At 64.0% G+C, this 224903-nt stretch carries 215 protein-coding genes, 5 tRNA genes and 1 pseudogene (2 of these 221 running past the window's edge); 121 read left to right on the top strand and 100 right to left on the bottom strand.

From position 1 onward, the window contains the following. Positions 1–122: the final stretch of a hypothetical protein gene (locus AC07UX_RS02870; protein WP_495190499.1), read on the top strand. Its footprint begins 508 nt before the window's first position; the window shows 122 of its 630 coding nt (coding positions 509–630); its start codon lies off the left edge, out of view; its stop codon occupies positions 120–122. Between the two features lie 105 nt (positions 123–227). After that, complete coding sequence (locus AC07UX_RS02865; RefSeq protein ID WP_120249682.1) at positions 228–449, top strand: DUF4170 domain-containing protein; 222 nt, start codon at positions 228–230, stop codon at positions 447–449. Positions 450–568: 119 nt separating this feature from the next. On the opposite strand, the gene AC07UX_RS02860 is transcribed toward AC07UX_RS02865, so the two are convergent. The 3 genes from AC07UX_RS02860 to carB form a co-directional block, all read right to left on the bottom strand. Then, positions 569–1228 carry a rhomboid family intramembrane serine protease gene (locus tag AC07UX_RS02860; RefSeq protein ID WP_495190498.1) on the bottom strand — a complete coding sequence of 220 codons (660 nt, stop codon included), beginning with the start codon at positions 1226–1228 and terminating at the stop codon, positions 569–571. 2 nt (positions 1229–1230) lie between these two features. After that, on the bottom strand, positions 1231–1707 hold the full coding sequence (greA, locus tag AC07UX_RS02855; RefSeq protein ID WP_495190497.1) for a transcription elongation factor GreA: 477 nt from the start codon (positions 1705–1707) through the stop codon (positions 1231–1233). A gap of 83 nt (positions 1708–1790) precedes the next feature. After that, complete coding sequence (carB, locus tag AC07UX_RS02850) at positions 1791–5126, bottom strand: carbamoyl-phosphate synthase large subunit (RefSeq protein ID WP_495190496.1); 3336 nt, start codon at positions 5124–5126, stop codon at positions 1791–1793. A 76-nt stretch (positions 5127–5202) separates the two neighbouring features. On the opposite strand from carB, the gene AC07UX_RS02845 reads away from it, so the two are divergent. Further along, positions 5203–5544 carry an endonuclease domain-containing protein gene (locus tag AC07UX_RS02845; protein WP_495190495.1) on the top strand — a complete coding sequence of 114 codons (342 nt, stop codon included), beginning with the start codon at positions 5203–5205 and terminating at the stop codon, positions 5542–5544. A gap of 148 nt (positions 5545–5692) precedes the next feature. On the opposite strand, the gene AC07UX_RS02840 is transcribed toward AC07UX_RS02845, so the two are convergent. Both AC07UX_RS02840 and carA read right to left on the bottom strand, forming a co-directional pair. Then, positions 5693–6061 carry a ribonuclease E inhibitor RraB gene (locus AC07UX_RS02840; protein ID WP_495190494.1) on the bottom strand — a complete coding sequence of 123 codons (369 nt, stop codon included), beginning with the start codon at positions 6059–6061 and terminating at the stop codon, positions 5693–5695. Continuing rightward, on the bottom strand, positions 6058–7236 hold the full coding sequence (carA, locus tag AC07UX_RS02835) for a glutamine-hydrolyzing carbamoyl-phosphate synthase small subunit (protein ID WP_495190493.1): 1179 nt from the start codon (positions 7234–7236) through the stop codon (positions 6058–6060). The genes AC07UX_RS02840 and carA overlap by 4 nt, the downstream gene beginning before the upstream one ends. Positions 7237–7391: 155 nt before the next feature. Between carA and AC07UX_RS02830 the strand changes: the two genes are divergently transcribed. The 9 genes from AC07UX_RS02830 (at position 7392) to AC07UX_RS02790 (ending at position 16747) form a co-directional block, all read left to right on the top strand. Next, the gene (locus AC07UX_RS02830; RefSeq protein WP_495190492.1) at positions 7392–7844 is read left to right on the top strand and encodes a GatB/YqeY domain-containing protein; all 453 of its coding nucleotides are present in this window, start codon (positions 7392–7394) and stop codon (positions 7842–7844) included. Between the two features lie 59 nt (positions 7845–7903). Then, positions 7904–8317, top strand: a complete 414-nt coding sequence (locus AC07UX_RS02825; protein WP_495190491.1) for an endonuclease domain-containing protein — start codon at positions 7904–7906, stop codon at positions 8315–8317. Beyond that, a complete protein-coding gene (gene dnaG, locus AC07UX_RS02820; RefSeq protein ID WP_495190490.1) occupies positions 8314–10233 on the top strand; it encodes a DNA primase in 1920 nt (639 codons plus the stop codon). Before AC07UX_RS02825 ends, dnaG begins: the two co-directional genes overlap by 4 nt. Positions 10234–10277: 44 nt before the next feature. Beyond that, positions 10278–12323: an RNA polymerase sigma factor RpoD gene (rpoD, locus tag AC07UX_RS02815; protein WP_495190489.1), complete on the top strand. Its 2046-nt coding sequence runs from the start codon at positions 10278–10280 to the stop codon at positions 12321–12323. Between the two features lie 260 nt (positions 12324–12583). Further along, complete coding sequence (locus AC07UX_RS02810; protein WP_495190488.1) at positions 12584–13264, top strand: DUF6975 family protein; 681 nt, start codon at positions 12584–12586, stop codon at positions 13262–13264. Positions 13265–13340: 76 nt separating this feature from the next. Further along, entirely contained in the window at positions 13341–14186 is an 846-nt protein-coding gene (locus tag AC07UX_RS02805; protein ID WP_495191770.1) for an AAA family ATPase, read from the top strand. Positions 14187–14297: 111 nt separating this feature from the next. Further along, positions 14298–14711 carry a GFA family protein gene (locus tag AC07UX_RS02800; RefSeq protein WP_495190487.1) on the top strand — a complete coding sequence of 138 codons (414 nt, stop codon included), beginning with the start codon at positions 14298–14300 and terminating at the stop codon, positions 14709–14711. Between the two features lie 92 nt (positions 14712–14803). After that, complete coding sequence (locus AC07UX_RS02795) at positions 14804–15835, top strand: hypothetical protein (RefSeq protein WP_495191769.1); 1032 nt, start codon at positions 14804–14806, stop codon at positions 15833–15835. Positions 15836–15877: 42 nt separating this feature from the next. Then, the gene (locus AC07UX_RS02790) at positions 15878–16747 is read left to right on the top strand and encodes a DUF817 domain-containing protein (protein WP_495190486.1); all 870 of its coding nucleotides are present in this window, start codon (positions 15878–15880) and stop codon (positions 16745–16747) included. On the opposite strand, the gene AC07UX_RS02785 is transcribed toward AC07UX_RS02790, so the two are convergent. Further along, the gene (locus tag AC07UX_RS02785; protein WP_495190485.1) at positions 16723–18087 is read right to left on the bottom strand and encodes a methyl-accepting chemotaxis protein; all 1365 of its coding nucleotides are present in this window, start codon (positions 18085–18087) and stop codon (positions 16723–16725) included. The genes AC07UX_RS02790 and AC07UX_RS02785 overlap by 25 nt on opposite strands. Positions 18088–18233: 146 nt before the next feature. On the opposite strand from AC07UX_RS02785, the gene AC07UX_RS02780 reads away from it, so the two are divergent. The 3 genes from AC07UX_RS02780 (at position 18234) to AC07UX_RS02770 (ending at position 20515) form a co-directional block, all read left to right on the top strand. Beyond that, the gene (locus tag AC07UX_RS02780) at positions 18234–19409 is read left to right on the top strand and encodes a vWA domain-containing protein (protein WP_495190484.1); all 1176 of its coding nucleotides are present in this window, start codon (positions 18234–18236) and stop codon (positions 19407–19409) included. Positions 19410–19535: 126 nt separating this feature from the next. Beyond that, on the top strand, positions 19536–20081 hold the full coding sequence (locus AC07UX_RS02775) for a DUF4136 domain-containing protein (protein ID WP_495190483.1): 546 nt from the start codon (positions 19536–19538) through the stop codon (positions 20079–20081). A gap of 101 nt (positions 20082–20182) precedes the next feature. Next, on the top strand, positions 20183–20515 hold the full coding sequence (locus AC07UX_RS02770; protein WP_495190482.1) for a hypothetical protein: 333 nt from the start codon (positions 20183–20185) through the stop codon (positions 20513–20515). A gap of 116 nt (positions 20516–20631) precedes the next feature. Here AC07UX_RS02770 and AC07UX_RS02765 read toward each other — a convergent pair whose 3' ends face one another. Next, positions 20632–21717, bottom strand: coding sequence for an anhydro-N-acetylmuramic acid kinase (locus AC07UX_RS02765; protein WP_495190481.1), 1086 nt, complete (start codon positions 21715–21717; stop codon positions 20632–20634). A gap of 55 nt (positions 21718–21772) precedes the next feature. On the opposite strand from AC07UX_RS02765, the gene tyrS reads away from it, so the two are divergent. Together tyrS and AC07UX_RS02755 are read left to right on the top strand one after the other, a co-directional pair. Then, positions 21773–22990 (top strand): tyrosine--tRNA ligase, encoded by a 1218-nt coding sequence (gene tyrS / locus AC07UX_RS02760; protein WP_495191768.1) that lies wholly within the window; start codon positions 21773–21775, stop codon positions 22988–22990. Between the two features lie 110 nt (positions 22991–23100). Further along, complete coding sequence (locus tag AC07UX_RS02755) at positions 23101–23454, top strand: PilZ domain-containing protein (RefSeq protein ID WP_495191767.1); 354 nt, start codon at positions 23101–23103, stop codon at positions 23452–23454. On the opposite strand, the gene AC07UX_RS02750 is transcribed toward AC07UX_RS02755, so the two are convergent. Together AC07UX_RS02750 and recG are read right to left on the bottom strand one after the other, a co-directional pair. After that, positions 23426–24517: a mechanosensitive ion channel family protein gene (locus AC07UX_RS02750; protein ID WP_495190480.1), complete on the bottom strand. Its 1092-nt coding sequence runs from the start codon at positions 24515–24517 to the stop codon at positions 23426–23428. The genes AC07UX_RS02755 and AC07UX_RS02750 overlap by 29 nt on opposite strands. Before the next feature lie 168 nt (positions 24518–24685). Further along, complete coding sequence (gene recG, locus AC07UX_RS02745; RefSeq protein WP_495190479.1) at positions 24686–26749, bottom strand: ATP-dependent DNA helicase RecG; 2064 nt, start codon at positions 26747–26749, stop codon at positions 24686–24688. A gap of 85 nt (positions 26750–26834) precedes the next feature. On the opposite strand from recG, the gene AC07UX_RS02740 reads away from it, so the two are divergent. From AC07UX_RS02740 to AC07UX_RS02720, 5 genes are all read left to right on the top strand, one after another. Further along, positions 26835–27101: an FAD assembly factor SdhE gene (locus tag AC07UX_RS02740; RefSeq protein WP_495190478.1), complete on the top strand. Its 267-nt coding sequence runs from the start codon at positions 26835–26837 to the stop codon at positions 27099–27101. 97 nt (positions 27102–27198) lie between these two features. Then, positions 27199–30684: a transcription-repair coupling factor gene (mfd, locus tag AC07UX_RS02735; protein WP_495190477.1), complete on the top strand. Its 3486-nt coding sequence runs from the start codon at positions 27199–27201 to the stop codon at positions 30682–30684. A gap of 140 nt (positions 30685–30824) precedes the next feature. Further along, a complete protein-coding gene (locus AC07UX_RS02730; RefSeq protein ID WP_495190476.1) occupies positions 30825–31235 on the top strand; it encodes a hypothetical protein in 411 nt (136 codons plus the stop codon). Beyond that, positions 31222–31959, top strand: coding sequence for a TorF family putative porin (locus AC07UX_RS02725; protein ID WP_495190475.1), 738 nt, complete (start codon positions 31222–31224; stop codon positions 31957–31959). Before AC07UX_RS02730 ends, AC07UX_RS02725 begins: the two co-directional genes overlap by 14 nt. Positions 31960–32057: 98 nt before the next feature. Then, a complete protein-coding gene (locus tag AC07UX_RS02720) occupies positions 32058–32453 on the top strand; it encodes an MAPEG family protein (protein WP_495190474.1) in 396 nt (131 codons plus the stop codon). On the opposite strand, the gene AC07UX_RS02715 is transcribed toward AC07UX_RS02720, so the two are convergent. Then, positions 32450–34495, bottom strand: coding sequence for a putative bifunctional diguanylate cyclase/phosphodiesterase (locus AC07UX_RS02715; protein WP_495190473.1), 2046 nt, complete (start codon positions 34493–34495; stop codon positions 32450–32452). The two genes, AC07UX_RS02720 and AC07UX_RS02715, sit on opposite strands and share 4 nt — an antisense overlap. 135 nt (positions 34496–34630) lie before the next feature. On the opposite strand from AC07UX_RS02715, the gene moaA reads away from it, so the two are divergent. The 4 genes from moaA (at position 34631) to AC07UX_RS02695 (ending at position 36832) form a co-directional block, all read left to right on the top strand. After that, on the top strand, positions 34631–35641 hold the full coding sequence (moaA, locus tag AC07UX_RS02710; RefSeq protein ID WP_495190472.1) for a GTP 3',8-cyclase MoaA: 1011 nt from the start codon (positions 34631–34633) through the stop codon (positions 35639–35641). Beyond that, the gene (locus tag AC07UX_RS02705; protein ID WP_495190471.1) at positions 35638–36414 is read left to right on the top strand and encodes an NAD kinase; all 777 of its coding nucleotides are present in this window, start codon (positions 35638–35640) and stop codon (positions 36412–36414) included. The genes moaA and AC07UX_RS02705 overlap by 4 nt, the downstream gene beginning before the upstream one ends. Before the next feature lie 77 nt (positions 36415–36491). Further along, positions 36492–36566 (top strand) — tRNA-Asn (locus AC07UX_RS02700). A 191-nt stretch (positions 36567–36757) separates the two neighbouring features. After that, a tRNA-Asn gene (locus AC07UX_RS02695) sits at positions 36758–36832 on the top strand. Positions 36833–36959: 127 nt separating this feature from the next. On the opposite strand, the gene AC07UX_RS02690 is transcribed toward AC07UX_RS02695, so the two are convergent. From AC07UX_RS02690 to AC07UX_RS02680, 3 genes are read right to left on the bottom strand one after another with little or no spacing between them, the layout of a single operon-like run. Continuing rightward, positions 36960–38321: an SPOR domain-containing protein gene (locus AC07UX_RS02690; protein ID WP_495190470.1), complete on the bottom strand. Its 1362-nt coding sequence runs from the start codon at positions 38319–38321 to the stop codon at positions 36960–36962. Between the two features lie 19 nt (positions 38322–38340). Continuing rightward, the gene (locus tag AC07UX_RS02685) at positions 38341–38868 is read right to left on the bottom strand and encodes a hypothetical protein (protein ID WP_495190469.1); all 528 of its coding nucleotides are present in this window, start codon (positions 38866–38868) and stop codon (positions 38341–38343) included. 13 nt (positions 38869–38881) lie between these two features. After that, entirely contained in the window at positions 38882–39601 is a 720-nt protein-coding gene (locus AC07UX_RS02680) for an AAA family ATPase (RefSeq protein ID WP_120249653.1), read from the bottom strand. Between the two features lie 206 nt (positions 39602–39807). Here AC07UX_RS02680 and AC07UX_RS02675 point away from each other — a divergent pair, with 206 nt between their 5' ends. Beyond that, the gene (locus AC07UX_RS02675; protein WP_495190468.1) at positions 39808–40836 is read left to right on the top strand and encodes an SPOR domain-containing protein; all 1029 of its coding nucleotides are present in this window, start codon (positions 39808–39810) and stop codon (positions 40834–40836) included. A gap of 180 nt (positions 40837–41016) precedes the next feature. On the opposite strand, the gene AC07UX_RS02670 is transcribed toward AC07UX_RS02675, so the two are convergent. Next, the gene (locus AC07UX_RS02670) at positions 41017–41889 is read right to left on the bottom strand and encodes a LysR substrate-binding domain-containing protein (RefSeq protein ID WP_495190467.1); all 873 of its coding nucleotides are present in this window, start codon (positions 41887–41889) and stop codon (positions 41017–41019) included. Between the two features lie 116 nt (positions 41890–42005). Between AC07UX_RS02670 and AC07UX_RS02665 the strand changes: the two genes are divergently transcribed. Then, positions 42006–43031, top strand: a complete 1026-nt coding sequence (locus AC07UX_RS02665; protein WP_495190466.1) for a DUF1338 domain-containing protein — start codon at positions 42006–42008, stop codon at positions 43029–43031. Positions 43032–43036: 5 nt separating this feature from the next. Further along, complete coding sequence (gene astD / locus AC07UX_RS02660) at positions 43037–44437, top strand: succinylglutamate-semialdehyde dehydrogenase (RefSeq protein WP_495191766.1); 1401 nt, start codon at positions 43037–43039, stop codon at positions 44435–44437. On the opposite strand, the gene AC07UX_RS02655 is transcribed toward astD (AC07UX_RS02660), so the two are convergent. The 6 genes from AC07UX_RS02655 to AC07UX_RS02630 all read right to left on the bottom strand — a co-directional run bounded on the left by AC07UX_RS02655 (position 44434) and on the right by AC07UX_RS02630 (position 49280). Further along, positions 44434–44589 carry a hypothetical protein gene (locus AC07UX_RS02655; RefSeq protein ID WP_495190465.1) on the bottom strand — a complete coding sequence of 52 codons (156 nt, stop codon included), beginning with the start codon at positions 44587–44589 and terminating at the stop codon, positions 44434–44436. The two genes, astD (AC07UX_RS02660) and AC07UX_RS02655, sit on opposite strands and share 4 nt — an antisense overlap. Before the next feature lie 211 nt (positions 44590–44800). Next, positions 44801–45181, bottom strand: coding sequence for a VOC family protein (locus AC07UX_RS02650; RefSeq protein ID WP_495190464.1), 381 nt, complete (start codon positions 45179–45181; stop codon positions 44801–44803). A 396-nt stretch (positions 45182–45577) separates the two neighbouring features. Continuing rightward, complete coding sequence (locus AC07UX_RS02645; RefSeq protein WP_495190463.1) at positions 45578–45790, bottom strand: DUF2093 domain-containing protein; 213 nt, start codon at positions 45788–45790, stop codon at positions 45578–45580. A gap of 2 nt (positions 45791–45792) precedes the next feature. Further along, positions 45793–47196 carry an NAD(P)H-dependent flavin oxidoreductase gene (locus AC07UX_RS02640; protein WP_495191765.1) on the bottom strand — a complete coding sequence of 468 codons (1404 nt, stop codon included), beginning with the start codon at positions 47194–47196 and terminating at the stop codon, positions 45793–45795. Between the two features lie 91 nt (positions 47197–47287). Further along, positions 47288–48418: a glycosyltransferase family 4 protein gene (locus tag AC07UX_RS02635; RefSeq protein WP_495190462.1), complete on the bottom strand. Its 1131-nt coding sequence runs from the start codon at positions 48416–48418 to the stop codon at positions 47288–47290. Further along, a complete protein-coding gene (locus AC07UX_RS02630; RefSeq protein WP_495190461.1) occupies positions 48411–49280 on the bottom strand; it encodes an alpha/beta fold hydrolase in 870 nt (289 codons plus the stop codon). The genes AC07UX_RS02635 and AC07UX_RS02630 overlap by 8 nt, the downstream gene beginning before the upstream one ends. A gap of 37 nt (positions 49281–49317) precedes the next feature. Here AC07UX_RS02630 and AC07UX_RS02625 point away from each other — a divergent pair, with 37 nt between their 5' ends. The 9 genes from AC07UX_RS02625 to AC07UX_RS02585 all read left to right on the top strand — a co-directional run bounded on the left by AC07UX_RS02625 (position 49318) and on the right by AC07UX_RS02585 (position 59568). Continuing rightward, the gene (locus AC07UX_RS02625; protein ID WP_495190460.1) at positions 49318–50712 is read left to right on the top strand and encodes a protein adenylyltransferase SelO family protein; all 1395 of its coding nucleotides are present in this window, start codon (positions 49318–49320) and stop codon (positions 50710–50712) included. Between the two features lie 51 nt (positions 50713–50763). Further along, positions 50764–52197 carry a succinylglutamate-semialdehyde dehydrogenase gene (gene astD / locus AC07UX_RS02620; protein ID WP_495190459.1) on the top strand — a complete coding sequence of 478 codons (1434 nt, stop codon included), beginning with the start codon at positions 50764–50766 and terminating at the stop codon, positions 52195–52197. A gap of 86 nt (positions 52198–52283) precedes the next feature. Continuing rightward, positions 52284–53099, top strand: a complete 816-nt coding sequence (cobA, locus tag AC07UX_RS02615) for a uroporphyrinogen-III C-methyltransferase (RefSeq protein ID WP_495190458.1) — start codon at positions 52284–52286, stop codon at positions 53097–53099. Beyond that, on the top strand, positions 53096–53392 hold the full coding sequence (locus AC07UX_RS02610; RefSeq protein WP_495190457.1) for a DUF2849 domain-containing protein: 297 nt from the start codon (positions 53096–53098) through the stop codon (positions 53390–53392). Before cobA ends, AC07UX_RS02610 begins: the two co-directional genes overlap by 4 nt. 2 nt (positions 53393–53394) lie before the next feature. Beyond that, positions 53395–55026, top strand: a complete 1632-nt coding sequence (locus tag AC07UX_RS02605) for a nitrite/sulfite reductase (RefSeq protein WP_495190456.1) — start codon at positions 53395–53397, stop codon at positions 55024–55026. After that, positions 55019–55459 carry a DUF934 domain-containing protein gene (locus AC07UX_RS02600; RefSeq protein WP_495190455.1) on the top strand — a complete coding sequence of 147 codons (441 nt, stop codon included), beginning with the start codon at positions 55019–55021 and terminating at the stop codon, positions 55457–55459. Before AC07UX_RS02605 ends, AC07UX_RS02600 begins: the two co-directional genes overlap by 8 nt. Further along, complete coding sequence (locus AC07UX_RS02595) at positions 55452–56237, top strand: phosphoadenylyl-sulfate reductase (RefSeq protein WP_495190454.1); 786 nt, start codon at positions 55452–55454, stop codon at positions 56235–56237. Before AC07UX_RS02600 ends, AC07UX_RS02595 begins: the two co-directional genes overlap by 8 nt. A 166-nt stretch (positions 56238–56403) precedes the next feature. Beyond that, positions 56404–57660: a chloride channel protein gene (locus AC07UX_RS02590; RefSeq protein WP_495191764.1), complete on the top strand. Its 1257-nt coding sequence runs from the start codon at positions 56404–56406 to the stop codon at positions 57658–57660. 99 nt (positions 57661–57759) lie between these two features. Continuing rightward, positions 57760–59568, top strand: a complete 1809-nt coding sequence (locus AC07UX_RS02585; RefSeq protein ID WP_495190453.1) for a DUF885 domain-containing protein — start codon at positions 57760–57762, stop codon at positions 59566–59568. 87 nt (positions 59569–59655) lie between these two features. Here the strand turns inward: AC07UX_RS02585 and AC07UX_RS02580 are convergent, their stop codons facing one another. Continuing rightward, positions 59656–61140: a replicative DNA helicase gene (locus tag AC07UX_RS02580; protein WP_495190452.1), complete on the bottom strand. Its 1485-nt coding sequence runs from the start codon at positions 61138–61140 to the stop codon at positions 59656–59658. A gap of 114 nt (positions 61141–61254) precedes the next feature. Here AC07UX_RS02580 and AC07UX_RS02575 point away from each other — a divergent pair, with 114 nt between their 5' ends. The 10 genes from AC07UX_RS02575 to AC07UX_RS02530 all read left to right on the top strand — a co-directional run bounded on the left by AC07UX_RS02575 (position 61255) and on the right by AC07UX_RS02530 (position 70822). After that, positions 61255–61737 (top strand): UPF0262 family protein, encoded by a 483-nt coding sequence (locus AC07UX_RS02575; RefSeq protein WP_495190451.1) that lies wholly within the window; start codon positions 61255–61257, stop codon positions 61735–61737. A 13-nt stretch (positions 61738–61750) separates the two neighbouring features. Further along, positions 61751–62434: a GH25 family lysozyme gene (locus AC07UX_RS02570; RefSeq protein WP_495190450.1), complete on the top strand. Its 684-nt coding sequence runs from the start codon at positions 61751–61753 to the stop codon at positions 62432–62434. Beyond that, positions 62434–62892, top strand: coding sequence for a cytidine deaminase (locus AC07UX_RS02565; protein ID WP_495190449.1), 459 nt, complete (start codon positions 62434–62436; stop codon positions 62890–62892). The genes AC07UX_RS02570 and AC07UX_RS02565 overlap by 1 nt, the downstream gene beginning before the upstream one ends. Positions 62893–62898: 6 nt before the next feature. Further along, complete coding sequence (dcd, locus tag AC07UX_RS02560) at positions 62899–63453, top strand: dCTP deaminase (protein ID WP_093019718.1); 555 nt, start codon at positions 62899–62901, stop codon at positions 63451–63453. Between the two features lie 16 nt (positions 63454–63469). Further along, positions 63470–64243: a metallophosphoesterase family protein gene (locus AC07UX_RS02555; protein WP_495190448.1), complete on the top strand. Its 774-nt coding sequence runs from the start codon at positions 63470–63472 to the stop codon at positions 64241–64243. A 188-nt stretch (positions 64244–64431) separates the two neighbouring features. Continuing rightward, the gene (locus AC07UX_RS02550) at positions 64432–65925 is read left to right on the top strand and encodes an ATPase domain-containing protein (protein ID WP_495190447.1); all 1494 of its coding nucleotides are present in this window, start codon (positions 64432–64434) and stop codon (positions 65923–65925) included. Continuing rightward, complete coding sequence (locus AC07UX_RS02545) at positions 65915–68539, top strand: ATP-binding protein (RefSeq protein WP_495190446.1); 2625 nt, start codon at positions 65915–65917, stop codon at positions 68537–68539. Before AC07UX_RS02550 ends, AC07UX_RS02545 begins: the two co-directional genes overlap by 11 nt. Positions 68540–68634: 95 nt before the next feature. Then, positions 68635–68940, top strand: coding sequence for a hypothetical protein (locus AC07UX_RS02540; RefSeq protein WP_495190445.1), 306 nt, complete (start codon positions 68635–68637; stop codon positions 68938–68940). Further along, positions 68937–70520, top strand: coding sequence for a PepSY-associated TM helix domain-containing protein (locus tag AC07UX_RS02535; RefSeq protein ID WP_495190444.1), 1584 nt, complete (start codon positions 68937–68939; stop codon positions 70518–70520). The genes AC07UX_RS02540 and AC07UX_RS02535 overlap by 4 nt, the downstream gene beginning before the upstream one ends. Further along, complete coding sequence (locus AC07UX_RS02530; RefSeq protein ID WP_495190443.1) at positions 70517–70822, top strand: DUF3325 domain-containing protein; 306 nt, start codon at positions 70517–70519, stop codon at positions 70820–70822. The genes AC07UX_RS02535 and AC07UX_RS02530 overlap by 4 nt, the downstream gene beginning before the upstream one ends. 121 nt (positions 70823–70943) lie before the next feature. Here the strand turns inward: AC07UX_RS02530 and AC07UX_RS02525 are convergent, their stop codons facing one another. Both AC07UX_RS02525 and AC07UX_RS02520 read right to left on the bottom strand, forming a co-directional pair. After that, positions 70944–71642 (bottom strand): anti-sigma factor family protein, encoded by a 699-nt coding sequence (locus tag AC07UX_RS02525; protein WP_495190442.1) that lies wholly within the window; start codon positions 71640–71642, stop codon positions 70944–70946. Then, on the bottom strand, positions 71639–72127 hold the full coding sequence (locus AC07UX_RS02520; RefSeq protein ID WP_495190441.1) for an RNA polymerase sigma factor: 489 nt from the start codon (positions 72125–72127) through the stop codon (positions 71639–71641). The genes AC07UX_RS02525 and AC07UX_RS02520 overlap by 4 nt, the downstream gene beginning before the upstream one ends. Positions 72128–72215: 88 nt before the next feature. On the opposite strand from AC07UX_RS02520, the gene AC07UX_RS02515 reads away from it, so the two are divergent. After that, entirely contained in the window at positions 72216–73535 is a 1320-nt protein-coding gene (locus tag AC07UX_RS02515; RefSeq protein WP_495190440.1) for a S8 family serine peptidase, read from the top strand. Between the two features lie 114 nt (positions 73536–73649). Next, the gene (locus AC07UX_RS02510) at positions 73650–74357 is read left to right on the top strand and encodes a hypothetical protein (RefSeq protein WP_495191763.1); all 708 of its coding nucleotides are present in this window, start codon (positions 73650–73652) and stop codon (positions 74355–74357) included. 121 nt (positions 74358–74478) lie between these two features. Here AC07UX_RS02510 and AC07UX_RS02505 read toward each other — a convergent pair whose 3' ends face one another. From AC07UX_RS02505 to AC07UX_RS02495, 3 genes are all read right to left on the bottom strand, one after another. Continuing rightward, positions 74479–75168, bottom strand: a complete 690-nt coding sequence (locus AC07UX_RS02505; protein WP_495190439.1) for a pentapeptide repeat-containing protein — start codon at positions 75166–75168, stop codon at positions 74479–74481. Between the two features lie 92 nt (positions 75169–75260). Next, positions 75261–75968 (bottom strand): response regulator transcription factor CtrA, encoded by a 708-nt coding sequence (gene ctrA, locus AC07UX_RS02500; RefSeq protein WP_056682290.1) that lies wholly within the window; start codon positions 75966–75968, stop codon positions 75261–75263. A gap of 283 nt (positions 75969–76251) precedes the next feature. Beyond that, complete coding sequence (locus tag AC07UX_RS02495) at positions 76252–77145, bottom strand: LysR family transcriptional regulator (protein ID WP_495190438.1); 894 nt, start codon at positions 77143–77145, stop codon at positions 76252–76254. 108 nt (positions 77146–77253) lie between these two features. On the opposite strand from AC07UX_RS02495, the gene AC07UX_RS02490 reads away from it, so the two are divergent. The 3 genes from AC07UX_RS02490 (at position 77254) to AC07UX_RS02480 (ending at position 79868) form a co-directional block, all read left to right on the top strand. Next, positions 77254–77973 carry a pirin family protein gene (locus tag AC07UX_RS02490; RefSeq protein WP_495190437.1) on the top strand — a complete coding sequence of 240 codons (720 nt, stop codon included), beginning with the start codon at positions 77254–77256 and terminating at the stop codon, positions 77971–77973. Between the two features lie 114 nt (positions 77974–78087). Further along, on the top strand, positions 78088–78687 hold the full coding sequence (wrbA, locus tag AC07UX_RS02485) for an NAD(P)H:quinone oxidoreductase (RefSeq protein ID WP_495190436.1): 600 nt from the start codon (positions 78088–78090) through the stop codon (positions 78685–78687). Between the two features lie 665 nt (positions 78688–79352). Beyond that, positions 79353–79868, top strand: a complete 516-nt coding sequence (locus AC07UX_RS02480) for a hypothetical protein (RefSeq protein WP_495190435.1) — start codon at positions 79353–79355, stop codon at positions 79866–79868. On the opposite strand, the gene AC07UX_RS02475 is transcribed toward AC07UX_RS02480, so the two are convergent. Beyond that, positions 79865–80824: an acyltransferase family protein gene (locus AC07UX_RS02475; RefSeq protein WP_495190434.1), complete on the bottom strand. Its 960-nt coding sequence runs from the start codon at positions 80822–80824 to the stop codon at positions 79865–79867. The genes AC07UX_RS02480 and AC07UX_RS02475 overlap by 4 nt on opposite strands. A 74-nt stretch (positions 80825–80898) precedes the next feature. Between AC07UX_RS02475 and AC07UX_RS02470 the strand changes: the two genes are divergently transcribed. From AC07UX_RS02470 to AC07UX_RS02460, 3 genes are read left to right on the top strand one after another with little or no spacing between them, the layout of a single operon-like run. Then, complete coding sequence (locus AC07UX_RS02470; RefSeq protein ID WP_495190433.1) at positions 80899–81576, top strand: RluA family pseudouridine synthase; 678 nt, start codon at positions 80899–80901, stop codon at positions 81574–81576. Then, positions 81563–81967, top strand: a complete 405-nt coding sequence (gene arfB / locus AC07UX_RS02465; protein ID WP_495190432.1) for an alternative ribosome rescue aminoacyl-tRNA hydrolase ArfB — start codon at positions 81563–81565, stop codon at positions 81965–81967. Before AC07UX_RS02470 ends, arfB begins: the two co-directional genes overlap by 14 nt. A 4-nt stretch (positions 81968–81971) precedes the next feature. Further along, on the top strand, positions 81972–83696 hold the full coding sequence (locus AC07UX_RS02460) for a hypothetical protein (protein WP_495190431.1): 1725 nt from the start codon (positions 81972–81974) through the stop codon (positions 83694–83696). Here AC07UX_RS02460 and AC07UX_RS02455 read toward each other — a convergent pair. Genes AC07UX_RS02455 through AC07UX_RS02445 form a run of 3 tightly spaced genes read right to left on the bottom strand, consistent with a single transcriptional unit; the run spans position 83656 to position 86245 of the window. Next, positions 83656–84057, bottom strand: coding sequence for a GtrA family protein (locus AC07UX_RS02455; protein ID WP_495190430.1), 402 nt, complete (start codon positions 84055–84057; stop codon positions 83656–83658). The genes AC07UX_RS02460 and AC07UX_RS02455 overlap by 41 nt on opposite strands. Continuing rightward, on the bottom strand, positions 84054–85001 hold the full coding sequence (locus tag AC07UX_RS02450; protein ID WP_495190429.1) for a glycosyltransferase: 948 nt from the start codon (positions 84999–85001) through the stop codon (positions 84054–84056). The genes AC07UX_RS02455 and AC07UX_RS02450 overlap by 4 nt, the downstream gene beginning before the upstream one ends. Further along, complete coding sequence (locus AC07UX_RS02445; protein ID WP_495190428.1) at positions 85001–86245, bottom strand: glycosyltransferase family 2 protein; 1245 nt, start codon at positions 86243–86245, stop codon at positions 85001–85003. Before AC07UX_RS02445 ends, AC07UX_RS02450 begins: the two co-directional genes overlap by 1 nt. 104 nt (positions 86246–86349) lie before the next feature. Between AC07UX_RS02445 and AC07UX_RS02440 the strand changes: the two genes are divergently transcribed. Together AC07UX_RS02440 and AC07UX_RS02435 are read left to right on the top strand one after the other, a co-directional pair. Further along, positions 86350–86832, top strand: coding sequence for a GAF domain-containing protein (locus AC07UX_RS02440; protein WP_495190427.1), 483 nt, complete (start codon positions 86350–86352; stop codon positions 86830–86832). 176 nt (positions 86833–87008) lie between these two features. Then, positions 87009–88139, top strand: coding sequence for an RcnB family protein (locus AC07UX_RS02435; protein ID WP_495190426.1), 1131 nt, complete (start codon positions 87009–87011; stop codon positions 88137–88139). Between the two features lie 29 nt (positions 88140–88168). Here the strand turns inward: AC07UX_RS02435 and AC07UX_RS02430 are convergent, their stop codons facing one another. The 3 genes from AC07UX_RS02430 to AC07UX_RS02420 form a co-directional block, all read right to left on the bottom strand. Further along, a complete protein-coding gene (locus AC07UX_RS02430) occupies positions 88169–90700 on the bottom strand; it encodes a sensor domain-containing protein (RefSeq protein ID WP_495190425.1) in 2532 nt (843 codons plus the stop codon). A gap of 140 nt (positions 90701–90840) precedes the next feature. Next, positions 90841–91659: an arginyltransferase gene (locus tag AC07UX_RS02425; RefSeq protein WP_495190424.1), complete on the bottom strand. Its 819-nt coding sequence runs from the start codon at positions 91657–91659 to the stop codon at positions 90841–90843. A 115-nt stretch (positions 91660–91774) separates the two neighbouring features. Then, entirely contained in the window at positions 91775–93022 is a 1248-nt protein-coding gene (locus tag AC07UX_RS02420) for a threonine ammonia-lyase (RefSeq protein ID WP_495190423.1), read from the bottom strand. A gap of 95 nt (positions 93023–93117) precedes the next feature. Here AC07UX_RS02420 and AC07UX_RS02415 point away from each other — a divergent pair, with 95 nt between their 5' ends. Both AC07UX_RS02415 and AC07UX_RS02410 read left to right on the top strand, forming a co-directional pair. Beyond that, positions 93118–93987, top strand: a complete 870-nt coding sequence (locus AC07UX_RS02415) for an NAD(P)-dependent oxidoreductase (protein WP_495190422.1) — start codon at positions 93118–93120, stop codon at positions 93985–93987. Beyond that, positions 93984–95684: an amidohydrolase gene (locus AC07UX_RS02410; RefSeq protein ID WP_495190421.1), complete on the top strand. Its 1701-nt coding sequence runs from the start codon at positions 93984–93986 to the stop codon at positions 95682–95684. The genes AC07UX_RS02415 and AC07UX_RS02410 overlap by 4 nt, the downstream gene beginning before the upstream one ends. Positions 95685–95691: 7 nt before the next feature. Here the strand turns inward: AC07UX_RS02410 and AC07UX_RS02405 are convergent, their stop codons facing one another. From AC07UX_RS02405 to AC07UX_RS02335, 15 genes and pseudogenes are all read right to left on the bottom strand, one after another. Further along, the gene (locus tag AC07UX_RS02405; RefSeq protein WP_495190420.1) at positions 95692–96822 is read right to left on the bottom strand and encodes a glycosyltransferase; all 1131 of its coding nucleotides are present in this window, start codon (positions 96820–96822) and stop codon (positions 95692–95694) included. 3 nt (positions 96823–96825) lie between these two features. Then, positions 96826–98178 carry a sugar transferase gene (locus AC07UX_RS02400; protein ID WP_495191762.1) on the bottom strand — a complete coding sequence of 451 codons (1353 nt, stop codon included), beginning with the start codon at positions 98176–98178 and terminating at the stop codon, positions 96826–96828. 64 nt (positions 98179–98242) lie between these two features. Then, on the bottom strand, positions 98243–100138 hold the full coding sequence (locus AC07UX_RS02395) for an XrtA/PEP-CTERM system amidotransferase (RefSeq protein WP_495190419.1): 1896 nt from the start codon (positions 100136–100138) through the stop codon (positions 98243–98245). 70 nt (positions 100139–100208) lie between these two features. Beyond that, entirely contained in the window at positions 100209–101723 is a 1515-nt protein-coding gene (gene xrtA / locus AC07UX_RS02390) for an exosortase A (RefSeq protein WP_495190418.1), read from the bottom strand. A 17-nt stretch (positions 101724–101740) separates the two neighbouring features. Continuing rightward, the gene (locus tag AC07UX_RS02385) at positions 101741–102967 is read right to left on the bottom strand and encodes a TIGR03087 family PEP-CTERM/XrtA system glycosyltransferase (RefSeq protein ID WP_495190417.1); all 1227 of its coding nucleotides are present in this window, start codon (positions 102965–102967) and stop codon (positions 101741–101743) included. Beyond that, positions 102964–104037 (bottom strand): FemAB family XrtA/PEP-CTERM system-associated protein, encoded by a 1074-nt coding sequence (locus tag AC07UX_RS02380; RefSeq protein WP_495190416.1) that lies wholly within the window; start codon positions 104035–104037, stop codon positions 102964–102966. The genes AC07UX_RS02385 and AC07UX_RS02380 overlap by 4 nt, the downstream gene beginning before the upstream one ends. Before the next feature lie 65 nt (positions 104038–104102). Then, positions 104103–105173 carry a FemAB family XrtA/PEP-CTERM system-associated protein gene (locus tag AC07UX_RS02375; protein WP_495190415.1) on the bottom strand — a complete coding sequence of 357 codons (1071 nt, stop codon included), beginning with the start codon at positions 105171–105173 and terminating at the stop codon, positions 104103–104105. Then, positions 105170–106015, bottom strand: a complete 846-nt coding sequence (locus AC07UX_RS02370; protein WP_495190414.1) for an XrtA system polysaccharide deacetylase — start codon at positions 106013–106015, stop codon at positions 105170–105172. Before AC07UX_RS02370 ends, AC07UX_RS02375 begins: the two co-directional genes overlap by 4 nt. An 859-nt stretch (positions 106016–106874) precedes the next feature. Next, positions 106875–107714: pseudogene (locus AC07UX_RS02365) on the bottom strand (XrtA/PEP-CTERM system-associated ATPase); the annotation flags it as partial. A 22-nt stretch (positions 107715–107736) separates the two neighbouring features. Continuing rightward, positions 107737–109284 carry a hypothetical protein gene (locus AC07UX_RS02360; protein ID WP_495191761.1) on the bottom strand — a complete coding sequence of 516 codons (1548 nt, stop codon included), beginning with the start codon at positions 109282–109284 and terminating at the stop codon, positions 107737–107739. A gap of 53 nt (positions 109285–109337) precedes the next feature. Continuing rightward, on the bottom strand, positions 109338–110291 hold the full coding sequence (locus AC07UX_RS02355; RefSeq protein WP_495190413.1) for an AAA family ATPase: 954 nt from the start codon (positions 110289–110291) through the stop codon (positions 109338–109340). Positions 110292–110305: 14 nt separating this feature from the next. Beyond that, complete coding sequence (locus tag AC07UX_RS02350) at positions 110306–111826, bottom strand: XrtA system polysaccharide chain length determinant (protein WP_495190412.1); 1521 nt, start codon at positions 111824–111826, stop codon at positions 110306–110308. Between the two features lie 2 nt (positions 111827–111828). Further along, the gene (locus AC07UX_RS02345; RefSeq protein WP_495190411.1) at positions 111829–112473 is read right to left on the bottom strand and encodes an XrtA/PEP-CTERM system exopolysaccharide export protein; all 645 of its coding nucleotides are present in this window, start codon (positions 112471–112473) and stop codon (positions 111829–111831) included. 132 nt (positions 112474–112605) lie between these two features. Beyond that, positions 112606–113838, bottom strand: coding sequence for a pyridoxal-dependent decarboxylase, exosortase A system-associated (locus tag AC07UX_RS02340; protein WP_495190410.1), 1233 nt, complete (start codon positions 113836–113838; stop codon positions 112606–112608). Then, a complete protein-coding gene (locus AC07UX_RS02335) occupies positions 113835–115364 on the bottom strand; it encodes an acyl-CoA ligase (AMP-forming), exosortase A system-associated (protein WP_495190409.1) in 1530 nt (509 codons plus the stop codon). The genes AC07UX_RS02340 and AC07UX_RS02335 overlap by 4 nt, the downstream gene beginning before the upstream one ends. A gap of 44 nt (positions 115365–115408) precedes the next feature. Here AC07UX_RS02335 and AC07UX_RS02330 point away from each other — a divergent pair, with 44 nt between their 5' ends. Together AC07UX_RS02330 and AC07UX_RS02325 are read left to right on the top strand one after the other, a co-directional pair. Continuing rightward, positions 115409–116437, top strand: coding sequence for a GNAT family N-acetyltransferase (locus tag AC07UX_RS02330; protein ID WP_495190408.1), 1029 nt, complete (start codon positions 115409–115411; stop codon positions 116435–116437). A gap of 28 nt (positions 116438–116465) precedes the next feature. Next, the gene (locus AC07UX_RS02325) at positions 116466–116753 is read left to right on the top strand and encodes an acyl carrier protein (protein ID WP_495190407.1); all 288 of its coding nucleotides are present in this window, start codon (positions 116466–116468) and stop codon (positions 116751–116753) included. A 28-nt stretch (positions 116754–116781) separates the two neighbouring features. Here AC07UX_RS02325 and trxB read toward each other — a convergent pair whose 3' ends face one another. Beyond that, a complete protein-coding gene (trxB, locus tag AC07UX_RS02320; RefSeq protein WP_495190406.1) occupies positions 116782–117744 on the bottom strand; it encodes a thioredoxin-disulfide reductase in 963 nt (320 codons plus the stop codon). Positions 117745–118044: 300 nt separating this feature from the next. Between trxB and AC07UX_RS02315 the strand changes: the two genes are divergently transcribed. Then, a complete protein-coding gene (locus AC07UX_RS02315; protein ID WP_495190405.1) occupies positions 118045–119115 on the top strand; it encodes a hypothetical protein in 1071 nt (356 codons plus the stop codon). Further along, positions 119102–119599: a type II toxin-antitoxin system VapC family toxin gene (locus AC07UX_RS02310; RefSeq protein WP_495190404.1), complete on the top strand. Its 498-nt coding sequence runs from the start codon at positions 119102–119104 to the stop codon at positions 119597–119599. Before AC07UX_RS02315 ends, AC07UX_RS02310 begins: the two co-directional genes overlap by 14 nt. Before the next feature lie 123 nt (positions 119600–119722). Here AC07UX_RS02310 and AC07UX_RS02305 read toward each other — a convergent pair whose 3' ends face one another. From AC07UX_RS02305 to AC07UX_RS02290, 4 genes are all read right to left on the bottom strand, one after another. Beyond that, positions 119723–120460, bottom strand: a complete 738-nt coding sequence (locus AC07UX_RS02305; RefSeq protein ID WP_495190403.1) for a proteasome-type protease — start codon at positions 120458–120460, stop codon at positions 119723–119725. Between the two features lie 78 nt (positions 120461–120538). Continuing rightward, positions 120539–121408: a transglutaminase family protein gene (locus AC07UX_RS02300; protein WP_495190402.1), complete on the bottom strand. Its 870-nt coding sequence runs from the start codon at positions 121406–121408 to the stop codon at positions 120539–120541. 24 nt (positions 121409–121432) lie between these two features. Next, positions 121433–122365, bottom strand: coding sequence for an alpha-E domain-containing protein (locus tag AC07UX_RS02295; RefSeq protein ID WP_495190401.1), 933 nt, complete (start codon positions 122363–122365; stop codon positions 121433–121435). A gap of 139 nt (positions 122366–122504) precedes the next feature. Beyond that, the gene (locus tag AC07UX_RS02290; RefSeq protein ID WP_495190400.1) at positions 122505–123914 is read right to left on the bottom strand and encodes a circularly permuted type 2 ATP-grasp protein; all 1410 of its coding nucleotides are present in this window, start codon (positions 123912–123914) and stop codon (positions 122505–122507) included. 180 nt (positions 123915–124094) lie between these two features. Between AC07UX_RS02290 and AC07UX_RS02285 the strand changes: the two genes are divergently transcribed. The 3 genes from AC07UX_RS02285 to AC07UX_RS02275 all read left to right on the top strand — a co-directional run bounded on the left by AC07UX_RS02285 (position 124095) and on the right by AC07UX_RS02275 (position 126449). After that, complete coding sequence (locus AC07UX_RS02285; protein WP_495190399.1) at positions 124095–124943, top strand: alpha/beta hydrolase; 849 nt, start codon at positions 124095–124097, stop codon at positions 124941–124943. A gap of 98 nt (positions 124944–125041) precedes the next feature. Continuing rightward, positions 125042–125118, top strand: a tRNA-Met gene (locus AC07UX_RS02280). Between the two features lie 92 nt (positions 125119–125210). After that, positions 125211–126449, top strand: coding sequence for an NAD(P)/FAD-dependent oxidoreductase (locus AC07UX_RS02275; RefSeq protein WP_495190398.1), 1239 nt, complete (start codon positions 125211–125213; stop codon positions 126447–126449). Positions 126450–126539: 90 nt separating this feature from the next. Here the strand turns inward: AC07UX_RS02275 and AC07UX_RS02270 are convergent, their stop codons facing one another. Next, entirely contained in the window at positions 126540–127043 is a 504-nt protein-coding gene (locus AC07UX_RS02270; RefSeq protein WP_495190397.1) for a 2'-5' RNA ligase family protein, read from the bottom strand. A 90-nt stretch (positions 127044–127133) separates the two neighbouring features. Between AC07UX_RS02270 and AC07UX_RS02265 the strand changes: the two genes are divergently transcribed. Further along, positions 127134–127556, top strand: coding sequence for a sugar transporter (locus tag AC07UX_RS02265; RefSeq protein ID WP_495190396.1), 423 nt, complete (start codon positions 127134–127136; stop codon positions 127554–127556). 29 nt (positions 127557–127585) lie between these two features. Here the strand turns inward: AC07UX_RS02265 and mltG are convergent, their stop codons facing one another. From mltG to AC07UX_RS02250, 3 genes are all read right to left on the bottom strand, one after another. Beyond that, the gene (gene mltG, locus AC07UX_RS02260) at positions 127586–128557 is read right to left on the bottom strand and encodes an endolytic transglycosylase MltG (RefSeq protein ID WP_495191760.1); all 972 of its coding nucleotides are present in this window, start codon (positions 128555–128557) and stop codon (positions 127586–127588) included. Between the two features lie 149 nt (positions 128558–128706). Next, the gene (gene fabF, locus AC07UX_RS02255) at positions 128707–129966 is read right to left on the bottom strand and encodes a beta-ketoacyl-ACP synthase II (RefSeq protein WP_495190395.1); all 1260 of its coding nucleotides are present in this window, start codon (positions 129964–129966) and stop codon (positions 128707–128709) included. A gap of 181 nt (positions 129967–130147) precedes the next feature. Further along, positions 130148–130381: an acyl carrier protein gene (locus AC07UX_RS02250; protein ID WP_007689016.1), complete on the bottom strand. Its 234-nt coding sequence runs from the start codon at positions 130379–130381 to the stop codon at positions 130148–130150. Between the two features lie 208 nt (positions 130382–130589). Here AC07UX_RS02250 and AC07UX_RS02245 point away from each other — a divergent pair, with 208 nt between their 5' ends. Then, positions 130590–131810, top strand: coding sequence for a glycosyltransferase family 87 protein (locus AC07UX_RS02245; RefSeq protein ID WP_495190394.1), 1221 nt, complete (start codon positions 130590–130592; stop codon positions 131808–131810). Positions 131811–131886: 76 nt separating this feature from the next. On the opposite strand, the gene fabG is transcribed toward AC07UX_RS02245, so the two are convergent. Together fabG and fabD are read right to left on the bottom strand one after the other, a co-directional pair. Beyond that, the gene (gene fabG, locus AC07UX_RS02240; protein WP_495190393.1) at positions 131887–132627 is read right to left on the bottom strand and encodes a 3-oxoacyl-[acyl-carrier-protein] reductase; all 741 of its coding nucleotides are present in this window, start codon (positions 132625–132627) and stop codon (positions 131887–131889) included. A gap of 20 nt (positions 132628–132647) precedes the next feature. Further along, positions 132648–133583, bottom strand: coding sequence for an ACP S-malonyltransferase (gene fabD / locus AC07UX_RS02235; protein WP_495190392.1), 936 nt, complete (start codon positions 133581–133583; stop codon positions 132648–132650). Between the two features lie 180 nt (positions 133584–133763). Between fabD and AC07UX_RS02230 the strand changes: the two genes are divergently transcribed. The 6 genes from AC07UX_RS02230 to AC07UX_RS02205 all read left to right on the top strand — a co-directional run bounded on the left by AC07UX_RS02230 (position 133764) and on the right by AC07UX_RS02205 (position 139798). Continuing rightward, positions 133764–135227: an efflux transporter outer membrane subunit gene (locus AC07UX_RS02230; RefSeq protein WP_495190391.1), complete on the top strand. Its 1464-nt coding sequence runs from the start codon at positions 133764–133766 to the stop codon at positions 135225–135227. After that, entirely contained in the window at positions 135217–136752 is a 1536-nt protein-coding gene (locus AC07UX_RS02225) for an efflux RND transporter periplasmic adaptor subunit (protein ID WP_495190390.1), read from the top strand. Before AC07UX_RS02230 ends, AC07UX_RS02225 begins: the two co-directional genes overlap by 11 nt. Positions 136753–136757: 5 nt before the next feature. Then, positions 136758–137474 carry an ABC transporter ATP-binding protein gene (locus AC07UX_RS02220; protein ID WP_495190389.1) on the top strand — a complete coding sequence of 239 codons (717 nt, stop codon included), beginning with the start codon at positions 136758–136760 and terminating at the stop codon, positions 137472–137474. Beyond that, on the top strand, positions 137474–138679 hold the full coding sequence (locus AC07UX_RS02215) for an ABC transporter permease (RefSeq protein WP_495190388.1): 1206 nt from the start codon (positions 137474–137476) through the stop codon (positions 138677–138679). The genes AC07UX_RS02220 and AC07UX_RS02215 overlap by 1 nt, the downstream gene beginning before the upstream one ends. A 345-nt stretch (positions 138680–139024) precedes the next feature. Then, positions 139025–139192, top strand: a complete 168-nt coding sequence (locus tag AC07UX_RS02210) for a hypothetical protein (protein ID WP_495190387.1) — start codon at positions 139025–139027, stop codon at positions 139190–139192. 237 nt (positions 139193–139429) lie between these two features. Continuing rightward, positions 139430–139798, top strand: a complete 369-nt coding sequence (locus AC07UX_RS02205; RefSeq protein WP_495190386.1) for an RcnB family protein — start codon at positions 139430–139432, stop codon at positions 139796–139798. Positions 139799–139895: 97 nt separating this feature from the next. Here the strand turns inward: AC07UX_RS02205 and AC07UX_RS02200 are convergent, their stop codons facing one another. Further along, on the bottom strand, positions 139896–141296 hold the full coding sequence (locus tag AC07UX_RS02200; RefSeq protein WP_495191759.1) for a GntP family permease: 1401 nt from the start codon (positions 141294–141296) through the stop codon (positions 139896–139898). Between the two features lie 241 nt (positions 141297–141537). Here AC07UX_RS02200 and rpsF point away from each other — a divergent pair, with 241 nt between their 5' ends. From rpsF to rplI, 3 genes are read left to right on the top strand one after another with little or no spacing between them, the layout of a single operon-like run. Next, positions 141538–141969, top strand: a complete 432-nt coding sequence (rpsF, locus tag AC07UX_RS02195; protein WP_495190385.1) for a 30S ribosomal protein S6 — start codon at positions 141538–141540, stop codon at positions 141967–141969. Between the two features lie 13 nt (positions 141970–141982). After that, positions 141983–142207, top strand: a complete 225-nt coding sequence (gene rpsR, locus AC07UX_RS02190; protein WP_004212076.1) for a 30S ribosomal protein S18 — start codon at positions 141983–141985, stop codon at positions 142205–142207. Positions 142208–142219: 12 nt separating this feature from the next. After that, on the top strand, positions 142220–142825 hold the full coding sequence (gene rplI / locus AC07UX_RS02185) for a 50S ribosomal protein L9 (RefSeq protein ID WP_495190384.1): 606 nt from the start codon (positions 142220–142222) through the stop codon (positions 142823–142825). 435 nt (positions 142826–143260) lie between these two features. Here rplI and AC07UX_RS02180 read toward each other — a convergent pair whose 3' ends face one another. Beyond that, complete coding sequence (locus AC07UX_RS02180; RefSeq protein WP_495190383.1) at positions 143261–143875, bottom strand: outer membrane protein; 615 nt, start codon at positions 143873–143875, stop codon at positions 143261–143263. A 227-nt stretch (positions 143876–144102) separates the two neighbouring features. Next, a complete protein-coding gene (locus AC07UX_RS02175; protein ID WP_495190382.1) occupies positions 144103–146250 on the bottom strand; it encodes a TonB-dependent siderophore receptor in 2148 nt (715 codons plus the stop codon). A gap of 281 nt (positions 146251–146531) precedes the next feature. Here AC07UX_RS02175 and AC07UX_RS02170 point away from each other — a divergent pair, with 281 nt between their 5' ends. The 5 genes from AC07UX_RS02170 to AC07UX_RS02150 all read left to right on the top strand — a co-directional run bounded on the left by AC07UX_RS02170 (position 146532) and on the right by AC07UX_RS02150 (position 150013). After that, the gene (locus AC07UX_RS02170; protein WP_495190381.1) at positions 146532–146864 is read left to right on the top strand and encodes a hypothetical protein; all 333 of its coding nucleotides are present in this window, start codon (positions 146532–146534) and stop codon (positions 146862–146864) included. Then, positions 146861–147085: a hypothetical protein gene (locus AC07UX_RS02165; RefSeq protein ID WP_495190380.1), complete on the top strand. Its 225-nt coding sequence runs from the start codon at positions 146861–146863 to the stop codon at positions 147083–147085. Before AC07UX_RS02170 ends, AC07UX_RS02165 begins: the two co-directional genes overlap by 4 nt. 87 nt (positions 147086–147172) lie before the next feature. Then, on the top strand, positions 147173–148102 hold the full coding sequence (locus AC07UX_RS02160) for a DUF808 domain-containing protein (protein WP_495190379.1): 930 nt from the start codon (positions 147173–147175) through the stop codon (positions 148100–148102). A 189-nt stretch (positions 148103–148291) separates the two neighbouring features. Continuing rightward, on the top strand, positions 148292–149602 hold the full coding sequence (locus tag AC07UX_RS02155; protein ID WP_495191758.1) for an MATE family efflux transporter: 1311 nt from the start codon (positions 148292–148294) through the stop codon (positions 149600–149602). A 90-nt stretch (positions 149603–149692) separates the two neighbouring features. Further along, complete coding sequence (locus AC07UX_RS02150; protein WP_495190378.1) at positions 149693–150013, top strand: hypothetical protein; 321 nt, start codon at positions 149693–149695, stop codon at positions 150011–150013. Between the two features lie 111 nt (positions 150014–150124). Here AC07UX_RS02150 and AC07UX_RS02145 read toward each other — a convergent pair whose 3' ends face one another. The 9 genes from AC07UX_RS02145 to folE all read right to left on the bottom strand — a co-directional run bounded on the left by AC07UX_RS02145 (position 150125) and on the right by folE (position 159203). Next, positions 150125–150895 (bottom strand): ABC transporter permease, encoded by a 771-nt coding sequence (locus tag AC07UX_RS02145; protein ID WP_495190377.1) that lies wholly within the window; start codon positions 150893–150895, stop codon positions 150125–150127. Then, complete coding sequence (locus AC07UX_RS02140) at positions 150892–151824, bottom strand: ABC transporter ATP-binding protein (protein ID WP_495190376.1); 933 nt, start codon at positions 151822–151824, stop codon at positions 150892–150894. Before AC07UX_RS02140 ends, AC07UX_RS02145 begins: the two co-directional genes overlap by 4 nt. 18 nt (positions 151825–151842) lie before the next feature. Continuing rightward, positions 151843–152196 carry a hypothetical protein gene (locus tag AC07UX_RS02135; protein WP_495190375.1) on the bottom strand — a complete coding sequence of 118 codons (354 nt, stop codon included), beginning with the start codon at positions 152194–152196 and terminating at the stop codon, positions 151843–151845. A gap of 163 nt (positions 152197–152359) precedes the next feature. After that, positions 152360–152995, bottom strand: coding sequence for a class I SAM-dependent methyltransferase (locus AC07UX_RS02130; protein WP_495190374.1), 636 nt, complete (start codon positions 152993–152995; stop codon positions 152360–152362). 145 nt (positions 152996–153140) lie between these two features. Further along, a complete protein-coding gene (locus AC07UX_RS02125; RefSeq protein ID WP_495191757.1) occupies positions 153141–154355 on the bottom strand; it encodes a dipeptidase in 1215 nt (404 codons plus the stop codon). Between the two features lie 14 nt (positions 154356–154369). Then, positions 154370–156778 (bottom strand): TonB-dependent receptor, encoded by a 2409-nt coding sequence (locus AC07UX_RS02120; protein ID WP_495190373.1) that lies wholly within the window; start codon positions 156776–156778, stop codon positions 154370–154372. A 168-nt stretch (positions 156779–156946) separates the two neighbouring features. Then, positions 156947–157726 (bottom strand): enoyl-CoA hydratase-related protein, encoded by a 780-nt coding sequence (locus AC07UX_RS02115; protein WP_495190372.1) that lies wholly within the window; start codon positions 157724–157726, stop codon positions 156947–156949. A 35-nt stretch (positions 157727–157761) separates the two neighbouring features. Then, the gene (locus tag AC07UX_RS02110) at positions 157762–158601 is read right to left on the bottom strand and encodes an SDR family oxidoreductase (RefSeq protein ID WP_495190371.1); all 840 of its coding nucleotides are present in this window, start codon (positions 158599–158601) and stop codon (positions 157762–157764) included. Beyond that, complete coding sequence (folE, locus tag AC07UX_RS02105; RefSeq protein WP_495190370.1) at positions 158598–159203, bottom strand: GTP cyclohydrolase I FolE; 606 nt, start codon at positions 159201–159203, stop codon at positions 158598–158600. The genes AC07UX_RS02110 and folE overlap by 4 nt, the downstream gene beginning before the upstream one ends. Positions 159204–159357: 154 nt before the next feature. On the opposite strand from folE, the gene AC07UX_RS02100 reads away from it, so the two are divergent. After that, positions 159358–159957: a nucleotidyltransferase family protein gene (locus tag AC07UX_RS02100; protein ID WP_495190369.1), complete on the top strand. Its 600-nt coding sequence runs from the start codon at positions 159358–159360 to the stop codon at positions 159955–159957. Between the two features lie 9 nt (positions 159958–159966). On the opposite strand, the gene AC07UX_RS02095 is transcribed toward AC07UX_RS02100, so the two are convergent. Next, positions 159967–161637 carry an MFS transporter gene (locus AC07UX_RS02095; protein ID WP_495191756.1) on the bottom strand — a complete coding sequence of 557 codons (1671 nt, stop codon included), beginning with the start codon at positions 161635–161637 and terminating at the stop codon, positions 159967–159969. A gap of 268 nt (positions 161638–161905) precedes the next feature. Between AC07UX_RS02095 and AC07UX_RS02090 the strand changes: the two genes are divergently transcribed. The 5 genes from AC07UX_RS02090 (at position 161906) to pgl (ending at position 167642) form a co-directional block, all read left to right on the top strand. Beyond that, positions 161906–163114: an acetyl-CoA C-acetyltransferase gene (locus tag AC07UX_RS02090; protein WP_495191755.1), complete on the top strand. Its 1209-nt coding sequence runs from the start codon at positions 161906–161908 to the stop codon at positions 163112–163114. Positions 163115–163202: 88 nt separating this feature from the next. Next, on the top strand, positions 163203–165380 hold the full coding sequence (locus tag AC07UX_RS02085) for a 3-hydroxyacyl-CoA dehydrogenase NAD-binding domain-containing protein (RefSeq protein WP_495190368.1): 2178 nt from the start codon (positions 163203–163205) through the stop codon (positions 165378–165380). Between the two features lie 93 nt (positions 165381–165473). Continuing rightward, the gene (gene galE, locus AC07UX_RS02080) at positions 165474–166469 is read left to right on the top strand and encodes a UDP-glucose 4-epimerase GalE (protein ID WP_495190367.1); all 996 of its coding nucleotides are present in this window, start codon (positions 165474–165476) and stop codon (positions 166467–166469) included. Further along, positions 166466–166945 (top strand): YbaK/EbsC family protein, encoded by a 480-nt coding sequence (locus AC07UX_RS02075; RefSeq protein WP_495190366.1) that lies wholly within the window; start codon positions 166466–166468, stop codon positions 166943–166945. Before galE ends, AC07UX_RS02075 begins: the two co-directional genes overlap by 4 nt. Positions 166946–166949: 4 nt before the next feature. Continuing rightward, complete coding sequence (pgl, locus tag AC07UX_RS02070; protein WP_495190365.1) at positions 166950–167642, top strand: 6-phosphogluconolactonase; 693 nt, start codon at positions 166950–166952, stop codon at positions 167640–167642. A gap of 16 nt (positions 167643–167658) precedes the next feature. On the opposite strand, the gene AC07UX_RS02065 is transcribed toward pgl, so the two are convergent. Continuing rightward, on the bottom strand, positions 167659–167922 hold the full coding sequence (locus AC07UX_RS02065; RefSeq protein ID WP_495190364.1) for a hypothetical protein: 264 nt from the start codon (positions 167920–167922) through the stop codon (positions 167659–167661). 58 nt (positions 167923–167980) lie between these two features. Between AC07UX_RS02065 and AC07UX_RS02060 the strand changes: the two genes are divergently transcribed. Beyond that, positions 167981–169117: a pyridoxal phosphate-dependent aminotransferase gene (locus AC07UX_RS02060; RefSeq protein ID WP_495190363.1), complete on the top strand. Its 1137-nt coding sequence runs from the start codon at positions 167981–167983 to the stop codon at positions 169115–169117. Between the two features lie 244 nt (positions 169118–169361). On the opposite strand, the gene AC07UX_RS02055 is transcribed toward AC07UX_RS02060, so the two are convergent. Together AC07UX_RS02055 and AC07UX_RS02050 are read right to left on the bottom strand one after the other, a co-directional pair. Further along, positions 169362–169547, bottom strand: coding sequence for a hypothetical protein (locus AC07UX_RS02055; RefSeq protein ID WP_495190362.1), 186 nt, complete (start codon positions 169545–169547; stop codon positions 169362–169364). 79 nt (positions 169548–169626) lie between these two features. After that, positions 169627–169711 (bottom strand) — tRNA-Leu (locus AC07UX_RS02050). A gap of 154 nt (positions 169712–169865) precedes the next feature. On the opposite strand from AC07UX_RS02050, the gene AC07UX_RS02045 reads away from it, so the two are divergent. The 6 genes from AC07UX_RS02045 to AC07UX_RS02020 all read left to right on the top strand — a co-directional run bounded on the left by AC07UX_RS02045 (position 169866) and on the right by AC07UX_RS02020 (position 176037). Further along, positions 169866–170297, top strand: coding sequence for a MerC domain-containing protein (locus tag AC07UX_RS02045; protein WP_495190361.1), 432 nt, complete (start codon positions 169866–169868; stop codon positions 170295–170297). Positions 170298–170473: 176 nt separating this feature from the next. Then, positions 170474–171937, top strand: a complete 1464-nt coding sequence (gene zwf / locus AC07UX_RS02040; RefSeq protein ID WP_495190360.1) for a glucose-6-phosphate dehydrogenase — start codon at positions 170474–170476, stop codon at positions 171935–171937. Beyond that, positions 171930–173771 carry a phosphogluconate dehydratase gene (edd, locus tag AC07UX_RS02035; protein WP_495190359.1) on the top strand — a complete coding sequence of 614 codons (1842 nt, stop codon included), beginning with the start codon at positions 171930–171932 and terminating at the stop codon, positions 173769–173771. The genes zwf and edd overlap by 8 nt, the downstream gene beginning before the upstream one ends. A 107-nt stretch (positions 173772–173878) precedes the next feature. Then, positions 173879–174853, top strand: coding sequence for a glucokinase (gene glk, locus AC07UX_RS02030; protein WP_495190358.1), 975 nt, complete (start codon positions 173879–173881; stop codon positions 174851–174853). A gap of 2 nt (positions 174854–174855) precedes the next feature. Beyond that, positions 174856–175476 (top strand): bifunctional 4-hydroxy-2-oxoglutarate aldolase/2-dehydro-3-deoxy-phosphogluconate aldolase, encoded by a 621-nt coding sequence (eda, locus tag AC07UX_RS02025; protein WP_495191754.1) that lies wholly within the window; start codon positions 174856–174858, stop codon positions 175474–175476. 48 nt (positions 175477–175524) lie between these two features. Next, positions 175525–176037 carry a hypothetical protein gene (locus AC07UX_RS02020; protein ID WP_495190357.1) on the top strand — a complete coding sequence of 171 codons (513 nt, stop codon included), beginning with the start codon at positions 175525–175527 and terminating at the stop codon, positions 176035–176037. 551 nt (positions 176038–176588) lie between these two features. Here the strand turns inward: AC07UX_RS02020 and AC07UX_RS02015 are convergent. From AC07UX_RS02015 to hemB, 4 genes are all read right to left on the bottom strand, one after another. Then, a complete protein-coding gene (locus tag AC07UX_RS02015; RefSeq protein WP_495190356.1) occupies positions 176589–177176 on the bottom strand; it encodes a gamma carbonic anhydrase family protein in 588 nt (195 codons plus the stop codon). A gap of 13 nt (positions 177177–177189) precedes the next feature. Then, positions 177190–179403 carry a fused MFS/spermidine synthase gene (locus tag AC07UX_RS02010; RefSeq protein WP_495190355.1) on the bottom strand — a complete coding sequence of 738 codons (2214 nt, stop codon included), beginning with the start codon at positions 179401–179403 and terminating at the stop codon, positions 177190–177192. Between the two features lie 84 nt (positions 179404–179487). Next, entirely contained in the window at positions 179488–180042 is a 555-nt protein-coding gene (locus AC07UX_RS02005) for a GNAT family N-acetyltransferase (protein ID WP_495190354.1), read from the bottom strand. A gap of 3 nt (positions 180043–180045) precedes the next feature. Further along, complete coding sequence (hemB, locus tag AC07UX_RS02000) at positions 180046–181041, bottom strand: porphobilinogen synthase (protein ID WP_495190353.1); 996 nt, start codon at positions 181039–181041, stop codon at positions 180046–180048. Between the two features lie 195 nt (positions 181042–181236). On the opposite strand from hemB, the gene AC07UX_RS01995 reads away from it, so the two are divergent. Both AC07UX_RS01995 and gloA2 read left to right on the top strand, forming a co-directional pair. After that, positions 181237–181626, top strand: coding sequence for a hypothetical protein (locus tag AC07UX_RS01995; protein ID WP_495190352.1), 390 nt, complete (start codon positions 181237–181239; stop codon positions 181624–181626). A gap of 83 nt (positions 181627–181709) precedes the next feature. Beyond that, positions 181710–182099, top strand: coding sequence for an SMU1112c/YaeR family gloxylase I-like metalloprotein (gene gloA2, locus AC07UX_RS01990; RefSeq protein ID WP_495191753.1), 390 nt, complete (start codon positions 181710–181712; stop codon positions 182097–182099). A gap of 5 nt (positions 182100–182104) precedes the next feature. Here the strand turns inward: gloA2 and AC07UX_RS01985 are convergent, their stop codons facing one another. Then, complete coding sequence (locus AC07UX_RS01985; protein WP_495190351.1) at positions 182105–183685, bottom strand: M28 family metallopeptidase; 1581 nt, start codon at positions 183683–183685, stop codon at positions 182105–182107. Between the two features lie 121 nt (positions 183686–183806). Here AC07UX_RS01985 and AC07UX_RS01980 point away from each other — a divergent pair, with 121 nt between their 5' ends. The 7 genes from AC07UX_RS01980 (at position 183807) to AC07UX_RS01950 (ending at position 188879) form a co-directional block, all read left to right on the top strand. Continuing rightward, positions 183807–184568, top strand: coding sequence for a head GIN domain-containing protein (locus tag AC07UX_RS01980; protein WP_495190350.1), 762 nt, complete (start codon positions 183807–183809; stop codon positions 184566–184568). After that, a complete protein-coding gene (locus AC07UX_RS01975) occupies positions 184520–185284 on the top strand; it encodes a GIN domain-containing protein (RefSeq protein ID WP_495190349.1) in 765 nt (254 codons plus the stop codon). Before AC07UX_RS01980 ends, AC07UX_RS01975 begins: the two co-directional genes overlap by 49 nt. A gap of 54 nt (positions 185285–185338) precedes the next feature. Further along, a complete protein-coding gene (locus AC07UX_RS01970) occupies positions 185339–185617 on the top strand; it encodes a type II toxin-antitoxin system RelE/ParE family toxin (RefSeq protein WP_495190348.1) in 279 nt (92 codons plus the stop codon). Between the two features lie 4 nt (positions 185618–185621). Beyond that, positions 185622–185912, top strand: coding sequence for a HigA family addiction module antitoxin (locus AC07UX_RS01965; protein ID WP_495190347.1), 291 nt, complete (start codon positions 185622–185624; stop codon positions 185910–185912). Between the two features lie 195 nt (positions 185913–186107). Then, entirely contained in the window at positions 186108–186410 is a 303-nt protein-coding gene (locus AC07UX_RS01960) for a LysR family transcriptional regulator (protein WP_495190346.1), read from the top strand. Positions 186411–186754: 344 nt separating this feature from the next. Then, positions 186755–188026, top strand: coding sequence for an ammonium transporter (locus tag AC07UX_RS01955; protein ID WP_495190345.1), 1272 nt, complete (start codon positions 186755–186757; stop codon positions 188024–188026). 4 nt (positions 188027–188030) lie between these two features. Beyond that, positions 188031–188879 carry a glycosyltransferase family 2 protein gene (locus AC07UX_RS01950; RefSeq protein WP_495190344.1) on the top strand — a complete coding sequence of 283 codons (849 nt, stop codon included), beginning with the start codon at positions 188031–188033 and terminating at the stop codon, positions 188877–188879. Here AC07UX_RS01950 and AC07UX_RS01945 read toward each other — a convergent pair. Then, positions 188876–190207, bottom strand: coding sequence for an MFS transporter (locus AC07UX_RS01945; RefSeq protein WP_495190343.1), 1332 nt, complete (start codon positions 190205–190207; stop codon positions 188876–188878). The two genes, AC07UX_RS01950 and AC07UX_RS01945, sit on opposite strands and share 4 nt — an antisense overlap. 187 nt (positions 190208–190394) lie before the next feature. Here AC07UX_RS01945 and cyoA point away from each other — a divergent pair, with 187 nt between their 5' ends. Genes cyoA through AC07UX_RS01910 form a run of 7 tightly spaced genes read left to right on the top strand, consistent with a single transcriptional unit; the run spans position 190395 to position 197173 of the window. After that, positions 190395–191513, top strand: coding sequence for a ubiquinol oxidase subunit II (gene cyoA / locus AC07UX_RS01940; protein WP_495190342.1), 1119 nt, complete (start codon positions 190395–190397; stop codon positions 191511–191513). Between the two features lie 5 nt (positions 191514–191518). After that, positions 191519–193519, top strand: coding sequence for a cytochrome o ubiquinol oxidase subunit I (gene cyoB, locus AC07UX_RS01935; protein WP_495190341.1), 2001 nt, complete (start codon positions 191519–191521; stop codon positions 193517–193519). A gap of 5 nt (positions 193520–193524) precedes the next feature. Continuing rightward, positions 193525–194148 (top strand): cytochrome o ubiquinol oxidase subunit III, encoded by a 624-nt coding sequence (gene cyoC, locus AC07UX_RS01930; protein WP_495190340.1) that lies wholly within the window; start codon positions 193525–193527, stop codon positions 194146–194148. Beyond that, on the top strand, positions 194145–194588 hold the full coding sequence (cyoD, locus tag AC07UX_RS01925; protein ID WP_495190339.1) for a cytochrome o ubiquinol oxidase subunit IV: 444 nt from the start codon (positions 194145–194147) through the stop codon (positions 194586–194588). The genes cyoC and cyoD overlap by 4 nt, the downstream gene beginning before the upstream one ends. Beyond that, complete coding sequence (locus AC07UX_RS01920; protein ID WP_495190338.1) at positions 194585–195304, top strand: SURF1 family protein; 720 nt, start codon at positions 194585–194587, stop codon at positions 195302–195304. The genes cyoD and AC07UX_RS01920 overlap by 4 nt, the downstream gene beginning before the upstream one ends. Beyond that, positions 195301–196650 carry an ATP-binding protein gene (locus tag AC07UX_RS01915; protein ID WP_495190337.1) on the top strand — a complete coding sequence of 450 codons (1350 nt, stop codon included), beginning with the start codon at positions 195301–195303 and terminating at the stop codon, positions 196648–196650. The genes AC07UX_RS01920 and AC07UX_RS01915 overlap by 4 nt, the downstream gene beginning before the upstream one ends. Continuing rightward, on the top strand, positions 196640–197173 hold the full coding sequence (locus AC07UX_RS01910; protein WP_495190336.1) for a response regulator transcription factor: 534 nt from the start codon (positions 196640–196642) through the stop codon (positions 197171–197173). The genes AC07UX_RS01915 and AC07UX_RS01910 overlap by 11 nt, the downstream gene beginning before the upstream one ends. 20 nt (positions 197174–197193) lie before the next feature. Here AC07UX_RS01910 and AC07UX_RS01905 read toward each other — a convergent pair. Both AC07UX_RS01905 and AC07UX_RS01900 read right to left on the bottom strand, forming a co-directional pair. Next, positions 197194–197267: transfer RNA gene (locus AC07UX_RS01905), tRNA-Gly, on the bottom strand. A 46-nt stretch (positions 197268–197313) separates the two neighbouring features. Then, positions 197314–198225: a sugar kinase gene (locus AC07UX_RS01900; RefSeq protein ID WP_495190335.1), complete on the bottom strand. Its 912-nt coding sequence runs from the start codon at positions 198223–198225 to the stop codon at positions 197314–197316. Positions 198226–198393: 168 nt separating this feature from the next. Here AC07UX_RS01900 and AC07UX_RS01895 point away from each other — a divergent pair, with 168 nt between their 5' ends. Together AC07UX_RS01895 and AC07UX_RS01890 are read left to right on the top strand one after the other, a co-directional pair. Continuing rightward, the gene (locus tag AC07UX_RS01895; protein WP_495190334.1) at positions 198394–200358 is read left to right on the top strand and encodes a hybrid sensor histidine kinase/response regulator; all 1965 of its coding nucleotides are present in this window, start codon (positions 198394–198396) and stop codon (positions 200356–200358) included. Positions 200359–200468: 110 nt separating this feature from the next. Next, entirely contained in the window at positions 200469–201386 is a 918-nt protein-coding gene (locus tag AC07UX_RS01890; RefSeq protein ID WP_495190333.1) for an alpha/beta fold hydrolase, read from the top strand. Here the strand turns inward: AC07UX_RS01890 and AC07UX_RS01885 are convergent. Continuing rightward, a complete protein-coding gene (locus AC07UX_RS01885; protein WP_495190332.1) occupies positions 201342–202274 on the bottom strand; it encodes an NAD(P)H-dependent flavin oxidoreductase in 933 nt (310 codons plus the stop codon). The genes AC07UX_RS01890 and AC07UX_RS01885 overlap by 45 nt on opposite strands. A gap of 138 nt (positions 202275–202412) precedes the next feature. Here AC07UX_RS01885 and AC07UX_RS01880 point away from each other — a divergent pair, with 138 nt between their 5' ends. Then, positions 202413–203471, top strand: coding sequence for a hypothetical protein (locus tag AC07UX_RS01880; protein WP_495190331.1), 1059 nt, complete (start codon positions 202413–202415; stop codon positions 203469–203471). Between the two features lie 25 nt (positions 203472–203496). On the opposite strand, the gene AC07UX_RS01875 is transcribed toward AC07UX_RS01880, so the two are convergent. The 3 genes from AC07UX_RS01875 to epsC all read right to left on the bottom strand — a co-directional run bounded on the left by AC07UX_RS01875 (position 203497) and on the right by epsC (position 205037). After that, positions 203497–203640, bottom strand: coding sequence for a hypothetical protein (locus AC07UX_RS01875; protein ID WP_495190330.1), 144 nt, complete (start codon positions 203638–203640; stop codon positions 203497–203499). A gap of 348 nt (positions 203641–203988) precedes the next feature. Next, a complete protein-coding gene (locus AC07UX_RS01870) occupies positions 203989–204330 on the bottom strand; it encodes a DUF2794 domain-containing protein (RefSeq protein WP_495190329.1) in 342 nt (113 codons plus the stop codon). Beyond that, positions 204330–205037 (bottom strand): serine O-acetyltransferase EpsC, encoded by a 708-nt coding sequence (gene epsC / locus AC07UX_RS01865; RefSeq protein WP_495190328.1) that lies wholly within the window; start codon positions 205035–205037, stop codon positions 204330–204332. Before epsC ends, AC07UX_RS01870 begins: the two co-directional genes overlap by 1 nt. Positions 205038–205218: 181 nt before the next feature. Between epsC and AC07UX_RS01860 the strand changes: the two genes are divergently transcribed. Both AC07UX_RS01860 and AC07UX_RS01855 read left to right on the top strand, forming a co-directional pair. Further along, on the top strand, positions 205219–205992 hold the full coding sequence (locus tag AC07UX_RS01860; RefSeq protein WP_495190327.1) for a sulfite exporter TauE/SafE family protein: 774 nt from the start codon (positions 205219–205221) through the stop codon (positions 205990–205992). A 39-nt stretch (positions 205993–206031) separates the two neighbouring features. Further along, complete coding sequence (locus AC07UX_RS01855) at positions 206032–206961, top strand: hydrogen peroxide-inducible genes activator (protein ID WP_495190326.1); 930 nt, start codon at positions 206032–206034, stop codon at positions 206959–206961. 31 nt (positions 206962–206992) lie between these two features. Here AC07UX_RS01855 and AC07UX_RS01850 read toward each other — a convergent pair whose 3' ends face one another. From AC07UX_RS01850 to pgsA, 3 genes are read right to left on the bottom strand one after another with little or no spacing between them, the layout of a single operon-like run. Continuing rightward, on the bottom strand, positions 206993–207439 hold the full coding sequence (locus tag AC07UX_RS01850; protein ID WP_495190325.1) for a molybdenum cofactor biosynthesis protein MoaE: 447 nt from the start codon (positions 207437–207439) through the stop codon (positions 206993–206995). Beyond that, complete coding sequence (gene moaD, locus AC07UX_RS01845; RefSeq protein ID WP_495190324.1) at positions 207436–207690, bottom strand: molybdopterin converting factor subunit 1; 255 nt, start codon at positions 207688–207690, stop codon at positions 207436–207438. Before moaD ends, AC07UX_RS01850 begins: the two co-directional genes overlap by 4 nt. 4 nt (positions 207691–207694) lie before the next feature. Next, positions 207695–208258 carry a CDP-diacylglycerol--glycerol-3-phosphate 3-phosphatidyltransferase gene (pgsA, locus tag AC07UX_RS01840; RefSeq protein ID WP_120249468.1) on the bottom strand — a complete coding sequence of 188 codons (564 nt, stop codon included), beginning with the start codon at positions 208256–208258 and terminating at the stop codon, positions 207695–207697. Positions 208259–208388: 130 nt separating this feature from the next. Here pgsA and AC07UX_RS01835 point away from each other — a divergent pair, with 130 nt between their 5' ends. Then, entirely contained in the window at positions 208389–209699 is a 1311-nt protein-coding gene (locus AC07UX_RS01835) for an MFS transporter (protein WP_495190323.1), read from the top strand. Positions 209700–209719: 20 nt separating this feature from the next. On the opposite strand, the gene AC07UX_RS01830 is transcribed toward AC07UX_RS01835, so the two are convergent. Further along, the gene (locus AC07UX_RS01830; protein WP_495190322.1) at positions 209720–209917 is read right to left on the bottom strand and encodes a hypothetical protein; all 198 of its coding nucleotides are present in this window, start codon (positions 209915–209917) and stop codon (positions 209720–209722) included. 108 nt (positions 209918–210025) lie between these two features. Between AC07UX_RS01830 and AC07UX_RS01825 the strand changes: the two genes are divergently transcribed. Then, the gene (locus AC07UX_RS01825; protein WP_495190321.1) at positions 210026–212086 is read left to right on the top strand and encodes a transglycosylase domain-containing protein; all 2061 of its coding nucleotides are present in this window, start codon (positions 210026–210028) and stop codon (positions 212084–212086) included. 631 nt (positions 212087–212717) lie between these two features. Here the strand turns inward: AC07UX_RS01825 and lpdA are convergent. The 9 genes from lpdA to AC07UX_RS01780 all read right to left on the bottom strand — a co-directional run bounded on the left by lpdA (position 212718) and on the right by AC07UX_RS01780 (position 223367). Then, positions 212718–214118: a dihydrolipoyl dehydrogenase gene (gene lpdA, locus AC07UX_RS01820; RefSeq protein WP_495190320.1), complete on the bottom strand. Its 1401-nt coding sequence runs from the start codon at positions 214116–214118 to the stop codon at positions 212718–212720. 108 nt (positions 214119–214226) lie between these two features. After that, entirely contained in the window at positions 214227–215492 is a 1266-nt protein-coding gene (odhB, locus tag AC07UX_RS01815) for a 2-oxoglutarate dehydrogenase complex dihydrolipoyllysine-residue succinyltransferase (RefSeq protein WP_495190319.1), read from the bottom strand. Between the two features lie 8 nt (positions 215493–215500). Continuing rightward, entirely contained in the window at positions 215501–218296 is a 2796-nt protein-coding gene (locus AC07UX_RS01810; protein ID WP_495190318.1) for a 2-oxoglutarate dehydrogenase E1 component, read from the bottom strand. An 89-nt stretch (positions 218297–218385) separates the two neighbouring features. After that, positions 218386–219270, bottom strand: coding sequence for a succinate--CoA ligase subunit alpha (gene sucD / locus AC07UX_RS01805; RefSeq protein ID WP_495190317.1), 885 nt, complete (start codon positions 219268–219270; stop codon positions 218386–218388). A gap of 48 nt (positions 219271–219318) precedes the next feature. Beyond that, positions 219319–219609 (bottom strand): GIY-YIG nuclease family protein, encoded by a 291-nt coding sequence (locus AC07UX_RS01800; RefSeq protein ID WP_495190316.1) that lies wholly within the window; start codon positions 219607–219609, stop codon positions 219319–219321. Positions 219610–219699: 90 nt separating this feature from the next. Beyond that, complete coding sequence (gene mdh, locus AC07UX_RS01795) at positions 219700–220662, bottom strand: malate dehydrogenase (protein ID WP_495190315.1); 963 nt, start codon at positions 220660–220662, stop codon at positions 219700–219702. 344 nt (positions 220663–221006) lie between these two features. Further along, entirely contained in the window at positions 221007–222119 is a 1113-nt protein-coding gene (gene zapE / locus AC07UX_RS01790) for a cell division protein ZapE (protein WP_495190314.1), read from the bottom strand. Further along, entirely contained in the window at positions 222116–222577 is a 462-nt protein-coding gene (locus tag AC07UX_RS01785; RefSeq protein ID WP_495190313.1) for a PaaI family thioesterase, read from the bottom strand. The genes zapE and AC07UX_RS01785 overlap by 4 nt, the downstream gene beginning before the upstream one ends. 1 nt (position 222578) lies before the next feature. Beyond that, positions 222579–223367, bottom strand: a complete 789-nt coding sequence (locus tag AC07UX_RS01780) for a succinate dehydrogenase iron-sulfur subunit (RefSeq protein ID WP_056682788.1) — start codon at positions 223365–223367, stop codon at positions 222579–222581. 303 nt (positions 223368–223670) lie between these two features. On the opposite strand from AC07UX_RS01780, the gene AC07UX_RS01775 reads away from it, so the two are divergent. Continuing rightward, positions 223671–224744 (top strand): CDP-glycerol glycerophosphotransferase family protein, encoded by a 1074-nt coding sequence (locus AC07UX_RS01775; protein ID WP_495190312.1) that lies wholly within the window; start codon positions 223671–223673, stop codon positions 224742–224744. Then, positions 224741–224903, top strand: the start of a protein-coding gene (locus tag AC07UX_RS01770; RefSeq protein ID WP_495190311.1) for a CDP-alcohol phosphatidyltransferase family protein. It continues 941 nt past the right edge of the window; the window shows 163 of its 1104 coding nt (coding positions 1–163); its start codon is at positions 224741–224743; its stop codon lies off the right edge, out of view. The genes AC07UX_RS01775 and AC07UX_RS01770 overlap by 4 nt, the downstream gene beginning before the upstream one ends.

Genomic DNA, 224903 nt, shown 5'->3' with positions numbered 1-224903 from the left:
GCGTGACGTCCGCCGACCTGCCGGCCAAGGCATCCAAGCTTGCCGATGAGGTGGCAGCCCTGGTCGTGGCCAAGGTCGATGCCTTGAGCGATGCCATCAAGGCACGATTGCCCAAAAGCTAATCGCGATTGCGGCAAACGCAATCGACGCTTGCCGCTCCTCTCCTTGGCTGATGCCGGCGACGATGCTAAGGCGTCGCCATCAGCCACAGGAGAATATAAAAAACCATGAGCAAAATGCATCTGGTGATGGGCGGCCGCGTAACCAATCCGCAGACGCTGGAATTTCAGGATCTGTCCGCCGTCGACCTGGTTGGCGTATATCCCGACTATGCTTCGGCCGAAAAGGCCTGGCGCAGCGCAGCGCAGCGTACGGTCGATGACGCCGAGATGCGCTATGTCATCGTACATCTGCACCGTCTGCTCGAACCGGAGCTGCCGAGCGCCTGATATGAAAGCGCACCTGTTACCCGGCGAAGTCGATGGGAGTCACGTGACTCCCATCAAGGGTTCAGGTTAAGCGTAAATCTGGACCCCGGCCTTCGCCGGGGAACAGCAAGCCAAAAGCCTCAGTTTACCGCCCGCGGCTTTTTCCGAAACCGCCAGCGCAGCAAGGGCCGCGTCATCGCCAGCCCCACGATGAAGCCGCCGATATGCGCGGCGATCGCGATCTTCCCCAATTCGTTCATGCCCGCACCACTGGCGATGCCGATCATCAGCTGTACGGCAATCCAGCCGGCCGCCAGCCACAAGAGCCGCACCAGATTGGCCGACAAAGGCCCGAAGGCGCGCACCTGCTGCTGGCTGTAGAGCAGCGCATAGGGCGCGATGATCGCGGAAATGGCGCCGCTCGCGCCCACCATGGGATTGGTCGATCCGGGATCGATCGCCCATTGCGCCAGGCAGGCGCCATAGGCCCCCACGACATAGAGCGCCAACGTCCCGCCCAAGCCCAGCACATGCTCCACCTGCCGCCCGCAAAACAGCAGCATCAGCAGGTTGAAGCCGATATGCAGCCAGCCGGCATGGATGAACGTGCAACTGAGCGGCGTCAGCCAGGCCGGCACGGCGGCCATGCCGTCCAGCAGCGACGGATCGCCCAGCCGTGCGGGAATGAAGCCGCCGATGATCGCGGCATTGTCAACCTGCCCCGTCAGAAACAGCAGCAGGAACGCGACGAAAGTGATCGCCGCAATCCCGTTGGTCAATCGTCCGGCCGGCAGTTTCACGGTCAGATGAAATCGATCTTGTCGACCTGGTAGAATTTGTCGCCCGACGGGACGGACACTTCCACATCTTCGCCGACGGTGCGGCCGATCAGCGCGCGGCCCAGCGGGCTGTTGTACGAAATCCTGCCCAGCTTGGCATCCGCCTCGGCCTGACCGACGATCTGATATTTCACCGGCTTGTCGTCTTCGTCCAGCAACGTCACGGTCGCGCCGAAGATGATCTTGTCACCCGACAGCATGGTGGGATCGATCACCTGCGCCCGCGACAGCTTGTCTTCCAGGTCGTTGATCGTCGCTTCGACCTGACCCTGCCGCTCCTTGGCCGCATGATATTCCGCATTTTCCGACAGATCGCCATGCGCGCGCGCTTCTTCGATGGCGTCCACGATCAAAGGCCGCTCGGCCTTCAATTCGCGGAGCTGCGCGTTGAGCTTGTCATAGCCCATTTGCAGCATCGGCATCTTCTCGACGGTCGCCATTCCCTAAAATCCTTCGTCAAAACTTCCCTGTGGCGGCCCCTTCTTTCAGGAACCGCCCCGCAGCATCATTCCTGTGCAGGGGATCAAGCGTGCGACAGGGGATAATAGGACTGGAGCGAGCGCACTTCAAGGGGATGACCCCGCAAAGCCTCGATCGCATCCGCCGCAGCGACGCTGGCGGCCGCCGTGGTGAAGCTTGCCACCTTCTGGCGCAGGGCGCTGGTACGGATCGCCTTGCTGTCCTTCAAGGACTGCCAGCCTTCGGTCGTGTTGAAGATCAACTGCACGTCGCCGTCGGTAATCTTGTCCACGATATGGGGACGCCCCTCGGCAACCTTGTTCACCTTCTCCACCGCGATGCCATGTTCGGCCAGATAGTCGGCCGTGCCGCCGGTCGCGATCAGCCTGAAGCCCATGGCCACCAGCTTGCGCGCGGCGGGCAGGATGACCGGCTTGTCGCTATCCTTGAGCGAAATGAACACCGTACCGCTGGTCGGCAGCACGGTACCCGCACCGATCTGCGCCTTGGCAAAGGCGATCGCGAAATTGCTGTCGATCCCCATGACTTCGCCGGTGCTCTTCATTTCCGGCGAGAGGACCGGATCGACGCCGGGGAAGCGATTGAACGGGAAGACCGCTTCCTTCACCGCCACATGGTCGATGGCATTGCGGTCGATCCTGGGCAGATCCTTGATCTTCTCGCCCGCCATCACGCGGCTGGCGATCTTGGCGATCGGCGTCCCGATCGCCTTGGCGACGAAGGGCACGGTGCGGCTGGCGCGCGGATTGACCTCGATCAGATAGACGGTGCCATCCTTGACCGCGAACTGGATGTTCATCAGGCCGCGCACCGACAGGGCGTGGGCCAGCACTTCGGTCTGGCGCTCGATTTCCGCGATGATCTCGTCCGACAGGCTGTATGGCGGCAGCGAACAGGCGCTGTCACCCGAATGCACGCCCGCTTCCTCGATATGCTGCAACACGCCGGCCACGACCACATCGTCGCCATCGCACAGCGCATCGACATCGACCTCGATCGCGTCGCGCAGATACTGGTCGATCAGCACCGGCGAGTCGCCCGATACCTTGACCGCCGTGGTAATATATTCCTCCAGCTGCGCCTGACCATCGACGATCTCCATCGCCCGGCCGCCCAGAACGTAGCTGGGGCGCATCAGCACGGGATAGCCGATGCGATTGGCGACCGCGATCGCTTCCTCGCGGCTGCGCGCGATGCCGTTGGCCGGCTGACGCAGCTTCAGCTTGTCGATCAGTGCCGCGAACCGCTCGCGATCTTCGGCCAGGTCGATCGCGTCGGGCGATGTGCCCAGGATCGGGATGCCCGCATCCTCCAGCGCCTGCGCCAGCTTGAGCGGCGTCTGCCCGCCAAACTGCACCAGCACGCCCGCCAGCGTCCCCTGCGACATTTCGACGGCCAGGATTTCCAGCACGTCTTCGGCCGTCAGTGGCTCGAAATAGAGGCGGTCGGACGTATCATAGTCGGTCGACACGGTTTCCGGGTTGCAGTTGACCATGATCGTCTCATAGCCGACCTCGCTCAGCGCGAAGCAGGCATGGACGCAGCAATAATCGAACTCGATCCCCTGCCCGATCCGGTTCGGGCCACCGCCCAGGATCACGACCTTCTTGCGGTCGCTGGGCTGCGCCTCATTCTCCGCCTCGCCGAACAGCGGCGCTTCATAGGTGGAGTACATATAGGGCGTCTTCGCCTCGAACTCGGCGGCGCAGGTGTCGATGCGCTTGAAGACCGGGCGCACGCCCAGCTTGTGGCGCAGCTTGCGCACTTCATCCTCGGTCACGCCGCCGGTCATCGCCTTGACCGCCTCGTGGATCAGGCCAGACCCGCGCGCGATGCCGCGTTCCATGCCGCGCAGGTTCGCCGACTTGAGCGCCAGATAGGCCAGCCGTTTGTCGGAAAAGCCCATGGATTTGAGGCGGCGCATGCCATCGGCGTCCTGCGGCAGGCCGTTTTCCAGCACTTCGCCTTCGGCATCGACGATTTCCTTGATCCGCTCCAAGAACCAGGGGTCGAACTTGGCGATATTATGGATTTCCTGAACGGAAAGCCCTTCGCGCAGCGCCTGAGCCGCGACCAGCAGCCGGTCCGGCGTCGCCTGCGCCAAGGCGGCGACGATATCGTCCTTGGGTGCGCCGACCAGATGATCGACATTGTTGAAGCCCGACAGGCCCGTTTCCAGACCGCGCAGCGCCTTCTGCATGGATTCATGGATGTTGCGGCCGATCGCCATGACTTCGCCGACGGACTTCATCGCGGTGCCCAGCAGCGGCTCGGCGCCCTTGAACTTCTCGAAGGCGAAGCGGGGAATCTTCGTCACGACATAGTCGATCGTCGGTTCGAACGATGCCGGGGTCGCGCCGGTGATGTCGTTCGTAATCTCGTCGAGCGTATAGCCCACCGCCAGCTTCGCCGCGACCTTGGCGATCGGGAAGCCCGTCGCCTTGGACGCCAGCGCGGACGAGCGCGACACGCGCGGGTTCATTTCGATCACGATCAGGCGGCCGTCCTTCGGATTGACCGAGAACTGCACGTTGGAACCGCCGGTTTCCACGCCGATTTCACGCAGCACCGCGATGCTCGCGTTGCGCATGATCTGATATTCCTTGTCGGTCAGCGTCAGCGCCGGCGCGACGGTGATGCTGTCGCCCGTATGGACGCCCATCGGATCGACATTCTCGATCGAACAGATGATGATGCAATTGTCGTTGCGATCCCGCACGACTTCCATCTCATATTCTTTCCAGCCGATCAGCGATTCCTCGATCAGCACCTCTGTCGTCGGCGACGCATCCAGCCCGCCACGCACGATGTTGACGAACTCTTCGCGATTATAGGCGATGCCGCCGCCGGTGCCGCCCATGGTGAAGCTGGGCCGGATGATCGAGGGAAGACCGGTAAACTCCAGCGCCTCCAGCGCCTCATCCATCGTATGCGCGATGCGAGAGCGGGCGCTTTCCAGCCCGATCTTGTCCATGGCGTCGCGGAACTTGATCCGGTCCTCCGCCTTGTCGATCGCCTCTGCGTCCGCACCGATCATCTGGACGCCGAACTTTTCCAGCGTACCGTCATTGTAGAGCGCCAGTGCCGTGTTCAGCGCCGTCTGCCCGCCCATCGTCGGCAGCACCGCGTCCGGCCGCTCCTTCTCGATGATCTTCGCCACGATTTCCGGCGTGATCGGCTCGACATAGGTGGCGTCGGCAAATTCCGGGTCGGTCATGATCGTGGCCGGGTTGGAATTCACCAGGATGATGCGATAGCCCTCTTCCTTGAGCGCCTTGACCGCCTGCGTGCCCGAATAATCGAACTCGCACGCCTGGCCGATGATGATCGGACCAGCGCCGATGATGAGGATGGAGGAGATGTCGGTTCTTTTAGGCATTGACTGTGACGCTCCAAAGCCCTCTCCCATGGGGGAGAGGGTTGGGTGAGGGTATGAAACGGTGGCGGAAAAGCGTTTGACCAGCATCGCGCGAAAGCTGCGCGGCGAACTGACCGAAGCGGAAAAATGTCTCTGGGCGCGATTGCGCGGCAGTCAGATCGTCGGCGTTAAATTCGTCCGGCAATTCCCCATCGGCCCGCATGTGGTCGATTTCGCCTGCCGAAGCGCGAAACTTGTCGTTGAACTGGATGGCGGACAGCACGCGACCAGCGAAACTGACGCCGCGCGCACAGCGCTCATCGAAGCCCATGGCTATCATTTGATCCGCTTCTGGAACCACGACGTCTTGTCTAATATGGAAGGCGTCCTGGAAACGATCCGGTCCGAACTGAATCTCGCCAGAAACCTTCTCCCTTGAGGGAGAAGGATACGAAGCCTTGCCAGCGTGCTGGCTAGGCGAAGTTGGATGAGGGTGTAGCGTGGCGACTGCATATTCCATCAGCGCAGATCCCCCTCACCCCGACCCTCTCCCCTCAGGGGAGAGGGAGAAGAAAAGCGACACGAACTCAATGCACGCCCCCCGCCTGCGCCTCGCAGCCCCAGCCGTCATATTCGACGCCGCAGAGGATTTCGATCTGGAGGCATTTCTTTGTCAGGGCGCGGATCGACGCTTCATCGACCGGCTGCACACATTCCAGGAACAGGAACAGGTCGCCTTCCTCATCTTCCTCGCGGTCCAGTTCGACGAAGCCGAACTGGCTGGCGATGACGAGGACGCGCTCGAAGTCCTTCTCGCTGCCCCGGAAGCTGACGTCCACGGGCCGCGCGATGCGCGCCACGTCGCCATTGCGCTTCAGGTTGGCAAGAACGTCCTTGTCCGCCTCCCACTCGGCGGCAAGACGCGCTTCGTCGACGGGGGGCAGGTTCTGGCTCACGCCGCGACCGGCTTCTTGATGCCGTCCACGAACCGCTTGAACAGGTAGAAACTGTCCTGCGGCCCCGGCGAGGCTTCAGGATGATATTGCACCGAAAAGGCGTTCTTGTCGGTCAATTCGATGCCGCAATTGCTGCCGTCGAACAGCGACACATGGGTCGATCGCGCATTGGCGGGCAGCGTGTCGACATCGACCGCAAAGCCATGGTTCATCGACGTAATCTCGACCAGCCCGTCCGACAGCCGCTTGACCGGATGGTTCGCGCCGCGATGGCCCTGATGCATCTTGATCGTCTTGGCGCCCACCGCCAGACCCAGCAGCTGATGGCCAAGGCAGATGCCGAAGATCGGCACATTGTCGGTCAGCAGAGCCGCGATCACCGGCACGGCATAGGCGCCGGTCGCGGCCGGATCGCCCGGACCGTTGGACAGGAACACGCCATCGGGCTTTTGCTCGATCACTTCTTCATAGGTCGCCGTCGCGGGCAGCACGGTCACGCGCGCGCCGGCCTGCACCAGATTGCGGAAGATGTTGTTCTTCGCGCCATAATCGATCGCGACGACATGGGGGCGCTCATCACCGGCCTCGTTCAGGCCATAGCCAAAGCCCAGCTTCCAAACGCCGTCCTTCCACAGGCGGCTTTCCTTGCCCGTGACTTCGATGGCAAGGTCCATGCCCTCCAGCCCCGGCCAGCTTGCAGCCTTCGCGCTCAGCGCTTCGATATCGAAATTGCCTTCCGGATCATGGGCGATCACGACATTTGGCGCGCCCTTGATACGGATGAGGCGGGTCAGCGCGCGGGTATCCACGCCGGCCAGACCGATGCGCCCCTGCTCCTTCATCCACTGGTCGAACGGTTCGACATTGCGGAAATTGCTGGGCGCGGTGACGTCCTGCCGCACGATACAGCCCAGCGCATGGGGGTGCAATGCCTCCACATCGTCCAGGTTGGTGCCGACATTGCCGATATGGGGAAAGGTGAAATTGACGATCTGCCCGGCATAGCTGGGATCGGTCATGATCTCCTGATAGCCGGTGATGGAGGTGTTGAAGCACAGTTCACCCACCGCATCGCCGACCGCACCAAAGCCGCGGCCGAACACGGCGCTGCCATCGGCAAAAACCACGACCCCTGTCGCTCCTTTGGGCACAATAAGGGTTTTGGCGTCTGCCATGGTCTGCGGTCCTTTATGCTTTTGCTAAGAACCCGTCTGGTGCGGGTTAAACGGCCGGTCACCTATGCCCCCAACGGCGTGAGGTCAACGTCTGTTAAAAATCTCTTTTGCCGCTATATCTGCTCCTTTCCGCAAGAGACAGGATATATTCGCCCATGATTCGCGACACCATCAAGAGCGCCCAGGTCACCGCCATGAAGGCCGGCGACAAGGAACGCCTGGCTGCCGTGCGCCTGATCCTGGCGAAGCTGAAGGACCGCGACATCGAATTGCGCACCGCTGCGAACGTGCCGGATGACGATGCCGTGGTGGTCGAAGTGCTTCAGAAGATGGTGAAGCAGCGCCGCGAATCGATCGACATGTTCAAGAGCGGCGGCCGCGACGAACTGGCCGCCAAGGAACAGGCCGAACTCGACGTGATCGAAAGCTTCCTCCCCGCACAGCTCAGCGAAGAGGAAACCAAGGCCGCGATCGAAGGCATCAAGGCGGAAGTCGGCGCGCAGAGCGTGAAGGACATGGGCCGCGTGATGGCCGTGCTGAAGGAACGCCATGGCAGCGTCATCGACATGAGCAAGGCGAGCGGACTGGTAAAGGCGGCGCTTGTGTGAGTGAGGACGGGGAAGCGCTACCTGTTCTCCCCCTCCCGCCTGCGGGAGGGGGCCGGGGGGTGGGCTCACCCTATCGACTTGCGCGCCCGACCATTGACGCACGCAATCTGCGCAACGACGCAACCCAAGCCGAGCGGCTACTCTGGAGCCGATTGAAAGGCGCCCAACTCGCAGGCCTTAAATTCAGCCGGCAGCTGCCTATAGCCGGCTTCATCTGTGATTTTGTGTGCCGCTCCCGCAAGCTGGTCGTCGAATTGGACGGCAGCCAGCATGTCGATGCAGCAGATTATGACGCCATGCGGACCAGAAAGATCGCAGCGCAGGGCTACCGGCTGATCCGCTTCTGGAATAATGATCTCACTGAGAATCTAGAGGGCGTGTTGGAAACTATCGTCAGGGCAGCTTTGGGTGGCCCGGTTGAGCCCACCCCCCTGCCCCCCTCCCGCAAGCAGGAGGGGGAAGAAGGCGCGTGACCCTCACTCCCCAATGGCTGGACGAACTGCGCGCGCGTACGTCGCTCTCCACCCTCATCGGCAAAACCATCAAGGTCACCAAGGCGGGCCACGAATATAAGGCCTGCTGCCCCTTCCATAATGAAAAGACGCCCAGCTTCACGATCAACGACGAGAAGGGCTTCTACCATTGCTTCGGTTGCGGCGCGCATGGCGATGCGATCCGCTGGATGACGGACCAGCGCGGCCTCCCCTTCATGGAGGCGGTCAAGGAACTGGCCGCCGCCGCCAGCATGGACGTGCCCGCCGCCGATCCGCGCGCGGCCAAGCGCGCCGAGGCGGCCAGAGGGTTGCATGACGCGATGGCCGCGGCGCAGGCCTTCTTCGAAGAGCAGCTCGCCGGCATCGATGGCGGCGAAGCGCGCGCCTATCTGCAAAAACGCGGCATGACCGACGCCACCCGCCGCGCCTTCGGCTTCGGCTTCTCGCCGGACGGACGCGGACGCCTCAAGACCGCGCTCAAGGATTATGGCGAACCGATGCTGGTCGAGGCCGGGCTGCTGATCGACCCCGAAGCACTGGAACAGGGCAAGGGCGCCGGGAAAAAGCGCGAAAGCTACGACCGTTTCCGTGGCCGCCTCATGTTCCCCATCCGCGACATTCGCGGCCGGGTCATTGCCTTTGGCGGACGCATATTGGGCGCGGGCGAGCCCAAATATCTGAATTCGCCCGACACGCCGCTGTTCGACAAGGGCCGCACCCTCTACAATATCGACCGCGCCTCCCCTGCCAGCCGCGCGACCGGCCGCGTCATCGTGGTCGAAGGCTATATGGACGTCATCGCGCTGGCCCAGGCCGGCTTTGGCGAAGCCGTCGCCCCGCTCGGCACGGCGCTCACCGAACATCAGATCGAGCGGCTGTGGAAGATGGTCGAAGTCCCCGTCCTCTGCTTCGACGGCGATTCGGCCGGGCAGAAGGCCGCTATGCGCGCCGCCACCCGTGCCCTGCCCCTGCTGCGCCCCGGCCATAGCCTGTGCTTTGCCACCCTGCCGCCGGGGCAAGACCCCGACGACCTGATTCGCGCCAGCGGCCCGCAGGCGATGGACGCGGTGCTGAACGCTGCCGAACCGCTGATCGAACGGTTGTGGAGCCATGAACTCTCCGCCATGCCGCTCGAAACGCCCGAACAGAAGGCGGCGCTCAAACAGCGGCTTCGCGCCATAACGGATGCGATCGCCCATCCCGATGTGCGCGCCCATTACGCCCATGAATTTCGGGAGCGCTACGACGCCCGCTTCTTCGCCCGCCGCGACTCCGCCCCCGCGCAGCAGCGCTTTCAGGGCGGCGGAGGCGGGGGTGGCGGCAATGGCGCCCGCTGGCAACGCGACAAGCGCGGCAACTGGAAGGCGCCTATTCCGCCGGCCGGCACCGAAGTCCGGGCGATCGGCGCCAGTGGGATGGAACAGCGCCTGCTGCGCGCCGTCCTTGCCGCCCTGCTGCGCCACCCGGCACAGATTGCGCCGCACAGAGAGATGCTTTCGGCCCTGCAAATCGGCGATCCGATGCTGGCGCAGATGCTCGCTGCGATGATCAGCCTGTCGTTCCGTAAAGAAACAGTTGAAACACAGGCCCTCCTTACCATATTGGGGCAAGGTGAGTTGTATAATATGGCCAAGGGGATGCTCCGGGCCGATGCTTTCACACTCACTCCCGACAGGATGGCAACCGACCCTGATCGCCTATCGCGCGATCTGGAGGAAGCCATTCGGGTGATGGCGCAGGGACCGGAGCTGGAAACGGCACTGGTGGAAGCCACGAAACGGTTCGAGAGCGACTTCAGCGAAGCCAATTTCGCTGAACAGCAGCGTATTCGCATGCTGAAGGCCGATCACGACCGTCGCGTAGCGGAACTTGCGCAGTCCGAAGACATTGTTTGATTTATGTTAGCCCTCTCAACCGGGCAACGAAGTAAGGCGATTACATGGCGACCAAGGCGAACAGCAAAAATGGCGGGGCAGGCGATGGAGAGGAAGGCGGCGATGCTCCCCTGCTCGATCTCAACGAAGCCTCCGTCAAGAAGCTGATCGCCCGCGCGAAAAAGCGCGGCTACATCACCTATGACGAGCTGAACGACGCTCTGCCGCAGGACCAGATGTCCTCCGAGCAGATCGAGGATATCATGGCCGCCCTCAACGAGATGGGCGTCAATATCGTCGAGAATGAGGAAGCCAGCGAAGACGGCGACGAACAGCGCGAGCGTGAGGATGCCGAGGACGCCGAGGATGAATCGAGCGACGATGACGGCCCCAAGCTCGTAACCGAAAAGAAGAAGGAAACGGTCGATCGCACTGACGATCCCGTTCGCATGTACCTGCGCGAAATGGGCGCGGTGGAACTGCTCAGCCGTGAAGGCGAAATCGCCATCGCCAAGCGGATCGAGGCTGGTCGCGACACGATGATCCTGGGTCTGTGCGAAAGCCCGACCACCTTCAACGCGATCATCGAATGGTCGACCGCGCTTAACAACGGCGAAATGCAGCTGCGCGAGATTCTCGATCTCGACGCCATGCTGTCCAAGGATCCTGCCCCGGAAAATCTGGAAGAAGGCAGCGAGGACGACGACGGCGAAATCAGCGAAAAGACCGCCGGCCCGAGCTTCAAGGAAGAAGAAGAGCCGGAGGAAGAATCCGCCGACGCCGACGAGGATGAGGACGGCGCACCCCGCGCCCGCCGCGCCGAAGAGGAAGAGGAAGAGGACAACACCCTTTCCCTCGCCCAGATGGAAGAGACGCTCAAGCCGATGGCGCTTGAGAAGTTCGCCACCATCACCGAAATCTTCCGCGCATTTTCCGCCTCGCAGGAAGCGCGCATGGTCGCCATGGCCAATGGCGACAGCCTGAGCCAGAAGGCCGAAGACACCTATCACGACCTGCGCGAACAGCTGACGGCTGAGGTTGAGAGCGTCCAGTTCCACCAGCAGAAGATCGAATATCTTGTCGATCAGCTCTATGCCTACAACCGCCGTCTGACCGCGCTGGGCGGCCAGATGCTGCGTCTGGCCGAACGGCACAAGGTCAGCCGCAAGGACTTCCTCGACCGCTATGTGAACCATGAGCTGGACGATGGCTGGCTCGACAAGGTGAGCGGACTGGACAAGAAATGGTCCGCCTTCGTCGCTGCCGAAGGCCGCGCCGTCGACCGCATCCGCAACGAAGTGGGCGAAATCGCGCAGGCGACCGGCATGTCCCTGAGCGAATTCCGCCGCATCGTGAACATGGTGCAGAAGGGCGAACGTGAAGCGCGCATCGCCAAGAAGGAAATGGTGGAGGCCAACCTGCGCCTCGTCATCTCCATCGCGAAGAAATACACCAATCGCGGCCTGCAATTCCTCGACCTTATTCAGGAAGGCAATATCGGCCTGATGAAGGCGGTGGACAAGTTCGAATATCGGCGCGGCTACAAGTTCAGCACCTATGCGACCTGGTGGATCAGGCAGGCGATCACCCGCTCGATCGCGGATCAGGCGCGGACCATCCGTATTCCGGTCCACATGATCGAAACGATCAACAAGCTGGTCCGCACCAGCCGCCAGTTCCTGCACGAGCAGGGCCGCGAACCGACGCCGGAAGAAATGGCCGAGCGTCTGTCGATGCCGCTCGAAAAGGTGCGCAAGGTGATGAAGATCGCCAAGGAACCGATCTCCCTCGAAACGCCGATCGGCGACGAGGAAGACAGCCATCTGGGCGACTTCATCGAGGACAAGAATGCGATCATCCCGGTCGATGCCGCGATTCAGGCGAACCTGAAGGAAACGGTCACCCGCGTCCTCGCCAGCCTCACCCCGCGTGAGGAGCGCGTGCTGCGCATGCGCTTTGGCATCGGCATGAATACCGACCATACGCTGGAAGAAGTGGGCCAGCAGTTCAGCGTGACCCGCGAACGCATCCGCCAGATCGAGGCGAAGGCGCTGCGCAAGCTCAAGCACCCCTCGCGCTCGCGCAAGATGCGGTCCTTCCTGGACCAGTAATACCACCAAGCAATGATTGGAGCCTCGGCTAAGCGTTCCCCGGCGCAGGCCGGGGAACGCTTCATATGAGTCAGTGTCATGGCTTTTTGGTATTTAAAGCGGTTAAATTAATTTGGATCGGTAAATTTAAATTAACCATTCTTGACGGAAAAGGGCGGCTTTCACGGTCGCCCTTTTTGATTCCGTAAACCGGACGTTTACCCGGTTCCCCTATCTCTGCGGTTACAGCCTGCCCATGCGGGCCTAACAGGGATATGAGCATGAGCGAAGCGGCACCGCGCTACCAATTTGGCGACATAGCCCGAATCCTGGAAGCGCTGGTCGCTGCCGACGGCACCGCTGCCCATCCCTATGCCAATCGCGCGGCCACGGGCGTCGCCCGCGACACGTTGCTCTCGCTCTCCGATCTGGCCGATGGCGCCTATTATCTGTGCATGCTCCATGGCCGGCATCCCGGCGTCATCGATCATGCCGCCACCCGCTCCGCCGACAATGCCGCGCGTCAGTGGTTGATCGAGGCCGCGGACGCCTTCGCCCGCGAACGCGCCTATTTGACTCAAGTCACCGTTGCCGTCGGCCCTGCCCCCAGCACGGCGGGCCAGGCCGATTGCGAAACAACCGTCAGTCAGCAACGCCACGCGCTCGAAATGCTGGCCCAGTCCGACCGGCGCGGCTGCGCCATGGGCGCGGCGATGGCGCTGGTGCTCGACTGGCGCGCCGTGCGCCATGTGCTGGACCAGGCCGCCCTGCGCGTGGGGCTAGAACCCCATCCCTGTGCTCTGCCCGAACGTGCCGCCACGCTGGACGTCGCCCGCGCGATCGGGGGAGACGACGGCATAGACCGCGCCATCCAGTTCGGCGCGCGCCAGCTTCTGAACCAGCATCGTGGCCTGTGGGATCTGCTCGCCGCCCGCGCCGACCTCCGCGCGAAGACCGCCTGAGCGCCCCTTTAACAATTGCGCCGGTCTGCCGCATTGCCTAGTCCGGTTGTCATCGACAACCGAATGGGACGGGATGATGCGCTTTGAAGGCACGCAGGACTATGTCGCCACCGACGATCTGAAGGTCGCGGTCAACGCCGCCGTGCTGCTGCGCCGCCCCCTGCTGGTGAAGGGGGAACCCGGCACCGGCAAGACCGTCCTGGCCCAGGAAATCGCCAGGGCGCTGGACGCCCCCCTCATCGAATGGAACGTCAAGTCCACTACGAAGGCGCATCAGGGCCTCTACGAATATGACGCCGTCGCCCGCCTGCGCGACGGCCAATTGGGCGACGCGCGCGTCTACGATATCGGCAATTATATCCGCAAGGGCAAATTGTGGGAGGCCTTCACCTCTCCCAAACTCCCCGTCCTGCTGATCGACGAGATCGACAAGGCCGACATCGAATTTCCCAACGACCTGTTGCAGGAACTCGATCGCATGGCCTTCCACGTCTATGAAACGGGGGAGACGATCGCCGCTGCCGATCGCCCGGTGGTGATCATCACATCGAATAATGAGAAGGAACTGCCCGACGCCTTTTTGCGCCGCTGTTTCTTCCATTATATCAAATTCCCCGATCGCGACACGATGCAGGCCATCGTCGACGTCCATTTTCCCGGCATCCAGAAAATCCTGGTCGGCAAGGCGATGGACATCTTCTACGAGATACGCGACGTCCCCGGCCTCAAGAAAAAGCCCAGCACATCCGAACTGCTCGACTGGCTGAAACTGCTGCTGAACGAGGATATGCCGCTCGACGTTCTCCAGAACAGCGACCCGACCAAGGCGATCCCGCCCCTCCACGGCGCGTTGCTCAAGAATGAGCAGGACATCATGCTGTTCGAACGCCTCGCCTTCATGGCGCGCCGACAGGGTCGATAAAGCAAGGCAGACCATGTCTGTTCGCTTCGAGCGAAGACGGGAAGCGGCGGGCGCTCTGTCTGCGTTTCTCGCCACGCTCGAAACGATCGGGGTCAGTATTGAGGAGTTTCCATGCCCCATACCGCCGGCTGCCTCTGCGGCGCCGTCCGCATCACGATCGACGCCGAACCCCTCGCCGCGCGCATGTGCTGGTGCCGCCTGTGCCAATATCTGGGCGGCGGCTCCGGCACGGTGAACGTCTGTTTTCCCAGCGAACATGTGACCACCATCGGCGACGTTCGCTGGCACGCCAGCGTTGCGGACAGTGGCAGCGCCATGCAGCGCGGCTTCTGCCCCACCTGCGGTACGCCGCTGTTCAGCATGGCCGACTCGCGTCCGCATTTGACCTTCATCCGCGCCGGCGCACTGGACGATCCTTCGCTCATCGGCCCGCAGGCCGTAATCTGGACGGACGCCGCGCCGGACTGGGCACATCACGACCCCGCTTTGCCCCATTATCACGCGCAAATCCCGCCCGTCGCATGATTTAGGCTCTTGCGCGCGCCGGTTTAGCCTGTAGCCTTCCTGTCATAGTTCAAGGCCGCGCCAAGACGGTCTGGATCTGGAGAGGGATGCCGATGCCAAAGTGCGCCCAGAGTCTCATGACCGCTTTTCTGTCGGCAACGGCCCTGTGCCTTGCCGTCCCCTCGCTCGCGCACGCCGCAGACGGCGAAGCCTGGACCCCGACGCAGGACGCCATCCGCGCCGACGCTGCGGGCATCAGCCTGCCGCAGACCGTCGCCGGCCTCTCCCTGTCCAAAAGCGGCGAAGCGTCCAATGGCGGCCGCGCGGTCGACAATTATGCGCAATATCTGTCCGAGGATGGCGCCATCCAGGCGACCCTCTACGTCTATCTGCCCACCTATGCCGACGCTTCCCTCGCCGCCTATATGACCGACAAGGCGGTGATGGAGCGGTTTGGCGCCAAAACCCGCCGCACCGCCTATGCCAGCGCCCCTGCCGCCGGCCGGGCGGACAGCGCGATCCGCGCAGTCTATGACGACGCAGCCGACGGTGCGTTGACGACGGCGGCGGGCTTCATCCATGCCGGGCGATGGATCGTGAAGATCCGCATCACCGGCCCCACCGAACGCCGCGCCGAGGTGCTGAAGGGCCTAGACGCCATGCTCGCCAGGCTGACGGTGGACGATCCCGCCGGCCTGCACGCCACTGCCCCCGCCAGCTTCGCCGCCTGCCCCGCCGCTGCCGCGGCCGACGCGCAACTGACCCCGGCCAAGCCCGCCGAACAAGCCGTGCCGCAGGATGTGCTTATCCCCCGCGACGGCAAGGATGCACTATGCGTCCGCGGTACCGTGACCACGGCCGAGGGCAGCTACGACATGCTGCAACAGGCCGGGCGCAGCGACGGCCCGATCATCGTGCCGGTCGATGACAGCGGCACCGTCCTCGCCTTCGACCCCGCCACCGATGCGCAGGGCTACAAGCTGTCGATCCACATGGTCGGCCAGACCGACCTCTATGGCCTCTACGACCGCGTCCCCAACCCGCATCAGATCGCCGCGATCCTGGACGGCAAGGACCCCCAGACCGCCCAGGCCCAAAGCGTCGCAACCTACGCCGCCAACGGGGACGTGACGCTCAGCCGGTAAGCGCCCCTTGCCTTTGCCCCGTCACGGCTTCAAACCAAGGCCATGATCCAGCCACCGGGCGCGACCAGCTACGCCCGTATTCGCGCCCGGCTCGAGGCAATCCATATCACGCCCGGCCCGCAGGCATGGGCATTCGAGTTTCTATTGTTCGGGTTCAAACAGGGCTGGGCCTGCCTGTTCGGTGGGCTGATGCTGGCGCTATTGCTCGCCACCCATTTTTTCTATCCTGCCCATGCGCCGATCTACCGCTATGATTTCCTGACGCTTGCAGCGGTGGCGATACAGGCCGCCATGCTCGCCCTCCGTCTGGAAAGCTGGAACGAGGCAAAGGTCATATTCGCCTTCCACCTGATCGGCACGATCATGGAACTGTTCAAAACCCACGCCGGATCGTGGATGTATCCGGAACGCAGCTTGCTCCATGTTGGCCCGGTTCCGCTCTTCTCAGGCTTCATGTACGCGGCAGTGGGCCGTTATATAGCGCGGATTTGGCGTATCTTCGACTTCCGCTTCACCCATTATCCGCCGGTCTGGACCACCATATTGCTCGCCCTGTCCATCTATGTGAATTTCTTCGCCCACCATTGGCTGTCCGATATCCGCCTTGCTTTGTTCGCGACGGCCATCCTGCTTTTCGGGCGCACCTGGATCATATTCACCCCCTGGCGCGAACGGCGCCGCATGCCGCTGCTGCTCGGCTTCTTTCTGGTGGCGCTATTCTTTTGGCTCGCGGAGAATATCGGCACCTTCGCCAATGCCTGGACCTATCCCGATCAACGCCTCGGCTGGCAGATGGTCAGCGTCGCCAAGCTTGGCAGTTGGTATCTTCTGATGATCATCTCCTATGTCCTCGTGTCGCTCATCCACGGCATCGACCGGCAGTCAGATCAAATCAGATACCCCACCTCATAAAGCCCCCATTTCCTGCCACCGCACACCAGCGGCACGAACACGCTGCGCAGCGCGCGATAGCGGCCCTCGCCCAGATCCTGCCGATAGGTGAACAGGAAGAAATCGCCTTCCTCCTCCAAAGCCCGCCGCGTCTGGCTGTCCATGAATATCTGCCGGTTGCGCGCATGTTCCATGTTCCACTCCGGCGCACCGGGTCGCTGCGGCTGGCTTCGCATGCTGATATGGGTCGGCAGATAGCCATTCACATCCAGCAGGCAGCAGCCGATGATCGCCCTGTCCTCGCTCGTCCGCCGGTCCAGCACCGGCCGTACGCGATTGTCGGCAAAGGCCGTGAAACCGTTCAGATATTGGGTCGGGCTTGATCCGGGCACCGCGCGATAATCATGGTCGAACAGCGCCGCCAGACTGATCTCTCCACCACGCACCGCATCTTCGATCAGCGCGTTCACCTCCGCCGCGCCCTCCTCGGCCAGCGCGATATAGCGGCTGTTGCGCGTCTTTTGCGGCCCATGCGCCGCCCGGTTGAGCATCGCATTGGCCATGCCCTCCAGCCCTTCCAGCTGATCGCGCGCGGCGTCCACGCGCAGCGCGCTGTCGCTCGCCGATTGGCTGAAGGTCGCCAGCCCGTGCCGCAATGCGCTCACATCGCCATCGGCGGCATCGGTACAATGCACGATCGCGTCTGATCGCTCGCCAAATTGCGTCACCAGCGACGCGATCTCCGCCATGCTGAGGCGCAACCGGTCGATATGGGTGCCGACACCACGGCCGCGCACGATATTCGCCTCCACCCCGCCGATCAGCGCCCGCGCATCGCGATCCAGCTGGCCCAGCTTGTCCCCGACCGAGGCAGCGGATTCCCCCGCCTGCCCCGCCAGCCGCCGGATTTCGTCGGCGACCACCGCAAAGCCCTGCGTCGCCGCACCGCCGCGCGCCGCCTCGATCGCGGCATTGACGCCCAGCAACCGGGTCTGTCGCGCGATCGCGCCCAATTCCTCGCTAATGTCGCCCACCGCCTCGATCACGGTCAGGAACTGGCGCAAATGCCCCTCCAGCCCGGTGACATGCTCGACAAGTCCCGCCACCTCGCCCAGCGACAGGCCGATCACGTCATGCCCATCGGCGACGATCCGCCCGGCACGGCGCGCGGTCAGGCTCAATTCCTGCGCAGCGGCCACGCTCTCATTCTGGCTGGCCGCCAGCGTTGCCATATTGGCTTGCAAATCGGCCAGATGGGCCGAATCCTTCTGGATGCGACGATTCAGCTCGCTCAGATATCCAGCCGTTTCGCTGCACTGCAATGCGATGTCGCCCGACCGTTCCCCCAGGTCAGCCAACAAATCCCTGTTTTCCAACTGCGCCCCGCCGAAATCGATTGTGACTGGATGATGACGCATTAACCATGCGCTGCAACACTTAATATTCGGACAATGTCCAATCGCTGCCGTGACTTGCATCCCGTGCTCCGCTGGCCGACAAGTGATCCATGCTGCTCAACTTCCTCGACGCGCTGCGCGCCGCCGGCATCAACGCCAGCATCAAGGAGCATCTGCTGCTGCTGGAGGCTCTGGATCGCGACGTCATCTCCCGCCGGCCGGAGGATTTCTATTATCTCGCCCGCGCCACCTATGTGAAGGATGAAGGCCTGCTCGACCGCTTCGATCAGGTCTTTGCGCGGGTGTTCAGGGGCGTGCTGGGCCAAGACGGGTTAGAGGCGGAAATTCCGGAAGACTGGCTGCGCCTCGTCGCCGAAAAATATCTCAGCCCGGAGGATATGGCGCAGATCAAGGCGCTGGGCGACTGGGACGAGATCATGAAGACGCTCAAGGAGCGGCTGGAGGAGCAGAAGGAGCGTCATCAGGGCGGCAATAAATGGATCGGCACCGGCGGCACCTCTCCCTTCGGCCATGGCGGCTATAATCCGGAAGGGGTGCGCATCGGGGGAGAATCCCGGCACAAGCGCGCGATCAAGGTCTGGGACAAGCGCGAGTTCGCGAACCTCGACAGCAGCAAACAACTCGGCACCCGCAATATCAAGGTGGCGCTACGCCGCCTGCGCCGCTTCGCGCGGGAGGGCGCGGCGGACGAACTGGACCTCGACGAAACCGTTCGCGGCACCGCCCGGCAGGGCTGGCTCGACATCCGCATGCGGCCGCAGCGGCATAATGCGGTCAAGCTGCTGCTCTTCCTCGACGTCGGCGGCTCGATGGATCCGTTCGTGACGCTGTGCGAAGAACTTTTTTCCGCCGCCACCGGCGAATTCAAGAATATGGAATTTTTCTACTTCCACAATTGCCTGTACGAAGGCGTGTGGAAGGATAATCGCCGCCGCTTTTCGGAACGTACGCCGACCTGGGATATCCTCCATAAATATGGCCATGACTATAAGGTGATCTTCGTCGGCGACGCGGCGATGAGTCCCTATGAGATCGCCCATCCGGGCGGCTCTGTCGAACATATGAACGAAGAAGCCGGCGCCGTCTGGCTGGACCGCGTCACCCGCACCTATCCCGCCGCGGTCTGGCTCAACCCCGCGTCGCAGGCGCATTGGGGCTATAGCCAGTCGACCCAGATGATCCGCGACCTGATGAACGACCGCATGTACCCCCTCACGATCGAGGGCATAGACGCCGCGATGCGGGAACTGACGCGCAAAAGATAGACCTAAGTCACTTCCCCCCCGATCGGGGGGATTTCGACCGGCTTGAACCGGCAAGCCTTGCTCAAGCCCCGGCATAGTCTAAGGAAAACCGCACCCGCATAGGGATCGCCGCCAAGGAGCTTGCCCATGTTCATCCGCCAACAGGCAGCACGCGCAGCCTTCGCCCTCCTGGCCATGGCGCCAGCCGTCGCGATCGCTGCCACCCCGCCCACGCAGGGCACCATGGCCGTCGAGGCGAACGGTATCGCGGCCGGACAAGATCTGTTCCGTGACGCCGCCGCCAGCGCATTGGCGGACAAGGGCTTCACCCTGCTGGACGGCGCCGCCCATGCCGCCTTCACGATGGAGTTGGCGGTCACCGTGGCGGAGGTCGGCACCGTGGACGCAAAGGTCGCCACCAGCGGCCCGAAGATCGAGAATGGCGGCCTGATGAGCGGGGTCGGATCGGCGGTCAAGATACAGGTGCCATCGGGCAAGTCCCGCCGGGTGGCTCTGGAACGCACTCAACTCGACATGGTCTTGCGCAAGCGTGGCGAGGCGGGCGTGCTGTGGCGCGGATCTGCCGTGACGGTGCGTAACTCCGCGACACCCGGCAACATCGCGGCGGACCTCTCCAACGCGCTGCTGCGCCAATATCCGGCCCAGTCCGACGCCGTGATCGGCGTGCCGTAAGGCGTTACAATTCGCGACAAAATCGCATGTTATCCGGCACATTTCCGCGACAGGCGACGTCTATTCCCTGGTCCATCGAACAACGAATAGGAGAAGTCGCCATGACCCGGATCACTACCCTGATCGCCGCTGCCGTCGCTACGCTGGCCATCGCCACCCCCATGGCCGCCAGCGCTGCCCCCTGGCAGAATATCAACGCGCGTCAGGCGCGCATCGACATCCGCATCGATCAGGGCGTCCGCTCCGGCGCGCTCAACCGCAACGAAGCCTCGCGTCTGCGCAGCGATTTCCGTGCCCTGTCCGCCCGCGAAGCCGACTATCGCCGCTCGGGTGGCCTCAACGCTCGCGAACGCGCCGATCTCGACCGTCGCTTCGATGCGCTGAGCGCCCGCGTCAAGGTCCAGAAGCATGACGGCCAGCCTAGACGTTGGTAAAGGCAAAGGCGGCTCGCTGTCCTACAGCGGGCCGCGCTGCTATGATCGGGCCGGGCCTTTCCGATAGGATCAGCCCGGCGCAATGAAATGTCGAAATCTGCGGGAAATATGCGAAGTTAAGCCTGGAACAAGACCCCCCCGGTCATCGGCTCCGGCACCCCTGTCGTACCGGGAAAGCTGATCGCTCGTCCCTGCAAATGCCGCACAGCCATATAGGCAAAGCCCTGCGCCTCCAGCGCATCACCATCCCAGCCCAGGCCATCGACGCTCAGCACCTGCGCGCCGGTTCGCTCTGCCAGCATTTCCATCAGCGTCTGGTTATGCCGCCCGCCGCCCGCGACATGGATCTGCGCCGGCCGTTCGGGCAGATGATCCACCCCCCGCGCCACGGCGGCCGCCGTAAAGGCGGTCAGCGTGGCGGCCCCATCCTCCAACGACAGCCCGCGCACGGACTCGATACTGAATTGCTCACGGTCGATGCTCTTGGGCGGCAGCACCGCGAACCAGGGATCGGCCATCATCGCCGCCAGCCGCGCCGCATCGACCTGCCCCCGCGCAGCCGTGGCGCCACCCTCGTCATAGGCCGCATCGCCATGCGCCTGCATCCAGTTGTCGATCAACCCGCTCGCCATGCCGGTATCGAACGCAATCAACCGACCGTCCGACCCGATGAAGCTGATATTCGCCACCCCGCCCAGATTGAGGATCGCCGCAGGCTTCACCAGCGCGTCGGCCAGCGCCCGATGATAGACCGGCATCAGCGGCGCGCCCTGCCCCCCCGCCGCCACGTCAGCGCTGCGCAGGTCCGCCACGACGGGTATCCCGAACCCGCCGGCCAGCCCTGCGCCATCGCCAATCTGCCAGGTCCAGCCCCATTCGGGCCGATGCGCGACCGTGTGGCCATGAAAGCCGATCACGGCGACATCTTCGGCAATATGCCCGCTACGCCCCAACAGGTCCGCCACCGCCTGCACATGGCGTTCGGTCAGCTCCACCTCGACCGACGCGATCAGCGGCTCGAAACCCGGCTTGTCCATCGCCATGGCCCGCCGGCATGCCTCGGCCAGCCGGAGCCGAAACCCGTCATCATAGGCCATCGCATGAAAAGCGACCGGCCGCGCGACGCCATCGCCATCCGTTTCGATCAACGCCGCGTCAATTCCGTCGCGCGACGTGCCCGACATCAGGCCGATTGCCAACATGATCGAAAACTCCGCCTCTTTTACACTGGCACCTGCAATGCTACAGGCGCGCGCCATGAGCAACTACCAGTCCGACCTCCTGCGCCTGCTCGAAGCGCGCGGCTACATCCACCAGCTGACCGATGCGGAGGGGCTGGACGCCCTTGCCAAAAGCCAGGTGGTGCCGGGCTATATCGGTTTCGATCCGACGGCGCCGTCGCTCCATGTCGGCCATCTCGTGTCGATCATGATGCTGCGCCAGTTGCAGAAGGCGGGCCACAAGCCGATCGTGCTGATGGGCGGCGGCACCGGAAAGATCGGCGACCCCAGCTTCAAGGACGAAGCGCGCAAGCTGCTGACGACCGATCTGATCCAGGAAAATGTCGCAAGCATAAAGCGCGTGTTCGAACGCTTCCTGACCTTCGGGGACGGTCCCACCGACGCGATCATGCTCGACAATGCCGAATGGCTCGACCGGCTCGAATATATCCCCTTCCTGCGCGACATCGGCCAGCATTTCTCCGTCAACCGGATGCTCAGCTTCGATTCGGTCAAGCTGCGCCTCGACCGCGAACAGTCGCTGTCGTTCCTCGAATTCAACTACATGATCCTTCAGGCCTACGACTTCCTGGAACTGTCGCGCCGCTCGGCCTGCCGCCTGCAAATGGGTGGCTCCGATCAGTGGGGCAATATCGTCAACGGCGTCGAACTCGCCCGCCGCGTCGATGGCCGCCAAGTATTCGGCCTCACCACGCCGCTGCTCACCAATGCCGACGGCACGAAGATGGGCAAGACCGTGGGCGGCGCCGTCTGGTTGAATGAAGATCAATTGTCGCATTACGACTATTGGCAATTCTGGCGGAACACCGCCGACGCCGACGTTGCCAATCGCCTGCGCCTCTTCACCGACCTGCCGATGGACGAGGTTAACCGACTCGCCGCGCTGGAAGGCGCGGAGATCAACGAGGCGAAAAAGATCCTCGCCAACGAAGCCACCGCGCTCTGCCGCGGCCTCGAAGCGGCGCAGGCCTCGGCCGAAACGGCGCGCAAGACATTCGAGGAAGGCGCGTCCGACGCCAACCTGCCGACCGTCAGCCTGGGGGGGGAAGCCCTGACCGTGGTCCAGGCCGTCACGGGCCTGGGCTTTGCGACGTCGAACAAGGAAGTGCGCCGCAAGCTGGGCGAAAATGCGATCAGGGTGAATGGGCAGGTCGTCACCGATCCAGCCGTGACGCTGAATGCCGGCGACAAGCTCAGCTTCGGCGCCAAGAAGCACGGCCTGATCGTCGCCTGACCGCCTTCGTCATCGGGAGGCGGGCCGGCATGGCACATGGCAATCAGCGTTAGCCGGTGGTTAACGCTCTTCTTTGGTAAAGCATCCATTTTCGAAGGCGTAGAGGATGGATCATGTCCGTCTTCGCCAATCTCGGCCACGTCCTGCGCTCCCGCGACCCTGGGGTCGACCAGCGGCGGGCATCGCGCGATCTGGTCGATATGCTCAGCCACATCACGACCGGCGGCCGCACCCATGGCATAAGGATCATCAACATATCCGCGCTCGGCCTGATGTGCCGCAGCGACAGCAGCTTCATGGCGCACGAACAGGTCAGCGTCTGGCTGCCGATCGTAAAGGATGTCGCTGCCGAAATCCGCTGGGTGGAGGATGGCCGGCTGGGCATGGAGTTTCTGGAGCCGATCACGCCGCAAATCTACGACGCGATGCTCGGCCTCATCCCGCCGCGCCGGACGGCATGGTGATGGCAGGGCTGGTAAAACCCTCGTCCGCCTCCAGCTTGTGACGCCCGCGGACCAGCGCTTCGGGCATCTCGGTGCGCAGGAATGTCAGCATCACCTCCCGCACCTCGCAGCGCAGGTCGAACGCGATAGCCGCATTGCGCGCCGACAATAGTCCGCGCAGCTCCAGCGCATCGGCGCGATGATCCGTCACTTGCAGGATCGCGACCCGCCCGTCCCAGCGCCCGTTCGCCTTGACCGCCGCAACGAAGCGCGTGCGTATCCGTTCGATATCGGCGGTCGGATCGACATAGAGGAACACCGTGCCCAATAGGTCCGACGTCTTCGTCGTCCAGTTCTGGAACGGCTTCTCCAGGAAATAGGATACCGGCACCACCATACGCCGATCGTCCCAGATGCGCACGATGACATAGGTCAGCTTGATCTCCTCGATCCGCCCCCATTCGCCTTCGATGATGACGACGTCGTCCAGCCGGATCGGCTCGGAAAAGGCCATCTGAATGCCTGCGATCAGGTTCTTGAGCGCCGGTTGCGCGGCCGCGCCGACCGCCAGTGCCGCCAGCCCCGCCGATGCCATCAACGACACGCCGATCGTCCGTACGCCCGGAATTGCGATCAGCATCATCGCGATCACCAGAAACCCGACGACGCACTGGCAGATGCGATAGAGGATGCTGATCTTGGTCCGCCGCCGCCGGGCTTTCAGATTATCCTCAACGCTGATGTCGGCCCGCGCCTCCAGCATTGCCTTGCCCGCATGCATCACCCGCAGGATCAGCCAGCCGACCAGCAGCGCGAACACCATCCGCGCGCCGATCGACCAGACATCCTCGATGGGGTCGCCCATCTCGATCGACTTGACGCCAGCGCCCAGCGCCAACAGCACCACCAGCCAGCGGGTCGGCTGATAGATGGCGGGCAGCAGCACCGGCTCGATCTTCGAATGTTTCGCGACCCGCAGCGCGATCCAGTAAAGCGCCCAATGGATCAGGAACGCGGCAGCCACCGAAATGGCGATCGACATCGCCGCCATCGGCGTGATGTGGGTCAGGCTGATATCGGTCATGCTGGAGGCAACGCGACCGCCCGCGATTTTGTTTCGCACCTGCGAGATGTTTTCCCCTTATATTCTTGTCCCCATTGGGAGAGGACTGCGCAGACTTGGCATCCTGGGGCCGCAGGCCGACGCTGGGGGTCGCCGGAGATCCCAGCCTGCGCCGGAACGACGGGAGAATCACCCCCCTCGCAACAACCCCACGGCGGCATCCTTCTCGAACAGATAGAGGCAGGTCCGCGCCGCCTGCCCCCGCGCGCTGTCCAGCCCGCCGTCCCGTTCGATCAGCAGATGCGCGTCATCCCGCGCGCTGTCCACCAATGCCGCGACATGCTCCGGCGTCGCGACCTTCAATTCCGCCTCGCCCGACTGGCGCGTGCCCAGCACCTCGCCCGCGCCGCGCAGCTTCAGATCCTCTTCGGCGATGCGAAATCCGTCATTCGTCTCGCGCATCAGCGCCAGCCGCGCCCGCGACGTCTCACCCAACGCATTGCCGCGCAGCAGCAGGCAGGTCGATGGCTTGTCGCCACGCCCCACGCGCCCGCGCAACTGGTGCAATTGCGCCAGGCCGAAGCGATCCGCCCCCTCGATGATGATCAGGCTGGAGTTGGGCACGTCCACGCCCACTTCGATCACCGTGGTCGCCACCAATATCTGCGTGCGATTGGCGGCAAAGGCCTCCATCGCCGCATCCTTGTCCGGACCCTTCATCCGGCCATGGACCAGCCCGACGCGCTCGCCGAACCGCGCCCGCAGCGACTCCGCGCGCATTTCGGCCGCCGCCTGGTCGCTCGTCTCGCTTTCCTCGACCAGCGGGCACACCCAATAGGCCTGCCCCCCGCCCTCGACATGGCGGGCCAGCGCCTCCACCACCTCGTCCAGCCGCGTGGCGGCCATCACCAATGTCTGGATCGGCTGGCGCCCCGGCGGCATCTCGTCCAGCCGCGAAACCTCCATCTCGCCATAATAGGTCAGCGTCAGCGTGCGCGGGATCGGCGTCGCGGTCATCACCAGCAGATGCGGCGACCGCTCCGCCTTGCTCGCCAGCATCATCCGCTGCGCCACGCCGAAGCGATGCTGCTCGTCGATCACCGCCAGACCCAACGCCTTATATTGTACCGCTTCCTGGAAAATGGCGTGGGTGCCGACAAGGATGTCGATGCTCCCGTCCGCCAGCCCCATCAGCGTCGCTTCGCGCACCTTGCCCTTCTCGCGTCCAGTCAGGATCGCTATCTCGATCGGCAAACCCGACGCCATTTTCCGCAAAGTCTCATAATGCTGCCGCGCCAGGATTTCGGTCGGCGCCAGCATCGCGCCCTGCATCCCCGCCTCGACCGCGTTCAGCAGCGCCATCAGCGCCACCAGCGTCTTGCCGGACCCGACATCGCCCTGAAGCAGCCGCAGCATCGGCGTCGCCTGCGCCATGTCGCCCTCGATCTCGCCGATCGCACGCCGCTGCGCGCCCGTCGGCGCAAAGGGCAGCTTGAGCATGTCGCGCAGCCGCCCGTCGCCCTGGATCGACACGCCCCGTCGCCGCCGCGACGATTGCCGCACCAGCATCAGCGCCAGTTGCCCCGCGAAAATCTCGTCATAGGCCAGCCGTTCGCGCGCCTTGGCGTCGGACGGATCGGCATGCACCCGTCCCAGCGCCTCGCGCCAGGCGGGCCATTCCTTGCGCGCCAGCAGGCTCGGCTCGATCCATTCCGGCAACTCCGGCGCCCGCGCCAGCGCCTGCGCCGCAATATCGCGCATCCGGTTGTTGGTCAGCCCTTCGGACAGGCCATAGACCGATTCGCGCGCCGGCACCGTATCGGCTTCTTCGGGTGGCAGCACATAGTCGGGATGCACCATCTGGAGATTATCGCCATAGGCCTCCAGCTTGCCCGACACGAATTTGGGTTCATTGAGCGGCAACAACTTGCGCGGCCAGCCGCTATTCTTCCCGAAATAGACGAGGGATACGACATTGGCGCGCTTGTCGATCGCCTGCACCCGGAACGGCGCGCGCGGGCTGCTGGTCGCCTTGTAATCCACCGGCGTCAGCATGGTGCCGATCACCCGCCCCGCGTCCGCCATGTCCAGCGTGTCGGTCAGGTGCCGGTCCACCCAACTGACCGGAATATGGAAGGCGACATCGACCGCACGCGCCAGCCCCAGCCGCTCCAGCGGACGGGCAAGAGCGGGGCCGATCCCCTTGAACAGGGATATTTCGGCAAAGAGCGGATTGAGAATATCGGGTCGCATGGCTATCTGCTGCCTCTAACGCAGCCGGGACGGTCCTACAAATGCCTGATCGGCGATAATGCCATGCCCGCCAAAGGAACAAATTGTGAACGACAATCCCCAGATGCGCCGCATCAAATTTCGGGCCTGGCATCGCGGCACGCGGGAAGCCGACTATACGGTTGGCGGATTCTTCGAACGCTATCACGCGGAATGGAACGAAGAGGAAATCGCCTGGTTCGAAAAGTTCATGGATGAACAGGATGCCGACATCATCGGCTGGGCGCTGGGCACCATCCCCGTTCCCGAAGAGTGGAAAGGCCCGATGATGGACAAGTTCCTGAAACTCGATTTCGTGAAGATCGAAAATTGAAGCAAAAGCACCGTTCGGGCTGAGCCTGCCAAAGCCCTGCACTTCTCTTCCCAGAAAATACGGCCCTTCGACAATCTCAGGGCGAACGGATTATTCGATGACCGATCTCCAGAAAATCCTGAAGGCGAAGGCGCCGCTCACCCTGTCGGGCGTACCAGCCGGCTTCCAGCCCTGGCTGCTGGCCGACATCGCCCGCGCCGTAGGCGCTGCGGGTGGCCGCGCCGTCTTCGTCGCATCGGACGAGCAGTTGATGCGCGCGGTCGCGGACACGGCGCATTATTTCGCGCCGGAGATCGAGATCATCGAAATACCCGCCTGGGACTGCCTGCCCTACGACCGCGCCAGCCCCTCGCTGCGCGCCGCTTCCGCCCGTCTCGCGGGCCTCCATGCGTTGCAGGCAAAGCCCAAAGGCCCGCAACTGGTCGTCACCACGCTGGCCGCCATGACGCAGCGCACCCTGACGCCCTTCCGCGTGCGCCAACTCGTCGCGAAACTGGCGCCCAAGGAACGGATCGCTATCCAGAAGCTCGCCGAAATGCTGCAAGCGAACGGCTATGTCCGCACCGACACGGTGCATGACCGGGGCGAGTTCGCCATTCGGGGCGGCATCGTCGATCTGTTTCCCGGTGGCGAAGAACAGCCGCTGCGCCTCGATTTCTTCGGCGATGAGATCGAGACGGTCCGCCGCTTCGACCCGTCCGATCAGCGCACGATCGAGAATGTCGATGGCTTCACCCTCCTCCCCGCGTCCGAAGCCCTGCTGGACGAGGACACGATCAAGCGCTTCCGCGGTCGCTACCGCGAAACCTTCGGTGCGACCGCGACCGGCGACCCGCTCTATCAGGCGGTCAGCGACGGCCGCCGCCTGGCTGGCATGGAACATTGGTTGCCCTTGTTCGAGGAAAAGCTGGTCCCGCTGACCGATCACCTTGGCGAGGGCGCCGTGCTCATCCGCGACCATGGCGTGGCCGGCGCGGCGGAAAGCCGGTTCGAGGCGATCCGCGACTATCACGCCAACCGCGTGCAGGCGAAATCCGCCGACCCCGGTTCCTACCGCCCGCTGAAGCCCGACGCGCTCTACCTGAATGCCGCCGAATGGGACGCCGCCGTCGCGACCCGCCCCATGCACGGCACCACGCCATTCCATGAACCCGACAGCGCAACCGTCCTCGACTTTTCTGTGGATGGCCCCCGCGACTTCGCCCCCGAACGCGCGCAGAACACGAACATCTACGAAGCCGTCGGCAAGCATATTGCCGACCTGCGCCGTCAGAAAAAGAAAATCGTCATCGCCAGCTACTCCGGCGGCGCGCGCGAGCGCCTGTCCGGCCTGCTCGCCGACCATGGCGTGTCCCGCCTCGCCGCCGCGGACAACTGGCAGGAGGCGCTCGGCATCGCCGCCAATGGCAGCGTCACGCTCATGGTCATCGGCCTCGACCATGGCTTCACTGCGCCCGACGTCGCCGTCCTTACCGAACAGGATATGCTGGGCGACCGCCTCGTCCGCCGCGCCAAGCGCAAGAAAAGCGCCGACGCCTTCCTTCAGGAACTGGCCACCCTCTCGCCCGGCGACCTCGTCGTCCATATGGATCATGGCATCGGCCGCTATGAAGGGCTGACTCAAATCCCGGTGGCGAAGGCCCCGCATGATTGCGTCGCGCTCACCTATGCCGGCGGCGACAAGCTCTACGTCCCGGTCGAAAATCTCGAAGTCCTCTCCCGCTACGGTAGCGAAAACGAAGGCGTCAGCCTCGACAAGCTGGGCGGCGAAGCCTGGCAGCGGCGCAAGGCCAAGATGAAGGAGCGCATCCGCGAAATCGCGGGTGAATTGCTCAAGACCGCCGCCGAACGCGCCTTGCGCAACGCGACCGTGGCGGAACCCGATCAGGCCGGCTACCCCGCCTTCGTCGACCGCTTCCCCTATCAGGAAACCGAGGATCAGGACCGCGCCATCAGCGATGTGGTGGAGGATCTGGGGTCGGGCAAGCCGATGGATCGCCTCGTCTGCGGCGATGTCGGCTTCGGCAAGACCGAAGTGGCCCTGCGCGCCGCCTTCGTCGCGGCGATGGCGGGCATGCAGGTCGTCGTCATCTGCCCCACCACGCTCCTGGCGCGCCAGCACCACATGAATTTCGAGGAGCGCTTTCGCGGCTTTCCCGTCAATATCGGCCGCCTCTCCCGCCTCGTCCCCGACAAGGAAGCGAAAGCGACCAAGGCGGGTCTGGCCGACGGCACGATCGACATCGTGGTCGGCACCCACGCCCTGCTGGCCAAGGGGCTGGAATTCAAACGCCTCGGCCTCGTCATCGTGGACGAGGAACAGCGTTTCGGCGTCACCCACAAGGAACGGCTGAAGTCCCTGAAAACGGACGTCCACGTTCTGACGCTCACCGCCACGCCGATCCCGCGTACGCTGCAAATGGCGATGTCGGGCCTGCGCGAACTCTCCGTCATCCAGACCCCGCCGGTCGATCGCCTCGCGGTGCGCACCTACATCATGCCCTGGGACGGCGTCGTCATCCGCGAAGCGCTGCTGCGCGAACATTATCGCGGCGGCCAGAGCTTCTTCGTCGTGCCCCGCATCGCCGACCTCACCGAAGTCGAGGAATTCCTGCGCACCGAAGTCCCCGAAATCAAACCCATCGTCGCCCATGGCCAGATGAGCGCCACCGACGTCGAAGAGCGCATGTCGGCCTTCTATGACAAGCGCTACGACGTCCTCCTCTCCACGACCATCGTGGAATCCGGCCTCGACATCCCCAGCGCCAACACGCTCATCATCCACCGCGCCGACCGCTTCGGCCTCGCGCAACTCTATCAGTTGCGCGGTCGCGTTGGCCGATCGAAGACGCGCGCCTATGCCTATTTCACCACGCCCGCCAACCGCATCATCACCGAAACGGCGGAAAAGCGGCTCAAGGTCTTGTCCGACCTCGACACGCTGGGCGCGGGTTTCCAACTGGCGTCGCACGATCTCGACATTCGCGGTGCGGGCAATCTGGTCGGCGACGAACAGTCCGGCCATATCAAGGAAGTCGGCTTCGAACTCTACCAGTCGATGCTGGAAGAGGCGATCATGGACGCCAAGGCGGGCGGCGCCAAAGGTCTTGGGGGTATCGAGCGCCGCAGCGACAGCTTCTCGCCCCAGATCAGCGTCGACGCGCCCATTCTCATCCCCGACGATTATGTGCCCGACCTCGACCTGCGCATGGGCCTCTATCGCCGCATCAACGAACTGGAGGACCGCAACGGCCTCGAATCCTTCGCCGCCGAACTGATCGACCGTTTCGGCAAGCTGCCCCTGCCCACGCAGAACCTGCTCAAGATCATAGAGATCAAGCAGAATTGCCTGATCGCGAACATCTCCAAGATCGACGTCGGGCCGAAGGGCGCGCTGGTCAGCTTCTTCGAGGATCGCTTCCCCAAGCCGGCGGGCCTCGTCGCCTATGTCCAGAAACTCAACGGCGTCGCCCGCCTGCGCCCCGACAGCAGGATCGTCGTCGAACGCGCTTGGCCCGACCCGCAGGCCCGCCTGAACGGCGCGCTCCAACTGTCGAAGGGCCTGATGAAGGCGGCGGGGTAGGTTTGGCAGGAAGGCGATGCCTGCTCCGACCCCCATGTCGCCATTCATCATCGTTGGGAAACGCATCAGCAACAGTGGAAACCTAAATCCGTGCATGACGACCGGGCGGCAAAGTCCGGCGTCACAGCAGGAGAATGACCATGAGCATCACCCTAATCGCGCTGGCGGCCGCCGCCGCGTCGCACAGCGTCGCCATAGAGCATCACGGCCAGCAACTGGGCGCTACCTACACCGCCCGTACCGAAATGCGCACCAAGACGATCGGCGCGAAGACCCCCAACCGCACCGACAACCAGCGTTGCCAGTGGACCGCGACCATCGTCGTCGATCGCAAGCTGGATCATGGCCCGGCGCTCGCCCGCACCATCGCCACCGAAACGACATTTTCGGGCAGCGAAGCCGGCGCCTGCACGCCCGGTCGCAATTCGGGCGAACGCAACCTTGCTCAGCATCGCGAAAAGATAGAAGCGCATCTGGTCGCAGTCGCTCAGGCCGACCGCGCGCCTCTTCTGGCTGAACTGGACTCGGTACGTAATCTTGCATCCAACTGATCGTTTTCGCCGCTCGGCATGGCTGGGAGCGTTCCTGCTCGCCGGCCATGCCCATGTGGCCACCGCCCAAAGCCTTTCCGGCGCCACCGTCACGCTCGAAGCCGCCAGCGACGACCGCCGTCGCGGCCTCAGCTGGAGCGATGGCGATCCGGTGCTGCGCGGCGCGGTGTCCGTGCCCATCGCCCAAGGCCTCAACCTCGACGGCACGGCCACTACGCTCTGGGGCAGCAACCGCCATGGCGGCGCTGACGCCGTGCTGGATCTCGGCGCGACCTATGCCAAGGATCTGGGCGGCTTCCGACTGACCGCCGAAGGGCGCTACCACCTGTTCCCCGGCGCGTCGAACCAGGGCTATGGCGAAGTCGGCGCAATCGCCGGTTTCACGCTCGGCCCAGCCAACGTCGATCTTGGCGCCCGATACGCCCCGCGCCAATCGGCGATCGGCGGCGACAATCTCTATCTTTCGACCAGCGCGGCGGTCGGCATCCCCGGCACGCCCTTCACCCTGTCCGGCCATGTCGGCCGGTCGTCGGGCGATGTGCGCGATCCCCTGCGTGCCGCACGCCTGCGCCCGGATGGCAGCTATTGGGACCATGGCGTCGCGCTCGACTGGTATCGGGGTCGCTGGTCCGCCGGCCTGCGCTATGCCGACACGGATATAAACGCCCCGGACGGCGCCCATGTCGGCGCCACCGTGATCGCACGGGTCGGCTTCACGCTGTAAGCCACCGTCCGTTCGTTTCGAGCCTGTCGAGAAACGGAAGCCACGGCCCTGTCCTACATCATCCCGCCTTGCTACAAGCGCAGCGGGAGGACATCATCATGCCTGTAGAACTGACCATCATCGCCTGGGGCATGATCCTGCTCCTCGTCCACATCTTCGCCGCCGCCCATGTGAAGACGAAGCAATATGGCCCCAAATGGAATATGGGCGCGCGCGACGAAAGCCTGCCGCCGCTCAACCCCCTTGCCGGCCGCCTCGCCCGTGCCGAAGCCAATTACAAGGAAACCCTGCCCATCGCCATCGTCGCCCTGATCGGCGTGGTCGTGGCCGGGCGGACGAGCGAATGGACCGCGATGGGCGGGTGGATCTGGCTCAGCGCCCGGATCGTTTATTTGCCGCTCTACGGTTTTGGCGTGCCGGTCGTCCGCACCATTGTCTTCATCGCCAGCCTGGTGGGGCTGCTGATCGCCCTCTGGCCGCTGCTCGGCCTTTAACCGGCCAGCACCAGATTGATGAGGTCGGCGGAAGATACCCCCGCCGACCGCAGGAACCCCTGATAATAGTCGCAGCCTTCCCGCGACAGCAGCGCCAGTTGCTCTTCCGTCTCGACCCCTTCGGCAATGACCTTCAGCCCCAGCGACTTGGCCATGTGGATGACCCCGCGCACGATGATCCGGTCCCGCGCGGTCCCGGCGATATCCTGCGCCAGCCCGCTGTCGATCTTCAGATAATCGAGCGGCAGGTTCTTCAGATAGGCCAGACTGGAATAGCCCGTTCCGAAATCGTCGATCGCGACCCCCAGCCCCTCGGCCCGCAGCGCCGTCAGCAGCGTCGACGCTGCGCCGACATCCTCGATCAGTCCACTCTCGGTAATCTCCACCGTCAGCCGCGACCGGGGGAAGCCGCTGCGATCCACCAGCCCCAGGAAATCGGCCATGAAGCCCGGCTGGGCGATATCCGCCGCCGTCACGTTGATGGACAGGCGCAACTCCGCCAGCGCTCGTGGCCAGGCTGCCGCCTGTCGCAACGCTTCTGCCTGGATATGGGCCGACAGCGGCAACATATAGTCGGACCGCTCGGCCGTGGCGAACAATATGCCCGCGCCCAGCGGCCCGTAATGCGCATGGTTCCAACGGGCCAGCGCCTCGACGCCGCTGATCCTGTCGGAATCGACGGGATATTGCGGCTGGAACACGATGCTGATCTCACCCCGGTCAAGCGCCAGCCGCAGGTCGGTTTCCAACCGGTCGGCATCCACCTGCCGGCTCTGCTTTTCGGCCGACAGGATGCGGATGCCCTCGCCGCCCGCCTGCCGTGCATCGGACAAAGCGGTGCCGGCGCGGCGCAGCAATTGCGTCACATCGTCCTCCGCCCGCGCCTGCGCGATGCCGCAGCGGGCGATCAGGCGAATGAGGTGATCGCCGGCGCTGAACGGTTGCCCGACCGCGCCGATCAATTGCCGCGCCAGGAAGGTCGCCCGGTCGCTGCCCGCCACTTCGCCGGTCAGCCCGACCAGAAATTCCGTCCCGGCGATGCGCGCGACCATGGTGCCGGGTGCGACATCGTCCACCATCCGCTCGATGCGCCGGGCGATCCGCCCCAGCAGCGCGTCGCCCACCACCTGACCATAGGCGGCGTTCATCCGGTCGAACTGGCTGATCGACAGCAGCAGGATCGTCGTCGGCAACCCCGCCCGCCGGTCCAGCCAGTCGAGCGCCGCCTGCCGCGATCGCAATCCGGTGAGGTGATCGCGGCTGCCGCCATCCTGCGCCTGCCCGTCCGACAGCCATTCGACATCGGCGGCAATGGCGCCATCGCCTTCCCGCAGATGATGGACCAGCCGTTGCCCCGGCCGCGCGGGCAATCCATGCGCCAGCACGGCCGGACGCCCCGATTGCCGCATCGTCCTGAGCGCGGCCAGCACCGTCCGCCGTTCCACCCTCGGCAGGCGCCGGATCAGCGCCGCCGGCGCGATCCGCGCTTCCTCTATGCCCAGATGCTGCGCCAGGCTGTCGCTCAACCGCAGCAGCCCGTCATGTCCCAAGGCCCAGTATAGCGCGTCCCCGCGTCGGATACGCTGCGCCCGCTGATTATGGGCAACGCCGCCACCCAGCCGCTCGACCAGCCGATGCGCTGATGTCAACGCCGCATTCAGGCGCAGGTCCGTCACCGGCCCGGCCAGATAATGGGTCGCCCCGACCGCCAGTAGCGCAGGCACCTGATCCAGATGGCGGTCGTCGACCAGGATCAGGATCGCGCCGCCGCCCGCCTCCATCGCCGGGACCAGAGGCGCCAGCAGATTGCCGACATCGCCACCTCCGCGCAGATCGACCAGCGCAATCTGCGCTTCGCTGTGCAGATAGCGTTGCGGCGCATCCTTGTGCCGCCGCGCCCCGATCGCGCGCCAGCCAAGAGACTGCGCAATCTGGATCAGCCCGTCCCGGTCGCGTGGCGACAGGATGAACAGGCTGCGCTGGCCCCCGCTGCCCTGCCCGCCGCCATTCTGATCGCCGCCGCTCTGATCCCCGCTTGTCAATGCCTGTCCCCGCCGCCGCGCATCGCAACGTCTTTACCGAACAGGCGTTACCGTCCTCTTGCCTCGCTCGCAACTTCCATCACTGCGGATCGGGTGCCCCTTGCACCGGCCCTGTCCATCGCCTAGCTAGTCGGCATGGTTATGGCCGACCCTTCGCGCGCGCCGATGACCGACGGCCTTGGCCGCCGGATCAGCTATCTGCGCATATCGGTCACCGACCGCTGCGACCTTCGCTGCCGCTATTGCATGGCCGAACGGATGCAGTTCCTGCCCAAGGACCAGGTTCTCTCGCTGGAGGAGATCGCGCTTCTGGCCGACCTCTTCATCGCGCGCGGCATCAACAAGATCCGCCTGACCGGCGGCGAGCCGCTCGTCCGCCGCGACATTGGCGATCTGGTGCATCGTATCGGCCGACACCTGGGGGCGGGGCTGGACGAACTCACGCTTACCACCAATGGCACGCGGCTGACGGAACATGCCGCCATGCTCTCCGACGCCGGCGTGCGGCGGATCAATGTCAGCCTGGACAGCCGCGATCCCGCCCGCTTCGCCCATGTGACGCGCGGCGGCCGGATCGAACAGGTGATGGACGGTTTGGACGCCGCGCGCGCCGCCGGCCTTGCGGTCAAGATCAACATGGTCGCGCTGAAGGGCGTCAACGACGATGAAATCCTGCCGATGCTGCGCTGGTGCGGCGAACAGGGTTTCGACCTGACGCTGATCGAAACCATGCCGCTGGGCGATACCGGCGAAGACCGTACCGACCATTATCTACCGCTGACACGGGTGGCCGAAGTGATTGGCGGGCACCATGCGCTAACCCCGCTTGCCGACCGCACTGGCGGCCCGGCCCGCTATCATGCCGTGGCGGGGATGGGCATCCGGCTCGGCCTCATTACCCCGCTGACGCAGAATTTCTGCGCCGACTGCAACCGCATCCGCATGACGTGCGAAGGCAAGATATTCATGTGCCTGGGGCACGAGGACCATGTCGATTTCAAAACCGCTTTGCGCGAACAGGGCGTTACCGCCGTGCACCCGCTGATCGACCGGGCGCTGCGGCTAAAGCCCGCCGCCCATGATTTTCGCATCGGCGCAGGCATGGGCGCTGCCACTCGACGCCATATGAGCGTCACTGGCGGATGAACGGCGAACCAAGGCGCGCGCTGGTCGCGTCCCCCACCCAGGCAGCCCGCGCCGCGGAGGAGCGCCTCCGTGCCGCCTACGAATTCGTACCGTTCGATCAGGCCGACATGATCATCGCGCTGGGCGGCGACGGCTTCATGCTCCAGACGCTCCATTCGATGCTGGAAGCACGGCGGATCATTCCGATTTTCGGCATGAACCTTGGCACCGTGGGCTTCCTGATGAACGAATGGCGGCTGGAACGGCTGGACCAGCGTCTGGAAAAGGCCAAGAGCTTCAAGGTCAATCCGCTGCGCATGACCGTCGACACGGTCGATGGCGAGCGTTTCTCAATCCCGGCCATCAACGAAGTGTCGTTGCTACGCGAAACCCGCCAGACCGCCAAGCTGGAGGTGCAGGTGAACGGTCGCGCGGTGCTGCCAGAACTGGTGTGCGACGGCGTGCTGGTCGCGACGCCGGCCGGCTCCACAGCCTATAATCTGTCCGCCCACGGCCCCATCCTGCCGCTCGGATCGGGCCTCGTCGCGCTTACCCCGATCAGCCCTTTCCGCCCGCGTCGCTGGCGCGGCGCCATCCTGCCGGAAAATACCGCCATCCGCTTCACCGTACTCGATCCGGTCAAGCGGCCGGTCAGCGCCGTGGCCGACCAGCGCGAAGTGCGCGATGTAGCGCAGGTGGACATCGGCATCGACCGCGCGACGCCGCTTACCCTGCTCTTCGATCCCGAACATACGCTGGACGACCGCATCGCGGCCGAACAGTTCATCGCGTAAAAATTCCGTCATTTGGCGCTTGCCATATTCGGAAACCCGCTGCTATAGGCGCGGCCTGCCCAGCGAGAGCGGGTTGCTCCCCGATAGCTCAGCGGTAGAGCATTCGACTGTTAATCGAATGGCCGTAGGTTCGAATCCTACTCGGGGAGCCACATTTTTCCGGACCATAGCGCCGGCCTCCATAGAGACCGAGCGACCCGCGCCACATCGGCTGCCCCCTATCGCGCTTTGAACACATCGCCTTGCTTTGATGCGATATTTTTCAGACGTTAAGCATTCTTGGCTCTTGCCATTCCTGCCGGGCCAAGGCATAGGCGCGGCCTGCCCGGCGAAAGCCGGCTGTTCCCCGATAGCTCAGCGGTAGAGCATTCGACTGTTAATCGAATGGCCGTAGGTTCGAATCCTACTCGGGGAGCCACATTTTCCACCAGCATCGACCAGCACAGCGCCCGGCCTACGCCGCCACGCCTTCGCCTGTCCTCAAGAAAAAACGCGCGAAGCCCGAAGGCCTCGCGCGCTTGAAGGTCACGTTTGGGAGATGAAATTCAGCGCGATGCGAACTGGCGCCCCCGGCTGGCCACGGCCCAACGCTGCGGCGTCGCGCCGACGGCGCTTTCCCTGACGAAACACTGGCCGCGCTGCGCACGGATCGTCCGGCACGCCGTCATCGCATCCGTCCGACTGCCAAAACCGCTGATAGCAAGGCGATGATAGGCCTTGCCGTTGACGGTCGCCTGGCTGGTCAGCACTGGGAAAGCCGCCAGCGTGCTGCTGCGCCCGGCCATGGCCAGCCATTTTTCCTTCGCGATCGCCGCATTGTCATAGGCGCCCAGCTGGACCACCCAATTGCTCGCGCCATTGGCGACCGGCTTGATGAAGGCGGCCTGCTGCATCCGCGCGACAGGCGTGGCGACGGCAGAGGCCGACTGCGCCTTTGTCCGGCCCTTGGGCGCATTATGATCTTCGATGATGAAATCGCGCGCAGCGACGCGCACCGGCCTGGCCGATGCCTTGACGACCGGCGCAGCCTGAATCGACGGCTGCGACACCGGTACGGCCTGCACCATCTGCACCGGCGGTTCGGGCTGCGTGAAAGACCGGGTTGCGGGCAAAGGCACGCCTTCAGGCGCCGCCTCCGCCATCTGCACCGGCGTATCGGCAACAGCGGGCGCCAGCGCCAATGCGACCGGCTGGCCGGCATCAGCTTCGTTGATCGTCACCCCCATCAGCGCGGCGACGCGCATCGGCGCCAGCGACGGCTCGGCAATCTGTGCCCAGTCCGAAATACGCTTGTTCGCGTCCAGCGGCTGCATATCCATGCCCACGATCATGCGGGCATCCTTCCAGCGGCCGGCCAATGCATAGGCATAGGCCAGATTCTGGCGCGTACGTACGGTCGCGGACGGATCATGGATCGCTTCGGACAAGATCCGCACGCCCTCGGCCGGGTCGCCCGCCATCGCCATGGCCAGGCCATAGTCGCTGGCCGGCACGGTGCCGGCATTGGCGACCAGCAGGTTGCGCGCATCATCTGCACGCCCCTGCGCCACCTGCACCAAGGCCAGACTGACGACGGTGCTGGCATCTGTGTTGCCCAGCGTCATGGCATCGCTCAGCGCCGTCTGCGCCGACGCGAAACGACCGGCCAGCACATAGGCACGGCCCAGAATCTGGCGATAGGCGGCGTTCTGCGGCTCCAACTGCACCGCCGCTTCGGCCGCTTCCACAGCCTTGCTACCGTTGCGGTCGGCCAGCGCCTTTTCGGCGGCTGCGGCCAGCTTTCCCGGATTGCCCTTCTGCTGCACGGCCGACGCCGACGGGCGGAACGCCGCGCCGGTGCAACCGACCATGGTGGTGGCGACGAGCAGGGATGACAGAGCCGCCTTTCCTAATGTCGTGCGTTTCATGAATTCACCCACCCTTCGTTCACTGGCCGTCGCGCATATGCGGCAGCTGCTGAGTCAGCCGGTCGATCTCCGGCAGGTCATTGAGAAAATCGTCCAGCGCCTTCGTCACGATCTGCTGGGCCGGACGGCCCGTAATCGCGCAGGCGAGGCGGAGCTTGAGATGCCGCTGCGCATCCAGGCGCAGCGTGAAGGCGGCCTTGCGCTTGTTGATCGGCGCCGCTTGCTCGACCACGGCCTTTTCGGCCTTGGCCTTCACCGGCTTGGCGGCCAGCCGCTTGGCCAGCGCCTTGCGCTCTTCCACCACTGGCGGCACCGGGATCACCGGCGCCATTGGCGTCAGGCCGATCGGTGCTGCCGGCTCCTCGACGGGTTCATGCACCGGCTCCACATCGAAGCCCATGTCGTTCCAGCCCAGATCGTCCTGCTGCACGGCGGACATCGGCGCCCGGCCAAAGCCCAGCATGGGACGGCGCATCGCCGGCTGGGCTGCACCCTTTCGGGCAAGCAGGCCGGATGTCAGCGACGCGAGCGGTTTGGGTTCGGCCATCTGCCTTGCTCCCTTACTGGCTCACACGGCGGCCAAAGCCACCACCGGCGGGACGCGCGGCACCCAGGGTGCCGACACTGCCCTGGGGCACGGAAAAGACCGTGCGGCGAAAATTCTTCTCCAGCCGATCCGACACATAGGACCAAAGCGCCTCCACCTCTGCGGCGGAGCGGCCCTTGGGATCGACCTCCATCACGGTGCGCCCATCGATCATCGACGCGGCGAAATCGGTGCGATGATGCAGCGTCACCGGCGCGACCGTGCCATGTTGCGATAGGGCGACGGCGGCCTCGGACGTGATGCGCGCCTTGGGCGTGGCGGCGTTGACCACGAAGATCAGCGGCTTACCGGCCCGTTCGCACAGGTCGACCGTGGCGCCCACAGCGCGCAGGTCATGCGGGCTGGGACGGGTCGGCACGACGATCAGTTCGGCGACGGAAATGACGCTCTGGATCGCCATGGTGATGGCAGGCGGCGTATCGATGACGGCCAGTTTGAAACCCTGCTGGCGCAATATTTCCAGGTCGGCGGCCAGGCGTGCGACCGTGGTCTGGGCAAAGGCGGGAAATTCCGCCTCACGCTCGTTCCACCAGTCGGCGAGCGATCCCTGCGGATCGATGTCGATCAGGACGACCGGGCCGGCCCCGGCACGCTGCGCCTGCACGGCCAGATGACCCGACAAGGTCGTCTTGCCCGATCCGCCCTTTTGCGACGCCATTGCCAAGATCCGCACGCATTTCCCCCCAGGAAAAATCCAGTTCCGGGCGGGATTGGCACGACTGCCGCTAAAAATTGGTTAATGGCGCGCGAAACTTCATGACGGACGACGCCGGCCGCAGTTAAGCCGCTATCCAGTCTTTTGCCGTTACGCTAACATCGGCTTAACCTTATTTTGCCATTGCGGTCGTCAATTATTCTTTCGCACTGGAGCCTGTGCATATGAAGCATGTGTTGGGAATGGCGGCGCTGGCCGCGATGCTGGGTATGACCTTGCCTGCGCAGGCGGACGTGAAAACCGGCGTCGATGCCTGGCAGCAGGGCGACTATGCCAAGGCGATCGCCGAATGGCGTCCCCTCGCCCAGTCCGGCGATCCCGACGCGCAGTTCAACCTTGGCCAGGCCTACAAGCTGGGTCGCGGCGTGCAGCCCGACGTCAACACCGCGATCGACTGGTATCGCAAGGCTGCGGCGCAGGGGCATATGCGCGCCGAGGACAATCTGGGCCTGCTGATGTTCCAGCAGGGCGATCGTGCCGCCGCCATGCCCTATCTGCAACGCGCCTCCATGCGCGGCGAGGCTCGCGCGCAATATATCGTGGGCACAACCCTGTTCAACGGCGACACCATCGGCAAGGATTGGGTCCGCGCCTATGCGCTGATGACCCGTGCGTCGGCGTCCGGCCTGCCGCAGGCTGCGACCAGCCTGGAGCAGATGGACAAATATATTCCGGAGGATCAGCGCAAGCAGGGGCTGGCTATGGCCGCCGGGATGGAAAAGGGCGATGGCAGCGCCGCCCTTGCCGCCGCGACGCCAGCGCCTGCGCCTGCACGTGGCGAATCTGCCGTCCGCACCGCCGAACGCCCGCCCTCCGTCAGCACCCCACCCGCGCACAGACCGACCCCCGCTGCGGCAAAGCCGCCGGTGCAGGCTGCCGCCGCCAAGCCCAAACCGACGCCCGCCGCGCCCACGCCTGCCCCCGTCCGTCAGGCGGCCGCCGCGCCGGCTCCGGCCGCATCGGGCGGCTGGCGCGTCCAGCTCGGCGCCTTCAGCGAAGACGCCCGCGCCCGCGCCTTGTGGACCCAGCTCAGCCGCAAGGTCGGCGGCCTGTCCGCCTATCAACCCTATCTGGTCAAGGCCGGTGCCGTCACCCGGCTTCAGGCCGGCCCCATCGCCAGCAGCAACGACGCGGCGCGCCTCTGCGGCGCGATCAAGGCCGCCGGCGGCGACTGCATGCCCAAGAGGATGTAAGAGGTTTGGGGGCTGGCTGTTACCCAAGCGGGATAATCTAGCTTACACCCCCCCGTCCCGGCTGAGCCTGTTGTTCTGCGTTCCCCGGCGAAGGCCGGGGTCCAGTTCGACGGTCCCAACTACCCCCGCAGCCCGCGCCGGAGAACGCCACATATAGGTCAGCGCCATCGCGCCTCGATGTTATCTGCTCATGCGCGCCTGCTCCATCATCCAGTCGCGAAACTGCGCCAGCGGCCCCGCCCCGAGCGCGCCTGTGGGATAGACCAGATAATAGGCCTGCTCGGTCGATAGCGGCCGGGCGAACGGAATGACCAGCGTCCCCGCCTCCAGTTCCGGCCGGATCAGGAAACTGGGGATCAACGCCACCCCGACCCCGGCGGCACAGGCCTGCGCCAGCATCAGGAAATGCTCATAGGCCGGCCCCTGCGCCAGCCCGCCTGCATCCACGCCCGCCATCGTCAGCCACCGCGCCCAGGCATCCCGCCGCGATATCTGGCTGAGCAGCGGCGCATCCAGCAAATCGCCCGGCTCGCGCAGCGGATGCGCCGCAAGCCAGGCCGGCGCACAGACCGGCACCGCCTCCTCGCGAAACAGGAAATCCATCGCCACGCCCGGCCAATCGGCTGCGACACCGAAATGGACAGCCGCATCGAAATCCTCATGCCCGAAATCGAAAGGCTGCGACCGGGCGGCGAAGTCGATCACCAGGTCGGGATGGCGCGCCGTCAGTTGCGGTAGCCGCGGCGCCAGCCATCGCATCCCGAAACTGGGCAATGTCGCCACGCGCAACGCCGTCTGCGATGGTCGCGCCGATGCCCGCGCCGTCGCCCGGCGGATGCTGTCGAGCGCCGGCAGCAATTCGCCGGCATAGGCACGCCCCGCCTCATTGAGCCGCACCCGTCGCCCGATCCGATCGAACAGGGGCGTCTGCAACATATCTTCCAGTTGCGCGATCTTTCGACTGACCGCGCTCTGGGTCAGGCCGATCTCCTCGCCGGCACGGGAAAAGCCGCCATGGCGCACCGCCGCCTCGAACGCGATCAGCGCCTGCATCGGCGGCAAATATGTCCTGGAACCACTCATTCCAAACTCGCATCAACAGATGAAAGGTCACCATTTTGAATATCCGGCTTATCCTGCGATAATGGCGCTGTCATCCGGAGCATATCATGTCGAATGAGAATATGGGTACGATTGAGACACTGGTCATGGCGACTCTGGGCGATGACGTCGGCCGGCAGACGCTGGACATGCTGGCGATCGACCCCGCCCTGCTGGCGCAGCGCGGCGATACCGTATCCCGCGCCGCCTTCGCCATGGCCATGAACGTCGCCCTGTTCGACGATCTGCTGCGCCGGGTGCCGAGCGGCAACGCCTATGTCGCCGACACGCTGGCGCGCGGCGGCAAGGTGGTGTTCGACCATGGCGCGCTGCGCTCCATCCGCTTTCCGGCCGGGCCGACCGGTGCGCTGCCGGGCGGCGAGGATGCCTTCACCCGCATCTTCCTGCCGCTGGGCTATGAGATGGCGGCGCTCTATCCGCTCGACCGCCTGCGCATGACGGGCCGCGCCTATCGCCATCGCGACTTCCCCGAAGCGATCCCGCAATTCTTCCTGTCCGAACTGCATGTCGACCGGTTCGACGAGGAATTTGCCGACGCCGCCGCCCGCATCTTCGGCACCAGCCGCGACCCGCTGGACGATGCGACCAAGGATGTGCTGGCACGATATGCACGCGATATGCCTGTCCAATTCGCTGTCGCAATTGCCGCCCTACCGGTCATCCTCTCCGCTTTCGACCGCCAGCATGAACCGCCCGCTTTCGAGGATTATCAACTGCTCCTCTCCCGCTCCAACGAAGCCGCATGGATCGCGACGGAAGGCAATGGCTTCAACCATGCGACCGACCGGGTCGCAGACGTCGCGGCACTGGCCGAACGATTGAAATCGCAAGACAGGCCGATGAAGGCAAAGCTGGAAATCTCCGCCAGCGGTCGCGTACGCCAGACCGCCTTCCGCGCCGACAGCGTGGAGCGCCCCTTCGCCGACGGCGAGTTCCGCTCGGTGCCCGGCTCCTTCTACGAATTTATCAGCCGCGATATCGACCCGGAAACGGGCCGGCTCGACCTCGCCTTCGATACCGGCAACGCCACCGGCATCTTCGCGATGACGAGCGCTGAAGGGGCGAACCGGTGAGCGCCATGCTACAATCCTTCGATCCGGCCTCACGCGAACTCATCTGGGAAGGCCCGGTCGCGAGTGCGGATGATTGCCATCGCGCCATCGCCACCGCGCGTACCGCCCTGCCCGGCTGGCGGGCGCTGCCCGTGGACGACCGCATCGCCATCGCCCGCCGCTATGCCGCCGTGCTGGGCGAACGCCGCATCGCGCTGGCCGAACTCATCTCGCGCGAAACGGGCAAGCTGCTCTGGGAAAGCGACGCCGAAATCGGGTCGATGATCGCCAAGGTCGACGTGTCGATCAAGGCGCATGCCGAACGTACCGGCGAACGTTCCGCCGACATGCCCTTCGGCCGCGCGATCTTGCGCCATCGTGGCCATGGCGTGATGGCGGTGCTTGGCCCTTATAATTTCCCCGGCCACCTGCCCAACGGCCATATCGTCCCGGCCCTGATCGCGGGCAACGCCATCGTCTTCAAGCCATCCGAGATCACGCCCGCCACCGGCGCGGCCATGGCCGATGCCTGGACGGCGGCGGGCCTGCCCGATGGCCTGCTGACCGTCGTGCAGGGGGGCCGCTCCACCGGCGAAGCGCTGGTCGCCGGCGACATTGACGGCCTGCTCTTCACCGGATCGGCCGGCGCAGGTGCGGCGCTGCGCCGCGCGCTGGTCGATCGCCCCCATGTCGTCATGGCGCTGGAACTGGGCGGCAATAATCCGCTGATCGCTTGGGACAGTCCGGAGGCTGCCGCTTCGATCATCGTCAATTCGGCTTTCATCACCACTGGCCAGCGCTGCTCCTGCGCCCGCCGGCTGATCGTACCGGACGGCGCAACAGGCGACGCCATCGTGGAGGCGACCGCAGCCCTGGCCGCCCGCCTGCCGATCGCCGCCTGGAACGAAACGGGCGAGGCCTTCATGGGACCGCTCATATCGGATCAGGCCGCCGCCGCCGCCCATCGCGCCGTCAGTGATCTCGTTGCGCGGGGCGCCCGCGTCATCCGTCCCTTTGACGGCATGGCCGACCGCAGCGCCGCGTTCGTCACGCCGGCCCTGCTGGACATGACCGGCGTGACCGCTCCCGACGCGGAGATTTTCGCGCCCGTGCTGACCGTCATCCGCGTGCCCGATTTCGACGCCGCGATCGCGGCCGCCAACGCCACCAGCTTCGGCCTGTCGGCCGGTCTCATCTCGCAGGATGAAAGGCTATGGCAGCGCGTGGTGGAGGAAAGCCGCGCCGGCGTCGTGAACCGCAACCGGCCGACCACCGGCGCGGCAGGCAACATGCCCTTCGGCGGCCTCGGCGCATCGGGCAATCACCGGCCCAGCGCTTATTATGCCGCCGATTATTGCGCCTACCCCATTGCCAGCTTCGAGGCAGACGGGGTCGCGGCCGTTCCGGTCAACGGACTGGGGGCCTAAAGCCCGAGCCGCGCCCAGAAATCGGCCGGCGTGATCGCCTCGACCGCGGCGGATTTGCGCTCGACGCGCGTCCAGCTGCTATGGGGAAGATATGGGGCATCCGCCGGCTGGGTGATCCGGGGCTGGCTGCGGTCTTGGGTCGTGCGGGTCATCGTCTTCTCCTTTGCAAGGGAACACGAAACCTGGCGTGGTCGCTTCGGCACCGTGCGCTTTAGCCGTTGGTGACGCGGAGCAAGCTGACATCCTTCAAAAGCCGCGGAGCGAAATGCTCGCGGCTATATCTACCAGTGCGATCGGCAGTGTCGACATAGCTTTGCTTGGGCCATCTCCAGCGCCGCTTGCCTGCCTGAGCGGATCAGACGGTCAGCCGATGCGATTCAGCGCGCACAGCTTGTTGCCGGCCGGATCGCGCAGATAGGCAAGGTAAAGCTTGCCGAACCCGCCTTCGCGCACCCCCGGCGGGTCTTCGCATGCAGCCCCGCCCGCCGCCACACCTGCCGCATGCCAGGCGTCGACCTCCTGGGGCGAGGCCATTTTGAAACCGATAGTCCCTCCGTTGGCGTGGCAGGCGCCCGCCCCGTCGATCGGCTTCGTCACGAGAAACAATGCACCGTCATGCAGATAGATGGCCCGCCCCTTGTCATCGAAAACGCCGGGCTTGGCTCCCATCGTGCCGAAGGTCGCGTCATAAAAGGCTTTGGACGCCGCCATATCGTTGGCGCCGACCATGATATGGCTGAACATCAGCGTCTCCTACCCATGACTGATCGACGAAGGCACAGCATTGCAATGCCGGAGCATGGCGCTTTGACCACGCGCAGCGTTGAACCCCGCCATCAGGCGATAGTCGGTCGCAGCGGGATCAGAAGACCGTGCTGTACAGGAACCAGCCCACGATCAGCAGGCTCGACACGATGCAAATACGATCACCAAAGACGTCGATACGAGACATCAGATAACATCCTTCCACAAGGGGCGATCTGCGTCGCCTCTGGGGAAAGATTACATCAGTTTTTACCGTGCCGGAACAGGAAAGTTACGACGGGGCGCATAAAAAGGGCGATGAATGGACATTCACCACCCCTTGAACGATCGTTCCACGCCCCTAGCCGCTTATTGCGAACGATAACGGCTGTTATTTTACGGAAATTCCGGACCGCGATGCGCAAGGAAGGATCGAGTCGATTCTTGCGGACCGCGATAGGCCTCCTGAAACTCGGCGCTCCAATATTTCAGATCGTGAAGATCGATACGCGCGCCCGAAACGGCACAGAGCACGAACTGCCCCGGCCGAACGACTTCGAAATCCGCAGCGCCATAATGCAGCACTGCCAGCCCCGGAAGGTCAGTCACGATCAGTCGCCGGTCAGGATGCGATCGACCAACTGCTTCACGGTCGGCACGAACCCGTTCGAATAGAAGGGGTCCTGCTTGAACCGATAGGCGGCATGGCCGGCAAACAGCAGATTCTTGTCCAGGTCGCCGCCATGGACCGATTCCTGCAACGACTTTTGAATGCAGAAGCTGCGCGGATCAGCGAGGCGCCCGGTCGAGTTGGTTTCGCTGTCCATCCAGCTGGAGAAGCTGCATTGCGACAGGCAGCCCATGCAGTCGGTCTGATCCTTGCGGATTTCCGCTTTCTCTTCTTCGGTGACGAAGACCAGCGTGTTGTCCGGCGTCTTGAGCGCGGAGGTGAAGCCCGCGCCAAACCATTCGCGCGCACGGGTCAGATCACCCAGCGTCACCCAGAAGTTCTTGCCCTTTACGCCCACGTCGAGCTGATGGGTATGGTCGCCAGCCTGTTCGGTACTGAACGGGATCTGCCGGTCCGACCGCGCTTCCAACGCGCGCAGGAAGGGATTGCGGATCGCCGAGCTGTAGAAACCGGTGGGGGAGAATTTGTGCAACAGCACATCGCCCGGCTCCAACTGCATCAGGCGGTCCTTCCAATCCTGCGGGATCGGGCTTTCCTGCGTCAACAGCGGGCGGGTGCCGAACTGGAACATGATGGAACCCAGCTCAGGATTGTCGATCCAGTCGTTCCAGTCCTTGAGCGCCCAGACGCCGCCAGCCATCACGATCGGCACATCGTCCGAAATGCCACCTTCGCGCATGGTGGCACGCAGGTCGCGAACGCGGGGATAGGGGTCTTGCGGTGCGCGCGGATCTTCGGCGTTGGACAGGCCGTTATGACCGCCCGCCAGCCAGGGATCTTCATAGACCACCGCCGCCAGCCATTCTGCCGCCTTGGAATAGGCGCGCTTCCACAGCGCGCGGAACGCGCGGCCGGAGGACACGATCGGCAGATAGCTGACATTGTAGGAGGCCGCGATTTCGCTCAGCTTATAGGGCATGCCCGCGCCGCAGGTGACGCCCGCCACCATGCCTCGCGTCTTGTCCAGCACGCCATGCAGCACGCGCTGCGCGCCACCCATTTCCCACAGGACGTTGATGTTAATCGCGCCCTTGCCGCCGGCGATCTCGAACGCGCGTTTCACCTGTTCGACGGCACCGTCGATGGCATAGGCGATCAGTTCTTCATGCCGGTCGCGACGGGTGCGGCCATGATAGATTTGAGGGATGACATGGCCGAAGCTGTCGTAGCTGTCGGCATTCACGGCCGACACGGTGCCGATGCCGCCGGCCGCCGCCCAGGCACCGGAACTGCTATGGTTGGATACGGCAACGCCCTTGCCACCCTCGACTATCGGCCACACTTCGCGGCCACCATAGACGATAGGCTTCAACCCCTTGAACAACGACATCTCCTGCACAACGGCCCGGCCCCCTCGACCGGGTAAAAAGCGACCCTATAGCAGCTTTGGCTGTCTATGACGAATTCCGCGCGCCCTAGCGCAAAATCATGGGGCTGGCCAGTGCTTCGCCGTAAAGGCGTGCATAAGCATTTACCATGTCTTCTTCCGCATAGTCGCGGGCGGCGCGTTGGCGGTTCGCTGCACCCAGCCGGGCGCGCAGATCCGCGTCACCCGCAAGAACGCCCAGCGCGTCGGCCAGCGCGCCCTCATCCCCCACCACGAATGGCCGGTTTTCCGGCGCGACCATATTGGCGACATCGCCCACATCCATGGAAGCCGCCGGCACGCCCGCCGCCATCGCCTCCACCAGAGAGATGGGAAATTGCTCGCTATCGGATGACAAGGCGAACATGTCGAACAGGCCCACAAAGCGCCAGGGCCGGTCCATGAAGCCCGCCATATGGATGTCGCTCAGGCCATGCGCGGCCGCCTCTGCCAGGATCGCCGCGCGCTCCGGCCCCTCTCCCACCACGACCAGCTGCAACCGGTCCTTGTGCGCAGCGACGGCGCGGACGAGGCGCGGGATATTCTTGACCGCGCGCAAACCCGCCAGCGTGCCGACCAGCAACTTGCCGGGCGTGCGCACGAGGCCGGGGATCGCGTCGGGTGCCGGCGCCGCCCTGTAGCGATCGACGTCGATCCCGTTGCGGATCAGGTGCAACCGTTCACTCGGCTGCTTCCAGACAGAACGGGCGATGCCCTCCAGCCGGAGCGATGGCACCACCATGGCATGTGTGCGCCGCAAGGCGACGCGGCGGAACAGGTTCCGCTTGGTTTTCAAGCCATTATTCTCGTCCGCGTTGAAGCCATCTTCATGATGGATCAGCGGAGGAAGGCTGGCAGGCGCACCCGCCAGCCGGTGCGCCATCACTGCGTCCATCGACCCCCAATTATAGGTGAGGACAAGGTCGAACTGCTTGAGGAAAGCGGTGATGACCCGATAGCGCGCCAGCCCCGGCTTGCCGGCGAAGGACGGGCTGTCGGGATAATCCACCCTGATCGACGGATCGATCGCATCGCGCGCGCCCATAGCCTGCGGATCGGCGCTCACGATGCTGTGCCGCGCCCTGTCGCCCCACAGGTTCATCAGGCGCACGGCCCGCGCTTCCTTGCCCCCTAATGTAAAACTGCCATGGACATGCAATATGTGCGGCGGCCTATCCATGCGTCACCCGCGCCAGCAGCCGGTCGATCGCCGCGACGCTTTCCGGTTCGTCCAGTGCCGGCGCATGGCCGACCCCAGGCACGGTGACGAGCTCGGCGCTCGCCCCGATCCCGCCTGCCATGCGCTGCGCCGAAGCAGCCGACAACAGGTCGGATCGCTCGCCGCGCAACAACAGGGTCGGAATCCCCTGGAACGCCTGCATCACCGGCCACATATCGACGCCTGCTTCGCTGCCCATGGCACGGATCGGCTCGGCGATCTTCATGTCGTAATCCAGCACGACGCGCCCGCCGCTGTTCAGCCGATAGAGCCGCTTGGCCATGGCCAGCCATTGCTCCAGATCATAGCCGGGATAGACGTCCGCATTCGCCTCCGCCAGCGCGCGTGCGGCATGGACCCAGGTGGGGTGCGACTGGCCGACGCCGACATAGGAGCGGATACGGTCCAGCCCGCCTTCGTCCAATGCCGGGCCGACATCGTTCAGCAGCGCGCCGGCCAGCCATTCCTTGTGGGTGGCGGCGATCAACATGGTGATGATCCCGCCCAGCGACGTCCCCACCGCCACGAATCGGGTGATGGCCAGATCGGCCAGCAAGCGACTGATATCCTGCAAATAGGTCAGCGGGACATAAGTCATCGCGTCCTTGGCATAGGCGCTTTCGGCGCGACCGCGCATGTCCGGGCAGATGAGCCGCCACTCCCCCGCCAGTCGTCCCGCCAGCGGCTCGAAATCGCGCGCGTTACGGGTCAACCCCGGCAGGCAGAGCAAGGGCGGGCGGCGATCATCGCCGCCCTCATAGTCGCGATAATGGAGCCGAAGTCCATCGGGCGACCACCAATATCCGTCCTTATAGCCGCTCAAGCTTGATCCTTCAGGTGACCTTCCCCCATATCGCCATATGATCCAGATGCCGCAAGCCGCCAAATATCGCCCCGCAACCGAAATCGACGCGCTGATGCCCGATATCGCCGCGCCCGTCGCGGGGGCGGACTTTCCGCAGACCATCCTGCGCTACCGCAACGACCGGGCCGCCGCCTCGGTGGGCCTGGACGGCCTGAGCGACGACGCATGGATCGCCCATTTCGGCCGCTTCATGCCGCTGGAGGGCAGCCTGCCCCAGCCACTCGCGCTACGCTATCATGGCCATCAGTTCCGCCATTATAATCCCGACATCGGCGACGGGCGCGGTTTCCTGTTCGCGCAATTGCGGGACGACCGGGACCGGCTGCTGGACCTGGGGACCAAGGGATCGGGCCAGACGCCCTATAGCCGCTTCGGCGACGGGCGGCTGACGCTGAAGGGCGGCGTGCGCGAGATCCTGGCGACCGAAATGCTGGAGGCGCTGGGCGTCAACACGTCCAAGACCTTTTCCATCATCGAAACGGGCGAAGCGCTGGAGCGCAATGACGAGCCATCCCCCACGCGCGGCGCGGCGATGGTGCGCCTCAGCCATTCGCACATTCGCATCGGTTCCTTCCAGCGCGCGGCCTTCCATGAAGACAAGGCGCTGCTGGAGAAACTGACCGACTATGCCCTCACCCACCTGTATGGGGAACAACCCGGCGACAATCCCCCGGCGCAATTGCTGGGCCGCGTGGTGGAGCGCACCGCCGACCTTGCCGCTAGCTACATGGTGGCAGGCTTCGTCCATGGCGTCCTCAACAGCGACAATATCAATGTTACGGGCGAGAGTTTCGACTATGGCCCATGGCGCTTTACGCCGTTGTGGGACGCCAGTTTCACCGCCGCCTATTTCGACCATCAGGGCCTATACGCCTTCGGACGGCAGGCCGAAGCCATCCATTGGGACGTTGCCCAACTGGCTATATCGCTTCGGGCTTTGACGGATGCGCCGCCGCTGATCGCGCAGCTGGAGCGGTTTCCGGGGCTCTATGCGGAGGCGATGCAGCGCCGATTCTGCTGGCGGCTGGGTGTGGAGCCAGGCCCAGATGCCGGCCCCATGATCGAGGCCGCGGTCCGCGCCATGATGACGACCGGCACCCCGATCGACCGTTTCTTCCACGACTGGCGCGGCGGCACGCCCCGCGACAAGACATCCTATGGCGATGCTGGCTGGACACCCTTGTTTGAGGCGATCGCCGAATTCACTCCAGTGGCCGGCGCGAAAAACCACGCTTATTGGTCCGACGACACCCCCTGCTCCATGCACATTGACGAGGTTGAGGCGATCTGGGGCGCGATCGACAAGGATGATGACTGGTCCCTGCTCCACGCCAAGGTCGCCGCGATCCGCCGGATGGGTGAAGCGCTGCAAGCAAATGCGACCATTTGAGCGCGGGCCTCTCTTCTTTCCTTAACCAATTTCCGCCATAGCGATCCCCAAATGGTCGCGCCGCTTACATCCCATGAACCTGCCACCGGCACCCTGCTCTGGCAGGGCGAACCCGGCGACGTCGATGCAGAGGTCGCCCGCGCCCGCGCTGCCTGGCCCAGATGGGCGGCCCAGCCGATTGCCTATCGTATCGAAACGCTACGCCGCTTCGTCAATGTCGTGCGAAAGCATGAAGATGCGCTGACCGACCTGATTGCCCGCGAAACCGGCAAGCCGCTGTGGGACGCCCGCAACGAAGTCGCCGCCGTGATGGGCAAGGTCGATATCAGTGTCGCGGCTTATTCCGAACGCACCGGGCAACGCCGGCTGGAAGCAGCGCTGGGTGCGCGCCAGTCGGTCCGACATAAGCCCCATGGCGTGATGGCGGTGCTTGGCCCCTATAATTTCCCCGCTCATCTGCCCAATGGGCATATCATACCGGCCCTGCTGGCTGGTAACGCCGTGGTGTTCAAACCTTCCGAAAAAACACCCGCCGTCGGCGAATTTCTGGTGAAACTCTATCATGAAGCCGGCGTGCCGGTGGACGTCGTGCGCCTGTTGATCGGCGGGACGGACGCGGGCAAGGCATTGGCCGCCCATTCCGATATCGGCGGCATCCTGTTCACTGGGTCGGCCCAGACCGGCATCGCGATCAACCGCCAATTTGCAGCCCAGCCTTCGAAGATTCTGGCCCTCGAAATGGGTGGCAACAACCCGGTCATCGTCTGGGACACGCCCGAAATCAGCGCTGCGGCGACATTGGTGGTACAGTCGGCATTCATGACCAGCGGCCAGCGCTGCACTGCCGCCAGCCGCCTTATCGTGCGGGACAGCATCGCCGACCGGCTGGTGAACGAAATCAAGAAGCTCGCCGACCGGCTGGTCGTCGATCATCCGCACGCCGACCCTGCTCCCTATATGGGGCCAGTCATCGACAATCAGGCCGCCGACGGACTGACCGAAAGCTTCCTCTACCTGATGAGCAACGGCGGCAAGCCGATCAAGCATATGGTACGACCGAAGAAGGGCCTGCCATTCCTGACGCCCGCGATTATCGACGTCACCGCCATGAACGAACGGCCGGATATCGAATTGTTCGGCCCGCTGCTTCAGGTCATTCGCGTGTCGGATTTCGGGGACGCGATCGCAGAGGCCAACAATACGCGGTACGGCCTGTCCGCATCGCTGATCGGCGGATCGCCCGAACAATATAATCAATTCTGGGCCAATATCCGCGCCGGCGTCATCAATTGGAACCGCCCGACCAACGGCGCCTCTTCCTCCGCTCCGTTTGGGGGTACCGGCATATCGGGCAATCACCGGCCCAGCGCCTATTATGCCGCCGACTATTGCGCCTACCCGGTCGTATCGGCGGAAATCGAGACGCCTCGCGCGTCCATCGGCGTGGGGCTCAAGGATATCGACGTCAGCGTCATGGGCGATTGACGCAAGGCCCGGTGCAAAACATTTCCTAACCCCCTCCATACCCATTCTGAATTGAACTTGGCCGCCGCTTTCGCCATCTGGCCACCATGGCTGATACAGCACCCTCGACAGTCCATCTGGTAGGCGCAGGCCCCGGCGACCCGGACCTGCTGACGATCAAGGCCGCGCGCCTGATCGGCCGCGCCGAGGTCGTCGTACATGACGGGCTGGTCTCCGACGAGATATTGGCGCTCGCTTCACCCGACGCAGACCTGATTTCCGTCGCCAAGCAGCGCAGACGCCATTCCATGCCGCAAGAGGCGATCAACGCCCTGCTGGTCGATCTTGCCCGCGAAGGCCGCCATGTCGTGCGGCTGAAGGGCGGCGATCCGTTCATCTTCGGCCGGGGTGGCGAGGAGGTCGAAGCCTGCCGCGCCGCAGGCGTGCCGGTGGATATCGTGCCGGGCATCAGCGCTGCGATCGGCAGCGCGGCGTCGGCGCAACTTCCCCTCACCCATCGCGCCGCATCCAGCGCAGTCAGCTTCGTCGCGGGCCAGTGCAAAGGGCTGACGGATCAGGACTGGTCGGGCCTAGCGGGCAAGGGACGCACGCTCGTCATCTATATGGGCGTTGCGACTGCCACCGACATCGCCGACAAGCTGATCTCGGACGGCGTATCGCCAGCAATCCCCGTGGCTGTGCTGGAAAATGGGACGCGCGCCGACATGCGCACGTTGCGGACCTTGCTCGCTGATCTGGGCGACATGGTACGGCGCGAACAGGTGGTCAGCCCGGCGCTGATCGTGGTCGGCGAAGTCGCCGCCCATGCGCTGGCGCGCGACGTGCTGATCGCCTATCGCGATACGGCTATGAACATGAAGGGCGCGGCAACGACCGGCCTGAATGGGAAAAGGGTAGAATGAAGATTTTGACGGGCAATGACCTGGTGAGCGGTGACGTCATCTGGTGGGCGGGCGATGGCTGGTCGCGGCAGGTGGGCGACAGCACCGATGTCGGCGACCATGGCGCAGACCTCGCTCGTACGGAGGAAGCCGCGCTGCACGTCGTGTGCGCTTATGTGATCGACGCGACCGTCACGGAAGACGGCGTCCGCCCGGCCCATATCAAGGACCGCATCCGCGCCCTTGGCCCGACGGTCCGCCCCGACCTGACCCTGAAACCGAACGATGCCGACGCCGGCAACTGGGTGATCTGACCATGTATCGCTATGACAGCTACGACCAGTCCATCGTCGATGCCCGCGTCGATGAATTTCGCGACCAGGTGCAGCGCCGCCTGACCGGCGCCCTGACGGAGGATCAGTTCAAGCCGTTGCGGCTGATGAACGGCCTCTATCTGCAACTCCACGCCTATATGCTGCGCGTCGCCATCCCCTATGGCACGCTGTCGGGCAAGCAGATGCGCAAGCTGGGCGAGATCGCGGCGAAATATGACCGGGGCTATGGCCACTTCACCACGCGCCAGAACCTCCAATATAACTGGATCAAGCTGGCCGATGCGCCCGACATCCTGGCCGAACTGGCGACGGTGGAGATGCACGCCATCCAGACCAGCGGCAATTGCATCCGCAACATCAGTTCCGACCAATATGCGGGCGTCTCCGCCGACGAGGTCGCGGACCCCCGCCCCTGGGCCGAGCTGCTGCGCCAATGGTCGAGCTTCCACCCGGAATTCACCTACCTGCCGCGCAAGTTCAAGATTTGCGTGATCGCATCGGACGACGATCGTGCGGCGATGCGCCTGCATGATATCGGCCTGAAGCTGGTGTCGAAGGACGGTGTGGTCGGCGCCGAAGTCTATGCCGGTGGCGGCATGGGCCGCACCCCGATGGTCGCCCCGCTGATCCGCGACTTCGTGGCCGAGGACGAGATCATTTCCTATCTCGAAGCCTGCCTGCGCGTTTACAATCGCTATGGCCGCCGCGACAACAAGTACAAGGCGCGGATCAAGATCCTGGTCCACGAAATCGGCGTCGAAGAATATAAGCGCCAGGTCGAGGAAGAATTTGCGCATATGCGTAAACTCGGCCTCAACCCGCCGGTCGAGGAACTGGCCCGCATCCGCGCCTTCTTCGCCAACCCGGCCTATGAGGCGGGCCTGAGCGAGGATATCGACCGCGCCGATCCGGCCTTTGCCCTGTGGGTCGACCGTCAGGTCGCGGCGCACAAACAACCCGGCTATGCGATCGTCAATATCAGCCTCAAGCCGCTGACCGGCATCCCCGGCGATGCGTCGGCAGAGCAGATCGAACTGGTCGCCAGCCTTGCCGAACAATATAGTCTCGACGAACTGCGCGTTACCCATGCGCAGAATCTCGTCCTGCCGCATGTGAAGAAGGCGGACCTTCACGCCATCTGGCAGAAGCTGGAAGAAGCCGGGCTGGCGGAAGCCAATCTCGACCTCATCACCGACATCATCGCCTGCCCCGGCCTCGATTATTGCGCGCTCGCCAATGCGCGTTCGATCCCGCTGGCGCAGAAGATCGCGCAGCGTTTCGCCGACGCGGAACGTCAGGCGGAACTGGGCGAACTGAAGCTGAAGATCAGCGGCTGCATCAACGCCTGCGGCCACCATCATGCCGGCCATATCGGCATTTTGGGCGTCGATCGGAAGGGCGTGGAGAATTTCCAGCTGCTGCTCGGCGGATCGGGCGCCGAAGACGCTTCGCTCGGCCAGATCACCGGCCCCGGCTTTTCCGAGGACGGCGTGGTCGATGCGATCGAGAAGGTTACGGACATCTATCTTGCCGAACGCACCAGCGGTGAACGCTTCCTCGACACCTATCGCCGCATCGGCATGAAGCCCTTCAAGGAGGCGATCTATGGTTGAGTTCCTGTCCTTCCGCGACGGCGAATCCGCCCAGGAACCGGCCGTCACGGTGGAGTGCTTCACGGGCCAGTCCAACGCCACCGCCGTGCGCATCGAACCGGGCGAGGATGCCCGCGAACTGCTGCCCCATCTCGGCCGCCTGTCGCTGGTGGAGGTGAACTTCCCCGCCTACGGCGACGGGCGCGGCTACTCCGCCGCCCGCATCCTGCGGGAATCGGGCTATCAGGGCGAGTTGCGCGCGGTCGGCGATGTCCTGGTCGATCAGATCAATGCCATGCGCCGCTGCGGCTTCGACAGTTTTCACCCCGCAAAGCCGCTGGATGACGCCGCCGTGGAGCGCGCGCTCAACCGCTATGCCGACGTCTATCAAAAGGCGATCGATGGCCGCCAGCCCATTTGGGCCAAACGGCACCCGGAGAAAATATATGGCTGAACCTGCCCGCCAGATCGACATGATCGACATCCGTCCCGCCTTCACCCAGGCGGACGCCGACGCGCTTAACGCGCGGTTCGAGGGCGTCGATACGCTGACCATGCTCAAGACCGTGTTTGCGGAGAAGCTCGCCGGCAATGTCGCCGTCGTCTCCTCCTTCGGCACGGAAAGTGCGGTCCTGCTCGATCTGGTGGCCAAGGCGGACAGGAGCGTTCCGGTCATCTTCGTCGATACGCTCAAGATGTTCGCTGAAACACTGAACTATCGTGACACGCTCATCGCGCGGATGGGCTTTACCGACAGCCGTACCGTCGCGCCGATCGCCGATGTCATCGCGAAGAAGGACGAAACGGGCCTGCGCTGGTCCTACGACCCCGACGGCTGCTGCGAAATCCGCAAGGTCGAGCCGATGAAGCGGGCGAAGGACGGCCTGGACGCCTGGATTTCGGGCCGCAAGGCATTCCAGTCGGTCACGCGCCAGAACCTGCCACGGTTCGAGGTGGAGGATGGCCGGTTGAAGCTCAACCCGCTGGGCGACTGGACCAAGACCGATCTGGAAGCCTATTTCGATCGCGAAAACCTGCCCCGCCACCCGCTGGAGGCGCAGGGCTATCTGTCGATCGGTTGCGAACCCTGCACGTCGAAGGTGAAACCGGGCGAGGATCCGCGCGCGGGCCGCTGGCGCGGGTGGGACAAGGTGGAATGTGGCATCCATTCGCCCGTCACACCAATCCCGGTGGCCGATCCCGAAGACCCCGCCAACCTGCCCGCCTTCTGACATATATTTCCACGGCAAAATCGGCCGGCAGGGTTCCATGCCCCGCCGTGCCCCGCTATGGCACGTCGATCCCGGCCTGATGGTCGCAGCGCGGGCAGATAAGCAACATGGCAGATTTTCGGTGATCGCACAGTTGCGCCTGTATCGGCGACGGCTGCGTATCCTGATGCGCCGCCATGGCCCCGAAGCACTGATCTGGCGCCGCCGCATCGCCATATTGGCCGGCGCCGTGCTGGTCGGCCTGACAGCCCTGCTTTTTGCTGAACTGGCCGACCATGCCGGCGCGCTGTTTCGCCGCATGCTGGCCTGGTGCTGGTGGTTGCCGCTCGTCGTGACGCCTCTGGGCTTTGCCAGCTTCGCATGGATCACGATCAAACTGGCGCCGGCCGCCAAGGGGTCGGGCATACCCCAGGTCATCGCCGCCGCCCGCAATCCGGATGAGGGCATGAAGGCGCTGGTGTCCGCACGCACCGCCTTCGTCAAATTCTGGCTGACCATCGGCACATTGCTGTTCGGCGCATCGGTCGGCCGCGAAGGCCCCACGGTTCAGATCGCCGCCAGCATCATGGGCTATGCCCACCGGATCATGCGGATCCCCCTGCGCGCCTCCGTCTTCATCGCCGGTGGTGCAGCGGGCGTGGCAGGAGCGTTCAACACGCCACTGGCCGGCGTCGCCTTCGCCATCGAGGAACTGGCCGCCGCTTATGAACAGCGCATGACCTTGCTGGTCATGGCGGCCGTCCTGATCGCCGGCATGGTCAGTCTGGGGCTGGCGGGAGATTATGTCTATTTCGGCGTCATGCGCCAGACGCTCAGCGTCCATGACGCGCTGATCGCCGCGCCGGTCGCCGGCTTTCTGGGCGGCATCGCCGGCGGCCTGTTTTCCCGACTGATGCTGGCGTCCGGCACGACAGACTTTTCGCCAATTGCATGGCTGCGGGCGCGGCCGGTCATCATGGCGCTGGCCTGCGGCATCGTCGTCGCCATCATGGGGGTAACGACCGGCCTCACCTGGGGCACCGGCTATGAAACTGCCCATAATGTCATCAGCGGCGATGACGTTCCGCTATGGTTCGGCGCCGCCAAATTTATTTCCACGCTGGCGACGGCGGTGTCCGGCCTGCCCGGCGGCATATTTGCGCCGTCCCTGTCGGTCGGTGCCGGGATCGGCGACATGCTGCGCAGCCTCTTTCCCACCTATCCGCAGGGCGCGGTCGTTCTGCTGGGGATGGTCGCCTATTTCACCGGTGTCGTGCGCGCCCCCCTGACCGCCGTCATCATCATTTCCGAAACCACCGCCAGCCGGGGCCTGATGATGCCCCTGCTCGCTGCCGCGCTCGTTGCCGACTTCTCCGCACAACTGGTCAGCAAGGAGCGGCTCTATCATGGCCTGGCCAAGCGGTTCGATCTGCCGAAGCACTGAATCTGTCTCGCGCGCGTAACAATATTGCAATCGACTGGACGGATCGTCCCGGTCGCGCAATATACTCGCCCTATTGTCAAAGACATAAGGGAGTCGTCGATGGACCGCCGCCAATTCCTCGCCACCAGTGGCGCCGCCGCGCTCGCAGCCACTTCGCCGCGCATCCTCGCGCAGACGGTCGGCGCGGACGACGCTCGCCTTTCCGCCAGCTTCGCTGCGATCTTCGATCGTCAACTGGACCTTTCGCCCGCGTTCGTCACCAGCCTCGGCCTCGACAAGGGGGCCCGCGCCGGCGCGAAGAGCCAGCTGGACGACAATAGCAAATCGGCGATGATGAAGCGCCTGGCCGCCACGCAGGCCGCGATCAAGGAACTGGAAGGGTACAGGACCGCCGACCTGTCCGACGCGCAGCGGCTGAACCTGGACGTCATCCTCTACGCCTTGGGCCAGCAGACCGTCGCCCCGGCCAAATTCGGCCTCAACAGCGCGGTACGCCCCTATCGCATCTTTCAGCAAGGCGGCAGCTATTTCTCCACCCCCGACTTCCTCAACACGGCCCATACCATCAATGCGACGGCCGATTGCGATGCCTATGTCGCACGGCTGGAGGCCTTCGCCCGCAACCTGCGCACCGACACCGCGCTCCAGCGGGATGAGGCGGCGCGCGGCTATCTGGCGCCGGGCTGGTCGCTCGACCTGACGCTGGGCCAGATGAAGAAGCTGCGTGCAAAGAGTGCCGCCGACAGTTCGATGGTCCAGTCGCTGGTCAGGCGCGCTGCGGCCAAGGGGCTGGCAGGCGACTGGCAGACACAGGCGGCGGCCGTCTTGGAAAAATCCATCTATCCGGCGCTGGACGAACAGATCGCAGCGATCGAATCGCTACGCGGCAAGACCGCGGCGGGCGACGGCGTCTGGCGCACCCCGCGCGGTGACGAAATCTATGCCGCTGCGCTCAAGAGCGCGACCACGACCGATCTGTCGGCCGACCAGATCCACGCCATGGGGCTGGAACAGGTGGCCGACCTTTCCGCCCAGCTGGACGTGATCCTGAAGGGCGCCGGCCGCACCAGCGGGTCGATCGGCGAGCGCCTCGCCGCGCTCAATGTCGATCCGGCACAATTGTATCCTGACAGCGCGGAGGGCCGCGCCGCCCTGCTCGCCCAGCTCAATCGCGACGTCGATTCGATGAAGGCCAAACTTCCCAACGCCTTCGCGACCATTCCTGACACAGCGCTGGAAATCCGCGCAGTGCCGGTCGAAATTCAGGATGGCGCGTCCAACGGCTATTACAACCGCGCGGCACTGGATGGATCGCGCCCGGCCATCTATTTCATCAACCTGAAGGATGTGGGCGACTGGCCGAAATATGGCCTGCCCTCGCTCACCTATCATGAAGGCGTGCCGGGCCATCATCTCCAGATTTCGACCGCGCAAAATGCAGGCGACGTGCCGATGCTGCGCAAGACCGCCTTCATGAGCGCCTATACCGAAGGCTGGGCGCTCTATGCCGAGCAGCTGGCGGACGAGCTGGGCGGTTATGCGACGCCGATCGACCGGGCCGGCTATCTCCAGTCCTTCCTGTTCCGCGCGGCGCGGCTGGTGGTCGATACCGGCATCCATGCCAAGAAGTGGGATGTTAAGCAGGCGACCGACTATATGGTCGAAAAGACCGGTTTCGCCCGCCCCCGCTGCCAGCGCGAAGTCGAACGCTATTGCACCCAGCCGGGGCAGGCGACCAGCTACAAGGTCGGCCATGGCGTGTGGAGCAAGGCCCGCCAGGACGCGCAGGCATCGCTGGGCAAGCGCTTCGATATCAAGCAGTTCCACGCCATCCTGGAGGAAGGCGCGATGCCGCTGTCGATGCTGGAAAAACGGGTCGCCGCGCGGGCGAAGGCGGTGAAAGCCTAACCATATCCGTTCGCTTCGAGCGACGTCGAGAAGTGACTAGCGCAATGCTTTGCCTTTCTCGACACGCTCGAAACGAACGAAGGCTGGTTATTCGTAATCCAGATCCTGATAGCTGTCATCTGCAACGTCGGAGAAGCGCGTGATCTTGGCGTCGAACTTCATGCGGATGCGGCCGGTGGAGCCGTGGCGCTGCTTGGCGACGATCACCTCGGCCAGGCCGTAGATACGCTCCATATTTTCCTTCCACGCGGCATAGGCAGCCTCGTCGTCGGGCTTGGGCTCCTTGGCGGCTTCATAATAATCCTCGCGGAACACGAACCACACCATGTCCGCATCCTGCTCGATCGATCCGGATTCGCGAAGATCGGACAGTTGCGGCCGCTTGTCCTCGCGCTGCTCGACCGCACGGCTGAGCTGCGACAGCGCCAGCACGGGCACATGAAGCTCCTTCGCCAACGTCTTCAAACCGCGCGAAATTTCGGAAATCTCGTTCACGCGGTTTTCATTGCCGCGTCCCGTGCCCTGAAGCAGCTGGAGATAGTCGACGACGATGAAGCCGATATCATGCCGCCGCTTCAACCGGCGTGCGCGGGTACGCAGCGCCGCGATCGTCAGGCCGGGCGTATCGTCGATGAACAGCGGCAATTCCTGCAAGTCGCGGGCAGCGCGCGACAGATTTTGGAAGTCAGCCCGGCTGATCTTGCCCATGCGCAACGCTTCGCCTGAAATGCCGGACTGTTCGGCCAGAACGCGGGTCGCCAGCTGGTCGGCCGACATTTCGAGCGAGAAGAAGGCCGTCTTGGCCCCCATATTCTTTTCCGCCGGGATGCCATCCGCATTGTCGCGCAGCCAGCGTGACGCCGCATTATAGGCGATGTTGGTCGCCAGCGACGTCTTGCCCATGCCAGGACGGCCGGCCAGGATCATCAAGTCCGAATTATGCAGACCGCCGATCTTGGCGTTCAGGCTGTTGATGCCGGTCGTGATACCCGACACATGGCCGCCGCTGTTGAGCGCGCGTTCCGCCACCTGCACGGCGGCGGTCGACGCGGTCAGGAAGCTCTTGACCGAGCCGGACTCTCCCTCACCTTCGGACACTTTGTAAAGGGCGACTTCGGCTGCTTCGATCTGCTCGCGGGGATTGACATCCTCGCTGGTATCCATCGCATTTTCAACCAGTTCGCGCCCGACGCTGACAAGCTGGCGCAGCAGGGCGAGATCATAGATCTGCGTCGCGAAATCGCGCGCGCCGATCAGCGCCGCGCCATTGCCGGTCAATTGCGCCAGATAGGCCGCGCCGCCCAGTTCCTTCAACGCCGGATCCTGCTCCAGCATGGGTTTGAGCGTGACCGGATTGGCGACCATGTCCTTGTCCAGCAGGCGCATGATCGCATCGTAGATACGCCCGTGCAGCGGCTCGAAATAATGTTCGGCCTTCAGCTTCAGCTGCACATCCTCGGCAATGCGATTGTCGATCATGATCGCGCCCAGCAGCGCGGCCTCCGCCTCGACATTGCGCGGCAGTTCGGTTCCGCTGCTGTCAGCGGGGTTGATTTTCAGCAATTCGACCATGGCCCCTCTTTCCTCTCCCGACACGCGGCGCGCAAGGGCTGAAACGGAAACCATCTGTGGATAAGTCCCGCTTGCTTTTCGGCGCGCGTCACCGCACTGACTAAATCCTGCATCATGGCCGATCCGCGCATCATAGACATCCAGCTGGACCAGCGCACGATCCTGTGGCGCAACGCCGACGTGGAGCAGGAACGGCGCATCGCGATCTTCGACCTGCTGGAGGATAATCATTTCGCGCCGCAGCGGGTCCATGCGGACGGCTATGCCGGTCCCTACAAGGTGATGCTGCGGGTCGAGGATGGACGGCTGGGCATCGAGATCAACCGCGAGGATGGCACGCCGCTTGAAGCGATCATCCTGAGCCTGGGCCGGTTCCGCCGGCCGATCCGCGAATATTTCGCCATTTGCGACAGCTATTATCAGGCGATCAGCAACGCTTCCCCGCAACAGATCGAGACGGTGGACATGGCCCGGCGCGCCATCCACAACGACGCGGCGGAGGTGCTGAAGGAACGGTTGGAGGGCAAGATCGAGGTCGATTTCGACACGGCCCGCCGACTTTTCACGCTCATCTGCGTACTGCATATCAAGGGGTAAGACGATCAGGGTTGTGACTTTGGGTGGCCTGCTGGTCCGCATCGGGGCGGGACTGGCGGTGGTCGCGGCGCTGGCTCTGGCGCTGTGGCTCTATGCGCGCGCCTGGGCGCCCGATCGCGATCAATATCCCGTGCAAGGCGTCAGCATCAGTGCCGACAACGGCCCGGTCGACTGGGGCACGCTGGCGGCGCAGGGGGCGGACTTCGCCTATATCCGCGCCGGCGACGCCGCCGATCATCGCGACCCCGCCTTTGCCGCCAACTGGCGCGGCGCCCGCGCCGCAGGGCTGCGCTATGGTGCGCTGATCGAATTCTCCCCCTGCCGCCTCGCCAGCGACCAGGCGACTGGCTTCATGACCACCGTGCCGCGCGACAATGCCGCGCTGCCGCCGGTTATTCGGCTGGCCTTCACGCCCGCCTGCACGGCCCGGCCGAACCGCGACCTGTTGCTGTCGGAACTCAACACGCTGGTCAATCTGATGGAGGGTCATGCCGGCAAGACCGTGCTGCTCAACGTGACCGAGGATTTCGACAAGATTTATGATATCGGCTCGGGCATCAACCGGACCTTGTGGCTGGACGGCAATTTCTTCCCCCCCGATTATGCGACCAAACCCTGGGTGATGTGGACAGCCAACGACATGCGGCATATCGACGGCGTCGATGGTCCGGTCCGATGGAATGTGGTGACGCCCTGATGCAATACGAACAACGAGTTGGACAGCTTATCGCGGCAGCACGCGCAGCGATGGGCAACGCCCATGCGCCCTATAGCCGCTTTGCCGTGGGCGCCGCCGTGCGCCTGACCGATGGCAGCATCGTTACCGGCTGCAACTTCGAAAATGCCAGCTACGGCCTGTCGCTGTGCGCCGAGACGGTCGCACTGGCCACGGTCAATGCGCAGGGTCGTTTCGCAGATGTAACGGATATCGCGGTCGTCGGCGGCGCCATGGACGTGGGAGAGGAAGCGCTCGTCACCCCCTGCGGCCGCTGCCGCCAGATCATGAACGAAGCCGAGCAGATGGCCGGCCGCACCCTTGGCATCTATTGCGCCACGCCCAGCGGCGACCGCATCCTTGACCTGACGGTCGCAGACCTCCTCCCCCATGCCTTCGGTCCCGCGGACCTGGGCATCGGCCCCACGACGAAGAGCTGAAACGACATGGCCATTCTTTCCGACAAATGGATTCGCGAACAGGCGCAGACGACCGGCATGATCGAGCCGTTCGTGGAAAGCCAGCGACGCGAAGGCTGCATCAGCTACGGCCTGTCCTCCTATGGCTATGACGCGCGGGTGGCGGACGAGTTCAAGATCTTCACCAATGTCGACAGCACGATCGTCGATCCCAAGGATTTCGATCCCAAAAATTTCGTCGACCGCAAGACCGACTGCTGCATCATCCCGCCCAACAGCTTCGCGCTCGCCCGCACGGTCGAATATTTCCGCGTGCCGCGCGACGTGCTGGTCATCTGCCTGGGCAAGTCCACCTATGCCCGTTGCGGCATCATCGTGAACGTGACGCCGCTGGAGCCGGGCTGGGAAGGGCATGTGACACTGGAATTTTCCAACACCACCCCGCTGCCCGCCAAGATCTACGCCAATGAAGGCGCCTGCCAGTTCCTGTTCCTTCAGGGCAATGAGCCATGCGAGGTCAGCTATGCCGACCGCGCCGGCAAATATATGGGGCAGCAGGGGGTGACTCTCCCCCGCCTGTGATGCGACAATCACGGCCATGACCTTCTGGCGCAGGACAGCGCGCAATGCCCCGCCTCCGCCCGACATCGGGCCGGACCGGCGGGTCTATGCGATCGGCGACGTACATGGCTGCGCCGACCTGCTCGACCGGTTGCTGGCCATGATCGCCCAGGATGATGACGACCGGCCGGCCAAGCCGATCAGCCTGATCCTGCTGGGCGACCTTATCGACCGTGGCCCCAACTCTCGCGGCGTGGTGGAGCGCGTGATGGCGCTGATGGCGTCGGGCGGCGATGTCCGCTGTCTCAAGGGCAATCATGAGGAAGTCTTCATCCTGGCCGCGCGCGGCGATGCGCGCGTCATCCCAGTCTTTCGCCGGATGGAGGGAGAGGCGACGCTGGACAGCTATGGCCTGGACCCTGCTCTGTTCCGGGTCATGACCGACCCGGAAATCGCCGCATGGATGGAAATCCATGTGCCCCGCGCCCATGTCGATTTCCTGGATGCCCTGCCCGACAGCATCGCCATGGGCGATTATCTGTTCGCCCATGCCGGCATTCGTCCCGGCGTGCCGGTGGATGAACAAAGCCCGGCCGACCTGCGCTGGATCAGGCGCGAATTTCTCGACCATCGCGGCGCGCACCCTCATATGATCGTCCATGGCCACAGCATCAGCCCCGATGTGGAGGAGCGGGTCGGACGGATCGGCATCGATACCGGCGCGTTCCTGTCGGGCCGATTGACCGCCATAGGGCTGGAAGGCACCGACCGCTGGTTTCTCCAGACTGGCGACCGGTGCGATTCGCATTGAACATGCGCAACTGGCCGTTTGCGCGGCACCAGTACCGTCGCAATGACTGATCCAAATCAACCATTGCCGCGTTATGGTCAAAATAGGCGCCAACTTCCCGTTATCCGGCCCTTCATCCGCTGCTTTTGCTTCTGTTTTTCTCCGGACAGACTAGCGTGTCCCCCGATGCACGAAAGACGAGATACCCAATGAACCTCAAGATCATTTCGACCGGCAATGTGGGCCTGGACAAGATTCTGGGGGGCGGCATCCCGGCCAGTAGGCTCTATCTGCTGGAAGGCGCACCGGGATCGGGCAAGACCACATTGGCGCTGCAATTTCTGCGCGAGGGCGTGCGCAACGGCGAACGGGTTCTCTACATCACCCTGTCCGAAACGCGCGAGGAACTGGGCGCCGTTGCAGCGTCCCATGACTGGACGCTCGATGGCTTCGACGTATTCGAACTGGAATCGGCCGACGACGTGTTCGGCACCGGCCGCGAACAATCCATCATCCACCCATGGGAAATGGAACTGGGCGAAACCATCCGCCTGATCCAGGATGAGGTGGAGCGGGTACGCCCGACCCGCGTCGTGTTCGACAGCCTGTCCGAAATGCGCCTGCTCGCGCAGGATCCGTTGCGGTATCGTCGTCAGGTTCTGGCCCTGAAGCAATTCTTCTCCGGCCGCGACAGCACCGTCATCCTGGTCGACGACATGACCGGATCGGCCGACGCGCGCGACGCCCATCTGCACAGCCTGTGCCATGGCGTCGTCACGCTGGAACGGCTCACGCTGGACTTCGGGGCGGCGCGGCGGCGCATGCAGGTGCAAAAACTGCGCGGCGTCGATTTCACGGCCGGCTATCATGACATGATGATCCGCAAAGGCGGCGTCGATATCTTCCCCCGCCTCATCGCCGCCGACCATCATAGCGATTTCACCGGCGACATGGTGCAGAGCGAAGTCGACGAACTCGACGCCCTGATGGGTGGCGGCCCCATGCGCGGCACCAGCACGCTCATCACCGGCCCCGCCGGATCAGGCAAGACGACCATCGCCCTGCAATATCTCTATGCGGCCTGCGAACGCGGCGAGCCATGCACGCTGTTCGAATTTGACGAGCGTGTCGGCACGTTGCTGACCCGGTCCACCGCCTTCGGCCTGGATATTACGGGCCATGTCGAAACGGGCTGCATGATGATCCAGCAGATCGACCCGGCCGAAATCTCGCCGGGCGAATTTGCCGCGCGCGTCCGGCATGAGGTCGAGGAACGCGGCGTCCGCATGATCGTGATCGACAGTCTGAACGGCTATATGGCCGCCATGCCCCAGGAACAGCAATTGCTGCTCCAGATGCACGAGTTGCTCTCCTATCTCAGCCAGCGGGGCGTGGTGACATTCCTCATCAACCCGCAGCACGGGCTGGTGGGCAGCATGTCGACCAACCTCAACATCTCCTACGTGGCCGATACCGTGGTATTGCTGCGCTTCTTCGAAGCGGAGGGGCGCGTGCGCAAGGCCATATCCGTCCTCAAAAATCGTGGCGGCGTGCATGAAGACGCCATCCGGGAGTTTCGCATCGACAGGGATGGCGTGCGGGTCGGGGAGCCGCTGCGCGCTTTTCGCGGCGTGTTGACCGGTACGCCCGAATATCTCGGCGACATCAAGCCCCTGATGGAAGATCGCACCGGTGACGCCTGAGCCTTGTCGGGAAGGCAACCGCCTTCTCATCTGCGCCCCATTCGGCCGCGATTCCGACAGCGTTGCCAAGCTCGTCGCGGGCGAGGGTTATGACCTCCATATTTGCGCCGATATCGGCGCCGTTGCCGCTGGGCTGGATGAGAATGTCGGCGCCGTCCTCGTCACCGAAGAGGCGTTGACCGGCGATCTTGCCCTGTTGCGCACGGCGATCGGCGCGCAGCCCGATTGGTCGGACGTCCCCTTCATCCTGCTGCGGGCACAGCGGACCAGCCGTACCCCGCCCGGTCCCTGGATGCCCGGCCGCCTGCTCGACCTGGTCACCAATACGGTCGTGCTGGAAAGGCCGCTGGGCGTGGCATCCCTGGTCAGCGCGATCGCTTCGGCCATGCGCGCGCGCCGGAAACAGTTTGAAATGCGCGATCGCATCGAGGAACTGGCGACCAGCGAAAATCGGCTGCGCCTGGCCACCGCCGTCGCCAATATCGGTACGTGGGATTTCGACATCGTCACGAACCAGTTGCGCTGGGACGACCGGTGCAAGGCCATGTTCGGCGTTCCGGCCGACACGGCGATCAGTTATGAAGGCCGCTTCCTGACCGGCCTGCACCCCGATGATCGGGACCATGCGGCAGCGGCCGTGACGAACGCGCTCGATCCCGACAGCGACGGCCAGATCGATATCGAATATCGCACCATCGGGCCGGACGATGGCCAGGAACGCTGGATCGCGGCCAAGGGCGGTGCGATCAAGGAAGATGGCCGGGTGGTCCGGCTGATCGGCACCGTCATCGACATTTCCGAAACCAAGCGTGCAGCCGCAGCGCTGGCCACGTCGGAAGCGGCCCTGCGCGAAGAAAGCCTGGCGCTCGACATCCTCAACCACACCAGCCGCCAGGTTGCGGCCGAACTGGACCTCGACCGGCTGGTTCAGACAGTGGTGGATGCCGGTTGCGAACTGACGGGTGCGCAAATCGGCGCCTTCTTCTACAATCGCATCGACGATGCGGGCGAAAGCTATCTGCTCTACAGCCTGTCGGGCGCATCGATGGACGATTTCGCCGGCTTCCCCATGCCGCGCAACACTGAAGTCTTCGCCCCCACTTTCGCGGGAATGGGGCCGGTGCGCTCCGACGACATCACGCGCGACCCTCGTTATGGTCGCAACGACATCTATCACGGCATGCCCCAGGGGCATCTTCGGGTCGTTTCCTATCTCGCTGTGCCGGTCATCGCCCGGTCGGGCGAGGTGATTGGCGGTCTCTTTTTCGGCCATGCGCAGGCCGGGCAGTTTGACGAGCGCGCCGAACGACTGGCGCTTGGCCTGTCGGCGCAGGCGGCCATCTCGATCGAAAATGCTCGCCTCGTCCAGGCCGCCCAGCGGACCAACCAGACGCTGGAGCAGAAAGTCGCCGAGCGCACCGCCGCGCTGGAGGCTGAAATGGTCAGCCGCGCCCGCGCCGAAGCCGCCCTGCGCCAAAGCCAGAAAATGGAGGCGGTGGGTCAGTTGACCGGCGGTATCGCCCATGATTTCAACAATATGCTGACCGGCGTGATCGGCGGCATCGACATCGTCAAGCGCCGGATCGCGTCCGGCAGGCTAGACGATCTGGACCGGTTCATGGACGCCGCATCCACATCGGCGCAGCGCGCCGCAGCGCTCACCGCCCGGCTGCTGGCCTTTTCCCGCCGCCAGTCGCTCGATGCCCGGTCGGTCGATATCAATGCGCTCGTCACCGCGCTCGACGATCTGCTCGCGCGCTCCATCCATGAAAATATCCGGCTGACCATCGTGCCGGGCGCGGACGCCCCTCACGCCGTCGTCGATCCCAACCAGCTGGAAAACGCCATATTGAACCTGGCGATCAATGCGCGTGACGCCATGCCAGACGGCGGCGAACTGACGGTCGAGGTCGCCACGATCAACCTGGACGACGCCTATGTCGCCGCCAAGCCGGATATGGAGGCCGGCCGCTATGTGCTGATCGCCGTGTCCGACACCGGGGTCGGCATGGACGCGGGTGTGATCGACAAGGTGTTCGAACCCTTTTTCACCACCAAGCCGATCGGACAGGGCACCGGCCTTGGCCTTTCCATGGTCTATGGGTTTGCGCGGCAATCAGGCGGACAGGTCCGCATCCACAGCCAGCCCGGCGTCGGTACTTCGGTCAAACTCTACCTCCCTGCCGGAGAAGTCGGCAAAGAGACCCAGGATCAGGCGGTGCAGGCGATTCAGGAAGGCCATGGCCAGACCGTGCTGGTGGTGGAGGATGATCCGTCCGTCCGCCTGCTCGTGCGCGATGTGCTGGAGGATCTGCGCTATGTCACGCTGGAGGCCGGCGATGCGGCGGAGGCGATCCCGATCCTGCAATCCGCCCGGCCGATCGACCTGATGGTGTCCGATGTCGGCTTGCCGGGGATGAACGGCCGTCAATTGGCTGAAGTCGCGCGCGAACATCGCCCGCACCTGCCGATCCTGTTCGTCACTGGCTATGCAGAAAATGCGGCGGTTCGGGCCGGTTTTCTGGGAAAGAATATGGGCATGATCACCAAACCCTTCGCGCTGGACGCATTGGCGGCGAAGATCGACGAAATGATGGCGGGCGCCGACAGCTGATCGCTCCGTTCATTTTGATATGGACATAAGAGGCACCCTCGCCTAACCGCTCCTGCGAACTATTATCATTAATAGCGCAGAGTGGATCGATCGTCATGGTTGCCAGAGCCTCCCCCGCACCCCGCTACCGGCTGGCGGTCGCCAGCCGTGTCCTGGCGGCGGGTCCGCTGAACTATGCGCTGACCGCGATCGCCACCGCGCTGCTCGCCCGCCATTTGCCACTCTGCCGCGCGGAGGCCAGCATAGCGGCCACCCTCTCCTCATTCCTCCTCTTCGCGCTGATCGCGATGGCAATCTTCCACGCCCGCTCGACGGCAAAGGTCTGGGTCTGGATGGTCGGCAGCACCGCATTGCTCGGCAGCCTGCTCGCCCTCTCGCTCCAGTTGGGAGGCCGCGCATGAAGGACGGTTTCCGCCAGTCCATGGCCTGGCTCCACACCTGGACCGGGCTGCTGCTGGGCTGGCTGCTCTTCGCCATGTTCGTCACCGGCACCGCCGCCTATTTCCAGGAGGAAATCACGCGCTGGATGAAACCGGAAGTGACAGCCGCGCCCGATGGCGAAGCCGCGACGCAGGCCGCCATCGCCTATCTGCATCGCACCCAGCCGGACGCGCAAAGCTGGTTCATCTCGCCCCCCTCGGCGCGCAGCCCCACCGCCAATGTCTTCTGGCAACCGCGCGCGGTGGAGGGCGAAGCGCCACGCAAGCGGCGCGGCAGGCGCAGCGATACCAGCGCCACGCTGGACGGCCAGGGCCAGCCGGTGGCCGCACGCGAAAGCCGGGGCGGCTTCTTCCTCTACCGCTTCCACTTCGACCTTCATTACATCCCGGTCTATTGGGCGCGCTATCTGGTCGGCGTCGCGGCGATGTTCATGCTGATCGCGATTTTCAGCGGCATCGTCACCCACAAGAAGATTTTCGCCGACTTCTTCATGCTCCGCTTTGGCAAGGGGCAACGCAGCTGGCTCGACGCGCATAATGTCACGGCGGTCTTCGCCCTGCCCTTCTACCTGATGATCACCTATACCGGGCTGGTCACGCTGGCGACCATGTACATGCCTTGGGGGATCGCCGCCAATTACAGCAAGCCCGACACCTTTTTTGAGGAGGTCTTCCCCGGCCGCGCGGAGGTGGAGCGATCCGGCATCGGCGCGCCGCTGGTTGCCGTCGCGCCGTTGATGGAGGTCGCGCGCCGGCGCTGGAACGGGGCAGAGATCGGGTCGGTGCGCGTCGCCCTGCCCGGTGACAGCAACAGCACCATCACCTTGACCCGCGCGTCCAGCGGCGCGATCGGATCGCGCGGCGAAAGCATCGTCTTTTCTGGCACATCCGGCGACCTGATCGAGGCAAGCGCCCCGCAGGGCGGCGCCATGGCGACGCAAAGCGTGATGATCGGCCTGCATGCCGGGCGTTTTGCCGGCTGGGGTCTGCGCTGGCTCTATTTCCTGTCCGGCATCGGCGGCACGATCATGGTCGGCAGCGGCCTCGTCCTGTGGACCGTCAAGCGCCGCGCCAAGCTGCCGGATCCTGCGCGCCCGCATGTCGGCTTCCGCCTCGTCAGCCGGATGAACGTCGCCGCCATCGCGGGCCTGCCGGCGGGGATCGCCACGTATTTTCTGGCCAATCGCCTGCTGCCGTCGGGCATGGAGGGACGCGCCGACTGGGAAATCCACAGCCTTTTCATCGCCTGGGGCGCAACGCTGATCTGGGCGATCGCCCGTCCCGAAAAGCGAGCCTGGGTGGAAAGCCTGGCGCTGGCCGGCGGCCTGTTCGCCGCCGTCCCCGTCGTCAATGCGTTGACGGTACCGCGTAACGGCATCAGCGGCCTGCTGACCGGCGACTGGCTGTTCGTCGCCTTCGACATCGCCATGCTGACCCTCGCCCTCGGCTTCGGCTTCGCCGCGCACAAGGCGGCCCGCGCCACCGCCGCAAAGCCCCCGCGCCGCGCCCGCGCGATCACGGAAGAACTGGCCACCGCATGACCCACATCATCGCCATCGCGCTCTGCATCGCCGGCTTTGCGTGCCTGTGCGCCGCCATGGTGCGGCACCAGCCCGATTTCGTCGGACGCAAGCTGGACGCGGGGACCAGCCGCATGCTGCGCCATGCGGGCTTCGCCCTCTTGCTGGCGGCGCTGGCGGGCGACATGATCGGCCTGGGTACCGGCTATGGCACCGTCGCCTGGTGCGCGCATCTGACGCTGGGGGCCGGACTGGTCCTGTTCCGCCTCAATCGCGCGATCGCCCGTCAGCCAGTGAAGGGGAAGCCGGCGCGAAAGGAGTAATTTTCTCCGTTCGTTTCAGGCGAAGTCGAGAAAGCGAGGCAGAGCCGGATTTAACATAGCTATACGCACACGCAGCGCTGACGGCTTCTCGACTTCGCTCGAAGCGAACGGATAGTATCTCTTATTTCCACCCCTTCGCCACAGCCGCCTTCTCACCAGCGGCATCCACCGGCGCCCCGGCGATCAGCGCATCGACCGTCGCCATGACCCGCGCATCGGGGGAGGACGCCTGTCGATAGGCCGTCACCTGCCCCGTCCCCGGCAACGCCTGCTGCACCTGCCAGCCTTCACCCTCGCGGCAGGCGACGCCTGCCATCGCCCCGTCGAAGCTGCGGCACCAACCGCCGCCCTTGCGCAGGAAAGTCAGGCCGATGCGGATCGCCGCGTCATCCTGCGCCGACGCCAGCTGGCTATCGAGCGCCGTGGCAAGCGGCCCCTGCGCCACCATGACGCCGTCCTTCAAGCCGACCGGCCCAGCCTCTCCCCCGGAAAAGCGTCCAACACCCAGCCCCAGAAGCAGGCTGGCGGCAATTGCGCCGCCCATCGCCCAGCCACCCCAACGGCGCGTGGGCGACACCGGCCGCGCCATCGGCACCACCGTATCGCTTCCCTCCAGCATGCTGCGCAGCCGGTCGGGCACCGGTTCCTGCGCGACGGGCGCATAATGGCCCGCCAGCTGATCCCGCAACCGGCGATGCTGCGCCAGCCGCTCGGCCAGCGCCGGATCGCCCGCCACGGCGCGCTCGACGCGACGCTGGTTCACCTCGTCCAGTTCGCCGTCGACCAGCGCGACCAGCATGGCTTCGTCGATATCCGTCATGCCGCCTCTCCCATCAGTTCCAGTAACGCGCCGCGTCCGCGGACGAGGCGAGACGTCAAAGTGCCCATCGGAATGCCCAGCACCGCTGCCGCTTCCTTGTAGGACAGCCCCTCCACCAGCACGAGCGCGATCGCCTCGCGCTGTTCGTCGGGCAAGGCCTGCATCGCCCGGTCGACGTCGGACAGCATCATATGCGCCTCCACATCCCGGTCGCCGGCATGGCCGACGCTCAACCCCGCCTCTTCCGGTGCGAACGTCTTGGCGGCGCGTTGCCGGGCGCGGGCTTCGTCGATCCACAGGTTGCGCATGATCCGATACATCCAACTGTCCAGACGGGTGCCCGGCTGCCACTGATCGCGCGCTTTCAGGCCGCGCTCCAGCGCCGCCTGACACAGATCGTCCCCATCGGCGCGATCCCGCGACAGGCTGGCGGCAAAACGCCGCAGCCGGGGCAGGATATCCAGCAGGTCGCGTTCGAATGACATTGGCACTCCGTCACATGATCGAAGGATGAAACGTGCCAGCCCATCCGTTTCATCCCGAAGACAGATGACGCATGGACATTTTTTCGCAATGGATGATTTTGCACGCGAAAGGACCGGTGAGACGGACATGAAGCTGACGCGGCCATGGATGATGGCGGGCCTGATCCTGCTGGCGCCGACGTCTATGTCGGACGCCCAGGCGCAATTGCTGCCCGGTGGTGGTGGCCTCGGCGCGGTTGGTCAGGACGCGGTCGGTCAGGTCGTGCCCGATACGCTTGGCGGGCTTAGAGACCGGGTCGGCTCGGCGCTCGACGCGACCGGACTGGACCGGCTCGATCCGGGGCGGCTTGCCGATCGGCTGGCGAGCGCCCGCGCCGCGCGGGTACGCGACCTGCTGCGCCGGCATGGCGACCGGATCGAACTGGACGACCGACGCGAACCGGCACGGCGCGGCGTCATCCTGCTGACCGGCGCAGACGAAGGCGCGCTCGCCGCCCTGCGCGCGGCCGGCTATGGCGTGGACGGTGAGAGGGTGGAGGGCATAGACCTGCCCATCGCCCGCCTGACCCTGCCCAAGGGCAAAAGCCTGACCCGCGCCCTGCGCGAAGTGCGCAAGATCGCACCGCAAGCGCAGGCAAGCGCGGACAATCTCTATTTCCCCAGCGGCCCGGCGCTGGCGCTCGCGAACGCCGCCCTTGCCGGTGGCGGCAGGGTGGACGGGCGCGTCGCCGGCCTGATCGACGGCGGGGTCGGCCGCCACCCCTCGCTCGGGTCGGCCATCGAACAGCGCGGCTTCGCGCAGGGCGCGCCGCGCGCCAGCCCGCATGGCACCGCCGTCGCTTCGCTCATCAGCGGCGAAGGTCTGGTACGGGGTGCAGCGCCGGGCACCCCCTTGCTGGTGGCCGACGTCTATGGCGACGATCCGGCCGGCGGCGGCGCCTTCGCCATCGTCCGCGCGCTCGGCTGGATGGCGGCGCGCGGCGTGCGCGTGGTGACGGTCAGCCTGGTCGGGCCGGCCAATCCCCTGCTCGACGGTGCGATCCGACAGGCACGGGACCGGGGCGTGACGGTGGTGGCGGCGGTCGGCAATGACGGCCCGGCTGCCCCGCCTGCCTATCCCGCCTCCTATCCCGGCGTGGTCGCCGTCACCGGCATAGATGGGCGCGGTCGGTCTTTGCCCGAAGCCGGCCGCGCGCTCCATGTCGATTTCGCTGCCCCCGGCGCGGACATGCAGGCGGCCGATATGCAAGGTGGCAAGGCGGCGGTGCGCGGCACCAGCTTCGCCGCACCGCTGGTCGCCGGCCGGCTGCTCGCGCGCGGCACGCTGGCCGCCCTGCGCGCCGAAGCCGACCCGGCCCGCAAGGGGCAGGCGCCCGTCATCTGCGAAAATTGCAGAAATAACGATTGAATTTCAGCTGCTTGAAAGTTTTTCATGAACGGCGGGATTAAAGCGACCACGCCTCCCGTTCTCCTTTCATCACGATGATATCGATGAAGGAGACATGAGATGAAAGCCCGGTATCTGAAAGCTCATTATCTGATCGCCGCAGCCAGCCTCGCCGCCCTGACGGTGGCCCCCGCATCGGCCCAGTTGCTCGGCGGTGGCGGTTTGGGCGGTTCGCTGGGCGGAGCGCTGGGCGGTGGCGGAAGCGGCGGTCTTGGAGGTTCGCTCGGCGGCACGCTTGGCGGTGGTGGCAGCCTGGATCGCAGCATCGACCTCGACAATGGTCGCGTCGGCGCCAGCGGATCGAGCCGCAGCCGGGCCGATGGGTCCGCCAGCGGGTCCGCCACCCGCAAGGGCAAGAGCCGCAGCGCCAGCGCTTCGGGCTCGGCGGCCGGTTCGGCCAGTGGCAGCCTGGCGGTTGATACGCTCGGCACCAATGATGCGCGAAGCGCCGTGGGTTCGGTGCGGGATCGCGCCACCGATACGGCCGGCACCGTCCGTGACCGGGCGACCGGCACTGCCGGCGCCGCGCACGATCGTGCGACCGACACGCTCGCCAGCGCGCGCGACCGGGCCGGCACGACGGTCGGCAACGCCCGCGATCGCGCCTCCGCCGTAAAGGACCGCGCCAATTCGGCCGCCAGCAATGCGGCAGGGCAAGCGACGGGTGCCGTCGACAATGCGGCCTCTGTCGATGCCAGCGGATCGCTGTCGGGTCGAGTGAGCGGTCAGGGCTCTTCGACCGGCGGCACCAGCGGCAACGATACCCCCGATCAGGCGGACTGATTGACCCCGCCGGGGCATGCGGACAAGCGGAACCGTTCTACACCGCCTGTCCAAAGCCCCTCCGCCTGATGAATGGGCCGGCAGCCTTTCAGGCCGCCGGCCCATTCCCCCCTTTCGCAGATCAGCGCACGTTCAGGCCCAGTTCGCCGAGCAACTGCCCGGCCTGTTCGCGCGATATCGTCGCGCCCCGGAACAGCCCGGCATTGACCAGCCGCAACCCGCTGATATCGGCCCCGCGCAGGTCCGCCCCGTCGAACCGGCATCCGTCCAGCGCTGCGTCGCGCAGGCTGCATCCGTCGAACAAAGTGCCGCGAAAATCGCATTTGGCCAGGTCCGCCTGGCTGAAATCCACCGCCGTGACCACCTGCTTGCGGAAGGAAAAGCCCGGCAGCCGCGCGTTGACGAGCAGCGTCTCCTTGAACTCCATGTCCAGCGCACTGGCATCGGTCAGGTCGGCGCCGGTCAGCTTGCACCGTTCGAATTTCGCGCCGAACAGCTTGGCTCGCCGAAACGCGCCATTGTTGAAGTCGCAGGCGGTGAGTGCCGCCTCCCGCAGATCCGCGCCGGTAAAGGTCGCAAACCCACCCCGGCAGGACAGCCAGCGCGATCCGTCCAGCTTCGCGCCGGTCAGGTCGGTGCGGCGCAATTGGCACCGCTCGAAGGTCCAGCGCGACAGGTCCAGTCCCGACAGGTCGGCCTCATCCAGGTCGCAATCGACCAGATGATGGGGCAATCCCTTCGCCAGCGGTGCGATATCGTTGCGGCCCAGCGTCCGTTCGCTGATGGTGCGGTCGGCAAAAAGATCATCCATGCCCTTGCCTTAGCGGCAGCTGCGCCAACGGAAAAGGCCGGCGATCCTTCCGGACGCCGGCCTTTCCACCCCCCTGGGCAATGCGTGTCGGATCAGGCGACCTTGGCCTGCTCCTCCAGGATTTCGTCCGGATCGCGCAGCACATAACCGCGGCCCCAGACCGTCTCGATATAATTGTCGCCGCTGCATGCCAGCGCCAGCTTCTTGCGCAGCTTGCAGATGAACACGTCGATGATCTTGAGTTCCGGTTCGTCCATCCCGCCATAAAGATGGTTCAGGAACATTTCCTTGGTCAGCGTCGTGCCCTTGCGCAGCGAGAGCAGTTCCAGCATCGCATATTCCTTGCCGGTCAGGTGGACGCGGTTGCCGTCCACTTCCACCGTCTTGGCGTCCAGGTTCACCGACAGCTTGCCGGTGCGGATGACCGACTGGCTATGCCCCTTGGACCGGCGAACGACCGCATGGATGCGGGCGATCAGCTCTTCGCGATGGAAGGGTTTGGTCACATAATCGTCCGCGCCGAAACCGAAGGACCGGACCTTGCTGTCCATTTCCGAAATGCCCGACAGGATCAGCACCGGCGTCTGCACCTTGGCCGCGCGCAGCTTCTTGAGCACGTCATAGCCGTGCATGTCCGGCAGGTTCAGGTCCAGGCAGATGATGTCATAATCATACAGCTTGCCCAGATCGAGGCCTTCCTCGCCCAGGTCGGTCGTATAGACATTAAACCCCTCGGTCGTGAGCATCAGCTCGATCGCCTTGGCGGTGGTAGGTTCGTCCTCGATCAGCAGCACGCGCATGTGAAGCCCCTTAGTCAGTAGCAGTCCCGTTCACCCCACCAGAACGGCTTCTGCTCCAATTCATTAACCAAAAAACTTCTGAAGGACAAAGGTTAATTTTTCGCTAACCGGCAGGAATCCACGAGTCGCGCCAATTCGAATCTGTTTACAAAGGGTTGAGACCGTAACGGCCCACCCGGAGTCAAGATGGATTCACCTGCGAAACGAGGTCTTTTACCCTCGTGCGCAGCGCAATCATGGCGCGATCATGCTGAAGAAAATCTTACGCCGCCCCTGATCCAGGTTAACAGCCATGATGCTTCGTCAGGAAGTCGAGCAGCGCATCGACACGCGCCGGGCGCAGCCGCGAGGGCGGCGTCACCAGATGCAGGCCGAAGGGTGGCGGGCGCCAGTCGGTGAGGATTTCCTCCACCTCCCCCTTTGCCAGTGCGTCGCCGATGATGAAGTCGGGCAGGCGCGCCACGCCCACCCCCATGCGCAGCGCGGGCAGCATCGCCTCCCCGCTGTTCACCGTGATGCGGCCGCGCACCTGCACCACCACATTCTGCTGCCCGGGACCTGCAAAGCGCCACACGTCCGGCGCAGTCGCGTTCGAATAGCAAAGGCAGTCGTGACTCCCCAGGTCGGACGGATGCTGCGGCCGCCCACGCTCGTCCAGATAGGCGGGCGAAGCGATGACGTGCATCGTCACATCCGCCAGCCGCCGCGCGCGCAGGCTGCTGTCGGGCATGTCGGCGATGCGGATCGTGGCATCCAGCCCCATTTCGACGATGTCGATCTTCGCGTCGGACAGATGCAGGTCGACATCGACCAGCGGATGTTCCTTGGTGAATTTCGCGATCAACGGCGCGATCCGCAGCAGGCCGAACGTCATCGGCGCCCCCAGCCGCACCGTGCCGGACAGGTCTGCCGTCTCGTCGCGCGCCGCCTCTTCCGCCGCCTGCCCCTCGGCCAATATGCGATGGGCATGATCGGCCAGCCGCTTGCCGCTTTCGGTCAACGCCAGGCGACGGCTGGTGCGGTTGAATAGGCTGGTGTCCAGATGCTCCTCCAGCCGCGTCACCGCCTTGGACACGGTCGCCTTCGACACGCTCAGCGCCTTGGCCGCGTCAGTGAAGCTGCGATGTTCCACCACGGCGGCGAACATCGCCCAGGCCTCGAAATCAGGTAGTCGCATCGGGAAACAATCCGTTTCAAAGCTGCCGGTTTAAGAAACGACCCTGATGGCTAGATTGGCGGAAAGCAAGCGGAAGCATCCGCCTTCCGCAACGAAAGGTAACGCCACATGAGCATCACGACAGCGAGCCGCATCGAGCGCCGCCCGTTCGCGTCGCTTGGCCATGCCGACCATGGCTGGCTGAACGCGCGCCACCATTTTTCCTTCGCCGATTATCATGATGAGGACCGCGTCCACTGGGGTGCGATCCGAGTGTGGAATGACGATGAGATCGGCCCGCGTTCGGGCTTTCCGCCGCATCCGCACGCCGACATGGAAATCATCACCTATGTCCGCACCGGCGCGATCACGCACAAGGACAGCCTGGGCAATCAGGGCCGGACGCAAGCGGGCGATGTTCAGGTGATGTCGGCCGGCACCGGCATCCGCCACGCCGAATATAATCTGGAGGATGAAACCACCACCCTGTTCCAGATCTGGGTCATCCCGCGCACGCGGGGCGGCCAGCCTTGCTGGGGCGCAAAGCCTTTCCCGAAGGACGACCGCTCCGGCACGCTCCGGGTGCTGGCCAGCGGCTATGACGAAGACCGCGAAGCGCTGCGCATCCGCGCCGACGCCCGCCTGCTGGGCGGCACGATAAAGGCGGGTGAAAGCGTGACTTACGCGACGCAGGAAGGCCGCCACCTCTATCTGGTCCCGGCGACGGGCCGGATCGAGATTGACGGCCAGCCTTTCGAGGCGCGCGATGGTGCGGCGATCATCAGCGGCGCCCCCATCATGATTACCGCGCAGGAGGATGCCGAAATCGTCCTGGTGGACAGTATCTGACCCCTTTGGCCCGTCCATCCCCTCCCCTCGGACGGGCCGGGCCGCTCGCGCAATACCCCTCCCTTGGCGCGGGCGGCCAATCCTTTCATTCCCTTTCAGCTAAGGAGACGCATCATGGCTAAGGTTCTGGTTCTCTATTATTCTTCCTACGGGCATATCGAAACCATGGCGAAGGCCGTGGCCGAAGGCGCCGCTGCCGCTGGCGCGACCGTCGATATTCGTCGCGTGCCCGAAACCGCCCCGCTGGAAGTCGCGCAGAACGCGCATTTCAAGCTGGATCAGGATGCACCCGTCGCCACCGTCGCGGAACTGGCCGACTATGACGCGATCGTCGTGGGCACCGGCACGCGCTTTGGCCGCATGTCCAGCCAGATGGCCGCCTTCCTCGACCAGGCCGGCGGCCTGTGGGCGCGCGGCGCGCTGAATGGCAAGGTCGGCGGCGCCTTCACCTCGACCGCGTCGCAGCATGGCGGCCAGGAAGTCACCCTCTTCTCGATCATCACCAACCTGCTGCATTTCGGCATGACCATCGTCGGCCTCGACTATGGGTTCCAGGGCCAGATGGGCGTGGACAAGGTGCGCGGCGGGTCGCCCTATGGCGCGACCACGCTGGCCGACAGCGACGGAAGCCGCCAGCCCAGCGAAGAGGAACTTGACGGCGCCCGCTATCAGGGCCGCCGCATCGCCGAAACCGCGATCAAGCTGCACGGCTGATGGGCGCGCACGCCGTCTAGGGCGTGCGACCTGCACATGGTCGTAAGGGGCTGGCGCATCGGGACTATGCGCCAGCCCCTTTTTTACGTGCAGGGGTGGCGGAATGGATGGAGGGGCGGACTGCTCCTACCCTTCGTCGCCCCGGGTCAGGCCCTGGATGACGATATCACTAACGGCCGCATCCGATGGTCATTCCAACAGCCTTCCAAAATAGGATTTCGCCTGATTTACTCACCCGTCATGGATCAGGCCGCTCCCCCCTCAAGCCCCCGTCTCGCCGTCGCCGCCTTGGCGTCGCCCACCGGTCGCGGCCCGGTCGCCTGCATGGCGCGTGGGTGTCGCGCGCCTGTCGCTTCTATGTCGCCCGTTCGTCGCGTCCCTGTCGCGCAGGTGGCGCGTCGGGGACGCTTCGCGAGCGCCTTGCGAGCGCTTGCCGCCAAAATATCCCTGCAACGGTGTGAACTTCGCCCGTCGCGTCCCCACGGCATCACTGTCGCGTGAAGAATCATGCCGGCATCGGCGACAGCGGGTCGCGCAGCGGTGACATGGCTGGCCTCGGCGCGTTGCGGCCTGTGCATTGACGCTTAACGAGGCGCGAACCTTGTTCATTGAGGGCATGGAAGGCCCCACCACGGATAAGAACGGCGGGGACGGGAGAAAATTTAATGATCGGCGCGATCGGGAACGGCCTCGGCAATGCCTGGGGACAGATAAAAAAGGCGACGGAAACGACCGTCGGCACCGTGGCGGCTCCGGCTGCCGCTGCGGCCGTTACGTCCACACAGAACAGCACGCCGACCCCGGCCCCCGGCGCGACGGAGCCTGCACCGTCAACAACTGGCCCGGCCACGACTGAACCGGCCACGACCAGTCCCGCGATCATCACGGCGCCCACGACGAGCGAACCCCTCACTTACGCAGCGCCGTCCACTGGCCCGCGTCAGGTCACGGCCGGCACGGCCTCGGAAACGCCCGTCCGCACGACGCTCGGCGATCGTCTCGCCGAATCCAACTATTATGCCTCCCCCCAGGCCTCTGCCGTCGCCGATCCGACCGCTTCCGCCCAGCGAGAAAAGGATGGCGCGGCGTTGACGCAGGCGCAGATCATCGCGCAGGCCGCCTACAGCATCGTCGCCCGCGCCGGGGTGGACGATCGCATGTCGCTGATCCGGGACAGCTAAAGCAGGATGAGGGTTGCGACGCGCGACTGGCGGATCAGGGCGTGGAGGCCGAAAGGCAGCGCCAGCGCGAGTGCGAGCAGCCAGGGCCTGGCCAGATAGGGCGATCCATAATGGATCAGCGCGACATGCAGGTACATGATGACCAGCGACGCCCGCCCCAGCGCCGCGACCGGCGCGGCAAAGGGCGCGATCCGGGCCGACAGGCGGAACAACAGCAGGCAGGTCCCCACCGCCGACCCGATCGACAGCAGCGGCCAGCCATAGTCCGCGACCTTCATGTTCAGAGTCGGCGCGATCCCCGCCAGCCCGATGAAGGCCAGCAGGGCGAGCGGAAGGATCATCGTGTTGGACCAGCGGACCCGCGGCCAGAGCGCCCCCGCCCACAGCAGGACGAACGCCATCGGCACGCTCAGCAACCCCAGCGGCGACGCCTCCGTGATGTGCCCCACTGCATAGGCAAGGATGATCGTCGGCAGCAGGACGAAAGCCCAACGCCGGTCCAGCACGTCGGGCCAGCGCAGCAGCACGGCGTTGAACAGCAGCCGCGCGATGAGAAGGCAGGGGACGAACCAGAAAATGGTATAAGGCCCCCGCAGCCAAAAGCCGCCCAGCAGGATCGGCACGATATCTTCGGGCCATTGGTGGAATATGGGCCGCCCGCCCTTCAATGGCTCGACGATCTGGTCGATCAGGATCAGCAGCGTCAGGAACGCGGCATAGGGCCGCATCTGCCCGAATATCTGCCGCCGGGTAAAGGAGCCCATGGGATGGGGCCGGGACAACATGCCAGACAGCAGGAAGAAGAGCGGCATATGGAAACTATACATGGCGTCGCGCCCCCCCCCCCGCGTCCACACATGGCCGATCACCACGGCAATGATGCCGATCCCGCGCGCCACGTCGACCCAGTCGAGCCGAAATTGCGCCTTGCTTGCGTCATGCCCCCTGTTGTCCATCGTCCCCACCGCCTATAGGAAGCCGCGCGCGCGTCAATTGACCCACTCTTTTTTACTCCGATCGGATACCCCTCTTGTCCCTGTTCGACGACAAAGTCCTGTTCATTGATGGCGAGGCGCTGATCCTCGACAAGTCGGCCGGCCTGCCGGTCGATGCACCGCGCGACGGATCGCTGGCGCTCGAAAATCACCTCGCCTCGCTGACTTTCGGCTTTCAGCGCTGGCCGCTGCCCGTCCATCGTCTGGACCGCGACACCAGCGGTTGCCTGCTGCTCGCGCGCAATCCCAAGGCACACAAGCGCTTCGCCGCCGCCTTCGAGGCGGGCACGGTAGAGAAGCGCTATGTCGCCGTGGTCGATGGCGTACCCGCGGAAGACAGCGGCACGATCGAGCTGGCGCTCAAGAAGATCAGCAGCGAAGCGCAGGGCTGGCGCATGATCCCGGCCAAGGCCGGCAAGAACGCCATCACCCACTGGCGCAAGATCGCGGAAAAGGATGGCCGCGCGCTGATCGCCTTCACGCCGCAGACCGGCCGCACCCACCAGATCCGCGTACACACCCTACACGGCCTGGGCTTCGGCATCGTCGGCGATCCGGTCTATGGCAATGGCGAGGGCAAGATGCTGCTGCATAGCCGCTTCCTGAGCATAGCGCGCGGCGACAAGCCTGCCGCCGCCGCCACCGCGCCCCTGCCCGACACTTTTGCAGCGGCCGGCTTCGGCCCGGACCTGCTGGACGATGCCGGGATTTGATATTCCCGATGACGCGCTGGAGGAGCGCTTCATCACCGGCGGCGGTCCGGGCGGCCAGAATGTCAACAAGGTGGCAACGACGGTCCAGTTGCGCGTCGACCTCTTCAAACTGGGCCTGCCGCACTACGCCTATCGCAAGATCAAGGAACTGGCCGGCTCGCGGCTGACATCAGCGAACGAGATCGTCATCCAGGCCTCCCGCTTCCGCACGCAGGAAGCGAACCGGCAGGATGCGCGCGAACGGCTGAGCGAGATGATCGCCAAAGCGCACATCCGCGACGCCCGCCGGATCGCGACGAAGCCGGGCAAGGCCGCCAAGGCCCGCCGCGTCGATGAAAAGAAAGCACGCAGTTCGGTGAAGCAAGGGCGCGGCAGGGTACAGATGGAATAGCATTATGAAGGGGGACGGCGGTAACGGTATGCAAGACGGAATGACGCGTGAGGCGCGACTAATCTTTCATGCCATGGCCCTCCTGATACTTGTGGCATGGATTGGTGTCTTTATCGGCCCGACCGAAGACAAAAGGCGCTTCACTGCCTTACTCTTCGTTCAACAAGATGCGCTACTAGCAATGGCGATCGCCCTTGTCGCCCGCTTCGGGCTAGTTACATGCTCCACGTCGCCACGCTGGCTGGCCCAGATGGCGCCCCGATGGTGGATGGCGCCGATCCTGCTGCTGCTGCTCTGCTGGGGCGGCCACCATCTGGTGTTTCAGGCCCATCCGCTTATCCGTGACGAACAGATGGCCCTGTTCGACGCATTTATTTATGGCCATGGCCGGATCGGTTGGCCGATAGCGCCTGCTTGGCGCGACTACGCTATGGCACTGAACCAGCAATTCATTCTACCCGTCGCAAATCATCAAGCATGGCAGTCAGACTATCTGCCTGGCAATGCGGTCATCCGTATGGCCGTTGGAATGCTGGTCGATCCGGGCTGGACCAATCCCTTGCTGACGGCGATCGGCGCAGTTGCGCTATGGCGCATCGCTGGACGAATATGGCCAAATGATGCCAGCGTTCAGCTGACAGTTTTATTACTCTATTGCGGATCTTCGCAAGTCGTCATCATGGGGATGAGCGGCTATGCCATGCCTGGCTATCTGGCGCTCAACCTCTTGTGGTTAGCGCTTTTCTTGCGAGGTGGAATTTTCGGCCATGCCGTTGCTTTATTGATCGGCCTTGTCGCCACAGGTTGGCATCAGCCCATTTTCCACCCCTTGTTCGTCTTGCCTTTTCTGGCGATGCTAGGGTGTCAAAGACGCTGGAGGTTGCTGGCGATCTATGTCCTGACCTATGCCATCATTAGTATAGGCTGGCTGGCGTGGCCGCATCTTATCTCGGCTTCCATGGGTGGGGCACCCGCATACAACGACATGGTCGGTTATGGTGGCCGCATCTTTTTGCTGCTGTCGAATTTGAGCTTGGTCAATCTATGGCTGATGGCGATGAATCTGCTACGGTTTATCACATGGCAGCACCTCCTGCTGTTGCCGCTGTTACTTTCCGGCATGTGGTCGGCCCGCCGCGATCCGCTAGTCCTAGCCCTGACGGCTGGACTGATCCTGCCGATCTTGGCATCGACGATCCTGCTCGCTTATCAAGGCCATGGCTGGGGCTATCGTTATCTTCACGGCGTAATAGGCAATGCCTGTTTGCTAGGAGGCTACGGCTGGGCCGCCTTGCTGCGACGTGAGGCCCTACCCCGTTTTTCAACGGCGTTGCATATTCTCAGCCTGCTACTGATACTACCGCTCCATGCAGTGACGGCTGCCAAGATTGCAGCCCCTTATGCCAGCGCATTCCGCAGCATATCGGCCATGGACGCAGACATTGCGATCATAGACGATCTTTCAATCCCTTTTGGCGGAGATCTGATCATGAATCGCCCCGATCTCAAAAATCGTCCCGTCCGACTAATGGCCAGCATGCTGCAACCCAAGGAGGTGATCAGTCTTTGTCGCCGAAAGAAAGTCGCCTTCGTCGGGCAGGTTGAACTGGCTCCCTTGCAAAGGGCTTTCCTCATAAAACAGAATAGTACGCCGCAATTTATGCTACTGCGCAACGCCTGCAACGGGGTCAGCCGCGCAAAACCGGTCGCTTCGGAACGAATACCGTGACACTCATCAGGACATAGCTGAAGGTAGCAGTGAAGACGATATTGACAGGATAGGCCTGCCAAGGTGGAAGACCCACCAGATCGATCAAAGCTGCCAGCGTCGCGGTACCGTAGAGCAACTGCAACAAATATACGCCGACATAGCGAAGCACCTGACCCTGCCAAGCTGCCCGGTCGTCAAAGGTCACGTAGCGATGCGCGATAAAACCAACCACGACGCCAACAGCCCAGGCAGACAGGCTTGCCACCAAATAATGGGCACCCATAGCAATGCACGCCAGAAACAAGAGATAGGTGAGCAACGTCACGCCACCACCCACCGCGCCGAACCGGACGAATCTTAATAGCTGCGCTCGCATCATAGGCCGCCCTGCCAACGCGCCTGCAAGCGTGGAAGCACCCGATCCATGATGCGGGAGTCGCGTAAGTAGCGATACAAACCCCATGGCCCAAGGCACACCATTTCCCTTAATACCAAAAGCAGCACCACCTTGCGCCCGTGCAACGCCTCTGCAAGAAGTCCGTTGATGCGCGCCGATGCACCAGCAATGCGACGCACAGCATGAGCGCGTGGTCCAGACACCATGCCGGAATAACGGGCGACAACAATTTCCATTTGCGACAGAAACTCCGCCGGCATCCGGCTTCCCAGTACTGTCTGCGAGCCGCCATGGACGCGAAATGCAACGGTCGGTTCCGTAATATAGTGCACGCACCCCCGCAAAGCAGCTTTAATGTAAAGATCCCAGTCGGGCGTGTACCAAAGGCTTTCGTCTAGACCACCCACCTGCAACCATAGATCACGGCGCAGCACGGCCGATGGCAGAGCCACGAAATTCTGGATCAAAAGCCGCTCCAACACCGCCACGCCATTCCAAGTGGCATATGCGCCGAGCGGACAGCGCCAGCGACCTAGAGTACGACCTTGATCGTCGATAATATCGGCCGCCGTCAGCAGCAGCGCGATAACCGGTTCAGCATCCAATGCCCCTAATATCGCTTCTAGTCGCCCTGGGAGCCACAGGTCGTCCTGATGCAGCATCGCGACATGCGGAGCTCGCGCCATAGACACTGCGCGATTGGTCTTGGCGGTCCAAGACGTGATGTGCGGCAAATGTTCATATCGCAGAGTTAAGCGCGCGGCGTGATGTTCGATAATCGCACGGCACCGCGGTTCTAGACTGGAATCGAGCGCGATGACCTCCAGCAGGCCCTCGGGATCGTCTGGCAAGCTGGCAAGGGCCGCATCGAGATAGGCCTCACCCTCATGTAGAGGCATCACAACTGAAAGGCGCGGCGTGTTCATCAGCGCATAGGTTGCGAAGGCAGGGCTGAAGACCGATAGAATCGGGATTCATTACCGCCCAAAATCGCCATTAGGAATCCGCCCATGACGGTTTGCATCCCGATGGTAACCAAAGTGGTGCCCATCACCGCCGGAAGAATATTGTAAGTCGCGCTGAAATCGCGCTCTGTCCATTTCCAAAAGACGCCTGCCAGTAGCGCAATGCCGGTTCCGCCCAGCGCCAAGCCGGACAAAAGCATCGCTTCAAGCGAGAGACGGTCACCCCATCGAATTTCCCAAGGCCACGCAGCGCGATACCCGGAGCGCAGGCCATAAAGCTTCCCCGCGAAAGCGAGCATACTGCACAGATGACCACCTGACACCAACGCAGCCGATAGTACGACCCAATAGTTGCCGACGGCTGGAAAACTTCCAGGCATCAGCGCCTGCATCAGTGCCATGCCGAAGATAGCCATGCCGACCGCCAGCGCAGCCATGCCTGGTACGCCGAAAACCCAGGTCGGGCTGAGCATCAAAAGATAACGAAGATGCCGCCACCCGTCGCGCCAAGGTCGCAGATGGGGTGCGCGGTCGCGCAGGTCCACCGACAGGGTCGCAGGCACTTCGGCTAGGCGAAAACGGCGCAGGCTTGCCTTGATCACCATTTCGCTGGCGAATTCCATACCCCTGCCCGACAGGCCCAGCGAAGCGAAGCAATCACGCGTAATGGCACGGAGACCGCAATGGGCGTCGCTGATACCGGAACGGAAGAAAAGGTTGAGGATGCCGGTCAACACCGGATTACCAATATAGCGGTTTTTCCAGGGCATGGCCCCTGGTGCGATACCCCCCTTAAACCGCGATCCCATGCACAGGTCCGCGCCAGTCAGCAATTCACCGATCATTGTAACGCCATCAGTAAAGTCGTAACTGCCGTCTGCGTCTCCCATGAGCAGATAGCGGCCATAGCTCCCTTCGCACCCCCCTATCAGCGCCGCGCCATATCCGCGTTGCACCACCGGCACGACTCGCGCGCCCATATCTGCCGCCAGTTGCTGGCTGCCATCGGTCGATCCATTGTCGGCAATGACGATTTCACCGAAAAGCCCATGCTGCGCCTCAATCAGTTCTAGAGCATGGCGGGCATTAGCAATGCAATGCGGCAGGCTGATCGCCTCATCAAGGCAAGGCATGATGATCGATACATCGACAGCGCGCGCATCCCGGTACAAATTGGTTAAACTGTGCGCTGCGTTTACGAACATCGTAACCCTCGAATATTCAACCCCTTCAACGACAATAGCGAATTTTGGTTAATAGAATCTTGTCATACTGGTCCTGCCGGTCATCCCGACCTATATGCGCGGCCATGTATGATTTTGCATCCACAGCCGGCGACAAGCCCACCCTCTATGCCGATCTGTTGTCGGCCGCCGATGCGCTGACCGCGTCGGAACCGGACCCTGTCGCCAACATGGCCAATGTCGCCGCCCTGCTCTGGCAGTTCCTGCCTGATCTCAACTGGGCCGGCTTCTACCGCATGGTCGAAGATGAACTGGTGCTGGGACCGTTTCAGGGCAAGCCCGCCTGCATCCGCATCCCGGTCGGGCGCGGCGTATGCGGGACGGCGGCAGCGACGCGCGAAACCCAGTTGGTGGAGGATGTTCACGCCTTCCCCGGCCATATCGCCTGCGACGCCGCCAGCGCGTCGGAGATTGTCGTACCCGTCCTGCACGACGGCCGACTGGTCGGCGTGATCGACCTCGACAGCCCCCGTCCTGCCCGGTTCGACTCGGAAGATGCGCGCGGTCTGGAAGCACTTGCCGCGCGCCTTGCAGCACGGATCGGTTAAGCCGTTAACCGTCTTTGACCGCCCCTCCACCGCCAGCTTGCGCTTTTCGCCCCGTTTCGGGACAGGAATTTACGGCAGGAATCGTGGATGGCGGCGGATCAGCATGCTAAATGATGCGTTAGGATTTGGGCCTGCGCATTCGGTTCGCACGCCAGGCAAAACAGGGAGTGTTAACCATGCAGAAGCCAAGGCTTTTCCTTCTGGGGGCTGGAGCGGCCCTGGCCTGCCTTACCATGCCGACGATGGCCGCAAGTGGTGCAGGCGTTGCCATGCCGGTCATGGGTAAAAGCTGGAGCGGCGCCCGCCCCAGCGGTGGGATGCTTCATCCCGGCCCTCGCCCTGGCATGCAGTCACCCCGACCGGGCGGCTGGAACGGCCAGTGGAATAATGGCGGGCATCGTTGGGGACCGCGCCAAAATGGCCGCTGGTATGCCGGTTGGCGCGCGCCGGGCGGCTGGAACGGCTATCAGCGCCCCGTCTATGGCTATGTCCTGCCGCGCTACTGGGTCAGCCCCAATTATTATATCGCCAATTACGGAGCATATGGCCTGCCCGCCCCGGCTTATGGCTATGGCTGGTCACGCTATTATGACGATGCGGTCATGACCGATCGGTACGGCCGGGTCTATGATTCCCGCAGCGACGTGGACTGGGGCCGCTACGAAGGCGGCTATGGCCCCGATGGCGACGATGGCTATTATGATGAGCCGCGCCGCGACAATGGCGTCGGCGGCGCTGCCATCGGCGCAGTAGTTGGCGGCGTCGCCGGCAACCGCATAGCCGGACGCGGCAACCGTACGGCCGGCACGCTGATCGGTGCAGGCGTCGGCGCCGTTGCCGGCATGGCGATCGACAAGGCGGAGGACGGCCCGCGCCGCAACGCCCCGCCGCCACCGCGCCACCCCGGCGCTGGCTATGATTATGGCTATGGCGCCGCTGATGACGGCGTGACCACATCGAATGAATATGAAGGCCGCTGGACCGGCACCTGGACGACCGATGACGGACGGAAGGTGAGCGGCACCTATGATGGTCGCTTTGAGGGCGACGTGCGCGGCGCCGGGGTCGACTATGACGCGCCGCCCTATGCCGGCGCGCCGCACTGGTCAGGCGGCGGCAGTCCGGTGTCGGTCAGTCAGGGCGGCGGCTATATCGCCAATGGTTATTATTATCCCGCGCCGATCGTGACGACCGTGACCGTGCAACCCGCCGTCACGACCACGACGACCACAACCTATGTCACCGAAACGGTGCCCTATCGTAAAGTCGCGCACCGGCGCGCGGTACGGAACTGTCGCTGCAAATGAGAAATGGGCCGGACCTTCGGGTTCGGCCTTCATTGCCGGGCGCCAGCCTTTGGCGGCGAGAAAGCCGTGACGGGTTGCGGCCGGCCGAGGTGAAAGCCCTGTCCCACGATACATCCTTGCCGCAGCAGGAAGTCGGCCTGGGCAGTGGTTTCCACGCCTTCGGCCACCACTTCCATACCGAAACTGCCGCCTAATTTCACGATCGCATCGACGATCGCGGCATCCCCCGCATCTTGCTCGATATGGCTGACAAAACTGCGATCGATCTTCAGCACATCGACCGGATATTGCTTCAGATGGGTGAGCGACGCGAAGCCGGTGCCGAAATCGTCCAGCGCAACGCGCACGCCGGCATCGGAAAAATGCTGCAACGCATGGCCGACCTGGTCGGCACCGCGCCCCAGGAAAACGCTTTCCGTCACTTCGATTTCAAAATGGCCCGTGGGCACATTGGCGCGATCCAATTGGCTGAGCACGCGATCGGCGAAATCGCCGCTCGCAAAATCAGCCGCCGCCGCATTGATCGCGACCCGCCCCGGATCGAGGCCTGAACGCAACCAGCATTGCAGATCGACCAACACCGCATCCAGCATCTGGCCGGTCAGCGCCACCGCAATTTCCGGATGGTCGAAGGCGGCAGCGATCGTACCGGGCAATTGCACGCCCATGCGGGGATGATGCCAGCGCAGCAGCGCCTCATATCCCAGCACATGGCCGCTGCGCATGTCGATCCGCGGCTGGTAGAAGGGCGTGGCGAGCCGTTCGGCCACCACCTGCCGCGCCATGCGGATCATCGAACTGCGCTGCTGCGCCTGCGCTCGAAGGGTGGATTGAAACAAGGTCAGCCGCCCGCGCCCCGCCCCTTTTGACGCATAAAGGGCAAGATCGGCAGCCTTGAGCAAGTCTTCCGACCGATCTGCATGTACGCCGAACACGGCGCCGCCGATACTGACGCCGCATTCCAGCGATCGTCCCTGATGCACATGCGGTGTGCGGACATTGTCGATCAGCGTCGCACTGAGCTTCTGAAGCGCCGCGCTATCGGTCAGTGACGGCGCTGCAAGACCAAATTCGTCGCCGCCCAGTCGCCCCAGCACCGCGTCCGGCGGCGCCACTGACGCCAGACGCTGCGCGAACGCACACAGAAGGGCATCACCGGCATCATGACCCATCGAATCATTGGTACGCTTGAGGTCATCTATATCAAGCAGCAACAGGCCGAACGTACGCCCCTCCGCCTGCGCACGCGCAGCCATCTCCTCCAGCGCCGCCTGCCATAATGTGCGGTTGGGCAACCGCGTCATAGGATCATGAGTAGCTGCCCAGCGGATACGCTCGTCCGCATCATGTTCTTCGGTGACGTCGCGGAAAGTGACAATGATACGTAGCGGCCGACCGGCATCCGATCGCGTCATCCAGCCAGTACTGCGAATCCAGCGCAGAGCGCCCGTGTCGGCGCGATAGATACGCAACGTTGCCTCGAAATGCGGTGGCAGCGTGCCGGCTGCGACCGCCTCCAGCATATATTTCAACCGATCCCGGTCGCCCGGATGGACCAGCGACAACGCCAACTCGGTTGTCGCTGGTTGATGCTCGTCCAAGCCCAGCATGCGACGAAACTCGTCCGACCAAGTCCGGGCACCACTGATGCAATCGAAATCCCAGATGCCCAGACGCGCCGATTGGACGGCCAGTCGGAAACGTTCCTCGCTATCGGTCAAGGCCGTCTGTGCCAACCGTTCCGCATGGACATCCTCCAGCGTCCCGTACCAGCGCAGGATCGCACCGGACGGATCCCGGCGCGCCGATGCACGCGCGCGCATCCAGCGATAGCCACCTTCGCGCAGGCGAATGCGATAGTCGATGTCGACGGGCGCGCCGCTGGCCAGATGGCCGTTCCATATGGCCACGGTGCGCTGCATGTCGTCGGGATGGAGCGCCCCCAGCCAACCGGTGCCCAGCGCCTTTTCGGGCGCCATGCCGGTCAGGTCGAACCAGCGTGGCCCCACTTCCTCGATGCTTCCCTTGGGATTGGCGGTCCAGGGCACTTGCGGGCTGAGTTCCACCGAGGATCGATAATGTTCACGGCTTTCGGCCAGCGCTGCCGCCAGCGCGCGGGAATCGCGATCATGCCGCTCATGCACATCTTCTACGGTGCCATACCATCGCGGCTGTCCCGATCCTTCGACACAGGCCATGCGGATCATGCACCAGCGTTGCTGACCATCGATGCAGCGCAGCGACAGGGTCATCGATTGCGGCCGATCGCTGGATCGGGCCGCCGCCAGCAAATTACGCCGATCGGCGTCCGACAAGAGGCCCCGCCAACCAAAGCCGATCGGGTCAGCCGCGAATCGGAGACGAAAACGACTGCTCTCTCGCTCGATCGCGATCAGCCGGCCGCGATGATCCGCGACCCACCGAAGCAATGGAGGCGACACCCGGTCAAAAACCGGGGAGAACAAAAGGTCGTTTCGATATAGAAACAGTTGCTGCGCAACCATATCGTCGCCCGGCGTCAGCCGAGCATCGTGAAATCGCCGATCAGCAAAGCGGTCCATGAGCCGCTCCCGATCTGATGCCTCTCTCTCCGCGCATGAAGAGAAACTAGCAAAGAAAGTTAAACAAATTGACTAAATGGCCGACACAACATGGCCAATAGTAATCAACAACTTAGACGAAAGTATGATCGAAGCGATCTCTATTTTCGAAACATGCCGACCAGTTCGACCGGCAATGGCGGTTCGTCGCGCGGCTGAACGCCGCGTATGGCCTGCGCCTGCTCATGCGGATCGAAACGCACCCACCCGCTGCGGCCGAGTTTTTCCAGCGGGCGATAGCGGACCTTATATTGCATCCGCGGCGACCCATCGACCCAATAGCCGAGATAGACATAGGGCAGTCCGGCAGCGGCGGCGCGGGTGATATGGTCCAGAATGATGTAATTGCCCAGGCCCGGCCGATGCTCCAATGTCGTGTCGAAGAAGCTGTAGATCATCGACAGGCCATCGCCCTGCCGATCAGTCAGGCAGGCGCCGATCAGCTTGCCGGGACGGCCATCGACACCGGGTTCGCGATATTCGATGATATAGCTGTCGACAGGCGTCTGCTCGACCATGTCGGCAAAGTCCATCTCGTCCATCTCGGTCATGCCGCCACCGGGATGCCGATCGACCAGATAGCGCTGGAGCAATGCGAATTGCTCCTCAGTCGACCACGGCTTGCATGCCGTGGCGATCAAATCACTATTACGTCGGATCAGTTTGCGCTGAGTCGCGTTGGGCTGAAATTCGCTGGCGACGACCCGCACCGACACGCAGGCGGAGCAGTCCGCGCAACTGGGGCGATAGGCGACATTCTGGCTGCGGCGAAAACCGATCCGCCCCAGCGCGTCGTTGAGTTCGGCCGCATTGTCGCCGTTGAGTTCCGTAAACACCTTCCGTTCGCTCTTGCCCGGCAGATAGGGGCATGGGCTGGGATTCGTCACGAAGAAACGGGGAAAACGGAATGCGGCTGTCACGCTCCAGGCTCCCATTCATGGCGACGGCACGGTTCGATCATCATTCGACTATGCCGTCAGCAGGCCCCTGTGAAAAGAGCGTTTACCACGAAAAAGCGGAGTGGCTGCGCCGTCGTTAGGCAACCTCGATCGGGGCGACTTCATAGCCCGCTTCACCCAGCGCCGCGATGAGCCGCTGAAGATGCGCCCGGTCCCGCGTTTCGCATTCGACGTCGAGGCTGAGACCCTTGGCCGGCAGGTTGGTAAAGATGCGCTGATGCGCCAGTTCCAGGATGTTGACCGCCTCCTGATCGAAGATGCGGGCGACATGGAACAGCGCGCCGGGGCGATCCTGCAAGATGATCCGCAGACGCGCCAGACGGCCCGAACGTGCCAGGTCGCGCAACAGCACATTGGCCAGCAGCCGCGTGTCGATATTGCCGCCAGTCAGCACCAGCCCGACATTGCGCCCGACGAACTGCTCGCGATAGGTGAGCAACGCAGCCAGCCCTGCGGCACCGGCGCCTTCGACCACCGTCTTTTCGATCTGGAGCAGCAGGCTGACCGCCTCCTCAAGCCGCCGTTCGGTGACCAGCAAGATATCGTCGGCCAGCCGCTCGACAACGCGGCGGGTGATGTCGCCGGGCTGCTTGACTGCGATGCCTTCCGCCAGCGTATCGCCGTCGCAGGCCAGGTCGGCGCCCTTGATGAAGTCATACATTGACGGATAAAGTTCCGCCTGCACGCCGACCAGCCGGATATCCGGCTTCATCGCGCGCGCCGCCGTCGCCATGCCCGAAAACAGGCCGCCGCCTCCGATCGGGATGACCAAAGTGTCGATTTCCGGCGCGTCTTCCAGCATTTCAAGAGCGACGGTGCCCTGCCCGGCCATGATGTCCGGCTCATCGAACGGATGGACGAAGGTCAGGCCCTGCTCGACTTCCAGCAGCCGGGCATGGGCATAGGCATCGTCGAATTTCTCGCCATATTGCACAACGGTCGCACCATGGCCCTGCGTCTGCGTCACCTTCACCGTGGGCGTGGTGGTCGGCATGACGATGGTGACGGGCACGCCCAGACGCTTGCCATGATAGGCGAGGCCCTGCGCATGGTTGCCGGCGGACGCACCGATCACGCCCTTGGCCTTTGCCGCGTCATCGAGTTGCAGCAGGCGATTGAGTGCGCCGCGTTCCTTGTAGGCGGCGGTGAACTGAAGATTTTCGAATTTCAGATAGACGTTGCAGCCCAGCATGTTGGAAAGCGTCTGGCTAATCAGCGTCGGCGTCTTGACGAGCGCGCCCGAAATGCGGGTGCGCGCAGCAAGGATGTCGTCGACGGTGATGGGCAGCGGCAGGGCGCTTTCGATCTTTGCGAGCGTAGTCATGAGCGCGCCCCTAAACGAAAATTGCGGGCGAAGAAACTGGCACTGTCGGAAAACTGGCCCTATGGCAGGCCCTGCGCACTAAATGTACGAGGCATATGGCTAATATCGCTTTTATCGGGCTGGGCGTCATGGGCGGCCCTATGGCAGGACATCTGGCCAAGGCGGGGCATAGCCTGACCGTCTATAATCGCTCCATCGGCAAGGCGAAGCTGTGGGCGGACGCCTATGGCGGCGCGGTGGCGATCACGCCGGCCAAGGCAGCGGAAGAGGCAGATATCGTCATCAGTTGCGTCGGCAATGACGATGACCTGTCGCAAATCACGCTGGGCCGCGAGGGCGCGTTCCGGACGATGCGCGAAGGCAGCCTGTTCATCGATCATACCACCGTGTCGGCCCGGATCGCACGGCAATTGTTCGTCGAAGGCGAAAGCCGCGGCATCCACAGCGTCGATGCGCCGGTATCGGGCGGCCAGGCGGGCGCCGAAAATGGCAAGCTGTCGATCATGTGCGGTGGCAGCGAACCGGCGGTCGCGGCGGCGAAGCTGGTCATGCAGGCCTATGCCGCGCGGATCGTGCATGTCGGCACGGCGGGCGCGGGCCAGACCACCAAGATGGTGAACCAGATTTGCATCGGCGGCGTATTGCAGGGCCTGTCGGAGGCGCTGCGTTTCGCGCAGGCGGCAGAGCTTGATCTGGACAAGGTGTTCGAGGCGATTTCCGGTGGCGCGGCGCAAAGCTGGCAGATGGAAAATCGCTGGAAGACGATGGCAGAGGATAGTTTCGATTTCGGCTTCGCGGTGGATTGGATGCGCAAGGATCTGGGCCTGGCGCTGGAAGAAGCGCGGGCCAATGGCGCGACCCTGCCGGTGACGGCGCTGGTCGATCAATATTATGCCGATGTGCAGGCGCTGGGCGGCAACCGGCAGGATACCAGCGCGCTGGTCCGGCGGATTACTCGCGCATGAAGGCGGCATGGCTGGCGGCGATCGCCGCGATCGCCCTTCCTTCTTCCGCCATGGCATTTGGCGTCATCGACAATGTGAACGGCATCGCGCTCGACGCCAATGGCAAGGTCATACACTTCGTCGCCTTGCAGATCGACGATGACGGCAAGGTCGAAAAACTGCTGACCGAGCGGTACAAGGAACCGGAATATAAGCCCAAAAAGCCCAAGCGCGGCCAGCCGTGGCCCGAACGGCCCAAGGCGCCCGCGTTCAAGATGGATGCCGGCGGCAAGACGATGATCCCCGGCCTGATCGATGCGCATGGGCATGTCATGGGCTATGGCCTGTCGCTCATTACGCTTGACCTGTCGGACACGCGATCGCTGGCGGAGGCGCAGACGAAGATCCGTGCCTATGCGCAGGCCAATGATAGCCGCAAATGGATTATCGGTACCGGCTGGAATCAGGAGCAATGGGGCCTCGGCCGCTTCCCGACCGCCGCCGAACTGGATGCCGCGGTGGGCGACATGCCGGTTTGGCTGGAGCGGGTCGACGGACACGCCGGCTGGGCGAACAGCGCGGCTATCCGCGCGGCCGGCATCTCTGCTGCGACCAAGGTGCCGATGGGCGGCCGGATCGAAATGGCGGGCGGCAAGCCGGCCGGCGTCTTCGTCGACAAGGCGATGGAGCTGATCCAGCGGGTCGTGCCGCCCCCGGCGCCCAGGGACCGCGACACGGCACTGGAAAAGGCGCAGAGGGCGCTGCTGGCCGTTGGGATCACCGGCATTGCCGACATGGGTACCAGTATCGAGGATTGGCAGGCATTCCGCCGATCGGCGGATCGCGGCGCGCTGCGGGTGCGGATCATGTCCTATGCCTATGGCATCGACAATATGGTGCTGATCGCCGGGCCGGAACCGACGCCCTGGCTCTATGACGATCATTTGCGCATGGGCGGCGTGAAGCTGTTGCTCGACGGGGCACTGGGTTCGCGCGGGGCGTGGCTGCGCGCGGACTATGCCGATGCGCCGGGCCAGCGCGGCCTGCCGATGATCCCCGACACGCAATTGCGCAATTTCATGAGCCGCGCGGCGATGGATAATTTTCAGGTCGCCGTCCATGCGATCGGCGATGCCGCCAATCATGAATTACTGAATGCGATCGATGAACTGAACGACACCTATAAGGGCGATCGTCGCTGGCGTGTCGAACATGCGCAGATCATCAGCCCCAGCGATCTGCCGCGCTTTGGCCCACTGGGCGCGATCGCGTCGATGCAGCCTGTTCATGAAGCGTCCGACTGGCGCATGGCGACCGCGCGTCTGGGCGAAGCGCGACTCGATGGCGCCTATGCGTGGAAGACGATGCTGGACAATCGCGTGCCCCTTGCCTTCGGGTCCGACGTGCCGGTGGAAAGTCCCAATCCCTTTGCCGGCATTGCCGTGGCGATGAGCCGCGAGGATGCGAAGGGCGAACCGGCCGGAGGCTGGAAGCCGGAGCAGCGGATCGGGTTCGAAGCCGCGCTGGACGGCTTCACGCGGCAGGCGGCCTATGCCGGTTTTGCCGAGAAGAAGTTCGGCAGTCTGGTCCCCGGCCAGCGCGCCGACTTCCTGCTGATCGACAGGGATATTTCGGCTGCCCGTCCCGCCGACATCCGCCAGACGCAGGTGCTGGAAACCTGGATCGGCGGCAAGCGCGTCTATGTGAAGGGGCAGTAGGCCCGGCTTAACGAGACTGGGCTGGGTTCCAGACGGTGACGGTCCGCCCCGTCATCGCCTTGGCCACGCCTTGCAGCGTTGCGGCATAGGCGATCAATATATCGACCAGCGCGGCGAAGGGACCGCTCTTCGCGCGCACGCCGATCCACACGACCAGCGCCACGCCCAACGCTCCCGCCAGATAGAGCCCCGGCGACAGGCGCATGGCGAGCGCCCCGGCCGCCACCGCGCCGATCAGGATGAACAGCCCGCCAAACCAGCGGACGATCTTGCGCGAGGCATATTTGAACCGGTCGAGCGCGCCCATGCGCCGCAGTTGCGGGCGCAGATGGACATGGGTGTGCCATGCGCGAGCGGCGATCCGCACCTTGCGCCGATACTCGTCCTTACGGGCGGTCACCAGCCGCTCCCGCGCGATCACATCCTTCGCCTTGACGAGGCGCTTGCCGGCAAAGACCACGGCCATGGATACGGTCAGGTCGTCCAGCACGCTGTCGGGGAAAGCGGGATACAGGCTGCGCCGGATCGAGAAGATGGAGCCATCTGCGCCCAGCACATTGCCGGTCCGCGATTCCTCGTCCTTCAATTTTTCCTCGATCCGCCAGTAGAGCGAACCGACCGAAGCGGTCGCACTGTCTTGCGCGCCGATATAATGGAGTGACCCCAGCACGCCGCCAAGCTGTGGGTCCGCATAGCGCGCCAGCAGATTGTCGATCGCATCCGCATCCAGCAGCACATTGGCGTCGGTAAAGATCAGAACGTCGCCCTCCGCCTGCGCTGCCAGTTGCTTCATGCCATGCGCCTTGCCGCTGCGGCCAGGGCCACGGATCAGCGTCACAAGGCCGCCCTGCGCCGCGATCAGATCGCCCGTGCCGTCCGACGATCCATCGTCGAAAGCCAGTATTTCAAGGGTCGGATACCGTGCCTTCAGCATGGAGAGATTCGCGAGCTTTTCCGGCATCGCCGCCGCTTCATTATAGGCGCAGAACAGCAGGGAAGCGCTGGGCGTCGATGCTTCCACGGGCGTTTCGGGCCGCGTCGATAGCAGGCGCAGGATCAGCGGATAGAAAAGAAACGGCCACGCCACCACGGTTAGGCAGAGCAGCAGAATCGCGGCAAGGATCAGGTTGGTCGCCATTGCTCAATAGGCCTTGTGATGGACAAGCACGCCCAGCGTGGCGACGATGATCCGCAGGTCGCGCCAGATCGACCAGTCGCTGACATATTCCAGGTCGGATTGAAGCCGGTCGATCAGATCCTGATGATGGTCGGTCGAGCCGCGATGGCCGCGCACCTGCGCCAGGCCGGTCATGCCCGGCTTGATGCAATGCCGCTCCCAATAGCGCACATCGACTTCCCAATAGAGGCTGTCGCCGGCCTTGGCCGCAGCGGCATGAGGACGCGGGCCGACGATGCTCATGTCGCCCTTCAGCACATTGAACAGCTGCGGCAGTTCATCGATGCTGGTCTTGCGCAGAAAAGCGCCGACGCCGGTGACACGATCGTCGTCGCGCTTCGTCAGCGTCGCGGCCTTGTGGTCGCTCGCCTCGCTGCGCATCGACCGGAATTTGTAGATTGCGAAGGGACGGGCATCCTTGCCGATGCGCGGCTGGCGGAACAGTGCCGGACCGGGACTGCTCAGGCGCACGGCCAGCGCGGCTCCGATCAGGATCGGCGACAGGAGGATCGTGGCGACCGTGGCGACGATCAGGTCGAACAAACGCTTGATCAGTCGATCCCGGAAATGCAGCGGACCGCCCGCGACGATGATCGTCGGCTGGCCATCAAACTCGTCGATCCGCGCGGGCGCGAAGCGCAGCAGTTCGGGCACGACGATCTCGCCCCGCGCCGACAGCGACTTGAGCGCGGCCGACCAGTCGGTCATCCGATCGAGCGGACAGGCCACGATCACCCGCTCCGCCATGCCCACCGCCGCCGCCAGCCGCGCCGCCATGTCGGCATCATGTCGTTCGGGATGAAGATTGGCGGCATCGGCGTCGATCACGTCCATATGCGGCCCCGTCTCGATCGCCACGCCATCCAGGATCACGGCGGTCAGATGCGGCACATCGCCCAAGACCCGCACTGCCAAGCGCACGACGGCTAGCCGCACCAACGTTACCGCAACGGCGCCCAGCGCAAGACCGGTGATGAAGGTCAGGCGCGAGAGTTGCTCGGCAATCTTGCCCAGATAGACGATCAGCAGCATCAGCAACGCCGCCTGCGCCAGCGCCCAGAGCGCGCGCACGATGCCACGCCGCACCCGGTCGAGCGTGTTGATGCCATAAGCGCCGCCCTGCACCGCCAGCAGGGCATAAAGCGGCGCGATCATGGCGAACATCACCAGACCATGGGGCTTGCCCGGCTCCCCCCAGAGCGCGCCCAGTACGAACCAGTTGGCGGCCAGAAAAGCGCAGAACAAGCCCGCCATGTCCCCCGCCAGGCACAGCGCATAGAGCCGCAGCCGCACGATTTCCTTGGAAACTGTCACCATTGCGCCCTGTTCATCGTCATGCGCCCCGTTGGCACTGCGGACGATGCGTTGCAAGGGGGTGCGATCAACTCCCGAACAGCCGGGTCAGCGACTTGTCCAGCATCAACAACTGCCACAGCAGCCGGCCATGATCGGACACGCCGGACCGATGATCCGCGGCCACCTTCGCCAGCATGGACGTGTCGAACCAGCCCGTCTTCGCCAACGCCGATCCGCCGGCGATCGCCGTCGCTTCGCCCGCCAGCGCGCCGCGGAACCAGGCGCTGATCGGCGTGACGAAGCCCATTTTCTGGCGGTATAGGATGTCCTGCGGCAGGAACGGCTCCATCGCCTTCTTCAGCAGATATTTGCCGCTATTGCCCCGGATACGCTGCGCTACCGGCAGTCGCGCGGCGAACTCGACCAGCCGATGGTCCAGCAGCGGTTCGCGCGCTTCCAGGCTCACGGCCATGCTCATCCGGTCGGTCTTGGTCAGGATATCGCCGGGCAGCCAGATGCGGATATCGGCATATTGCGCCCGGTCGAGCGGATCGCGCGCCGGGGCATCGGCCATCGCCTTGATATAGCGATCCTCCGCCCGATAGGCACCGAGCCGGCTCTTCATGTCCTGACTGAACAGCCGTTGGCGCAGCGCGTGAGGGGTCACGCCGACCGACGCGGCATAGGCTTCCCCGCCCTCCCCTGCCAGTTCCAGGAAAGTCGATTTGGCCCGCAGCGCGCGCGGCGCCCAGTCGGCCTTGGGATAATATTTGCCCAGCGTCCCGAACAAGGGCTGGCGCACCGACGCGGGCATAAACGACCGGAAGCGCTCCCCCTGCATCTGGAACCGATGACGGCGATAACCGGCAAAGGCTTCGTCCGCGCCATCCCCCGACAGCGCCACCGTCACCTGCTCGCGCGCCAATTCGCATACCCGGAATGTCGGCAATGCGGATGCGTCGGCGAAAGGTTCGTCAAAATGGAAGGCCAGCCGGTCGATCAACCCATAATCATCCGGTGATACGATTCGGCTGCTGTGATCGGTGGCGAAACGGCGCGCGATGCGGTCGGCAAAGGCCGTCTCGTCCAGGCTGGCGACATCGAAGCCGATGGTGCAGGTCTTGACCGCCTGGGCAGATGCCTCCGCCATCAGCGCCACGACACTGCTGCTGTCGACGCCGCCCGACAGGAAAGCGCCCAGCGGCACGTCCGCGACCATGCGCGATCGTACCGCCTGCCGCATCAATGCGACCAGTTCTTCCTCCAGCGCTTCCGGCTTTGCCTTGGTCCGGTCGGCAAAGCTGACATCCCAATAGCGCTGCGGTTGCGGCAAAGGCCGGCCGCGCACCAGCCGCAGCGTTTCGCCCGCGCCCAGCTTGCGTACGCCGGCAACCAGGCAAGCGTCGTCGGGCACATAGCCATAGGCCATATAATCCTCAACCGCCGACAGATCCGGGGCACGCCGCAGCAGCGGATGGGCGAGCAGGCTTTTCAATTCCGATCCGAAGATCAGGCTGCCATCCGACAGCAGCGTATAATGGAGCGGCTTGACCCCCATGCGATCACGCACCAGCCACAATGCCTGCGCTCGCGCATCGAACAGGGCAAAGGCGAACATGCCGTTGAAGCGCTGCACGCAATCCTCGCCCCATTGGCGATAACCGTGGAGAATCACTTCAGTGTCGCTGTGGGTGCGAAAGACATGGCCCTTCGCCTCAAGTTCGGCGCGCACCTCGGCAAAATTATAGATTTCGCCGTTGAATATGACCGTCAGGCTTTCATCCTCGGTCAGCATCGGCTGCGCACCAGATTCCAGGTCGATGATCGACAGGCGCAAATGGCCCAGCCCCACGCCCGGCGCGGTCCAGATGCCGCTGCCGTCCGGGCCGCGATGCTGCATCGCGTCCAGCATCGCGCGCACCCGTGCCGGGTCCACGGGCTTGGCCGTTTCGAGATGGAAGATGCCCGCTATGCCGCACATGCAAATAGGCTTTAGAACATTATGAAGTCAGCTGGAACAGCCGACGGCTCGCAATAGGCGCAAATCCAAATCATCGGATGCCGATACTGCGGTCGGCCAGACGCTGCACATCGCCCAGATCCATCAGGAAAGCATGGATCGCGGCATCGGACGGCTGCCCTTCCGCTTCCTCCGCCGAGACAAGGATCGCCACGGCGCGCTGATCCTGCCCCAGCAATCGGGCCTTCATCGTCGCCATCTTGATCGCCGGCCTGCTGCCGGTCGTGACGCCATGGCCGACGCGGTAGAAACTCACCACATGACGCACGACCGGGCCGGGTGCCGTGATTTGTTCACCTCGCGCATCCGCCGGCGCGCGAGCAGGCGAGGACCAGACCCATTCGCTGTCGGGATCGGCAGCTCCCTGGCCAAAGCCGACCAGCTTGCGGTCCTCCCCCTGCGCGGCATAGGCCGCGATGGCGAGGTCCACCACCTGCCCGCGCGCATTGCTGTAACGGCCGATGACGAAATGGTCAGCTCCGTCGAAGCGCGGCTTCCAGGGATAGGCCTGGGGCGCGGCGGTCCGCGACCAGCCGGGCACATTGGGCATCGTCAACACCGTCGGCAGCGGATCGGCAGCGGCGGCCGTGGCGGCGAGCCAAAGCGGCGCGGCAACAATGATCGCCAATGCCGTTCCGGCCATGGCGCCCGCCCGCGAGGCGCCTTGCACGGCGCCCTGCAACGCGCGCGGGTCGAACCATGGATCGCCCGGCTTGCGATCGAAGAAGGGCCATGCGGTCGCCATGACCACGATCATGACGATTGCGAAGAAAACCCAGCCATAGACGACATGATCGAAACCCACAGCCGCATCCACCGTGGTCAGATGCGCGACCAATATCGTGGCGAAGGCGCGCACGCCATTGGCCAGCACCGACAGGCTGAGCGCGCCGATCATGAACACCGCGCGACGCGGCCAGCTTGTGAAACAGACATTGCAGACCAACGCGCCATAAGCGGTCATGGCGATCAGGAACTTCGCGCCCGAACAGGCCTCCGCCACTTCGAAATAGCCGGTGGGGGTAGTGATGAAGATGCCCTCCATATGGGCCGGCACCCCGGACAGATCGAGCAGCACCATGGCAAGCCGCGCCGTCAGCAATTGCAGCGGCGGGACGATCTCTTCACCAAAGGGCACCATGAAAAAGGCGTAGAAGAGCGGAAACAACAAGGCCCGCGCCACGGCTGGCCCCAGCAGGGAGACGGTTGCCCCCTGGAGCATCAAGACCAGCGCACCGTGGCGCACCATCGCTACGCCAGCAGCCGCGCCCAGCAGCCAGGCGAAAGCCCCCATCCCCAGCCATATCAGGCCCGGCGGCCATGCGACCGGTTCCAACTGGCGCAAGCCCGGCAGGCGCTGTTGCACCAGCCAGGCGATAAGGAAGGGGATGAACAGGCAATGGCCGAAGGTCGAGGCATTCCACCAGATCGACACCATGCTGCGTACATCGGCAAAGAACAGCGCAAGAATCGCGAAGGCCACGACGCCCAGCGCGGTCAGATGACCACGCCAACCAGCCAGATCGCCAAATGGAAGCCGGTCCATCAGGATAGCGCGATCCGTCACGCCGCCCGCACGCCGGCAGCAGGTTGTCCGTACAACAGCGTTGGCAAATCGCGCAGCGTTGCGGACCAACGATAGCGCTCTTCCATCCGCGCCCGTGCGGCAATGCCCAAACGCTGCGCATGCGCCGGATCGGCGAGCAGCGCGACGATCTTCGCCGCTTCCTCCGCTGGATTGGCCGCGATCAGAAAATGCTTGTCATCCGCGGCGTCGATGCCTTCGGCGGCTTGCGGCGAAGCCACCACCGGTCGGCCCATCGCCATCGCCTCCAGCACCTTGTTCTGGATGCCGCGCGCGATACGAAGCGGCGCGACGACCACATCCGCCGCCGCCAGCCAGCCGCGTACGTCGGGCACGCCGCCGGTGACGATCACGCCCGGCAGAACGGTCAATGCCTCCACCGCTTTTGCCGGGTTGCGCCCGACAATGGCGAAGCGCGCATCGGCGTGGACGGTGCGGATCGCCGGCAGCGTCTGGCGCGCGAAACTTTCCACCGCCTCGATATTGGGGCGGTAATCCATCTGCCCGGTGAAGACGAGCAACGGCCCTTCCCCCCTTTCCACCGGCGGAAAGCTGACGGCGGGGTCGAAATAGTCGAGCGCCACGCCATTCTCAATCGCCACCACTCGGTCAGGGCCAAGACCGCAAGCGTCGCGGAACAGCGCGGCTTCCGCGCCACTCACGAAGCTGCTGACATCTGCACGCGCCGCCGTCCGCCGTTCGAAATCGAAGAGCACGCGGCCTTCGCGCCGATTGATCCAGCCCATCGGCCCGCTGCCCTGCGCGCCATAGGTCGCATATTTGGCGGAATCGAAATCGACGAAATCCATCAGGAAACGCACGTCCGGTGGCAGGATCGGCACGAAATGCGCCATCTGCGCCGAATAGGCGACGACAGCACGGACGGGCCGTTCCGCCAATGTCTGCGCCACCCAATGATGCAGGCCGGGGTGATCGAACAACGATATGAGCAGCGACCGTCGCCGGGCAAGACCGGTGAGGCCGGCCACCACCTTCGACCGGTCGCGCATCAGCACGCACTGGCTGGTCGCGACCTGCGCCATTTCGCCTGCGAAACCCAAGTCCCGATCATCATCGGCAAAGCAACCGACATGGACCGGGGCGACCTCTGCCAGGCGCTTCAGCAGATGATAGGACCGGATCTTGTCACCCCGATCCGGCGGAAAGGGGATGCGATGGCACAGGAAGAGGATATCGCCGCTCATCCAAGCCCTCGCGCGATGTGCGGGCCGATCAGGTTGGCGATCGGCTCCGGCAGCTTCTTCCACAGTTCGACCTTGCGCCGATATTGGGGCGAGAGCGGATTGACGTCGCGGGTTTCCTTGCCCGGCGCCGTGCGCAGATGATAGCCGAGCGGCTCGCCCTCAAAGCCCCATGTCTTCTTCCAGGCGGCGGGACCGGTGCCGACCTTGGACCGGCCGAAGTCGAAGGTCGTGCAGCCCCGCTCGCGCGCGGCGCGCATCAGGCTGAAATAGAGAAATTCGTTCGATCGCATCGCGCGCGCGCCAGCTGCCGCGCCATGCCAGTAAGGCATGCAGGCACCGCGATGGTAGAAGCTGATGACCGCCGACAAGGGTACGCCATCCTTGGACACCATGGCGATATCGGCATCGTCGCCGAAACGGTTCATGACTCCTTCGAACAGCGCGCGAGGGAAGACCGGCGTGCCCAGATTATGGACACTATGGGCATAGAGCCGATAATGAATATCGCGCAACCGCTTGTCCCGACCCATTTCGAAGGTCAGGTCGTTGCCGATCCCCTTGCGGATTTCGGCACGGTGCCGCTTGGGCACGGCCTTGAGTTCCGCCTCGTCATCGGCGGCAAGAGGCCGGGAGAAACCAAGATAGGCGTCGGCCTTTTCCTGCCAAGACGCCCCCCTTGGCGTTTCACCGCCCCGCAGTTCCAAAGTGTCGCAACCCAGCTGCTCCGCCATCGTCCAGGCGGCGTCGGCCAGTGCGGCCCCCGCCTTGCGATCGGTGGTCAATATGCCGCCATCCACGGCGAAACCGCTGCTGACCAGCGCACGACCAAACAGGGCGGAGCGGATGGATGTCAGCGGCAACAGGCCGACAATCTCCCGACCGAACAGGCGAGCGACCAGCATCTTCGCCTTCTGCCCGGTGCCGGCCTCCACGCCCTTGATCCAGCCGGGTCGGTGGAACGGCGTCGAGTCCGGATGCGCCAGCACCCAGGCATCCAGTTCCGCGACACTCGCGCTGTCGGCCAGCCGCGCTTCGTCGATAATGACGCCCAGACCGGTAATTGCATTCATGGACGTATTTCCCTTGCCACCCGTGCCTGATCCTGACGATCAGGATTGAATATTTGGTGTGCGTCTCAACCGAGACCGCGCGAAATCATCGGTCCCAACAGGTTCGCGACCGGTAGCGGCAACCGCTTCCACAGGTCGACCCGCCTCCGATATCTGGCGCTATGCGGATTGACGTCGCGCCCTGCCCCATCCGCCGACCAGTCGTGATAGACGCGCGGCATGGGCTCAAAGCCGAAGCTTTTCTTCCATGCCGCCTGCCCGCTGCCTGCCTTTGATCGGCCGAAGTCGAAAGCGGTCATGCCACGCACACGGCCATGACCCATCAGGCGATAATACATGAGTTCGTTGGAGCGTAACTGGCGTGCATCGGCAACACCGCCGCCCCAATAGGGCATGACCCGCCCCTGATGATAAAGGGAAAGCACCGCCGACACCGGTCGATCGCCATCCCGTACCACCAGCAGGTCGGCTTCCTCGCCAAAATGCTGCAACACCGACTTGAACAGCTTTGGGGGGAATACAGGCGTGCCCAGGTTGCGCACGCTGGTTGCATAGACATGATAATGATCGCGCAGCAGGCGATCGCTCCGGCCCGTTTCGACGCTGAGAGCAGGGTTGGCCAGCGCCTTGCGCAATTCTGCGCGGTGCTTGCGCGGCACGGCCAGCAACTCCGCCTCGTCATCCGCCGCGATCGGCCGGATAAAGCCGACATATTCGCCCTCGCTCAGGTGCCAGTCGTCGCCCGGCGCCGGTCCGCCACGCAACTCCACCGATATCCCGCCTTTATCCCGCGCCATTTGCTGCGCGGCCGCCGCCAGCGGCGCCACTGCCCGGTGATCGGCAACCAGCAAACCGCCATCGACGGCAAATGCGGTCGATACGAGCGCTTTGCCGAACAGCCGGCTCTTCACATGATGGAGCGGCAGCAACCCTTTCATATCGCCGGAGGGGGCCACTGCGGCCAGCAACACAGCGCGATGTCCGGTGGCTTGCGTGATGGCCCGTAGCCAGGCGGTGCGATGAAAAGGCGTACCATCCGCATGACCAGCGACGAAGGCATCCGCGGCCTGCGCCTGCGACGCATCGCCGACGTCCAGCATCACGACCGCCAGATCAGCGGCATTGCCCAATATCATGACGCCCGCGCCGCTTCCGCATCGGCCAGCGCATCCACGCGGGTCCAGGCGAAATCCTGGGTCAGGCGGCGCAGCTTGGCGGCCATGACCGACAGGTTGCTGTAATGGCGCAGGCGCGACCGCAGCGGTGCTTGCGCGACGCGCGGCTGGTCCGGGTCGATTTCCCAAGGGTGGAAATAGATGATCGCGGGGCGGCCAGCCTGCTCGTTGACCTGCCTGATCGCCCAGCGCGAAAAGCCGTAGGGCAGCAGGCGGAAAAAGCCGCCGCCGCCCGCCGCCAATGTGCGCTTGCCCCATTTGGCGGTCGTCACCGGCAGTTCGACCAATGGCGATCCAGCCACCGGTTTCCAGGCGAAGCGCGGCGAATCCGGCCAACCATAATGGTCGTGCCGAATCGGTGCGACGCTGGAGGAATAGCGATAGCCCTCTTCCGCCAGGATCGAATGCGCCCAGGGCGTGCGCGGATCGATGGAGAAGCTGGGCGCGCGATAGCCGGTTACAGCCTGCCCACTCGCATCCTCCAGGATCGCGCGCGCCTTGCGCAGGTCGGCGCGAAACTCTTCGGGCGTGAAGGTGAAGACGCGCGCGTGATCGTAGCCATGGCTGGCGATTTCATGGCCGGCCTCGGCAATGCGGCGCATCAGCGCTGGATAGCGTTCCGCGACCCAGCCCAGCGTGAAGAAGGTCGCCTTGACGTCCGCCTGCGCAAACAGGTCCAATACCGCGTCGGTATTGGTTTCGACCCTGTGGGTCAGCCCGTCCCAATCGGCACGCTTCAGCGTGCGCTCGAACGCGCCGACCTGGAACCAGTCCTCGACATCGACGGACAGGGCGTTCTGCATCACACTCCACCTTCAGCCATGAGGGCAACCCCGGTCAGGCGGCGACGCCTTCCTGATGGTCCGCCATGCGTTCCTCGCGTTCGACCCAATCGACAAGCAGCGTCAATACCCGGCGCAGCGCCGTGTCCTGCTCTTCGGCCCGAAACTCCAGCGACGATAGCCGTTCCTCGACCAGGGTGAAGCAGGCCTTGAGCGCTTCGGGATCGACCTCCGACTGAGCCGCGACCGGCTGAGCGAAAGGGGCGTGCGCCTGCATCGCCCGCAAAGAAGCGATTTCCGCGCGCAGCGCTTCGATCTCGCCCAGCATGTCGGCGCGCAGGGCCTCGACGTCGGGTGCGTCGATCGCGGCCAGAGATTCAGCGTCAGCTTGGGCTTCGGCCGAGGGTTCGACCTCGGTGAAATCTTCGACTTCCGTCACGTCTTTCTGAACAGGCTGGTCCTGTTCAGCAACAGCTGCGTCCTCAACCTCGTCCTGCGGCCCATTTTCGGCAACCGGTTCAGCCTCAAAGGCCACCGGACGTGGCGGAGCGAAGGCAGCAAAGCCCGGCCGGGCAAAGGGCGCAACGGTGCTGGGCGCAAAGTCGGGCGCATCGTCTTCCTGCGCTTCAGCCTCTACCGGATTGGCGATGTCGGCGACCGGTTCGACCTCCTCCTCCTGTGCCCAGGCGGCGTCCAATTCGATGGCATCTTGCTCGACGAGATCATCCTCAGCCGTTTCTTCGAAAACCGGCCGATAGGCGAACGGCGCGATGGCCGTATCGTCCGACGCCTCCTCGACCTCAACGGGTTCGTCTTCGCCCCGCTCTTCATCAACCGCGACAGGATCGGAAATCTCGACGTCCTCGACCGTATCGAGTGCCGACGGCACGACCGGTTCCGGCACTGTATCCACGTCCAGACCCATGTCGGCGACGACTGCGCCAACGACCTCCTCGTCGATCAGATGCAATTGCTCGATCGCACCCAGCAACAGCACCCGACTTGCAAGTGCATTGAGGCGGCGGGGCACGCCGCCGGTCGCGCTATAAAGTGCCGCGAAAGCGCCGGGCGTAAAGTCAGGGTTGCCGCTCCAGCCGGCAATGGCCAGCCGATGGAGAATATAGGGTTCGATCTCATTCGCCATCATCGGTTCCAGATGATGGGTCGCGATCACGCGCTGGCGCAACTGCTCCAGTTCGGGTGACTTTATGAGGTCGCGAAACTCCGGTTGGCCGAGCAGGAATATCTGCAGCAGCGACTGACCGCCCAGTTGGAAGTTGGACAGCATCCGCAATTCCTCGATCGCGGAAACCGGCAGGTTCTGCGCTTCGTCCACGATCAGCAGGGTGCGCCGTCCGGCGCGTGCCTGGGCGTAGAGATAGCTTTCGACCTGATGCAGGATCGCAGCCTTGGGCTGACCATCGACCGACAGGCCGAAATGCTGCGCAGCAAGGCGTAGCATGTCGTCACCTTCGACCTGCGTCGACACGATCTTGACGGCGGTCAGTCGTGCCGGATCGATCGTCTGCATCAAATGGCCGACCAGCGTGGTCTTGCCCGCGCCTATGTCGCCCGTGATGACGATGAAGCCTTCCCCCTGCGCCAGGCCATAGCCCAGATAGGACAGCGCCTTGCGATGGGTCGCGCTCTCGAAATAATAATGCGGGTCCGGCGTCAGCTGGAACGGGCGGCCCTGCAAGCCGTAATATTGATCGTACATATCCTCGTCTCCCAAGCCGACGTCAGAAGCTGTAGCGCAGGCCGACCTGCCCCATCGCACTGATGATCGTGTCGAAATCGTCCGCCTTTACCCCGTCCAGCCCCAGCGAGGCCGAAGCCGCCAAACGGCGCGACAAGTTCTTGTAATAGCTGGTGAACGCGCCGTAGTTCAGCACATCCAGGCGATCCCCGCTGGCGTCGAAATAGTTGATGTATGTCACCAGGTCGATGCTGTCGGAACTGCTGATGGCATAGTTGACCGACGCATTGCCGTACCAATTTTCGTCCCGCGACCCGCGGATCAGCACGGTCTGGCCATTAGGCGTAATGAACTTGCGTTGCGAATAGCCCCCGCCAAGGCCCCAGCCCCATGGCCCACGGCGCAGCGAATATTGTGCAGACACGCCACGATAGCGGAAGTTCGCGTCGGTGATGCCCGACAGCGCATCATTGAAGCATTGTCCGCCGCCTGTAGTCGAGAAGGCGCAGCCGGTGATATCGCCAGTGAAGGGATTGCGCGCCACGTCGAAGTTGCTGCCAGACAAGGCAGCTACGTCTGAATTGATCATGCGGCCGAAACTGTCGATCCCGTCGAAGACGATGATGGCGACGCTGCTGTCCCGGCCCTGCCACAGGAAGCTGCCCTGATAGGTCATGCCGCCATAGCGTTCGCCGACCCGCGCCTGCAAGGTCGTGCGGCGGCTCGGCCGCCACAATACGCCGGCGTCCCAGATGATATCGTCGAAATCATAGATCAGCGCGCGGGGCGAGCTTTTGTCCGTCACATAGCGCCCATTGCGAATGAGCGGCATACCGTCCGCATCCAGCTGCGGCGACCGCTGGCTGATCTCGATCTTTTCATACCCGACACCGCCGACCGCGGCGAGCGTGGGGGTAAGCGGCACGGTCGCATCGACCCGGCCCCACAGATCCTCGAAACGCTGGTCGAGCTGACTCGCTTCTTCGCGATCATAGCCCGCGCTGGCGGTCAGGCCGATGCCCGGCAACACTGTGTTGGGCGAAAAGCCGACCGACCCGAACAGGCTGTGCGTCCAGCTGTCGGCAAAGGAACCGTTGGGTTGCAAGCCGCCGAAATTCTGGTTCACGCTATCATCGACCCGCGTGTAGCCGAGGCGATAGGACCCGTTAACGTTGAAGTCGCCAAGCTGGGTCGTGTAGGACGGTCCCACATAAGCCGACCAGACCTGGCTGCTAAAGCTGTCGCGCTGCGTCGAAGCGCCTGACAGGCCATCGGTGCGTACGCGCGTGGCCAGGCCGCCGCTCATGAGCGAAAGGCCCGGCGCAAGGTTGACATTGGCATGGGCGATGCCGCTGATGACATCCTGATCCGACGTCTGGCTGCCCCAGCCGAAGCTGTGATTATATTGCAGATCGACCGCCGCCTCGACACGGCGGCTCTTCACTTCCGCCGTCACACCAGCGGTGACGTTGGTGTAGGTCAGCACATCGCCCTCGCCCTTGATCGGCCCGGTCACGACTTGATCCACGCCAAGATAGGGCGTCACATCAAGGCGCTTGCCATCGGACGACGACTGCGCATGGGCGGGCATTGTGGCGGCCAACGCGGCGAGCGATGCGCCAGCGGTCCAGAGCCGGACGGTCTTCACTGGGCTTCCCCCTTGGCATAATAGCTGCCGAAACGGCGACCGCCGCTGTTGAAGCGGACGGCATTGAGCAAAAGCTGAACCTGCGCCCCGCCCTTCAATAGACCCGCCGCGTCACGTAGTGCGCTTTCGGATGTCTTGTCGGCGCGCACGACCAGCAGCGCGATGGCGGCATGGCTGGCCAGCACGGCGGCGGGCGAGGCCGCCAGCAGCGGCGGGGAATCGAAGATGATGATCCGTTCAGGCCGGCCGTCGGTCAGTCGCTTCAGCAACTGCTCCGTCCGGGCCGAGGCGAGATATTCGGTGTCGTCATGGCTGCGTTGCCCGGCGGGCAGGACGGAAAGCGACGGGATATCGGTACGGATCACGACATCCTCGATCGCGACCAGCGGATCGGCGAGCGCGTCCATCAAGCCGCGCCCTGCTTCCAGCCCCAGTTGTGCAGGAATGCCAGGCTTGCCGAAATCGGCATCGACCAGCAGGATCTCACGGTCCTTTTCCGCTGCCAGGCTGAGCGCCAGATTGATCGCGCAAAAGGTCTTGCCCTCCCCGCTATGGGCCGAGCAGACAAGGATGCGATTACCGCGCGGATTGGTGCGCAGTTGCGACAGCAGATCGCGCTTGAGCAGGCGGAATTCCTCGCTCATCGTCGTCACGGCGCTGTCGGGCCGCAGGAAGCCGGCTTCGGCCAGCTTGATACGGTCGATCGCCTGCACCGGCCCTGTCCAGTCCAGCGCACGCGGCGTAAAGGAAGTTGGCGCGATCGGCGCATCAGCGGCAACGGCCACCGGAGCGGGTGCCGCAGGCGGCGGCGTGGTGGCTGGCTCGGGCGGCAAATCGGTCGTATCGACCGCCGGCGCGGCGCGACCGCGCAACGCAGCGTTGAAATCATAGATTTCCGTCGCCCGTTCGATCAGCGATCCCCGGCCCTTGATGGAGCTATGCTGGTTCATGTTCCCTGGCTCCTTCACGCCATACCGCGCTGAACGAATTCGACGACGATCAGCAGCAGGCACACCGCCGCCAATCCGCCGCTCGCGCCGGCAAACCATTTCATGCGCTGCCGGTCGATCGCGACCTGCGCTACGCTCACCGTCTGGCTGATCGACCCGACGACCGGCAGGCCGATCGCCTTCTCCAGCCGCGCGGCGGTCGGGAATGTGCCCTTGAGCTGACCGAGCGCGAAAGCCACGCCGATACCCGCAGCCACGCCCAGTATCAGTACGCCGAGCAGCAGCAGGGGCCGGTTCGGCGCCGACGGCGCAGTCGGTGTGCTGGGCGGCTGGATAACGCGAAACTGGACGGAACCCGTCTCGGTCTTGACGTCGCCGCGCAGGCGGATTTCCTCCCGATCGGCGGCCAGCTTGTCATATTGCGCTTTCAGCGCGGCATAGTCGCTTTCGATCTTTTCCTGTTCCGACGCCACGCCCGGTTCGTTCACCTGACGTGACATCATGGTGTTGAGGTCACCCTGCAACTGCGCCTTGCGCGTGCTGAGAGCCTGCACCGTTGCGGCCCGGTCTGCCTGCATAGACTTGATCGACAGATAGGCAGGGTTGGGCGTGCTGCCGGCAGCCGCAGCCGCACCGCCGCCCGCTTTACGAATGGCATCGACCTCCCGCTGGGCCGCGATGACGTCGGGATGGTTGGCGGTCCAGCCGCGCGCCTTCATCGACGCCAGATTGGCCTGCGCCTGCGCCAGCGGCGACGCGCCGCCTGATGCCGTCATGCCAGGCAGGGTGGCGGGGGTACCGGCCAACTGGCCGTTCATCGCGCTCAGCGCACTCTGCGCCTGGACAAGCTGCGAATCGATATTGCTAATTTCGGCGCGGGCCGCATCCATGCGCTGGCTGATCGAACCGGCACCGGGCAGCAGACCGATATAGCGCTGCGCGAATTCGACGCGGCGCTGATCGGCCGCTTCCAGCTGCTTGCCGCGCGCGGCGATCTGCTGGTCCAGGAAGGCCAGGCTCTGCTTGGTCTGGTTGCGATCGCCAGAGAGATTTTCCTCCTGGAAAATGTCGATCAGCTTCTGCACCACCTGTTGGGCAATGCGCGCATTGGCGCCGTCCGACAGGCCCGAATCGGCGGAGATCGCGCTGATGTCGATCATGCTGGGATCGGCCTGCGCCATCACCGTGATATTCTCGCGCAGCTTGGTGATCTTGGCGGCGATATCGCGCGGACCGGACACCGACTGAGACAGGTCCGTGTCGCGCACGACCTTTTCCAGATTCTCGGCGCTCGCCAATGTGCTGCGTACCCGGTCCAGATCCTGCTGGGACTGGACCTGGGTGATGCCGACCTTGTCCTCCAGCAGCGACTGGGTGTTCACATAGACCCGCGCCTTGGACTGATAGCTGTTGGGGATAAGCGCCACGCCCAACCAGCCAAGCATGCACACGCCCCAGGCGACGGCAAGCGCGACCCAGCGGCGGCTCCATATGCCGTGGAGCAGGACCAACAGTTCGTCGTAAAGACCGGCCATGATCAGAACATGCTTTCGGGGATGATGATGACGTCACCGGGCGACAGCAGCACGTTGGCGCGCGTATCGCCCTTCTTCAGCAGGTCGCCCAGGCGCACCTGATATTCCTTCTGCTTGCCGGTCGCTTTGTCGAAGCGGACAAGGCGCGCGCGGTTGCCCGCCGCATATTCGGACAGGCCACCGACCGCGATCATCGCGTCCAGCACGGTCATGTTCGCGCGATAGGGAATGGACGCCGGCTTTTCCGTCGCGCCCACGATCCTGATCTGCTGGCTGAACGTGCCGCTGAAATTGTTGACGATCACCGACACCAGCGGATTTTCGATATATTGGGTCAACGCCAGCTTGATGTCGTCGGCCAGCATCTTGGGCGTCTTGCCCACGGCCGGCATGTCGGTGATCAGCGGCGTGGTAATGCGGCCATCGGGGCGCACCTGCACCTTGGCGCCCAGTTCCGGGTTGCGCCATACGAATATGGTCAGGTCGTCGAGCGGACCGATGACATATTCCTCGCCCGGCCCCTCCTGCGTCGACACGAAGGAGGCAGGCGGCAGTTGCGGCCCGGACGGCGCGGAGGCGCAGCCCGACAAGGCGACGGCGGGCAATGACACGCCGATCAAAAGCCTGGAAACCGACACAAAACGCATAATCTCATCCCTTCGTGCGGCCATGCGCCAGCGACCGCCAACGAAGGACAGGCGACCGATCGGCATATGGCTCCGACCACCTTCATGGCGTGAAAGGGTAAAAATACCGTTAGGAGTTAAGTCCTGTGCAAATCAGCCAAGTAAAAGCTCACGAGGACTTGGGTGACCAAGAAAAGCGGCAGGACTTGCAGAAGCGCCATAGGCACCGGCAAGAAAGATGGCGATCAGATCGCCCTCCTTCACCGGCGGCAGCGCCACCTTGTCGCCCAGCCGGTCTATCGGGGTGCAGAGACACCCGACCACCGTCACCGGGTCGGCGGCAGGTTGCGCACCAAACCGATTGGCAACTGCGATCGGATAGTTGCGCCGCACGACCGTGCCGAAATTGCCGCTGGCCGCCAGTTGATGATGCAGGCCGCCATCGACCACCACGAAAGTTTCGCCCTGGCTGACCTTCACGTCGATCACGCGGGTGAGATAGACGCCGGCCTCCCCCACCAGCCAGCGGCCCAGTTCGATCGCGAAGGCGCTGCCCTGCAATATGTCCGGCAGGCTGTCCAATTCGCTGTCCAGCGCCACACCGATCGGACGGATGTCCAACCGGTTATCGCCGGGGAAATAGGCAATGCCAAAGCCGCCGCCCAGATTGACCAGCGGCGGCGTGGCGCCCACCGTATCGGACAGGCGGGCCGCCAGAGCGATGGTCGCCGCCTGCGTTTCGATGATCGCCAGCGGATCGAGATTCTGGCTGCCGGCAAAAATATGCCACCCCTGCCAGTCCGCGTCCGCATCGATCATGGCCCGCGCCAGCGCCGCCGCCCGATCCGCATCGATGCCGAAGGGCTTGGCCCCGCCGCCCATGCGCATGCCCGACCCTTTTAGGTCGAAGTCCGGATTGACCCGCACGGCAAGACGCGGCCGCTTGCCGATCCGGTCGGCGACGGCCAGCGCCCGGCGTCCTTCCCCTTCCGATTCCAGATTGATCGTCGCACCGGCGAAGATCGCGGCTTCCAGTTCGTCGTCGCGCTTGCCCGGCCCGGCAAAGCTGATCCGATTCGGCGCCATTCCGGCCGCCAGCGCCATGGCCAGTTCGCCACCCGACGCGACGTCGAAGCCGTCGACCTGACTTCCCATGCGCGCCAGCAAGGGCGCATAAGGATTCGCCTTGATCGCATAATGAAGATGCAGCGCAGCGGGCATCGCCTCACGGAAACGGCGCACCTGCGCCTGCACGATATCCATGTCATAAACGAAGAGCGGCGTGTCGCCCGCTTCGTCCACCAGGCTGGCCGCGCCGCAGCCGCCGATGACCAACATGCCTTCCTCTTGGGCGAACCAGCCTGGGATCGGCCCCATCGGCTTCATGCGCCATGCTCCTGCGCCAGCGCGACCCGGTCGATCTTGCCATTGGGGTTGCGGGGAAAATCAGAAAGCACGACGATATCCTTGGGCTGCATGAAGTTGGGCAGTTCGCTTTTCAGATGGGTGGCGACGGCCTGAGCGATATCCGGTTCGGCCGACCGCAATAGCAGACGCACCGCTTGCCCCAGCCGATCGTCCTTCACCCCCAGCGCCACCGCTTCTGCGACGTCGGGCACGGCAACCGCCGCTTCCTCTATCTCGGTCGGGCTGATCCGGTTGCCAGCGGACTTGATCATCGCATCGTCGCGGCCGACGAAATAGAGCAGCCCCTGCTCGTCGCGCCGCACCGTGTCGCCCGACCAGACCGCCATGCCGCCATAGCGCGAGGCAGCCGGGGCCGGCCTGAACCGTTCGGCGGTGCGCGCAGCATCATGCCAATAGCCCTGCGCGACCAGCGGTCCGCAATGCACCAGTTCGCCCGGCTCCTCATCATCGGTAAGGCTACCGTCGGGGCGGACCACCAATATCTCTGCGAAGGGAATGGCCCTGCCCATCGAGTCGGGATGGCTGTCGACCAATGCAGGCGGCAGATAGGTCGACCGAAAAGCCTCCGTCAGGCCGTACATGGGATAGAGGTCCGCTTGCGGGAACAGCGTGCGGAGCTTCGCCACCAGCGACCGGGTGAGCGCACCGCCGCTATTGGTCAGCCGCCGCAGCTTCCCCGCCACCGCGTCCGGCCATTCCAGTTCCGTCAATTGCACCCAGAGCGGCGGCACACCGGCCAGCGTCGTGATATCGCGCCGGTCGATCAGCTTCAGCACATCACGCGGCGTCAGATAGTCTAGCGGATAGACACAGCCGCCAGCATACCAGGTCGAAAGCAGCTGATTTTGCCCATAGTCGAAGCTGAACGGCAGGACGCAGGCGGTGCGGTCCTGCGGCGTCAGCCCCAGATAATCAGCCACCGCCACCGCGCCCAGCCAAAGATTGGCGTGACTGAGCATCACGCCCTTGGGCCGGCCAGTCGAACCGCTCGTATAGAGGATCGCCGCCAGATCATCCGGCGCCGCGTCCGATGGGCCGATAGCCGTGCCGCCGCTCATCGCACAGGCGGCGTCATCTTCGCGATGCAGTTGGCAACCGGCGGGCACGTCGCCCTGTAACAGGCTGTCGAGTCGCGCGGCCGTGCCGATCAGCAGCATCGCCCCGCTATCCGCCAATATATGCGCAACCTGCGCATGTTTGAGCAGCGGATTGATCGGCACATGGACCAGCCCCGCACGCGGCGCGGCCAGCGGCATAAGCGCAGCCACCGGCCCCTTGGCGATCCAGCTGGCGACTCGCGTGCCCTGCTCCAGCCCGAACCCGGCCAGCCATCCCGCCAGCCGACCCAGCGTTTCTTCCAGTTCCGCATAATCATAGCTGCCCGACCGACCGTCCAGCGCCACGCATGCCGGATCGCCGCGCAGCAGCACATGGTCGATCGGCTGCACCTGCGCCCCGTCGATCGTCGGGAAATCGTTAGTCACAGATGCTTAACTCCATGGCGATGTTTTTATCCTATAGGGAACCAGTGACTGGGGGCGGAGATAGTCGGTTGCGGGGCGTAAGGGAATATCACAGCCTGGATGAGGTGCAGCGGCGGCTGGCCGGCCGGCTGGATCGCGCCCATGTGCCCGGCCTGTTCGACCGGCTGGACTGGTATGCCATGCTGCATGCCCATTGCATGGCCGATACGCCGCTTCGCATCCTGACCGCGGTGGAAGACGGCAGGGAAGCCTGGCTGTTTACGACGGCACCTTCCCCCCGCCATGTCAGCGCGCTTGCCAACTGGTATAGTTTCAGCTGGGCGCCTGTTTTTATCGGCAATCCTGACACGGCGATGCAGCTGCGCCTGCTGGAAAGCCTCGCCCGGCATTTGCTGAAGACCTGCGCCGTAATCGACCTGTATCCGTTGGAGGATAGCGCGCCGATGATGCAGGCGCTGCGCCGCGCCGGATGGTTCGCGGTGCGCCGGGCGATGGGCGGGCGCCATCTGTTGCCGGTGGAGGGCCGCAGCTTTGCCGACTACTGGGCGTCGCGGCCGGGCAAATTGCGCAGTCTGGTCAAGCGCAAGGGGCGCGGCAGCCCGTTCACCCTGTCGATCGCCCGCCGGCTGACCGACGATCTGTGGCGCGACTATGTCGATGTGCATGACCGCAGCTGGAAGGAGGCGGAGCCGGGGCTGGATTTTCTTCGCGACCTGGCAGAGCGGGAGAGCGCGGCGGGGACGTTGCGGCTGGGCTTTGCCCAATATGAGGGGCGCGCGGTGGCGACGCAATTGTGGACGGTGGAGCATGGCGTCGCACTGATCCACAAGCTCAGCCACGATGCCGCCCATAACCGCGCCTCCCCCGGCACCTTGCTGAGCCACGCCATGTTCGAGCGGGCGATCGACGGGGACCGGGTGCGTCTGATCGACTATGGCACCGGCGACAATGGCTACAAGACCGACTGGATGGAACAGCGCATCCCCCTCCATCGCATCGACGCCTTCAACCCGCGCTTCGCATCCGCCTGGCTGCCCGCCGCCCGCACCGCCATTTCGGCGCTTGTAGGTTAGGCAGCGAGCCACTAGTTAGACCGCCATTATGCAGGCGCAAAATTCTCAGCCGAACGACCGGACCGTCAACGTGGACAGGCTGATGCGGGCTTTGCTCCGCGACGTGCTCGGCCTGTCGCAGGACAGGGTCGATGCGTTCGACGCGGACACGCCGCTGTTCGGCGCCTTGCCCGAACTGGATTCCATGGCGGTCGCGGGCCTGCTGACCGAGATGGAGGATCGTTTCGACATCCTGATCGAGGACGAGGATATCGACGGCGACACGTTCGAAACCTTCGGATCGCTGGTCGCCTTCGCCCAGGCCAAGGTCGGCTGAACCAGCCGACCCGCCCGGTGGTAGCAGTTCAGGCCTCCACCAACTCCTCGAAATCCTGTTCCGCCAGGAATTTTTCGACGTCGAGTGCAGCCATGCAGCCCATGCCCGCCGCCGTCACCGCCTGACGATAAATCTTGTCGGTGACGTCGCCCGCCGCGAAGACGCCGGGGATGGCGGTGCGGGTCGTGCCCTTTTCCACCACGATATAGCCTTCGTCGAGCGGCAGCTTGCCGTCGAACAATTCGGTCGCGGGGTGATGGCCGATCGCGACGAAGCCGCCATCGGTCGTCACATGCGATTTTTCGCCGGTCACCGTGTCGATGAGGTCCACGCCGACCAGACCTTCGGGCGTGCCGCCGCCGACGAACTTGTCCACCGCCTTGTTCCACAGCACCTTGATGTTCGGGTGGGCGTGGAGGCGCGCTTGCAGGATCTTTTCGGCGCGCAGGCTGTCGCGGCGGTGGATCAGCGTCACGTCATGGCTGTGGTTGGTGAGATACAGCGCTTCCTCGACCGCGGTGTTGCCGCCGCCGATCACCACCACCTTCTTGCCGCGATAGAAGAAGCCGTCGCAGGTGGCGCAGGCCGATACGCCCTTGCCCTGCAAATGCTCCTCGCCCTCGACGCCCAGCCATTTGGCCTGCGCGCCGGTGCAGATGACCAAGGTGTCGGCGACATAGAGCGTGCCGCTGTCGCCCTTCAGGCGGAACGGGCGTTCGGACAGGTCGATGTCGACGATCTGGTCGTACATCATCTGCGCGCCGACATGCTCGGCCTGGGCCTGCATCTGCTCCATCAGCCAAGGGCCCTGGATCACGTCCCTGAAACCGGGATAATTTTCGACGTCGGTGGTGATGGTCAACTGCCCGCCGGGCTGCATCCCCTGCACCACGATCGGCGCCAGACCCGCGCGCGCACCATAGATGGCGGCGGACAGGCCGGCCGGGCCGGAACCGAGGATGAGCATGCGGGTCGAATGGGTGGCGGTCATGTCAGGCTTTCAGCTGTGATTCGTGTCGGCCAGAGAGATAGGCACCCCCACGCCGCGCGCCAAGCGAAGGATTTGCATGGGTGCGGCGAAGGGCGGCTTTTGGCGTCGCGCGCGGCGGCGGGCGAAGTTCACAGTGTAACGCCCGAAATGCGCCGGAAGCGCCCGCAAGGCTCTCGCAAAGCGTTCGCGAAGCTTCCCCATGGCGCTCGCGAAGCGTCACTTCCTATTGGGCGCGGCGGGCGGGATCGGGGCGCGGAGATGCGGGGATTGGCGCGGTCGGGGATGAGGAGAGGCTGATCCATGCCGAGGGTAGATCAGAGGAAATCCTATTTTGGAAGGATATTGGAATGGGTGGGATTGGGCGGGAGGGGAATGTGCCATTCGGCCAAATTGCGGGAACAGACGCTCGCTCAAGGATGCGGCCGGATTAGCCAGCACCCGTTTATTCTTTACCGCGTCGAAATTTCAGCGTTCTATGCTTATGCAAGCGAAGGATGTAGTGCGACCGGCATGGCAACGACTGTCGAGATCAGTATAGCGGGCCGCGCCGAAGCGGATGCGCCGCTCTTGGGAGACCTGATCGAACAGATTCAGGATTTCTTCGCCATGCTAAACGGCGTCGCTGAGACGATTGCAGGCGATACGACGGAGCGTTTTGATTGGAAGGTCGTCGGCCTCAGTAAGAATAGCCCCGCGCGTATCATCGTTGAGGCAGTCGCATTGCCCGGCCATGCTGACGGGCCCGATCTGGCGGCGAAAGCTCGTGACGTCACCGTTGGCGGTCTCCGACAAATCATCTCGCAGGGCGAGCGACCTCTTTATTGGAATGATAACGTCATCGAGTCGGCCGATCGCTTTCTGCGGCGGATTTCAGGAAGCCTTGCGGCAACTAGCGTCGGCTCGCTTGACCCCAATAGCCCTGAGTTGACGGTGGGCACGGCAGCAGCGGTGCAGGCGCTTAAAAACGTCGAACTAGTCAGGGAGGCCGAGCCGGTTCACCCTTACCGCGAACTTGGCAGCTTCGAGGGCTATATTCAGAATGTGGGCACTGACGGCTGGGGCCGGCCCTTTATCATCGTCAAAAGCCGCCTAACTGGCGGAGACGTTAAGTGCTTCCTTTCCGGCGAGGCGCTACGCGCTCTAGAGGGCGAGCCTGTCGCGCAGGTTGTGTGGCGGAACCGGCGCGTGACCGCGATCGGTGTGCTTAAATATAGATCCGTCGGCCGCCTGAGCCAAGCCGAAGTGTCCCGGCTTGACTTCGCCGATCCGGAGGAGCTGCTTCCCCAGCTCAAGGACATTATTGATCCCGACTTTACGCATGGGCTCTCGTCCCATGATCACTTAGAGAGGGTACGGAATGGCGAAGCCTAGACGCGTCGCATGGGATGCGTGCACGTGGATCGCCACGATTATCCAAGAGAAGGCACTGCTCAAAGGAGGAGGCGTCGAGGATCGCGCGATTCCCTGCAATCATGTGATCGAACTGGCTACGCGCAAGCAGGTCGAAATTGCCACGTCTGGACTGTCGCTCGCGGAAGTCTGCAAGGACGATCAGGTGAAACGCGAAGATGGCGACGTGCTTGCTGACTTTTTCCGGAACGAGTACATCCTGATTGTGCCAGTCGACCGATATGTCGGAACATTGGCGCGCGAACTGATGCAAGCCGGACACCCTGGGCTTCGACCTCCTGACGCCGTTCATCTGGCGACAGCGGTGATCGCGGACGCCTCTGAATTTCATACCTTCGATTCCGCGCTGCTCAAGCTTGACGACAAGATTGTGAAGCCGGCGGGTGGGACCCTGAGAATCAGAAAGCCGCCGCCACCGCCGCCAAGTCTCTTAGGCGGAATGTGATGGTCCGCCGGGTCAAAAAATTGTCTCAGAACCGGTTAAATTCGAATGCCCGCTTTCAGGTTCTTTGGAATCGCTTCCGAACGGTAACCGATGGCGCAAACCCGCCCTCATGCCTCGCCCCGCTCAATCCAGCACGTTAGGCAGATCCTCGAACCCCTTGCGCAGGGCCGCGCTCCAGCCTTGGGAGATCATCAGAAATTCCTCATTGTCCGCCTCTATCCGGGTGCGGACGCGGAAGTCGTAGGTGTCGGTGGGGATCACCGTCAGGTCGAGCGGCATGCCGACCGAGAGGTTGGAGCGTAGCGTGGAATCCATGGATACCAGCACCGCCTTGGTCGCGTCCTCCAGGCTGGTTTCGCGTTGGATGATCCGGTCCAGGATGGGCTTGCCATATTTATGCTCGCCAATCTGGAAGAAGGGCGTGTCTTCCGTAGCCTCGATGAAATTGCCGGCGGAATAGATGAGGTAGAGGCGCGGCTTGCCGCCCTTGCGCTGGCCCGCGATCATGATCGACGCGCTGGCGCCCGAACCGCCCATTTCGATGTTGGAGCGATAGCGGTGCTGCATCTTCTGCATGGCATCGCCCACGATCTGCGCCACGCGATACATGGTGTCGCAATTGAGGATGGTTTCGACTTCGGGGTCGAACTGCGCTTCCTTGATCGCCTTGCTCAGCGTGGCCTTCACCCCCTGGGTGATGGACAGGTTGCCCGAACACATCAGCGTGATCGCGCGCTCACCGGGCACATGATAGGTGAAGCTTTTCCGGAAACGCGCAATATTGTCCATGCCCGCATTGGTGCGGGTGTCGGACAGCATGACCAGTCCCTGGTCCACGCGCACGGCCACACAATAAGTCACGACCCCCCGGCCTCCTGTCATCCTGCCGTCGCGATCGGCGAACGCCGGATGGGGCATCCGGCTTGCGATCGGTCTGGGTTAAGCCTCAGAGTCGGGCGGGGTAGCCTGCTGCTGCTGCTTCTGCAACTGCCGCTGTTCGACTCCGTCCTCGGCCTGCGCGATACGGACGTCGGCGTCAATCCATATGTCGCCTGCCACCGTGACCGAGCCACGGATCGGCGCGGCCTCATCCGCGTCCAGGCCGCTGGCGACGCGCAGATAGCGTTCGGTGACGCAGACGCGGTTGGACGGGTCGAAGCCGATCCAGCCAAGCTGGGGCAGGAAGGCTTCGGCCCAGCCATGGGTTTCGTGGAGCGCATCGCCCTCCCCCGCCAGCAGATAGCCCGAGACATAGCGGGCCGGGATGCCGATCGTGCGGGCGGCGGCGATGAAGACCTGCGCATGGTCCTGACACACGCCTGCGCCCAGCGCGAAGGCTTGCGCGGCGGTCGTGTTCGACGTGGTGACGCCGGCGCGATACTGGACCGCGTCGCTGACGGCGGCGGACAGGGCGTGGAGCGTGGCGAGCGGGCCGTCCTGCGCCGGCAGGTCGCGGGCCATGGCGGCGATGCCGGCGGACGCGCGGGTCAGGGCCGTGTCGCGCAGGAAGTAGCGGGTATCGACCCGGCTATCGAGATGGCCGACCACGCCATGGCTTTCGCGCGTGTCCACCACCCCTTCGGCCACGATGGTCGCATGATCGAGCCGGTCGTGGCGGATCCAGATCGCCTCCCGCTCGCCATAGCTGTTGGGGCGAAAGCCGGTGATCGGATCGCCGTTCACGCTGACCTGCCATTCCAGCACGCTCTGCGCGGGCGTATCGACCGGCATCAGTTTGAGGCGCATCGCGACCCGGCCGGCGCTGGCCGCGTAGCGATAGACGGTCTGGTGGCGAACGATCAATTTCATGGCCGCGCCCTCCCCCTCCCGCGATCAGCCGAAATGATAGGCCTGGGCGATTTCCGCGCCCAGACGGTTGGTCATGGACAGGCCGTGCTGCACCGTTTCATGCAGGCCGAAGCGGAAGATTTCGCCGCTGTCGAGCTTCTCCAGCGCGGTCACCATTTCCTGCACCGTGTCGTGGCAGGCGGCGCGCGCATCATGCCAGCCCGCCAGGCGATTGAGCCGATAGGCCAGCTGGTCGTAGCAATAGGCGATGGAGCGCGGAAACAGGCGGTTCAAGATCAGGAAGTCGGTGATCTGCCAGGGCGTATAGGTGCCGCCATAGACATGATGATAGGCGCGGCTGCCCGACAGCGCGTGGAGCACCGACGTCCATTGATAATGGTCGCGATTGCCGCCGATCACTTCGGTTTCGGGCAGCAGTACATAATATTTGACGTCGAGCAGGCGCAGCGTCATCTGCGCCCGCTCCAGCGCGGAACCGGTGCGCAGGAAGTCGTGACCTTCGTTACGCAACTGGCCCGAATGGGCGGCGCCGCGGAAGGTCATGACGCGGGTTTTCACCCAGTCGATCAGCGTGGGAAGCTGCTGGCGCGCTTCGCCGACATCATAGCTGTCCAGCTTGCGCCAGCCTTCGTTCAGCGCTTCCCACATGTCCTGGGTGAGCATGGTGCGCGCCGACTTGGCGTTGGCGCGGGCCTTGAGCAAGCAGGAGCGGATCGACGAGGGATTGTCCGGGTCCAGCATCAGGAAGGAGACGACGTCGCTTTCCGTCACTTGCTGGCCTTCGGGGAATTGATGGCCGGAACCGGTGGCGCGCACGACGGAGCGCCATTCGTCGCGATGATGCGCGCCGGGCAGGATCGCCATACGCTGTCCCATGGTGAGCAGTCGCGCGGTCGCCTCCGCCCGCTCCATATAGCGGGCCATCCAGAAGAGATTTTCGGCGGTCCGGCTCAACATGGGCTAATCTCACATTCCGTTCGGGCTGAGCGAAGTCGAAGCCCCTGTCTGAGCGGAGGCGAAGACACCTCGCTACGTTCGGCGGTGCCCTTCGACAGGCTAAGGGCGAACGGCTTTTGTTTATGACGCGCCATCCCCATCAATCCTGCAACACCCAGGTATCCTTCACCCCGCCGCCCTGGCTGGAGTTGACGACCAGCGACCCTTCGGTCAGCGCGACGCGGGTGAGACCGCCCGGGACGAGGCGAATCTGCTTGCCGACCAGGCAATAGGGGCGGAAATCGGCGTGGCGGCCGACCACCGCCGCCGGGCCGAGCGTCGGCACGGTGGACAGGTCCAATGTGGGCTGGGCAATGAATTCGCCCGGATTGGCCCTGATCCGCGCGGCATAGGCCTCCACCTCGTCCCTGGTGGACTTGGGGCCGATCAACATGCCGTAGCCGCCCGAACCATGGACTTCCTTGGCGACCAGCTCGTGCAGATTGTCCAGCACATATTGCAGCTCGTCGGGCTTGCCGCATTGCCAGGTCTGGATATTGTCCAGGATCGGCTTTTCGCCCAGATAGAAGCGGATCATTTCCGGCACGTAGATATAGACCGCCTTGTCATCGGCGATGCCCGATCCGGGCGCCGAGGCCAGCGTCACGCCGCCATTGCGATAGACGTTGAAGATGCCCGGCACGCCCAGCAGGCTGTCCGGGCGGAACACCAGCGGATCGATATATTCGTCGTCGATGCGGCGATAGATGACGTCCACCGCCTTGGGCCCCAGCGTCGTCTTCATCCAGACGCGATCGTCATCGACGAACAGGTCCGCCGGCTCGACCAGTTCCACGCCCATCAGATCGGCAAGGAAGCTATGCTCATAATAAGCGCTGTTGAGCGATCCCGGCGTCAGCACGACCACGACCGGATCGCCCTTGCACGCGGGCGGCGCGACTTCCTTAAGGCTTTTGAGCAATTCGGCGGGATAATCGTCCACCGGCGCCACGATCCCCTGCGCGAACAGTTCGGGGAACATGCGCGTCATGATCTCCCGATTTTCGAGCATGTAGGACACGCCGGACGGGGTGCGGCAATTATCCTCCAGCACTTCGAAACTGCCCGGCCCGGTGCGCACGATGTCTATGCCAACGATATGGCTGTACACCTTGCCCGGCGGGGTGAAATCGGCCATTTCGGCCAGATAGGCGCTGTTGCGATAGATGATGTCGGCGGGCATGATGCCGGCCTTCACGATTTCGCCGCGATGATAGACGTCGTGCAGGAAGGCGTTGAGGGCCCGCGCGCGCTGCCGGATGCCCTTGTCCAGGATGCGCCATTCGTTTGCGGTGAAGATGCGCGGCAGCAGGTCGAACGGGATCAGCCGTTCGGGATCGCCGCCCTCGCCATAGACGGCGAAGGTGATGCCGATGCGGCGGAAGATCGCCTCCGCTTCATCCATGCGGCGATTGAGTCCGGCTATGCCCGTCCGCTCCACCCATTTCTGCACCTCGTCATAGCAAGGGCGTATCGAGCCATCAGGCTCAAACATTTCATGGAAGGGCAAGTGGACGATCCTCCCTCGGCCAGCGGCCGGTTGTGCATTGCAATATGTGTGCGCCGGCCCGTGACGATTGCAAGGCAAAAATGGCGAGCGCGGAAAAGGTTTCGCGGCCATTCATGATATATGGCGGAAATGCGCCGTCATTTCGTTTTGACGCGCCGTTTTTCGGGAAGATGATCGAGGATGAACCACTTGCGCCGGACCTTCGGCTCCTGGACGATCGCCGCGTCGCTGGCCCTGACCGGTTGCGCGGGCGCGATCCGGGAGCAGATCTACAAGCCCAGCCAAGCGCCGATCGACATTGCGCGATGGACCCGGGTCCGCCCCCAGACATGGATGGTGAAGACTGCCGACGGACTGGCCTTGGCCGGCTATTACTGGCCAGGAGACCCGATGGACCGGGACGTCATCCTCTTCTTCCACGGACGTGGATCGAACCAGGGCGTCGCGGCCCGCTATGCCGAACATCTGACCGGCCGGGGTGATCATGTCATCGTGGTGTCCTATCGCGGGTTCGGCGGCAATCCGGGCAACCCGACCCAGGCCGGGCTGGTGGACGACGGCCGCCGCTTCATCGCGCAGGCGCGCGACATGATCGGATCGAACGCGCGCATATTCCTGGTCGGCCATTCGCTGGGCGGCGCGGTGGCGCTGCATGTCGCGGCGACGGTCCCGGTCGCGGGCGTCATTACCCTCTCCACCTTCGACAAGCTGGCCGACTCCGCGCCGGGCGGCATGGGGGCGCTTCTGCCCGACAAATGGAATAATCTGGACGCCGCGACCAGGATCCGGGCGCCGCTGGTGATGATCCACGGCACCGCCGACGATCGGGTCGACATGGATCAGGCCGGCGCCCTGTTCGCCGCAGCCGGCCATCCGACCGACTGGCTGATCGCGCCGGGTGCAGGCCATAATCCCGACATGGCGACGCTCGGCCCGCTGGTCAGCGAGGCGGTGGAAGCGATGGACGATGATGCGATGGACGCCTATCCCACCGCGCTGCCGGCCGGCTGGGCAGCGCGACGAAAATGAGCGCGCAACTTTTCTCAAAAAGCGCTGTTGACCACCCCGCATCCCCTGCGTATAGCGCCGCCTCACCGCAGGGCTTGCCGCCCGGCGAGGCCCTTTGGGGCGGAGTAGCTCAGCTGGTTAGAGCAGCGGAATCATAATCCGCGTGTCGGGGGTTCAAGTCCCTCCTCCGCTACCATTTATTACCCCGACAAAGCACATCCTTCTTGCCTCCCCTGGCAAAGCGCGCCAATCAGCCTGCCAAACAGGGCAGAAGAGGATATTGGCGGCATGAGCTATTATGACGTTCTGATCGTGGGTGCGGGCCATGCGGGGGCGCAGGCGGGAATTGCGCTGCGTCAGGCTGGCTTTGACGGCACGGTCGCCATGATCGGCGACGAGCAATATCCGCCCTATGAACGTCCGCCTTTGTCCAAGGAATATTTTGCGGGCGACAAGAGCTTCGACCGTATCCTGATCCGCCCGGCCAGCTTCTGGGAGGAACGCAAGATCGACATGCTGCTGGGCAAGCGCGTCAGGAGCGTCGATCCCGAAGGCAAGTTCGTGACCATAGGCGACCAGGAGATCGGCTATGGCAAGCTGATCTGGTGTACCGGCGGCAGCCCGCGCATGCTGACCTGCAACGGCGCAGACGCCCATAATGTCCATGCCGTCCGCCGCCGCGACGATGTCGACGCGATGATGGCCAAGATCGACACCATCAACCATGTGACCATCATCGGCGGCGGCTATATCGGGCTGGAGGCGGCCGCCGTGCTGTCGAAGTTCGGCAAGACGGTCGTGCTGCTGGAGGCGCTGGACCGGGTGCTGGCGCGCGTGGCGGGCGAGGACCTCTCACGCTTCTACGAGGCCGAGCATCGCGCCCATGGCGTGGACCTGCGCACCGGCGCGCGGATGGACTGTATCGAGGTGACGGACGGTCCAACCGGCAATCGGGCGACCGCCGTGCTGATGCAGGATGGCGAGCGGATCGAAACCGACATGGTGATCGTGGGCATCGGCATCATCCCCGAAACCGGTCCGCTGATCGCGGCGGGTGCGGCCGGTGGCAATGGCGTGGATGTGGACGAATATTGCCGCACCAGCCTGCCCGACATCTATGCCGTGGGCGATTGCGCGGCGCATGCCAACCGCTTTGCCGGTGGCGCGCAGATGCGGCTGGAATCGGTGCAGAATGCCAATGATCAGGCGAAGGTCGCCGTCGCGCACATCCTGGGCAAGACAGACGCCTATGACGCCGTGCCCTGGTTCTGGTCCAACCAATATGATTTGAAGCTCCAGACCGTGGGCCTGTCGACCGGTTTCGACCAGACGGTGACGCGCGGCGACCCGGCCACGCGCAGCTTTTCGATCGTGTACCTGAAAGGTGGCAAGGTGATCGCGCTCGACTGCGTCAACATGGTCAAGGATTATGTGCAGGGTCGCGCCCATGTGATTGCCGGCGCAGCGCTGGACGTGGCGCAACTGGGCGACGCAAGCGTACCGCTGAAGGAAGTGGGCTTGGCGTAAAAACCAGCCCGTTCGTTTCGAGCGTGTCGGGACATGGGAAGCGTTGCGCCATCCGTTTCTCGACCGCGCTCGAAACGAACGGCTGTCGCATTACCCCCTGAACATGGCCTTCATCGCCGGCTCCCACGGCCCACCGCGATAGTGCCAGGCGGCAAGGCCCGCGATCTTCAACGGACGGGGGTGGAAATCGCGGCCTAGCGCCGCCGCCAGCGCCTTCGCCTCGGCCGGCATCACCTTGTTCTGGACGGTGATGTGCAGGCGCGGGCGGGCCTGATCCTGCGGCGTCAGCAGGCCTGCAAAGGCGTCCGCCAACCCATCCCGCATCGCCATCAGCGCCGGGCTGTCCACCCGGAACGCCACGCCCCGGCCCAACAACATGACTTCCGTCAGCCGCGCGGACGGCGGCGGCCCGGCGCACAATTGCTTCAGCCGCGCGGATATCTCGTCCAGCGCAGAGGGCGGCAGATGGTGGAACAGCGTCAGATGCGCGGACAGGACGTTGCGATCGGGCGGGAAATGCGCGCGGCGCAGGCCGTCCGCCCAGGCGAAATCGGCCGCACCCAGCAGAGCCGTGACGATGATCGGCGCGCTCATCGGACGGGCTTCCGTCGGTGGCCAAGCCGGCGTAGGATGCGATCATGACGGCTTCGTACCATCGGAGCGTCGCTTCGGGAGGGAGTCATCATGTCGGCACCGCGTTCCTTCATCGTGATCGCTATCGCATTCCTGCTCTGGAACCTGATGGGGATCGCCTCCTTCGTCATGCAATATCTGATGGACCTCAAGCAATTGGCCAGGACGGACCCCGGCGGCGAGAAGATTTTCGCGGCGATGCCGGCATGGCTATGGCTGGACTATGGCATCGCGGTGCTGGCCGGGTTTGGCGGGGCGCTTTTCCTGCTGCTGCGCAAACAGGCGGCGGTCCAGCTCTTCCTGTTGTCGCTGATCGCAGTGGTGGTGCAGTTCGGCTATGTCTTTGCCGCCACGGATATCATCGCGATCAAGGGCGTGGCGGTGGCGACCGCCTTCCCGATCCTGATCTTCGTCATCGCGATCGTGCAGTGGCGCTACGCGGTGGCGCAGCGGGCGAGGGGGATCGTCAACTGAATATCGTCATTGCGAGCGTGAAGGATTTTTCAAAGCTCACCGCGCGCGCGGCGGATTTCGAACCATTTGCGCACATTTTCATTATGCTGCTGATAGGTGTCGGCGAAGATATGGCCACCCTTGCCATCGGCCACGAAATAGAGCGCCTTGGTCTGGGCCGGATGCAGCACCGCCAGGATGGACAAGCGCCCCGGATTGGCGATCGGCCCCTTGGGCAGTCCGACCATCGCATACGTGTTATAGTCGTTCACCGCCGCGATTTCCGACTTGCGGATGCGACGACCGAGCGGCTTGCCCTTGGTGATCGGGTAGATGATCGTCGGGTCCGCCTGCAACATCATGTTGGTGCGCAGGCGGTTGGCATAGACGCCCGCGACCATCGGCCGTTCCGCCGGAACACCGGTTTCCTTTTCGACGATGCTGGCCAGGATAACGGCTTCGCGCGGGGTCTTGACCACCAGCCCCTGCCCCCGCTCGGCCCATAATCGGGCCAGCAGCTTGTCCATCGCCGCCTGCATGCGTTTCAGCACGACGGCGCGCGGCTCGCCCTTGTCGAAGGCATAGCTGTCGGGCAGCACGCTGCCTTCGTCCGGCACCTTGATGTCGCCGGTCAGCTGGTCGTTGGCCATCAGCCGCTCATAGACCAGGATGGACGGCATGCCTTCGGGAATGGTGATGAGGCGGGTGAGCGTCTTGCCGCCCTGAAGGATCGACAGGATGTCGCTATTGCTGGCGCCGGCGGGGATAGTGAATTCGCCCGCCTTGATCGCCTTGCCCGCGCCGAAGACCTTGGCCCGCGTGAGGAAAGCGTCGGCCGAGCGCACCGCGCCCGCCTGCTTCAGCAGCACCGCCGCATCGGACAGGGTCGATCCTTCCGGCACGACGACGCTGATGTCCTGTGTCGCCGGCCCCTTCTCGCTCCAGCCATAGACGAAGCGGAAACCGATGAAGGCCGCGACGAGGAGGCCGATCAGAAGGACGATGCAGCCAAGCCGCCGCATCGGATTGCCGGATCGTCTTGCCATGGATTAATATGGTCCCTGGCGAAATTGGCGGGAGGCACATGACTCCCGACAAGGGCTTAGTTCTGGCGCCGCTGCTGGACCCCGGCCTTCGCCGGGGAACAACGAAACGGGCCGTCCCATCATTATCAGATCGCCTTCATGATAAGCGAGGCGTTGGTCCCGCCGAAGCCGAACGAATTGTTGAGCACCGCGCGCACCTTGCGTTCCTTGGCGATGTGCGGGACCAGGTCCACGCCCTTGCAGCTTTCGCTCGGTTCATCGAGGTTGAGCGTCGGCGGCACGATCTGGTCGCGCATGGCGAGGATGCAGAAGATGCTTTCTACCGCGCCCGCGCCGCCCAGAAGATGGCCGATGGCCGACTTGGTGGACGACATCGACATGGTGCTGAGGTTGTCGCCGAACAGCCGCTTGACCGCGCCCAGTTCCAGCTCGTCGCCCAGCGGCGTCGATGTGCCGTGCGCGTTTACATAGTCGATGTCCTCAAGGCTGAGACCCGATTTCTTGAGCGCCATCTGCATCGAGCGGAAACCGCCGCTGCCTTCCGGATGCGGGGCAGTGACATGATAGGCGTCGCCCGACAGGCCGTAACCGATGACTTCGGCATAGATTTTCGCGCCACGCTTCTTGGCATGCTCATATTCTTCGAGCACCACCACGCCCGCACCTTCGCCCATGACGAAGCCGTCACGGTTGACGTCATAGGGGCGGCTCGCCTTTTCCGGCGTGTCGTTGAAATTGGTGCTGAGCGCGCGCGCCTGCGCAAAGCCGGCGATGCCGATCGGGCAGATCGCGCTTTCCGCACCGCCCGCCAGCATCACGTCGGCATCGTCCATCGCGATCATGCGCGCGGCGTCGCCGATCGAATGGGCACCGGTCGAACAGGCGGTGACGACCGCATGGTTCGGCCCCATCAGGCCATATTTGATCGACACCTGGCCGGAGATCAGGTTGATCAGGCGGCCATGGACGAAGTGCGGCGACACGCGGCTCGGCCCCTTGGTGGCCAGCACCAGCGATTCGCTTTCGATGCCCGGCAGGCCGCCGATGCCCGAACCGATCGAGCAACCCGCGCGAAGCCGTTCTTCTTCCGACATATTGTCCAGGCCCGCGTCGCGCAGCGCTTCGCTGGCGGCGGAAATGCCATAGACGATGAAGGGATCGACCTGACGCTGGATCTTGTGGTCGACGTCCAGGCTGGCGTCATAGCCATATTCATGACCCGCCGGCTTTACTTCGCAGGCGATGCGGCATTTATATTCGCTGGCGTCGAAGCGGGCGATCGTGGCCGCGCCCGATTTGGAAGCAATGATATTCTTCCAGCTGGTTTCGACATTCCCGCCCAGCGGGCTGACCATGCCAAGGCCGGTTACGACGACGCGACGCATATGCTTGCTCCGAAATATTCTCTTTGGCTCAACGCCGTTCCATCTAGTTGCTCGAACAGCATTTGTGAACGGCGCACCAGATACGAAAAGGCTCCCCACACTCCGGGATTACCGGACAGGAGGAGCCATTTCCTAACGCGCAGAGCGGCCCGAGCGAACGACGCACGGGCCGCGAAACGCCTTACTGCTTGCTGTCGATATAATCGATCGCGTCCTTGACGGTCGCGATCTTTTCGGCAGCGTCGTCGGGGATTTCGACGCCGAATTCTTCTTCGAACGCCATCACCAGTTCGACGATGTCCAGGCTGTCCGCGCCCAGATCGTCGATGAAGCTGGCGTCCTCGGTCACCTTCTCGGCTTCAACGCCCAGATGCTCGACGACGATTTTCTTTACGCGATCCGCGGTCTCACTCATGAGTGGTCCTTCTTACTGGGTATCGTTGGTGGTTCTGAATAACCGTTAAGGCATTGCCCTAGTGCCAAGCTCCGATAGAGGCAAGAGGCAAGGCCGCCAAGCCCCTTCATGCGATCGCACAATCATGGGGCCATAAAAATCGCCCTTTTCGCGCATGATAACGGTCTATTTACCAAAATTTCAGCGACTTCGTGCGAGGGACGAGGGCATGGCGTCCCTCCCCTCCCCCGATTCATGCGTCACGCATGCCCGCGTGCGACTGACGGCGATTTTGGCACTGGCGGCGACCGTCATCGGCTTTCTTGCCCTGTTCGCGACCGCCCATGGTACGGTAGATTCGTTCGGCCGCCCGCTGGGTACCGACTTTTCCAACGTCTGGACCGCAGGCTGGATGGCCGATCATGGCCGCGCGGTGCAGGCATGGGACTGGCCCAGCCATTATGCGGTGCAGAAACAACTGCACCATGATCCGGCCATCCCCTTTTACGGCTGGCATTATCCTCCGCCCTTCCTGATCGTAGCCACGTTGCTGGCGCAATGCCCCTATGTGCTGGCCCTGATTATCTGGCAGGGCACGACGCTGGCGCTGGCGCTGTGCCTGGTGCGGCGGATCCTGCCGGACGACCGGGACGCGCTGCTGGTCGCGCTGGGCGCGCCGGTGGTATTGCTGTGCCTGGGCCACGGCCAGAATGCGTTCCTGACCGCCAGCCTGCTGGGCACGGGCATGTTGCTGCTCGATCGGCGCCCATGGTTGGCCGGGATGCTGCTGGGCGCCCTGGTCTATAAGCCGCAATTTGCCGTGCTCATCCCGGTGCTGATCCTGGCGCGGGGAAACATGCGGGCCTTCCTCGCGGCGGGACTGACCGCGACGGCGCTTTGCCTGTTGACCATGGCCATCTGGGGCTGGCCGGTCTGGCAGGCTTTCCTCGATTCCCTGCCGCTGACCCGGCATATCGTCATAGAAGCGGGCGATACCGGCTGGGAGAAGATACCCAGTCCCTTTTCCGCGATCCGGCAATGGGGCGGTTCGATCCCCCTTGCCTATATGGTGCAGGGCGCGGTTACCGCGATCGCCGTGGCGGCCGCCGCCCTGGCGGCGCGACGCGGATCGATGGAGGTCCGCGGCGCCGCCGCGCTCAGCGCGGCATTGCTCTGCACGCCCTATGTGCTCGACTATGACTTCGTGCTGCTGGGCGTGGCGATCGCCTTCCTGTGGGCCGACATGCGCAAGCGCGGCACTTTGACATGGGAACCCAGTTGGCTCGCCTACGCCTGGATCGCGCCTCTGTTCGGCCGGTCTCTGTCGGACCTTGCCCATGTGCCGATCAACCTGATCGCAGCCATCGCCATATTGGTGCTGGCGATGCGGCGGGCAGTGCTGCTGGATGGACTGACGCTGCCGAATGTCGGAAAATTACGGCTCATCTGATCCTGCCCCTCCTTTTCGAGCATGACCGACGCACATGTCGCCAGTCACCCTGAAGAAAGAGGGGCATTGAGGATAATCAGATCATCGCCATGCCGCCATTGACGTGCAGCGTCTGGCCGGTGACGTACCCCGCTTCCTTGCTCGCCAGATAGACGACCGCCGCGCCGATATCGTCGCCGCTGCCCAGGTCGCCGGCCGGAATCTTGGTCAGGATCGCGCCCTTCTGCGCATCGTTGAGCGCATCGGTCATGGCCGAGCGGATGAAGCCGGGCGCCACGCAGTTGACGGTGATGCCGCGGCTGGCCAGTTCCTGACCCAGCGACTTGGACATGCCGATGATGCCCGCCTTCGACGCGCAATAATTTGCCTGTCCCGGATTGCCGGTGACGCCCACGACCGAGGTGATGGAGATGATGCGCCCGAAGCGCGCCTTCATCATCGGCTTGGCGGCCGCGCGGACCAGGCGGAAGGCGGCTTCCAGATTGACGGAAATGACATCGCGCCATTCCTCATCCTTCATGCGCAGGATCAGGTTGTCGCGCGTGATGCCGGCATTGTTGACGAGGATGTCGATCTTGCCGCCCAGCGCTTCGACCGCCTGCGGCACCAGCGCATCGACGGAGGCCGGATCGCTGAGGTTGCAGACGAGGGTCTTGTGGTCGCCGCCCAGTTCGGCGGCGAAGGCCTTCAGCTTCTCCTCATTACTGCCCGACAGCGCGAGCGTCGCGCCGCGCGCCGCCAGCGCCTTGGCGATCGACGAACCGATCCCCCCCGAAGCGCCGGTCACCAGCGCGGTCATGCCTGTAAGGTCGAACATGTCTCTTATTCCCTATTCTGTCAGAAAGCCGCCAGCGCGGCCTCGATATCGTCCATCGTCACGATGCTGCGCACGGTTGCGTCGGGGGCGATGCGCTTGACCATGGGGCCGAGCACCTTGCCACCTACTTCCACGAACTCGGTCACGCCCGCGTCCCACATCGCCGCGACGGATTCGCGCCAGCGGACGCGGCCCGTGACCTGCTCGACCAGACGCGCCTTGATCTCTTGCGTGTCGGCGATCGGCGCGGCCAGAACATTGGCATAGACCGGCAGCAGCGGCGCGTTGATCGTCGCTTTGTCCAGCGCCTCCTCCATCGCTTCGGCGGCGGGCTGCATCAGCGGGCAGTGGAAGGGCGCCGATACCGGCAGCAGCACGCCGCGCTTGATGCCATGGTCCTTCACCATCGCCACCGCCCGCTCGATCGCGCCGCGATGACCGGAAATCACCACCTGCGAGGGGTCATTGTCGTTGGCGACGGTGCAGACTTCGCCTTGCGCCGCGGCGTCGGCCAGTGCCTGCGCCTTTTCGATGTCGGCGCCCAGCAGCGCGGCCATCGCGCCCTCGCCCACCGGCACGGCGGCCTGCATCGCCTGACCGCGCAGCTTGAGCAGGCGCGCGGTGGTGGCGATGTCGAACGCCTCGACCGCGCAAAGGGCGCTATATTCGCCAAGCGAGTGACCGGCGACATAATCGCCCTTGTCGCTGAGCGAAAAGCCGCCTTCCTTCTGCATCACGCGCAGCGTGGCGATGGCATTGGCCATGATTGCGGGCTGGGCATTCTCTGTCAGGGTCAGGTCGCTGTCCGGCCCTTCCACCATGATGCGGAACAAATGCTGCGACAGGGCGTCATCGACTTCCTGAAACAACGCCTTCGCCGCGGGGCTGGCGTCCGCCAAAGCCTTGCCCATGCCCACCGACTGGCTGCCCTGCCCCGGAAAAAGAAATGCCCGCATGATTATCTCCAATGCAGCGCGCCTGCCGAAAAGCGCTGCAATATAAAATCGTTACACTTTGAGACATAAATGTCATTGAGACGTACATGGCCCTGCGGCAGTCAGAGCATGGACGTCCGCCATCTTCTTGCGGGATGGCGCGTGGCGGCCCCTTTAACGATGACGGAGTGCTAGGAAAAGGTGCGATATCGCTTTGCATGGATCAGCGGGACGGCGCTCATGCTGTCTGCCTGCGCAGCGGGGCCGAATTATCACTCGCCGCAGACGAGCGCGCTGGGCGTACCGGACAGCTATAATCAGGGGGCCGGCGCCCTATCAGGGGCTGCACTAAGCGACACCGATCTGGCGACCTGGTGGACGCGGCTCAACGACCCGGCGCTCAGCAGCCTGATCGACAATGCGATCGCCAATAATCTGGACATCGTGCAGGCGCAGGCCCGGTTGCGGCAGGCGCGCGAGAGCCTGCGTCAGGCCAATGCCAGCTTCCTGCCGCAACTCAGCGGATCGGGCAGCGGCGGGAAAAATTACCGCAATCAGGCCGGCGGCACCCGCGTCGATGACAGCGGCAACGTGATCAGCACCGGCGCGAGCAACTGGTCCAGCACCTATTCGCTGGGCGCCAATGCCAGCTGGCAGGTCGATCTGTTCGGCGAATTGTCCCGCTCGTCCGAAGCCGCCCGCGCCGATCTCGCCGCATCGGGATATGATCTCGCCAATGTGCGGATGACCATCATAGCCGAACTGGTCACCAACTATGTGCAGGCGCGCCTGGCGCAGCAGCAGCTGACGATCGCGCGTGAGACGCAGGCGGTGCAAAAGGATAATTATGACATTGCCGGCTGGCGCTTGCAGGCCGGCCTCGTGTCGTCACTGGACGAACAACAGGCCAAGGCGCAGCTGGCCCAGACCAACGCCAGCGTACCCCAGCTGGAAGCCAGCCTGCGCGGCAGCCTCAACCGCATCGCCGTGCTGACGGGCCAGGCGCCGGGCGAAGCGACCCGCGCGCTGGAAACCGCCGCGCCCATTCCCTTCGCCGACACGCAGATCGCCACCGGCATTCCCGCCGACACGCTGCGCCAGCGGCCCGATGTGCGGAGCGCCGAGCGGGCATTGGCGGCGGCGACGGCGCGGATCGGGGTGGCGCAGGCGCAGCTTTATCCCTCGCTCGGCATCAGCGGCAATATCGGCACCACCTCGAACGCCTTTAAAGATTTGTTCAGCCTGATCACCGGCGGCGTCTTCGGCAATGTGGCGCAGACCATCTTCGACGGCGGCCGCCTACGCTCGCAGGTCCGGTCGCAAAAGGCCGCGACCGACGCCGCCTTCGCCGCGTACAAGCAAAGCGTGCTCGGCGCGCTGGAGGATGTCGAAAATGCGATGGCCTCGCTCGACAGCGCGCGGCGGCGCAAGGTCGAATTCGCCACTGCCTATGAAGCGTCGAACAATGCCGCCATATTGGCGCGCAGTCAGTACCAGGTCGGCCTGATCGACTTTCAGACGCTTTCGACCAGCGAGACCAGTTTATTGAACGCGCGCAACAGCCTGGCTTCCGCGCAATCCGACGAGGTTCTGGCCATCGCCCAGCTTTACAATGCGCTGGGTGGCGGCTGGCAGAACATGGACAATCGCCCCAATGAGCAATGATGTGACCCCGGACAAGGATCTGAGCGACTTCCTCGGCGAAAAGCCGCAGAAGCCATGGCGCAAATGGGTGATCCGGGGCGGCGTGGGCGTCGTCCTGCTGATCCTCATCCTGCTGGTCGCGCGCTGCTTTTCGGGCGAGGACAAGCCCAATTATGCGACCCGCGAAGTGCGGCAGGGCGACCTGACCGTCAGCGTCTCCGCCACCGGCAATTTGAAGCCGATCAATCAGGTCGATGTGGGGTCCGAACAGTCGGGCAAGATCACGGCAGTCTATGTCGATGTGAACGATCGCGTGACCAAGGGACAGAGGCTGGCCGAACTGGACACCCGCCGACTGGTCGACACGGTGAACCAGAACCAGGCACAGGTCGCGTCCAGCCAGGCCAGCGTCGCGCAGGCGCAGGCGCAGGTCGCGCTGGCGAAAGCCACGCTCGACCGGCAGGAAAGCGTGTTCAAACTGTCGGGCGGCCGCGTGCCCGCCAAGACCGAAATGGATTCGGCCCGCGCCGATTATCAAGGCGCGCTCGCCAATTTGCGGTCGGCGCAGGCGCAGGTAAATGTCTCCCGCGCGCAGCTTTCCACCGCCCAGACCAACCTGTCGATCGCCCAGATCGTCTCGCCCGTGAACGGCGTGGTCCTGTCGCGCGATATCGAACCGGGGCAGACGGTCGCGGCATCGCTGAACGCGCCGGTGCTCTTCACGCTGGCCGAAGACCTGACGCAAATGGAAGTCGAAGTGTCGGTGGACGAAGCCGATGTGGGTCAGGTGAAGGAGGGCCAGAGCGCCAATTTCGCCGTGGACGCCTTCCCCGGCCGAACCTTCCCGGCAAAGGTCACGCGGGTCAATGTCGGTTCGAATGCGTCGAGCAGCAGCAGCTCGTCTTCGTCCAGCACGACCACGACCAGCAGCACCGGCACGGTGGTCGCTTACACGGCGGTGCTGTCGGTCGATAACAAGGATGAGACGCTGCGCCCCGGCATGACCGCGACGGCCGACATCGTGACGCAGGAGCTGCATGACGTTCTGCTCGTACCCAACAGCGCGCTGCGCTTCAAGCCCAGCGCCGCCGGTCAGGGTGGCGGCATCACCAGCGTCCTGCCCGGCCCCGGCCGGATGCGGCGCGGGGGCGCCAATCGGCAGGTGAAGTTCGGCGCCGGCAGCAGCCAGACCGTCTATGTCGTGGGCGAGGATGGCAATCCCAGGGCGATGCAGGTGACGGTGGGCGCCAGCGACGGATCGCGCACCGCCATCACCGGCGGCGACCTGAAATCTGGTATGCGCGTCATCACCGGCCAGTTGGCGGCGGGGCAACAAGTACCGGTCGAGGATGACAAGGCCGAAGCGGGCGCCGATCGGAAGAGCGACCGCCGCAACGCCAATCCGGCCGCGGACGGCACCCCTGCCAGTGTCGGCAAACTCGGCAATTCGGGCGATGCCGCGCCGCAGACGGCACCGGTTGCGCCGTCGGGCGGACAGGCCGCGCCTGCCGCAACGCGCGGCACCGGTCGTCAGAGCGGAACCTGACCCCCATGGGCCCCCATCCCGTCATTTCCTCGCCCATCATCTCGCTGCGCGGCGTCACGAAAGTCTATGGCGAAGGGCCGACCGCGTTTCAGGCGCTCAAAGGTGTCGATCTCGATATCCAGCAGGGCGATTTCGTCGCCGTCATGGGGCCGTCAGGATCGGGCAAGTCCACGACCATGAACATATTGGGCTGCCTCGACGTGCCGTCTGGTGGCACCTATTTGTTCAAGGGCCATCATGTCGAGGTGCTGGACCGCGACCAGCGGGCGCTGCTGCGCCGCCGCTATCTTGGCTTCGTGTTTCAGGGCTTCAACCTGCTCTCGCGCACCACCGCGCTGGAGAATGTCGAGCTACCCCTGCTCTATCGCGGCGAGGACAAGAAGCTGCGCTACGAGATGGGCATGGCCGCGCTCGACAAGGTGGGCCTGAAGGACTGGTGGGATCATACGCCGGCCGAACTGTCCGGCGGCCAGCAGCAGCGCGTCGCCATCGCCCGCGCCATCGTGACCCAGCCCGACGTGCTGGTGGCAGACGAACCGACCGGCAACCTCGATTCCCAGCGATCGATCGAAATCATGGAATTGCTGACCGATCTCAACAAGAATAGCGGCATCACCGTGCTGATGGTGACGCATGAGCCGGACATGGCCGCCTTCGCGCGTACCATCGTCCACTTCCGCGACGGGCTGGTCGAAAGCATCGAAGCGGGGGTGACGGCATAATGCTGGGCACCACCGTCATCCTCGCCTTTCGCGCGATCAACCGGCACAAGCTGCGCAGTTTCCTCACGACGCTTGGCATCATCATCGGCGTGGCGGCGGTCGTCACCATGGTGACGCTGGGCAATGGCGCGACGGCGGCCGTGCGCGAACAGATTAGTTCGCTGGGCGCCAATGTGCTGCAATTGCGCCCCGGACAGGGCTTCGGCCGCGGCGGCGGCGGGCCGCGTCCACCCGACTTCAAGGAACGCGACCTGACCGCCATCGAAAACCAGCTGACCGGCGTGCGCGCGGTGGCGCCGGTGGTCCAGTCGAGCGGCACGGCAATCTACGAAGGCAATAACTGGTCCACCACCGTCTATGGCACCACATCGGCCTATTCGGAGGTGCAGTCGTGGAAGGTGGCGGACGGGCGCCTGTTCCTGCCGGAGGAGGAGGAAGCGGGCAAATCCGTCTGCATCATCGGCAATACGGTGCGCACCAACCTGTTCCAGGGCGCCGAGCCGGTGGGCAAGCGGATGCGGATCAAGGGCGTATCCTGTCAGGTCGTGGGCGTCCTCGCCACGCGCGGACAGGGGGGCTTTGGCGATCAGGACGATGTCGTCGTCATGCCGATCAAGTTCGTGCAGCGCCGCTTCACCGGCGACCGCGACATCAGCCAGATCATGGTCGCGGTGGACGATGCCTATGACACCAGCACGGTACAGGCCAGCCTTGAGGAGCTGATGCGCGAACGGCGCAAGATCAAGACGGGCCAGGAGGATAATTTCAACGTCTTCGACACCAAGCAGATCAGCGACACGCTGACCGGCACGACCACCATCCTGACCCAGATCGTGGGCGCGGTGGCGGCGATTTCCCTGCTGGTCGGCGGCATCGGCATCATGAACATCATGCTGGTATCGGTGACGGAACGGACGCGGGAAATCGGCATCCGCCTCGCCATCGGCGCGGTCGCGCGCGAAGTGCTGATGCAGTTTCTGGTAGAGGCGATCGTGCTATCCTGCCTGGGCGGCCTGATCGGGCTATTCCTGGCGCTGATCGCTTCGCTCGCCATCGCGCCGTTGATGCAGGTGCCCTTTCTGTTCGACCTGAAGGTCAACGCGATCGCCTTCCTCTTTTCGGCGGCGATCGGCGTGGTGTTCGGCTATTTCCCGGCGCGGCGCGCGGCGGCGCTCAATCCGATCGACGCGCTGCGGCATGAGTAGAGGCGTTGGGTAGAGGCTGATTTGGGCCATTTGCGGACTTATCGCTGTCCTTCCGATCTGTACCATAGCCATCACCCCAGCGCAGGCTTGGGTCTCAGGCGGTAGTAGAAGGAGGCCAGCCGTCTTGCGCTATCCGTCGACGCAATGTGCGCCTGCCTGGGATCCCGGCTTTCGCTGGGATGACGCTATCCAGGGCATTACACTCAAAACCCGCCGATCCCCTTCCCACCCAACCCTGCCCGTTACACTTTCCGACAAAGTCCCCTCCTCCCGGCATAATCCTGCGACATCCCTTTCCTAATGCCCTTCATGCCGCCACCCCGGCGGCGCGGAAGGAAGCCCCTCATGAAGACCATCGCCCTTAGCATCGCCAGCAGCGCGCTGGTCCTTGGCCTTGGCCTATCCGCCATGGCGGCAGCGCCCGTCGGCGGACCCAACCCGGTTATCGAGGGCAAGGACAAACCCATCCTGCTCGCCCGCATGGTGGTGACGGCGACGCCGCTGCCCCACTGATCGCCGTTCATATCGACGCCCAGGCCTCGCAGTCCATGCTGCGGGGCTTTTCGATTCAAGCACTCGCAAATCCCCGCCATTCCATCCTTCCTGAACAACAGTTCAGCTTAAATTTCAATTTGTTACAATTTCCGACAATCTTGGCCTCTGCGCGACACATCAGCGCGACAAGCACCGCCTATCTCTGTCTTCGACGCCACGGAAAAGGCGCCCGTAACAAGGCAGAAGGAACCAGATATGTTCAAGAAGATCATCATGGCCCTGGCCACCACCACCCTGGTCGCCAGCCCCATCGTCACCGCCCAGGCGCAAGCCGCCCCCAACCGTCACGAGGTCAGCCGCACCACCGTCCAGCACAAGGCCAATGGCCGCACCGTGGTGAAGAAGCAGACGGTCGTGCGCAAGGATACGCACCGCCGCTGGGCCAAGGGCCAGCGCTTCGACCGTCGTCAGGCCAGCAACTATCGCGTGATCAGCAACTATCGCGACTACCGCCTGTCGGCCCCGCCCCGTGGCCAGCAGTGGGTTCGGTCGGGCAATGACGCGGTGTTGATCGCCATCACCAGCGGCCTGATCGGCGCCGTCGTCGGCAACGCCATCCGATAAGGGCCTATTTGGAAGTGCGCCTGTGGCGCATCCGCACCGGCCCGCACCCATCCATTGAAAGCGCCCCGGAGCTCCCCGCTCCGGGGCGTCGGTGCGCCTAGACCAGACCGGTTAGATAATAGAGTGCGATCACCAAGAAGACGGTCAGCGTCTTGATGATCGTCAGCGCAAAAATGTCCTTATAGGCCTGCCGATGGGTCAGGCCCGTCACCGCCAGCAAAGTGATCACCGCGCCATTATGCGGCAGGCTGTCCATGCCCCCGCTCGCCATGGAGGCGATCCGGTGCAGCACTTCGCGCGGAATGCCGGCCGCATCGCCCGCAGCCGCGAACTGCTCCGCCATCGCGGCGAGCGCGATCGACAGGCCGCCGGACGCCGATCCGGTAATGCCCGCCAGCGACGTGACGGTGATCGCTTCATTGACCAGCGGATTGGGAATGGCGCGCAACGCATCCTTGACGATCAGGAAGCCGGGCAGCGCCGCGATGACCGCGCCGAACCCATATTCCACCGCCGTGTTCATGCCGGCCAGCAAGGCGCCGCCGACCGCCGCCTTCGATCCTTCGGCAAAGCGCTGCGCCACCGTGCGGAAGGCGAAGAGCAGGATCGTGCCGATGCCCAGCAGCAGTGCGCCCTCCACCGCCCAGAGCGCCGACAGCTGCGCCACCTTGACCGCCACCGGCTCCGCCATGCCGGGCAGCGACAGCGTCACATCCGGCCCGCTCACCCAGCGCGGGATGGCCAGCGTCAGCAGCAGATTGCCCAGCCCCACCACCACTAGCGGCAACAGCGCGATCAGCGGATGGACGCGATCCGCCTCGTCCCGCTGTTCAGGTTCGTTCACCAGCGTTTCGGGCGCGCCATAGCCCTCCCCCGCCGCCAGCATCGCCCGGCGTCGCCAGCCCAGATAGGCAAGGCCGCTGACCGCAATGAACAAGGATCCGATCAGCCCCAGCACCGGCGCCGCCCATGTGGTGGTGCCAAAGAAGCTGGTCGGGATGATATTCTGGATCTGCGGCGTGCCGGGCAGCGCATCCATGGTGAAGGTCAGCGCGCCAAGGCCGATGGTGGCCGGCACCAGGCGTTTGGGAATGTCCGCCCGCCGGAACATCTCGGCCGCGAAGGGATAGACGGCAAAGACCGCCACGAATACCGATACGCCGCCATAAGTGAGCAAGGCCGTCACCGCCATGATCGCCGGGATCGCCCGGCCCGCGCCGATGAAGCCGATCACCGCGGTCACGATCGCGCGGGAAAAGCCCGATATCTCCACCAGCTTGCCGAACAGCGCACCCAGCAGGAACACGGGGAAATAGAGTTTCAGGAAACTACCCACCCGATCCATGAACAGGCCGGAAAAGGCGGCCGGAACGGCGGCCGGATCGGTCAGGAACACCGCCAGCATCGCCAGAAGCGGCGCCATGACGATGACGCTCATCCCCCGATAGGCGGCGATCATCAGCAATATCAGCGACAGTGCAGCGATCGCGACGGCCATGGCCATACCCCTCTCCCTTGTTCCGGGGAACAGCTTGGCCACCTCCCCGGCTTTAGGCAAGATAAGAGCAGTCAATGCTTGAAGGCCAAGCCGCTTGCCTTTCCCGCCGGTTTCGGCCATAGGCGCGCCTTCGCATCGGCTCCGGGGTGACTCGGCGTCAGCGCGAAGCATTGAGACGACAGCCGGAGGGGCGTTCCACATGGGGTGGGCGTCAGCGATCGGCCAACAGATGAGGCATGACATGGCTCTGTACGAGCACGTCTTCCTTGCGCGCCAGGATCTGGCACAGGCGCAGGTGGATGCACTGGCGGAAACCGCCACGAAGATCGTCGAGGACAATAACGGCAAGGTGACCAAGGTGGAAACCTGGGGCCTGCGTAGCCTCGCCTACAAGATCGCCAAGAACCGCAAGGCGCATTATGTGCTGCTGAACATCGACGCCCCCGGTGACGTCGTTGCGGAACTGGAGCGCCAGACGCAGATCAACGAAGACATCATCCGTTACATGACCATCAAGGTCGATGAACTGGAAACCGGCCCGTCGGTGATGATGCGCAAGCAGGACCGCCCCGAACGTGGTGACCGTGGTCCCCGCGGCGATCGTGGTCCCCGTGGCGATCGCGAAGATCGTGGCCCGCGCCGCGACCGCGAAGAAGCCCCGGCTGCTGAATAAGGAGATCTGAATCATGGCACGCCCGTTTTTCCGCCGCCGCAAGAGCTGCCCCTTCGCCGCCAAGGATGCGCCGAAGATCGATTACAAGGACGTTCGTCTGCTTCAGGGCTTCGTGTCCGAGCGCGGCAAGATCGTCCCCAGCCGCATTACGGCCGTTTCGGCCAAGAAGCAGCGCGAACTGGCCCAGGCCATCAAGCGCGCCCGTCACCTGGGCCTGCTGCCCTACATCGTGAAGTAAGGGGAAAGACCCATGGAAATCATTCTCCTCGAACGCATCGAGAAGCTGGGCGCGATCGGCGACGTCGTCACCGTGAAGGACGGTTACGCACGTAACTTCCTGCTGCCCAACAAGAAGGCGCTGCGCTCCAACAACGCCAACAAGAAGGTCTTCGAAGCCAACCGCGCGAAGATCGAGGCCGACAACGCCGCTCGCCGCACGGACGCCGAAGCGGCTGCCGAAGGCGTCAACGGCAAGCAGATCGTCCTGATCCGCCAGTCGTCGAACGCCGGCCATCTTTATGGTTCGGTCGCCGTCCGTGACGTCGTGGACGCGCTGCACGCCGATGGCGTGACCAACGTCACCAAGGCGATGGTCGTTCTGGAACGCCCGATCAAGACGCTCGGCGTGTTCGACGTCAAGGTCGCGCTGCACCCCGAAGTCGCCGTGACGATCACCGTCAACGTCGCCCGCTCGCCGGAAGAAGCAGAGCTTCAGTCGCAGGGCGTGGATGTGATGGCCGATCTGTTCGAAAAGGACGAGGCTGGCTTCACCGAAGATTATGATCCCAATGCCGAACCGGGCGAAATCGCTTCGGTCAGCAGCGACGAAGAAGAAGAGACGGCTGAAGAAGCCTGATCGCCTTTACCAGGATCAAACGAGAAAGCCGCCCCGCAACGGGCGGCTTTTTTGTTGGGCATGATAGGTGGAGATTTACAACGCCTTTCTGTCCCGGCGCAGACTGGGGTGCAGTACCGGATCGTCAGACGCCCATTCCCTATCCGGTCATCCGTGCATCACGACCCACAGAGCGGCAAGGGCCAGCGCCAGCACGAAGGCGACGATCATATAGGTGCCCAGCGTGCGGGTGGCGGTTTTCGGTGTCTTCTCTGTGTGATGGGGCATCGGCATTCCTCTTTGATGACAATGTATGACCAACGCGCGCAGCCGCGACATGATCCGAGCGGCCCGGCCATCATATGGTTTTGGATGGGGTTTCGGCTCCTCTCCAAAGCAAAGGGGCCGGAGACTTGCGCCTCCGACCCCTTTTGCCCAGCCGGCTGGCAGCCGCCGTCAGAAACGAAAGCCGCCGGTCAACGCAACCTCCTGCCGCGAGGCAGACAGGCCGGTGTCGATGCCGGCCAGCGTGAAGTCGCCATAATCGCTGTAGCGATATTCGACGCGGGCGAAATGGTGCGCGTTGGTCAGTTCCACGCCGCCGCCCAGGCGCCAGCCTTCCATCGTATCGCTGTCGCTGACCGTCAGGCCGGCCCCGTCATTATAGGTCAGCTTCGTGCGGGCATTGGTATAGCCGCCCTTGGCATAGACGAGCAGATTGGGCGCGACCGGAAAACCGATGCGCGCGCCGATATAGAGGTCGCGACCAGCGGCCAGCTTCGCGCTGTCCCCCATGAAAAGCAGGTCGGTGAAACGCTGCTGCGTCGTGCTGTCGCTGGCTTCCAGTTCCAGCCCGATCACCGCACTGCCCAGATCCATGTCATAACCGGCGGTCACGCCATAGAGCACGCCATCATCATCGGCGCCCATGCCTTCATATTCCAGCCGTACATTGTCATAGCCGGCCAGCACGCCCAGTTTCACGCCACCGAAATTGCTGGCTTCCTGCGCAGCGGCAGGCGTAGCGACGGCAATCGCAGCGATCGCAGCGGGAAGAAGAATACGGATCACAAAAGTCCCCCTTGAGTGACGCCCTCCATGCGGGGCCCGCTCTTCCCTGGCCTGACCAAGGTAAAGGAAGCGCTAAACAAAGATGACAAACGCCGACATGGAGCATTTTGTCGGGATGGATATTGCCCTTTGTTTTCCCAGCGCGCGCCATTGTTAACCGGGACAAAAGAAAAGAGCGCCCTCCCCTGCGGAAGGACGCTCCTGACTATCTGGCGGCCATTGGCCGGTCAGAATTTATAATTGGCGCTGACCGTGAAGTTGCGCGGCGCGCCATAACGATATTGATCGTAGAAACCGATCTGCGCGAAATAGCTCTTGTCGGTCAGGTTTTCGAGATTGGCCTGGACGGAGAACTGATCGTTTACCGCCAGGCGCGCCATCAGGCTGACCAGGGCATAACCGTTCTGCTGGAAACTGAACGGTGCGCCCGTGACCGTGTTCAGTCCCTCCGAATAGGCCTTGCTGCGATAATTCACGCCGCCGCCGAAAGTGAAGCCGGACAGGATGTCCGGGAACGTATAGGTGGTGAACAGCTTGAGCAGCTTGCGCGGCTGGTTGACCGAAACGGCATTGCCGTCCGAATCCTTCGCCTTGAACTGGCTATAACCCAGGTTGATATTCCAGTTTTCCACCGGGCTTCCGTTGACTTCGAATTCGAAGCCGGTGCTGCGCGTGCCGTCGATGGCGATCGAGGGCTGCTGCGGCAGGCCGCCGGGCGGGGTGATCGGCGGCGCGGTCAGGTCGACCTCGGCCAGATTATCCTGCTCGATGCGGAACAGCGCGATGGAGGTTTGCAGCCGGTCGTCGAAGAAGGCGCTCTTCAGGCCGACTTCATAGGCATTGCCTTCCAGCGGATCGAGCTGGCGCAGGCTGGCGTCCAGCGCGCTCTGCGGCTGGAAGATCTTGGTGTAGCTGGCGTAGAGGCGATGGGCCGGCGTTATGTCGAACAGCGCGCCGACATAGGGGATGAAGACATTCTTGTCGCCATAGTCGCTGGTGACGTCGTAGCTCAAACCCTTCTGCTTCCATGTCGCCAGACGGCCGCCCCCAATCAGCTTGAACTGGTCGGCAAGATTGAGTCGCAGAGCGCCATAGACACCGCTCTGCGTGACCTTTTCTTCCACCGCACGGAAGGCCGTGGTCGAAAAGCCGGGATTTTCATAGGCCGCCCCGGTTTCGTTGACGAAATTCGGTCCGCCCGGGGACGCGAGCGCAGTATAGCTGTCGGTAAAGCGCTTCTGGATGCTTTTCATGCCGCCCAGCACGATCTCATGGTCGCGACCGAAGAGGTTGACGCTGCCCTTGACCTGGACGTCATAGGCGTTCTGCACGCTGCTGCCATAATCCTTGTAGGGATAGGCATATTGAATGACGCCCGTCGCCTTGTCGACCGCGCCTGACAGATAGAGCAGCTGCGCGCGCTCCGAATTTTTCAGCCGGTTGTAATTGGCGGTAATCGTCCATTTGTCGCCGATCTGCTGGCGCAGCGTGGCGAAGATATTCTGGTTGATCGTGTTCCAATAGGTCCAGTCGCCGGTGGTGCTTTTCGACCGGTCCCAATTGGTCAGGCTGCCGTCGGTGTAGAAGGTCGGCAGATTGCCCCAGGACGGCGAATCCCGCTCCGTATCCTGATGGCTGATGCCCGCGCGCAACAGCGTCGTGTCCGTCACATCGGCATCCACCACGCCGTACAGCACGATCCGCTGGTCGCTATAGCGATCGATATAGCTGTCGCCCTGCTCGTACCGGCCCACCAGGCGCACGCGGACGCGGCCGTCGGCGGTGATGGCCCCGCCCACGTCAGCCGACACGCGATAGCGGTCCCAGCTGCCATAGCTGGCATTGATATAGCCGGTCGGATCGACGGCATCGGCATGTTTGCGCACGAAATTGACCGAAGCCGATGGATCGCCCGCGCCGGTCAGCAAGCCGGTCGCGCCACGCACGACCTCGACCCGCTCATAGATGGATGTGTCGGTGCTGGTTTCGCCCGCGCCCCCCGCCAGCGTCCAGGCCAGCGGAATGCCGTCATACTGGAAATTGCGGACCTCAAAGCCGCGCGCGTAAAATTGGTTGCGCAGATCGTCCAGATTATTGACCGAAATGCCCACGGCGTTGCGCAGCACATCGGCGGCGCTGACCAGGTTCTGGTCCAATATGCGCTGGGCGGTCAGGATCGTCACCGACTGGGGCGTTTCCCGCACCGTCAGGCCAAGCCCGGTCGCCGTGTCGATCTTGTCAGGGACGATATATTTGCCGGTGACGATGATTTCGCCTGCATCGGCGGGCGCTTCGGCCGGTACCTGGGCCGCAGCCGGCATGGCCGCGAAAGCGGCGACCGATGCGCCGAGCAGGAGTGAAAATTTCTGAATCATGAAGCAGCCCCCGATAGGAATTCCGTGGCGCTGCCGTCGTACGATGGGTTGGCCCCAGCCCGCGGCAACATCCGTATGGCGCCAGCCGATAGCTAAATTAATAATGGTTCGCAATATTAACTCACAAGGCTAGATGCGATTTTGCGAAAGGGTCGCATTTGCGTCACGCGGGATTCACGCGCGACCCGTTTGCGTCGTGCTCCCCTCCCCGCCGCGGCGGGTCGATCCGCTTTCATCATGAGGTTCCGGAACGGCGATGCAGGACAAGCGTTCGAACCGGCATGGAAGACCGCTCCCTCATCGAACGACTGGCGCGCCATCTGGCGGCCGCGCAACCGGACGAATGGCCCGCACGGGTGGAGGATGCCGCCAGCATCCTGGCCCTGATCAAGGAACCCGACAGGGCGATGCGCGAGACAGGCGATGCCGGCATCTGGGGCATGATGATCGACGCGGCACTTCGCGAACGCTGGTCCCTGCCCCGGCCCGATGCGCAGGAGGGAGAAACCGGCGGATCGGACGAGGAAGGCGAGATTCGCCTGACCGCGGATGCGATCGGCCACGACCGGGCCGATTGGGTCCATCTCCACCATGGGCAGGAGCAAAAGCCATGAAGGGGTTGCTGAAACTCGCCATCGTCACGGGACTCGGTGCTTTCGCCTATAAAGGATGGCGGGACTGGATGGGCACCGGCGATGCGGAAGAAACACCCGGCTCCTCCGGCTTCATCCGTGAGGCGGGACCGCAACAGGGTATCGCGCCGGCCGACTGGGACATGGTCGACGAACAGTCGGACGAAAGCTTTCCCGCCAGCGACCCGCCCGGAAATTATTGAACGCCAGCAGTTCCTTGCTCCGCGCATGCGCGCCCTCTATGAAGCGCGGCGGGCGCGCCCTGCGCCTGCAACAGGGGAAATATTGATATGCCTTCGGGTCTGATCGCGCTGCTCGACGATGTGGCGGGCATTGCCAAGCTGACCGCGACATCGCTGGACGATGTCGCCGCGGCCGCCGGCCGGGCGGGCACGAAGGCCGCTGGCGTGGTGATCGACGATGCCGCCGTCACCCCCAAATATGTGATGGGCCTGACCCCCGACCGGGAATTGCCGATCATCTGGAAGATCGCCAAGGGATCGCTGCGGAACAAGCTGCTCTTCCTGCTGCCCGCCGCGCTGCTGATGAGCGCGTTCGCGCCCTGGCTGCTGCCACCATTGCTGATGCTGGGTGGCGCCTTCCTCTGTTTCGAGGCGGTGGAAAAGCTGCTGGAGGCTGTCCAGGGCGGCCATGACGTCGCCGAGGAAGCGACCAAGGCGCATAGCAGCGCCGAGTTGGAGAATCAGAAGGTTTCCAGCGCGATCCGCACCGATTTCATCCTGTCGGGTGAGATCATGGCGATTTCGCTGGGCACGGTCGCGACCGAACCCGTGTGGGAACAGGCGCTGATTCTCGTCGTCGTCGCCATCCTCATCACCGCTGGCGTCTATGGCGTCGTCGGCCTGATCGTGAAGATGGACGATATCGGCCTGCACCTCGCGAAGAAGGACGGTGCGAGTAGCCAGACACTGGGCCGTGCGCTGGTAAAGGCGATGCCGGTGCTGATGTCGATCCTGGCCGTGGTCGGGACCGCCGCGATGCTGTGGGTCGGCGGCGGGCTGATCGTGCATGGTCTGCATGAATTCCACCTCGACCTGATTCCTGGCGCTATCCATCATTTTGCAGAAGGGGCCGCCCATGCCGTGCCGGCCATCGGCGGCTTTCTTGACTGGCTGGTCAATGCCATCGGCGGCGCGATCGTCGGACTGGTGATCGGCGGCATCATCGTGGGCGTGCTGCACCTGTTCAAGAAACACTAAGCGCTCTAGAGGGACGAATAACTCTACCTCCGTTCGTTTCGAGCCTGGCCGAGAGACGCGAAGCGCGGTGCCACGCGCTTCTCGACTTCGATCGAAGCGCACGGAAACTTCCCTTGTCGGATTGCCCAAGTGACCCACCCCTCCCCCTGGCGTATCGAGGCCGGCGCGCTGATCGCGCTGGCGCTGCCGATGATCGCGGGCAACATCGCCTGGTCGGCTATCGCCGCCACCGATCTGCTGCTGCTCGGCCGTATCGGGGCGGAGGCGGTCGCGGCCGGTGCGCTGGCGATCAACCTGTTCCACGCCCTGCTGCTGTTCGGGATGGGCTTGGTCACCGCCGCCTCTCCCCTGATCGCCAGCGAGCGAGGCCGTCGCCGCCATAGCGTCCGCGACGTGCGCCGGACCGTTCAGCAGACGCTGCGCGCAGCCCTCTTCTTCGTGCTGCCGGCCTGGCTGCTATTGTGGGAGTGCGAGGCGATCCTGCTCGCCATGGGGCAGGATGCCGATCTGGCACGCGAAGCCGGCCATCTGATGCACGGCCTGCAATGGGCGCTGCTCCCCTTCCTTGGCTTTACCACGCTGCGTAACTTCATCGCCGCGCTGGAACGGCCGGTCTGGGGCCTCATCATCATGTTGGGCGCCATTCCGTTCAACATAGTGACGGGCTGGGCCCTGATCTTTGGCCATCTGGGCTTTCCCCCGCTCGGCCTGTTCGGCGCGGGCCTTGCCAGTACGCTATCCTCCTGCTTCCTCTTCTTCGGCCTGTTGGGGGTCATCCTGATCGACCGCCGGTTCCGCCGCTATCGCCTGATGGGCCGCTTCTGGACCCGCGACCGCGAACGGCAGCGGCAGGTCTGGGCGCTCGGCCTGCCGATCGCCATCACGCTGGGGTTCGAAACCACCGTGTTCAACGCCTCGGCCTTCCTGATGGGGCTGATCGACCGCGATTCGCTGGCCGCCCATGCGGTTGCGATCCAGATCGCCGCCTTGGTCTTCATGGTGCCGATGGGCATCGGTCAGGCCGCGACCATCCGCGTCGGCATCGCCTATGGTCGGAGGGATCATGCGGGCATCGGCCGGGCCGGATGGCTGGCCCTGATGATCGGCACCGGCTTCGCCTGTTGCGCCGCCGCCCTGCTGATCCTGATGCCGCGCACCTTGGTATCGGCCTTCCTCGACCTGTCCAACCCCGCCAATGGCCGAACGGCGGCGCTCGCGATCAGCTTCCTGGCCGTCGCCGCCCTGTTCCAGCTCGTCGATGCCGCGCAGGCGGTGGGCGCGGGCGTATTGCGCGGTGTGCAGGACACGACCGTGCCGATGATCTTCGCCCTGATCGGGTACTGGATCGTCGGCCTTGGCGTCGGCACCCTGCTGGCCTTTCCCTTGGGCATGCAGGGGCTGGGCATCTGGTTCGGCCTTGCCAGCGGGCTTGGCGCTGTGGCGATACTGCTCATCAGCCGCTGGAGCCTGCGCGATCGGCTGGGGCTGCTGCCGGCCTAACGATTCGTCGCGGCGATTGCACGGAAGGGACATGGTGCAGCGCACAAAGCAATTGAAAGAATCACGCAAATCGGTCAGGGAAGCGAAATCATGCAAGCCCCGACCGAGATTTTTGAAGCCATCGCGCTCCAGAAGTGCCTGAAGGTGACCTATAATAAAATGGTCGTCACGCTGGCGCCCCACATCCTCTACACGCGCCACGATGAGATGTTCATCGACGCCGTGACCACGGACCGTAACGGCACGCCCCCGCGCGAGTTGAAGCTTGGCACGTTCAAGCTGGTCGGCCTGTCGGATATCCAGGTGCTCGATCAGGCGTTCGAGGCGATGTACGGCCTCTACAACGAAACCGACGACAAATATAAGGGCAAGACCCTGTTCGCCGTCACGCCGGAAAGCCAGGCGGCCTGAAAGGGCTAGAGCATTTTGAAGTCACCTGGAACAGATGACGGCTCGCAAAAATGCGGAAAACAAAAGAAGTCTGACCTTGGAAGCAATGCGGGCGGCCATGGGCCGCCCTTTTCATTTCTTCAGCCGATACCCGGTCCGGAACATCCAGCCGATGATCGCGATGCACAGGATCAGCATCGCCGCGACGAACAACAGGCTATATTCGATTGCCACATCGCCCCGACCGAAGAAGGTCCAGCGAAAGCCGGAGATCAGATAGACGATCGGGTTGAACAGGGTCATCGTGCGCCATGGGTCGGCCAGCATATGCACCGAATAGAAGGCACCACCCAAAAAGGTCAGCGGCGTCACCACCAGCAGCGGGATCACCTGCAACTGTTCGAACCCCTGCGCCCATATGCCTAGGATGAAACCGAACAGGCAGAAACTGATCGCGATCAGCATCATGAACCCCGCCATGGCGAAGGGGTGGGCGATATGGATATCGACGAACAGATGCGCGGTCAGGAAGATGATCGTCCCCACGATCAGCGATTTGGTCGCCGCGGCGCCAACATAGGCGACGACCGTCTCCGTGGCGGAGATCGGCGCGGACAGCAGCTCATAGATGGTGCCGCTATATTTGGGCATGTAGATGCCGAAACTGGCGTTGAAGATGCTCTCGGTCAGCATCGACATCATGATGAGGCCCGGCACGATGAAGGCGCCATAGGCGATCCCGTCCACCTGCGTCATGCGCGACCCGATCGCGCCGCCGAACACGACGAAATAGAGCGTCGTGGTGATGACCGGCACCAGCAGACCGGTCAGCCAGGTTCGGCGGAAACGGTGCAGCTCGAACTTGTAGATGGACGCGATCGCGTGGAAATTCTGGAGGCTCATGCGGCCTTCTCCTGATGGACGAGGCTCACGAAAATATCCTCCAGGCTGCTCTGCTTGGTGTTGAGATCCTTGTAGCCGATGCCAAGGTCGCCCAGTTTGCGCAGCAGAGATGACACGCCGGTCCGCTCCGCCTGCGTATCGAAAATATATTCGATTTCATGGCCGTCCGCGTTCAGCGTGACGTTCCATTCCGCCAATTCGGCCGGGACCGTCTCCATCGGATCGGCCAGCACCACGGTCAGCGTCTTCTTGCCGAGTTTCTTCATGAGCGCGGTCTTTTCCTCGACCAGCATCAATTCGCCCCGGTTGATGACGCCCACCCGGTCGGCCATTTCCTCGGCCTCCTCGATATAATGGGTGGTCAGGATGATAGTCACGCCGGTCTGGCGCAATTCGCCGATCAGCTTCCACATGTCGCGGCGCAGTTCGACATCGACGCCCGCGGTCGGCTCGTCGAGGAACAGCACGCGCGGTTCGTGGGAGAGCGCCTTGGCGATCATCACGCGGCGCTTCATGCCGCCCGACAATTCGATGATCCGGTTGTTGCGCTTGTCCCACAGCGACAGGTCGCGCAAAATCTTTTCGACATGAGCGTCGTTGCGCGGCAGGCCGAACAGCCCGCGGCTCAGGCGCACCGTGTCGATCACCTGCTCGAACTGGTCGGTATGCAATTCCTGGGGGACGAGGCCGATCGCGGTACGCGCGCCGCGATAGTCGCGCACGATGTCATGCCCGGCCACGGTCACGCTGCCCCCGGTCGCGCGGGCGATGCCGCAGATGATGGAGATCATCGTCGTCTTGCCGGCGCCGTTTGGCCCTAGCAGTGCGAAAATCTCCCCTTCCTCGATCGACAGGTCGACGCCCTTGAGCGCCTCGAAACCTGACGCATAGCGTTTCGTCAGGCCCTTGATTTCAATGATGGATGCCATGGATGGCTCTGCCCCTGCTTAGTCGCGCCAAAGATAGGGCTGTGGCGCCCCGATACAACCGGCGCGAACAACATTGCTCAGGCAACAGGACAAGCATAGCCTTCGCTTCCCATGGGCGGAGAAGGCCCCGTGAAAAAGGCCGTCCTGTTTCTTCCGATCGCGCTCATCGTCGCCCCCGACTTCGCGCTGGCCCAGCAACAGCAGCACGATCGCCCGCCGCCAGCCCGTCCCAATCCGCCGCAACCACCCAAGCCAGACCGTCCAGCCATCCAACCGCCGCGCCCGGTCAAACCGCCGCCCCCGCATCGCCCCGGTGCGGGCCGACCACCCCAGTTCAAGCCGATCCATCGACCCGGCTTCCAATATCCCCATGGCTATCGCCGCCGCCCGGCTATTGCTGGGTCCGCTACGGCCCCGACCTGCTGCTGGTCCGCACACGCACACGCAAGGTCGTCGATGTGATCTACGGCGCTTTCTACTGACGCAAAAAGAGGGCCGCATCGCCCGATGCAGCCCCTCTTCGACATCTCAGAATTCAGTCCTGCTCGCCGCGCCGAAAGAAGCGAAAAACGGTAGCGGGCGGGAAATTGCGCACGGTCTGGCCTGCGCGCACGACATCCAGGCCCAGCGCCTCCATCACGTCGCGATTGACCGGCGGCCGCATCGAATAGGTGAATTGCACGAAGCTGCCGCCCGGCCGCAGCATGCGGAAGGATTCGGACAATATGTCGAAATGCATGTAGCGGTCCATCGCCAGCAGCGGCAGGCCGCTGACCACGGTCTGATAGTCGCCAGGCTGTCCGGCGGTCGCGGTCGATACGATCTGCGCGGGCGTCTCCAGAATCGACACATGCGGGAAATGCCGACGCAGGCCACGCGCGAAGGCCGGGTTGATCTCCACCACCTCCAGCTTGTCCGCCGGCAGGCCGGTTTCCAATATGGCGCGGGTGAAGACCCCGGTGCCGCCGCCCAGTTCCAGCACGCGCCCGCCCTGCGGATCGATCTGCCCCACCATCAGCTTGGCCAGATAGCGGCTGGACGGCACCACGGACGCCGTCTGGCGCGGCTTCTTCACCCAGGCGGCGAGGAAATCGAGATATTCGGTGGCGCGGGCGCGAAATTCGCCACCGGGCAGGGCAATCGCCCGGCTACGCTTGGGCTTATGCTGCATAAGCGAGATGCGACCGCATTTTATCCATCCCGACTCCCTTAGCGAGGTCAAAGGGCGGCGTCGATTGACTTTCGCGTGTCGATTGCGCCGCCCGCCTTCAACCGTGGCCCGATTGTCGAAAAACGGGCCCCAGCTACTCAAGCGCTCACTTGCCCTTGCCGGCCTCATTGGCAGCCAGCACGCGCAACACATTGCCGGACCAGATTTTCTGGACGTCGGCCTCGCTATAGCCGGCCTTGAGCAGCGCGGCGGTGATCTTGGGCAGGTCGACGACATCTTCCATGCCGACCACGCCGCCGCCGCCGTCCCAATCGGCGCCGACGCCGACATGGTCGGGGCCCACGACCTTGAGCGCATGGAGCATATGCGCCATGAAATCGTCGAAGGTCGGCCGATCGGTATCGGGATAGAGCCGGTCGATCTCCTGACGCTTTGCCAGCAGTTCGGCGCGCTTTTCCGGCGACAGTTTCGCGTCTTCGCGCAACTGCCCGAACAGCGCCTTCAACGCCTCCTGCCGTTGCGGATTGGGTTTGGACGCACGCAAATAGGTGCCATAGGCGTTCATCTGAATGACGCCGCCCTTGGCCGCCAGAGCCTTCAGATGGTCATCGTCGATATTGCGCGGATGGCCGTAAATCGCCTTGCAACCCGAATGGGTCAGCAGGATCGGCGTGGTGGACAGGGCCAGCAGATCGTCCAGCACCTGGTCCGAGCTGTGCGACGCATCGGGCACGATGCCCAGGCGATTCATTTCCTTGAGCAATTCCTTGCCGAGCGGGCTGAGGCCGCCGAAGCGCGGCTTGCCCGACGGGTCGGTGCTGCTGTCGGCAAACTGGTTATGCGCGAAATGGGCGAAGCCCGACACGCGCACGCCGATATCGTAGAAGGTCTTGAGCAGGGTGACGTCCTCACCCAGCGGATAGGCGTTTTCGATCGACAGATAGACGACCCGCTTTCCCGCGGCCGCGATCGGCGCCGCGTCCTTTGCCTCCAGCGCCAGCGCGAAATTGGCCGGGTCCGCCGCCACCATGTTGCGGATCGACAGGCCGCGCAGGATCGCAAAGTCGCGCGCCTTGCGGAACCCCTCGATCGTCACCGGCCCCTGCCCGGTATAGATCGCCCAGAAGCCGCCATCCAGGCCGCCCTTCTTCATGCGCGGCAAGTCGACCTGCGTATAGTCGCCATGCACGTCATGCCCCTCCTCGATCGACCAGCCGGGCAGGTCGAGCGAGGCAGGCGTGTCGAGATGGCTGTCGAGCGTCAGCAGCTTCTGGTGCAGCTGATAGACCTGCTTCGTGACGACAGGCGCCTCCGCCTGCGCGGTCAGCGGGAGCAGCGCGACAAGCGCCGCCCCCAACATCAAGCCGGCCCGCATCAGATCTCACCCGAAATGGTGAACTGGAATGTGCGCGGCGATTGCGGACGGAAATTGCCGTCGCCCGTCACCGACGGCGAGATGTAGGACAGCGTATCCTTGTCGAAGATATTGTCGACGTTGAAGCGCGCCTTCATCCCCTTGATGGGACCGAGCGAGAAGCCGTCGCCGATATCGACATAGGCGCTGAAGATGGTGAAAGCCGGAATGGCCGAAGAAATCTGTGGTCCTGCGCTATTTGCGGGATCAGGTCGCAAATTGGTCAGCGTGGCAAAGCGACTGCTGGTATATTTGCCGTTGATGTTGGCGACCAGCCAGCTTGCCGGCTCGATCGTCACGCCGCCGTTCACGATCCACTTCGCGCTATCGGGCAGATATTTGCCGGCCAGCGCAGTGCCATTGGGCAGGTCATCCTGGAACTTGGCATGGTTATAGGTGGCGTTGAGATTGAAATAAGCGAGGCCATGCAGGAAGGCAGGCTTGTAGGTGCCGGTGAATTCCGCGCCATAGGCCTTCACGCCGCCGACATTGGTATAGACCGATTCCAGGACGTTGCTCCCCGCCAGCGGGATGGCCGTCACCGCGATGCGGTTGTCGAACTTGGTATAATAGGCCGCCAGCGCCCCGTAGAATTCCGACTGGTTGGTCCGGATGCCCAGCTCGAAATTCTTCGATTTTTCCGCTTGCGGCTTGGGGGCCAGGGCGCCGGTCGACGGTACGGTCGAATAGATATCGTCCAGCCCCTTGGGCAGGGCGGTATTTTCCGCATAGGACGCAAAAATCTGCGAACGGCCGTCCAGTTTGTAGATCAGGCCCGCCATCGGCAGGAAGCCGTCGGTATAGTTGGCCGACGCACCATGCGGCCCCCAGCCCGCCACATAGTTGGGCGCGGCGGTCGTGCCGGTATTCCGGTAATAATCGGCATAATCGCGATAGCCGAAATAATGATAATCCATGGACAGCGCCTTGAAGCCTACGTCCACGATCAACTTGTCGTCCAGGAACTTGGCCGTGTCCTTCAGGAAGGCCTGCGTGATGTTGCGTTCGCTGCGATAATCGCGGCGCAGGAAGACGAGCGAATCAAGATCGGCCGGGCTGGACGGCGACCCATCGGTCGTGTTGTAGCGGGCTTGCGTGCGGTGATACTGGTCCAGTTCCGCCCAGGCGCCCGCCTCGATGCTGTGATTGGCGAGGTCGATGTGGAATTTGGTCGTGATGCCATAGCGGTTGCCACCCACGCCCGACCGGCCGAACTGCGTGCCGCGCGGCGCGTTGACGGGCAGGCCGATGGCGACCTGACCCGTGTAGATGGCCAGGCTGTTGGCATAGCTGTCTGGCGACACGCCATAGCCGCCCTTGTCTTCCCAATAGGCCGTCGTTTCCAGCCAGGCATTGTCGGCAACGCCCAGATGGACGGTCGCGCCGTACAGCTTGTCCTTACGCACGTTGATGGCCAGGTTGTAGCTGTTGATATAGGCCGAATTTGAATAGGCCACGCCCGGCGCGGTCGGCGCGAAACCCGGCGTCGTGTTGGGCGGCGCGACGATATAGCCGATGTCCCGACCGGTGCCGCTGTTATAGAAGATCGGGGTCGCGCTATTATATTGGGCGCGCGTCATCGACGGCGAATCATAGTCGAAAAAGTCGTTCGACACGAATTTGAACCGCGCCCAGCTGTCGCCGCCCAGATCGGCATGGACCTGCGCTTCCCAATGTTCGCGGTCCACCGAGCCTTCGCCGCGCCACAGGTCGCTGTCCAGCTTCGTACGGCTGACATAGGCCTTGAACGGACCGATCTTGCCCGTGTTCACGCGGATGAAGGTGCGCTTCAGATCGTTGTCGCCAAAGCTTTGCGACACGAACAGGCCCATCTGGTCCTGCGGCTCTATGCTGTTGTAGCTGATGATCGGACCCAGCGAGGAATAGCTGGGCAGGCCGACGTCGCCCGCACCCACCGATGCTTCCACCCGGCCCAGATTTTCATTGTCGACATAGCGGAAGACCGGGCTGCCGCCGAAGGCATCGCTGCGGCCCGTGGGGATGCCATCGACGATGAAGCCGATCTGATCGAGGTTGAAGGCGCGGGTCTGGACGCTGTTGCCAAATTCATAAAGGCCGAGCGGACCGTCGGTCTGTACGTTGAAACCCGGCAACTGCTCCAGCATCTTGAGGCCCGAAATGCCAGACGGCGCGGACAGCAGCGCATCGCGCGTGATGCCCACCGTGTTCGTCACCTTGTCCTGCCCGATCGCTTCGGACGATTGCGAAATGCGGCGGCCGGTCACGGTGATGGAGCCTTCATCACCATCCACCGGCGTCTGCGCCTGAGCGGTGCTCAGCGCCCCGGCCGCGCAGGCAACGAACAGCGCGGCACGAGAGGATAGACGAATGGACGAGGCAACGGACATGCAAGACTCCCTGTTTTCAACACGCAGCAGCGAGGCGTGAGCGCCTATGGGCGCCACTCATCACTTCGTTTCTGCGTTTCTTTGTGAAACGAGAGTGCCGGGCAACTCCGCCACGGACCAATGAGATTTTCTAAGGCCCTGGCGAGATAATCAAAATATTATGAGCCGTTACCGCCCCTTCCAGACGCCGGGCCGCTTTTCGACGAAGGCGGTCATGCCTTCCTTCTTGTCGTCGGTGGCCGTGAGGATCTGGAACAGGCGACGTTCGGTGAGCAAGCCCTGGGCCAGACCGGTTTCGAAGGCGATGTTGACCATTTCCTTGTTCACCATCGCGGCCATCGGCGGCAACGCGGCGATCGTCGCGGCGGTCTTGAGCGCCTCGTCGATCAGGTCGGCGGCCGGCACGATGCGGCTCACCAGCCCGGATCGCTCTGCTTCGGCCGCGTCCATCATGCGCCCGGTCAGGCACATTTCCATCGCCTTGGCCTTGCCCACCGCGCGGGTCAGGCGCTGCGACCCGCCCATGCCCGGCGCCACGCCCAGCTTGATTTCGGGCTGGCCGAATTTCGCCGTATCGCCCGCGATGATGAAGTCCGCCATCATCGCCAGTTCGCACCCGCCACCCAGCGCAAAGCCCTGTACCGCCGCGATCCACGGCTTGCGCGTCGCGACCACGCCGGTCTGCCAGCCGGAAAAGAAATCCTCCAGGAAAAAGTCTGCGGCCGGCTTATCCACCATTTCCTTGATGTCGGCGCCCGCCGCGAAGGCTTTTTCGCCGCTACCGGTCAGGACCGCGCAATGCTGGGTCGGATCGGCGTCATAGGCGGAAAAAGCCGCGCTCAGATCCCTTAGCACATGACTGTTCAGCGCGTTCAGCGCCTGCGGCCGGTTCAGCGTGATCAGCGTGACCGCGTCGCGCTGTTCGACCAGGATCGTTTCGTAGCTCATGCTTTCTCCTCTGACATTTTTTTGACCGTAGGGCGTTACCGGCCCAGATGCATGAAATCGCGGTCATAGCTCCTCAAATGGGCGCCGCCATCGACATAGAGTGTCTGCCCCGTCACCGCCATCGCCTCCACCAGATAGAGGACAGCCTGCGCGATCTGCTCCGCCTGCGGCAGGCGCGCGAGCGGCATCAGGTCGGCCAGCCGCTCCATCTGCGCCTCGTCATAATCGGGGGTCGCCATGGTAAGGCCCGGCGCCACGCCGTTCACCCGGACCCTGGGCGCCAGGCTGTTCGCGCTGGTACGGGTCAGACCCGCCAGCGCCAGCTTGGACAGGGTATAGGCCATCTGGTCGGCATGGGGATGGTCGATCCGCTGATCGAGGATATTGACGATGCAGCGATCCCCCACCCCCGCCGGCACGGTCGCGAAAGCCTTGGTCAGCAAGGTCGGCGCGGCGCAATTGACCGCATAATGGCGCATCAGATCGTCGGCGGTCACGGTTTCCAGCCGGTCCTGCCCGAAAATGGCGGCGCTGTTGATCAATATGTCGGGCGGCCGGCCGAAACGCTCCGCCACCTGCGCCACCAGTTCCTCAGCCCCTTCGGGATCGGCGAAATCGACGACGAACCCTTCCCATTCCGTGCCTTCCTCCTCGAAGGTCAGCGCCAGATGGGAATCGAGCCGCGTGTCGTGACTGCCATGGATGGCGAGCGAATGACCGGCCCGCGCCAGCGCAGCCGCGATGATGCCGCCCAGCCGCCGATGCCCGCCGGTGACGAGCGCCAGCCGCTTGGGCGCCAGCGGCGCGCCGACCGGCGCGACATCGCTGCGCGCCTTGCCCAGCGGGCGGTAGGCAGGTTCTTGCGTCTCGCTCATGAAGCGATGAGCTTCAGCACTTCCTCCCGCGACTTTTCATCATCGCGGAACACGCCCAGCATGCGGCTGGTCTTCATGATGACATTGGGGGTACGCACGCCCCGCCCGGTCATGCAGCCATGGGTCGCCTCTATCACCACGGCCACGCCCTGGGGCTTTAGATGCTCCCAGATGCAGTTGGCGACTTCCGACGTCAGCCGTTCCTGCACCTGCAACCGGTTGGCATAGGCGTGCAGGACGCGGGCGAGCTTCGAAATGCCGACCACATAGTCGCCGGGCAGATAGGCGATATGCGCCTTGCCGACGATCGGCGCCATATGATGTTCGCAATGCGACTGGAACGGAATGTCCTTCAGCAGCACGACATCGTCATAGCCACCCACTTCATGGAAGATGCGCGACAGGTGATAGGCCGGGTCGTCGGCATAGCCGCGGCAATATTCGCGCCAGGCGCGCGCCACGCGCTCCGGGGTTTCCACCAGTCCTTCGCGTTCGGGGCTGTCGCCCGACCAGCGGATCAGGGTGCGGATCGCGTCGCTGACTTCGGCCGGCACCGGCTCCTTGCCTTCGCCCACCGTTTCCGCTTCCAGGTCACATGCCATCTACCGGCCACTCCTTATGCTGTTGATCCCGCATATGGCGGCTGGGTTGCGCGATGGCCAGTGCCTTTCGGGCCGCTGGACACAAGATCGCAGCGGTGGCAAATCGGGCGAAAACGGGATCGCCACGATATTATGTCCATACCTCTGACCTATCATGCGTACTAAACGGATCGCCGCCGTGTTGCTGGCGGCTGGAACATCCTCCCGCTTTGGCGAGGCGGACAAGCTGATGACCGACCTGCGCGGCAAGCCGATGGCGGCGCATGTGCTGGAAACGGTCGCGTCCATGGCCTTTGCCGAGCTGATCGCGGTCGTCCGGCCGATCGAGTTCGCGCCGGTCATCCATCGCAAGCTGGACCGGCGCGGCTATACCATCATCGTCAACGACCAGCCCGAAGACGGCATATCGGGCAGCATCGTGCGCGCGGTCGAACATGTGATGCCCAATAAAAAGATACGCGGCATCCTGATCTGTCTGGCCGACATGCCGGACGTACCCCAAACCCATTATAACCGCATCTGCCTGGCGGCGGAGGATATCCGGTCCGTGGTGTCGTCGACCGACGGTTTTTCCTCGTCGCCCCCGGCCTTTATCGGGCGCAAGCATTTCCCCGAACTGCTTGCGCTCAAGGGAGATCAGGGGGCGCGCGCCCTGCTGAGCCACGGTATCCAGATCGAGACGATCGGCAACATATTGCACGATATCGACACGCCCCAGGACTTGCCCGGCTGGCGTCCGGTCACGCCGCAATAGCCTTAAAGGTCAGCTCGACCGGGTCGGGTCGGTCAGGCCATCGCCCATTTCGCGGGCATCGGGCGCGCGGCTGATCGGCAACGACCCCGTCTGCCGTTCCAGGCGGCGATGCACGACCGGCGCGTCCGGCCCTTCATGCAGGGCATGGATCGCATCGCTGTTGGCGATGTCGGCGACGGTGCGCCGCTGATTATGGCGCACATAGTCGAGCCAGGTCGATACATGATAGCGCTCGACCCACAGATTGGGCTCGCCCAGATCGCGCAGCAATTGCCAGCCATGGGCGCCGTCCCTGCGCCGGATACGCCGGCGTTCGCTCATCGCGGACAGGAAGGGCACGATCGAACCGGACGGGATGCGATATTCGATCGTGATGACGATCGGCCCGCTGCGGGGTTCGACCGGGATGACGGTGTCCGGCTCCCGCCAATCGCCGCGCGGATCGAGATTATCGTCGCCGATCTGCGGCAGCGGACGCCATAGCCCCAGCATCGCGGCGGCGAACTGCGCGGCGGCGGCGGCATAGAGGCCGGTCACGACGCCCTGATGTTCCGCCACCCAGCCGAACAGCCAGGCCCCGCCCGCCATGCCGCCAAAGGCGATCATCTGGTACAGCGCCACCGCCCGCGCGACCACCCAGCGTGGCGCCGACATCTGGACCGACACGTTGAAGGTGGACAGCGCCAGCACCCAGCCCGCGCCTGCAAGCATGTAGCCCAATATCGCCAGCGGCAGCAGGTTGCTGGCCGCCGTCAGCGCCGTGCCCAGCGCCATCGACAAAGCGGCACAGCGCACCAGGGTTTCGACCGAGACGAACGTGCGCAAACGCCGGCTGCCAAGTGCGCCCAGCACCGCCCCGACGCCGAATGCGCCGCTGGTGACGCCGAAGGTGAGCGCGCCGCCGCCCAGCACGTCGCGCGCGACCAGCGGCATTAGCGCGGACACGGCCGCCGCGCCGATACCGAAAGCGCCGCTGCGCAACAGGACCAGCTTGATGTTCGGCGACGCGGCGACATAGCCCACGCCCGCAACCATTGCGACGCCCAGCCGTTCGCGCGGCAGCAGCTTGGGCGGCAAATTGGGCCGCCAGCGCGCCAATACGGTCAGCAGGCCGACATAGCTGAGCGCATTCACCAGAAAAGCCGCCGCCGCCCCGGCCGCCGCGACGATGATGCCGCCCAGCGCCGGCCCCATGCTGCGCGCCAGGTTGAAGCCCATGCTGTTCATCGCCACCGCACTGGGCAGCAGCGCGCGCGGCACCATGTCCCCCACCGATGCCTGCCAGGCGGGACCGTTGATCGCGGTGGCGCAACCGATGGCGAAGGTGAAGGACAGGAGCAGCCAGGGCGTCATCAGCCCCCACCATGCAGTCGCCGCCAGCAGCGCGGAGGTCAGCAACATCGCGCATTGGCAGGCGATCATCACCTTGCGCCGGTCCAGATTGTCCGCGACCGCCCCAGCCCACAGCGACAGCAGCATGATGGGCAGCGTCGTCGCCGCCGGTACCAGGGCGATCAGCAGGGGCGAGGCTGACAGAGACGTCATCATCCACGCCGCCCCCACCGACTGGATCAGGCCGCCGAAATTGGACGCAAGGCTGGCGGTCCAGATGGCGCGGAAGGTCGGGATGGAAAAAGGCGACGGGGATTTTTCGGTCGGGGCTTCGGTCACGCTGTCCATGGGGTCGATATAAACGGCAATGGCCGGGGTGCAACGCTTCTCGCCCATTCCGCCGATAGAGCAGCCCGAACCGACGGGGGATTCGCGCGTCTGAAACCCCGATATGCGACAGCGAGTTGGACAACTGAATCGATAGGGCGAACCTGCCGCTACGGCATGCTGGCGGACGCGCGAACAGCATAATAGACACTTGCACTTTACGTAAACGTAAATACATTCGCGGCAACATCCGAAGCGCCGGAACGGCCCCCACGGAGAGGGAATGAACATGGAAGCCTATATTTACGACGCCGTCAGGACGCCCCGTGGCCGGGGCAAGGCCGACGGGTCGCTGCACGACATCACCCCCATCCAGCTTGCGACGCAGGTGCTGGAAGCCGTGCGCGACCGCAGCCAGATCGACACCGCCGATGTGGACGACGTCATCCTGGGCTGCGTCAGCCCGGTCGGCGAACAGGGCGCGAACATCGCCCGCGTCGCCGTGCTGAACGCCGATTATGCGCAGACCGTGCCGGGCGTGCAGATCAACCGCTTCTGTGCCTCCGGCCTGGAAGCGGTGAACATGGCCGCGGCGAAAGTCTATTCGGGCGAAGCGATGTTCGCGATCGGCGGCGGCGTCGAATCGATGAGCCGCGTGCCGATGGCGTCGGACGGAGGCGCCTGGGCGATGGACCCGGCGGTCGCCTACAAGACCTATTTCGCGCCGCAGGGCATCGGCGCCGACGTCATTGCCACCAAATTCGGCATCAGCCGCGACGATGCGGATGCCTATGCGGTCGAAAGCCAGAAGCGCGCCAAGGCGGCCTGGGACGAAGGCCGCTTCAAGAAGTCGATCGTTCCGGTGAAGGATGTGATCGGCGGCATCGCGCTGGACCATGACGAACATATGCGCCCCGATGCGACGATGCAGTCTCTCGGCGCATTGAAGGCCAGCTTTACCGCCTTGGGTGAAGAGATGCCGGGCTTCGATACCGTCGCCCTGCTGCGCTACCCGGAACTGGAAAAGGTCAACCATATCCACCATGCCGGCAACAGCAGCGGCATCGTCGACGGTGCGGCCGCCGTGCTGGTCGGCAACAAGGATATGGGCGAGAAATATGGGCTGAAGCCCCGTGCGAAGATCAAGGCGATGGCCTCGATCGGGTCGGAGCCGCTCATCATGCTGACCGGGCCGGAATTCGTCGCGGGCAAGCTGCTGAGCCGCGCGGGCATGACCACCGCCGACATCGACCTTTGGGAACTGAACGAGGCCTTCGCTTCGGTCGTACTGCGCTACATGCAGGCGATGAACCTCGACCATAGCAAGATCAACGTGAATGGCGGCGCGATCGCCATGGGCCATCCGCTGGGTGCCACCGGCGCCATGGTGCTGGGCACGGCGCTCGATGAACTGGAACGGTCGGGCAAGGGTACCGCGCTCATCAACCTGTGCGTGGGCGCGGGCATGGGCACCGGCATCATCATCGAGCGCGTATAAGCCATATTACCACCCCGTTCGGCCCTTCGACATTCGAACGAGACAAGTGGCTCGTTCGAACAGGGCGAACGGGGGAGAGGAGATCAAAATGAACACCATCACCTTCGACATCGATGCAGACGGCATCGCCACGCTGACCATCGACGTGCCCGGCCAGTCGATGAACGTCATCGGCCCGGATTTCCTGACGGACATGGATGCCGCGATCACGCGCATCGCGTCGGAAGAGGGCATCAAGGGCGCGGTCATCGCGTCGGGCAAGGACAGCGGCTTCATGGCCGGCATGGACCTCAAATATTTCGGGTCGATGCTGGCGACCGGCGACGGCGAACGCCCTGCCCCGGCCGCCATCTTCGACAAGCTGTTCGTGCTGAACGCCCTGTTGCGTCGCCTCGAAACCAGCGGCAAGCCTGTCGCCTGCGCCATCGAAGGCACCTGCGTGGGTGGCGGCTTCGAACTGGCGCTGGCCTGCCATCGCCGGTTCGTGGGCGATAGCAGCAAGACGCAGCTGGGCCTGCCCGAAATCCTGATCGGCCTCTTCCCCGGCGGTGGCGGGTCGCAGCGCCTGCCGCGCCTGATCGGCGTGCAGGCCGCGCTGATGTATATGCTTCAGGGCAAGCTGTTCCGCCCGGCCGAAGCCGCCATGCTGAAGGCCGTGGATCAGGTCGTGCCGCAAGGCACGGCCGTCGAAGCCGCGCGCGCGTGGGTGAAGGCCAATCCGACCGCCAACACCCAGCCCTGGGACGTCAAGGGTTTCAAGGTTCCGGGCGGCGCGGGCGGTTTCAACCCTGCCTTCGTGCAGACCATGGCCGGCGCCCTGCCGATGACGCTGAAGCAGACGCAGCGCAACATGAACGCGCCGATCGCTCTGCTGTCCGCCGTCTATGAAGGCATCACCCTGCCGATGGATCGCGCCATCCGGATCGAGAGCAAATATTTCGCCAAGGTCGCCGCCGATCCGCAGGCATCGAACATGATCCGCACCCTGTTCGTCAACAAACAGGCCGCCGAGCGTGGTGCGCGCCGCCCCAAGGAGGAACCGAAAGCACCGACGACCAAGCTCGCCATGCTGGGCGCGGGCATGATGGGCGCAGGCATCGCCACCGTCGCGGCGCAGGCGGGGATCGAGGTCGTCCTGTTCGACCGCGACCTGGCCTATGCGCAGAAGGGCAAGGCGCATGTCGAAGAGGTTCTGAAGAAGCGCCTGGGCAAGGGCATGACGCCCGAAAAGCTGGAAGCCACGCTGGCCCGCGTCACGCCCACCACCGACTATGCGGCGCTCGCCGGCGCGGACTTCGTGATCGAGGCCGTGTTCGAAGATGTGGGCATCAAGGCGGAGGTGACCAGACAGGTCGAAGCCGTGCTGGGCGCGGACACCATCTTCGGCTCCAACACCTCCACTTTGCCGATCACCAAGCTGGCGCAGGCCTGGACCAAGCCGGAGAATTTCATCGGCGTCCATTTCTTCTCCCCGGTCGAGAAGATGCCGCTGGTGGAAATCATCCTGGGCGAAAAGACCGGCCCGGCCGCCATCGCCAAGGCGCTGGATTTCGTGGCGCAGATCAAGAAGACCCCGATCGTCGTGCATGACAGCCGCGGCTTCTACACCTCGCGCAGCTTCGGCACCTATGTGCAGGAAGGCGCGGAACTGGTCGGCGAAGGCGTCAATCCCGCGCTGATCGAAAATGCCGGCAAGCAGCTGGGCATGCCGACCGGCCCGCTCGCCGTCAGCGACGAAGTGTCGATCGAACTGGGCTGGAAGATCATGAGCGCGGCCAGGAAGGAACTGGGCGACGCCTATATCCGCCAAGGTTCGGACGACATCATGGTCAAGATGGTGGACGCCGGGCGCCTCGGCCGCAAGAATGGCAAGGGCTGGTACGACTATCCCGAAGGCGCGAAAAAGCATCTGTCGCCGGCACTGGGCGAGATGTTCCCGCGCGCGGCCGAGCAGCCCGACGTGGCGGCGGTGAAGGAGCGGCTGCTCTATCGCCAGCTGATCGAATGTGCCCGCTGTTTCGAGGAAGGCGTGCTGGAAACGCCGGAAGATGGCGATATCGGCGCGATCTTCGGTTGGGGGTTTGCGCCCTATACCGGCGGGCCGTTCAGCCACATGGATACGGTCGGCATCGCCCATGTCGTCGCAGTGCTGGACAGGCTGGTGGCGGAACATGGCCCGCGCTTTGCGCCCACCCAACAGCTGCGCGACATGGTCGCGACCGGTGGGCTATTCTATCGACCGGTACCCACACAAGCTGCCGCATAACCTGTTCCCCGGCGAAGGCCGGGGAACAACCCCTGTAAATCGCAACGACACTCGGCTAGGTCTTCCCGAACATTTCGGGGAGACCTTTTTCTTATGAGCAAACCCACGGTACTGGTCACGGGCGGCGCGGGCTATATCGGCAGCCATGCGGTGCTGGCGCTCAAGGACGCCGGCTATGGCGTCGTGGTGATCGACAATCTGGTCACCGGTTTCGACTGGGCCGTGCCGGACGACGTACCGCTGGTGCGCGGCGACATTGCCGACCAGCCGCTGGTGGAAGCGACTTTGCGCGACCATGATGTAAAGGCGATCATGCACTTTGCCGGCTCCGTCGTCGTGCCGGAATCGGTCGAGAACCCGCTCAAATATTATCACAACAACAGTGCCAAGACCCGCGACCTGATCGAAAGCGCGATTCGGGTGGGCGTGCCGCATTTCATCTTCTCGTCCACCGCCGCGACCTATGGCACGCCGGATGTGGAAACGGTGCGGGAGGATACGCCGCAGCGGCCGATCAATCCCTATGGCATGTCGAAGCTGATGACCGAATATATGCTGCGCGACGTGGCGGCGGCGCATCCGATGAACTTCTGCGCGCTGCGCTATTTCAACGTCGCAGGCGCCGACCCGCAGGGCCGCGCAGGCCAGTCGACCGCAGGCGCCACGCACCTCATCAAGGTCGCGGTCGAAGCCGCGCTGGGCAAGCGCAGCCATGTCGGCGTGTTCGGCACGGATTTCGATACGCCCGACGGCACCGGGGTGCGCGACTATATCCATGTGACCGATCTGGCCGCCGCGCATCTGCTGGCGCTGGAGGCGCTGATCGCAGAGCCGACGCGCAACCATCTGCTCAATTGCGGCTATGGCCGGGGCTTTTCCGTGCTGGAAGTGCTCGACGCAGTCGACCGCGTGACCAACAATCCGATCAACCGGGTCATGGCACCGCGCCGGGCGGGCGATCCGGCGCAGTTGATATCCGACAATGGCGCGATCCTGCGGACTTTCCCCTGGACGCCCCGGCATGCCGATCTGGACCAGATCGTGACCCATGCACTGGCGTGGGAACGCAAGCTGGGCGAGCGCGGATGAGCGAGGCGAGCGTCCGCGCCTTCTTCGCGGCCCATGCCCCCGACGTCGCCCTGATCGACCAGGGTGTCAGCACCGCGACGGTGGCGCAAGCCGCCGCCGCGCTGGGCGTGGAACCCGCGCGGATCGCCAAGACGCTGTCGCTGCGCATCGGCGATACGGTCGTGCTGGTCTGCGCACGCGGCGACGCGCGCCTGTCGAACGCGAAGGCCAAGGCGGCGCTGGGCGCCAAGCCGCGCATGCTGGGCGGACATGAAGTGGAGGAACTGACCGGCCATCCGGTGGGCGGCGTATGCCCGTTCGGCCTGCCTTCTGCCCTGCCCGTCTATTGCGACGTGTCGCTGCGCGATTTCGCCACCGTCTTTCCCGCGGCCGGATCGCGCACCACTTCGGTCGAATTGACGCCGGATCGGCTGGCGACCTTGACCGGGGCGACCTGGGTGGACATTTGCACCCTACCAGACGCCATTGCGGAGTAGCCCCATGCCGACCGAACATCTTTTCGCCACCGGGACAGAGGCCGCCGCCGATATCGCCGCGCGCATCGCCGCGCTGTTGGCCGACGGCATCGCCGCGCGCGGGATCGCCAGCATCGCGCTATCGGGCGGCCGATCGCCGCGCCCGGTGCTGGAGGCGTTGAGCAAGGTCGATCTCGACTGGAGCAAGGTCGTCGTCACGCTTGTGGACGAACGCTGGGTCGCGCCCGACAGTGCCGACAGCAACGAACGGCTGGTGCGCGAGACATTGTTGCAGGGGCCAGCAGCGCAGGCGCGTTTCGTGCCGATGAAGAATGATGCGGCCGACGCCTATGCCGGGCAGGCTGCGGTGGAGGCGGCGTTCGTGGCGCTTCCCTGGCCGATCGACATCATATTGCTGGGCATGGGCGATGATGGCCACACCGCTTCGCTCTTCCCCGAAGGCAAGGAACTGGCCGACGGTTTGGCGAGCAAGGCGCTGACCATCGCCGCCACGCCCCCGGTCGCGCCGCACCAGCGCATGTCGCTGACCGCGCACGCAATCCGCCAGAGCCGCCATATCTTCCTGCAGATCAGCGGGCTGGGGAAGAAGGCCGTCTATGATCGCGCATTGGCGGGCGGCGCCGTGGAGGAATTGCCGATCCGGCTGGCGCTGTTGCAGGACGCCGTGCCGGTCGAAGTGTGGATCAGCGAAATATAGCGCTATATCCGTTCGCTCAATCTTTGACCGCATGCGTCGAAATCAGATAGCGCCATACCCCCACGGCGTTGATCACCAGCAGCGCGATATTCTGCCAGCCTATCCCCTCGCTATCCTTGTCCAGAAATCCCCAGCCGATCAGCGCGATCGAACTGGTGACGAACAGGACGAATGCCCATCCGGTTATGCGTCGTCCCAGATTGAGCGAAACGACCAGCGCCGCGATGGTCGCGGCGCCCGCGCCATAATATTGCAGGGCAGTAAGCAATGTCGGGGTCATGCCGGTCGAAACGCGCCGGCCATGGACATGGTTGCCCCGTCATAATAGGCACGCGCCCATGGTTGCCGACATCTCCCCCTTCCACGCCATCGCGATCAGCCGCGAGGCCCATGCCCTCGCAGCGCAGGGCCGTTCCATCCTGCACATGGAATTCGGCCAGCCGTCGACCGGCGCGCCGGCCGGAGCGATCGCGGTCGCGCATCAGGTGCTGGATACCGAGCCGATGGGCTATTGGGAAAGCCCGGCGCTCAAGGAACGGATCGCGCGCCATTATGCCGAAAAGCATGGCGTGGCGGTCGATCCGGAACAGATATTGCTGACCTGCGGCGCGTCGCCTGGGCTGGTGTTGGCGCTCACCAGCCTGTTCGCGCCGGGCGCCCGCGTCGCCACCGCGCGGCCGGGCTATGTCGCCTATCGCAATACTCTCAAAGCGCTCTATCTGGAGCCGGTCGAGGTCGCCTGCGGCCCGGCCGAACGGTACCAGATCAGCGCGGACGCGCTGGCGGCGATCGATCCCGCGCCGGACGGCCTGATCCTGGCCAGTCCCGCCAATCCCACCGGCACGATCATCCCGGCGGACGAACTGGCGCGAATCGCGCAGGTGTGCGCGGATCGCGGCGCCCGCATCATTTCCGACGAAATCTATCATGGCCTCAGCTTCGGGGCGCCGGCCCGATCGATGCTGGAATTCGCGCCCGACGCGGTGATCGTGAACAGCTTTTCAAAATATTACAGCATGGCCGGCTGGCGACTGGGCTGGATCGTGGTGCCGCCGGCGCTGATCGGCGTGGCGCGGGCGCGGATGGGGAACCTGTTCCTGACCCCGCCGGTACTGGCGCAGCGGGCGGGCCTCACCGCCTTCGATTGCACCGACGAACTGGACGGGCATGTCGAGAGCTATCGGCGCAACCGGCAATTGCTGCTGGACGCCCTGCCCGCGCTCGGCCTCGCCAGCATCGCGCCGCCCGACGGCGCCTTCTACATCTATGCCGACATCAGCCACCTGACCCATGACAGCCTCAGCTTCTGCCAGAAGTTGTTGCGCGAAACCGGCGTGGCGACGGCGCCCGGCGTGGATTTCGATCCCGTCGACGGCCACCGCTTCATCCGCTTCAGCTTCGCCGTATCGACCGACCGGGTCGAGGACGCGATCGCGCGCATGGTGCCATGGTTCCAGGCGCAGGACGGGCGATAGAGAGCCGCTATGGGTGGTTAGGGGACGGTCGGGTTTTAAGTGTAACGCCCCGAATAGCGTCATCCCAGCGAAGGCTGGGATCTCAGGCAGGCGCACGCTACGTCAACGGATAGCGTAAGACGGCTGGCCTCCCCCTACTGCCGCCTGAGACCCCAGCCTTCGCTGGGGTGACGGGTATGGGGCAAATGGGAAGGATCGCGATATATCCCATTCTGGTGATAACCAGAACGGACTCCCCCGCCAATCACCGCACCGTGCGCTTGTAGAGATGCACCAGCCAAAGCCCCGTCAAGACCGCCACCGTCAGCAGGCGCGGCGGGAGTTTTTCGACCGCATGGGGCACGCTCCAGAAGAGCGCGTCGCCTACGCTGATGACGATCAGCACAAGCAGGCCGAACAGCAAGGGCGGCAGGATGTGGCGAGCCTTCATGGACTCGGCATAGCATGGTCGCAGGCCGTCCGCGACCGCCGGAGCGCCGTAATCGATCTGCTGATGTCGGAAGGGCCAGTGGTGCGGGTGGTCGGAATCGAACCGACACTCCTTGCGGAACCGGATTTTGAGTCCGGCGCGTCTACCAGTTTCACCACACCCGCACGGCTGGTTGCGCGCAAATGACAAAATCCGGCGCGGGCGTCCAGCCGAAAATCAGCGTGAGGCATAAAAGCCATCCCCTTCGCTTGACACCATGGGGCAGCAGGACCACATGCCGCCCTGAAAATGTAACGTTATATCATTGATTGGATCGCCATGGCCGTCTCCCCCCACCATCAACCCGCAGCGCACTGCCCAAGGACGCAGGATGAGGGCGCCACGCACGGACCGACCGCCTGGCTGGATGGTTTCGCGCTCTGCGCTTCCTCGCTCTGCACCCTGCATTGCCTGGCCTTGCCCCTGCTGTTCGCGCTCCTCCCCGCCTTGGCCAGTCGCGTCAATCCGGGCGAATCCTTCCACCTTGTCATGCTGGCGCTGGCGGTGCCGACCAGCCTGTTCGCGCTGGTGCAGGGCCGGCGCCGCCAGGGTGGGGCCGGTCCGCTGCTGATCGGCATCGCCGGACTGACGATGATGAGCGTCGGCGCACTGATGGCTCAAAGCACGCTTGCCGAAACGCTCTGGACCGTCGCCGGCAGCCTGTCGCTCGCCATCGCCCATATCCTCAACTGGCGGCGCGGGCTGCGCTGACCGATTTTTCGATCCTGATCCGATTCGCGAAATATCCGGCGCTTGCGAAAGCTGCCATGTCATGATGTTGCTGCACACCGGCTTCCACGATAGCCTTCTTGCGTAACGATCCGCGAGCGCTATAAGAGCGCCTCGTGCAGACATAGACAATTTCAAAAACGGAGAAGGACCATCCTTTGACCGAGCCGTCTGCTACGTTCCTGTTATTTGGTGCCACCGGTGATCTGGCGCGCCGGATGATCTTTCCCTCGCTCTACAATCTGCTGTCCGACGGGCTGCTGCCCGACGATTTCCTGATCGTCGCATCCGGCCGGTCCGAAATGGACGACACCGCCTTTCGCAGCCAGGTGGACGATGCGCTGCGCCAGTTTCTGGCCGCCGATCGCTACGAGGCGGATGTCGCCGACCGCTTTGGCGCGATGATCGCCTATCAGCCGGTCGATGCCGGCAATGCCGATCAGTTCGCCGCGCTCGCCAAGCGGATCGACGGCCGGCTGGAGCGCGGCCTGTCGGTCTATCTCTCCACGCCGCCCTCGCTCTTCGCGCCGACCGCGCAGGGCCTGGCCGACGCCGGACTCATCACGCCGCACACGCGGATCGCGATGGAAAAGCCGATCGGCAAGGATCTGGCCTCGTCCAAGGTGGTCAATGACGGCATCGGCGCCTTGTTTGCCGAAAGCCAGATTTTCCGCGTCGATCATTATCTGGGCAAGGAAACGGTCCAGAATCTGCTGGCGCTGCGCTTTGGCAATGTGATGTTCGAACCGCTGTGGAACACCACGGCGATCGACCATGTGCAGATCACCGTGGGCGAAACGGTGGGACTGGAAGGCCGCGTCTCCTATTATGACGGGGTCGGCGCGCTGCGCGACATGGTGCAGAATCATATCCTGCAAATCCTGTCGATCATCGCCATGGAGCCGCCCGCCCGCATGGACCCGACCGCCGTGCGCGACGAGAAGGTGAAGGTGCTGCGATCGCTGCGTCCCATGACCGACGAAACGGTCAAGACGCACAGCGTACGCGGCCAATATTCGCCGGGCGCGGTCAGTGGCCAGATCGTCACTGGCTATGCCGACGAGCTGGGCCAGCCCTCCGATACCGAAACCTTCGTCGCGTTGAAGGCCTATATCGACAATTGGCGCTGGCAGGGCGTGCCCTTCTACCTGCGCACCGGCAAGCGGATGCCCGCCCGCCAGTCCGAAATCGTGATCCAGTTCAAGCCGGTGCGCCACAGCATCTTCGGCCGCGATGGGCACGGTACGGGGCTGGAGCCGAACACGCTCGTCATCCGCTTGCAGCCGGAGGAATATATCCGCCTGGCCATCATGAGCAAAAGGCCGGGGCTGGAGCGGCAGGTGAAGCTGGACGAGGTGACGCTGGACGTCTCCCTGACCGCCGCCTTTGCCGGGCAGCGCCGCCGCATCGCCTACGAACGATTGATCCTGGACCTGCTGGCCGGTGACCAGACCCTCTTCGTCCGCCGTGACGAGGTGGAAGCGCAATGGACATGGATCGATTCTATCATCGACGGGTGGAAAGAGGCCAATATGAAGCCCGCCGCCTATTCTTCGGGGAACTGGGGTCCGTCTTCGGCCATTGCCCTTATCGAACGTGACGGAGCCAGCTGGCATGACTGATTTGAATCCGGTGATCGCAAAGGTCACCGACCGCATCGTGGAGCGCAGCGCCGCCTCGCGTCTCAAATATCTCGACCTGATCGAGCGGGGCCGCGACGCGGGCACCAATCGCGATCAACTGTCCTGCGGCAACCTCGCCCATGGCTTTGCCGCCAGCGGCGAGGACAAGGCCGTGATCCGCACCGGTCGCGCGATGAATATCGGCATCGTGACCTCCTATAACGACATGCTCTCGGCGCATCAGCCCTATGGCCGCTATCCCGAGTTGATCAAGATCGCGGCGCGCGAAGTCGGTGCCACGGCGCAGGTCGCAGGCGGCGTGCCCGCCATGTGCGACGGCGTGACGCAGGGACAGGCGGGCATGGACCTGTCGCTGTTCAGCCGCGACACGATCGCGCTCGGCACGGCGGTGGCGCTCAGCCACGCCATGTTCGAAGGGTCGTTGCTGCTGGGCATTTGCGACAAGATCGTGCCGGGCCTGCTGATCGGCGCGCTGCGCTTTGGCCATCTGCCGACCATCCTGATCCCCGCCGGCCCGATGCCGTCGGGCCTCGCCAACAAGGAAAAAGTGCGTATTCGCCAGCTTTATGCCGAAGGCAAAGTCGGCAAGGAAGAACTGCTGGAATCCGAAAGCGCCTCCTATCATGGCGCGGGCACCTGCACCTTCTACGGCACGGCCAATAGCAACCAGATGATGATGGAGATGATGGGCCTGCACATGCCGGGGTCCGCCTTCGTCAATCCGGGCACCAAGCTGCGGCAGGAACTGACCCGCGCGGCGACGCATCGCATGACGCAGATCGGATGGGCCAAAGACGGAAAACCAAATGACGATTATCGTCCGCTGGGCCATTGCATCGATGAAAAGGCGATCGTCAACGCGATCATCGGCCTGATGGCGACGGGCGGGTCCACCAACCATGCCATCCATGTGCCGGCCATCGCGCGGGCGGCGGGCATCCATGTCGACTGGACCGACTTTGCCGAGATTTCGGACGTCGTGCCGTTGCTGGCGCGTGTCTATCCCAATGGCTCCGGCGACGTGAACCATTTCCACGCAGCCGGCGGCATGGCGGTGATCATCCGCGAGTTGCTCGACGCCGGGCTGCTCCACCGCGACATCATGACCGTCGCGTCGGACGACCTGACCGACTATGGCAAGGAACCGGCGCTGGGGGACGACGGGCTGGTGTGGAACGACGTACCTGCGTCGCGCGACGAAAATATGCTGCGCCCCGCATCCAACCCGTTCAGCGCAGATGGCGGCATGAAGCTGCTCCAGGGCAATCTTGGCCGTTGCGTCATGAAGGTCAGTGCCGTCGATCAGGAACGCTGGACGATCGAGGCACCCGCCGCCGTCTTCCACGATCAGGACGATGTCCTGCGCGCGTTCAAGGCGGGCGAACTGGAACGCGACGTCGTCGTCGTCGTCCGCTTCCAGGGCCCGCGCGCCAATGGCATGCCCGAACTGCACAAGCTGACCCCGGCGCTGGGCGTGTTGCAGGATCGCGGGTTCAAGGTCGCGCTGCTGACCGACGGGCGCATGTCCGGCGCGTCCGGCAAGGTGCCCGCCGCCATCCATCTGTCGCCCGAAGCCCTTGGCGGCGGCGCGATCGGCAAGCTGCGCGACGGCGATCTGGTGCGGGTCTGCGCGCAGACGGGCGATGTGAGTGCCCTGGTCGATGCGGCGACCTGGGACGCACGGGACATCCCCGCCGCCCCGCCCCCGCCCTACGATACCGGCCGCGAGTTGTTCGCCCTCTTCCGCCATCATAGCGACCTGGCCGAACAGGGCGCGTCGCCGATCCTGGCGGCGATGGAAAGCGAGATTTGAACCACCGTCATCCCGGCGAAGGCTGGGATCTCGTGCGGAAAAGCTTTGCCGCCGCCTGAGACCCCGCCCTGCGCCGGGGTGACGATATATAAGAATTGGATGCCCTGATGACCGACATCATCGCCGCCGACATCGGCGGAACCAACGCCCGCTTCGCCCGCGCCTCGCTCGATGAAAAGGGCGTGCCGACCCTTGGCTCCGTGCGCAAATATAAGGTCGCCGACTATCCGAGCCTGCAAGCCTGCTGGGCGGCCTTTGCGCAGGACGAGAAGAAAGAAGGCGAGGGCGACCTGCCCCGCGCCGCGTCCATCGCCTTCGCCACTGCGATCGGGCGCGACGTCATCAAGCTGACCAACAGCAATTGGGTGATCCGCGCCGACACGCTGGCCGGCGACATCGGCGTCGACACCGTGCGCCTCGTCAATGATTTCGAGGCGGTGGCCCATGCCGTATCGCGCCTGCCGGTCGAAAATCTGCCTTTGCTGTTCGGTGAGGATCGCCCCTTCCCCACCGATGGCGGCGTCACCATCCTTGGCCCCGGTACGGGCCTGGGCGTTGCGATGATCGCCTATGACCAGGGGCATCCCCATGTGATCGCGACCGAGGGCGGCCATCTCGACTTCGCCCCGCTCGACCATATCGAAGAGAAGATCCTCTCCTACCTGCGCGACAAATTCCTGCGCGTGTCCACGGAGCGGATCGTGTCCGGCCCCGGCCTCAATTATATCTACAAGGCGCTGGCGACGATCGGCCATGACCGCGTCATGCTGATGGAAGACCCCGAATTGTGGCAGGCGGCGCTCGACGGCAGCGACGAATTCGCCCGCCGCGCGCTGGAGCGCTTCTGCCTTTGCTATGGTTCGGTCGCGGGCGATCTGGCGCTGGCCCATGGCCCGCATAGCGTCGTGCTGGCCGGCGGCCTGACCCAGCGGATGAAGGATTTTCTGCAAACGAGCGGCTTTCACACCCGCTTCAAGGCGAAGGGCCGGTTCGAAAGCCTGATGGCGACCGTGCCGATCCGCTGCGCCATTCATGATGAAATAGGGCTGTTCGGCGCTGCCGCAGCGTTCAGGGAGAAGTGATGATGAGCAAGCTGACCGTCGAGCAGGTGATGGAGCTGGCCCCGGTGATCCCGGTGCTGGTGGTGGACCGGGTCGAAGATGCGCTGCCGATCGCGCGCGCGCTGGTCGCTGGGGGCCTGCCCGCGCTGGAAGTGACGCTGCGCACCCCCGCCGCGCTGGACGTGATCCGCGAAATGGCCAAGGTCGAAGGCGCGGTCGTCGGCGCTGGCACGGTGCTGAACCCGGCGCAGCTGGACGCCGCGATGGAGGCGGGCGCCCGCTTCATCGTCAGCCCCGGCCTCACCGAACCGCTGGGCAAGGCCGCGATCGCCGCGAACATCCCCTTCCTGCCCGGCACAGCCACGGCCGGCGACATCATGCGCGGCATGGACATGGGCCTTACCCACTTCAAATTCTTCCCGGCCGAAACGTCCGGCGGCCTGCCGGCGTTGAAGGCGCTTGCCGCGCCGCTCCACACCGCCCGTTTCTGCCCGACCGGCGGCATCACGGCGCAGAGCGCGCCCGAATGGCTGGCCCAGCCCTTCATCAAATGCGTCGGCGGCAGCTGGGTCGTGCCTAAGGGGCCGGTCGATCCCGACGCCATCGAAGCGCTGGCCCGCGAAGCGGCTGCCTTGCCACGCTAAGGATGCGGGGCCATTGCGCCCCGCCTCTCCTCCGCCTAGATGAAGCCTATGAATCCGCGCCGCCTCCTTGCCGCCCTGGCTCTGTTCCTGTCCGGCTGTGCCGGCGCGCCGCAAAGCTATCCCTCGCTGGCCAAGCGTGCGGTGGAGAGCGCCCCCGTCGCGAAGATCAGCCCGCCTTCCGCCCCGGTCCCGGCCGATGCGGCGCTGTCGGCGGAAATCGCCAAATATGTGGGTCAGGCGGACAAGGGCGCCGCCGCCTTCGACACCGCCTATGCCAGGGCCGACAAGGCCGTGCGCGCAGCATCCGGCGCGGCCGTATCGAGCGACACATGGGTCGCCGCACAGGTGACGATCAGCGCGCTCGAATCCGCCCGCAACGACAGCGTGTCGGCCCTCGCCAGCCTCGACACCCTCTATGTCCAGCGCAGCAACGCGGTGGCCGATGGCAAGGCCGCCGGCGGTCTTGAGGATGTGGACGCCGCCCGCAGCGCCGCGCTGGCGCTGGTCGACCAGCAGAACGACCGTATCGACGCGATGAAGGGACGATTGCCGCAGCCTTGATGGGATGGCGGGTGGCGACCATTTTTGGTCATTGCGTCAGATCATCCACCTCCTTGAAACCGGCCACCATTCAGATGGCAGGTCGAAGGCTGAAAGACCATCTGGTGGAAAGCGGAAGAAGTTGCTTTACCGCGACGTGCGGTTGGCAGAACGACATAGTAAAAAGATCATCGCGACCGCAACGGCGACCCCAATACTATCGGATAACCGCTTTATGAACCCAAGTCCCTGAAAACCTTCAGAAAATCCGAAACCCACAGCAGCGGCGAAGATTGGGAAAGTCCACCTCGGAATGAGCTTCAGCAGATGCGTCATCAATCTATCATGTCCTACCTGCGCAGTGTCCGCAACCGGGCGATCGTTGCCGGATGATTTCTCACCATGCGGCGTCAGCTTGGCACCCGCAAATACCTCAGATTTCTTGACCTTTCGAATGCCAAGCGATCGAAATTATTAGATGGGATTTTGCTGAATTCAAGGTTGTTGCGGGTGTCCAGCTATCTCGATCATCTCGCCAAAAGCTGACTGCCGGCAACCCACCCAAAGCCGTCTTATTCCCCCATCGCCTTCACCGCGCCCTTATGCGCCTTGGCATTGTGGACATAATGATCCACCCCTTCGCGCATATCCAGTATCGCTTCGTCCCTCAGGTCTCGCATATATTTGGCCGGGCGCCCGGCCCATAGCTGGCGGTGCAGCACCCGCTTGCCCGGCGACAACAAGGCGCCCGCCGCCAGCATCGCATCGCTCTCCACCGTAGAACCGCTCATCACGATCGCGCCCAGCCCGACGAAAGCCCGATCCTCCAGCACGCAGCCGTGGATCATCGCCATATGGCCGATCAGCACATCGTCGCCGATGATCGCGGGCCAGCCGTCCACCGGTCGCCCGTCCGCCCGGTCGCCGGGACTGTCGCAATGGATGACGCTGCCGTCCTGCACATTGGTCCGCGCACCGATCCTGACCCGGTTCACGTCCGCCCGGATCACGCAATTATACCAGATGCTCGCATCCTCGCCGATCTCGACATCGCCGATGATCCGGCACCCCGGCGCGATGAAGGCGCTGGGGTGGATGCGTGGCGCCTTGCCGTTGAAGGGGATGATGCTCACGTCTGGATAATCGGTCGCGGCGGCCATTATGGCTCTCCTCTCAGGGTCTGATCTTGAGCACCGGCAGGATGCTGGCATGGTCGTCGGTCCAGGTCGCAAAGCCCGGCCGGGGCTGTAGCGGCTGCCAATCATCGCGGCCGGACAAGCTGACCAGATGATCGAGTTGCGCCGGATCGCGGGACAAGGCAACCCAGATCGACGCCGCATAATGCCGCCCCGCGTCCCGCTTGTTCGGCCTGTAATGGCGCAGACGCGCATGCCAGCCGTCTGCCGCCGCATTCCCCGCTACGACCGGCCGCAGGTCGAGATAGCGGTTGGAGATATGGATCAACAACACGCCATTGCGCGCCAGCCGCCGCCCGTAGATGTTCAGCGCCTCGCGCGTCAGCAGGTGCATCGGGATGGAATCGGACGAAAAGGCGTCGATCACCAGCAGGTCCGCGCCGCCCGCCGGCTGCCGCGCCAGCGTCATGCGCGCGTCGCCGATGATGATGTTCGCGCGGGGCTGGCATCGCGACAGGAAGGTGAAGTCGGCCGGATTGCGGGCGATCGCCGCCATCGCCGGATCGATCTCGTAAAAATGCCAGCTTTGCCCCGGCTTGATGTAGCAGGCCAGCGTCCCGGCGCCCAGGCCCACCACATCGATCCGCGCGCGCCGCCCGAACAGCGCCGGTGCATGGCGCATCGCCAGCCCCACGCCCGAATCCGGCGCATAATAGCTGGTCGGGTCCAGTTCCCTGTCCTTCGCCCGGTTCTGGACGCCGTGCAAGGTGGTGCCGTGGAACAGGATGCGCTCGCCCGGCCCCCCGGCGCCATCCCGGTTCGCCACGCCATAGACGCCGAAATAGCTGCGCGTCAGCATGCCGCTGGCCGACTGGGACAGTTTTTCCCACCCGCTCAGGCACAGCATCAGATAGACGAGCATGCCCGCCGTCAGCCAGCGATGGCCGAGCGCCAGAATAGCCAAGGCGATGATCGCCACGAAACAGATCGTCTTGAACAGGGGTGACGCCAGACCCGGCACCACCCCGCCGCCGACCAGCGACAATAGCAGGCCGATCAGCAGCATGATCGTCGCCAGCCAGACGCGCCGCTGCGGATTTTCCCAGATTAGGCGGGGCAGTCGCAACGCCGCCTCCCGATCCGGCAGCAGCAGCGCCGCGGCAACCAGCAGGATCGGATATTCGTACGTCCAGTCGAAGATCAGCGGCGCAATGAGCGCGCAGAACAGGCCACCCAGCATGCCACCAACCGACATCAGCAGGTAGAAGCGGGTCAGATGGGCGGGCGCAGGCCGCAGATCGTACAACCGGGCGTGGAGCGCGGTCGATGCCACGAACAGCACGGTGACGATGCCGATCGCAATGAAAACGGGGAAGTGGACGCCGCCGGTAAAGGCGATGCAGGCGCCGATCAGCAGGATCAGCGGCGCGATGGACAGGCACAGGTCCGCGCCGCCCCGCCGCGTCGCAAAGGCGACCGAGAAGCTGAGCAGATAGAGGCCGAGCGGCACGATCCACAGCAGCGGCATGGCGACGATGTCCGTGGTCAGATACAGGCTGGTCGCCAGCATCAGGCCCGACGGCACGGCCGACAGCGCCAGCCAGTGCAGCATGCGCCGCCTGTCGGGTGGCGGCGCATCGCGCGCTTCCACCGCCACTTCGCCGGGGCTGTCCGCCGGCAATCGCCGGGCGCTGAAGTAAACCAGGAAGAAGAGCGCGCCGTAGCAGAGCGACCAGAGGATGCTTTGCGCCTTCAGGGCCAGCAACGGCTCGACCAGCAGCGGATAGGCGATCAGCCCGGCAAAACTGCCCAGGTTCGACGCGGCGTAGAGGGGGTAGGGATCGCGCCCCTCCGCGAGCGCATACCAGCGTTGCAACAAGGGCGCCTGCGCCGCGACCACGAAGAAAAGCGGCCCGATCGACGCACCGAGCAGCCATAGCACCCAAAGGGCCGGCTCGATATCGGCGGACGGCTGCCACCCCATCAGGCCGATCGGCAGGAAGGTGGCGGAAATCAGGAACAGGCCAAGGTGGATCAGCGCCTGCCGCCGCGCCGCGAACCGGCCCAGCAGATGCGCATAGGCATAGCCCGCCAGCAACAGCGCCTGATAAACCAGCATGGCCGAATTCCATACCGATGGCGCCCCGCCCAGGCGCGGCAACGCCATGCGGGCGATCATCGGCTGGACCAGGAACAGCAGGAAAGAACCCGCACAGATCGTGATGACGAAGCGGGCGCGCGTACCGATCAAATTCCGATCCTCCTGTGGTCCCCGCCCCGTTCATGGGGCAGCTAACCGCTTCGGTTCAAGGAGAAGTTCGCGAATTTCGCATTATCATGGTCGGGCCGCATCCAGCCCATAGACGATATGGCGACACAGCGGATGCCCCGGCGCGAAGGCGGGATGATCGAAATCCATGTCCGCCCGCCGCGTCATGCCAAGACCCAGCATCAGCCCCCAGGATGCCCTGTTGCCCGGCACGGTATAGGCGATGATCCGCTTGTCGTCTGGCCGATATGTCCGGCACCAGTCGATCGCGGCCCGCGCCGCCTCCTTGGCATAGCCACGCCCCCAATGGCTCGACGCCAGCCGCCAGCCCAATTCCAGCGCGCCGAATATAGGGGTACCGGGATGCCGACCGCGGCGCGGACCGCAAAATCCGATGATCGCGCCATCCGCCCGCGATTCCATGATCCAGTGGCAATGGCCCTGTTCCTGCTGGGCAGTGGCCATGCGCCGGTACAGGTCGGCATAATGATCGCGCGGCTGGCGTCCGCCCAGCCAGCGCGTCACATTGTCATCGTCCAGATTTTGCATGAACGGATCGACATCCGCCTCGCGCCATGCGCGCAGGATCAACCGGTCCGTTTCAAGCCGAAATTCGGCCACGCATCAGCCGCCCAGCAGCCGCGCCGCGTGCAGCGCATGATAGGTCAGCACGCCCGAACATCCAGCCCGCTTGAACGCCATCAGCGTTTCCAGCACCATCGCATCGCGGTCCGCCGCCCCGGCGGCGACCGCATGTTCGATCATCGCATATTCGCCCGACACCTGATAGGCGAAGACCGGCACGGCGAAGCGGTCGCGCACGCGCGCCACGATGTCCAGATAGGGCAGGCCCGGCTTCACCATGACGCTGTCCGCGCCCTCGGCCAGGTCCAGCGCCACTTCGCGCAACGCTTCCTCGCCATTGGCGGGGTCCATCTGGTAGTTTTTCTTGTCGCCCTTCAGCAATCCGCGCGACCCCACCGCATCGCGGAACGGGCCGTAGAAGGCGCTGGCATATTTGGCGGCATAGGCCATGATCTGGACATTGGCATGGCCGCCCTGTTCCAGTGCGGCGCGGATCGCGCCGACCCGGCCGTCCATCATGTCGCTGGGCGCGATGATGTCCGCGCCTGCCGCCGCCTGGTTGAGCGACTGGCCGATCAATATGTCGATGGTCGCGTCGTTGAGGACATAGCCCGTGTCGTCCAGCAGCCCGTCCTGGCCATGGGCGGTATAGGGGTCCAGCGCCACATCGGTCAGGATGCCGATGTCGGGCACCGCATCCTTGATCGCGCGGATCGCCCGGCACATCAGATTGTCGGGATTGAGCGCCTCTGCCCCATCGTCGCTGCGCCGTTCCGCCTGCGTATTGGGGAAGAGGGCGAGGCAGGGGATGCCCGCATCGCGGGCTTCCTTCGCCCGCGCGACCATCAGGTCCACCGACCAGCGCGACACGCCCGGCAGCGCGGCGATCGGCTCTTCCACGCCCTGCCCTTCGGTGACGAACAACGGCCAGAGGAAATCGCTGGGGGACAGGCGGTTTTCGGCGTGCATCGCTCGGCTCCAGGCCGATGCACGGGTGCGGCGCAAGCGCAGCGCCGGATAGGGGGCGTAGGTCATGCACGCGGGTTTAGGCCGGGGGGTCGGGGGGATCAAGCCGGGCAGTTTGTCCAAGGCGCCTTGCCTCCGGAACGGGCGAAGATTTTACCGATCCTTTAGACATTGGTCGAACCGGGCCAGGAATATTAGCGTTCGTTAACCCCGATATCGCAGGGCGGATCAGCGACGAACAGACGAGCGACAGACAGGGAACCCATGATCAGCATCACTTCGGACCAGAGCCGCAGCCTCGTCATCGCCCAGATGACCGGTTTTCTTGATCCGGCCGAGGTCCAGCGCTTCAGCCATGAGAAGGAAGCGGCCGTCATCGCCATGGGCCTGGGCTCGGGCGAATATTATCTGCTGGTCAATACCGAAGGCTGCGTCATCCAGTCGCAGGAGGTGGTCGCGGCGTTCATGCGGGTGATGCTGGAATCGCCTTTCCGGTCGCGCCGGCTGGCGGTCGTGCGGCATGACAGTCTGACCCGGATGCAGACCCGCCGTATCCTGAGCGTACGGGACGATGCCGACATCTTCACCTCGGTGGAAGAGGCGGAGCAATGGCTGTTCGATGCGCCGGTGCAAAGGCGCGCGGCCCTGGGCTGAGCATTGTGAAGTCAGCTGGCATCCAATCGGATCATGCGCCAAGCCAGCTTTCGTCGCGCACGCGCATGGCCTATGGACCGGCGATGCGCGCCATCCATCATATCGCCCTCATCTGTTCCGACTATGACCGTTCGCGGGCCTTCTACCGCGACATATTGGGCCTGCCCGTCATTCGCGAAGTGTGGCGGGCGGAACGGCAATCGTGGAAATGCGATCTGGACGCAGGCAATGCGCAGATCGAACTTTTCTCTTTCCCCGCGCCCCCGCCCCGGCCCAGCCGCCCCGAAGCGCTCGGCCTGCGCCATCTCGCCTTCCTGGTCGACGATCTGGATGCGGAGGTTGCGCGATTGGCAACGGCCGGCGTCGAATGCGAACCCATCCGGATCGACGAATATACCGGCCAGCGCTTCACCTTCTTTACCGACCCGGACGGTCTGCCGCTGGAACTTTACGAAAGCGCTCCAGCGGCCTGACGCCGTTACTTCGCGAACCGCTTGAAGAAACTGTCGTCGTTCCACGCCGGCCGCGCCGCCGCATTGGCGACGCGCAGCGTGACCGCGGTCACATAGGCATTGAGCTTCGCCGTCTCCGCCGGCAGCACCGGCTGGTTCAAATCGTCGAAGGGCGAGTGATAGATGTTGGCCCGCCACGCCTTTTCCGTGGTTGCTTCGGGCGTCCCCGCCTTGAACCCATATTTGAAGAAGAGCGCCGGGATGCCCTGCCGGATGAAGGCATATTGGTCGGACCGGATGAAGACGTTGCGGTCCGGGAAGGGATCGGGCGTGATCGGCAGCTTCATCTGCGCGCTCACCACCTCCGCGTCCTTGCCCAGGCTGCTCTGGTCGTAACCGATCGGCGTCACGCTGGTCAGCGGGAAGATGGGCAGCGCCATGTCGAAATTCAGGTCCGCCACGATGCTTTTGGCCGGCACGGTCGGCCGCCCCGCAAAATAGCGCGCGCCCAGCAGCCCCTTCTCCTCCGCCGTGACGATGGTGAACAGGATGGAGCGCTTGGGCTTAACCTTGCTCGCCTTGAGCGCCCGCGCGATCTCCAGCAGGCTGGCCACGCCCGACGCATTGTCGAGCGCGCCATTATAGATCGCGTCGCCCTTGATCGGCGTCCCGATGCCATAGCCGTCCAGATGCGCCGACAGCACGACATGCTCGGCCTTCAGCTGGGGATCGCTGCCCGGCATGACCGCGACCAGATTGGGCGACGACAGCTCGCGCCGCGTGGCCGCCACCTGCGCCTTCAAGCGCAGCGCCAGCGGGAAGCTGGCGACCGGGGCGGACGCATCGGCAGCCGCCGCGATGGCCGCGAAATCCTTGCCAGTTCCCGCGAAGAATTGCGCCGACTTTGCCGGGTCGAACTGCGCGCCCAGGAAGGGCAGCTTGGTTTCCCGCATCGCATCGTCGGCAAAATAGAGCGCCGGCGCCCCGGCCAGCGCGACCCGGCGCACCCAGGGGATTTCCACCTGCCCCGGCGTCACCAAAGTAATGAGGCCCAGCGCCCCCTGCGCGGCCAGCCATTGCGCCCGTTCCGACCGGGCATGGGATTTCAGCGCGCCGGAGATATCCGCCGGCCCGCCCGACAACACCACCACGATCTTGCCCTTCAGGTCCAGCCCGGCAAAATCGTCATGCCCCGCCTCCGGCAGATGCAGGCCATAGCCGGCAAAGACCATGGGCGCATCGACGCTTTCGGGCACCGGCCCGCCGCTGCCCGAAAAGATAAGGTCGCCCGGTACCGCCAGCGCCGTTTCCCCCTGCGGGCCCACCAGCGTCGCGCTGCTGCGGTCCGACTGGATGCGCTGCTCGACGAAGGCGACCGGCTGCTTGTAGCCGTCCACCCCGGCCGGCTTCAGCCCCAGCGCCTTGAACTGGGCGATCACATAGTCGGCCGCGCGGTCATAGCCGGGCGTGCCGGTCCCCCGTCCTTCCATGCCGTCATTGGCCAGCGCTTCGACATGCGCCCACCAGCGCCCGCCGTCATCGGCCTGCGCATGCGCCGCGGTCGCGATCAGGGACAACAGGGGAAGAGCGATGAGGGACAGGCGCATAAAGGCGGACTCCGCTTATTATCAAGGGGCTGACATGCCAAACCCTGTCTGACGAACAAGGGGGCTTGGAACCGCCACCCGCATGTGTATTATCATGGCAATACACAAACAGGAGATAGAGATGTCCCGCCCCCTTCCCCTTTTCGCTCTGGTCGTTGCCGGCGTGGCCCTGTCCACTGCCGCCTGCTCGCGCACCGACGAAACGCCCGCCGCCGGCACGGCCCCCGATCAGGTCGCGCAGACCACGCAGGACTGGGCGAAACTCAGCCAGTTCGACGCCATCGATGCGACCGGCCCGGACAATGTCGTCGTCACCATCGGACCGAATTTCAAGATCAGCGCCGACGGCGATGCCAAGGCCGTGGCCGATCTCGACATCCGCACGAAAGGCGGCACGCTCATCATCGGCCGCAAGTCCAAGGGCGACTGGAGCTGGGGCCGCAAGAATGGCGACAAGGGCGCGACCGTCCATGTCACCATGCCCGCCATCAAGTCCGCCGACCTGACCGGCGCGGGCGATTTCGATCTGGACAAGGCGGATGGCGACAGCCTGACCCTGTCGCTGACCGGCGCGGGCGATTTCCGCATCGGCGCGGTGACGCTCAAGTCGCTGACCACCGACATTACCGGCGCCGGCTCCATGAAAATCTCAGGCACGGCTGACGAAGCGAAATTCTCCATCACCGGCGCGGGCGACATCGACGCCGAAGCGCTGAAGGTCGGCACGGCCAAGGTCGACATATTGGGCGCGGGCGACATCGACTTTGCCTCCGACGGGAAGGTCGCTATCAGCATCATGGGTCCGGGCGACGTGACGGTGAAGGGCAAGGCGCAATGCACGACAAGCGGAATGGGACCGGGCGAGGCACGCTGCGCACCCTGATCTTTGGCTGCGCGGCGCGGCTATTGCCCGCCGCGTCGGCCGGCGCCGCGGCACTGCTGTTCGCTGCGCCGGCCGGCGCCGCGATGCGCGGCTTCACCATCACCAGCTTCGATGCGATCCGCGTGGATGCGCCCGTGACCGTGATCCTGACCACCGGGCCGGGCGCATCGGCGCGGGCAGAGGGCGATCAGGGCGCGCTCGACCGGCTGAAGGTGGATGTGTCCGGCCGCCTGCTGACCGTCTCCGCGATACGCCTGCGCGCCGGCGAAAAGAGCGGCGGCGCGGCGACGCTGCGCCTGTCCACGCCCATGATAGACCGGATCGCGCTGACCGGCGGCGGGTCGGTCGCCGTCAACCGGATGAAGGGGTTGCAGGGGCAGGTGTCGCTGGGCGGCAATGGCGATGTCAGCATCGCCGATGTGCAACTCGACCGGATCGACGTGCTGCTGGCCGGCAGCGGCCGGGTGACGCTGGCGGGGCGTACCGGCGTCGCCAATATCCACGTCAACGGCCCCGGCGCGATCGCCGCCGAACCCCTGCGCGCCCGTCAGGCCAGCATTGGCAACGAAGGCCCCGGCACCATCACCCTGACCGCAGACGTCACGGCGAAGGTCGTCACGTCGGGATCGGGCGACATCGCCGTCCCCGGCAAGGCCGCCTGCACCGTGGACAATCGCGGCACCGGCCGCGTGACCTGCGGGGGCGAGAACTATTAAGGAGGCGAGTTATAAAGAGATTGCGCAGTGTATCGCCATGCGATACAATATGCAATGATCGTCGGATTTCGACACAAAGGAATCGAAGCTTTCTACCGCACCGGTACGACGCGGGGCATCCAGGCGTCGCATGAAAAGAAGCTAAGAAATATTTTGGGGCTGCTCGACGTAGCCGCCAGACCTGATGACATGAATTTGCCATCGTTCAAGCTGCATCCGTTGAAAGGCGACTTGCAGGGGCATTGGTCGGTCTGGGTTAATGGCAATTGGCGTATCACCTTCCGTTTCGTTGGTGCGGACGTCGAACTGGTCGATTATCAGGATTATCATTAGGATCATGACCATGATGCACAATCCGCCTCATCCCGGCGCCATATTGCGCGACGAAGTTGTTGCGGCACTAGGCCTTTCCGTCACGGAGGCCGCCGACCGGCTCGCCATGTCACGGGTCGCGCTGTCGCGGGTACTCAATTGCAAGGCTGCGATCAGCCCCGATCTGGCCGTCCGGCTGGAACAGGCCGGCGCAAGCACCGCACGCGCATGGCTTGCGATGCAGGCCAATCATGACCTTTGGCGGGCCATGCAGCATAAACAACCGCCCGTCCGGCGCTTGGAAGATGCCGCATAAGGGACAGGTTGCGGCCCGCTATTGTCGTTAGGAAGATTGATGCCGCAACAGGACGAGGTTTTTGGCCATCTATAGGGCGGCGTCTTCCCGCGCAGGCGGGGACACGACATCTTTCGCGTCCCCGCCCCTCTACCCGACGAACCACCCCCTTCGCCATGCTTTCCTATTCGCGTATTCTCTGATCTATCCTTGCCGATGGAACAGCAGACCCCTCCCGCCGCGCGCGATGGCGCGCCTGTCGCTAATCGCGTCATCGATCGTGCGCACTGGACGCCGGACCGGCAGCGCCTCTTCCTCTCCGTCCTGCTGGACAGCGGCAATGTGTCGAGCGCCGCGCGCGCGGCGGGCATGTCGCGATCCAGCGCGCATCGGCTGCGGCGCAAGCTGGCCGGCACGCCATTCGATCAGGCATGGAACCGGGCGCTGGCCGTCCATGCCCATCTGATGGCGGACCCCTTCGCCCAGACCGCCCGCGCCGCGCCCCCGCAAAAGCCGTGAGGAGAGCCGGGGCGGGCTGGTCATTGGCCTGTCGCCAACCCGTAGCGGATCTGGCGCGCGCCTGGTGCCAGGGTGACGCGCACCGGTCGCGCCGCTGTCGCGTCGATGGAGCGTCGGTGGCGCGTAAATGTCACCTTTCTGGCGCGTCGGTGGCGCGGCGGCGTCTCGCATGTGGCGCGTGCCCGTCGCACCCCCGTCGCAATTGCCTCTTTTTACCCCAACGACGGTGTGAACTTCACCCCGTCGCCTTTCTGTGACCCTTGCGGCCACCGACCCGTGCTTATCGAAAACTTTACCAGCCCGTGGTTAGACAGGCCCCATTCTTGACAGCCGGATTCCCGACTATGCGCCTTTCCCTCGCCCTGCCCCTTCTCGTCGCACTCGCGCTCCCCCAGCCTGCATGGGCGCAGGTGGCCGTGGCCGATAGCGGCGATACCGGCTGGATGATCCTGTGCGCGCTGCTGCTGCTTCTCGCAGCGCTGCCGGGGTTGATGCTGCGCCATGCGGGGCAGGTGAATGTGCGCAACGCGCTGTCGGTGTCGGCGCAGGGTGCCGCCGTCGCCGCCGTAGCCACACTGACCTTCGCGATCGCCGGCTATAGCGTCGCCTTTGCGCCGGGCAGCGCCTGGCTGGGCGGTGGCTCGAACCTGCTGCTCGCGAACCTGGGCGAATTGCGCGACGGACTGACCGTGCCCGAATCCGCCTTCGTCCTTTTCCAGCTGACCCTTGCCCTGCTGGCCGCCTGCCTGCTCGTCGGCGCCGTGGCGGAACGGGTGCGGATCGGCTGGTGGATCGCCTTCACCCCGCTCTGGCTGTTGCTGGTCTATGCGCCGATCGCCCATGCGCTATGGGGCGGCGGCTGGCTCGCGGATCTGGGCGTCATGGATTTTGCCGGCGGGCTGGTGCTGCATGGCACGGCCGGTTTCTCCGCCCTCGCCCTTGCCATCATCGCCGGCGCGCGGCGCGAGCCGTCCGATCCCGGCCATACGCCGCTGCTTGCCATGGCCGGCGGCGCGCTGCTGTGGATCGGCCTGTCCGGCGCGGTCGGCGGCTGGGCTCTGGGCGCAACGGACGATGCGGCGACCGCCATCCTCAACCACCTCTTTGCCGCCTGCGCCGCCGCGCTCGGCTGGGGCCTGCTCGACAGGCTGCTCGGCGCCCGGACCCGCGCCACCGGCATCCTGTCCGGCGCGCTGGCCGGGGTCGCCGCCATCTCCGCCTCCGCCGCTCTGGTCGGTACCGGCGGCGCGATGCTGATCGGCCTGATCGCCGCCATCGTCGCGCGTACCGGGGCCGGACTCATCGTGGGCAAGGTCGACGACAGCGCCGGCACCTTCGCCGTCCATGGCCTGGGCGGTCTGACCGGCACGTTGCTGCTGCCGGTCTTCGTCCTGCCGCTTATGGGCGGGGTCGGTTTCGACGCCAATATCAGCCTGACCGGCGCGCTGACCTCGCAGGCGATCGGGCTGGTCATCGTCGCGCTGTGGTCCATGGTCGGCAGCGCGATCGCCGCGCTGATCGTGTCCGTGGTAATCCCGATGCGGGTGAGCGCGCAGGAGGAATCGGACGGTCTGGACGCCAGCCAGCATGGCCAGCAGGGCTGGGATTTCCGCTGACCCCATGGGCGTAGCCGTCGCCATATTCGCCCATCAGGAAGAGCGCCGGATCGCGCTTTGCCTCGCCTCCATCCCGCTCGACCGGCCCGACACGATCTTTCATGTGCTGGTGAACGGCACCACCGACGATACCGTCGCCCGCGCGCACGCAGCGGCCGGCGGCCGCCCCCACGTCATCGTCCATGACATAGAGGCAGGCGGCAAGTCGCGGACCTGGAACCATATGGTGCACGACCTGCTGGCCGGCGACGAAGAAGCGGTGATCTTCATGGACGGCGACGCGGAAATCGCACCGGGTTCGTTCGACGCCCTGCTCGCCGACCTGGCCGCCCATCCCCAGGCCAATGCCGCCGCCGGCATGCCCATGAACGGCCGCATGGTGGAGGTCTATCGCCAGGGGCTGCGCGACGAAGGCGGGATGTTCGGCGACCTCTATGCCCTGTCGGGCCATTTCGTCGCGGCGATCCGGGCGCGCGGCCTGCGCCTGCCCCAGGATCTAATCGGCGATGATGGGCTGGTGGCGGCCTGGGCGCATACCGACCTCAAAGACGACGGCCATTGGGTGCATGACCGGGTGCTGGCTTGCGAAGGCGCGGGCTTCATCGCCGAGCAGGTGAGTCTCGCCCGCCCCTCGACATGGGCGATGCAGTATAAAAGGCTGATCAACTATTCGGTGCGCTTCTACCAGAACCGCATCATATCCGACATCATGACGCGCGAGGGGCCGGATGGCCTCCCCGCGCGCCTTGCGAGTCGCTATGGCGAATGGCTCCCCCGCTGGCGTCCGCGCCCCGGCCTGACCGGATGGTTCGACCGGAAAGCGCTTGCCCGCATGAGGAAGGCCGCCGCCTAGCGGTCCCTGCCCGCCAGTTCCTTGTTGACGTACAGAGCAACCATCGTGGCCACCGCGCCGGACAGGAGGTAGATGCCCGACGCCGCCAGGCCGAACTTGACCGACAGCAGCAGCGCCACCAGCGGGGCGAAGCCTGCACCGACCAGCCAGGCCAGATCGGACGTCAGCGCCGAACTGGTATAGCGGGCATCGGTCGCGAAATTGGACGCCACGACGCCCGACGACTGACCGAAGGACAGGCCAAGCAGCATGAAGCCCAGGATCATGAAGGCGACCTCGCCCAATTCCCCGCCATTCAGCAGCAACGGCGCCATCAGCGCGAAGATCGCGATGCCCAGCGCCGACCAGCCGAGCAGCGAACGACGACCGATCTGGTCGGCGATGAAGCCGGAGACGACGATGGCGAGCAGGCCCACGGACGCGCCGATCATCTCGATGATGAGGAAGCGGTCGAGCGGCTGGTCGGTATAGAGCGCAACCCAGCACAGCGGAAAGACGGTAACCATATGGAACAGCGCGAAGCTGGCTAGCGGCGCAAAGGCCCCGATGACGATATTGCGCCCTTCCGCCTTCACGGTCGAAAGGACCGCCGACGGCACGAGGTCGCGCTGTTCGAACAAACGCTCGAATTCATGCGTCACCACGATGCGCAGGCGAGCAAAGAGCGCCACGACGTTGATCGCAAAGGCCACGAAGAAGGGATAGCGCCAGCCCCAGTCGAGGAAGTCGGCTTGCGTCATGTTGAGGATGGAGAAAGCGAACAGACCGCTCGCCACGATCAGCGCCAGCGGCGCGCCCAGTTGCGGCACCATCGCATACCAGCCACGCTGATTCTGCGGCGCGTTGAGCGACAGGAGCGAGGCCAGCCCGTCCCAGGTACCGCCCAGCGCAATACCCTGCGCCGCGCGAAGGATGACGAGGACTACCGCAGCATAGTGGCCAATCGTCTCATATCCAGGTAGAAAGGCGATGGCGACGGTAGAGCTGCCGAGCAGGAACAGAGCGCCTGTCAGCTTCGTGCCGCGACCATAGCGTCTGTCGATCGCCATGAAGATGAGCGACCCGATCGGCCGGGTGATGAAGGCAACGGCAAAGATTGCAAAAGAATAGAGGGTGCCGGTCAGCGCATCCACATAGGGAAAGACGAGACTGGGAAACACGATCACCGAAGCGATGGCATAAACGAAGAAGTCGAAAAATTCGGAGGTGCGACCAATGATCACACCAATGGAAATGTCCCCAGGCGCAATGGAATGGTCGCGCGCGTTGATGGCGCGCGCGTCGTCCTCAAGTGGCGTGGAGGTGAAGGCAATGGCCCCTGAACTCATAGACATCCGCTCCTTGGCTTGGCCACCGGCGCGGTTTTCTCGTCTGCCAGTGGCCGTGGAATGGCAGCATAACAGAAAACGTACAGAGTCTAAGCAGTATCCCATATCTCAAACATTTTTTGCATTCGCACACAATTGGACAAATTGCCCACTATCCGACTCTGTGCAGACCCTTTAGGCGCGCGCCATGGCTAACCCTCCCTCCCCCAACAGGATCAGGCTCTTGCGCTGGTCCGCTCCGATTCTTGCGGCGCCACTGGCGGGCTGCAACTGGGTCGTGATGAACCCGTCGGGCGATATTGCGGTGCAGCAGCGCGATCTGATCCTGATTTCGGTCGCGCTGATGCTCCTCATTGTCATCCCCGTCATGGCGATGGTCGTGTGGTTCGCGGTGCGTTATCGCGCCACGAACGAAGCGACTGAAAAGGACTATGATCCCGACTGGGATCACAGCACCAAGCTGGAACTGCTGATCTGGTCGGCGCCGCTGCTGATCATCATCGCGCTGGGCGCGCTGACCTGGGTCAGCACCCACAAGCTGGACCCCTATCGTCCGCTCGATCGGATCGATTCCAAGACGGCGATCGACCCCAAGGTCAAGCCGCTGACGGTCCAGGTCGTCGCGCTCGACTGGAAATGGCTGTTCATCTATCCGGACCTCGGCATCGCCACCGTGAATGAACTGGCCCTCCCCACCAACGTTCCGGTCCGCTTCGACATCACGTCTTCGACCGTGATGAACAGCTTCTACGTCCCCGAACTGGCCGGCCAGATCTACGCCATGCCCGGCATGAAGACGCAGCTCCACGCCGTCGCCAACAAGCCCGTCAAGGGCACTGGCTTTTCCGCCAACTATTCGGGCGCGGGCTTTACCCATATGCGCTTTGGCTATCAGTCGCTGGACCAGGCCGGCTTCGACGCCTGGGTCGCCAAGGTGAAGGGTAGCCAGACCAGCCTTGACCGCAACGTCTATCAGGCGCTGGCCAAGCCGTCCGAAAAGGCGCCGGTCGCCTATTTCGGCAGCAGCGAAGCCAATTTGTTCGATGCCGTCGTCAACCTGTGCGTCAAGCCGGGCCAGCGCTGCATGAAGGAATTGATGCACATCGACCAGATGGGCGGCGCGGGCAAGGAATCTGCCCACGACACCAAGGGGCTGCAATATGACTTCCCCAACAGCCATGTGATCGACCAGGAAGACCGGAACAAGGGCGAGCAGACGGCCCCCGACGCGCCCGGCGCGTCGGATGCTCCGGCGGCGGATCACTCCTCTCACAGCGGCGCTGATGCGCACGCGCAGCATCGGTAAGGCCCATGACTGGCACAATGACAACAGCACAGATGATCTTCGGTCGTCTGACATGGGACAGCTTCCCATGGCATGAGCCCATCGTCGTCGCGACATTCTGCGCGGTGGTGCTGGGCGGCGCGGCGGTGGTCGCAGCGCTCACCTATTTCAAGCTCTGGGGCTATCTCTGGAAGGAGTGGTTCACCAGCGTCGATCACAAGAAGATCGGCATCATGTACATGGTGCTGGGCCTCATCATGTTCCTGCGCGGCTTTGCCGACGCGGTCATGATGCGGCTGCAACAGGCGCTCGCCTTCAACGGGTCTGAGGGCTATCTCAACGCGCACCATTATGACCAGGTGTTCACCGCCCATGGCGTGATCATGATCTTCTTCGTGGCGATGCCGTTCATCACCGGTCTGATGAACTATATCGTCCCGCTCCAGATCGGCGCGCGCGACGTCAGCTTCCCCTTCCTGAACAATTTCTCGTTCTGGATGACGACGGGTGGCGCGGTGCTGGTGATGGCCTCGCTGTTCCTGGGCGAATTCGCCCAGACCGGCTGGCTCGCCTATCCACCGCTGTCCGGGATCGACTATAGCCCGGCTACGGGTGTCGATTATTATATCTGGGCGTTGCAGGTGGCCGGTGTCGGTACGACATTGTCGGGCATCAACCTGATCGCGACCATCGTGAAGATGCGCGCGCCAGGCATGTCGCTGATGAAGATGCCGGTATTCACCTGGACCTCGCTCTGCGCGAACATCCTGATCGTCGCCTCCTTCCCGATCCTGACCGCCACCTTGGTCCTGCTCTCGCTCGACCGCTATGCCGGCACCAACTTCTTCACGAACGACTTCGGCGGCAACCCGATGATGTACGTGAACCTGATCTGGATCTGGGGTCACCCGGAAGTTTACATCCTCATCCTGCCGTTGTTCGGCGTCTTTTCCGAAGTCACCTCGACCTTCTCGGGCAAGCGTCTGTTCGGCTATACCTCCATGGTCTATGCGACCTGCACCATCATGGTGCTGTCCTACCTCGTGTGGCTCCACCACTTCTTCACCATGGGGTCCGGCGCCAGCGTCAACAGCTTCTTCGGCATCACGACGATGATCATCTCGATCCCGACGGGTGCGAAGCTCTTCAACTGGCTCTTCACCATGTATCGCGGCCGCGTTCGTTTCGAACTGCCGATGATGTGGACCGTCGCCTTCATGCTGACCTTCACGATCGGTGGCATGACCGGCGTGATGCTCGCGGTTCCGCCGGCCGACTTCGTGCTGCACAACTCGCTGTTCCTGATCGCGCACTTCCATAACGTGATCATCGGCGGCGTATTGTTCGGCCTGTTCGCGGCGATCAACTATTGGTGGCCCAAGGCGCTCGGCTTCAAGCTCAACCAGTTCTGGGGCCATGTGTCCTTCTGGTGCTGGCAGGTCGGCTTCTGGATGGCCTTCACGCCGCTCTACATCCTTGGCTTCATGGGTGTGACACGTCGCATGCGCGTGTTTGACGATCCATCGCTTCAGATCTACTTCGTCATCGCCGCCATCGGCGCCGCCATCGTCGCGGCTGGCATCGGTGCGATGCTCCTTCAGTTCGCTCTCTCCATCTGGAAGCGCGACGAGCTCAAGGTCGAAGGCGATCCATGGGATGGTCGTACCCTGGAATGGGCGACCAGCTCGCCCCCGCCGGAGTATAATTTCGCCTTCACGCCGGTCGTGTATGACGCCGACAGCTGGGCGGATATGAAGCGCAATAGCTATCAGCGCCCGCTGACCGGCTATCAGGCGATCCATATGCCCAGCAGCACCGGCACCGGCGTGATCCTGGCGGGTCTGGCCACGGTCTGCGGCTTCGCCCTGATCTGGTACATGTGGTGGCTGGCGGCCCTCAGCTTCGTCGGCATGATCGGCTTCGCCATCTTCCACACCTTCAACTACAAGCGCGACTTCTACATCCCGGTCGAGGATGTGACGCGCACCGAGGAAGAGCGTACGCGCATCCTCGCCGCTGGAGTCTGACTGACATGAGCAGCGCAACTGCAACCACGGACCCTCGGGCATATCATCTGCCCGAGGAGCCGCACCTCCACGAAGGCCACAGCACCATGCTGGGCTTCTGGATGTACCTGATGAGCGATTGCCTCATCTTCGCCATCCTGTTCGCCACCTATGCCGTGCTCGGCGGCAATTTCGCCGGCGGGCCCGGCCCCAAGGATCTGTTCGACCTGCCGCTCATCGCGATCAACACCGCGATGCTGCTCTTCTCGTCGATCACCTACGGCTTCGCCATGCTGGCAATGGAAAAGAACAAGGTCAGCGCCACGCAGGGCTGGCTGTTCGTCACGCTGCTGTTCGGCGGGGCATTCCTGTTCATCGAACTCTACGAGTTCTCGCACCTCATCCATGAAGGCGCGGGTCCGGGGCGTTCGGCCTTCCTGTCGGCCTTCTTCACGCTGGTCGGCACCCACGGTCTGCACGTCACCTTCGGTTCGATCTGGCTGATCACGCTGATGGTGCAGGTCGCGAAAAAGGGGCTTATCCCCGCCAACAAGCGCCGCCTGCTGTGCCTTTCCATGTTCTGGCACTTCCTCGACGTCATCTGGATCGGCGTCTTCACCTTTGTCTATCTGATGGGAGTCCTGCGGTGAGCGACGCTGTCCATCCCCACGATGCCCACGGGCACGGCCACGACGATCATCATGAAGAAGGCGCCCATGGCAGCTTCGGCAGCTATATGATCGGTTTCGGCCTGTCGGTGATCCTGACGGCCATCCCCTTCTGGCTGGTGATGTCCGGCGTGCTGGGCGACCCGAAACTGACCGGCATCGTCATTGTCGCCTTCGCGGCAGTGCAGGTGGTCGTCCACATGATCTACTTCCTGCACATGAACACCCGCGTCGAAGGCGGCTGGTCGTTCATGGCGATGGCGCTGACGCTGATTCTGGTGGTCATCGTCCTCGCCGGCTCCACCTGGGTCATGTATCATATGAACAACAATATGATGCCCCATGCGGACATGGATATGACCGGCGAAATGAACGCCGGCCACGATATGTCGACCATGGCGAACATGAGCGAAATGCCGTGACAACGGCGAACACCGGGGAGCGTGCCAAACGCTCCCCGGCCTTTACGATCGGCCTGACGCTGATCGCTTTGATCCTGTTTTCCTGCTTCAGCGCGCTTGGCGCCTGGCAGGTCCAGCGCCTCGGCTGGAAACGCGACCTGATCGCCCGCGTTGATACCCGCATCCATGCCGCGCCGGTCCCCGCGCCCACGGCCGCCACCAAAGCCGACGAATATCGCCGCGTCACCCTGTCCGGCAACTTCTTGCACGACAAGGCCGCCCTGACGCAGGCCGTCACCGTGCGTGGCCCCGGCTTCTGGCTGATGACGCCGCTGCGCGCCGACGATGGCGCCATCACCCTTGTCAACCGCGGCTTCGTGCCGGGCCGCGCCGCACGCTACGACCGGCCTCGGGGCAATGTACGGGTCACCGGCCTGCTGCGCCTCACCGAACCTGATGGCGGCTTCCTGCGCAGGAACGATCCCGCCGCCGATCGCTGGCATTCCCGTGACGTCGCCGCCATCGCGCAGGCGCGCCAGCTCGGCCGGGTTCGCGGCTATTTCATCGACGCGGAGCGCGGCCCCTCCCCCGGCGCCCTGCCCGTCGGCGGCCTGACCGTCGTCAGCTTCCCCAACAATCATCTGCAATATGCCATCACCTGGTTCGCGCTGGCGGCGATGACCGTGGGCGCCTATATGCTGGTCATGCGCCAGACTGGAAAAGATCGCCGGGAATGACCGCGTCGTCCGCCAGACGGGTGCGCTGGCTACCCGGCCGGTGGCCTGCCGACGCCGCGGGCCGCCGCAACATGGCGCTGCTGGTCCAGCTGCGCTGGATCGCCATCGCCGGCCAGATCGCGACCATCGCCTTCGTGCATTTCGGCATGGACATCCGCCTGCCGCTCGCCTCCATGCTTGTCGTGCCCTGCATCGCCACCGCGATGAATGTCGGCAGCCTGATGGTGCTGCGGCGGCGCACAGACATCACGCATGCCGAACTTTTCCTGGCACTGTTGTTCGACGTCTTCGCACTGACCACGCAACTGTATCTGAGCGGCGGCGCGACCAATCCCTTCGTCTCGCTCTATCTGGTGCAGGTCGCGCTGGGCGCCATGCTGCTGCATCGCTGGAGCGCCTGGGGCATCGTGGGCGTATCGACGCTGTGCGCCGCGATGCTGGCGTTCATCTACCGCCCCCTCGACCTGAACGAAGCGCTGCAAGGTCATTTGTTCGACCTGCATATCGTCGGCACCTGGATCTGCATCACCATGATCGCGGTGCTGCTGGTATTGTTCATGACGCGGGTGAACCAGAATCTGCAACAGCGCGAAGCCTATCTGGCGCAGTTGCGGCAGCAGGCGGTGGAGGAAGAGCATATCGTCCGCATGGGCCTGCTTGCATCGGGCGCCGCCCATGAGCTGGGCACCCCCCTCGCCCAGTTGGCGGTTGTGCTGGGCGACTGGCGCCACATGCGCGAAATCAGGGCGCATCCCGCGCTGGTAGAGGAAGTGGGCGAGATGGAGGCAGCGGTGAAACGCTGTAAGGCCATCCTGACAGCTATCCTGATGTCGGCAGGCGAAGCACGGGGCGAGGCGCCCGAAGTCACCAATATCCGCGATTTCATCGACATCATCGCGCGCGACTGGCGCAGCGCCAATCCCGGCATGCCGCTGCGTTGCGACTTTGGTCCGCACAGCTATCCCCGCATCATCGCCGACCCGGTCATCCGCCAGGCCGTGACCAACCTGCTCGACAATGCGCGTGAGGCCGGCGCCACCTACATCAACATCATGGTCAGCCGCGACAGCCAGTGGCTCCACATCGCCGTGCGCGACAATGGCCGGGGGTTCGACCCGACGATGCTGGCCGATGTCGGCAAGCCCTACCGGTCGAGCAAGGGCAAGCAGGGCGGCGGCCTGGGCCTGTTTCTGGTCGTCAATGTCGCGCGCAAGCTGGGCGGGCGCGTCGATGCCAGCAATGGCGCAGATGGTGGCGCGATGATTCAGTTGCGCCTGCCCCTCGACACGCTGGCCATGGAGGAGGAAGAAGATCCTCTTCAGGAGGAGACGGGCGATGACGCATGACCGGCAATTGCTGATCGTCGAAGATGACGAGAGTTTCGCCCGCACGCTCAAACGCTCCTTCGAGCGGCGCGACTATGATGTGCTGCTGGCCGACAGCCTGGAAGGCGTGACGGCGCTGCTCGCCGGTCACCGGCCGGGTTTCGCGGTGGTCGATCTGAAGCTCGGCCCGCAATCCGGCCTCGCTTGCGTCCAGGCGCTCCATGCCCATGATCCGGCCATGCTGATCGTCGTGCTAACCGGCTTTGCCAGTATCGCCACCGCCGTCGAGGCGATCAAACTGGGCGCGACCAACTATCTGGCCAAGCCGTCCAACACCGACGATATCGAAGCGGCCTTTGCCCGTGCCGGCGGCGACCCCGCCACGCCGCTGGCGCCCCGGCCGACGTCGATCAAGACATTGGAGTGGGAGCATATCCATGAAGTGCTGAAGGACAGCGAATTCAACATTTCCGAAGCCGCGCGGCGACTGGGCATGCACCGCCGCACCCTCGCCCGCAAACTGGCCAAGCGGCAGGTCGGCTGATCTTCGACGCTGTGGGAAAGTGGAGCGGGTGAGGGGAATCGAACCCCCGTCGTCAGCTTGGGAAGCTGCTGCTCTACCATTGAGCTACACCCGCGTCTGACCTGCCCATGGCGCAAGCCATGGGCGGCTGTCAACTCGGATCAGCCGTAGGGCGCGTCGGCATCGCGCGCCGGGATCGCGCCACGCCGGCCGATATTCCATCCGGCCAGCCGGTGCCCGGCCAGTGCCGCATCGCGCGGGCTGGTGCCGGCCAGACGCGCATGGAGATAGCCGCCATTGAAAGCGTCGCCCGCCCCGCTCGAATCGATCACATCGACGCGCTGCGGGATCGCGACGATCTCGCCCGCCACAAGGCAGCCGTCTCCGCCCAGCTTGACGACGACATCCTTGCCCTCGCCCGCGCCCCAGCGCGTGGCGGCATCCTGCGCATCGTCCGCCTCGCCCATCTCGACCTCGTCGGCCAGGGTCGGCAGGCCCATGTCGCTGACCGCGATCGCCCGGTCGCGCCAGTGGCGAGCGGTCGCCGCATCATCCCACAAGCGCGCGCGATAATTGCCGTCAAAGGCGATCTTGCCACCATTGGCGCGTACCTGCGCGCACAGGTCCAGCAAAGCCTTACGCCCGGCGTCAGGCAGGATCGCCAGCGTGATGAGCGAAAAATAGAGCAGGTCGGATTGCGCCGCCTGCGCCACCATGTCTGCGCTTTCAGGGAAGTCGAACATCCGCCGCGCCGCCGCTTCGCTGCGCCAATAATGGAAACTGCGTTCGCCTGTCGCGTCCGTCTCGATCGCATAGAGACCCGGCAACCGTCCCTGTGCCGCGATGACCAGCGACGTATCGACACCCTCGTCCTCCCACTGGCTTAGTAGCTGGGCGCTCATCGGGTCCGCACCCAGGGCGCTGGCAAGGCGCACCTTATCACCCGCGCGGGCGAGGTGGATGGCCGTATTGATGACGTCGCCGCCATAGCGCAGGTTCCAGCCATCGCCTTCGCCCCGGCTCAGCTCCAGCATCGCTTCCCCAATGACCGTGATCGTCGCTTTCGTCGCCATGCCCGCTCCGCTCCCAATTTGAGCGGGCTTGGTGGTCAGAGCCACGCGCCAAGTCAAGGGGGCAGGCATCGTCCGTTCGAGCGGCCCATCACGGAACGTTTGCATAAGATCGCCGTTTTGCCGAAGGCAAAGGGTGCAGCATCCGCTAGCGCCTGATTCGGGGACTTGATGACTATCGCCACCAAACAAGAATCAGGCAATCGCTTCGAACTACTGGTTCAAAGCGTCACCGACTATGCCATTTTCATGCTCGACCCCACCGGCATCGTAGCGAGCTGGAATGCGGGCGCCCGACGGTTCAAGGGCTATGAAGCGGACGAGATTATCGGCGAGCATTTCTCCCGCTTTTACACCGCCGAAGATCAGGCGGCGGGCATCCCGGCCATCGCGCTCCAGACCGCGCAACTGGACGGCCGGTTCGAAGCGGAAGGATGGCGCGTCCGCAAGGATGGCGGCCGCTTCTGGGCCAATGTGGTCATCGACCCGATCCGTGCGCCCGACGGCCAGTTGCTGGGCTTTGCCAAGGTCACGCGCGACCTGACCGACCGTCGGGCCGCGCAGGAGGCCCTGCGCGAGAGTGAGGAGCGGTTCCGGCTGCTGGTGCAGAGCGTGACCGACTATGCCATCTATATGCTGGATCCTGTCGGCACGGTGACCAGTTGGAACATGGGTGCCCAGCGGTTCAAGGGGTATAGCGCCGATGAGATTGTCGGCCAGAATTTCGCCCGCTTCTACAGCGAGGAAGACCGTCTGGCTGGCCTCCCCTCCCGCGCACTCCACACCGCCGAAACGGTCGGCCGGTTCGAAGCGGAAGGGTGGCGCATCCGCAAGGACGGGTCGCGCTTCTGGGCCAATGTCGTGATCGACCCCATTCGCACGCCGGACGGGCGGCTGCTGGGCTTTGCCAAAATCACCCGCGACCTGACCGAACGACTCGAAACACAACGCGCGCTGGACGAAGCGCATGACGCCATCGTCCAGACGCAGAAGATGGACGCGATCGGCAAGCTGACCGGCGGCGTGGCGCATGATTTCAACAATCTGCTCGCGGTGATCGTCGGCAGCCTGGACCTGGCCCGGCAACGGATGGCGACCGGCGGGGACATCAGCCGCTATATCGACAATGCGATGACGGCGGCCGATCGCGGCGCGATACTGACGCAGCGCATGCTCGCCTTTGCGCGCAAGCAGGAACTGAAGCTGCAAAACGTCGATTGCATCGCGCTGGTGCAGGGCATGGCGGAACTGTTCCGCACGACATTGGGCACCGCCGCCACCATCGAAACGCGCTTTCCCCTGTCGATGCAACCGGCCCATGCCGATGCCGCGCAACTGGAACTGGCGTTGCTCAACCTGGCGGTCAACGCGCGCGACGCCATGCCGAACGGCGGGCGGATCATCGTCGAAGCCAGCGAAATGACCGTGGAGCAGGGCGAACGGCCCGACCTCGACGCGGGGGCCTATATCCGCCTGTCGCTGATCGATGAGGGCGAAGGCATGGATGCCTCCACCTTGGAACGCGCCCGCGAACCTTTTTTCACGACGAAGGGCATAGGCAAGGGCACCGGCCTTGGCCTTTCGATGGTGCACGGCTTCGCGCAGCAATGCGGTGGGTCGTTGACCATCGCAAGCCAGGCGGGACAGGGTACGTCCGTGTCGCTGTGGTTGCCGGCGGCTCAGAACATGGCGGACGCATTGCCGATCGTCAGCTTCAGCGAGGATCAGGGGGAAGGTGGCAGGCCCCTCGTGATATTGGCGGTAGACGACGACGATCTGGTCCTGACGAACACGGCCGGCATGCTGGAGGAGCTGGGCCATACCGTGTTTCAGGCGTCATCCGGCGCGGATGCGCTGCGTCTGTTGGAACAGGGCCGCGTCGATCTGGTGGTCACGGACCATGCCATGCCGGGCATGACCGGTGCGCAACTGGCCGACTCGGTCGAAGAAAGGATACCCGGCCTGCCGGTCATCATCATTACCGGCTTTGCCGAATTGCCCCCGCATGCGTCCCGCCGCCCCCGACTGGACAAGCCGTTCCGGCAGGCCGATCTCGCCCGCATCCTTGCCAATACCCTGCGCGCCACCACCATCAATAGCGGTACGGACCCCCAGATATTACTTCGCGATCGCTGAGGCTATTTTTCAGCAATTGAATTGAAATATTGGAAAAAGCGCATTTTTTTCGACGCTCTTTGCTTGCAACATCGACGCGCTTCCCCAATGGGGTCTGTATGCAGGACCGCATGGACATATCCCCCGCCCCGACACCGACGTCGCATTTCTTCACGTCGTTGCGGACGCGCCTGCATTATCTCGACTGGGGTAATCCGTCGGCGCCCACACTGATCCTGGTGCATGGCGGTTTCGACCATGCCCGCAGTTGGGACTGGACGGCACGCGCTCTTGCGCGCGACTATCATGTCATCACCCCCGATTTGCGCGGCCATGGCGATAGTGGATGGTCGCCCGACGGTTCCTATATGATGGCCAATTTCGTCTATGACCTGGCGCAATTGGTGGACCTGCTGGATCGCCCGCCGGTCACGATCGTGGGCCATTCGCTGGGCGGCGCGATCAGCCTGCGCTACGCGGGCCTCTTCCCCGACAGGCTGCACAAACTCGTCGCGATCGAGGGGCTCGGCCTGTCTCCTCCCCGCTTGCGGGAAAAGGCGGAGCAACCCGCACCCGACGCCTGGCGGGAATGGATCGAAGGCCGCCGCGCCAGCGCCCGCCGCACGCCGCGCCGCTATCCCACGATCGAAGCTGCGATCGGGCGCATGCGCGAACGCAATGAGCATCTGACCGTCGAGCAGGCGCTGCACCTGACCAGCCATGGCGTCAACCGCAATGAGGATGGCAGCTATAGCTGGAAATTCGACCCCTATCTCAAAGGACTGGCACCGCATATCGAGGCGGACGAACAATTGCCCGCTTTCTGGCAACGCATCGCCTGTCCGACCCTGTTGTGCCTGGGCCTGGACAGCTGGGCGTCCAACCCCGAAAAGGACGGTCGCATCGGCCATTTCAGCGACGCGCGGCTGGTCGAGTTCGCCGATGCCGGCCATTGGCTGCACCACGACCAGTTCGATCGCTTCATCGGCGAACTCCGCACCTTCCTAAAGGGTGAGGCCGGTGACAGCCGCACGGTAGTCCGCCTTTAACCCGGCGACGAAATCGGCGGTCGGCTGTACCTTGTCGATTGCCCCGATACCCTGGCCGCAGCCCCATACGTCGCGCCACGCCTTTTTATCGCCCCCGGTCATCGCGGCGAAATCCATGTCCTTCGCCTTGGGTAGCGCGTCCGGATCAAGGCCGGACGCGACGATGCTGGGGCGCAGATAATTGCCGTGAACGCCGGTGAAGACGTCGGAATAGACGATGTCGGCGGCATGGCTGTCCACGATCATCTGCTTGTAGGCGGAATCGGCATTGGCCTCCGCCGTGGCGATGAAGGGCGACCCCATATAGGCAAGATCCGCGCCCATCATCCGCGCCGCCGCGATGGCACGGCCAGTGGCGATGGAGCCGGACAGGGCCAGCGGACCGTCGAACCACTGGCGGATTTCCTGGATCAGGGCGAAGGGGGACAGGGTGCCGGCATGGCCACCCGCCCCGGCTGCGACCGCGATCAGCCCGTCCGCGCCCTTTTCGATCGCCTTGCACGCGAAGCGGTTGTCGATCACATCATGCAGGACGATGCCGCCATAGCTGTGGATCGCGGCGTTCACATCCTCCCGCGCGCCCAACGAGGTGATGACGATCGGCACCTTATACTGGACGCACAGCGCCAGATCCTCCTCCAGCCGGGCGTTGGTGCGGTGGACGATCAGGTTGACGGCGAAGGGTGCGTCGGCATCCGTCAGTTCCGCCTGCAATAGCTGCAACCACGCCTCGAACTGACCCGAGGGCCGCGCATTGAGCGACGGAAAGGCGCCGACGATCCCGGCCCGGCATTGCGCCATGACCAGCGCCGGTTGCGAGATGATGAACATCGGCGATCCGATCAGCGGCAGCGCCAGGCGCCCCTCCAGCAAGGTCGGCAGGGTCATGAACGATGTCTCCTCTCTTCTATCTGCATCGGCGCTAACACCGGTAGAGGCCCGGAAAAAGGGCAAAATCTACTGTATTGATGTATTAATACAGTGGTGCTAAAATCCCGTCATGCGAATAGGCTGAGGAGCCGGACGATGTATAGCGAGAGCGATCTACAGGATGCCGTAGCGGCGGGTGCTATCCCCCCGGAAGCGGCGCAGGCGTTGCGCGACCATGTGGCGGGGCTGCGCGCCACGCCCCTGGTCGATGAAGAACATTTCCGGTTGCTGACCGGATTCAACGATATCTTCGTTGCGATCGCCAGCATCATCCTGCTGGTCGCCGTCGGCTGGCTCGGCAACGGCCTGCGATTCGGGGCGCCGGACCATCAGCCGGTCTTCATGTCCGGCCTGCTGGTCTCCGCCGTCAGCTGGGGCCTGGCCGAATATTTCACGCGGGCGCGGCGCATGGCGCTGCCCTCCATCCTGCTGCTGGTCGGCTTTGTCGGCGGCGTCGCTTTTGCCATCGGCGCGATCGGGATCCAGATATTTCCGCATGCGGGCGACAGCACAGCGTCGCTGGTCCTGTGCGTCGCGGCGGCGGCGGGCGCGCTGGCCGCATGGCTGCACTGGCGCCGCTTCATGGTGCCGATCACCGTGGCGGTCGGTGCCGCGGCAGGCGCGGGCGTCGGCGTCACGCTGATATTGGCGGCCTTGCCGGGCAACGACACCCTGCCCTTCCTGCTGTTGCTGGCCGCCGGCCTTGCCATCTTCGCGCTCGCCATGTGGTGGGACATGAGCGACCGGGCCCGCACAACCCGCCGGTCCGACGTCGCCTTCTGGCTGCATCTGGCTGCCGCGCCGATGATCGCTCATTCGCTCTTCCACCTGCTGGGCGTGCTGGACAGCGACCAGATCAGCGTCGGCCGCGCCGTGCTGGTAGTCGCGCTCTATGTCGCCTTTGGCCTGGTCGCGCTGGCGATCGACCGGCGCGCGTTGCTGGTGTCCAGCCTCGCCTATGTTCTCTTCGCCCTCTACGCCCTGTTCCGTCAGGCCGGCGCGGTGGAGCTGTCCTGGGCACTGACCGCGCTGGTGATCGGATCGGCGCTGCTGCTGCTGTCGGCGCTGTGGCATCATGCCCGCGCCCGGATCGTCCATGGCCTGCCGGATGCGGTGACGCAGCGCCTGCCCTATCTGGACCGTGTGACCGCTTGAACGGGCGCTTAAGGTCATAGCAGAATCACGATCGGTCCAGGCCATCGAAGTTCACACCGTCGTTGGCCTGCTTTTTTGCGCTTTTTTGCCGTTGATGCGTCTCCGAAGCGTCCGCAAAGCGCTCGCGAAGCGTCACATCCAACAGGGCCGCACGGCAGTCGCGCGACATTTGCGCGCCATCGACGCGACGGGTGGGTCACTGAGCAAAACCACAAGGGGTGGGAGCGGGTCGGCGTCATCCAACAGGATAGAGCAAAGATTATCCTACATTGGAAGGATGAGGATGATCGCCGTCGACCATAAGGCGCACCTGCGACGGCCATTTCCGATCGCCCGTTGGTCGTCACCCCAGCGGAAGCTGGGGTCACAGGCGGCACAAGGAAAGCGTCCGTCTAGCGCTATCTGGTTAGGCGGCAGATCCGTGCCCAAGATTTCAGCCTTCGCCGGCATGACGGCATTTCAGGGCCCTTCGACCTGAAAGCAGAGCAGACCTTCCGCTTTCCACCCATCCAGCCCCTCAATCCTCCACGATCCGCAGCAGCTTGCGCTCCACCGGCGCCAATACGCCCTGCAATTCCTGGCCGCGTTTCAGGATCTGGCCGCCTTCGCCGACCAGCGTCCACATGCCCTGGCGATGCCGGAGCGCCGGGCGTTTTTCGATGCGATATTCGGGGCGTTCGGCGGAACGGCGGAAGGCGCTGAAAATCGCGGCTTCGCGGCCCATGTCCATCGCATAGTCGCGCCAGTGGCCGGCCGATACCATCCGGCCGTACAGGTCCATGATCCGCTGCAATTCCAGCCGGTCGAATCCGACCTGGCTGACCGCCCCATGATGAGGAAACGGCGTCACATTCGTCATCAGGCCCGGTCACGCTCCCTGAACAGCCGCACATCGCCGTCCATATTCTGTCGCTCGACCATCAGTTCGGCAAGCCGCTTCTGCAACTGCTCGACCTCGCACTGGAGCAGTTCCAGCTTCTGCCTTTCCGGATCGAAACAGTCGGTGCAGGGCGTGCCATAGGGCATGAAGTCGCGCTGATAGGCCGTGACGTCCACCAGCATCGCGCGGGCGGGGATGCCCACCATGGTCGCGGCTTCGGCCACATCCTTGGTCACCACCGCATTGGCGCCGACGCGCGCACGGGCGCCGACCTGAATCGGGCCGAGCACCTGCGCGCCGGACCCCACGATCACGCCGTCATGCAGGGTCGGATGACGCTTGCCCGCGATGCCGTTGGCCGGATCTGTGCCGCCCAGCGTCACATTCTGGTAAAGGGTGACGTCGTCGCCAATTTCCGCCGTTTCGCCGATCACGGTGAAGCCATGGTCGATGAAGAAGCGCTTGCCGATCCGGGCGCCCGGATGGATGTCGTTGCCGGTGAGGAAGCGCGAGAGATGGTTGACCGCGCGGGCAAGGAAGAAGAGGTCCGCCCGATAGAGACGATGCGCCACGCGATGGAAGGCGAGCGACCAGACGCCGGGGTAAAGCAGGATTTCGGCACGGGACCGGGGCGCGGGATCGCGGCTCTTGACCGAATCCAGATAGGCAATGAGGTTGCGCACCATGCGAACGTCCCTGATCGTTTCAACCGTTGTTATGAGCAACGCATATAAGGGAATGAGCCGCGCTTTTCCAGATGGCGACAGCGTGCCCGCTTTTGGGCAATAAATAGAAACTTGCTTGGTCGTTCAGGATATTCCAATCATGAGAGTAGACAATTGAACATGACGGTATGAAGGGTAGCGGATGATCGACACATTGATCGCCAATTTCGGCGACATCTGGCCCTTCATCCTGGTCGGGTTCGGCGCGCAGGTGATCGATGGCGCGTTGGGCATGGCCTATGGCGTCATCTCCAGCACGTTGTTGCTGACATTGGGCGTGCCGCCCAGCCGCGCGTCGGCCAGCGTCCATGTCGCCGAGACCTTCACCACCGGCGTGTCGGCGATCAGCCATATCCTGCACCGCAATGTCGACTGGAAGCTGTTTTCCAGGCTGATCATTCCTGGCGTCATCGGCGGCGTGACCGGCGCCTATGTCTTGTCGAACATCGACGGCGCGGTCGTGAAGCCTCTGGTCCAGATATATCTGGCGTCGATCGGCGCCTATCTGATCTGGCGCGGATTCCACCTGCCGCCCAAGCAGCGCGATCCCAAATGGGTGACGCCACTGGGGCTGGTCGGCGGCTTCATGGATGCGTCGGGCGGCGGCGGCTGGGGACCGGTGGTGACGTCCAACCTGCTGCTGCAAGGGTCCAGCCCGCGCCACACGATCGGCACGGTCAACACCGTCGAGTTCATCCTGACGACCGCGATCAGCCTGACCTTCCTGCTGCATCTGGGCTGGGAAGCCTTCACCACCTATACGCTGGGCCTGTTGATCGGCGGCGTGGTGGCCGCGCCCTTCGGCGCGATGCTCGCACGCCATGTCGCGCCGCGAATTCTCTTTTCGGCGGTAGGGGTTATCCTGACCCTCACGTCGCTGTTCGGGGTCGCCAAATGGCTTGGATTTATCGGCTGAGCCTCTTATATTCGGCTTCGTGATCGAGGAAGCCGATAAATGTCCAGTTACCTGCCCACGTTGAAACAGCTGCAATATCTGGTCGCGCTGAAGGAACAGGGCCATTTCGGCAAGGCGGCCGACAGTTGCTTCGTGACGCAATCGACCCTGTCGGCAGGCATCCGTGAACTGGAATCGCTGATCGGCGTGACGCTGGTGGAGCGGACGCGGCGGGTGGTGCGCTTCACTGCGCTGGGCGACCGGATCGTGGAGAAAGCGCATCGCGTGTTGCGCGAAGCGGAGGAACTGGCGGCGATCGCGCAGGCGTCGGGCAAGCCGCTGAGCGGGGAACTGCGCATGAGCGTCATCCCGACCATCGCCCCCTTCCTGTTGCCCCGCCTGCTGCCCCGGCTGCGGAGCGATCGGCCCGAACTCAAACTCTATCTGCGGGAGGAAACCAGCCAGGCGGCGATCGAATCGCTGCGCCATGGCAATGTGGATTGCGTGCTGCTCGCCCTCCCCTTCCCCATGGGCGACATGGAAAGCGAGATTTTGTTCCAGGACCGGCTCTATGTCGCCTTCCCCAAGGACGAGCCGACCAACCCGCCCGAATGGATCGACCCCGACATGATCGACGAGAGCAAGCTGCTGTTGCTGGAAGACGGACATTGCCTGAAGGACCATGCGCTGGCGGCGTGCAACCGGCCCGACCTGCGCGCCAGCACGACGATGATGGGCACGTCGCTGCACACGCTGATCCAGATGGTCGACAATGGGCTGGGCGTGACGATGATCCCGGAAATGGCGATCGCCAGCGGGATATTGGAGCATACAAACATCACCGCGCGGCCCGTGGATTCGGCGCGCTCGTCGCGCGATATCGCGATGGTGTGGCGGCGCAACAGCCCGCGGGAGAAGGAATTTCACCTGCTCGCGGGGATTTTGCGCGATGCGGCGGCGACCAGTTGCCGGTTGCCCGAGGCGGCCTGAAACCACGGGACCGTTCGGCTCGAACGGCTCGCTATCCGGCTTGCCAGCCCTTCGCTTTCGCCTCATCCTCCGCGCGGGCGGCGACCCATGCGGTCGCGCCGTCGCCGAAATGCTCCTTCTTCCAGAAGGGCGCGTCCGACTTCAGCCAGTCGATGAGGAAGGCGCAGCTTTCCAGCGCGGCGGTGCGGTGGCGGGACGCGGTGCCGACGAAGACGATGCGCGCGCCCGGTTCCAGACGGCCGAAGCGATGGATGATGCTGACGCCGAGCAGCGGCCAGCGGGCGATCGCTTCGTCCACGATGCGATCGACCTGCGCCGCCGTCATCGCCGGATAATGTTCCAGCTCCAGCGCGATCAGGCCGCCCTCTCCCCGCACGACGCCGGTAAAGCTGGCCACGCCGCCGCCGCCCAGTGCCTCCAGCGCGGCCAGTTCGGCCGCGACGTCGAAATCGGCCGACTGGATCGCGACCCGCTTCATCCGCCGGTGACCGGGGGGAAAATCGCAACTTCTCGGGCATCGCCGATGGCCGTGTCGAGCGGCACGAAACGCTGGTCGATCGCGGCGCGCAGCTTGGCAAGATCGCCAAGCGCCTGCGCATGACCGCCGCCGCGCATGGCCAGCTGCGCGATCAGGTCGGCGACCGTAGAGTCCGGAGCAGGCGATTCCACCTGCTCTTCATCGCGACCGATGGCTTCGCGCACCCAGGCGAAATAGACGACGTTCAACACGCCGTCAGTCCATATGCTTGATGCCGACGCGCAGATAATCCCAGCCGGTAATCAGCGTCAGGATGGCGGCGGCCCAGAGCGTGGCGATGCCGACCAGTTGCACGAAGGGGAAATGCGGCACGGCGCCGGCGAGAATCAGCGCGCCCAGCGCAATGATCTGAAAGGTCGTCTTCCATTTGGCGAGGCGCGATACCGGCACCGACACCTGCAAGCCCGCCAGAAATTCGCGCAGGCCAGACACCGCGATTTCGCGCAGCAGGATGATCATCGCTGCGGCGATATGGATGCCCGCGATATCGCGCGTCGCCGCCAGCATCAGGATGACCGCGCCCACCATGATCTTGTCCGCGATCGGGTCCAGGAACACGCCCAGTTTCGACACGGTCCCCTGCGCGCGTGCCAGATAACCGTCGAAATAGTCGGTAATACCCATCAGGCAATAGAGGCCAAAAGCCAGCGCATAGCCGGTCGTCCAGCGGGCGCCCAACTCGGCCGGCCACAGCAGCGCCACCAGAAGCGGCACGGTGAAGATGCGCGAAAGCGTCAGCAAATTGGGGAGCGTCAGCATGGCCGCGAAGTGCCACAGTCCGGGTCGGCGCACAAGCCGGACTGTATCCCGCTCAACGCTATTGGACATGGACGCCGCCAGCGGCTAGACCCCGCCCCGGTCGCTAACGGGAAAGAAGACCCCCTTATCCATGCAAGCCTCTCTCAGGCTCTTGAACAAGCGCCGTTTTCTGCCGCTTTTCATCACCCAGCTGCTGGGTGCGTTCAACGACAATCTGTTCAAGAACGCGATGGTGCTGTTCGTCGTGTATCAGGTGTATAGCGATGAAAAGTCGGAAACCTGGTTCAGCGCGCTGGCCACCGGCGTCTTCATCCTGCCCTTTTTCCTCATGTCCGCGCTATCGGGCCAATTGGCCGACCAGCGCGACAAGGCGGTCATCATCCGATGGGTGAAGGCGGCGGAAATCGGCATCATGCTGGTCGGCGCGACCGGACTCGCGCTGATCTGGAGCGGCATCGCCATTCATACGCTGGCGATTCCCCTGTTGCTGGCGGCGCTGTTCGCCATGGGCATCCACTCCACCTTCTTCGGGCCGATCAAATATGCGATCCTGCCCCAGCATCTGCATGACGATGAAGTGCTGGGCGGCACCGGCCTGGTGGAAGCGGGCACCTACATCGCCATTCTGGCGGGCACGATCCTGGCGGGCATCATTCCGGTTCAGGTCGCCGCCGTCGGGATCATCATCACCGCGCTGATCGGCTATGTCGCCGGGCGCAAGGTGCCGCCGGCCCCATCGCTGCTGGACACGCAGCCGATCGATTTCCACATCATCCGATCCTCGGTCAGGCTGGTGCGCGGCACGATGCACATCCGCCGGCTGTTCCTGGCGATCATGTCGATCAGCCTGTTCTGGGCGGTCGGCTCCATCCTGTTCATCCAGTTTCCGCCGCTGGTGAAGAATGTGTTGACCGCCGACAAGCCGGTCGCCAGCCTGTTCCTCGCCATCTTCTCCATCGGCATCGCCATCGGTTCGATCGCGATCAATCGACTGTTGCAGGGCCATGTGTCGGCCAAATATGCCCCCGCTTCCGTCATCGGCATGGGGCTGTGCATCGTCGCCTTCCACATCGTTTGCGATCTGTGGACCCCGGCCGCCGATGGTCAGATGCTGTCGCTGGCAGGCTTTCTGGCCCATCCGCTGGCCATTCCGCTGTCCTTCTGCCTGCTGGGCGTCGCGACCTTCGGGGGCATGTTCGTGGTACCGCTCTATGCCTTCCTGACCACCACGGTCGAGAAGTGCGAGGCGGCGCGGACCGTGGCGGCGAACAATATCGTCAATTCGGGCGCGATGGTGGTTGGGTCGCTGTGCGCCATCGGTCTCAGCATGGCGGGCGTTTCCGTGGTGATGCAGCTGCTGCTGGTCGCCATATTGACGTTGCCGTGCGCCGCCATGGCCTGGGCGCTGCACAAGGCGTGCGACGGCCCCTTATGCCACTGACCGGGCGCCCGGTCCGCCGTTCAGAAAATGAAGCTGTAGAAGGCCGTGAAAAAGGCCGCGAAGCTCAGGCCGAACAGCTTCCAGTCGCTGTCGTCGTCGCTGAGGCGTTTGGCGCGCGCGGAGCCGTTTTCCGCTACGCGCAGCACATGGGCGGGCAGCCGCTGGCGAAAGGGATGGCGGGCCGATTCGGTGGTGAGGACGAGAGGTCGGTTTCGCATGATGATCGGTTAACGAAATATTTACCATTTAGACCAGCGCCTTTTGTGGTTAATTTCGGCCTGTCCCGGCGCGGGACAGACTTGACTGTATGATTTGAATAATACAGCATGAACGAAGAGATGAACGAGTCCCACCCCGTCGATGCCCCTTCGGTGTCGGAGCGCCCCTTCGGCGCCGGCCCGCCCAGCGCCTTTGCACGCCCCACGCCCTGGCGCCGACGGGTGCAGATTGCCGGATGGGTGGCGGCGGCTGGCCTGGCCGTCCTGATGATCATCATCGCCTGGCTGGCGGTGACGGCCCCGCTGTCCCGGTCGCTCAAGCCCATCGCCCCGCCCGCGATCAGCCTGATGTCGGCGGACGGCCATCTGATCGCCCGCCGCGGCGCGGTGATCGACAAGCCGGTGACGGTTGCCGAACTGCCCGCCCATGTGCCCCAGGCCTTCATGGCGATCGAGGATCGCCGGTTCCAGAGCCATTGGGGCGTCGACCCGCGCGGCATCGCGCGCGCCATGTGGCATAATCTCTGGTCGGACGGATCGTCGCAGGGCGGCAGCACGATCACGCAACAGCTGGCCAAGGGCGTGTTCCTCTCCAGCGACCGTACCTTCGGCCGCAAGGCGCGCGAGGCGCTGATCGCGATGTGGCTGGAAGCGTGGCTGACCAAGGACCAGATCATGGAGAGATATCTCTCCAACGTCTATTTCGGCGACAATGTGTACGGCCTGCGCGCCGCTGCGCTCCATTATTTCAACCGCTCGCCCGATCGGCTGACCATCCCCCAGGCGGCGATGCTGGCAGGCCTGCTGAAGGCGCCATCGCGCCTTGCCCCCACCTCCAACCTGAAGGGCGCCCGCGCCCGCGCCGCGCTGGTGACGCAGGCGATGGTCGATGCCGGCTATATCAGCCAGGCGGAACGCAATGCCCTGCCCCCGGTGCGCCTCAACGTGCATGACGATCCCGATCCGACCAGCGGCACCTATTTCGCCGACTGGGTGCTGCCGCAGGCGCGCGACCGGGCCGGCGCCGTCTATGGCGAGCAGGAAGTCGCGACCACGCTCGACTGGCGCATCCAGCGGCTGGCGGAGGCTGCGATCCGCCGTGCTCCTCTGGGCGGCGCGCAGGCGGCCCTGGTGGCGATGAAGCCCGATGGCAGCGTCGTCGCCATGGTCGGCGGCAAAAATTATCAGAAGAGCAGCTTCAATCGCGCCGTGCAGGCCAGGCGGCAGCCGGGATCGACCTTCAAGCTGTTCGTCTATCTCGCCGCTTTTCGCGCGGGCATGACGCCGGACGACATGATCGACGACACGCCGATCACCACCGGCACATACCGTCCGGCCAATCATAGCGGCAAATATCGCGGCCGCATCACCCTGCGCCAGGCGTTCGCCGCGTCCAGCAATGTCGCGGCGGTGCGGCTGACGCAGAAGGTGGGCGTCGACAACGTCATCAAGGTCGCCCGCGACCTGGGCGTCACAGCGCCGCTGACCGAGGATCTGAGCCTGGCGCTGGGCACGTCGGAAATTCCGCTGGTGGAGCTGGTGGAGGCCTATGCTTCCGTCGCGGCGGGCGCCTATCCGGTGGTCGCCCACGGATTGCCCCCCGAAGAACAGGGCTGGTTCGAAAAGCTGATGCAGCGCCAGCGCCATTTCAGCGACGACCAGCTGGAAATGATCCGCGACCTGCTCTCCTCCGCCGCCAATCGCGGCACCGGCAGTGCGGCGGCGCTGCGCACCAGCACCTTCGGCAAGACCGGCACGACGCAGGACAGCCGCGACGCCATCTTCGTGGGCTATGCCGGCGGGCTGGTGACGGCAGTGTGGATCGGCAATGACGACAACGCCCCCCTGCCCGGCGGCGCGGCCGGCGGCGGCGTGCCCGCGCGCATCTGGCGGAATTTCATGAGCGGCGCGATCAACGAGCCGGTCGAGGATACGTCGGACGCCGAACAAGACCCCGATCTGGTCAACGCCATCGCCAATGTGACGGTGGAAACCGGCATCGGCAATATGGGCGTGGGCGTGGATGAAGGGGGGATGACGGTCAATATCGGCGGCGGGCAGATCCGCCTGCCGATCGACCAGCGCCCGCCTGTTCCGACCGAGGGCGCCCCACCGCCCCGGATCGCGCCGACACAACCGGGCGAAGGCGAGGATGGCGGGCCGCAGTAGCGGGCAGCGGCTTATTTGGGTGGGAAGCGGATTGGCGGGTTTTTAGTGTAACGCCTTGGATACCGTCATCCCAGCGAAAGCTGGGATCTCAGGCAGGCGCACGTTGCGTAAATGGATAGCGCAAGACGGCTGGCCTCCTCCTACTGCCGCCTGAGACCCCAGCCTTCGCTGGGGTGACGGCTATGGGGCAAATGGGAAGGGCCGCGATAAGTCCGCAAATGGCCATCATTCACCTTTGCGGCTCAACCGATTTATCAGCCATCGAACCGCAAGCCCTGTGATGAGCGCAACCGCAGCGGATGGCAGCATGACGTGCGACCAAAAGCCCTTATCGCATGAAATATCAGGTGCGCAGTCACCCAAGGCCTCAACCAGTAAGAGGATGGTGAAGATTGGGAGGGTTATGAGCAACGATATGCCGCAGCCCCACTTGCCACCCCGCGTTCCACCACCCCGGTATCTGACGTCATCCATCCGGCGATATTACCAAGCTAACGAATGTCCGCTAGTGGCATCAACAAATCGACCAGCGAGCGGCAACAACTGGTCGCAAGCAGCCCCCTAACTTCCAAAAAGAAAAGGCCCCCGCACCGCGGAGGCCCCTTCCCTAAATTCGCGATGGGCGGACCGATCACATATGGATCGGCTTGCCGCGCACGGCCATGGCCGCTTCCTTGATCGCTTCGCTATGCGTCGGGTGCGCGTGGCATGTGTAGGCGATGTCTTCGCTCGACGCGCCGAATTCCATCGCTTGCGCCGCCTGCGCGATCATCGTGCCGGCAACGGTGGCGATGATCCACACGCCCAGAACCTTGTCGGTTTCGGCGTCGGCGATGATCTTCACGAAGCCGTCCGGTTCGTGATTGGTCTTGGCGCGGCTGTTCGCCATCATCGGGAATTTGCCGACCTTGATCGCGCTTTTTTCCTTGGCCGCTTCCTCGGTCAGGCCTACGCCTGCGATTTCCGGCTTGGTATAGACGACCGACGGGATCACGTCATGGTTCACGATGCCGGTCAGGCCCGCGATATTTTCCGCCACGGCAATGCCTTCGTCCTCGGCCTTGTGCGCCAGCATCGGGCCGGGGATGACGTCGCCGATCGCCCAGACGCCGGGAACCTTGGTCGCGAAGTCATGATCGGTTTCGATCTGGCTGCGCGCGTTCAATTCCAGACCGATCTTGTCGAGGCCCAGACCTTCGGTATTGGGACGACGACCGATCGACACAAGGACGACATCGGCCTCGATCTTCTCCGCTTCGCCACCAGCGGCCGGTTCGACGGTCAGGGTCACGCCCTTCTTGCCGACTTCGGCGCCCGTCACCTTGGTGCCGAGCTTGTACTCGAAGCCCTGCTTCTTGAAGATCTTGTTCGCTTCCTTGCGGACTTCGCCGTCCATGCCGGGCAGGATCTGGTCGAGATATTCGACCACGGTAACCTTGGCGCCCAGGCGCTTCCACACGCTGCCCAGTTCCAGACCGATCACGCCGCCACCGACGACGACGAGATGGCCCGGAACCTTGTCCAGTTCCAGCGCGCCGGTCGAATCGACGATCTTGCCGCCTGCATTATCGACCGCCACGCCCGGAAGCGGCGCGACCGACGAACCGGTGGCGATGACGATATTCTTCGCCGTCACCTTCTCGCCATTCACTTCTACGGTGTTCGCACCAGTGAAGGTCGCGAGACCCTTGAGCCAGGTCACCTTGTTCTTCTTGAACAGATATTCGATGCCGCCGGTCAGGCCCTTGATCGCATCGAGGCGCTGGCCCTGCATGGTGGGCAGGTCCAGGCTCATCTTGTCGATCTTGACGCCCAGCTTGGCGAGCGCGCCATTGGCGGCCTCGTCATAGAGTTCGGAGGCATGCAGCAGCGCCTTGGACGGGATGCAGCCTACATTGAGGCAGGTGCCGCCCAGCGTTTCGCGGCTTTCGGCGCAGGCGGTCTTGAGGCCAAGCTGCGCCGCGCGGATCGCGGCGACATAGCCACCGGGACCAGCGCCGATTACCAGGACGTCATAATCGAAATCGGACATGGGATTTTCCTCTTTCCGTCATGCCAGCGAAGGCTGGCATCTCCCTTTTCTTCAAAAAGAACAAGGGGGCACCCCGGCTCGCGCCGGGGTGACGTTAGAATGTAAGTGTTACAGGTCGATCAGCAGACGGGTCGGATCTTCGATCGCGTTCTTGACCGCGACGAGGAAGGTCACCGCTTCGCGGCCATCGACCATGCGGTGATCGTAGCTGAGCGCCAGATACATCATGGGCCGCGCCACGATCTGACCATTGCGGACGACCGGGCGTTCCTCGATGCGGTGCAGGCCCAGAACCGCCGACTGGGGCGGGTTGATGATCGGGCTGGACAGCAGCGAGCCGAACACGCCGCCATTGGAGATGGTGAAGGTGCCGCCCTTCATATCTTCCATGGTCAGCTTGCCTTCCTTGGCCTTCTTGCCGAAGCCGCCGATGGTCTTTTCGATGTCCGCGACGCTGAGCGCCTCGGCATTGCGGATGACCGGCACGACGAGGCCCGTCGGGGCCGACACGGCGACCGAAATGTCGCAGAAGTCGTTATAGACGATCTCGTCGCCTTCGATCTGTGCGTTCACGCCCGGAATGTCGCGGAGCGCCATGCAGACCGCCTTCGTGAAGAAGCCCATGAAGCCCAGACGGACGCCATGCTTCTTTTCGAACAGGTCCTTATATTTGGCGCGCGCCTCGATGATGTTGGTCATGTCGACGTCGTTATAGGTCGTCAGCAGCGCGGCGGTGTTCTGCGCTTCCTTCAGACGCTTGGCGACGGTCTGGCGCAGGCGGGTCATCTTGACACGTTCCTGCTTGCGGCTCGGACCGGCGGCCGGCGCATCGGCGGCCGGCGCGGCGGCAACCGCACCTGCGGCAGCCTTTGCCGTACCGGCGGCGGCAGCGGCGGTGACGTCATCCTTGGTCAGGCGGCCGTCCTTGCCGGTGCCCTTGATCTTGCTGGGGTCAAGGCCATGCTCCAGCACCAGGCGGCGTACCGCCGGCGACAGCGTCAGGTTGCCGCCATCTTCGTCGTCCGAAGCAGCAGGTGCCGATGCAGCGGGGGCCGGCGCAGCAGCTTCCGCCTTGGCGGCAGGAGCAGCAGGAGCAGCCGCGGCAGGCGCAGGCGCCGGCGCGGCAGCGGCCGAACCGCCTTCGTTCACATAAGCCAGCAGCGCGCCGACTTCGACCGTGTCGCCTTCCTTGGCGATGATGTCGCCCATGACGCCGGCGACGGTCGAGGGCACATCGACCGCGACCTTGTCGGTTTCGAGGGAAACGATGGGCTCGTCGACCTTGACGGCTTCACCGGGCTTTTTGAGCCACTGGCCCACGGTTGCTTCGGTAACGGATTCGCCCAGAGTTGGGACTTTGACTTCGGTAGCCATGAGCTTGATCAGCCTTTCTTCTGGCGACGGATTTCTTCACGGACGCTGTGACCCAGCGCATCGGCGACGAGGGCACCCTGTTCGGACACATGGCGCGACGCCAGGCCCGTTGCGGGCGAAGCGGACGCCTTGCGACCGGCATAGCGGGCGCGCATCGGCGCCTTGCCGGCGTTAGCCAGCGCTTCCTCGATATAGGGTTCCACGAAGAACCAGGCGCCGTTGTTGCGCGGTTCTTCCTGACACCACACGACCTCTTCCAAATTGGTCATGCGCTCGATGCGCTTGGCCAGGGCTTCGGTCGCGAACGGATAGATCTGCTCGATACGAACGATCTGTACGTCGCTGTCGCCGGCGGCATCGCGGGCGTCCATCAGGTCGTAGAACACCTTGCCCGAACACAGGACCAGGCGCTTGGTATCCTTGTCGGCCGACCCGTTCGGATCGGACAGGATGCGCTTGAAGTGCGTCTGGCCCAGGAAATCCTCGGCCTTGCTGACCGCGCCCTTGTGACGCAGCAGCGACTTGGGCGCCATGATGATGAGCGGCTTGCGGAAGGGCCGCAGCATCTGGCGACGCAGCGCGTGGAAATAGTTGGCCGGGGTCGTGATGTTCGCGACCTGGATATTCCCTTCGGCGCAGAGCTGAAGGAAGCGCTCCAGACGGGCCGAGCTATGTTCCGGCCCCTGCCCTTCATAGCCGTGCGGCAACAGGCAGACGAGGCCGTTGGACCGCAGCCACTTGGTTTCCGACGAGGCGATATACTGGTCAAAGATGATCTGCGCGCCGTTGGCGAAATCGCCGAACTGCGCTTCCCAGATTACCAGGCTCTTCGGGTCCGCAAGCGCAAACCCATATTCGAACCCCAGCACGCCATATTCGGACAGCGGCGAGTCCAGCACCTCGAACCGGCCGTGCGGCACGGTCGACAGAGGAATATATTTGTTCTCGCTGTCCTGGTCGGTCCAGACGGCGTGACGCTGGCTGAAGGTGCCGCGCCCGGAGTCCTGACCCGACAGGCGCACGCCATAGCCTTCCGACAGCAGCGAGCCGAAGGCCAGAGCCTCAGCGGTCGCCCAGTCGAAATTCTCGCCGGACTTGAACATCTCGGCCTTGGCAGCGAGCACGCGCGTCAGCGTCTTGTGGACGTTGAGTCCTTCCGGGACGGTGGTCAGCGTCTTGCCGAGGCCGTCGAACAACTTGTTGCTGATCGCCGATTCGACGCTCTGGCGCGAGGTTTCTGCATCGGCGGGCTTGTGCAGGCCCGACCAGCGACCGGCGAACCAGTCCGCCTTGTTCGACTTGTAGCTCTTGGCCGCTTCGAACTCGTCTTCCAGATGATTGACGAAATCGCCCGTCACCTTGTTGACATAGTCGTCGTCGACCACGCCTTCATTCTTCAACCGCGCCGAATAGACGTCGCTGACCGGCGGATGCTGACGGATTTCCTTGTACATCAGCGGCTGGGTGAAGCCCGGCTCGTCGCCTTCATTATGGCCGAAGCGGCGATAGCACCACATGTCGACCACGACGTCGCGGTGGAAGGTCTGGCGATATTCCATCGCCAGCTTCGTCGCGAAGGTCACGGCTTCGGGATCGTCGCCATTGACGTGCAGGATCGGCGCCTGAACACCCTTTGCCACGTCCGACGGATAGGGCGAGCCGCGCGAGAATTGCGGGCTGGTGGTGAAGCCGATCTGGTTGTTGATGATGAAGTGGACGCAGCCGCCGGTATTGTAACCGGGGACGCCGGAGAAGCCGAGGCATTCCCAGACGATACCCTGGCCCGCGAACGCCGCGTCGCCGTGGATCAGCACCGGCAACACCTGTTCATGCTTGCCCAGGTCGTCGCGGAAGGTCTGCTGCGCGCGCACCTTGCCCAGCACCACCGGATCGACGGTTTCCAGGTGGGACGGGTTGGGGACGAGCGACATGTGTACCTTGACGCCGTCAAACTCACGGTCGGTCGACGTGCCGAGGTGATATTTGACGTCGCCCGAACCGCCGACATCCTCGGGGTTGGCGGTGCCGCCCGAAAATTCGTGGAAGATGACGCGGAAGCCCTTGGCCATCACATTGGCCAGGACGTTCAGCCGGCCGCGATGCGCCATGCCGAACACGATCTCGCGCACGCCCGAAGAGCCACCATATTTGATGACCGCTTCCAGCGCGGGAATCATGGATTCACCGCCGTCCAGGCCAAAGCGCTTGGTGCCGACATATTTGCGGCCCAGGAACTTTTCATATTGTTCGCCCTGGATGACCTTGGCCAGGATCGCCTTCTTGCCTTCCGGCGTGAAGATGATTTCCTTGTCCTTGCCTTCCAGTCGCTCCTGAAGGAAGCGGCGCTCCTCCACGTCGGCGATGTGCATATATTCCAGGCCGACATTGCCGCAATAATTGGCGCGCAGGATCGACACGATCTCTGCCACGGTCGCATATTGCACGCCCAGCGTGCCGCCCAGATAGACCTTCTTGGCGGGATCGGTCAGGCCGTGATATTCCGGCGTCAAGTCGGCCGGCAGGTCACGCTTGGTCAAGCCCAGCGGATCGAGATTGGCGGCCAGATGCCCGCGCACCCGATAGGTGCGGATCAGCAACTGCGCGCGAATGGCATCGTCGGCGGCGGCAACCGCGTCGGTATCCGACACGGCCTTGCCCGCGGCCTTGGCGGCGGCCTTCACGGCAACCTGCATCTGCGTGGGGTCCATCGCCCCGGTCAGATCGTCGGTCTCGCTCAGCGGCCAATTGTCGCGTGCCCAGCTTGGGCCGCGCTCAGTCTCGAATTCCTGGTTCTCGTAACCCATTACCCTAGTCCCATCCCAGCCGCGTGCAGTCGCGGAGCGGGAAAATCAGTGGCCGGGGTGCAGCCCGGCCACCTGTATATAGGGGCTGATTAGCCCTTCAGCACTTCGACCAGCGTCGAACCCAGTTCGGACGGGCTGGCGGCAACCTTGATGCCGGCCGCTTCCATCGCCGCGATCTTGCTTTCCGCGTCGCCCTTGCCGCCCGACACGATCGCGCCGGCATGGCCCATGCGACGGCCCGGAGGCGCCGTACGACCCGCGATGAAGCCGGCCATCGGCTTCTTGCGGCCCTTCTTGGCTTCGTCGATCAGGAACTGGGCGGCCTGTTCTTCCGCGTCGCCGCCGATTTCGCCGATCATGATGATCGATTCGGTCGCGTCGTCGGCCAGGAACAGTTCCAGCACGTCGATGAAGTTGGTGCCGTTGACCGGGTCGCCGCCGATGCCGACGGCCGTGGTCTGGCCCAGGCCCGCATTGGTGGTCTGGAACACGGCTTCATAGGTCAGCGTGCCGGAACGCGACACGACGCCGACCGAACCCTTGGAGAAAATCGAACCGGGCATGATGCCGATCTTGCATTCGCCGGGGGTCAGGACGCCGGGGCAGTTCGGGCCGATCAGGCGCGACTTGCTGCCCGACAGGGCCCGCTTCACGCGGACCATGTCCAGAACCGGGATGCCTTCGGTGATCGCGACGATCAGCGGGATTTCCGCGTCGATCGCTTCCAGGATCGAATCGGCCGCGAATGGCGGCGGAACATAGATGACCGAAGCATCGGCGCCGGTCTTGCTCTTGGCTTCAGCGACGGTGTCGAAAATCGGCAGGCCGATATGGCTGGAACCACCCTTGCCCGGCGTCACGCCGCCAACCATCTGGCTGCCATAGGCGAGCGCCTGTTCGGTGTGGAAGGTGCCGGTGGCACCGGTCATCCCTTGCGTGATGACCTTGGTATTCTTGTTAATGAGGATCGACATCTGTTTTCCGGTTCTTTGCGTTCCCCGGCGAAGGCCGGGGTCCAGTTCCTACATCAGCGACAGATAGAGATCGTTCCAGTCCGGATTGATCGCTTCGATGTCTCGAAGCTTCCATGCCCGTCGCCATTCTTTCATCTGCAATTCCCGGCGCCTTGCTTCATTCAAGTCGTCGAAAGCCTGAAACCAGACCAGAAATTTGCAGTCATATTTCCTGGTGAAACCGTCGATCAACCCATTGCGATGCTGATGGACACGCTGCACCAGATTGCTGGTTACGCCGATATACAAGGTGCCATTACGCTGGCTGGCCATGATATAGACGAAACCGGCCTTATCCATTCATCCTCCCGTTGCCCGGCAGAGGCCGGGGTCGGTTCGGACCGTGGGACTGGACCCCGGCCATCGCCGGGGAACAGACCCAAATCAGGCTCATGCCAGCGAGGGATCGATGCCCTTGCAGGCTTCGAGCAGTTCCTTCACGGCATCAACCGACACCTGAAGGTTCGCCTTGGCTTCGTCGTTCAGGTCGATTTCGATGACCTGCTCCACGCCGTCCTTGCCGATGATGACCGGGACGCCGACATAGAGATTGTCGATGCCATATTGGCCGGTCAGGTTCGCGGCGCAGGGCAGCAGGCGCTTCTTGTCGCCCAGATAGGCTTCGGCCATGGCGATCGCGCTGGTGGCGGGCGCATAGAAGGCCGAACCGGTCTTGAGCAGCGCGACGATCTCGCCGCCGCCCGAACGGGTGCGCGCGACGATGGCGTCGATGCGCTCCTGCGTCGAACGACCCTGCTTGATCAGGTCGGGAACGGGGATGCCGGCAACGGTCGAATATTCGATGACCGGAACCATCGTGTCGCCATGGCCGCCCAGAACGAAGCTGGTGACGTCCTTGGCCGACACGTCGAATTCTTCAGCCAGGAAGTGGTTGAAGCGCGAGCTGTCCAGTACGCCGGCCATGCCGACGACCTTGTTGTGGGGCAGGCCCGAAAATTCGCGCAGCGCCCACACCATCGCGTCGAGCGGGTTTGTGATGCAGATGACGAAGGCGTCGGGCGCGTTGGCGGCGATGCCCTCGCCCACGGCCTTCATGACCTTGAGGTTGATGCCCAGCAGGTCGTCGCGGCTCATGCCCGGCTTGCGCGCCACACCGGCAGTGACGATGATGACATCTGCGCCCGCAATATCGGCATAATCGTTCGAACCGGTGATCTTCGCGTCGAACCCTTCGACCGATGCGCACTGCGACAGATCGAGCGCCTTGCCCTGCGGCACGCCCTCGACGACGTCGAACAGGACGATATCGCCCAGACCCTTGAGCGCCGCCAGGTGCGCCAATGTACCGCCGATATTGCCTGCGCCGATAAGCGCAATCTTGTTACGGGCCATATGCAATCATCCTCCAAGTCTTGAACTACTGGAATTGCTGGTTCGCCTACGCCCTTCGAACAGGGGTTTCAACGGCGAAATCCTTGAAAGGCAAATTATCTTTGCAATTCGTTCGCAATTGCATTAAGGCCGATTCACACCCTGTCGCTGAGGGCTTCTACCCTGGCCCTCAGCCTTCCCTGCAGAGGTATCCTGTCGGGTGCCATCGTGATCGACGGCACCCGACCTGTTTTCCCCTGATAAGATTGCGTCTTCATGAACGGCGCACGCGACATGGGACGGGCGGATTCCGCCCGGCGATGAGCCGTTTGATGCGTGTGATAGCGGGGCAGACGCCCGGCCGCTTATTTCGGCCCGTGGCCCAGCGCCAGATAGTCGTCCGACTGCATTTCCATGAGCCGCGACACGGTCCGCTCAAATTCGAACGCCCCGTCGCCTTCGGGATAAAGGCGCATCGGCTCGGCATCGGCCGACGCGAGCAGCTTCACCTTATATTCGTACAGCGAGTCGATCAGCGTCACGAAGCGCGCGGCCTCGTTGCGCTTTTCCGGCCCCAACACCGGGATGCCGACGATGATGACCGTATGATATTTGCGCGCGATCGCCAGATAGTCCGGCGCGCCCCGCGCCTCCGCACAGAGCCGCTTGAAGGAAAAGACGGCCACACCCTTCAGGCTCTTGGGCACGTGCATGGTGCGCCCGCCCTGCACCGCCAGCTCCTCGGACGGCACCTTCGCCCGATCCTCGACCGAAAAGTCGGTCAGGCGGAAGAAGGCGTCGGACAGGGCCTTCGTCGCCTCCGGCCCGTTGGGGCAGTGCCACAACGTCGCGTCGCCCAGACGGTCGCGGCGATAATCCACCGGCCCGTTAAGCGTCATCACGTCCAGCTTCACCTTTATGAGGTCGATGAAGGGCAGGAAAAGCTGACGGTTGAGGCCGTTCTTGTACAGTTCGTCCGGCGCGCGATTCGACGTCGTGACGATCGTCACCCGCTTTTCCAGCAACCCTGTGAACAGCCGCGACATGATCGCCGCGTCGGCCATGTTATTGACGACCATCTCGTCGAAGCACAGCAGCCGCGCTTCGTCCGCCAGCGACTCGACCACCGGCGGGATGGGATCACCCGTCTCCGACTTGCGCGCTTCGGCAAGGCGGGCATGCACATCGAGCATGAATTCGTGAAAATGGGCGCGCGTCTTGCGCTTCACCTGAACCGTGTCGAAGAACAGGTCCATCAGCATCGATTTGCCGCGCCCTACCCCGCCCCACATATAAAGGCCGCGTGGCGGTTCCGGCGGCTTGCGCAGCAGCTTCCACAGGGTCGATCCGCGCGCCGGCGCCGCCTCCAGTTCCTGTTGCAACCGGTCGAGTCGCTCGGCGGCCGCCCGCTGGTCCGGATCGGGCCGCAATTCGCCGGCCTGCACCAGCGCATCATAGCGGGCGATCACGCTGGTCATTTGGGCTGGGACGGCTTTCTGACGGTGGCGGTGGAGGCCGCGACCAGCTGGCCATCCTGCGTGATGAGCATGCGCAGGAAGAAGAGCCGCCCGGTTTCGCGCAGCACTTCCACTTCCGCGAACAGATCCGGCCCGACCTTGCCGGCGCCCAGATATTGCATGGAAAGGTCGATGGTCACGCCATTGACCTGCCCCTGATGCCCCATCGCCCACAGGCCGCCAAAATAGGCATGATCGGCGAAGGCGGCCAGGAAACCACCATGTAGCGTATCGAGTCGGTTGCGATGGCTGGAGCGCGTTTCCAACCCCACCATCGCCTTGGTCGCCGTTTCCGCGCGCATGTAACCGCGGCCGATCGCCTGAAGGAAGGTGTCGGGATGCGGGTCGGACCATGCGGCCCAGCCCGCCCATTTCCCTTCGGTCAGCGTGACGCCGCCGGCTATGCCGTCGCTTGCCAAGTTACAGCTGCCGTTCGACCATCATCTTCTTGGTTTCGGCGATCGCCTTGGCCGGCGAAAGGCCCTTGGGGCAGACATTCGCGCAATTCATGATGGTGTGGCACCGGTAGAGTCGGAACGGATCTTCCAGGTCGTCCAGACGCTCACCGGTATATTCGTCGCGGCTGTCGGCCAGCCAGCGATAGGCCTGAAGCAGGATGGCCGGGCCCAGGAACTTGTCGCTGTTCCACCAGTAGCTGGGGCAGCTGGTCGAGCAGCAGGCGCACAGGATGCACTCGTACAGGCCGTCCAGCTTTTCACGGTCGGCGGGCGACTGAAGCCGCTCCTTGCCCGACGGCGGCGGCGACACGGTCTTCAGCCAGGGCTGGATCGAGTTATATTGCGCGTAGAAATGGGTGAAGTCCGGCACCAGATCCTTGATGACGTCCATGTGCGGCAGCGGCGTGATCTTCACATCCTTGCCGGCGCATTCGTCGATCGCGGTGGTGCAGGCCAGACCGTTGCGGCCGTTCATGTTCATCGAACAGGAACCGCAAATGCCTTCGCGGCACGAGCGGCGGAAGGTCAGCGTGGGATCATATTCATTCTTGATCTTCAGCAGCGCGTCCAGAACCATCGGGCCGCAGCTGTCCAGGTCGATCTCGAACGTGTCGTAACGCGGATTCTGGCCGGAGTCGGGATCGTAGCGATAGACTTTGAAGCTGCGGACATTGGTCGCGCCGGCGGGCGCGGGATGGGTCACGCCCTTGCCGCTGATCTTGCTGTTCTTGGGCAACGCAAATTCGGCCATCGCTCGTCGAGCCTCTTCGAAAGATGTCTGTCAGTTGGGGGTCCGCATAACGGAAATTCCGCAAAGGTCCAGCACTGAGGGACATGAATTTGCCCACAACCCCTTGTTGCAAATGGCTTGCAATTATTGACGCTGCTTCTTGCGTCTCTGGCCAGCCACGTTAGGGCGGCGGCAAGATCATATTCCAGTCGCGCCCGCCATGGTCCATATTGTTCCCCGGCGCAGGCCGGGGTCCAGTTGCGACCGTGGCACTGGACCCCGGCCTGCGCCGGGGCACGCATAGTCATCCATTGAGGCCTTTTCTTGCCGACCGACATCGCCTTTCTCGCCATCGCCGAAGCGCAGCAGCTCTATCACTGGCTGCCCGCCGCGCTGGAACTGGCGCGCCGGCCCGACATCCGGGTCAGCATCCTGTCGCCTTCGGACCGGATATTGGCGCTCGTGCGCAGCTATGACCCGACCGGCAGCCTGCGCTTCATCCGGTTACGCCGTCCGCCGTCACGCCCCGACGCGCTGTTCCGCCAGCCTTCGCGCCTCGCGACCTTGCTGCTCAACTATGCCACCATCGCCCGATTCCCGACTTTGGTGACGACCGAGATCAGCAGCGCCTGGCTGCGCCGCGTGCCGGGTTTCCGCTCGCGCCTCATCCTCATCAAACATGGCGCAGGCGACCGCGAGGGTGGCTATAAAAAGCGCCATCGCGACTTCGACCTGACCCTGGTGGCGGGCGAGAAGGATCGCCGCCGCATGATCGACCGGGGCCTTTGTACGGCGGAAACGGTCGCGGTCGGCGGCTATCCCAAATTCGAGCTGAAGGCCGATCGCCAGCGCTTCTTCCCCGACGACAAGCCGGTGCTGCTCTATAATCCGCATTTCGATCCGGCATTGTCGTCATGGATCAACCATGGCCCGGCGATGCTGGCGGCGCTGGAGTCGCTGACCGGCTGGAACGTCATCATCGCGCCGCACACGAAACTGGCCAGAAGCGTGCCGCCCATCGTCAGCAGCGCCTCCCACATCCGCGTCGACATGGGCAGTCGCCATTCGATCGACATGAGTTATACGATGAGCGCGGATGTCTATCTGGGCGACGTATCGAGCCAGGTTTATGAATTTCTCATCCAGCCGCGCCCCTGCATCTTTCTCAATCTCGACCATCGCGATGCGGCGTGCGAGACTTTTGCCCATTGGAAAATGGGACAGGTGATCGCGCGCGCGGATAGCCTTCCGCAAGCGCTTGCCCGCGCGAACGACTTGCAACCCGGCTTCGTTGCTGCTCAGGAAGCGGCTATGCAGCAGTCCATCGACCTGTCCCCGATCCCAGCATCCCAAAGACAGGCGGACCTGATCCTGAATTTCGCGAAGAAGGGCGTATGAGCCAGACGATCACCACCACCCTTGGCCCGGTCCGCCTGATCGGCGACAATGCAACGCCGATCTGGGGCATGTCCAATGCCGAGCGCAACCGGCGCATGGCGGAAAGCGCCGCCAAAAATGGCAGCGCCCTCGCGCCGGGGCATGAACTGCTGTTCAACC

The sequence above is a fragment of the Sphingobium sp. GW821-FHT02B05 genome (assembly GCF_059421905.1).
This window is presented reverse-complemented; position numbering and strand designations above follow the sequence as displayed.

Excerpts from the sequence above, each read along its gene's own strand:
- cyoB (WP_495190341.1), top strand. The coding sequence starts at position 191,519 with ATGACTGGCACAATGACAACAGCACAGATGATCTTCGGTCGTCTGACA.
- AC07UX_RS02110 (WP_495190371.1), bottom strand. The coding sequence starts at position 158,601 with ATGAGCGAGACGCAAGAACCTGCCTACCGCCCGCTGGGCAAGGCGCGC.
- AC07UX_RS02220 (WP_495190389.1), top strand. The coding sequence starts at position 136,758 with ATGGGCCCCCATCCCGTCATTTCCTCGCCCATCATCTCGCTGCGCGGC.
- AC07UX_RS02275 (WP_495190398.1), top strand. The coding sequence starts at position 125,211 with ATGAGCTATTATGACGTTCTGATCGTGGGTGCGGGCCATGCGGGGGCG.
- sucD (WP_495190317.1), bottom strand. The coding sequence starts at position 219,270 with ATGTCGATCCTCATTAACAAGAATACCAAGGTCATCACGCAAGGGATG.
- AC07UX_RS02590 (WP_495191764.1), top strand. The coding sequence starts at position 56,404 with ATGCGCCGCCATGGCCCCGAAGCACTGATCTGGCGCCGCCGCATCGCC.
- AC07UX_RS02210 (WP_495190387.1), top strand. The coding sequence starts at position 139,025 with ATGAAGACCATCGCCCTTAGCATCGCCAGCAGCGCGCTGGTCCTTGGC.
- AC07UX_RS02315 (WP_495190405.1), top strand. The coding sequence starts at position 118,045 with ATGCCGAGGGTAGATCAGAGGAAATCCTATTTTGGAAGGATATTGGAA.
- AC07UX_RS02440 (WP_495190427.1), top strand. The coding sequence starts at position 86,350 with ATGTATGATTTTGCATCCACAGCCGGCGACAAGCCCACCCTCTATGCC.
- AC07UX_RS01835 (WP_495190323.1), top strand. The coding sequence starts at position 208,389 with ATGCAAGCCTCTCTCAGGCTCTTGAACAAGCGCCGTTTTCTGCCGCTT.
- AC07UX_RS01800 (WP_495190316.1), bottom strand. The coding sequence starts at position 219,609 with ATGGATAAGGCCGGTTTCGTCTATATCATGGCCAGCCAGCGTAATGGC.
- rpoD (WP_495190489.1), top strand. The coding sequence starts at position 10,278 with ATGGCGACCAAGGCGAACAGCAAAAATGGCGGGGCAGGCGATGGAGAG.
- AC07UX_RS02385 (WP_495190417.1), bottom strand. The coding sequence starts at position 102,967 with ATGAGCGGCGATATCCTCTTCCTGTGCCATCGCATCCCCTTTCCGCCG.
- recG (WP_495190479.1), bottom strand. The coding sequence starts at position 26,749 with ATGCGACCCGATATTCTCAATCCGCTCTTTGCCGAAATATCCCTGTTC.
- AC07UX_RS02165 (WP_495190380.1), top strand. The coding sequence starts at position 146,861 with ATGAAGGGGTTGCTGAAACTCGCCATCGTCACGGGACTCGGTGCTTTC.
- AC07UX_RS02375 (WP_495190415.1), bottom strand. The coding sequence starts at position 105,173 with ATGATATTGGGCAATGCCGCTGATCTGGCGGTCGTGATGCTGGACGTC.
- AC07UX_RS02525 (WP_495190442.1), bottom strand. The coding sequence starts at position 71,642 with ATGACGGATATCGACGAAGCCATGCTGGTCGCGCTGGTCGACGGCGAA.
- AC07UX_RS02345 (WP_495190411.1), bottom strand. The coding sequence starts at position 112,473 with ATGCGTTTTGTGTCGGTTTCCAGGCTTTTGATCGGCGTGTCATTGCCC.
- AC07UX_RS02540 (WP_495190445.1), top strand. The coding sequence starts at position 68,635 with ATGGTTGCCAGAGCCTCCCCCGCACCCCGCTACCGGCTGGCGGTCGCC.
- AC07UX_RS02655 (WP_495190465.1), bottom strand. The coding sequence starts at position 44,589 with ATGACCCGCACGACCCAAGACCGCAGCCAGCCCCGGATCACCCAGCCG.
- moaA (WP_495190472.1), top strand. The coding sequence starts at position 34,631 with ATGGTTATGGCCGACCCTTCGCGCGCGCCGATGACCGACGGCCTTGGC.
- dcd (WP_093019718.1), top strand. The coding sequence starts at position 62,899 with ATGGCCATTCTTTCCGACAAATGGATTCGCGAACAGGCGCAGACGACC.
- AC07UX_RS02020 (WP_495190357.1), top strand. The coding sequence starts at position 175,525 with ATGAATCCGCGCCGCCTCCTTGCCGCCCTGGCTCTGTTCCTGTCCGGC.
- AC07UX_RS02665 (WP_495190466.1), top strand. The coding sequence starts at position 42,006 with ATGTCGAATGAGAATATGGGTACGATTGAGACACTGGTCATGGCGACT.
- AC07UX_RS02145 (WP_495190377.1), bottom strand. The coding sequence starts at position 150,895 with ATGAGCCTCCAGAATTTCCACGCGATCGCGTCCATCTACAAGTTCGAG.
- AC07UX_RS02115 (WP_495190372.1), bottom strand. The coding sequence starts at position 157,726 with ATGAGCTACGAAACGATCCTGGTCGAACAGCGCGACGCGGTCACGCTG.
- AC07UX_RS02400 (WP_495191762.1), bottom strand. The coding sequence starts at position 98,178 with ATGGTGACAGTTTCCAAGGAAATCGTGCGGCTGCGGCTCTATGCGCTG.
- arfB (WP_495190432.1), top strand. The coding sequence starts at position 81,563 with ATGCCGGGATTTGATATTCCCGATGACGCGCTGGAGGAGCGCTTCATC.
- odhB (WP_495190319.1), bottom strand. The coding sequence starts at position 215,492 with ATGGCTACCGAAGTCAAAGTCCCAACTCTGGGCGAATCCGTTACCGAA.
- carB (WP_495190496.1), bottom strand. The coding sequence starts at position 5,126 with ATGCCTAAAAGAACCGACATCTCCTCCATCCTCATCATCGGCGCTGGT.
- AC07UX_RS02395 (WP_495190419.1), bottom strand. The coding sequence starts at position 100,138 with ATGTGCGGCATAGCGGGCATCTTCCATCTCGAAACGGCCAAGCCCGTG.
- AC07UX_RS02445 (WP_495190428.1), bottom strand. The coding sequence starts at position 86,245 with ATGTTCGTAAACGCAGCGCACAGTTTAACCAATTTGTACCGGGATGCG.
- AC07UX_RS02135 (WP_495190375.1), bottom strand. The coding sequence starts at position 152,196 with ATGGGGATATTGGAAGCCGGGTCGATGGATCGGCTTGAACTGGGGTGG.
- AC07UX_RS02650 (WP_495190464.1), bottom strand. The coding sequence starts at position 45,181 with ATGTTCAGCCATATCATGGTCGGCGCCAACGATATGGCGGCGTCCAAA.
- AC07UX_RS01890 (WP_495190333.1), top strand. The coding sequence starts at position 200,469 with ATGGACATATCCCCCGCCCCGACACCGACGTCGCATTTCTTCACGTCG.
- AC07UX_RS02360 (WP_495191761.1), bottom strand. The coding sequence starts at position 109,284 with ATGCCCGCCCATGCGCAGTCGTCGTCCGATGGCAAGCGCCTTGATGTG.
- fabD (WP_495190392.1), bottom strand. The coding sequence starts at position 133,583 with ATGCGGGCATTTCTTTTTCCGGGGCAGGGCAGCCAGTCGGTGGGCATG.
- AC07UX_RS01980 (WP_495190350.1), top strand. The coding sequence starts at position 183,807 with ATGTCCCGCCCCCTTCCCCTTTTCGCTCTGGTCGTTGCCGGCGTGGCC.
- AC07UX_RS02075 (WP_495190366.1), top strand. The coding sequence starts at position 166,466 with ATGAGCGAGGCGAGCGTCCGCGCCTTCTTCGCGGCCCATGCCCCCGAC.
- AC07UX_RS02015 (WP_495190356.1), bottom strand. The coding sequence starts at position 177,176 with ATGGCCGCCGCGACCGATTATCCAGACGTGAGCATCATCCCCTTCAAC.
- AC07UX_RS01780 (WP_056682788.1), bottom strand. The coding sequence starts at position 223,367 with ATGGCCGAATTTGCGTTGCCCAAGAACAGCAAGATCAGCGGCAAGGGC.
- AC07UX_RS02270 (WP_495190397.1), bottom strand. The coding sequence starts at position 127,043 with ATGAGCGCGCCGATCATCGTCACGGCTCTGCTGGGTGCGGCCGATTTC.
- AC07UX_RS01855 (WP_495190326.1), top strand. The coding sequence starts at position 206,032 with ATGTCCAGTTACCTGCCCACGTTGAAACAGCTGCAATATCTGGTCGCG.
- AC07UX_RS02810 (WP_495190488.1), top strand. The coding sequence starts at position 12,584 with ATGAGCGAAGCGGCACCGCGCTACCAATTTGGCGACATAGCCCGAATC.
- astD (WP_495191766.1), top strand. The coding sequence starts at position 43,037 with ATGCTACAATCCTTCGATCCGGCCTCACGCGAACTCATCTGGGAAGGC.
- AC07UX_RS02405 (WP_495190420.1), bottom strand. The coding sequence starts at position 96,822 with ATGGCGACCAACCTGATCCTTGCCGCGATTCTGCTGCTCTGCCTAACC.
- AC07UX_RS02605 (WP_495190456.1), top strand. The coding sequence starts at position 53,395 with ATGTATCGCTATGACAGCTACGACCAGTCCATCGTCGATGCCCGCGTC.
- AC07UX_RS01950 (WP_495190344.1), top strand. The coding sequence starts at position 188,031 with ATGGGCGTAGCCGTCGCCATATTCGCCCATCAGGAAGAGCGCCGGATC.
- AC07UX_RS02795 (WP_495191769.1), top strand. The coding sequence starts at position 14,804 with ATGCCAAAGTGCGCCCAGAGTCTCATGACCGCTTTTCTGTCGGCAACG.
- pgsA (WP_120249468.1), bottom strand. The coding sequence starts at position 208,258 with ATGCTGACGCTCCCCAATTTGCTGACGCTTTCGCGCATCTTCACCGTG.
- AC07UX_RS02610 (WP_495190457.1), top strand. The coding sequence starts at position 53,096 with ATGAAGATTTTGACGGGCAATGACCTGGTGAGCGGTGACGTCATCTGG.
- AC07UX_RS02225 (WP_495190390.1), top strand. The coding sequence starts at position 135,217 with ATGAGCAATGATGTGACCCCGGACAAGGATCTGAGCGACTTCCTCGGC.
- AC07UX_RS02720 (WP_495190474.1), top strand. The coding sequence starts at position 32,058 with ATGCCTGTAGAACTGACCATCATCGCCTGGGGCATGATCCTGCTCCTC.
- AC07UX_RS02325 (WP_495190407.1), top strand. The coding sequence starts at position 116,466 with ATGCAGGCGCAAAATTCTCAGCCGAACGACCGGACCGTCAACGTGGAC.
- AC07UX_RS02340 (WP_495190410.1), bottom strand. The coding sequence starts at position 113,838 with ATGAAGCCGATGGGGCCGATCCCAGGCTGGTTCGCCCAAGAGGAAGGC.
- AC07UX_RS01870 (WP_495190329.1), bottom strand. The coding sequence starts at position 204,330 with ATGACGAATGTGACGCCGTTTCCTCATCATGGGGCGGTCAGCCAGGTC.
- AC07UX_RS02675 (WP_495190468.1), top strand. The coding sequence starts at position 39,808 with ATGAAGCATGTGTTGGGAATGGCGGCGCTGGCCGCGATGCTGGGTATG.
- AC07UX_RS01860 (WP_495190327.1), top strand. The coding sequence starts at position 205,219 with ATGATCGACACATTGATCGCCAATTTCGGCGACATCTGGCCCTTCATC.
- cobA (WP_495190458.1), top strand. The coding sequence starts at position 52,284 with ATGGCTGATACAGCACCCTCGACAGTCCATCTGGTAGGCGCAGGCCCC.
- AC07UX_RS02160 (WP_495190379.1), top strand. The coding sequence starts at position 147,173 with ATGCCTTCGGGTCTGATCGCGCTGCTCGACGATGTGGCGGGCATTGCC.
- folE (WP_495190370.1), bottom strand. The coding sequence starts at position 159,203 with ATGGCATGTGACCTGGAAGCGGAAACGGTGGGCGAAGGCAAGGAGCCG.
- cyoC (WP_495190340.1), top strand. The coding sequence starts at position 193,525 with ATGAGCAGCGCAACTGCAACCACGGACCCTCGGGCATATCATCTGCCC.
- AC07UX_RS02800 (WP_495190487.1), top strand. The coding sequence starts at position 14,298 with ATGCCCCATACCGCCGGCTGCCTCTGCGGCGCCGTCCGCATCACGATC.
- galE (WP_495190367.1), top strand. The coding sequence starts at position 165,474 with ATGAGCAAACCCACGGTACTGGTCACGGGCGGCGCGGGCTATATCGGC.
- AC07UX_RS02095 (WP_495191756.1), bottom strand. The coding sequence starts at position 161,637 with ATGGACAGCGTGACCGAAGCCCCGACCGAAAAATCCCCGTCGCCTTTT.
- AC07UX_RS01900 (WP_495190335.1), bottom strand. The coding sequence starts at position 198,225 with ATGGCGACGAAAGCGACGATCACGGTCATTGGGGAAGCGATGCTGGAG.
- AC07UX_RS02455 (WP_495190430.1), bottom strand. The coding sequence starts at position 84,057 with ATGATGCGAGCGCAGCTATTAAGATTCGTCCGGTTCGGCGCGGTGGGT.
- AC07UX_RS02765 (WP_495190481.1), bottom strand. The coding sequence starts at position 21,717 with ATGTTGGCAATCGGCCTGATGTCGGGCACGTCGCGCGACGGAATTGAC.
- rpsF (WP_495190385.1), top strand. The coding sequence starts at position 141,538 with ATGGCTCTGTACGAGCACGTCTTCCTTGCGCGCCAGGATCTGGCACAG.
- AC07UX_RS02775 (WP_495190483.1), top strand. The coding sequence starts at position 19,536 with ATGTTCATCCGCCAACAGGCAGCACGCGCAGCCTTCGCCCTCCTGGCC.
- AC07UX_RS01915 (WP_495190337.1), top strand. The coding sequence starts at position 195,301 with ATGACCGCGTCGTCCGCCAGACGGGTGCGCTGGCTACCCGGCCGGTGG.
- AC07UX_RS02790 (WP_495190486.1), top strand. The coding sequence starts at position 15,878 with ATGATCCAGCCACCGGGCGCGACCAGCTACGCCCGTATTCGCGCCCGG.
- greA (WP_495190497.1), bottom strand. The coding sequence starts at position 1,707 with ATGGCGACCGTCGAGAAGATGCCGATGCTGCAAATGGGCTATGACAAG.
- AC07UX_RS02410 (WP_495190421.1), top strand. The coding sequence starts at position 93,984 with ATGAAGGCGGCATGGCTGGCGGCGATCGCCGCGATCGCCCTTCCTTCT.
- AC07UX_RS02090 (WP_495191755.1), top strand. The coding sequence starts at position 161,906 with ATGGAAGCCTATATTTACGACGCCGTCAGGACGCCCCGTGGCCGGGGC.
- AC07UX_RS02175 (WP_495190382.1), bottom strand. The coding sequence starts at position 146,250 with ATGATTCAGAAATTTTCACTCCTGCTCGGCGCATCGGTCGCCGCTTTC.
- AC07UX_RS02245 (WP_495190394.1), top strand. The coding sequence starts at position 130,590 with ATGGCGTCCCTCCCCTCCCCCGATTCATGCGTCACGCATGCCCGCGTG.
- AC07UX_RS01825 (WP_495190321.1), top strand. The coding sequence starts at position 210,026 with ATGAACGAAGAGATGAACGAGTCCCACCCCGTCGATGCCCCTTCGGTG.
- AC07UX_RS01880 (WP_495190331.1), top strand. The coding sequence starts at position 202,413 with ATGTATAGCGAGAGCGATCTACAGGATGCCGTAGCGGCGGGTGCTATC.
- astD (WP_495190459.1), top strand. The coding sequence starts at position 50,764 with ATGGTCGCGCCGCTTACATCCCATGAACCTGCCACCGGCACCCTGCTC.
- zapE (WP_495190314.1), bottom strand. The coding sequence starts at position 222,119 with ATGACCAGCGTGATCGCCCGCTATGATGCGCTGGTGCAGGCCGGCGAA.
- AC07UX_RS01985 (WP_495190351.1), bottom strand. The coding sequence starts at position 183,685 with ATGCGCCTGTCCCTCATCGCTCTTCCCCTGTTGTCCCTGATCGCGACC.
- mltG (WP_495191760.1), bottom strand. The coding sequence starts at position 128,557 with ATGCGGCGGCTTGGCTGCATCGTCCTTCTGATCGGCCTCCTCGTCGCG.
- AC07UX_RS02635 (WP_495190462.1), bottom strand. The coding sequence starts at position 48,418 with ATGGATAGGCCGCCGCACATATTGCATGTCCATGGCAGTTTTACATTA.
- AC07UX_RS02370 (WP_495190414.1), bottom strand. The coding sequence starts at position 106,015 with ATGCAGAACGCCCTGTCCGTCGATGTCGAGGACTGGTTCCAGGTCGGC.
- AC07UX_RS01885 (WP_495190332.1), bottom strand. The coding sequence starts at position 202,274 with ATGACCCTGCCGACCTTGCTGGAGGGGCGCCTGGCGCTGCCGCTGATC.
- AC07UX_RS02770 (WP_495190482.1), top strand. The coding sequence starts at position 20,183 with ATGACCCGGATCACTACCCTGATCGCCGCTGCCGTCGCTACGCTGGCC.
- AC07UX_RS02460 (WP_495190431.1), top strand. The coding sequence starts at position 81,972 with ATGAAGGGGGACGGCGGTAACGGTATGCAAGACGGAATGACGCGTGAG.
- AC07UX_RS01970 (WP_495190348.1), top strand. The coding sequence starts at position 185,339 with ATGATCGTCGGATTTCGACACAAAGGAATCGAAGCTTTCTACCGCACC.
- AC07UX_RS02310 (WP_495190404.1), top strand. The coding sequence starts at position 119,102 with ATGGCGAAGCCTAGACGCGTCGCATGGGATGCGTGCACGTGGATCGCC.
- AC07UX_RS02120 (WP_495190373.1), bottom strand. The coding sequence starts at position 156,778 with ATGTCCGTTGCCTCGTCCATTCGTCTATCCTCTCGTGCCGCGCTGTTC.
- rpsR (WP_004212076.1), top strand. The coding sequence starts at position 141,983 with ATGGCACGCCCGTTTTTCCGCCGCCGCAAGAGCTGCCCCTTCGCCGCC.
- AC07UX_RS02490 (WP_495190437.1), top strand. The coding sequence starts at position 77,254 with ATGAGCATCACGACAGCGAGCCGCATCGAGCGCCGCCCGTTCGCGTCG.
- AC07UX_RS01895 (WP_495190334.1), top strand. The coding sequence starts at position 198,394 with ATGACTATCGCCACCAAACAAGAATCAGGCAATCGCTTCGAACTACTG.
- AC07UX_RS02690 (WP_495190470.1), bottom strand. The coding sequence starts at position 38,321 with ATGAAACGCACGACATTAGGAAAGGCGGCTCTGTCATCCCTGCTCGTC.
- AC07UX_RS02535 (WP_495190444.1), top strand. The coding sequence starts at position 68,937 with ATGAAGGACGGTTTCCGCCAGTCCATGGCCTGGCTCCACACCTGGACC.
- AC07UX_RS02475 (WP_495190434.1), bottom strand. The coding sequence starts at position 80,824 with ATGGACAACAGGGGGCATGACGCAAGCAAGGCGCAATTTCGGCTCGAC.
- carA (WP_495190493.1), bottom strand. The coding sequence starts at position 7,236 with ATGGCAGACGCCAAAACCCTTATTGTGCCCAAAGGAGCGACAGGGGTC.
- gloA2 (WP_495191753.1), top strand. The coding sequence starts at position 181,710 with ATGCGCGCCATCCATCATATCGCCCTCATCTGTTCCGACTATGACCGT.
- mdh (WP_495190315.1), bottom strand. The coding sequence starts at position 220,662 with ATGGCCCGTAACAAGATTGCGCTTATCGGCGCAGGCAATATCGGCGGT.
- edd (WP_495190359.1), top strand. The coding sequence starts at position 171,930 with ATGACTGATTTGAATCCGGTGATCGCAAAGGTCACCGACCGCATCGTG.
- AC07UX_RS02730 (WP_495190476.1), top strand. The coding sequence starts at position 30,825 with ATGAGCATCACCCTAATCGCGCTGGCGGCCGCCGCCGCGTCGCACAGC.
- AC07UX_RS02625 (WP_495190460.1), top strand. The coding sequence starts at position 49,318 with ATGATCCAGATGCCGCAAGCCGCCAAATATCGCCCCGCAACCGAAATC.
- AC07UX_RS02170 (WP_495190381.1), top strand. The coding sequence starts at position 146,532 with ATGGAAGACCGCTCCCTCATCGAACGACTGGCGCGCCATCTGGCGGCC.
- AC07UX_RS02150 (WP_495190378.1), top strand. The coding sequence starts at position 149,693 with ATGCAAGCCCCGACCGAGATTTTTGAAGCCATCGCGCTCCAGAAGTGC.
- xrtA (WP_495190418.1), bottom strand. The coding sequence starts at position 101,723 with ATGGACCGGCTTCCATTTGGCGATCTGGCTGGTTGGCGTGGTCATCTG.
- AC07UX_RS02380 (WP_495190416.1), bottom strand. The coding sequence starts at position 104,037 with ATGAATGCAATTACCGGTCTGGGCGTCATTATCGACGAAGCGCGGCTG.
- rplI (WP_495190384.1), top strand. The coding sequence starts at position 142,220 with ATGGAAATCATTCTCCTCGAACGCATCGAGAAGCTGGGCGCGATCGGC.
- eda (WP_495191754.1), top strand. The coding sequence starts at position 174,856 with ATGAGCAAGCTGACCGTCGAGCAGGTGATGGAGCTGGCCCCGGTGATC.
- AC07UX_RS02480 (WP_495190435.1), top strand. The coding sequence starts at position 79,353 with ATGATCGGCGCGATCGGGAACGGCCTCGGCAATGCCTGGGGACAGATA.
- AC07UX_RS02295 (WP_495190401.1), bottom strand. The coding sequence starts at position 122,365 with ATGTTGAGCCGGACCGCCGAAAATCTCTTCTGGATGGCCCGCTATATG.
- AC07UX_RS01830 (WP_495190322.1), bottom strand. The coding sequence starts at position 209,917 with ATGCGAAACCGACCTCTCGTCCTCACCACCGAATCGGCCCGCCATCCC.
- AC07UX_RS02430 (WP_495190425.1), bottom strand. The coding sequence starts at position 90,700 with ATGGACCGCTTTGCTGATCGGCGATTTCACGATGCTCGGCTGACGCCG.
- AC07UX_RS02575 (WP_495190451.1), top strand. The coding sequence starts at position 61,255 with ATGGCCGATCCGCGCATCATAGACATCCAGCTGGACCAGCGCACGATC.
- AC07UX_RS02300 (WP_495190402.1), bottom strand. The coding sequence starts at position 121,408 with ATGAAATTGATCGTTCGCCACCAGACCGTCTATCGCTACGCGGCCAGC.
- AC07UX_RS02415 (WP_495190422.1), top strand. The coding sequence starts at position 93,118 with ATGGCTAATATCGCTTTTATCGGGCTGGGCGTCATGGGCGGCCCTATG.
- AC07UX_RS01810 (WP_495190318.1), bottom strand. The coding sequence starts at position 218,296 with ATGGGTTACGAGAACCAGGAATTCGAGACTGAGCGCGGCCCAAGCTGG.
- AC07UX_RS02450 (WP_495190429.1), bottom strand. The coding sequence starts at position 85,001 with ATGAACACGCCGCGCCTTTCAGTTGTGATGCCTCTACATGAGGGTGAG.
- AC07UX_RS02420 (WP_495190423.1), bottom strand. The coding sequence starts at position 93,022 with ATGACTACGCTCGCAAAGATCGAAAGCGCCCTGCCGCTGCCCATCACC.
- AC07UX_RS02600 (WP_495190455.1), top strand. The coding sequence starts at position 55,019 with ATGGTTGAGTTCCTGTCCTTCCGCGACGGCGAATCCGCCCAGGAACCG.
- glk (WP_495190358.1), top strand. The coding sequence starts at position 173,879 with ATGACCGACATCATCGCCGCCGACATCGGCGGAACCAACGCCCGCTTC.
- AC07UX_RS02780 (WP_495190484.1), top strand. The coding sequence starts at position 18,234 with ATGCTGCTCAACTTCCTCGACGCGCTGCGCGCCGCCGGCATCAACGCC.
- AC07UX_RS02250 (WP_007689016.1), bottom strand. The coding sequence starts at position 130,381 with ATGAGTGAGACCGCGGATCGCGTAAAGAAAATCGTCGTCGAGCATCTG.
- AC07UX_RS02215 (WP_495190388.1), top strand. The coding sequence starts at position 137,474 with ATGCTGGGCACCACCGTCATCCTCGCCTTTCGCGCGATCAACCGGCAC.
- AC07UX_RS02595 (WP_495190454.1), top strand. The coding sequence starts at position 55,452 with ATGGCTGAACCTGCCCGCCAGATCGACATGATCGACATCCGTCCCGCC.
- pgl (WP_495190365.1), top strand. The coding sequence starts at position 166,950 with ATGCCGACCGAACATCTTTTCGCCACCGGGACAGAGGCCGCCGCCGAT.
- AC07UX_RS02805 (WP_495191770.1), top strand. The coding sequence starts at position 13,341 with ATGCGCTTTGAAGGCACGCAGGACTATGTCGCCACCGACGATCTGAAG.
- AC07UX_RS02205 (WP_495190386.1), top strand. The coding sequence starts at position 139,430 with ATGTTCAAGAAGATCATCATGGCCCTGGCCACCACCACCCTGGTCGCC.
- AC07UX_RS01960 (WP_495190346.1), top strand. The coding sequence starts at position 186,108 with ATGGAACAGCAGACCCCTCCCGCCGCGCGCGATGGCGCGCCTGTCGCT.
- cyoA (WP_495190342.1), top strand. The coding sequence starts at position 190,395 with ATGGCTAACCCTCCCTCCCCCAACAGGATCAGGCTCTTGCGCTGGTCC.
- AC07UX_RS02580 (WP_495190452.1), bottom strand. The coding sequence starts at position 61,140 with ATGGTCGAATTGCTGAAAATCAACCCCGCTGACAGCAGCGGAACCGAA.
- AC07UX_RS02585 (WP_495190453.1), top strand. The coding sequence starts at position 57,760 with ATGGACCGCCGCCAATTCCTCGCCACCAGTGGCGCCGCCGCGCTCGCA.
- AC07UX_RS02830 (WP_495190492.1), top strand. The coding sequence starts at position 7,392 with ATGATTCGCGACACCATCAAGAGCGCCCAGGTCACCGCCATGAAGGCC.
- epsC (WP_495190328.1), bottom strand. The coding sequence starts at position 205,037 with ATGGTGCGCAACCTCATTGCCTATCTGGATTCGGTCAAGAGCCGCGAT.
- mfd (WP_495190477.1), top strand. The coding sequence starts at position 27,199 with ATGACCGATCTCCAGAAAATCCTGAAGGCGAAGGCGCCGCTCACCCTG.
- AC07UX_RS02285 (WP_495190399.1), top strand. The coding sequence starts at position 124,095 with ATGAACCACTTGCGCCGGACCTTCGGCTCCTGGACGATCGCCGCGTCG.
- AC07UX_RS02685 (WP_495190469.1), bottom strand. The coding sequence starts at position 38,868 with ATGGCCGAACCCAAACCGCTCGCGTCGCTGACATCCGGCCTGCTTGCC.
- AC07UX_RS01965 (WP_495190347.1), top strand. The coding sequence starts at position 185,622 with ATGACCATGATGCACAATCCGCCTCATCCCGGCGCCATATTGCGCGAC.
- wrbA (WP_495190436.1), top strand. The coding sequence starts at position 78,088 with ATGGCTAAGGTTCTGGTTCTCTATTATTCTTCCTACGGGCATATCGAA.
- AC07UX_RS02065 (WP_495190364.1), bottom strand. The coding sequence starts at position 167,922 with ATGACCCCGACATTGCTTACTGCCCTGCAATATTATGGCGCGGGCGCC.
- tyrS (WP_495191768.1), top strand. The coding sequence starts at position 21,773 with ATGAGCAACTACCAGTCCGACCTCCTGCGCCTGCTCGAAGCGCGCGGC.
- AC07UX_RS01975 (WP_495190349.1), top strand. The coding sequence starts at position 184,520 with ATGCACGACAAGCGGAATGGGACCGGGCGAGGCACGCTGCGCACCCTG.
- AC07UX_RS02200 (WP_495191759.1), bottom strand. The coding sequence starts at position 141,296 with ATGGCCGTCGCGATCGCTGCACTGTCGCTGATATTGCTGATGATCGCC.
- AC07UX_RS02495 (WP_495190438.1), bottom strand. The coding sequence starts at position 77,145 with ATGCGACTACCTGATTTCGAGGCCTGGGCGATGTTCGCCGCCGTGGTG.
- AC07UX_RS02140 (WP_495190376.1), bottom strand. The coding sequence starts at position 151,824 with ATGGCATCCATCATTGAAATCAAGGGCCTGACGAAACGCTATGCGTCA.
- AC07UX_RS01995 (WP_495190352.1), top strand. The coding sequence starts at position 181,237 with ATGATCAGCATCACTTCGGACCAGAGCCGCAGCCTCGTCATCGCCCAG.
- AC07UX_RS02085 (WP_495190368.1), top strand. The coding sequence starts at position 163,203 with ATGAACACCATCACCTTCGACATCGATGCAGACGGCATCGCCACGCTG.
- AC07UX_RS02865 (WP_120249682.1), top strand. The coding sequence starts at position 228 with ATGAGCAAAATGCATCTGGTGATGGGCGGCCGCGTAACCAATCCGCAG.
- AC07UX_RS02505 (WP_495190439.1), bottom strand. The coding sequence starts at position 75,168 with ATGGATGATCTTTTTGCCGACCGCACCATCAGCGAACGGACGCTGGGC.
- AC07UX_RS02515 (WP_495190440.1), top strand. The coding sequence starts at position 72,216 with ATGGATGATTTTGCACGCGAAAGGACCGGTGAGACGGACATGAAGCTG.
- lpdA (WP_495190320.1), bottom strand. The coding sequence starts at position 214,118 with ATGTCCGATTTCGATTATGACGTCCTGGTAATCGGCGCTGGTCCCGGT.
- AC07UX_RS02055 (WP_495190362.1), bottom strand. The coding sequence starts at position 169,547 with ATGAAGGCTCGCCACATCCTGCCGCCCTTGCTGTTCGGCCTGCTTGTG.
- AC07UX_RS01955 (WP_495190345.1), top strand. The coding sequence starts at position 186,755 with ATGCGCCTTTCCCTCGCCCTGCCCCTTCTCGTCGCACTCGCGCTCCCC.
- hemB (WP_495190353.1), bottom strand. The coding sequence starts at position 181,041 with ATGACCTACGCCCCCTATCCGGCGCTGCGCTTGCGCCGCACCCGTGCA.
- AC07UX_RS02130 (WP_495190374.1), bottom strand. The coding sequence starts at position 152,995 with ATGCAGCATAAGCCCAAGCGTAGCCGGGCGATTGCCCTGCCCGGTGGC.
- ctrA (WP_056682290.1), bottom strand. The coding sequence starts at position 75,968 with ATGCGCGTGCTGCTGATCGAGGACGAACCTACCACCGCCAAGGCGATC.
- AC07UX_RS02355 (WP_495190413.1), bottom strand. The coding sequence starts at position 110,291 with ATGAACCAGCATAGCTCCATCAAGGGCCGGGGATCGCTGATCGAACGG.
- AC07UX_RS01850 (WP_495190325.1), bottom strand. The coding sequence starts at position 207,439 with ATGAAGCGGGTCGCGATCCAGTCGGCCGATTTCGACGTCGCGGCCGAA.
- AC07UX_RS02265 (WP_495190396.1), top strand. The coding sequence starts at position 127,134 with ATGTCGGCACCGCGTTCCTTCATCGTGATCGCTATCGCATTCCTGCTC.
- AC07UX_RS02565 (WP_495190449.1), top strand. The coding sequence starts at position 62,434 with ATGCAATACGAACAACGAGTTGGACAGCTTATCGCGGCAGCACGCGCA.
- AC07UX_RS01875 (WP_495190330.1), bottom strand. The coding sequence starts at position 203,640 with ATGTCGCGCGACTGCCGTGCGGCCCTGTTGGATGTGACGCTTCGCGAG.
- AC07UX_RS02550 (WP_495190447.1), top strand. The coding sequence starts at position 64,432 with ATGAACCTCAAGATCATTTCGACCGGCAATGTGGGCCTGGACAAGATT.
- AC07UX_RS01945 (WP_495190343.1), bottom strand. The coding sequence starts at position 190,207 with ATGAGTTCAGGGGCCATTGCCTTCACCTCCACGCCACTTGAGGACGAC.
- AC07UX_RS02350 (WP_495190412.1), bottom strand. The coding sequence starts at position 111,826 with ATGGCCGGTCTTTACGACGAACTGTTGGTCCTGCTCCACGGCATATGG.
- AC07UX_RS02750 (WP_495190480.1), bottom strand. The coding sequence starts at position 24,517 with ATGACCGATATCAGCCTGACCCACATCACGCCGATGGCGGCGATGTCG.
- AC07UX_RS02155 (WP_495191758.1), top strand. The coding sequence starts at position 148,292 with ATGATCGCGGGCAACATCGCCTGGTCGGCTATCGCCGCCACCGATCTG.
- AC07UX_RS02670 (WP_495190467.1), bottom strand. The coding sequence starts at position 41,889 with ATGCAGGCGCTGATCGCGTTCGAGGCGGCGGTGCGCCATGGCGGCTTT.
- fabG (WP_495190393.1), bottom strand. The coding sequence starts at position 132,627 with ATGTTCGACCTTACAGGCATGACCGCGCTGGTGACCGGCGCTTCGGGG.
- AC07UX_RS02100 (WP_495190369.1), top strand. The coding sequence starts at position 159,358 with ATGCGTACTAAACGGATCGCCGCCGTGTTGCTGGCGGCTGGAACATCC.
- trxB (WP_495190406.1), bottom strand. The coding sequence starts at position 117,744 with ATGACCGCCACCCATTCGACCCGCATGCTCATCCTCGGTTCCGGCCCG.
- AC07UX_RS02530 (WP_495190443.1), top strand. The coding sequence starts at position 70,517 with ATGACCCACATCATCGCCATCGCGCTCTGCATCGCCGGCTTTGCGTGC.
- AC07UX_RS02125 (WP_495191757.1), bottom strand. The coding sequence starts at position 154,355 with ATGTTGGGGGCGGCGCTTGTCGCGCTGCTCCCGCTGACCGCGCAGGCG.
- AC07UX_RS02060 (WP_495190363.1), top strand. The coding sequence starts at position 167,981 with ATGGTTGCCGACATCTCCCCCTTCCACGCCATCGCGATCAGCCGCGAG.
- AC07UX_RS02045 (WP_495190361.1), top strand. The coding sequence starts at position 169,866 with ATGGCCGTCTCCCCCCACCATCAACCCGCAGCGCACTGCCCAAGGACG.
- AC07UX_RS02435 (WP_495190426.1), top strand. The coding sequence starts at position 87,009 with ATGCAGAAGCCAAGGCTTTTCCTTCTGGGGGCTGGAGCGGCCCTGGCC.
- AC07UX_RS02555 (WP_495190448.1), top strand. The coding sequence starts at position 63,470 with ATGACCTTCTGGCGCAGGACAGCGCGCAATGCCCCGCCTCCGCCCGAC.
- AC07UX_RS02705 (WP_495190471.1), top strand. The coding sequence starts at position 35,638 with ATGAACGGCGAACCAAGGCGCGCGCTGGTCGCGTCCCCCACCCAGGCA.
- AC07UX_RS02520 (WP_495190441.1), bottom strand. The coding sequence starts at position 72,127 with ATGTCATTCGAACGCGACCTGCTGGATATCCTGCCCCGGCTGCGGCGT.
- fabF (WP_495190395.1), bottom strand. The coding sequence starts at position 129,966 with ATGCGTCGCGTCGTCGTAACCGGCCTTGGCATGGTCAGCCCGCTGGGC.
- AC07UX_RS01910 (WP_495190336.1), top strand. The coding sequence starts at position 196,640 with ATGACGCATGACCGGCAATTGCTGATCGTCGAAGATGACGAGAGTTTC.